Below are 194,830 nucleotides of genomic sequence, written 5' to 3'. Positions count from 1 at the left end.
TTCCAGCTTCCAGCTTCCAGCTTCCAGCTTCCAGCTTCCAGCTTCCAGCTTCCAGCTTCCAGCTTCCAGCTTACGGCTTACGGCTTACGGCTTCTCTTGCGGTTTCTCGGCCGGCGCTTCGGGGAGCTCCATCACCAGGCAGGCGCCGCCCAGACGCTTGGCCTCCTCGATCCACAGCCGCCCGCCGAGGTGGGCGACGATACCGCGCGAGATAGGCAGGCCGAGCCCGCTGCCCCGGGGCCGGCCGCGGACCGGAGCATCGTCGCTGCGCTCGATCTGGTGGAACTTCTCGAACACCCGTTCGCGTTCCTCCGGCGCGATACCTGGGCCGTTGTCCTCGACGGCGAGGCGGTAGTGATTCTTGTGACGCGCCAGGCGCAGCAACACCCGGGGATCGTCGTCGGCGGCGAACTTGCCGGCGTTGTCGAGCAGGTTGATGATCACCTGCTCTAGGCGATCCGGGTCGCCGATCACCGGGGCGTCATCGACCTCGATCGCCATGTCCAGGGCGATCCCGCGCTCCTCCTGAAGACGCTGTACGGCCTCCACGCTGTGGCGGGCCAGTTCCACCAGGTCCAGGCGGCGGGGCGAGAGGGCCAGCCGTCCGCTCTCGAGACGCGCCAGGTCGAGGATCTCCTCGATCAACCGCGACAGGCGCTGGCTCTCCCGAACCACCACGTCGAGGAAGCGGGCGCGCTTGTCCTCGGGCAGGTCGGGGGTGTCGCGCAGGATCTCGGCGAAGGAGCGGATCGAGGTGAGCGGCGTGCGCAGCTCATGGCTGACCATGGCGACGAACTCGTCCTTGAGGCGGTCGAGTTCGCGCAGCCGCTCGTTGGCCGCGCGCAGCTCCTCGCTGGCACGGGCCAGTTCGCTCGACTTCTGCTCGAGGCGGCGGTTCATCTCGAGGGTCTCGGAGGTGGTATCGAGGATGCGCAGGATCGATTCCAGGTCGGGTGCCTCGCCACGGGCCACCGAGTCGATCAGCACCCGGGCCGACGCGCTACCCAGCGAGCCGGCCAGGGCCTGCTCGACCCGCAGGGTCAGCGCCGCGGGGGCGGGCTGATCGTCGGCCTCGTCGGCGTGGTGGGCAAAGACCCGCTGGCTGGCGGCCACGCCCAGGTAGCGGTCGAGCAGGGCGCGCAGCTCGCCGCGGGTGGTCTGGCCCTGCCACAGCGAGGTCGGCACCAGGCCGGGAGGCATGGCCTCGGTGAACAGCGCCGCCTGGGTCTGCTCCAGTGCCGAGGGGCGGGTGAAGAGCGACACGCCCACCAGCAGACCGACGTTGGCGGCGAGGCTCCACAGCAGCGAGTGGGTGTAGATGTCCCAGCCCTCGAGCCCGAACAGCGCGTAGGGCCGCAGCCAGGCGATGCCCCAGGGGCCCTGGTCGAGAAAGCCCGAGTCGAGCCAGCCGGACTGGGCAAAGCCCGGGATCAGCAGGGTCCAGGCCCAGACCAGGAAGCCCGCGCTCATGCCCAGCGCCGCGCCGCGCCGCCCGGCGCCGCGCCAGTACAGGCCGATCAGCAGCGCCGGGGCGAACTGGCTCACCGCGGCGAACGAGACCAGGCCGATGGTCACCAGGCTGTAGGTCTCGCCGATCAGCGCATGATAGAGATAGCCGAGCAGCAGGATCAGCAGGATGCTGACGCGGCGGATGCCCAGCAGCCACCCGGCCAATTCGCCTCGGGTGCTGAGGTGCAGGTGTCTCGAGCGCAGCAGCAGCGGCATCACCAGCTGGTTGCTGACCATGGTCGACAGGGCGATGGTCTCGACGATCATCATGCCGGTGGCGGCCGAGAGGCCACCGATGAAGACCAGTAGCGGCAGGGCCTCCAGGCCGGCGGAGAGCGGCAGGGTGAGCACGAAGCTGTCGGGGTCGCCGCCGCCGAGCAGCAGCCCGGCCAGGGCGATGGGGATCACGAACAGGTTGATCGCCAGCAGATAGAGCGGGAAGAGCCAGCTGGCCCGCTTGATATGGCGCTCATCGACGTTCTCGACCACGAGGACCTGGAACTGCCGGGGCAGGGTGAGGAAGGCGAGGAAGGCCAGCACCAGCATGCCCACCCAGCCGAGTGCGCCGCCGGGCACCGCCGCAAGACTCAGTAGCCGGGTGAGCTCGGCTCGCTCGCCTGCCTGGGCGAAGAGGTCGGCGGGGCCGTTGAACAGCACGAACACGGTAAAGATCCCCACCGCGAGGAAGGCCATCAGCTTGACCAGCGATTCGAAGGCGATGGCGGCGACCATGCCCTCGTGGCGCTCGCTGGCATCCAGGTGGCGGGTGCCGAAGAGGATGATGAAGACCGCCAGTACCAGCGCGACCCAGAACGACCGGTCGCTCCAGAATCGCTCATTGGCCAGCGGTAGATCGGCGGCCTGGGGGTAGTTGACCAGCACGGCATGGCTGACGGTGATCGCTTTGAGCTGCAGGGCGATGTAGGGGGTGATGCCGATCAGGGCGATCAGCGCGACCAGCGCCCCGAGGCTCGAGCTCTTGCCGTAGCGGGCGCTGATGAAGTCGGCGATGGAGGTGATGCGCTGGGCGCTGGCGATGCGCACCATCTTGCCGATGACGAAAGGCGCCATCAGCATCGCCAGGGTCGGGCCCAGGTAGATCAGCAGGAAGCTGGGGCCGAACTGTGCCGCGCGCCCGACGCTGCCGTAGAAGGTCCAGGCGGTGCAGTAAACGGCGATGGAGAGCGCGTAGACGGTGGGGGAGCCGATCAGCGATCGGCCCTGCGCGGCGCGCCGATCCCCCCTGGCGGCGATGACGAAGAGCAGCGCCAGATAGCCGAAGGCGAGGATTACCACCACGAGACCGCTCGTCATCGCCTGTCAGTCCTCATCCCGACGTTCCATCAGCCAGGCCATCAGGCCGATCACCGCCCCCCAGGCGAGGAAGACGTAGGGCACCAGCCAGCTTATTCCGTCTGCCGACGGGGTGGCGATCAGCACCAGCGGTGGCGAGAACAGCAAGGCCGCCAGCATGATCAGGGCGACCAGGCGCTCTTTGCGGCGAGGGGTGTTCACGAGGCGTAGGCGTCCTCCCGGTCGAAGGCACTGGCCTGGAGGGTCAGCGCCTGCTCGAGGGTCTCGATGCCCCGCGCCTCCAGGCGCGGCAGCAGCGCGAGCCACAGCTCCGCCGTGACCCGCGCATCGCCCAGGGCGGTATGGCGGGTGCCAGGGGGGAAGCTCAGGTCGTAGCGGTCGGCAAGGCTGTCCAGGTCGTGACCGTCGAGGCTCTCGTCGAGCGCGCGCGACAGCAGCAGGGTGTCGAGTACCGGCATGTCGAACACGACGCCGCCCCCCGGCGGCTGGATGGCCAGCAGGTCGAAGGCGGCGTTATGGGCGAGGATCACCGCCTCGCCGATATAGTCGCGAAAGCGCGGCAGGGCCACGGAGAGCGGCGGGGCGCCGGCGACGTCGTCATCGGTGATGCCGTGGATGGCGATGCTGGCCGGGGGGATGGGGCGTTCGGGGTCGACGCGCAGGTCGAAGACGTCGCTGGCCAGCAGGCGGGCATTGACGATCCGACAGGCGCCGATGCTCACCACGGTGTCGCCGCGGCGCAGCTCCAGGCCGGTGGTCTCGGTGTCGAAGGCGACCACGTCGAGGGTGCGCAGGGGGCGCGCTGCCAGTTCGGCGTCCGGTGGGGGCATCTCGGCGATGCCGAAGTCGTGGAACTCCGGACGCGGCGGGGTGCGCGGGCGGGGCGGGGCGACCCGGTCGGCCGACGGCAGCGGCAGGCGCAGCCGGGCATGGTTCCCGTCATCGTCGGCCAGGCTCCAGGCATCGCTTCCGTGCTGGCGCAGCACGTCTGCGACGCGCGGCGCGAAGGGCAGGGCGTCCAGTCGCTCGCTGCGCCATGCCTCCAATTGGGGTTCGCCGAGCACAGTGCCCTGCCAGATCAGGTCCAGGTAGACCCGCCGGTTGCCCAGGCAGACCTCGCCCTCGAGCGCATCCTGACCCGCGTGCGTTGCCAGTCGAGGCAGCAGCGAGTCGAGCAGGGCCAGCAGCGCCGGGGCATCGGCCTTGAGCCAGGCGGGCATGCCGATGGGGGTGATCCGCACGCCGTTCTTGCCATGGCGTGCGGCGAGCGAGGACCAGAGGTCGTTGGACCACAGGGGAGCCAGCCGCTCGCCCTGGCGATGCATGTCTTCCATGACCTTGCCCATCTGCTCGAGCTGGCGAGCCAGCTCCCGGCCCTCCTCGTCGATCACCGCCTCCAGGCGCTGGCCGAGTTCGCTGGTCGGCGATGATGTGCGCACGCCGACCAGGGCATCGGCGGCGCTGCAGAGGCTCGCGCTGTGGCGCCGCAGGGACGGCAACATCTCGACCAGCTCGGCGCGGGCGCCCATCTCGCTGGACCAGGCCGCGGTGGTATCGGTGAGGGTCAGCAGGGTCTCCTGGTGGCTGTGGGGAACGCGGCGCAGCACCGCGTGCAGCCAGCGCTCGTCGCAGGGCACCAGGATCTCCCGGGGCGCGCCGTCGTCGGGCAGCTCGACCAGGGCATCCTCGAGGCTCGCGATCGGCAGCAGGGCGTCGAGCCGCTTGCCGAGCCCGAGACCCGGGTGGCCTTCGAAGAGCGATTCGGCGGCCTGGTTGAAGAGCAGCAGCCGGCGATGGTGATCGCAGAGTAGCAGCGGGGTGTCGAGGACCTGGAGCAGGGTCTCGAGCTCCTGACGCACGCGGGTCGCGCTGAGCGCCCCTTCAGCATGGGCGGTGGCCAGGCGCTCCCGATCGGCACGCCAGGCCTCGCGAACGCGCATCAGGTCCGGGCCGAGGCCCTTGAGCCATCCCTCGGGGGGATAATCCTGGCGAGCATCGGGATTGGCCACCAGGCGGGCCAGCTGTACCTGCAGGTGGCGCAGTGGCGTGAACAGCTGACGCTCCAGCAGCAGGCCGACCAGGAAGATGGTGCCGCCGCCGGAGAGGCAGCCGAGCCATAGCCAGACCCGCGCCATGCCGGAGAGCCCGGCCAGGCCGTCGAGCCACAGGGCGAAGACGATGCCACCGAAGATGCTGACACCGCTGAGCAGCAGCCACAGGCCGATCAGCCGCTGGCGGCGGGGCAGGCTCTTGCTGCGCCGGGTCATCAGGAGGCCTCGGCGAGCAGCGTCTTGACCTTCTCGACCAGCGCCTGGGTCGAGAAGGGCTTGGTGACATAGTCGTCGGCGCCCAGGGCGAGGCCCTTCTCGCGCTCCACCTCGCGGCCATGAGCGGTGAGCATGACGATCGGCAGCCGGGCATGGGCCGGGTCGGCGCGCAGGCGCTCGAGGACATCGAAACCGCTGATGCCCGGCAGGCTGATATCGAGCAGCAGCAGGTCCGGGGCCGCTTCGGCGATGCGTGCCAGGGCGCTCTCGCCATCCTCGGCGGTGTCCACCTCGAAGCCGGCCTGCTGCATCAGGAACTCCAGGGACAGGACGATGTTGGGTTCATCATCCACCACCAGCACCTTGGCCATGGTGCCCTCCTTAATATGTGTGAAGACTCTGCTGTACGAAGTCCCGGCGTGTGCGGTCTGTCATGCCTGCCTTCATGCAGCGTTGACGATCAGTTTAGTGGCCGCTTGGGGACGGGCAAAGACGACCTTGGCAGGAGACATGCCACCGCGGCGTGCTAGGGTGGCGGGGATCACCCCCGGTCATCCGGGGCAGGTACCAAGGAGATAGGCATGATCAAGGTTCATCATCTGGAGAACTCCCGCTCTCAGCGGGTCGTGTGGCTGCTCGAGGAGTTAGGCGTCGACTACGAGATCGTCACCTACTGGCGTGAGGCACGCACGATGCTGGCGCCCGCCTCGCTGCGCGACGTGCACCCGCTGGGCAAGTCGCCGGTGATCACCGACGAGGCGCGGGACGGCCGGGTGGTGGCGGAGTCGGGGGCGATCCTCGAGTACCTGGTTGAGCGCTTCGAGGCGCAGGCCGCCCTGGTACCCCCAGCGGGCAGCGAGGCGCGCGAGCGCTACCGTTTCTGGCTCCACCACGCGGAGGGCTCGGCTATGCCGCCGCTGGTGATGCGGCTGGTCTTCGCAAGCCTCGGCAAGCCACCGGTGCCGGCACTCGCCAGGCCCCTCGGCCGGCTCTTCGCCCGCGGCGTGGAGCGGCAGTTCCTCGCGCCACAGATTCGCCGCCTGAGCGACTACTGGGAGGCCGAACTCGAGCGCGCGCCCTGGTTCGCCGGTGAGGCCTTCAGCGCGGCGGATATCCAGATGAGTTTCCCGCTGCTGGCGCTGGAGGCCGGCGGTGGCCTGGCCGACCACCCAAGGCTGCGCGCCTTCCTGGCGGCCTGCCGCGAACGCCCCGCCTATCGTCGTACGGTCGAGGCGGTGGGGGAGTTCAGTCTGCCGTGAACACTTATGATCTTTTCCTCGAAGCTTCTGATCATTCATTCTATTTGTTCATATTGTGGTCCCGAGTCCCGCCCGGATAATGGTTTCATCTAAATCCGAGTGAAGAGATCGGGAATATGTTCAAGTCCGTGATCATGGGGCTGGGCCTGGCAGTGGCAACGTCCCAGGCGATCGCCGCAGATGTCGAGCCGCTGGTCGAGGCCGGCTGGCTCGCCGAGCGGCTCGGTGGCGAGGATCTCGTGGTGCTCGACGTGCGTTCGGGCATCGACGACGGCGGCGATCGCGCCGGCTTCGAGGCGGCGCACATCCCCGGCAGCGTCTACAGCAGCTACACCGAGGCCGGCTGGCGCGAGACCCGAAACGACGTCTCCGGCCTGCTGCCCTCGGTTGAGAGCCTCGAGTCACTGATCGGCGGGCTCGGCATCGACAACGACGATACCGTGGTCATCGTGCCCGCCGGCACCGGCGCCACCGATTTCGGCAGCGCCGCCCGGGTCTACTGGACCTTCAAGGTGCTGGGACACGAGGAGGTGGCGATCCTCGAAGGCGGCTTCGCCGGCTGGCAGGCCCAGGATCAGACGATCGCCAGCGGCGCGACCCCGCCCCCCGGCGCCGCCGACTTCCAGGGCCAGCTCGATACGACGCTGATCGCCACCACCGAGGAGGTGCAGGCCGCCCGCGAGACCCAGGCGCAGCTGGTGGACGCCCGGCCGGCGGACTACTTCCGTGGCGAGACCCAGTCGCCCGCGGCCACGGCGCCCGGGACCATTCCCGGCGCCCGCAACCTGCCTTATCATCGCCTGCTGACCCAGCGCCAACAGGCCTGGTACCTGGACGACGAGGTGCTCGGCGCGCGCATCAACGCCGCCGAACTGGATCGCGAGGTGCCCACCGTGGCTTTCTGCAACACCGGCCACTGGGCGGCCATCGACTGGTTCGTGCTCAGCGAGGTGGCGGGCTTCGACCAGGTTCGCCTCTACGACGGCTCGATGGCCGAGTGGACCCGGGGCGAGGATCTTCCGCTGGCGCTGGCCGAGTAGGATCGCGACGCGCCACCGTCATGGGGCGCATGCGCTCATTGAAACCCGCCGCGGCCTCGCCGCGGCGGGTTTCGTGGTGATGTCGCCTCGAGGGCGTTGCGTAGAGCTCAGTCCCGAGGCCGGTCGACCTTCGGCCCCAGCGGCCCCAGCCACAGCCAGACCTGCAGGATCACCAGCACCGGCAGCAGCCAGACCGGCGCGCCGGTCACCGCGTTCAGCACCAGGTGGAGGAAGAAGGCCGTGATGCCGGCGGTGAGGCCCACCAGCGGGAAGCGCAGGGGGCGCGCGCGGCCCGGCAGGCGGGAGAGGCGAAACGCCGTGCCGACGAGGGTGCCGAAGACGGCGGACAGGCTCAGGGGGAGCAGGAGATCCAGCATGTCGAGTCTCTTGTCGGAGAATGGGCCGAGGGGGAAAGGGCGGATGCGGGCTCACTCACCGCGGCGCAGCAGCTGCTCGCGCAGGGCGAGTTCCGCGCGACCCAGCCACTCGTGCAGGGCGCGGGTGCTCTGGTGCAGGTGGTAGACCCGGGGCAACCAGGCGTCGAGGCCGTCGGGTGGGGGGCTCGCGAACTCGGTCGGGGCCGGCGTGACGCCAAGGCCCGACCGTTCGAAGGCGGCCTGTGCCCGGGGCAGGTGCCAGGCCTGGGAGACCAGCGCGACGCGGTCGATGCCGCTCGCGCCCAGCATCTCGGCGCTGAAGCGGGCGTTCTCCGCGGTGTCGCCGCTGCGCCCCTCCATCCAGCGTACTGGCACCTCGAACACCTCGCGCAGTGCCGCGGCCATCAGGCTCGCCTCGGCGCTGTGTTCGTCATGGCCCCGGCCACCGCTGACCAGGATCGGCAGCCCGGTCTGGCGGTGTAGGTGGGCGCCGTAGGCCAGCCGTCGCCAGCTGGCATTGGCCGGGGCGTCGCCCCAGCCGAACTCCGGGGCATCAAAGTCGCGACCGCCGCCCAGGATGACGATGACCTGGGCCTCGCGGAGCTGACTCGGGCCGATCAGCGCCGGCGCCTCGAGACCCTGACGAAGGGCGTGGCTGGCCATCGGGGTGGCCAGGATGAGCAGACCGCCCAGGCCCAGCACCACCAGCAGGCCGCCGAGCAGCCGCCAGTGAGACCACAGGGCGAGCCCCAGCAGGGTCAGCAGCACGTTGATCAGTGGGGGGAACAGCAGGATCTCGAGTATCGCCATGATGAAGGGCTTCTTGTTGTCGTGGTGATGGTCTCTCCGGTTTGCCCTAGAGGTCGATCTTGTCCTTGAACTCGCAGAGGTCCTCGATGACGCAGCTGCCGCAGCGCGGCCGACGGGCCAGGCAGGTGTAGCGCCCGTGCAGGATCAGCCAGTGGTGCGCATCCTGGCGGAACTCCCTGGGCACGTGGCGCAGCAGTTTCTGCTCGACCTCGACCACGTCCTTGCCCTTGGCGATCCCGGTGCGGTTGGAGACGCGGAAGATATGTGTGTCCACGGCGATGGTGGGCTCACCGAAGGCGGTGTTGAGCACCACGTTGGCGGTCTTGCGGCCCACGCCCGGCAGCGCCTCCAGGGCCTGGCGGGTGCGCGGGACCTCGCCCGCGTGCTGCTCGACCAGGATCCGGCAGGCCTTCATCAGGTTTTCGGCCTTGGTGTTGTAGAGGCCGATGGTGCGGATGTGCTCCTTCAGGCCGTCGAGGCCCAGGTCGAGGATCGCCTGGGGCGTGTTGGCCACCGGGAAGAGTCGGGCCGTGGCCTTGTTGACCCCCACGTCGGTGGCCTGGGCCGAGAGCAGCACCGCGGCAAGCAGCTCGAAGGGGGTGGACCAGTGAAGCTCGGTGGTCGGCTCGGGGTTGTGGTCGCGCAGCCGCGCGAAGATCTCGTGACGTTTCTGGGCGTTCATGGCAGTCCCTGGCAAGGGCGAGGGACGCCGGTAACAGGCTGAAGAGGACCCCTCACTGGAGAGACACAAGGTCCTACGCTAAGGATGGCGTCGGTAGCGTACAGGGAAGTATTCATAGCGCCTCCTCCTAGGCCTGTTGCCGGATAAGCCCCACGCGATGGTGCGGGAAGGTGTCGGGTGTCATTCTGCCGCGGCGGATTGCTCCAGCGCCCTGCGGGCATCGTCGAGTAGTCGCTGTGCGGCATCGACCTGCTGTCGCGCCGCCGCCCGGGCGGCGGCGTCTCCCTGGCGTTCGGCATGGGCCAGCTGCTGGCGGGCGCGGCGTAGCGCCTGCTCCGCCGCCTTGACGGCCATCTGCCGCTGGCGTTGGGGCATGGGGCCGGCCGCCGGCGTGCGTCCCGCTTGTTGGCGCTGCTGGATCAGCCGCTTCTGGCGCTCCAGGCGCTTCTCGCGCGCCTCCCGCGCCAGGCGCTGCTGGCGGGCGCGATGACGCCGCCGGCCCAGGGCGGCGCGCCGGGCCAGGTAAGCGTCGCGTTCCGCGTCGCTTGCGGCGGCCTCCCAGGCGGGATGGGGCAGCAGGTCGATGCAGTCCACGGGGCAGGGCGCCACGCAGAGCTCGCAGCCGGTGCACTCCTCGGCGATGACCGTGTGCATCCGCTTCGCGGCGCCAAGGATGGCGTCCACCGGGCAGGCCTGGATGCACTTGGTGCAGCCGATGCACTCGTCCTCGCGGATCCAGGCCACCAGCGGCGACTGGGCCGGCTCGGCGAGCGGCAGAGGCTCGCGGCCGGTCAGCTCGGCCAGTCGAGCCACCGTCGACTCCCCGCCGGGCGGGCAACGGTTGATCGGCTCGCCGTCGACGATCGCCTCGGCGTAGGGGCGACAGCCCGGTTGGCCGCACTTGCCGCACTGGGTCTGGGGCAGCAGGGCGTCGATCGCCTCGATCAGTTCGGCGCGCGAGGCGCCAGCGGTTTCCGTCACCACGGTCGCTCAGCTGACCCGCTGGCCAGGCTCGGCGCCGGCGTCGGGGCTCAGTAGGGTGATACCCTCGTCGTTGCCGGCGGCGAGCACCATGCCCTCGGAGACGCCGAAGCGCATCTTGCGCGGGGCCAGGTTGGCCACCATCACCGTCAGGCGACCCTCCAGGGCCTCGGGCGCATAGGAGGCGCGGATGCCGGCGAACACGGTGCGGCTCTCGCCGCCCAGATCCAGGGTCAGCTTGAGCAGCTTGTCGGCCTTCTCGACGTACTCGGCCTTGGCGATCCGCGCGATGCGCAGGTCGACCTTGGCGAAGTCGTCGAAGGCGATCTCGTCGGCGATCGGCGCCTCGGCCAGGAGGCCCTTGGCGACCTCTTTCAGTTTCTGCTCTTCCACCAGATCCTCCTTCGAGGCCATCATCATGGCATCGATCTTGTCGCGCTCGACGCGGGTCATCAGCGGCTTGAACTTGGCGATCTCGTGATCCACCAGCAGGGCGTGGCGGCTGTGCCAGTCGAGGCTCTCGAGCGTCAGGAAGTCGCGGGCCTGATCGGCCATGGCCGGCACCACCGGGGCCAGGTAGACCATCAGCTGGCGGAACAGGTTGATGCCCACTGAGCAGATGTCGAGCACCTCCTGCTCGCGGCCCTCCTGCTTGGCCAGCACCCAGGGCTCGGCCTCGGCGATGTAGGTGTTGGCCTCGTCGGCCAGCTCCATGATGCGGCGCATGGCGCGGCCGAACTCGCGCGCCTCGAACTCCTCGGCGATCTCGTCGCCGGCGGCGATGAAGCGGGCGACCATGTCGGGCTCGCTGCAGTGGGCGGCGAGCCGGCCGCCACCGAGCTTCTTGACGAAGCCGGCGCAGCGGCTGGCGATGTTGACCACCTTGCCGACCAGGTCGCTGTTGACGCGCGCGGCGAAGTCCTCGAGGTTGAGGTCCAGGTCGTCGACCCCGGAGGTCAGCTTGGCGGCGAAGTAGTAGCGCAGGTACTCGGGGTTGAGGTGGTCGGCGTAGGTGGCCGCCTTGATGAAGGTGCCCCGGGACTTGGACATCTTGGCGCCGTTGACCGTCACGAAGCCGTGGCAGTTCACCGCCGTGGGGGTGCGGAAGTCCGCCCCGTGCAGCATGGCCGGCCAGAACAGCGCGTGGAAGTAGACGATGTCCTTGCCGATGAAGTGGTAGACCTCGGCGTCGGAGTCCTTGTTCCAGTAGGCGTCGAAATCGATGCCCTCACGCTCGCAGAGGTTCTGGAAGCTCGCCAGGTAGCCGATCGGCGCGTCGAGCCAGACGTAGAAGTACTTGCCCGGCGCATCGGGGATCTCGAAGCCGAAGTAGGGGGCGTCGCGGGAGATGTCCCACTCGTTGAAGCCCGACTCGAACCACTCCATCAGCTTGTTGCGGATCTGCGGCTGGACGTGATCGTCGTCGATCCAGGCCTTCAGGAAGTCGGCGAAGTCCGGCAGCTTGAAGAAGTAGTGGGTGGAGCTTCTCACCTCGGGGGTGGCGCCGGAGATCGCCGAGACCGGGGCGATCAGCTCGGCCGGCGTGTAGGTGGCCCCGCAGGCCTCGCAGTTGTCGCCGTACTGGTCCTCGGTGTTGCACTTCGGGCAGGTGCCCTTGATGAAGCGGTCGGCCAGGAACAGCCCCTTCGCCGGGTCGAACATCTGCTCGATATCGCGGGTGGCGATGTGCCCCTTGTCGCGCAGCCGGGTGTAGATCAGCTCGCTGAAGTGGCGGTTCTCCACGGAGTGGGTCGAGTGGTAGTTGTCGAAGGCCACCCCGAAGCGGGAGAAGTCGTCCTGGTGGTCGCGGGAGACGCGCTCGATCAGCGCCTCCGAGGTGATGCCTTCCTGCTCCGCGCGCAGCATGATTGCGGTGCCGTGGGCGTCGTCGGCGCAGACGTAGTGGCACTCGTGGCCGCGACTCTTCTGGAAGCGCACCCAGATGTCGGTCTGGATGTACTCCAGCAGGTGGCCCAGGTGGATGGCGCCGTTGGCGTAGGGCAGGGCGCTGGTGACCAGGATCTTGCGCGGGGCGGTATTCGACATGGTGGCTCTGAGGTTCCGTAAGCGTGGTAGATGGCGGCCGACTCGACGCCGGGGCGAAGTCGAGGCCGCCATGCGACATATCCGTGAAATCAGGGCTGGGATTGTAGCATCTTCCTCCCCCGCTGCACCCGCCCGGCGGTCGGCCATCGGGGAGCGCCGACGTCCGCCGCGTCGCCTGCCGGGGACGGGGCCCTGGCGCGTCGTCGCCGGCGGGCGACGTTTGGCACGGCCCGACGACTCCGGTAGAGTCCCCTCTCCGACGGCGGGGGCCCAGTGGATGGAGTGGCCTGCCAACGGACTCATCAGCCTGACGTCACCTTCGGTGGACCCCAATGTTCTTCACGGAGGTATCTCCCATGGCATTTCGCCGTATCCTGCCCGTCATGGGCTTTGTCGCGCTGCTCACCGGCTGTGCCGGTGGGGCCATCGCCCCGAACTATACCAGCGAGAATCCCGACATCATGCGCATCGGCAACGAGCGTCCCGCCGACCCTCAGGTGACCACCGAGAGCCTCGGCTCCTACTGCGTCAAGGTCACCGAGACCTGGAGTGAACAGGGCAAGACCCCGGACGGCCAGAAGCTCTGGGCCCTGAGCACCCAGCGCACCGTGGTACCCTGCAACTGAGTTCGGTCTGCCCATCGTCCCATGATGGCCCGGGCCCGGTGCATGAGTGCACCGGGCCTTTTTGTGGGCCACGTCTGGTCGATGGGGCCTGACCGTGATGGGCCAGTCTGTTGCCGACATGGTCGCCCTCACACCACATCAGAGCACGGGCAAGGGACGGTAATGGCAATATGAGAATCGAACCACGGCATGGGAAGCAGGCGCTGCTGGCACTGCTGATGCTGGCGGGGCTGGTGGCGTTGGGGATCTGGGTCTATCAGGCGGGGTGGATCGATCCCGTTCGCCTGGAGCGCTTAGGCTTGAGACTGGGGCCCTGGGGGCCGCCGATGCTGGCGGGCGTGATGGCGCTCACGGTGGTGGTTGGTCCCATTCCCACCATGGTGGTCAGCGTGGCGGCGGGCATGATCTATGATCCCCTGCTGGCCTTTCTGCTCAGCATGACCGGGGCCCTGACGGGCGCCGGCCTGAGCTTCTGGATCGCCCGGCTGGTGGGCCGGCCGGTCATCGAGCGGCTCCTGCATGGGCATGTCGCCCTGTTTCCCGAATGTCCGCAGCACATTCTCTTCAGCATGGTGCTCGTGGCCCGGCTGATTCCCGTCGTCTCCTTCGCGCTGATCAGCTATGCGGCGGGGCTCACGGCGCTCAGCACCGGCCGCTTCCTGGTGGCGACGGCACTCGGCATGTCGCCGATGACCCTGATCTACGTGCTGGCCGGGAAGGGGATCGCCATCGACAGCGGCTGGGCGATGGCGGTGGGGCTGGCGGTCGTCTGTCTACTGGTCGCGCTGCCGAAGATGGTCGATGCCGGCTGGATCCGGCTGCCGGTGCGTTGGCGGGCCTTCGTGGACCATCTGCGGCACCATCGCCAGGATGGCCCGCCGCGGTGGTAAGCCGGAGGCGGCCGCTCAGGGGGTGTCACCGGCGGGTGCCGAGGTGCCTGGTTGCAGGCGGATGTCGAGGGCCCAGCGGTTGAGCTTGCCGACGTCCCGGGCGGCGAGGTCCTGCACCTCGAGTCGCCAGTCGCCCTGGCAGGGCTCGCCGTGCAGGGCCTCGAGTGCCGCCACCTCGGTGGAGTGGTAGCTCGCCCGCAGGTTGTCCTGGCTCCCGCCGCGGCGATCGTGAAGCCGCACCGCGGTGCCGGAAGGCGAATGCAGGATCACCCGCAGGTCGCCGATCCAGGTGTGGGTGATGTCCAGGGTCACCGCAATCTCGGCGATCAGCCCCACCTCGGCGACGGCGAGGACGCGCACGATGCCCTCGGCCCGGTTGTCGGGGATGCTCACGCCAGGCGCCTCTTCGGCGGCGACGCCGGGCGTCGGGGCGATCACCCCGAGTTCCAGCGACCACTCCTCGAGCCGCCCGGTGTCGGCGGCGGCCTCGTCGCGTACCCGCAGCGTCCAGGGGCCCTCGGCGGGCTCGCCCTCGAAGCTCCGCAGGGCGGGCAGGCTGGCGGCCTCCCAGGTCTGGCCGAGGTCGTTGCGACTGCCACCCTGGCGATCGTGGAGCGTCGCCTCGCGGCCCGAGGGCGAGACGAGGCTGACCACCAGGTCGCCGATCCAGGAGTGGCGGATGTCCACCGCCACGCGCAGGAAGCTCAGCCGCCCGAGCCGGTCGACCTCGAGGACGTCGTGGATGCCGGCCGGGTCGTGGTCGGGGATCGTCGCGCCGGGGCGCGACACGAAGCGGTGGCCGGAAGAGGGCGCGGTGTCGTCATGGCTCGCCAGGGCCTCGGCCACCGCGGCCTCGGCATCCACTCGGCCATGGCCGAACCAGGGGCTCCAGCTGCCGTCGTCGTGGCCGATGTCCTGGAAGGCCCCGCGGTCGAACGGCGTAATGGGCGAGACGTCCCAGCCGGGCTCGGGATCGAAGTTCGCCGGCGGGGTGCGCGGGTAGGGGGTGGCGTCGAGGTCCTTGGCGGCGGTGCGGCGCAGCAGCGAGGCCAGTTCCAGGGCGCTTAGCTCCGGGTTCGCCGAGAGCACCAGGCCGGCCACGCCGGCGACCAGCGGGGTGGCGCTGGAGGTGCCGCCGAAGTCGCGGGCGAGGTCGCCGCTCTCGCCGCTGGCGGTGGTAATGCCGAGCCCCGCCACCTCCATGCGGAAGTAGGCGTGGCTATTGCTGCTCGGCGCGCAGAGTGCGATGCCGGTGCCGTAGTTGGAGTAGTGGCTGCGGCGCGCGGTGCTGGCCAGCGCCGCCACGTGCATCACCCCGGGGATCTCGACCAGGTTGTTGATGAAGCGGCGTGCGGTCGCCACTCCGCCCCATTGCCAACCGCCGCCCTGCTGCACCCAGCCGTGGGTGTAGGGCACGTCCACCTCGGCCTCATGGAGGATCGGGCAGTTCTCGTTGCCCGCCGCCCACAGGAAGAGGATGCCGCGCCCGCGCCGGCCACCGCTGGTGGCGAGCCGGGTGATGCGCGCGATGACCATGGTGGCGAACAGGAAGCGTGGCACCGCCCCCCAGGAGTTGGAGAGTACGTCTACCTTGTCGGCCAGGAAGCCGAGGGCCGTGAGCATCTTGGAGTCGTTGATCAGCAGCGATGGCCCCTGGGATTCCCACTTGATCGGCAGCAGCCGACACCCCGGGGCGGCGCCCACGGTGAGCACGGCATCGGCCTCGCCGGCGCTCACCCCGGCGCAGGAGGTGCCATGGTTGGCCCCCGCCTGGTACATGGCGTCGGGCCTGGCGTCGATGTCGCGATCGGCGAGCAGGCGGGTGCCGGTGAAATAGCCCCAGCCGGCGAACTTGCCGGGGGCGTCGAAATCAGGATGGTCGAGCTTGCAACCGTCGTCGGTGACGCCGATCACCACCTCCGGGCTGCCGAAGCCGTCCAGCAGCCGCCAGGCCGCCTCGCAGTGGACATGGGCGCGAGGGTCGACCTCGGGGTGGGCGAGGTGGCCGTGCAGGTGCCACTGGCGGGCGTATTCGGGATCGGCGGGGGGCTCGAAGGCCTGCTTGGCGACCAGGTAGTTGAGGTCGTTCTCCGCCAGGGCCACCAGCGGCTCCTCCTCGGAGAGCCGCACCACCAGCTTGACCGGATTTATGCCGGTGTGGTCGGTGAGCTGGAAGAGGTAGTCCCGGTCCGAGTAGCGCTCCCGCTGGCGCAGGCCGTAACGGCCTGCGAACTCGGCGACTCGCTCGGCGGGCAGCGCTTCCCGGAAGGTGACGAAGATGCGATCGGTGATCAGGAAATCCTCGCCGGTCTCGGCCAGGGTGTAGGCGTGATGGGTCGGAGCCAGGGCCCGCCCGCGGGCCATCTGCGCCTCCAGGTCGCGGGTACGGGTGCGGACACGCGACGATGCCGACGATACCTGTTCGGCATCGTCGGCGATACCCGCCGCCCGTAGTGCCTCCGGCAGCGCCCGGGAGACGAACTGGTCGGGGCGCTTGTGGAGCTCGAGTCGCTTGCCGCCGCGGTAGGTGTAGATCATCTCGGCACTCCCTGTCGGGCCTCGTGCCGCGGCTCTCCGCGCGCACTGTAAGGAATGGCTGACCGGTGCCGTCACATCAGCAAGATGTCAGTCCCGGACCAGAGCCCCTTCAGTTTAGCAACTCTCCCACGCCATTCGTTCCGGCAGATTCGCGGCGTCACGCGGATCTGTGAAGAACCCAATGAAGGGCCGAGCGGCTACGGCTACCGCGGCCCCTTCTCGAGGCCGGCCAGGGCCTGCTTGAGTGCCGTCTCGACGGCCTTCTGCCGCTCCACCGTTGCCTTGCTGCGGGTGGTCAGCGTCTTGGCGGCGAGATTGACGCTCTTTTCCAGCTCCGGGTGCTCGCCGAGCACCCGCTTGAAGGCGGCGCTCTTCATCAGCTTGAGCGCGACCTGGGTGTCCTTCTGGTCGGTCTCGAAGCGTGTCTCGAGCCGCTGGCCGAAGGCCTTTAGCGCCGCCGACACCTCATCGCCGATTTCGTCGATGGGGGCTGCGGCATCGCCTCGGGCGCGCAGGCGCGGGCCGTCGAGTGTCGGCACCTCGAGCACCGCGCCCTGGGGCAGGCGCTTCAGGTCGCGCAGCCGGGGGTTAGCCCTGAGCAGCGCGGTCTCGGCCTTGTCTCGCTGGCGCAAGGTGAGGCGCGTGTAGAGCCTGGTGGCGAGCTCGGCGACCGTCTTTTCGCCGCGGTAGGTGGCAATGGCCATGGGCGCCTCCGTCAGATGCCGATGAGGTTGGTGAGAGTGATGTCCGGGGGAACGGGACTGCCGGTGGGCACGTCGATGGGTCCCGTACTGGTGTTGCCGATGACGATGGCCTGCTGGTGCCCGACCGGGAAGAGCCAGAGTGTTTGAAAATCGCCCGGTGCAATCAGCCGGTTGTGGCTGGCATTGAGCGCGCGTGCGCTCAGCTGGCCGAGCAGCGGCTCCTTGGCGCCTTCCTCGACAATCGCTTCGCAGACGTTGTCGGCAAACAGGCAAGTATCGACGCTGGCGCAGCGAATCAACGGGGTGCTTGAGAAGTGCGCGCGCAGGCGGTTGCCGCGGATCGACACCTGGCCGACGGCGACCGGCAGGGCGCTGACCAGGGTGTCGGTCACCACATAGGCGGGGGCGGCGCGGGCGGCAGCCGCGGCATCGGTATCCCGCTCCGCCATGACGAAGGCCGCGGCGGCGCGATAGCGCGGGCTGCGCCTGGGCGTCGGGGTGATCTCGAGGGCGCGCCACTCAGCGAGGCTCGGTGACGGATCGTCGTCGCCGAGCCGGTCGATGCTGTTGTCGGCGAAGACGAGATGGTCCAGGGGCAACAGCAGGCGAGCGGCGACGATGGGACCGGCGCTGCGGTCGGGGCCGATGCCGTGGAAGCGATTGCCGGCGATGCGCAGCTGGCCGACCCCCACGGCCCGCAGCGCATCGATGGCGGGGCTGGCGACGGCCTGGCGGGCCACATGGGCCAGCACGTTGTCGAGCACCTCACCGCGTTCGACGCGCACCAGCTGCAGGGCGGCGAAGGCAAGGTCGTCGCCGCTCACGGCCAGGCCGAGCCGGTCGCAGTGGTTGCCGCTCAGGCGCAGCTGGCCGGCCGCGCCGCCCTCGCTCATCACCAGCGCCCCGAGGCCTATGCCGTCGATGTGATTGTCGGCGACAACCGCCTCTTCCAGCCGGTGGGTGACGACAATGGCATGGCCGCCCAGCGTGCGCAGCCGATTGCGGCACACGCGCACGCCGTCGAGGGCGATGGGGTCGAGCCCCTTCTCGAGCACGATGCCGTCGCCACTGCCCTGCTGGCCGGTGATGTCGTTGCCCTCGATGGCCAGCGCATCCACGCCGGCGCGGATGCCGTCGCCGAGGGTATGGATCACGTTGTCGGTGATCGCCAGCGGTGAGCCGGGCAGGGTGGCGCCGGTGGCGACGATGGCCGCCTCGCGGCCGAGTAGCGCCAGGTTGCCCTCGAGACGCGTGCTGGCGTAGTGCAGGCACAGGCCGTCCAGGCTGATCCCGCGCCGGTCGGCGAGAATCAGGTTGCGGGCGATGTGCAGCTCGCCGGTCAGCAGGTAGTCGCGATCGCCGCCGGCGACCCGGGCGATGCCGCGCTCGGCCACCAGCGCACACGCCTCGATGCGAACCCCGAGCAGGTTGCCGGTCAGGCCGATGGCCACGCTGGTGGCATCATTGGTGGCGGCCAGCCCGAGCACGTTGAGATGCTCGGCGCGAAAGTCGATGGTGTCGCGCACCGCCATCAGGGGCGTGACGCCCTCGCTGGCCACGCCGATGACGGTAAAGTCCTCAACGGCCACGCCGGTGCCGTCGGCGACGTCGAGTAGCGTGCCCGGGCGCTGGCCGACCAGCAGCGTCGCCCAGCCCTGCCCACGAATGCGCAGCGAGCGAGCGTCGTGCACGTCGAGCGGCGTGTCGATCGCGTAGCGGCCGATGCCCAGGCAGAGGGTGCCGCCGCTGTCCTTGATCGCATCGATGGCCTGCTGGATGGTCGCCGTGCCGTCGTTATGGCCCTCGGCCGACACGCAGATCGTGCACGCGCAGCTCTCGTCGGCGGGCAGCGGAGGCCATAGCGTCCGGCAGTCGGTCTCGTCATCGGGGAAGCTGACCAGTGCGAGGCGCGCATAGTGATGGTGGATGCCCAGTGGCGGCGCCCGGTCGAGCCGCTCGATATCGGCCTGCTCGCTGCGCGCGGTGAACACCCAGTGGTCGCCGGAATGGAAGTCGCTACCGGCCGGGTCGAGGTCGAACTCGACCAGGATGCCGTGCTCGAGCAGCAGCCGCGTGCCGGCCGGCGGGATGCTGATCTCGCCGCTGCTGCCGGGGGCGTCCAGGTCATGGCCGGCCAGGGGGCTGCCGTCCTCGAGACGCACCTGCCCGGACTGGTCCCAGCGGCGCACCCGGGTATGGCGGGTCGCGTCGGTGGCGTCCTGGCCGTCCACCGGAAACCAGCCGTCGGTGAGCGCGACATCGAACTCGAGGGTGCGGGCGGTGGCATCCACGCCATCGCCCGGCCGGATACGGCGCAGTTCGCCGGGCAGGCCGTGCAGCTCGCGCCAGTCGTCGGTCACCTCCACCCAGTCACCCGCGTGAAAGCCCAGCACCTCGTCGCGACCGAGACTCTCCACGGTGATGCGGGTGCGCGCCGGATTGATATGGGTGACCCGGGAGGCGACGCTGGCGTTGTCCCGCGACCACTTGAAGGTGGCGCTGCCCAGGGCGCCGCCGGTATGCACCTCGACCCGGTAGAGCTGGTTCTCCAGGCCGCGATAGCCGGCCTGGGGCGGCACCCGGCAGGGATCGGGCTCCGGGGTCGTGGCGGCGGTGGCCGTGATCAGCCGCGCGCCCGAGGGCGCGATGGCGGCCGGCCAGCCGGGGATATCGGCGGGGTCGGTGGTGCAGCCGATGTCGCCCACCTCGGGGAGCACCTTGACCTGCCAGACGGTCTGCAGGCGGCCCGTGGTCTCCACGCCCACCGCCGGCTCGATCAGCGTCGGGTCGATCACCGCGGTGACCTCGCGCTGCCAGACGTCGGCATATACCAGATGCGGCCCCGGGCCCTCGGGCAGGGCCGGCGGCTCGGGGTAGTAGGGCTGGTCGCTATAGTCGAGCGGCGCGGTGCCGACCGCCTCGGCGAGACGCGATGCCCAGGCCTCGGGCGGACCGCCGTGGTTCTCGGCCAGCAGCCCGTCGACGTAGATTCGCCCCACGCCGATGGTCAGTGCGCCGCCGCTGGCCTCGATGCGGAAGCCCTCGGGGGTGATGCGCGGCACCGCGTTGCCGCCCAGGGTGTCCAGGGTGCCGGCCTGGAGGCGCCGCGCGAGCTGGGCGACCCACTCGTTCCAGTCGGCGTCCAGCTGCACCCGGCCCTGCTGCATGACGACGCCGAGAAAGTCCCGTCGGGCATCGAAGCGGACGCGGCTCAGATCGAAACTCATGATGGACTCCCTCTCTCAGGATTCGTGAAAGATGCCGGCCCGCAGGCTCACCCGCAGATACTCGGCGAGTCGGATGCGCAGGTTGGTCTCGCGCAGGGCGCCGGCGAGATGGTGATAGACGCCCATCTCGCTCTCGTCGTCGGCGCCGCATAGGATCTCCGGCGGGGTGGCCGCGGCGAGCTGGCCGTAGGCCGGGGTGCCGTAATGCAGCGAGTTGAAGCGTGGGGCGATATCCGGGCCATCGGCGGCCGGGTCGGGCTGGCAGCGGTGGCGCCGGGGCACGATGGACGCCAGGGGCAGCCAGGAGTAGCGCACGCAGCCGATCTGCTTGCGAACCGCAAGCACCGGGGCCGCCCAGCCGGCGTCGCTGGTCAGTGCCGCCAGCAGGATGGTGTTGGAGACCAACGCGATCTCGCTGGCATGGAGCTTGCCGATGACCGTGCAGCTGCACAGCGACAGCACCGCGCCCGGGCCCTCGTCGTCGAGGGCGGCGTAGGCGACCCCCTGGGGGGCGATGGCGTCGATCAGGCAGTCCGTGGCGCGGAAGGCGGCGCGCTCGTGGCTGCGCACGCCGCCGACGATGCAGCGGGTGAGCCGGGTCTCGAGACCCGCGAGCTCGAGTCTGAGGCTAGGGGTGACCGGGTCGGTCGGCGAGCCGTCGGGATTCAGGCCGATGCCGGGCACCAGGGTGCAGTGCGCAAGCTCGAGGCGCGACAGGGCGTTGCCGTCGGCATCGGGCACGCTGAGCGGCGTGCCGGTGATCAGCAGGCCGTTCAGGCGGCAGGCGCTGTGTTCGCCGCCGTGCACGCTGAGCCCGCCGAGGTCGAGGGTCGGCCGGTGGACGTCGGCGGCGCGGATCTCGAGGCTGCCGCCGGCCGCCACCTCGAGGGTCAGGGTCTCGCTGTAGCGGGCGCTGTTGGTGATTTCGATCACGCCGTCGCCCCCTAGCGCGGTGAGGGCGGCGGCCAGCGTCGGCTGGTCATCGGGTACGTGTTGCACGTTGGTCGTGTCCGCCGGCGTGGGCAGCGTGGCCAGGCGGGAATATTCGCCGCCGCCGAGGTCGGCGCAGAAGCCCTCCTGCCAGTGGAGCCAGACGTCCGCCGGGTCGGGGGCATCCGCCGGCAGGGCGATGCGCCCCAGTACCGGGTCGAGGGCGTAGGTGCCGTCGGGCGGCGGGGTGTGGGCCCAGCTCGCGCCCTCGTCCGAGAGATTGCAGATGCGGATCTGCTCGCGGGGGATGACGTCCTGGCCGACCCGCAGCGAGAGCGCTGGGCGTGGGGCGGCGTCGGGGGCGCCGTAGTGGCGGGCCAGCGCCTCGTGCAGCCGGCGGCGGGTTAGCGGCAGCGGCACGTTGTCCGGCTCCGCCAGGTGGGTGATGTCGTCCTCGGCCCGGGGCCGGTTATACAGCGGCAGATCATGCCCCAGGGGGCTGGCCCGGTAACGACGCGGACCGGCGCGCGTGGCGGGTGAGTCGCGATGCGGATAGGCCCGGATCCGCCACAGGTGCAGGCCGACGTTGGGCAGGTTGTGGCGCCCGCGGCCGGATTCGATGCGTCGCACCTCGACGCTGCGGTTGGCGCTCTCGAAGACGCTGTCGAGCCACTCCAGCGCCGCCCCGTGGCGCAGATCGGGTGACTGGAGGCTGTGGCGGCGGGGGTGGTTCATGTACTGGGTGGTACACAGTCGCTGGAAATACTCCACCGCCCGAGCATCCCAGCCGGTGACGTCGCGGGCCAGCTGCTCGAGCACCAGGGCCGTGCCCTTGCGCCGGCGCAGCGCGATGGTGTGGGCCACCTCGGCACGCGCGCTGGCGCCGTCGCCGACGTCGTGCAGGCCGCGATAGCCGATCAGGTCGCCGAGATAGGGCACCACCCAGTCGGCGCAGGTCTCGATGAACAGGTCGTCGTGGAGCTGCTCGAGACCCTCCTCGGCGACCTCCAGCTGCTCGGCGAGCACCGTCACCAGTTCTTCGAGGGGGCCGCGCGCCAGGCCCAGCGCTCGGGCGAGTTCGGCATCGCGCAGGCGGTGAATGGCCGGGAGCAGGTCGAATAGGCGCTGGGTCTCGGGGCTCATGGCAGCACCTCCAGCTCGATCGGGGCCGCGTCCAGGGTGAGCAGCTCGGCGGCCTGGGGCAGCTCGGTGAGCGAGGCCACCGGCAGGGCCGCGAACAGCCGCGGCACCACGGTGGGCGATGTGCCGGTGCGGTGCAGTCGTGTGACATGCACCGCCTCGACGCCGCGCACCGCCTGCGCCACGGCGGCCACCTCGTCCACCGACACGGCCTGCCCGAACGCGCGCCGTGCAAAGCCGAAACGATCGCGCAGGGCGGCCTCGACCCTGGCCATCACCGGATCCGGCTCTAAGCTGGCGAGCACCTTGAGCGACAGACGGCAGCGAAAGCGGGCGTCGAGGTAGTTCACCAGCCGCAGCGGTACCAGGGGGGCACCATAGCGGACCAGTGCCTGTCGCAGGTTGGCCAGGGTGTCGCCGGTGACGGGCAGCTCGGCGCCGTCGACGCCGGCGAGGGTCAGCCATATTCCCTGGGCCGGCCCGGCGGGAAGCCACAGGGCGTGTGCCTTGTCGATGCCGGCGAAGGCGCGGGCGAAGTTGGCGTAGTCGTCGATAGACACCGCGCGCTCCAGGGTGAGCACGGTGAGCGGGGCGTTGTGCCGGGCCCTGGCGAGCGTTTCGGCGTCTTCGCCGCCGGTAGCCGGCACTGGGTTGGTCGCCTCGCTCACCCCCAGCGGTCGGCTCAGCAGGGTGGTGAGCGTACCCGACGCCAGGTTGCCGGATGTGCCCAGCCCCTTGCGGTAGCGCGCCCGCACGTTGCTCTCGCCGCTGGGCAGCCGGGCGCCCTCGCGGCCGTCGCCGAACTGCACGGTGGTGCGGCCGGCGTCGTCCTGGCGGGTCGCGAAGACATGGCGGTCGGGGGGCTGGCCGTGCAGCGTCGCCACTTCCTGCCACTGGACGTCGCTGACGCGTACTTCCAGGGTCGAGGCGCGACCGCTCGGCGTGTCGGCGCCGACGAAGGTGAGCGGCGCCTGGTCGAGGGCCAGGCGCTGGTTGGCCGCGCCGGCATCACCGCTGCCGAGTATCGCCTCGACGCCCTCGCCGTGGGTGGCAGGCGCCACGTTGGCGTTGATCCGCAGGCTGGCGCGCTCGAACACATGCGCCGTGGCTTCTTGCAGGCGCAGCCGGGTGTGGTCGCGGCTGGGGGGCGTCGTTTCCACGATGGTGTCGATCACCCCGATCTCGCTGACCGCCGGGTCGTCGCTGCGCCCCGGCGCGAGGCGAATGCGGTCGGCGTCGACCTCCAGGGTGCCCTGGCGAGCGTCCCGGTCGATCAGTGCAAGGCGAAGGTGCACGCCCGGCTGGCCGATCAGGGCGGCGAAGGTCTCGGCGTCGAGCGCCTTGAGGTTCGACTTGCCGATCACTCGCACCGCGGGGGCCGCCATGAACAGCTCATCGCCGCCCTCGAGGGGAACGCTCTCGCCGCTGTCGAGGACGAGGCTCAGGCCGGTGGCCTCGGAGGCAAGCGAGAGACGCTGACGTCGGCCGGTGAGCGCTAGCGGCTGGCCCGGGTGCAGGCCGTCGACGCGCCGATCGAGAACGAGATGGTCGCCGTGGACGGGATGCCACAGCGGCGTGGCCGTGGGGACCAGGCGCTCGCTCTGGGCCAGGGCCAGGGTGCGGCGCAGGGTAAAGCGCTCAGGGGTCAGGTTCTCGGTGGTGTCGGGCGTGACCCGGGTGATCTTGCCGGAGATACCGAAGTTGCTGCGGGTCAGCTGCATGACCCTGGCGACGCGATAGAGCTCGGTGTAGCCGGGCAGCTCGGGGCTGCCGCGGTCGGGTTCGTTCGACACCAGCGCGACCCAGCTGTCGGCGACGATCTTGGGGTTATCGGTGGCGAGGTCGATGGCGGGCGGCGCGATCGAGAAGTCTTTCCACTCCCAGAGTGTGCCGGTCTTCTTGGCGGTGAAGGCGCTATCGAGAAGCGAGCCCGGACTGCCCCCCTTGTCGATGAACACATGGATTATCGAGCCGCTGTTGCCGCCCTGGTCGATCAGCTGGCCGACGTTCGAATCGCTGTTGTTGGCGCTCATCAGGTTCGCATCGGGGGCGTTATGCCCGAACAGCGCCGTGCGCTGGCGAAACACGTGCACCTGAGCGGCGGTGGCGGCCGGGTCCATGGGCGGGAAGACGCTGCCCAGCGGCTCCCGCCAGCTGACCCGGGTGCGCTGCGCGGCGGTGTCGGGCGCGACGGCGTCGAGCACGCGCACGTCCCAGTGTTCGCTGCCCGGGGCGTCGAGGCGCGCCTGGCCGACGATGAGGATGGCGTCGCCGGGCTGCAGCTGGGTGGCGAGGCCGTCGAGCCACAGCGCGGTATCGCCCTTGGCGGGACGCCAGGGCGTGCTCGCCTTCACCGGGATGGCGTTCCACTCGGCGCGGGCCGGAGTCGACGCGACGGTCTCGAAGCTCTGCGCCTGCTCGTCCTGGCCGGGCACGCTCTGCACCCGGGTGCCGACCGGCACGGTGATGGGGGCGACCGACGCGCCGGGCACGCTCTTGAGGGTAAACGCCAGGTAGGTGCTCGCGGCCACGCCCGGGGCGAGTTCATAGCCGATCAGGCGCGCCATCTCGCGCACCGAGAGGCGCTCGGTGGCGGTACGCAGGTAGTGCTCGTTGGCGAGGCGCTCGGTGTAGAAGGTGAGGACATCCAGCGAGCTGGCCAGGGCGTCGCCGAGGGCCAGGGTGAAATCGTTGGCTTCCCGGGTGGTCAGGGCGGCCAGGGCGGGAAGGTCAGCGCTGGAGAGGCGCGCGCGCAGCGATTCGAGAAAGTCGCCGTGACGCCCGACTCGGTAGGCGATGGCCTCCAGCCCGCGCGGGTTGTAGAGGCGGCGCGGCGTGGCGGCATCGATGCCGGCACAACAGCCGCAGTCGACGGCACGGGGCAGGGGCGCGCAGGGATCCGTCATGGCTAGAGTCCTCCGTGCAGGTCGAGGCGCAGCACGCCGTGCTCGGGGAAGTTGCGATCGTTGTCGAGGCGCGCGATCTCGAGGGGGCCAAGCATCATGAAGCCGTCGGCCAGCGGGCCGGGCGCTTCCTGCCCCTGGCGGTGGAAGCGTGTCACCTGGACCGAGGCGACCCCCTCGACGCGCCGGGCGGCCGCATAGAGCGGGCTGAGAAAGACGGTCTGACCGAAGCTGAAGTTGTCCGGATGAAACAGGCCGCGGGTGCCGTCGGCGCGGGTCCGGCTGCCCAGCGCCTCGAGCAGGGCGCGACGCACGTCGTGGCGGAACGTCCCGGGGGCCACGCAAACCAGCAGGTCGATCTCCAGCGAGACATGCACCGGGTCCTTGATGCGCAGGTCGTGTCCGGCCATGCGATAGCGGTCGAGATGGGCCAGCGCGCCGCTGGCGAAGGCCGCATCGACCGGCTCGCCGCCCTGGCGATCCACGGCGACCAAGACGCTGTACCAGCTGCCGGTCCAGCGCAGGCCGGCGGCGGCGCGCTGCACGCCGGCGAGGCGCTCGGTCACCTCGGCATAGTCGGCCGGGGTGACGGCGCGCTGCTGGGTCCGAAAGGCCTGGGGAGCATGGCGGCGCACCTCCTCGAGGCTTTCCGGGGCAACCCCGCCACGGGCCGGCAGCGGGTTGCGCACCGCGGCGATGCGCGCCTCGGCGGTTATCACATGGGCGATGCTGTCCGCCCCCACGTTGCCCGCCGGGCCGTTGCCGATGCGGTAGTCGGCGCACAAGGCGGTGCCGCTGGCGGGGCGGCGCCCGTGCGTCGCATCGCCGAAGCGTAGGCGGGCAGCGCCGTCGTCCTCGACCTCGACCACGAAATGCGCATCGCTGCCGCGGCTGTCGAGCAGGACGCGGCGCGCGCTCCAGGGCGCGTCGTCGGCATCACGCAGGGTGACCTGGGGGATCGCCTCGGCGACGCGCCACTGGAAGGCGGCGTGAGCCGAGGCCTCCGGGTCGAAGGCCAGGCGCTCGCTGCGGCGCTGGCCATGTTCGAGGCGCGTCTTGACGATCTGCCCCTGGTGGGTCACCGGCCCCTCGGCGAGACGCGGGCGAAAGCGCGGCGGCAGCGGCTCGGGGGCTTCCCGGGCGCAGGCATCGGTGGCCAGCGCCGGATAGTGCAGCCGCGCCTCGGGCACGCGCCCGAGCGCCTCGTCCAGGATGCGCTCGCCGTGATCGACGAGCACGATATTGCCCAGCGCGATGCTGACGTGGCTGAGCATCTCCTTGCTGTGGTCCTCGTCGGTCTCGCTGGACAGACACAGCGGGAAGGGCAGGGCGTCCTCGGCGTGCCAGCGGATCTCGGTGATCTCGGTATCGTCGAGCGGATCGGTGAGCCGGCTGGCACCGTCGAAGGCGCGCACCGAGGTCAGCCGCACGGCATGGCGATGGGCGGGGTCGGCATCGGCCGCCTCGCCGGTGCGCGGGCCGAGCACCTCCTCGAACACCAGCACCTCGCCGGCCGCGAGATCGGGCCAATGGCCCTCGAGCGTCGCACTCGTGGCACCCACCGGCAGGCAGCAGCGCACGTCGCCCCAAGTGTAGAAGTCGAAGCGATTGTGATCGGGGTGCAGCGGGGGGCGCGGCTGGTCCTCGAGCAGTAGTGGCTCGAACACCAGCGGCGCCGCCTCGCGCAGGGGGCGCGCCTCGGGCGAGGCGGGGGCAATGCGCGCCGGTACGCCCGGCACGGAGGTGAAGCACTGCAGGCCGTCGGGCAGCGCGAAGGGCGGGCCGCTGGAGATCTCGACATGCAGCCAGGCCCGGGCATTGCAGCCCTCGTGCAGGTGGTAGTCGACCAGCAGCGCATGGCGGCGCAGGCTGGTGCGGCGGCGCGCGGTATGCAGGTAGGCTTCGCTGCCGATGGCGTCGAGCTGATAGTGCTGCAGGTCGCCCACGTAGGCGATCAGTTCGCCCAGGGTAGTGGCCAGGTCCGCCGGGCTGCGATCGCGCCAGCCGGGCATCTGGCGACTCAGGCGGTCGATCACCAGACGGCGCAGGCTGGCGTAGTCGCGGGCCAGGTAGTTGAGGTCCGGCGGGGTGCGCGGCTCGGGGGAGCAGTCGCGCGCGACGGCGCAGTCGAAGTCGCTCGGGCACTCGACCTTGAAGCCGAAGGCGACGGCCGACAGGCGCGGGTCGAAATCCGGCAGCGGCACCTGGCTGTCCACCGCCTGTTCGAGGATCAGCCGATAGTGGGAGAAGTCGCCGGCGCGGTCGGTGCGCACCAGCAGGACGCGATCCGTCTCCGGCAGCGCGGTGAAATGGTCCCGCTCGGCCTGGGTCGTCACCGGTGACGGCGGCGGGGCGCTGGCGATACCCACCCAGGTGACGCCGATGTCGCGGATTCGCTCGCCGCCCTCGAGACGCACGTTATGGGGGGCGATACCGCCGGGCACGGGCTTGAGCAGGCGCACCAGCAGCGTTCGCTGGCGCAGGTCCTCCTCGGGCGAGTCCTTGTCGAGCACCTCGAGAAAATCGATGCCGTTGAGCGTCGGGTGGGCGTCGACCGCGGCGCGGCGGTTCTCGTCGCAGCAGGTATAGATCATGGGCCACCTCCCTGGATGAAGGTCGCCGTCTGCTGGGCATCGCTGCGGCGGATCCGATAGCGCACGGTGACCGAGAGGCGGGCCTCCACGGCCTCGACTTCAACCGCCTCGACCGCGATCAGCTCGCCCAGCCACTGCTGCAGGGCACCCTGGACGAGAAACTGCGTGGTCGCGGCCAGCTCTGGCGAGTTGGGGGCGAACACCAGCTCGCGCAGTCCGCTGCCGAAGTTCGGGCGCATCACCCGCTCGCCCGGCGCGGTGAACAGCACCTGCTCGATGAGGCCGCGGATCCACGCCGCCTCCTCGTCGTCGCGAGTGTGGCCGCGGCCGTCGAAGCGATAGGGAAAATGCAGGCGTTGTGTCATCAGTCAGCTCCCGATCACCCGCGTCTGTGCCGACACCGGCAGCAGCGGCGTGCCGTTGGGAACGCACAGGGCCTGGCTGTCCATCAGCACCAGTGGCTGGCCGCCCGAGGTGACGCGCAAGGCCGCCACCACCCACTGGGCGGTGACGCAAGGCACCGGTGAGCCGCCGGCATTGAACGGGCAGCCGGCGATCGCGTAGGGCCCGTTCATCAGCACCGTGGGTTGCCCGCTCACCAGCACGCGGGGATTGGGCACCGTGGGGATGGCGGTGCCGCCGTGGGCGCAGAGTACCGAGGCGCCAAGATGGAGAAGGGGACCGGGCATATCGATGTTCTCTCTAGATCACGGTCAGCGCGCCGTTGTTGATCGTCACCGTCGGGCCGACCAGTGTGATCATGGCGCCCTTGCCGTTCTGGATGTAGATGCCGGTGTCGTTGACGATCAGCGTGGCCCCGGTGGCGCTCTTGAGCATGATGCCGCCGGTGGGGCCGGGCAGATCGGAGATCGTCATACCGTTCTGCAGCGGGGTCTGCAGGGTGATGGCGGAGAGTCCGGGCGGTGTGGCCAGCGCGAGCGCCGGCACTTCGGCCGCGCTGCCCCAGAAGCAGCCGACCCAGATCGGGTGATCCGGGTTGCCCTGCTCGAACTCCACCCAGACCCCGGAGCCGATCACCGGCAGCGCCATCATGCCGTTCTGCAGGCCGGCCAGCGGCACGCAGGGCATTGCCCAGCTGGTGGGCGCAAGCCCGGCCACGTCGGGCACCTGGATCTGCAGGCGGCCCTGCTGCAGCGGGTCGACGTTGTTGAGCACGACGCCGCGGTATTTGCCGATGTAGCGTTCCGTCATGCTGGCCTCCTTATGCCGGGACCGTCGGGGTGAGCGAGATCAGGCCGTTGCGCGTGAGCTCGAAGCGCTGCGTGAACTCGCCGCGCTTGATGGTGCTGGTGACGCGGCTCACGTAGTAGAGACCGTCATAGGCGATGCCTGCGCCGCGTACGCCGACCAGCTTGCGCGCCTCGAGCAGCCGGCCGTAGCGCAGCACGTCGAGGCTGCCGCTGGCGCTGACCGCGTCCTGGGATTTCTTCGCCTCGTTGAGCCCTTTGAGGATCGCCTGCATGGGGTTCAGCTTGGCGGTGTCCTTCATCATCTTCAGCCGGGCGATCGGCGCCGGCAGCGCGCCCAGCGGCGGCTGCAGCGGGTTGAGATCGGGGATCGGAATCGGGATCGGCACGCGGGTCTGCGGGTTCTGGATCAGCACTACCGGCAGCACCCCCTTGGTGGGATCGAAGCTGAAGTTCATCGACTCGACGTTGGTGTGGGCGTCCATGTCGAGATTGAGCGCCGGCTGCGGCAGACCGACCTTGATCTCGGGCCCGAAGTAGGCAACGTTGGTCAGCGGCACCTCGCCCGGCTCGATGTAGAACACATGGCCGACCTCCTCGGCGAGCTGCTGGATATACGCCAGGTCGGTACCCTGCTGGGCGGGGATGCGCTCCACCGGGATCGGCACATCGGGAAACAGCTCCGGGATCGGCAGCGGAACGATGCCGAAGGCCGCGTACTTGGCGCAGATCAGCGCCACCCGGGCGGGGATCGGCATGGGCATGGGCACGCCGGAAAAGTCGATCAGGTCCATCACCCGGGTCAGGTCCTCGCCGGTCACCGAGATGCTGCCCGGCTGGTCGCTCTGGCCGGGCTGCACCTCCACCTGGCTTACCACGCCGTCGAACAGCGGGCGGGGCCGGCCGTTCAGGGTGACGATCAGCACCACGCGCAGCGGCGGGGTGCCCAGGGTGGTGTTCTGGCCGGTCGCGACCAGGAAGATGGTGTTCAGCGCCGACTGGCTGGTCACCTTGAAGCGCAGCTGAAAGGCGCTGGTCGTGCCCGTGGCATGGCTGACCTCCACGAACTCCAGGGCGTCGATCATCAGCGCGGGTACCGGCATTGGGGCAACCGGCCCGATCATCAGGCTCAAGTGCAGGGCGCTAGAGCTCGACATCGGTGCCTCCAGGCACGCCTTCCGGCAGGGTGATGCGCAGCCGGCGGCCGGGCGAGTCGGTCAGCTCCTCCGGGCGTAGGGTGCCGTTGCCGTCGCACAGCCGCCAGTACTGCTGCGGGTCGCCCAGGTAGTGGGCGGCGAGGTTGTCGAGGCGGTCGCCCATCTCCACGACATGTTCGCGCAGCGTGGCGAATCGCTCGGGCGGCGGAACGAAACGCCGCCTGACGTAGGTGACCGGCGTGCCGTCGGGAGCCGTCCACTGGGCGGTGTCGAGACCGTGATAGCGGCTGTCGGGCGCGAAGGCCGGCGAGGTGAGGGCATTGGCCTGAAGGAAGGCCTTGAGCGGGTCGGTCATGGCAAGCCTCCAATGCCGAGGGCGTCGAAGCCGACCGTGGCGGCCTGGCCGGCGAGCTTTTCGCGTGACTGCAGGTAGGCCATAAACAGGCTGCCGCCCTTGTGATCGAAGCCCAGGTCGTCGATGGTCAGCACGCGCAGCCCCAGGGTGAGCTTGGCGCGGATGGGATTTAGCGACGGGTCGAAGGCCTCTTCGGTGATCGAGAAGTCGTTCACCCGCACCGGCACGATGCGGTTGGCGCCCCAGACCAGCAACGTCAGCGCCGACTCCATCGGTGCGATCTCCAGGGTGCCCGCATCGGCCAGCGCCTTGCGCACGAGCAGTTCGCTGCTGGTTGGGTTGATTAACGCTTCGAGCACCGCGAGCTGCGGCGCGATGCCGGCCTCGACCGTGGCCCGATGGCGGTCGGGAAATTCGAGCTGGTCCGCCGCGTCGATCTCCGCCTCGAGGCTGAGCGTTTCCACCGCCGGCCCGGTCAGGCGCAGCGCCTCGGCGCGCTCGGCGCCTTCGCCCGGGGTCTGCACTTGCAGCGTGCGGGTCAGCGAATCCGGGTTGTACTGCAGCGCGATCACCCGTCGCACCCGGGCCGATTCCGGGTCGACCAGCACGATGCCGCCCTTGACCAGGCGTGGGGATTGGGAATAGCCGCTCATCGGTTCATCACTCCGTTGGGCCTTGTTGCCGGCCGCCGCTTAAGAGGTGGATGCGTTCGGCACGATTGGTCGTTCCGCCGCGCTTGGCCTTGATGTATTTGCGTAGCAGTGCCCTGAGCGCGTCGAGCAGGGAGCCGGACACCAGTTCCACCATCTCGGCGCTGACCGGGGAGGGCACGACCTTGCCCACGACGCAAGTCTTGTCCTGGCAACTGATCACGATTTCCTGCTCGCCGCTGTCGGTGGTGCGCAGGGTGAAGGGCGCGACCTTGTTGGGCGGATTGACGATGGATTGGGTCCCGTCCGGATCCTTGTCCTTGTCGGGCATCACCTGCCAGCCGTCCTCTGGATTGCCCAACTCCTCGAAGTCCACCAGGAAGGTTTCCAGGGTGCATTCCGGCGGCAGTCCGCAGGACTTGCCCAAGGTCGCCACGTCCAGCGGGAAATCCGGTTCCTCGTCCTTCTCCTTGGGTTCCGGTTCCGCATCCGGGGCTTGTTCCGGTTTTTGTTCCGCATCGGGCTTGCCCTTGTCCTTTGCTTCCTCCTGCTCCTTGCCGCCGGCTTCCTTCTCCTTCGGATCGCCCTTGTCGCCCGGCTTCACGTCGGAATCCACCTCGCTCGGCTCGGGCTTACCCTTGCCTTCGACCGGCGGTTCCTGGGCCTGGCCCTGATCCTTTCCGCCGTCCTGAACCTTGCCGCCATCCTGGGCTTTGCCGCCGCTATCGCCTTCGTCCTGTGGTCCTTGCCCCTGGCCGGCGCCGCCGCCCTTGGGCTGGGGCGGCGTCGGGCAGACGCCGCCGGTGAGCTGGGCGTCCTTGTCGTGGAAAGGCGTGTGCACGATGACCTTCTTCTCGGTGCCTTCCTCGCGCATGTCGGCCTTGGTGATGGTCAGCGGGATCTTGCCGCCGTCGTAGCACTTGCCGAATTCGCCGTCGACCACGCCGGCGGCGCGGATATGGGTGTCCCACATCAGGGCGGGCGCGTTGCGGAAGGGACCGGGCTTGTAGGGGATCAGGATCTTCCAGTGCACCTTGTGCTTGGCCATTTCCTGAAACTTGAACTCGTACTGCTTCTGACGCAGCTTCTCCAGGGTCTGCTCCATCACGGCACGATGGGCTTGCTTCTCCAGGAATTTTTCCAGGGGCTTGGCGCGCTTCTTTACCTCAGGCTTGGGCTTGGGACCGGTGAGGTCCTGTAACTCCTGGGCCGACAACTTGCCCCGCTTGAGCAGCTCGCGCAGCTTCTTGACCTGATCCGCGGTCAGGGGCTGGTCGCCCGGCATGCCGGCGGCCTGGGCGAGTTCGGCCAAAGCCCCCACGCCCTCCGGTCCTTGCTCGTTGAGCAACTTGCTGAGCTCCTCATGCACTTTCTCCGGCTTTGGTTGCTCACCGCCGGGCTGGTCGGCGGCGCCGCCCGGCTTGCCGCTCTCGGGCTTGTGCTGGGCGCCGGTCCCGGGCTTGTCGCCCTCGGTCTGGCCGGGTTCGGGTTCTTCGCCGGGCTTGAGTTCCGGTTTCTTGCCCTCGGGCTCGCCCTTGGCCGTGCCACCCTGCTCGCTGCCGCCTTCCGGCTTCTCTGCCTTGCCCTCCTTGCCTTCCGGACGCGGCTTGCCGCCCGGTTCTTCTTCCGATTTTCTGGGTTTCTTGGCCGGCTCGGTGCCGCCGGGCGCGCTCTTGCCACCATCTTCGCCGCCCTGAGACTCTTGGCGTTCGTCGGGCGCCTTCGGCGGCTTCTCTTCCTCTGGCTTGGGCGGCGGTGGCGGTTCCGGCGGCCTTTCCGCTTCCGGTCCCTTCTGGGGTGGTTCGTCCTTCTTGGATTCGTCGGGTTTCGGCGTCCCTGGCAAGGGCAGAGGCAATGGGATCAGGGCCGGGCAATCAGTCTCCAGCGGCGTGTCCTCGCAGTCGATATCGTTGCTGTCGAAGTCGCCGGAGGCGCCGACCTTCTCGTCGAAGATCTCTTTCAGTCCGTCCGGGGCCGCTTCCTTGGAGACGTCCAGGGCGCTCTGCGCCAGGGTCGCGGGCAGATTGGCCAGGGGGCCAACGGCCGCCACCGCGCTGGCGACTTGCTTCTGCACCGGACACAGGTTGAGCGCCATCTCCATACCGCATTGCCGGTACTTGCTCGACAACAGCAGCAGGCAGTTCCAGCCCGGTTTCTTGCCGCACTGGATCGCGACGCCTGCGGCCTCCAGGATTGGACCGATGTACTTGGATTTGTCGATCACCGCCTGGAACCAGGCCAGGTCCTTGGTGTACTTGGCGACGGTGTTCTTGACGTGTTCCTCCGCGTCTTTCTTGAACTGGATCAGCTTATCGACCCAGTCCTTGAACGCCTTGCCGAAGCTGTCCTCCAGCAGCTTCATGGGATCGATGTCGAACAGCTTGGCGAGCTTTTTCTTGCTGCCGGCGACCACGGCATCCAGGTACAGGTGCAGCGCGCGCGGGATCAGGACCTTGGCCACCTGCAGCAGGGCCTTGAGCAGGGCCTTGGCGATGATCTTGCCCTTGCCGCTGGTGGCCTTCGACGGGTGCTTGTCGAAGGTCTCGTAGAATTTCTTCCGGAGCTTGTCGCGCAAGTCGGCCAGCTTGTTGGCGACGAACACGAAGCTGTCGCCGAAGGTGTTGCGGAACAGGCCCAGCACCTCGGCGGGCTTGCCGGTCCAACCCCGCAGCCAGCTCGCCAGGTCGGCGAGCTGGCGAGTCTTGGTTTCCTGGGCAGTGCCCTTGCCGGTGACGATCTTGACCACGTCCGCGCGCTTGTCCGGCAGCTTGGACTTGCCCGTCCCGGGCACCTTGTCCAGCGCCTCCTCGGCCTCATAGGCGCGCTCCAGCAACTCCAGGGAGGCGACCTTCTTCTTGGTGCCCGCCTTGGCGGCGGGACCGAACAGCTCGTCGCGCAGGGTCTTCTGATCGGTCTTCCATTTGGCGTGCTTGAAGTCGTCGGTCATTTCCGGCGCTTTCGGGGCGCGCCGGATCGTGGGGGATGCCGCTCGCAGGGCAACCGGCGCGGCCCCGAATTCTTGGCGGCTGAGCGGGAGCTTGGCGATCTTGGGGCCGGCCTTCTTCTTCGGTGCCTCGAACAGGGGATTGATCACCTGATCCTGGACCCTGTTGGCCTCGGTCATCTCGCCCTTGATCAGGGCGCTGCGCGCCAGCTTCAGCGCGCCGGCCAGATCCTTGGGCCGGGCGAAATACATCCAAAGTCCGTTGCCGGAGCCGAATTTCTGGGCGTACAGGCCGCCCTTGATGGGCGGCAGGCCGTGGGCGGCAGGGTTGAAGCGGACCTTGAACACGTATTTGGCGCCGACGCTGCTGCTTTCCCGGACCGTCGCCAGGACCAGGGTCTCGTCCTCGCGGGGACTGGCGGGATTGAACTTGAGTTCCTTGCCGTTTCGCTGGAACTTCACCGCGCTGTCCGGCATCACCCCGGGGCTGTTCAGCTTCCAGCGGTCGGTGACGAGGGTCTTGCGGGATTTCGCCCAGTCGTTGGTGAGCCGAGCGGCGTCCTTCATCCCTTCCTGGTAATGCTTGATCTGCTCCGAACCCTTGTCCAGCAGCGGTTTGGCCGCCGGCTTCAATTCGCCGATCTGGACCTCGTTCGGCCCCTTGGCGATACCGTCAATACCGCCGGTCGCGGTGACGAAGGGGTTGAAATGGCCGGCCGTGATCCCGGCCGCGCTGGCATGCCGGTGTTTGGTCGGGGCCGCGGTCAACACATCCGCGTTTTTCGCGCCCTTTGGCCCGTCGAAGAACAGTCCGACCTGGGCATGAAAACCGCCGCCATTCTTGCCCTGATAGAGATCGATGCGGCCCTGCAGACCCAGACCGTGAGCGTTCAAGACCGCGTTGGGCGCCGGGGCTTCCACGTCCAGGTTCTTGTTGCTGGCCTGGGCCAGGGGCAGCAGCTCGCCGTGGATGTCGCTGCCGGTCTTCATGCCCTTGGCGCCCAGGGGAACCCAGAACGGATGGCCCAGCTCCAGGCGCCGGACCAACGGTTCGGTCGCGGAGGAGGCCGGGTCTCGCTCGGCACCCGGCAGCGCCTTCGGCTGGCGCTGCTGGATCACGTGGGCCAGTTCATGGGCCATCAGGAAATCCACGGCGGGACGGTGGTCGCGGCCCAGCCAGACATGGCTGCCGTAGGTGAAGGCGTGGGCGTTCAGGGCATCACTCACCGCTTCCGAACGCGGGCCGGTATGCACGCGCACTTCCGAGAGATCGCGGCCGAAGCGGGATTCGAAGAAGCGGCGCAGCCCGGGCGCCAGGGGCGAGCCACCCTGCAGCAGATCGGCACCTTCCGGCAGCTCGGGGCGCACGCCCATGCGCCGGATATCGTGGCCGTAACACGCCTGGTCCGGCGGCGGCTTGCGTGCGCCGGACGACACCGGCAAACTCGGCGTTCCCGGCGCCGCGGGCATGGCCATCACGTGCCCGGCGATCTGATCGGCCTCCTGTTCCAGGGGATCGTCGTTGGCGCCGACCAGCAGCTTGGTCTGTACCCCGCTCAGGCTCTCCCGGCCGCAATCCTCGCACTCACCAGTCAGCCCGCCCGCCGCCTTGCCGCAGGCGCATTTGCGCTGCAGCAGGCCGCTCGCTCCGGTCGCAGCAGCCTGCACCGGCTTGAGCTGGGGCTCGGCTTGAGGGGCGCTCATTGCGGGGCCCGCCGAGATTCAGGGCTCGGGATACTGGCCACGGAAATCTCCCTTCACCTTGCAGGAATTGGCGGCGTCGGCCGCGCCGATGGTCTGCCAGGCGGCGCCGTCCCAGTACTTCACCGTGCCGCCCTCACAATAGCCGGGCTGGGGCGCGGTATGACCCTTGTGCTTGGTTTCGACGATCGACTGCCAGGTGGAAATGATCGCGCTCATGTCCAGGGGCTGATCCAGCAGCAGGGGGCGGTTGAGCGCGTTCAGCTTCGCGGTCAGCTCGGAACGGACGGCACCGCCCTCCAGCGGCGCCGACTTGCGGTAACCCAGGATCACGGCGTTGGGGAACAGGCTGCGGAACACCTCCACCGCTTCCTTGCACAGCGTCGCGCAGCTCGTGCTGATCAACAGCTTGACGTTGGTGAAGCCACCGATCTTCTCCACGTAGCGCAGGTCGAATCCGCGGGTCTCGCCGCCGTTGGAGAACAGGCCGGGCGCCTTGTATTGGGCGAACTGGTGGCCGCGGAAATATACGATGTCGGTGCGCTCCAGGTCGGCGACGTCGCGGTTCGCGGCGGCCTTGGCGCGGCTCTTGTGTTTGGTGCCCTCGCCGGACAATTTGAAGGTCGCCGAGGGCAGGGACTCGCTGGCGCCCAGCTTGCCCAGGTGGGTTTTCACGTCGGACGCGTAACCGGGATAGAAGCCGGTATAGCCGCCGAAGGGCGTGCCCGCCGCCTGCCAGGCCTCGTCCGCCTTGGTGGAGGAGATGGCGATGTCCAGCGCCTGACGGACGAGGGTTTTCTGCGCGTCGCTGGCGCAGCGCCGGATCGGTTTCAGCGCGCGGATCAGGGGCAGCATGTCGTCGGCGCTGAGGAAATGCGCGGTCTGGGCGACGACTTCCCGGCGGGCCCGCTCGAAGTCGAAATCGTCGCACAGCGGATCGGGCGCGGATGCGGCGGCCGGCGAGTCTTCGGGAGCACGGCGCAGGTCCGGCGACTGCTGCGCGACATGGGTCAGTTCGTGGGCCAACAGGCGCCGCCCCTCCCGGTGTTGCGGCGCGTAGTGACCGGCGCCGAACACCAGGTCGCGGCCGACGGTATAGGCCTTGGCTTGGACCGAGCGAGCCGACGCCGCGGCCAGGGCGTCGGTGTGCACCCGCACCCGCGAGAAATCATGGCCCAGGCCTTGTTCGAAGTAGGCCCGTTCCACCGGCGGCAGGGCCTGGCTGGGGCCGCGTAGTGCCTGGCCCACCAACCCCGTGTCGGCGGCGGCCGCGTCGGCGCCGGGACTGGCCTCGCGGGATAGCTTGACCGGCGAGACGGCCCCGGGATGGCTCACGTCGGTCGCACCCTCGACCATCGCGTCGGCCACCCGGTCCGCTTCGCGTTCCAGGGCGTCTCCGGCCGGGCCGATTTCCAGCTTGGCGCGCAGTCCCAGGGACTTTTTGCGCGCGCATTCCTCGCACTCCCCGGTCAGTTCCGAGGCGCTCTTGCCGCAGGTGCAGGCGCGCTGCAGCACCGCGCCGGGCGTGGTGATGACGCCGGCGTGCTGGTCCATCCGGCTGCGGCTCATGGCTCGCCTCCCGGAATGATTCGCCGCGCCACGGCTTTGCCCAGCGCCGCCGTGCCCCGTTCCGGCGCCAGGCGCAGGCGGCCGGCATCCAAGCGGTGTTGCCCGTTCGCCGCCCGCAAGGCGTCCAGCGCACCCGGCTGCGCCAGGCGGCGGCCCAGCTCCGCGCGCAGGGCCTCGCCCAACGCGGCGGCGTCGCCGGGGGCCACGCCGCGCAGCACCAGCCGGTCGACGTGCAGGACGATGCGAGTCATATCCACCCCCGGGTTTCGCTCTCGGAGATCGGCTTGTCGCGCTTGGTCGCCTCGATATGGGCGGCGCGCAGCAGATGGTTCATCGCCACCGGCGCCTGCGCCTCGGCGGCGAGGAAGGCCGCGGTCAGAGCGATGTTGCGGATGGTGCCGCCGGGCACGGCCAGGCGCGCCAGCTTGGCGTAGTCCAGTCCGTCGCGGGGCGCCGCCGCCGGGAACACACCGCGCCACAGGCATTCGCGCTGGGCGGTGTCGGGAAACGGGAAATGCACGACGAAGCGCAGGCGGCGGGCGAAGGCGCTGTCCAGGGTCGCCTTGTGGTTGGTGGTCAGAATCGCCAGGCCACGGTAGGTCTCCATGCGCTGCAGCAGATAGCTGACCTCGATGTTGGCGTAGCGGTCGTGGCTGTCCTTGACCTCGCTGCGCTTGCCGAACAGGGCGTCGGCCTCGTCGAACAGCAGGATTGCGCCCAGTTCCTCGGCGTCGTCGAACACCTTGCGCAGGTTCTTCTCGGTCTCGCCGATGTACTTGCTGACCACGGCGGACAGGTCGATGCGGTACAGCGCCAGATCCAGATCCCTGGCCAGGACCTCGGCGGCCAGGGTCTTGCCGGTGCCCGAGTCGCCCCAGAACAGGGTGGCGATGCCCAGGCCACGGGAACAGTGCCCGGCGAAGCCCCAGTCGTGGTGCACGATCAGGCGGTGTCGGGCGTGTACGGCGATCTGGCGCAGCGTGAACAGTTGGGCTTCGGGCAGCACCAGCTCATCCCAGCTGGCCTGGGCGGGGACAGGCTGGGCCAGCTCGGTCATGGGCGGCGCCTCGCCCCGGCAGGCGCGTTGCAGGGCCGCGATGCCGTTCTCGCCGTCGTCCTCGTCCAGCGCCCCGGCGAGGGCGGCGATGCGCCGGGCACCGAGCCGGAACTGTCCAGCCAGGGCGTCCACGTCCATGCTATCGGCCCGCCGACCCAGGGCCTCGCGCCAGAGCCGGCGTTGTTCCGGCGCGTCGGGCCGATCCACCGGGAAGCATTCGCCCGCCAGCTCCGGTGCCTGGCGCCCGGCCAGGATCACCAGGCCCTCCATGCGCGCGCAAAGGCGTGCCGCCACCCGGGCCTCCCCGTTCTGGTGGACGATCAGCAGCCCGCCGCCCAGCAGGGCCGCCTCGCGCTGCCAGAGCAGGGCCAGAGCCTCCTGTTCGTGGGCCGGGCCCGGGATGTCGCCGGCGCGCAGGCGGAACAGGTTCAGATCGAACCGCCGGGCGATGGTGGCCGCCACGTCCTCCTGCCCGGCGGCGTCGTCGCCGCCGAGCAGCACCGGCGAGAGGCTTCCGCGGCGCTCCAGGCGACGGGCCGCGGTCTCGGCGATCGCGGCGTGGCGTTCGCTCATCAGGCCGGACGGGGGCACGATCTGAAGCAGGGGAGCCAGACGGTGATCCAGGTAGTTCAGGCCGGCCAAATAGTGCAGTACGCGCTCGTCCAGGCGCAGGCGCCCGGCGGTCAGCCCGGCGCTGTCTTCCACTTCCAGCAGCCGCCAGCGGCGTAGGGGGGCCAGGGGCGCCAGTGCGCTCCAGTGGGGCTCGGGCAAGGCGGCCAGGGCCAGGCCGAAGCTGGCCCCGCCCCGCGCCGCCCGGCCGGCGGCCTCGGCGCAGAGCACGGCCAGGCGGGCATCCATCTCCACGCCCGCGGCTAGCAGGATCACATCACGCTCGAAACCGCTCAGACCGAACAGCTCGGCCAGGATATCGATAGCCGGCGGCCGCTCCATGCACTGCCGAAGCGCCTCCAGCCGCTCCCGGGCGGCCTCGGGCTCGCCATTGCCGAGCAGGGCACGCAGGCGGGCGAACTCGGCCACCAGCCATTGCTGGTTGGCGCCGATCCAGTCCAGTTCCGCCGGCGCGTTCATGTGATCGTCAGCCGTCGGTTGAGGAAGACCGGCGGCGTCGCGCCGCGGTTCACGATGGGGCTGTCGATGCCGTCGATGCGCAGGCGGACCAGGTGTTCGCCGGGCTCGGCATCCTCGATGAGAAAGTCCAGAGTCGCGGTGGGAGCCGCGACGCCCTGGGGCTCGATTTCCCGCTGTCCGACGAACAGGCTGGCGCGCTGGCCGGCGCGCAACTCGGGCGTGAACGCGATGCTCACCAGGGCATCACCGTTGCCGTCCCGAGCCACGGCCTGGGGCAGGTTGCCGATGTCCGGGGCCAGGGCGAAGGCCAGGCGGTTGCTGTCTCGGGGCTCGCCCTGCCCCGGCATGACCAGGCGGGCCTGGGCGGTGTACACCCCCACCGGGAATTCGGCGGCGCGGGCCTGGGGAATGACCAACTCCATGCGCTCGCCCAGGTTGGGACCGCCGGCCGCCAGGACTTCGTCCACCGCGAAGCGGGTATTGGCCAGCACGACTTCCCGAGCCGTGCCGTTCAGGTGGTGGCCGTGCAGGACGATGGTGTGACCCAGGCGCGCTGTCGGCTGGTTGCCGGCGGGCAGGATGCTGTCCAGGCCGGGCAGGGGTGGGACGAGGCCCGGGGCGACGATAATGCCGCGCTCGCGCCCGGACACCGGATCGACTTCGCCCCGGTTCAGCACCGGCAGGGCGGAGCGGGTGGTCCGGGTCGCCTCGATAAGGACCACGGACACGTTGTAGGCCGCGGTCGGGCGTAGGCTGGACAGGGTCGCCGACCAGAGCTTGGAGCTTTCCTCGGTGCTCAGGTTGAGGGGCGTGATGCGCAGCAGCTCGACCTGGTCCGCCAGGCCGCAGTCGGCCAGGGCGCGCAGGGCCGGCGGCAGGACCACGCCCACGTCCGGCGAGGGGGTCAGAGCCGTGCGGATCATGTCCCGGGTCAGGATGGGGAACTCGTGCATCAGCTGCATGGCGTAGCCGAGCAGGATCTCGGCATGTAGATCGCCGCCGCTGTAGGCCGAGATTAAGTAACGCAGATCCAGGGCCAGGGGCGGGTTGCTCAGGCGCTGGCGCCCGTCGGCGTCGTGGCTGGGCAGACCCTGGTTGCGCAGGGCGGGGTTGGGCAGGGCCTGATACAGGAACAGGTTAAGCTGGCTTGACTCGGTGCCGTCCGTGGGCACGACGCGGTCCGGGGCCAGCACGCTCACGGTCACCGTGCTGCCCAGCAGGCCGGCCACATTGTGATTGACCAGGCCGTCGTTGAGCCGGTCGCGCAGCACGGCGGTGATGCCGGCGATGGCCAGCGCCGTGCTCATGCGTCCTCTCCCTGGTGCCGGGCCAGGTACTCGTCCAGGGACATGGGCGGCTTGCCCTTACGTGCCGAGTGCTTGGCCGGCGGGCTGTCCTGGACGGCGGTGACCTCGATGCGGCCGATATGCACGTGCACCTCGGCAGGGCCGCTATCCGTGGCGTTCGCCGCGGGCGTTGCCGCCTCGGGCCTGGACGGGTGAGTTGGGATCTCCCGGGGGGCTCGATGGGCGGCAACAGGGCGTCGGGAGGGCCGGGGACGTCGGGAGTGCCGGCCATGGGGGGAAAGGTCGGCGGCGCTGGAGTCTGCGGAGATGGCGAGGGCGCGGCCGGCGTATTGACGGGGAATGTTTGCCGTACCGGTGCCCGGACGCGAAGGCGAGGCTCGGAGGCGGCCGTCGGTGGCGGCGGTGGCGCGGTCGACCCTGAGCCGGTCACGGGCCTTTGGACGGCCGCCGTGGTGGAGGTCGACGGCGATGGGGGCTCGGGCTTGGCGGAGGGGACAACGACCGGCGGTGGCCGCGGCGCCTCGACCTCGCGCTGGGCCGCGGCCGGAGCCTGGCCATCGCGCGGCGCAATCTCGATCTCGAATGCGGTGGTGGGCGGCGCGGCATCGTGCTGCGGCGAAAGTGCGGATGGCCTTTTGGGGGTGGCGCTGGCCGGGGGCGTCAGCGGGGACGGTACGCTCGCCGGTGGATCCGAAAGGGGCGTGGGTGCCGACTGATAGGGCAGCCGCGCCGGCGCATGAACCCGCAAGGAGGCCGGATCACGGGCCTGCCTGGCGAGTCGCTGGAACAGGCCGCTCATGCCTGCACCCGCTCGAGGTAGGCCGTGCGGCGCGCATCGCTCAGCGCAAGAACCTGAGGCTCGCTCCAGCCGTAGGCCCGGGCCAGGACATGGACATCGTCGAGCAGCTCTCGGGCCCGGGCGTCGATCTCCTCCCACAGATAGTCGGCGATATCGAAGCTGGCGCTGTCCTGATGGCCGCAGGCAGGGCAGCCAAACGCCAGTGACAGCTCGGCCCAGGGGTCCTGGACTTCCAGGGCGGCCTCGGCCGCCTCGAGCAGGTCGGTGAGGGCAGCCTCATCTTCGGGCAGCGGCGCGTTGGAGGGCAGGCAATCGCGCAGCAGCTGCATGGCCGCCTGTCGTTCGTCGTCGAGGGGTACCAGGCGTGCCAAGTGGCGACTGGTGGGGCGCGTCAGCCGATGGCCGGCCACTCTGAGCGGCTCGGCGTGCTGGGCCGACGTCGGGGGAAGCTGAGACGCCTCGAGGGGGAACTCCAGCCGTTCGCCGCAGGCCGGGCAGTCGAGCCAGGCGTCCAGCCGGCTGCCGAAGGCGGCACAGCGCAGGGTGAACAGCGCGGCATTGCGACAGCCGAGTGGCTGATCGGCGAGTCGCTCGGGAGGCAGGTCTGGGGCCGCCAGGGCATGCAGCAGCAGGGCGCGGTCGATGGGGTGGCGGCGCCGGCCGTGCTCCCAGGCCCACAGCAGACGCTTCGGGCTGAGTGCCATCATGACGTCACGCCGGCTCGGTGAAGCTAGGTTCGGTCGGTTCGGTCACGTCATAGTCGCGTTCCCAGCCCTCGTTCTCGAGCTTGAGGGTCTGGATGGCGACGGCATTGGCGTTGGCGTCCAGGTCGGGCAGGGCCTGGTACTCCGAGACCCAGCAGCGGAACACCTTGTAGGCGAGCGCCAGCTGGCCGGCCTCATTGTAGACCTCGATGATCAGGTCCTTGCGAAAGTCCTTGAGCGAGACCTCTGCCCCCAGGCCCGCGCCGAAGTTCCACACCTTGTTGGCCCACTGCTCGAACTCGACGTCGTGGGTGACGCCGCGCTCCAGGGTGATGGCCTCGTACTTGGTGCGCCCCGGCGACTTGCGGGAGGTGGAAGGATCGCCGCCCTCGCGGTGCTCGACCAGCTCGGTGCTGCGCTTGAGGGCGCCGACCTTGCTGATGCCCGCCACGTAGCGGCCATCCCATTTCACCCGAAACTTGAAGTTCTTGTAGGGATCGAAGCGCTGGGCATTGACGCTGAACTGTGCCATGGGGGGCTCCTTACACCGCGATCTGGCCGGCGATCTGCTGGATCTTGATGACCACGAATTCGGCCGGCTTGAGCGGCGCGAAGCCGACGAGGATATTCACGACGCCCCGATCGATGTCGTTCTGGGTGGTGGTCTCGCTGTCACACTTGACGAAGTAGGCGTCGCGGGGGCTCGCGCCCTGGAAGGCGCCTTGGCGGAACAGGGTCTGCAGGAAGGCGCCGAGGTTGAGGCGAATCTGGGCCCACAGCGGCTCATCGTTGGGCTCGAACACCACCCACTGGGTACCACGGTAGAGGCTCTCCTCGAGAAACAGCGCGAAGCGACGCACCGGTAGGTACTTCCATTCGGAGGCCAGCAGGTCGGCACCCGCCAGCGTGCGTGCGCCCCACACCAGATGGCCGGCGACGGGAAAGCTGCGCAGGCAGTTGAGCCCGACCTGATTGAGAATGCCGTTCTGTTGATCGGTCATGGTGTAGGACAAGCCACGGGCGCCGGAAAACGAGGCCGCCAGCCCGGCCGGTGCTTTCCATACGCCGCGCTGCACGTCAGTGCGCGCCATGATGCCGGCAACGGCACCGCAGGGCGCGAACTCTGCAATGCGATTCTCGGCGAGCGGGTCGGGCATCCGCAGTCGCGGGAAATAGGCCACCGCGTTGATCGCAAGATTGTTGCCGATATCGCCACGGAGGTTGTTGATGCCCGTCTCAGCGGTGTCAATGGCCGTCGTCGGATTGCTTGTCCAGGTCGACGGCGCGTCCACGATCAGCATCGCCCGGCGATCCTGGCAGTATTCAGCCGCATCGGCCCAGGTACCAGGGTCAAGGTCGTCACTTCTTGTCAGTGGTGGAATACACAGCAGGTTGAACAGATCGGCCGCTTCGAGAGCGAAGATGCCGGTGCGCTCATCCTGGTCGCCGCTGATCTGGGCGTCCGTGATGTCGCTACCGTTCGCGCCCAGTGTGCCTTCCGCGGTGGCTGTACCATCCGGATTGGCGACATGCACGGTGGCGTCTGTCGGGCTCTCGTCGGCCGGTGCCGATGTGCGCACATTGACGAGGGTGGACTGCTCGTTGAGCACGGTATCGACGAAGCGCGGGCTGGCCGGATCGACCGACACGTTGCGAAATACTTCGCTAGCGATCGCGGTGGTGCCGCCCGGGCCGTCCATTTCCTGTACCAGCAGGTTAAACAGCAGTGTGTCGTCCGTGTCGCGCGTCAGGTGGTCGACGGTCGCGCTCAAGCGATTGCCCCATTCGCCAGGACTGCTCGCCTCGAGCACCAGAGCGCCACCGGCCGTGTCGAGGGTGAGCGTGGCGGCGCCGGCCGTCGCATCGCCGTTGAAGACTCGCACGACCAGCGCATCGGCACCGCCGTGCTGGAAGAACTGGTTGACCGCATAGCCCAAAGTGCTCGGTTGCCACAGGCCACCGAAGATTCGCGTGTACTCGGCGAAGCTTTGTACACGGACCGGAGAGTTGAGCGGTCCACGCTGGGCACGGCCGATAAAGGCCGTGATCGAGGTGGCGACCCCTGTGATGGTGCGCACCCCACTGGGGACTTCTTCGATATAGACACCGGGATACGTCAGGGAAGAGGGCATGGCACGACTCCTCGTCAAGGAAGTGCACGGCGCTGTCTTCCAGTCATTCCCGGCGCCGTTATGCGCAGACGGTATCGAACTCGGTCTTGAGGCAGTACATCATTCAACGTAGTCAAGCAGTGCGCGTCATGCCACGTGCACTGGGCGAGGCATTGCGTGGGCGACAGTCGCCCTACAAGCGAGTGCGGGTCGCGTCATCGCGGCGATAGACCCCGAAGTGATTGAGCCCTCGGTCGGCGAGATGCAGCGCCTGCATGCGACTCATCACGCCCTGATCACAGTAGAGCAGGTAGTCGCGATCGGCGGGCAGGTGCTGTGCCTGGTCCTGAAGCTCGTAGAAGGGGATCTCCAGGCAGGGGACGTCGGGAAGTGCCAGCGGTGCTTCCTCGCACTCGTCGGGACGGCGGATATCGATCACGCTGACCGCCGGCATTTCGGCGAGTCGCGCCGGCCCGTCGACGACGGTCACCTCGCCGGGTTCGCGCGGCTTCTCCCCCAGTCGATTGGCTCGGATCACGGTGGCGGCATCGACGGCGGCCTCCAGCACCGAGAAGTCGAAGCCGGCCTCGGCGGCCTGCACCTTGTCGGCGGGCGCGCGGGTGTGGGGACGCCGCGAGATGACCCCGCAGTACTCCGGCATCTGCTCGGCGAAGCGGGCGGTATCGATGCGGCGGGCCGTGTCGATGATCTCCTGCTTGTCCTCGGTGACCAGCGGACGCAGGATCGGCCGTTCGCTGGCCGCGTCGATCAACGCCAGGTTGGTGAGCGTCTGGCTCGACACCTGGGCGATGGCGTCCCCGGTGACCAGCATCGGGATGTTCGCACGGGCCGCGACGCGGCTGGCCACGCGCACCATCATGCGCTTGAGCACCACGCCCATCAGGCCATCGGGAATGCTGCGCAGGATTTCGGCGACCACACCCTCGAAGGGCACCGAGGTGAAGTCAACGTTGTGCGAGGCGCTGTAGCGTTGCCAGAGGTGATGAGTCACCTCCTTGACGCCCGCCTCGTGGGCCGGCCCGCCCAGATTGAAGAACAGATAGTGCGTCTTGATGCCGCGGCGCAGCATGCGCCAGGCGGCCACGGGCGAGTCGAAGCCTCCCGAGACCAGCGCCAGGGCTTCGCCCTGCACGCCCAGTGGGTAGCCACCGAGGCCGGGGCGGCGCGAGCGGATCAGCTGCAGTCGCTGGCCGGTCAGCTCCACCGACACCACCACCTCGGGATGCTTCAGGTCGACCCGCGCCGAGGGTTCGGCGGCCAGCAGGGCGCTACCGAGATGGCGTTCCAGATCCACCGACGAGAAGGCGTGCTCGCCGCGCCGCTTGGCGCGGACGCGGAACCGGCGCCCGGCGATCGCCGGCGTCCAGTGGGGCACGATCCATTCGGCGGCCTCGTCGAGTGAGCCGCAGGAGACCTCTTGCGTCGCCAGCACCTCGTGGATCCCGGGGATGCGCGTCAGGCTCTCTTCCATCTCCCGTTCGCGCTCGGCAGGCAGCGTCTCCGGCAAGCTGACGCGCAGGACGTCCCAGCTTGCCTTGACGCGCACGCCGGATTCCAGCAGGCGCAAGGTGTTGCGCACGTTGCTGGCGAGGCAGCGGGTCATGTGTTGACGAACGGAGCGGGACTTGATGGTGATTTCGGGGTGGAGCTTGAGCAGATAGGTCATTCGAAGGAAGCAGCAGTGACGATGTGGCCGGCATTCTACCAATGACGTGGCCCGCCCGCACGGCGCGTCTCGGATCAGAGGGGGCTGACGATCGCGCCCGGCACAGGGGCCGGGCGCGGTCACGAAGGCACCGTCGGGCAACAGGGCTCAGTAGAGCGCCTGCTCCTCCCTGGCGACTTCCTTGAGGAGTTCCAGGAACAGCCGGTCGGCTTCCGAGTGTTCGGTGGGATCCTCGGGGATGTGCACGCTGGTCGTCTCGGAGATCTCGTTGGCGATCCGTGCCATCACGTCGCCGTCGCCCGGCTCGGTGAGCTGGCGCCGGGTAATGTCCAGTGACTGCTCGAGAATCTTCGGATCCTGCAGAAGTTTCTTGATGAAGCCCCGCAGTTCGTTGATCACGCGGGTCTTCTGGATTTCCGATGAGGCCATGACGTTCTCCTTGGTATAACCACGCCGTTTCGGGGACGGGCAGACGATACCACGTTTGCCGGCCTCCGTGCCGCGGGACCGCCTGGGCTCGCGCTCGAACTCTATCGTCGAGCTGCGCGTGTCATGCCCGGGGTTACGGGGGCCAGCATCCTCGCAGATGCCGGCCCTTGTCATGGTCAGTCCGCCGGCTTTTTGTGCTGGCGAATGCCCGGCCCGGTGGCGCCATCCAGGCCCAGCTCGAAGAGCACGCGAGCCTCTTCCCGGTGCTCGACGCCCTCGCCGATGGCCAGGATGCCCAGCGAATGGCAGAGCGTGGCCATGCCGCGCAGGATGGTCTGCTGCTCGGCGACCCGATCGATGCCCCTGACCAGGGTCCGGTCGAGCTTGAGGTAGGCGAGCCCCAGGTCCTGCAGGTCGGCGATCCGGGTGAAGGAGGCGCCCACGTGCTCCAGGCCGATCCGGCAGCCCAGCGGCTGCAGGGCGTGGCACAGGCTGCGAAAGCTCGTCAGGTCATGGATGGCCATGGCTTCGGGAAGCTCCAGCCACAGGAGATCGGCGACGTCGGGGCGCGCCTTGAGTCGGGACTGCAGCTCCATGACGAAGTGAACGTCCTGGATCGACGCCGCCGACAGGTTGATGCCCAGTGGCCTGCCGCGCTGAGTGATGTCGCGAATGGCCTCATCGATCACCGCCAGGTCGAGCTGGCTATCGAGCCCCAGGCGCGAGATCCACGGCATGAAGACGCCGGCGGGTTGCCATTCGCTGGCGAGGCGCAGGCGCGAGGGGCACTCGAAGTGCAGGAGCTCGCCCGTCGTGTCCAGTACCGGATAGTGGGCCAGATAGACGCCCTTGGCCATGGCGACCTGCAGGGCGCGGCGCCATTCGTCGTGGCTGGTGAAGAGGCTACGCCGCTGTGGGCCCTCGGCGATCATCAGCCCCTCGTCGCTGCGCGCCTCGGCCGCCGATAGAGTACCGTCGAGGCTCGCCAGCAGCATGCCGCGCTGATCGCCCTGGGCATAGTCGATCAGTGCGCCGGGCAGGCCCACCGGGGTCCGGCCGTGTTTACGCATCGCGGCGAGGCGCCTGTCGAGATCGTGGCGCAGCTGTTCCAGGTCGATTTTTCCGGGTATCAGCATGACGAAGTCGCTGCCATTGAGCCGGCCCACGATGCCTCCGCCGTAAGCCATGGCGAACTGCTCCAGGCCATGGGCCACCTCATGGAGGAGGGCATCGGTCTCGGTGCGCCCTAGCCGCTCGTTGATCCCGGCCAGGTGGGCCAGGCGCACGAGTGCCAGGGCGCCGCTGGCCCGCGCATCCTGGCTGTCCAGGTGGATCTGCAGCTGGGAGATAAAGGCCTCGCGCTCCAACACGCCGGTTACCGGGTCGTGCTGCAGCTGCTGTCGCAGCCGGTCGAGCTGCTGGCTCTCCTCGCTGAGCATGTTGTGTACCGCGCCGGAGAGGTGGTTCATGGCCTCCACCACCTCACGCAGCTCACGCGTACGCGGAGCGGGAACGGTAGTGAAGCGTCGCTCACCGATGTGCTGGGCCTGCTCGACCACGGCGCCCAGCGGGCGGCGAATCTGGCGCACGATCCACCAGGCGAGCAGCAGGCTGATCACCGCAGCGAGGCCGAACCAGCCCACCAGGTTCAGGGTGCTCTGCCACAGTGATCGGTAGGCGAAGCTGTTCTGGCTTTCCAGCACCAGGGTGCCGAACTGTCGCCAGCCGTCCTGGACCACGGCGTGGCCGGGCGGGACCTCGATATGCACCAGGTCCACGAACCAGGCCGGCACGTCCCGGATGGCGTCTGCTCCGATGCGCTGCTCGATGATCTCGCCCTCTGGGGAGCGCAGCTCCACCCGTCGGTAGTGTCCGGTGTCGAACTGGGCCGAGACCAGCAGCTCCAGGGTAACGGGGTCCTTGGGCATCTGGCTCATCGTCAATGCCAGGGCGCTGGCGGTGTCGGCGTTCTTGATCAGCACTTCCTGCTCGATGTAGGCCCGGCTGGCGGTGACTCCAATGAACAGGCTGCCCCCGACGGCGAGCAGCAGCAGTACCACGACGATCAGCCAGAGCTGCTTGATGAGTGACATGTCCTACTCCCCTTGAATGAATCCCTGCTGCTGCATGCGATCGATCACGCGTCGCCAACGCGACAATCGGGCGACCGGATCGGCGCGGGACTGCGACGAGCCGACGGCCCACAGGCCACGGCCGTTGAAGCTGAACAGCGGATCGAGATCGGTGCGCTGCGAGCCGCGGGTAATCGAGGGCACCAGATTGTCCAGCACCAACGGGTCCGTCGCGGGCGTCTCGTAGTAGCCCAGCACCATGTGCGCCTGGGTGATGCTGCTGCGGCCGATGCGCGCGCGCACGTAGATCAGGCGCAGCTCGTCCTCCGCAACATCCAACTCCTTGAGGGTGACGTACTTGGCGATGGTGAAGTCTTCGCAGTCACCCTGGCCGCGTCCCAGGGTCTCCAGTGGCGTGGCCCAGAAGTCTTCCTGGCCCCAGATGTCGATATCGTCGAGCCAGCGAACACGCCGGTTGAAGAAGTCGTTGACCTCGCGTAGCTGCGTCTCCAGGTCGGCCGGGCGCAGCCGGTCGAGCAGCGCGAACCACGCCTCGAGGGCCGTGATGCCCGGCGCCCCGTACTCGGCCTGCATGGTGCGGCGCAGCCGTTGCGGTGAGAGCCTGGCCGAGGCCGGCGACGGCCCAAGCCCCAGCCCGGCGAGCAGCCACAGGCCGCCAAGCCCCGCCACAAAACGGCGACGCCCGGGCGAGTCGAGTGTCCGGTATGGCGGGGGAGACATGGGAGTGGCCAGAATGAGCACTTGCTCAAGTCTAGGGGGAGCAGGCATCTAATGCGAGTGGGGGAAGCGCCAGGCCTACCCCTTGCCGGGCCCGAGCCAGATCCGCAGGCGCCCGACCCAGTCGAGCCGGCTCGCGGCCTGGCGCAGCGCATTCGCCGCCGCGTCGAGATCCTGCCCCGGCGGCAGGGCGTCGACGTAGAGCGAGACGTCGACCTGATTGTCCAGGTAGTGGAGATCCAGATCGACACGGGCATGCCAGATGGGCAGCCCGTGCCAGGCGCCATCGAGTATCTCCACCACGTCGCTGCGTAGGGGGGGGCCGGGGCGCAGGCTGTGCTCCAGTTCGCCTGAATCGTCCTCAGGGTCGATATGGAAGGTCACGTCGGCGAGCTCCGGGAAGGCCTCGCGCAGTCGGCGACTCACCTCGTTGCCGATCTCGTGCGCCTCGGACACCGTGACCCGCGGTGGCACCACGATGTGCAGGTCGAGGACCACGTCGCTGCCCAGCTTGCGGGTCCGCAGATCATGCACCCCGTTGACGTGGGGGACGCGCTCGGCGATGTCCCGCATGCGATCGCGCTGGTCGAGGGGCAGCGCCGTGTCGATGAGTTCCTGGCTGGACTCCCACAGCAGGCGCCCGCCGACCTGGCCAACCATGATGCCCACCACGATGGCGGCGAGGGCATCCATCCAGCCTACGCCGACCTGGGCCGCCACCAGGCCGACCAGCACCACCACGGTGGAGAGCGCGTCGGAGCGTGAGTGCCAGGCATTGGCCTCGAGCAGCCGCGAATTAACGCGCCGGGCCACCCGTAGGGTGTAGCGGAAGATCCACTCCTTGGCGAGCAGGGCGACCCCGGCGATGCCGATGGCCCCGATCCCCGGGGCGGGGATCGGCTCGCCCTCGAGGAGGCGGCCGATGCTCGCCCAGGCGATGCCGCCAGCGACGAAGATCAGCACGCTGCCGAGCCACAGCGTCGCCAGGGTCTCGATGCGGCCGTGGCCGTAGGGGTGGTCGCTGTCGGGCTCCTGGCGGCCGAAATGCGTGGCAGCGACCACGAAGAGGTCGGTCAGGATGTCCGAGAAGGAGTGGATGCCATCGGCCACCAGCGCCGCCGAGCCCACCATGAAACCGGCGACCATCTTGGCCACACCGACGGCGAAGTCGATGACGGCGCCGATCAGCGTGACACGATGGGCCTCGCGGGTCTGGGCGGCGCGCTTCGACGCACCGCCGCGCCCGTGCAGCGGCGGTTCATTCGCGTCCGATGACTCGTCCCTCATGCCGTGCGTCTCACGGGCAGCGTCCGGCCTTGTTGAGCACCGGATTGGCGTACTGAGTCAGCCACCAGTGACGCAGATCGTCGGGCACCGTCTGTAGTCGCGCCTGGAAGCGCGCACGGTCGGCATCGCTGACCTCGCTCATCTCGAGCAGCTCCGGCGCCACGCCCAGCATTTCCAGGGCCAGATAGTGGCTAGGGAAGAGGTGGTAGCCGGCGAGCACCTGGCGGTCGACCTCGGCGGCCACCTCCTCGGGGGTCGCGAGATCGGCACAGAGCGGCGTGCCGAAGGTGAGCTGCACGCGGCCCTTGTGGCCGGTAATGCCGGCGACGATGGAGCTGATGTCCTCGAACTCGCTCTTCTCGTAGTTGCCGCTGTCCTCGAGGGCCTGCAGCTCGCGAGCCTTCTGCAGGTCGCAGGGATCGTACTCGTAGCTGATCGATACGGGCACCAGGCGCAGTTCGGCGACGGCTTCGCCGATGCCGGCCTGGCGATCCTCGCCACGCCGCGCCATGGTCAGCATCTTGATGATCGCCGGATCGGTGTGGTCGATGCCGTCCTTGGCGCGCCCCTCGCGCTGGGCCATCCAGATCGAGTGGTTGTCCTCGAGGATGGAGTGGCGGATATAGGCGGAGAGCTTCTGGTAGGCGGCCAGCATGGCGCGCTTGCCGCGGGCACTGCGCGGCACGATGAAGCTCTTGTTGAGCCGCATCAGGTCGTTGACGTAGGGCTTCTTGAGTAGGTTGTCGCCGATGGCGATGCGCACGGTGTCTCGCCCGGCGAGATAGAGCGCATAGTTCACGAAGGCGGGATCCATCGAGATGTCACGATGGTTGCCGATGAAGAGATACCCGGTGTTCGGGTCCAGCCGCTCCAGCCCCTCCACCCGGAAGTCGTCGGTGGAGTTCCTAAGCATGCGCTGCATGTAGCTGGCGATGCGCATCTGGAAGTCGTGCACGCTGCTCACGCCGCGGGTCTCGCGGCGGATGGCGAAGCTGGCCAGCATCCGCGAGAGCCTCGGCATGACGCGGGCCAGGCGCGGCAGCCGATAGCGGGTCAGGGCGTCGAGCAGTTCGCCGTCATGGACGAGGCGCTCGAGCACCTCGGCCACCTCGGCGTCCTGGTAGGGGCGAATCTCGGCCCAGGGATCGGCTGCGGGGGTGTCTTGTGTCTCGGTCATGTGTTCCAGGCTGTGGTCGTGGGCGATCAGGCGCTCGGGACGTCGCCGGCGCTGCCGGCCTCGCCACCCAGCCACTCGATCAGGCGCTCGATGTTCTCGGCCAGCGCCTGCGTCATCAGGATGAAGTCGGTCTCCAGCCGCACCAGCGCATCATCGCCGTCGTCGGTCTGGGAGGCCTCGTCGATGAGGGCATCGTCGAAGCGCAGCGACTTGATCGCCAGGTCGTCATGCAGCACGAAGCTTAACCGGCCCTCGATCGACAGGGCCAGCTTGCTGGCCTGGCGGCCGCTCTCCAGCAGTTGCTGGATCTCGTCGCTGTCCAGGTCGACCTGGCGGGCGCGCAGCACGCCGTCGTCACCCTTGGCCTTCAGCTCTACCTGGTCGCCGAGCACCAGGTCGGCCGGTCGCGAGCCCGGATCGCCGAGCCAGGTGGTCATGGCGCGCATGGGCAGCGTCTGGCTGGCCAGCGGTGTCACCTTGAGGCTGCCCAGGGTCTCGCGCAGCAGGTCGAGCAGCTCCTCGGCGCGGGTCCGCGAGCTGGCATTGATGGCGATCAGCGACCGGCGGCTATCCCACCAGAGGTCGACCTTCTGGCTGCGCACGAAGGCGCGGGGCAGCAGCTCCTCGTAGACCTGCTCCTTGATGGCGAGCTTCTCCTGGCGACGCAGCTTGCGGCCCTCGCTGGCCTCGATCGCCTCGCTGCGCTCCTCGACCTCCTCGCGGACCACCGAGGCGGGCAGGATCCGCTCCTGGCGCAGTGCGGTCAGCAGTCGCTGACCCTGCAGCTCGTGGAGCAGCTGCGTGCCGGCGCGGCCGCCCGGCGCGGACCAGCCCAGGCGGCGGGCCTCGCTGCCGCCCAGCGGGCGAAAGGCCTGCTCGCCGAGGGCGGTTTCCAGGCTGGCGGCATCCAGCTCGGCGGCGTCGTGCAGGCGGTAGAGATGCAAGTGCTTGAACCACATGGCGCATTTCCCGGGAGAAAAGGGGGGCACATTATGGCCAAAGGGCGGCGTGGGTGCCAGTACTCGAGGCCATCGCCGATACGCCACGTTCAAACGGTGGTTTGAACGTCGATGCCTCGGCTGGCTAGAATCGATGCCTTGCTCGCCGTTCACCTTTCCAGCCCAGGAGCCGTCTGCATGGATTCTCGCCTCTCCCGTACCACCCTGCGCGTCAGGGGCTATCACCTGGATGGCTATGGCCACGTCAACAATGCGCGCTATCTGGAGTTCCTGGAGGAGGGGCGCTGGGCCTACTTCGATGAGCGGCCTCGCCTGGCGACCTTCCTGTCCCGCGGGGATCTGGCCTTCGTCGCGGCCAATCTCAACATCGACTACCGGCGAGCGGCGGTGGCCGGTGACGACCTGGAGGTACTGACCCGGCTCTCCGAGATCGGCTCGCGCCGTGCCCGCATTCATCAGGAGATCCGGCGCGCGGCCGATGGTAAGACGGTGGCCAGTGCCGACATCACCTTCGTGCTGGTCGATGTGGCGACCGGCAGGGCGGTGACGATCGATGGTGAGATCCGTGAGGCCATGGCGCAGCTGGTGCTTGCCTAGCTCCCTTATCAGCATCCGGGATGGTATGATGTAAGGCTGTTATTGCGCGCCATGTCACGGCCACGTGACGCGCCAACCTGTTGCAGTGCAAAGGATTCGACGACCCATGGGTGACATCGCCAGAGAGATTCTGCCAGTCAACATCGAGGACGAGCTCAAGCAGTCGTACCTCGATTACGCGATGAGCGTGATCATCGGCCGTGCGCTGCCCGACGTGCGCGATGGCTTGAAGCCGGTGCATCGGCGCGTGCTGTTCGCCATGCACGAGCTCGGCAACGACTGGAACAAGCCGTACAAGAAGTCCGCCCGTGTGGTGGGCGATGTCATCGGTAAGTACCATCCCCACGGGGACAGTGCCGTCTACGACACCATCGTGCGCATGGCCCAGGACTTCTCGATGCGCCACGTGCTGGTCGATGGTCAGGGCAACTTCGGCTCCATCGACGGCGATAGCGCCGCCGCCATGCGTTACACCGAAGTGCGCATGGCCAGGCTCTCCCACGAGCTCTTGGCCGACCTCGAGAAGGATACCGTCGACTGGGTCGACAACTACGACGGCACCGAGCGTATCCCCGATGTGCTGCCGACCAAGGTGCCCAACCTGCTGATCAACGGCTCGTCGGGCATCGCGGTGGGCATGGCGACCAACATCCCGCCCCACAACATGGGCGAGATTATCAACGCCTGCCTGGTGCTGATCGACGACTACACCCTGAGCGTCGACGACCTGATCGAGCATGTCCCCGGCCCGGACTTCCCCACCGGCGGCATCATCAACGGCCGTGCCGGCATCCTCGAGGCCTATCGCAGCGGCCGCGGGCGGATCTACGTGCGCGCCTGTCACACCATCGAGCATGACGACAAGACCGGTCGCGACCACATCATCGTCAGCGAGCTGCCCTACCAGGTGAACAAGGCGCGGCTGATCGAGAAGATCGCCGAGCTCGTGAAGGACAAGAAGATCGAGGGCATCGCCGAGCTGCGCGACGAGTCCGACAAGGACGGCCTGCGGGTGGTGATAGAGGTCAAGCGCGGTGAGTCCGGCGAGGTGGTGGTCAACAATCTCTTCGCCCAGACCCAGCTGCAGACCGTCTTCGGCATCAACATGGTCGCCATCGAGGACGGCCAGCCGAAGATCATGAACCTCAAGGAGATCCTCGAGGCCTTCATTCGTCACCGCCGCGAAGTGGTCACCCGGCGTACCCTGTTCGAGCTGAAGAAGGCTCGCGAGCGTGGCCACATCCTCGAGGGCCTGGCGGTCGCCATCTCCAACATCGACGAGGTGATCGAGCTGATCAAGTCCTCGCCGAACGCCTCCGAGGCCAAGGAGAAGCTGCTGGCCGCCTCCTGGCAGCCGGGGCAGGTCACCGACATGCTCGAGCGGGCCGGGGCCACCTCATGCAAGCCCGAGGACCTGGAAGAGGGCTTCGGCCTCAGCCAGACCGCCACCGACTACCGCCTGTCGCCGGCCCAGGCCCAGGCGATCCTCGAGCTGCGCCTGCACCGCCTGACCGGGCTGGAGACCGAGAAACTCCTCGATGAGTACCTCGCGATCCTCGAGAAGATCGCCGAGCTCACCGCCATCCTGGCCTCTGCCGAACGGCTGCTCGAGGTGATCCGCGAGGAGCTGATCGCCGTGCGCGACCAGTTCGGCAACCCGCGCAAGACCGAGATCCAGGCCAGCCACCTCGATCTGCGCCTCGAGGACCTGATCGCCGAGGAGGACATGGTGGTCACCGTGTCCCGTACCGGCTATGCCAAGACCCAGCCGCTCTCCGACTACCAGGCCCAGCGCCGCGGCGGACGCGGCAAGTCGGCCACGGCCATGAAGGACGAGGACGTCATCGAGCACCTGCTGGTGGCCTCGACCCACGACACCGTGCTGCTGTTCTCCAATCGCGGCAAGGTCTATTGGCTCAAGGTCTACGAGATGCCCGTCGCCAGCCGCGGTTCGCGGGGCAAGCCGTTGGTCAACCTGCTGCCGCTGGACGAGAGCGAGGCGATCAACGCCATCCTGCCGGTGCGCGACTACGACCCACAGAGCTACATCTTCTTCGCCACCGCCAAGGGCACGGTCAAGCGCACCAGCCTCGAGCAGTTCTCGCGTCCGCGCAGCGTGGGCCTGATCGCCATCGACCTCGACGAGGATGACCGCCTGGTTGGCGCCGCCATCACCTCGGGCTCCGATCACGTGATGCTGCTCTCCTCCAACGGCAAGGCGATCCGCTTCGAGGAGGCCAACGTGCGTGCCATGGGCCGCACCGCCCGCGGCGTGCGCGGCATGCGCCTGCTCGAGAATGCCGAGGTGATCAGCCTGATCATCCCGCAGAGCCAGCAGATCGACGCCGAGGCCGATGTCGAGGCCGAGGCGGAGGAGGGCGTTGCCGTCGAGACCGGCAACGGCGGCCAGATCTACATCCTCACCGCCAGCGAGAACGGCTACGGCAAGCGCACCCGCCTCGAGGAGTTCCCGCTGCGCGGCCGCGGCGGTCAAGGCGTGATCGCCATGCAGACCAGCGAGCGCAATGGCGCCCTGGTGGCGGCCATGCAGGTCTACTCCGCGGACGAGATGATGTTGATCACCGACCGCGGCACCCTGGTGCGGACTCGCGTCGAGGAGGTCTCCACCACCTCGCGCAACACCCAGGGTGTGATGCTGATCCGCCTGGGCAACGACGAGAAGCTGGTCAAGACCGTGCGGGTCGACGAGCCCGAGGAGACGGTGGAGCCAGTGGTCGAGGAAGACGCCGCGTCGACGGGCGACGACGCGCCCTCGACCGGTGATGCGGATGCCGGCGGCGAGACCGGCGAGGAATAAGGACACACAACGCTGATGACACGTCACTACAACTTCTGCGCCGGCCCGGCGGCCCTGCCGGCCGCCGTGCTGGAGCGCGCCCGCGACGAGATGCTGGATTACCAGGGACGCGGCCTCTCGGTGATGGAGATGAGCCACCGTTCGCCGGAGTTCGTGGCCATCGCCGAGCAGGCCGAGGCCGACCTGCGTGAGCTGCTGGCCATCCCGGATAACTACCGGGTGCTGTTCACCCAGGGGGGCGCCAGCCTGCAGTTCTCCGCGGTGCCCTACAACCTGCTGGGGCAAGGCGGCCGTCCCAACTTCCTGAATACCGGCATCTGGAGCAAGAAGGCCATCGCCGAGGCGCGCCACCTGGTCGGTGACGTGCATGTCGCCGCCAGCAGCGAAGGCAACGGCCACAGCGCGGTGCCGCGCCAGGAGGAGGTCGTGCTCTCCGACGACGCGGCCTACCTGCACTACACGGCCAACGAGACCATCGGCGGTCTCGAGTTTGACTATATTCCCGGCAGTAAAGAGGGAGGGCCGCGCCGCCCTGACGGCACCGAGGTGCCGCTGGTCTGCGACATGTCCTCGAGCATCCTCTCGGGGCCGCTCGATGTCTCCCGGTTCGGCGTGATCTACGCCGGCGCCCAGAAGAACATCGGGCCCGCCGGCCTGGTGGTGGTGATCGTGCGTGACGACCTGCTGGACCAGGCCCGTGGCGACATGCCGTCACTCTTCGGCTACAAGACGCTCAGCGAGGCGGGCTCGATGGTCAACACCCCGGCGACCTACAGCTGGTACCTGGCCGGGCTGGTCTTCGACTGGCTGAAGAGCGATATCGGCGGGCTGGCTGCCATGGATGCCCTCAATGCGCGCAAGGCCGCCAAGCTGTATGCCGCCATCGACGAAAGCGGGCTCTACGCCAACCCGATCACGCTTGGCAGTCGCTCGCGGATGAACGTGCCCTTCGTGCTGGCCGACGCAAGCCTCGATGCGGCCTTCCTGGCCGAGGCCGAGGCGGCGGGGCTCTTGAACCTCAAGGGACATCGCAGCGTCGGCGGCATGCGGGCGAGTCTCTACAATGCCGTGCCCGAGGCCGCCGTCGACGCGCTGATTGCCTTCATGGCCGATTTCGAGAAACGCAGGGGATAACTCCATGACCGAGCCTTCCGTCAGTCTCGAGGCGCTCCGCCAGCGCATCGACGCCCTCGACAACGACATCCTGCGCCTGATCAGCGAGCGCGCCGCCTGTGCTCAGCAGGTCGCCGAGATCAAGGCCGAACACGAGCCCGGCGGCGTCTTCTACCGCCCCGAGCGCGAGGCCCAGGTGTTGCGTCGCGTCATGGAGCTCAACCGCGGCCCGCTGGACAGCGAGGAGATGGCGCGGCTGTTCCGCGAGATCATGTCGGCCTGCCTCGCCCTCGAGCGGCCGGTCAAGGTTGCCTACCTGGGGCCGGAGGGCACCTTCACCCAGCAGGCCTCGCTCAAGCACTTCGGCGAGAGCGCCATCAGCCTGCCGATGGCCGCCATCGACGAGGTGTTCCGCGAGGTGGAGGCCGGCGCCGTCAACTACGGCGTGGTGCCGGTGGAGAACTCCACCGAGGGCGTGATCAACCACACCCTCGACTCCTTCATGGATTCATCGCTGCGCATCTGCGGCGAGGTGGTGCTGCGCATCCATCATCACCTGCTGGTGGGTGAGACCACGCGCCGGGACAAGGTGTCGCGGATCTACTCCCATCCCCAGTCCTTCGCCCAGTGCCGCAAGTGGCTTGACGCCCACTTCCCCCACGCTGAGCGGGTGCCGGTCTCCTCCAATGCCGAGGCGGCGCGCCTGGTCAAGACCGAGTGGCACAGCGCGGCCATCGCCGGCGACATGGCGGCCAAGCTCTATGGCCTCGCCAAGCTGGCCGAGAAGATCGAGGATCGTCCGGACAACTCCACGCGCTTCCTGATCATCGGCAACCAGGACGTGCCGATCTCCGGCGAGGACAAGACCTCGCTGGTGGTGGCGATGCGCAACCAGCCCGGCGCGCTGCACGACCTGCTCGAGCCCTTCCATCGCCACCATATCGACATGACGCGTCTCGAGACGCGCCCGTCGCGCAGCGGCGTGTGGAACTACGTGTTCTTCATCGACTTCAAGGGGCACCGCGAGGAGCCCCAGGTCGCGGCCATGCTGGAAGAGGTCAAGCTGCGGGCCGCCGAAGTGAAGGTGCTGGGTTCCTACCCGGTCGGCGTGCTCTAGGCATGGCGGTGGAGGTGCGCGAAGCGCGGATCCTGATCGTCGGGCTCGGCCTGATCGGGGGCTCGCTGGCCGCCGCCCTGCGTGCGGCCGGTTACGGGGCCGATGGGCAGGGCGAACTCCTGGCCTGCGATCCCGACGCCGGGGAGATCGCGCGCGGCGTCGAGATGGGCCTGATCGATCGCGGGGAGACCCGTCTCGAGTCGCTCGTCGAGGGGGTGTCGCTGGTCGTGCTGGCGGTGCCCGTGATGGCCATGGGCGGTGTGATGCGCGAGCTCGCCGGCTGCCTGGAGCGGGCCGCGCCCGATGTCGTCGTCACCGATGTGGGCAGCGCCAAGGCGGCGATTCGCCGCTCGGCCATCGACGCCTTCGGCCGGATGCCGGCCAACCTGGTGCTGGGCCACCCCATCGCCGGTTCCGAGAAGAGCGGCGTGGCCGCCGCCGACCCCGCCCTCTATGCTCGCCATAGGGTGATCCTCACCCCCGAGCCCGATACCGACCCGGTGGCCACGGCCCGGGTGCGGCGGCTCTGGGCGTGCTGCCAGGCCGAGGTGCTGGAGATGGCCGTGGAGCGCCACGACCAGGTGCTGGCCCGCACCAGCCACCTGCCGCACCTGCTGGCCTTCTCGCTGGTCGATACCCTGGCCCGCCAGGACGAGCGGCTGGAGATCTTCCGCTATGCGGCCGGCGGCTTTCGCGACTTCACCCGCATCGCTGGCAGCGATCCGGTGATGTGGCGGGACATCTTCATCGCCAATCGCGACGCGGTGCTCGCTTCCCTGGACGACTTCGAGGCCGGGGTGGCGCGCCTGCGTTGCGCCGTGGAGAGCGGCGACGGCGACGCCATGCTGGCGACCTTCGATCGCGCCAGTCATGCCCGGCACTATTTCGAATCCTTGCTCAACCAGACCAGTTATCAGGCGGAGTATCAGATGCAACAACACGGTAAACTGCGCTTCCGGGCCAGTCCCGGCGGCAAGGTCACCGGGCGGATCCGCGTGCCCGGCGACAAGTCGATCTCCCATCGCGCCATCATGCTCGGGGCGCTGGCCGAGGGGGTCACCGAGGTCAAGGGTTTCCTCGAGGGCGAGGACAGCCTGGCCACGCTGCAGGCCTTTCGCGAGATGGGCGTGGCCATCGAGGGGCCCCACCAAGGGCGCGTGACCGTGCACGGCGTCGGTATGCACGGCCTCAAAGCGCCCTCCGGCCCGCTCTACGTGGGTAACGCCGGTACCGCCATGCGCCTGTTCGCGGGGCTGCTGGCCGGTCAGGCCTTCGATACCGAGCTTACCGGCGACGCCTCGTTGACCAAGCGCCCCATGGGGCGCGTGGCTGATCCGCTGCGCCTGATGGGAGCCCGGATCGATACCGCCGAGGGCGGCCGTCCGCCGCTGCACATTCACGGCGGCGAGTCGCTCACGGGCATCACCTATGACATGCCCATGGCCAGCGCCCAGGTGAAGTCGTGCCTGCTGCTCGCCGGGCTCTACGCCGAGGGCGAGACCCGGGTGCGCGAGCCGGCGCCGACCCGCGACCACACCGAGCGGATGCTGGCCGGCTTCGGCTACGCGGTGCATCGCGAGGGCGACACCTGCTGGCTCGAGGGCGGCGGCACGCTCAGCGCCGCGCCCATCGACGTGCCCTCGGACATCTCGTCGGCGACCTTCTTCCTGGTCGCGGCGGCGATTACGCCGGGCTCGGACCTCGTGCTCGAGCACGTCGGCATCAATCCGACCCGCATCGGCGTGATCAATATCCTGCGGCTGATGGGCGCCGATCTGCGCCTCGAGAACGAGCATGAGGTGGGCGGCGAGCCGGTCGCCGATTTGCACATACGCTATGCGCCGCTTCAGGGCATCGACATTCCCCTGGACCAGGTGCCGCTCGCCATCGACGAATTCCCGGCGCTGTTCATCGCCGCCGCCAACGCCGCGGGCACGACCCGCTTGCGCGGGGCCGAGGAGCTGCGCGTCAAGGAGTCCGACCGCCTGAAGGCCATGGCCGATGGCCTGGCGACCATCGGCGTCGAGCATGCCCTGCTCGAGGACGGCATCGACATCGTCGGCGGCGGCCGGGCGGAAGGGGCCAATTACGGCGGCGGGCACATCGACAGCCTGGGTGATCACCGCATCGCGATGTCGTTTGCCATCGCGGCGCTGCGTGCCGGGGAGCCGGTCGACATCGACGACTGCGCCAACGTCGCCACCTCCTTCCCCGGCTTCATCGACCTGGCGCGGCGCGTCGGGCTGGCCCTCGAGGAGCAGGAGGCAGCATGAGCGGTGCGGCACCGGTACTCACCATCGATGGCCCCGGCGGGGCGGGCAAGGGCACCATCAGTCGCCTGGTCGCCGAGCGCCTGGGCTGGCATCTGCTGGACAGCGGGGCGCTCTACCGCCTGACTGCCCTGGCCGCCGTCAAGCACGAGGTCCCGCTGGACGACGAGGCGCGGCTCGCCGAGGTCGCCCTGGGCCTCGACGTGGTCTTTGTCGCCGAGGCGGCGTCGACCCGCGTGCTGCTGGAGGGCGAGGATGCCACCTCGACCATCCGTACCGAGCAGGTGGGCGATGCGGCCTCCCGGGTCGCGGCCCTGCCGGCGGTTCGCCAGGCCCTGCTGCAGCGTCAGCACGACTTTCTCAAGCCCCCCGGGCTGGTTGCCGACGGGCGGGACATGGGCACCGTGGTGTTCACCGAGGCACCCCTGAAGATATTTCTCACCGCGAGCGCCGAGGAGCGGGCCCACCGCCGTCAGCGTCAGTTGCAGGAAGCGGGGGTCGATGCTAGTCTATCGAGTCTTTTGAAGGAGATTCAGGCGCGCGATGCACGCGACATGCAGCGCAGCGTGGCACCGCTCAAGCCGGCCGATGACGCCATCACGCTTGACACCACGCGCCTGACGATACCGGAAGTGGTGGATCGGCTGACGGAACTGCTGACCGAGCGTGGTCTGGCATCCGCCACCTGAAACTCCCTTGCGGCGTCCCCGGGAAGATGTGATGACGTGGTCCGGCACTTCCATGTGCCGTAAGCCGGGCCAGGTCGAACCAGCGCCAACATCCCCGGGGGTTTGGTAAATAAGGCCCGCACTCGCTGGTGGTGCGGAGATGGCGGAAACGCCGTACTCAACGTTGATCACGTAGGAACATCATGAGCGAAAGCTTTGCTGAACTGTTTGAACAGTCTCTCCAGGACATCAACATGGAGCCGGGCGCCATCGTCCAGGCTACCATCGTCGACATCGACGGCGACTGGGTCACCGTCAATGCCGGCCTGAAATCTGAAGGCCAGATCCCCGCGGCACAGTTCCGCGACGAGAACGGCGAGCTCTCCATCGCCGTCGGTGACGAGGTGCATGTCGCCCTGGAAGCCGTCGAAGACGGTTTCGGCGAGACCCGCCTGTCCCGCGAGAAGGCCAAGCGTGCCGAAGCGTGGAAGGTGCTGGAAGCCGCCTTCGAGAAGGAAGAGATCGTCAAGGGCGTGATCAACGGCAAGGTCAAGGGTGGCTTCACCGTCGATGTCGACTCCATCCGTGCCTTCCTGCCGGGTTCTCTGGTGGATGTTCGCCCCGTGCGCGACACCACCCACCTCGAGAACAAGGAACTCGACTTCAAGGTCATCAAGCTCGACCCGAAGCGCAACAACGTCGTCGTTTCGCGTCGCGCCGTGCTCGAGGCCGAGAACAGCGCCGAGCGTGAGGCCCTCCTGGCCACCCTGCAGGAAGGTCAGCAGATCCTCGGTATCGTCAAGAACCTCACCGACTACGGCGCCTTCGTCGACCTCGGTGGCGTCGATGGCCTGCTGCACATCACCGACATGGCCTGGAAGCGCATCAAGCATCCCAGCGAGATCGTGGCCGTGGGCGACGAGATCAGCGTCAAGGTGCTCAAGTTCGATCGCGAGCGCAACCGTGTCTCCCTGGGCCTGAAGCAGCTGGGCGAAGATCCGTGGGTCAACATCAAGGATCGTTACCCGGAAGGCACCAAGGTGCATGCCACCGTCACCAACCTCACCGACTACGGCTGCTTCGCCGAGCTGGAAGAGGGTGTCGAGGGCCTGGTCCACGTGTCCGAGATGGACTGGACCAACAAGAACATCCATCCGTCCAAGGTCGTGCAGGTCGGCGACGACGTGGACGTCATGGTGCTGGACATCGACGAGGAACGTCGTCGTATTTCCCTGGGTATCAAGCAGTGCACCACCAACCCGTGGGAAGACTTCAACGCGCGCTACAACAAGGGCGACCGCGTTACCGGTACCATCAAGTCGATCACCGACTTCGGTATCTTCATCGGCCTGGAAGGCGGTATCGACGGCCTGGTGCATCTGTCCGACATCTCCTGGACCGACACCGGCGAGGAAGCCGTTCGCTCCTTCAAGAAGGGCGACGAGGCGGAAGCCGTCATCCTCTCCATCGATCCGGAGCGTGAGCGCATCTCGTTGGGCATCAAGCAGCTCGATACCGATCCGGTCTCCGAGTTCCTGGCCGTCAACGACAAGGGCTCCATCGTCACCGGCCGCGTGGTCGAGGTCGATGCCAAGGAAGCCCAGGTCGAGCTGGCCACCGATGTCGTCGCCGTGCTCAAGGCGTCCGAGATCAGCGCCGACCGCGTCGAGGATGCCCGCAACGCGCTGAACGAAGGCGACAGCGTCGAGGCCCGTATCATCGGTGTCGATCGCAAGAACCGCCAGATCGCCCTGTCCATCAAGGCCAAGGATCAGGACGACACTCGTCAGAACCTCAAGAAGCTGCGTGAAGAGAGCTCCGACTCCGGTGCCACCACCATCGGCGACCTCATCAAGCAGCAGATGGGTCAGGACTGATTTCCGCGGGACGCGTCCCGCCTATCGGTCGACAAGGCGCCGCCCCTCGGGGGCGGCGCCTTTTGTTTGTGGCACCGATGTTTGGTGTTGTGAGGTATCGCAGGGAGGCCGTGTAGTAAAAAGTGCCACAAAATATGCAGGATTTCTTATAAAATAAGGCTGTCCTCAAGTTGTCGGCCAAGGTGTCCGCATATTGCTTGGCAATATTTGAGGCTATTATTTGCTGAACTGGGAATGAACGCTCATACTCTTGCCAGTGAAGTTTAAACAGGTAATAATGCCCTGCATCCTCTAGTGCCCAATAAGGAATTTTTTAGATGTCATCGCTGCTCAGCAACTACATGCAGATGGAACAGCAACTGAAGCAACTCCAGTCGGAGCTGGACAAGCTGCAGAATGATGATCGCCTCAAGGCCGAACTCGAGTTCAAGGAAAAGCTCGAAGCGCTGATGCGCGAGTTCGACAAGAGTGCCGCCGACGTCATCGCGCTGCTCAATCCCAAGCCGGCCGCTCAGACCAGCGCGGCGGCCCCGGCAAGTGGCGGCACCCGTCGCAAGCGCAAGCTGAAGATCTACAAGAATCCCCACACCGGCGAGGTGGTGGAAACTCGCGGCGGCAACCAGAAGACGCTCAAGGCGTGGAAGGACGAGCACGGCCCCGACGCCGTCGAGTCCTGGCTGGTGCGCGTCGAGGAGTGATCTTCGTCTCTGCCGCCTTGACGACGCCGCCCTTGGGGCGGTGTCGTCGTTTCGGGCCGCCGTGTCATCGATCGAGCGCCATACAGGACGCGGCGGAGATCATGGGAAGGTGATTCACTCGGTCTTAGGCGGTATAATTATCACATCCCCGATTAACGGCGATGGCCTGTAACACCGTATCCCCGCCCGGCCTTCGCCTCGACGCTATTGGAAACACATGAAACAGCAGAACTCCCGACAACCCGTGGATGAGCGTGAAAAGTTGCGCAAGTTCCGTGAGCTCGACGATGCCTTCGCCGAAGCATTGCGCGGTCTCGATGCGGCCGACAGCAAGCCGGAGGGTCCTAACGGTGCGCCCGTGCGTTCAGAAGGCCAACAGCAGGGCGCGGCAGCCGAGCCACAGGATGTGGAGGCGCGCCAGCGCCTCTTCGAAGAACGCCTGACGGCGCTGATGAGCGAATACGCTCAGCCGGCGGATCAGGTTAGCCGCCTGCTGCAGACGCTGAAGTCCCTCGGACAAATCGCCTGAGGGGGGCGGGCACCTCACCGGTAGCGATAGACCCTCAGGCTCGGCAGGAATGCCTCGTCTTCCAGCCGCTCGTCGCGGCGCCGAGCCCGGGTCCGCGAAGCGGGCGGGGTCGGTGGGGGGCGGTTGTGGTCGGGCAGGCGACCATCGGGGCTCGGCACGAACAGCGGCAGGGCGACGTTCATGGCCCGCCGGGTGCGGCCATCCTCGAGCGGTTCGCGGTAGAAGAGGTTGGCGCGCATCAGCGGGGCCTGAGCCTGCACCTGGGCCAGCGGCTCGCCGTCGGGGATGCCGGCGAGTTGGCGCAGCTGGATGCGGACATGGGGTGCGTCACTGTCCAGTGCCAGCAGCTTCTGCTCGGCCTCGCGCACCGTCAGCCGCTTGATCGAGCGTCCGCTCGAGTACCAGGCGAGCCGCACGCGAGCCACCGGCGCCTCGGCCAGGGGGATCGAGCGCCAGCACTGCTTGAGATGCAGCCGCGCCAGGCCCGTGCCGCGCAGGTGGTCGTGCAGGGCTGGGTGGCGAAACGGCAGCACCGCCTTGATCTCCGGAATCAGTGAGGGAATCTCGCGGCGGATCTCGGCGAGCAGCGCAGCGAAGGCCTGCTTGGTGGCATTGACCTCGTGGACCACCTCCATCACTCGCTCATCGGCGGCCACCAGGCCGACATGACTGCGGGTCGCCCGGCCGTCCTGGCCATCCTGATACCAGACATCCAGCAGGCTCCGGCGCAGCCAGCCGGCGTCGGCCGTCTCGTGCTCGAAGGACCAGGCCGCCCCGCCATACGCCTTCCAGCAGGCCACCAGGGCGTCGGTCTGCTCCAGCAGGCGATCGAATACGGCCTCCAGCTCGGCCAGCAGCCGGTATTCGGGGCGTTGTCCGCCCTCGGTCACGAGGCGTCGCCGTCCCGGTCGGCGCGCGCCAGCAGGGCGTCGAGGTCGGTCTCGTCCATGGCCGACTCGCCGGCGATGCGGTGAGACTCATCGGCCCAGGCGCCGAGGTCGAGCAGGCGGCAGCGCTTGCTGCAGAAGGGACGGTAGGCGTTCTCCTCGGACCACAGCACCTTCTTGCGGCACTGTGGGCAGGCGACTTCCAGGGGGCGTGCGGTGTCGTGCGGGCTCATGCGATATCGTCCTGGACGGAGTGTCGGGAAAGGATGGGGATTCAGGGCGCAGGAGGCAAGTCGGCGGCGGCCCGGTAGCGGCGGTCGAGCTCGGCCACCTGACGCGCCAGGGCGTCCTCGCCGGCGGCATTGTCGATTACGTCGTCGGCGCGCGCCAGGCGTGCCTGCCGCGGCATCTGGGCGGCCACGATGGCGCGTGCCTGGGCCTCGTCCACGTCGTCCCGCGCCGCGGTGCGCGCGATCTGCACCGACTCGGGGACATCGATGACCAGGCAGCGGTCGACCAGCGCCGCCTGGCCCGACTCGAAGAGTAGCGGCGAAACCAGCAGCACATAGGGAGCCGACTGGGCCTCGAGCCGCGCCAGGTGGGCGGTGAGCCGCTCGCGGACGCGCGGGTGGGTGATCGCCTCCAGGCGGCGGCGCTGGGCCTCGTCGGCGAAGACGATCTCGCGCAGCGCGCGGCGATCGAGGCGACCATCCGCGGTGATGACCGCGGCACCGAAGTGCGCGGCGATCTCGGCAAGGGCCGGCTCGCCAGGCTCGACGATCTCGCGGGCCACGTCGTCGGCATCCACCCAGGGAATGCCCAGCGCCGCGAAGGCACGCGCCACCGTGGACTTGCCCGAGGCGATGCCGCCCGTCATGCCTATGATCATCCTCGTCTCCCTTGACGCATCGTGGTAATCGAGGGCCATCACTGATAGAGCAGCCCGGTGTAGAGCGCCATCAGCGGCTCGCCCGCCAGCAGGGCGAGCCAGCCGGCCATCACCAGCCAGGGCCCGAAGGGCAGCGGAGCGCCGCGCAGACGCGGTACCGCGAGCTGGATGAGGATGCCCACCAGTGCGCCGGCCCCGGCGGAGAGGATCAGCACCAGGGGCAGAGTCTGCCAGCCCAGCCAGGCCCCGAGGGCCGCCAGCAGCTTGAAGTCGCCGTAGCCCATGCCCTCCTTGCCGGTGACCAGCTTGAACAGCCAGTAGAAACTCCACAGCACCAGGTAGCCGGCTATGGCACCGATCACCGCCGAGGGCAGTAGCAGCGGCTGGAAGAGCAGCTGGTAGAGCAGGCCTGCCCACAGCAGCGGCAGGGTGAGCACGTCAGGCAGCAGCTGGGTGCGCAGGTCGATGACCGCCATGGCCAGCAGCGCCAGACAGGCGCCGAGGATGAACAGGGCCTGGAGCGTGGGGCCGAAGATCGCCAACACCGCCAGCGCCAGTACGCCGCCGGCCAGCTCGACCAGCGGGTACTGAGCGCTGATGCGCGCCTCGCAGCTGGCGCAGCGCCCGCGGCGCTTGAGCCAGCCCAGCAGCGGGATGTTGTCGTGCCAGGCGATGGGCGCCTCGCAGCGGGGGCAGAGCGAACGAGGGGTCAACAGGTTGAAACGCGGCGTCGCTTCCGGTTCGAGTTCCAGCGCGTCTCGCGCCTCGGCGCGCCAGCCCAGCATCAGCATCACCGGCAGTCGCGTGATCACCACGTTGAGGAAACTGCCCAGGCACAGGCCCAGGACGGCCGCGAGTGGCCAGAGCAGCGAGGGGGGGAGGTCGGCGAGCAAGGGTGACTCCTGTCCGGTCGGTTCCAAAGCGCCATTGTATCGGGTGACGATCGCGATTGCCCGGCTTCTGCGTGTCGCGTCCGGGCTGTCCTGGCGTCCGGCTTTGGTCTAGAATCTGCTCCCTTTCTACTTCCAGGGGCACGATCATGACCCAGATGCTCGGACCGGTGATGCTGGATCTGGAGGGTCAGAGCCTGACCCCCGAAGAGGGCGAGCTGCTGGCGCGTCCCGAGGTCGGCGGGGTGATCCTGTTCGCCCGTAACATCGCCTCCGCGGCCCAGGTCCGCGCCCTGAGCGACGAAATCCGCCGCATCCGCCCCGACCTGCTGCTGGCGGTCGACCAGGAGGGCGGTCGCGTCCAGCGCCTGCGCGAGGGCGTGACTCGTCTGCCCGCCATGGGGCGCCTCGGACGCGACTTCGCCGAGCAGCCCGAGGTTACCCTGCGGCTCTGCCAGGATGCCGGCTGGCTGCTGGGCATGGAGATGGCCGCCTGCGGCCTGGATCTCTCCTTCGCCCCGGTGCTTGACGTCGACGACGGCACCTCCAGCGTGATCGGGGATCGCAGCTTCTCCGCCGACCCAGAGGCCGTGGCCCGCATGGGGCGTGCCTTCCTCGACGGCCTGCACGAGGCGGGCATGGTCGGCGTCGGCAAGCACTTCCCTGGCCACGGCGGCGTCGCGGCCGATTCCCACCATGAGTTGCCGGTGGATGCGCGGCCGCTGGAGGTGCTGCACGACCGTGATCTGGTGCCCTTCGCCCAGCTGGCCCCGCGCCTCGACGCGGTGATGCCGGCGCATGTCGTCTACTCCGCGTTCGATCATCGCCCGGCCGGCTTCTCGCCGGTGTGGCTGGGGATGCTGCGCGAGAGCCTGGGGTTCAAGGGCGCGATCTTCTCCGACGACCTGAGCATGGCCGGCGCGGTCTTCGCCGGCACGCCCGGCGAGCGGGCCAGGGCGGCACTGGCGGCGGGCTGCGACATGCTGCTGGTCTGCAACGACCGTGCCGCGGCTCTCGAGGTCCTCGAGGCCTGTCATGGCCATCAGGTACGGCGCCTCTCCCGACTGCGCTATGCCCGTGCTCGCCCCGACCTGCAGGCGCTGGGCGCGCTGTCGCGCTGGCGCCGCGTCCATGCCCATCTGGAAGCCCTGGCGGCCAGCTGACGGCTGTCCGCCGCTCTACACCGATTCCACTTGCCGATGACGAGTCGCTAACCGATGCCCACACTCGATACCTTCCACCCGTCGCTGGACGACATGCGCGAGCTCATGGACAGCGCCGACTGCCTGATCTCGCAGTCCGAGGTCGAGCGCGCCCTGGACCGCATGGCCGACGAGATCACTCGCGATCTGGGAGACAAGCTGCCGGTCTTCTACTGCGTGATGAACGGCGGGCTGATCACCACCGGCCATCTGCTGACCCGCCTGGGCTTTCCGGTCGAGGTCGACTATCTCCACGCTACCCGCTATCGCGGCGGCATCCGCGGCGGCGAGCTGTTCTGGCGCGTTTCCCCGGAGGTGCCCATGGCCGGGCGTCACGTGGTGATCGTCGATGACATCCTCGACGAGGGGGCGACCCTCGCCGCCATTCTCGACTACTGCCGCGAGGCCGGGGCGGCGAGCATCTCCACCGCGGTGCTGGTCGACAAGCAGCACGAGCGCAAGGCGGTGCCTGGGCTCAAGGCGGATTACTGCAGCCTGGAAGTCGCCGACCGCTACGTATTCGGCTTCGGCATGGACTACAAGGGCTACTGGCGCAATGCTCCGGGGATCTACGCGCCCAAAGGACTATAAGCTAGAAGAGCGGCGCTACGCGCCTGGAAGCTTGAAGCTGGAAGAACCCGGCGTCGCCGGGAACTGTAAGCTTCAAGCCATAAGAAAACCCCGCGGGCCTTCGAGGCAGCGGGGTTTTCTCTTCCAGCTTCCAGCTTACGGCTTACCGCTCCCGGGCGCAGCCCGGGTCACAGCCCCAGCTCGTGGGTGGCTTCCTCGCGCATCTTGAACTTCTGGATCTTGCCGGTGACGGTCATCGGGAAGGCGTCGACGAACTTCACGTAGCGCGGCACCTTGTAGTGGGCGATCTGGCCCTTGCAGAAGGCCTTGAGCGCCTCTTCGTCCAGGCTCTCGCCCTCGCTGAGCTTGACCCAGGCCATCACCTCCTCGCCGTACTTCTCGTCGGGCACGCCGATTACCTGAACGTCGGAGATGGCCGGATGGGTATAGAGGAAGTCCTCGATCTCTCGCGGGTAGATGTTCTCGCCGCCGCGGATGATCATGTCCTTGATGCGTCCGACGATCGCCACATAGCCCTCGTCGTCCATGGTGGCGAGGTCACCGGTGTGCATCCAGCCCGCCGCATCGATGGCCTTGGCGGTGGCCTCTTCGTTCTCCCAGTAGCCGAGCATCACGCTGTAGCCGCGGGTGCAGAGCTCGCCGGTGCCGCCGCGGGGCACCACGGCGCCGGTGTCCGGGCTGACCAGCTTGACCTCCAGGTGCGGGTGGATGGTGCCGACCGTGGTGACGCGCTTCTCCAGCGGGGCATCGGTCTGGGTCTGGAAGCTCACCGGGCTGGTCTCGGTCATGCCGTAGCAGATGGTCACGTCCTGCATGTGCATCTTGTCGATGACCTTGCGCATCACCTCGATAGGGCAGATGGAGCCGGCCATGATGCCGGTGCGCAGTGAGGAGAGATCGAAGCGCTCGAACTCTGGGTGCTCCAGTTCGGCGATGAACATCGTCGGCACCCCGTAGAGGGTGGTGGCACGCTCCTCGGCCACCGCACGCAGGGTCTCGCCCGCCTCGAAGCCGTCGCCGGGATAGATCATGGTGGCGCCGTGGGTCATGCAGCCGAGATTGCCCATCACCATGCCGAAGCAGTGATAGAGCGGCACCGGGATCACCATGCGATCGGTCTCGTCGAGGTTCATGGTGCGCGCCACGAAGAAGCCATTGTTCAAGATGTTGTGGTGGGAGAGGGTGGCGCCCTTGGGGGCGCCGGTGGTGCCTGAGGTGTACTGGATGTTGATCGGGTCGTCGAACTGCAGGCCGACCTGGACCTCGGCGAGCCGCTCGGCGGAGACCTCGTCGGCATGCACGAGCATCTGGGGCCAGGTCAGCATGCCGGGCAGCGCGCGGTCGGCGTCCAGGCACACCACCCGCTCGAGCGCGGGGAGCTTGGCGCTTTTGAAGGTGCCGGGGCCGCCGTCGCGCAGCTCCGGTGCCCGCACTTCATGGAGCTCCGGAACCAGCTCGGCCAGCGTCGCCACGTAGTCGGAGCTCTTGAAGGCGCCCTGCAGGATCAGCGTCGTGGCGCCGGACTGCTTGAGCGCATACTCGAGCTCATGGGTGCGGTAGCTGGGATTGATGTTGACCAGGATGGCGCCGATCTTCGCGGTGGCGAACTGGGTGATCGCCCATTCGGCGCAGTTGGGCGACCAGATGCCGACGCGCTCGCCCTGCTCGACCCCCAGGGCGATCAGGGCGCGGGCCGCCCGGTCGACCGCCTGCTGAAACTCCCTCCAGCTGTAGCGCAGCCCCTGGTGACGGCTGATCAGGGCGTCGCGCTCGGCGAAGCGCGCCACGGTGTCGTCGAAGCAGTCACCGATGGTCTGCCCCTTGAGGGGAGTGTCGCTGATACCGCTGACGTAGCTGCTCGAAGGGTGTTGGCGTGTCATGGAGTTTCTCGTCTTGTTGTTGGCCTGTGGCGGTGTACGTGAAACGCAGGATGACGTCGTTGTGGGTGATCGATCGAGGCGGTCGATCAGGCCTCGTGGCCGAGACCGCGCAGGACCTCCCGGGCGCGGTGATCCACGTCGTCGAGCTCCATGCGCATCAGGCGGATGTCCTCCAGCTGGCGCTCGAGGTTGGCGCGCTTGTCGGCCAGTATCTCCAGCAGGCGCCGCAGCTGGCGCGCATTACCGTCGGGCATGGCGTCATACATCATCACCACTTCGCGGATCTCGCCCAGCGAGAATCCCAGGCGCTTGCCGCGCAGGGTCAGCTTCAGGCGTACCCGATCCTTCTCGTGGTAGATGCGTTTCTGACCCTCGCGGCGCGGGGCCAGCAGGCCTTCCTGCTCATAGAAGCGGATGGTGCGTGGCGTGACCTCGAACATCCTCGCCAGCTCACCGATGGTGTACTGGCGGTGCTGGCGCGGCAGGGCGTCCTGGCCGCTCGCGGTGTCCGGGGAGGTTGGCTGTGTCATGACGTTGATCCTGTGACCGGGTGGTGAACCGGCGGTTTCCCACCTCGTCTGGCAACACTAGACGAGGTTGACGTTAACGTAAAGTGCTTGTTCGACCATGGGGTGATATGGGATAAACCTAGCAAGTGCTAGGTTGGGGGCACGGCGATCGGCCCTCGGACCGCGCGGCGCGGCCCCCACCTCGATACGTCACACACCCATAGCCGAACAAGAGGGATACCCCCATGGACTTCTCCCTGACCGATGATCAGAAGGCGCTGGCCGCGGCCGCCGCCGACTTCGCCCGAGCCGAGCTTGCCGATCATGCGGCCGAGTGGGACGCGACGTCCCACTTCCCGGTGGACGTCATCCGCCGGGCCGGTGAGGCGGGCTTTCTCGGCATCTATACCCCCGAGGAGCACGGTGGCCTGGGCCTCTCACGGCTCGAGGCCTCGCTGATCTTCGAACAGCTCTCCCAGGGCTGCATCGCCACCACCGCCTACCTGACCATTCACAACATGGTCACCTGGATGATCGCCAGTTGGGGCGACGACGCCTTGCGCGAGGCCTGGGTGCCCGCCATGGTAGCCGGTGAGGCGCTGGGCTCCTACTGCCTGACCGAACCCGGCGCCGGCTCCGACGCGGCGAGTCTGCGCACCAAGGCGGTCCGCGACGGCGATGACTACGTCATCTCGGGCAGCAAGATGTTCATCTCCGGGGCCGGTGCCACCGAGGTGCTGGTGGTCATGGCCCGCACTGGCGAGTCCGACAGCGGCGCCGGTGGCGTCACGGCGATCGTGGTGCCGGCGGATGCCGCTGGCATCGAGTACGGCAAGAACGAGGAGAAGATGGGCTGGAAGAGCCAGCCGACCCGCCTGGTGAGCTTCGATGGCGTGCGAGTCCCGGTCACCAACCGCCTCGGCGCGGAAGGCGAGGGCTTCAAGTTCGCCATGAAGGGCCTCGACGGGGGGCGGCTGAACATCGCCAGCTGCTCGCTGGGCGCCGCCCAGCAGGCCCTGACCTTGTCGCGTGACTATATGTCCGAGCGCAAGCAGTTCGGTCGTGACCTCTCGAGCTTCCAGGCCCTGCAGTTCAAGCTCGCCGATATGGCCAGCGAGCTCACCGCCGCCAGGCTGATGGTCCGCCACGCCGCCTGGCGCCTCGACCAGGGCGACCCCGAGGCCACCGCCCACTGCGCGATGGCCAAGCGCTTCGCCACCGACATGGGCTTCAACGTCTGCAACGAGGCCCTGCAGCTGCACGGCGGCTATGGTTACATTCGTGAATATCCCTTGGAACGGCTGGTGCGCGACACCCGGGTGCACCAGATCCTCGAGGGGACCAACGAGATCATGCGCCTGATCGTCGCCCGTCGCCTGCTGGCCGACGGTGTCATCGAGTCGCTCCAGTAACCGTCTCACCCCTTTATCAGATCCAGGAGATCCTCGGATGTCGGACCTCGCAGTGCTCTTCGACGAATTGCCCACCCGCGATGGCGGTCGTATCGGCGTGGCCACCCTGAATGCCCCGAAGTCGCTCAACGCCCTGTCGCTGGAGATGATCCGCCAGCTCGAGGCCAAGCTCGACGCCTGGGCGGTCGACCGCAGTGTGGTGGCCGTGTGGCTCGAGGGCAGCGGCGACAAGGCCTTCTGTGCCGGCGGCGACGTGGTATCCCTCTACCGCTCGCTGACCGAGGAGGGCGAAAATCGCGGTGGCGGGCGCGACGGCCTCTTCGCCGAGACCTACTTTACGGCGGAGTACCGTCTCGACTACCGCATCCACACCTATCCCAAGCCCCTGATGGTGTGGGGTGACGGCATCGTCATGGGCGGGGGGCTGGGCCTGATGGCCGGCGGCTTCCAGCGCCTGGTGACCGAGACCACCCGCATCGCCATGCCCGAGATCACCATCGGTCTCTATCCCGATATCGGCGCGAGCTGGTTCCTGGGACGCATGCCGGCCGGCGTGGGGGCCTACCTGGGCCTGACCGGCGCCCAGCTCAATGGCCGGGATGCCCTCGACCTGGGCATGGCCGATCGCTTCATTCCGCGCGAGCGTCGCGAGGTGCTGCTCGGCGCGCTGCAGGAGGCCGACTACGGGGATCGTGCCCCGCGGGCCTTGCGTGCCGGCGTGCAGTCGGTGCTCGATGATCATGAGGATCGCGGGGCGGCCCCGCCGGCGCAGGTGTGGCCGCACCTCGATCACCTCCAGTCGCTGGTGGGGCGCGTCGATGCCGCCGGCGCGGTACGGCGCATCCTGCGCGACACCACCGAGGATGCCTGGCTCGCCGCCAACCGGGCGCGGCTCGAGTCCGGCTGTCCGGTGAGTGCCCAGCTGGTGTGGCGGATGCTCGAGCGCCATGCGCACACGAGCCTCGCCGACGCCTTCCGCGAGGAGCTCAGCCTCTCGGTGCAGTGCTGCCGGGAGGGAGACTTCGTCGAGGGGGTGCGCGCCCTGCTGATCGACAAGGACAAGTCGCCACGCTGGTCCCACGCCTCGGTGGCCGAGGTGCCCGAGGATGATATCCAGGCGCTGATGAGCCCATGCTGGTCCGCCGAGACACACCCGCTGCGCGACCTGGGCCATCCCATCGACTCAGGCCATCGCGTGGGCTGAGACCGTCGCGCGGGCCGACATGCCCGCTTGTCCTGAACAACTCACAACGAAACAGGAGCCTCGCCAATGAACATCGCCTTTATCGGCCTCGGAAACATGGGCGCCCCCATGGCCATCAACCTGCTCAAGGCCGGGCACGACGTGACCGTCTTCGACCTGGTGGAAGAGGCCATCCAGGCCCTCGAAGCCGAGGGCGCGAGCCGCGCGGGAAGCGCCGAAGCTGCGGCCTCTGGCGCCGAGGTGGTCATCTCCATGCTGCCGGCCGGCGCCCACGTGCAGAGCCTCTATCTCGGGCGCGACGGCGCGCCGGGCCTGCTCGACGCCCTCGACGGCAGGCCGCTACTGATTGACTCCTCGACCATCGCTCCCGACGATGCGCGCCTGGTGGCCGCCGCCGCCGCCGAGCGCGGCTTCACCTACCTGGACGCCCCGGTCTCCGGCGGGGTGGGAGGCGCCAAGGCCGGCACCCTGACCTTCATCGTCGGCGGGGATCCGGCCGGCTTCGAGCAGGGCAGGCCCCTGCTCGAGGCAATGGGCAAGAACATCTTCCATGCCGGCGAGAGCGGCGCCGGCCAGGTGGCCAAGATCTGCAACAACATGCTGCTGGGCATCCTGATGTCGGGCACCGCCGAGGCGCTGGCACTGGGCGTGAAGAACGGCATGGATCCGGCGGTGCTCTCCGAGATCATGAAGCAGAGCAGCGGCGGCAACTGGGCGCTCAACGTCTATAATCCCTGGCCGGGGGTGATGGAGGGCTCGGCGGCCTCCCGGGACTACCAGGGTGGTTTCCTGACCGATCTCATGGCCAAGGACCTGGGGCTCGCCTGGGAGTTGGCGCTGGGCTCGAAGTCCAGCGTGCCGATGGGCTCCCAGGCGCGCAATCTCTTCGCCCTGCACAGCGCCCAGGGCAGCGGCCAGCTCGACTTCTCCAGCATCCAGGCCCTCTATCGCCAGGGCGAGGACAAGTAAGCGCCAAGCAGCCAAGCAGCCAAGCAGCCAGGAAAAACCTCCAGCAGACTCGCCTGCAGGAGGTTTTTCCTTGTCGGCATGGCGTTGAGCGAGCACCAGCCTGCTCGGCGCTCGGCGCTCGGCGCTCGGCGCTCGGCGTCAGCGGGGCGGCGCTCGCCACCGTGCTCAGCTGGGGCCTGATGGCGATGGTGCTGGCCTGTCATCGCGAGCTGCGCGCGCTCTTCGACCTGGCCGGCCTCGATCTCAAGGGACTGATCGCCTCCTGGCGGGAGCTCGGTCGCATCGCCGGACCGGCGGCGCTCACCAGCGTCTTCACGCCCATCGCCCTGGGGCTTCTGACCCGCATCATCGCCGATCATGGCCACCCCGCCGTGGCGGGTTATGGTGTCGGCAGCCGCATCGAGGCGATCTCCCAGATCGTCGTGCTGGCGCTCTCGATGACCCTGTCGCCGCTGGTCAGCCAGAACGCCGGGGCCGGCCAGCACGACCGCGTGCGCCGGGCGATCTTCGGCTGCTTCGTCTTCGTGCTGGCTTGGCAACTGCTGGTCTGGGGGGCGCTGCAGGGTCTGGCGCCCTGGTTGGTGGCGGGCTATGCCGAGACGGATGCGGTGGCCGGGGTACTGCGCAGCTTCTTGTGGTGGGTGCCCCTGGGGCTGGGTGCCCAGGGTGTGGTGATCCTGGCGGTCTCGTCGCTCAATGCCCTGCATCGGCCGGCCCTGTCCATGCGCCTGTCGGTGGTCCGGCTATTCGTGCTCACCGTGCCGCTGGCCTGGATGGGCGGTCGCCTGGCCGGCAGCAGCGGGGTCTTCGCCGGCCTGCTCGCGGCCAATCTGCTGGTCGGGCTGCTGGCCTGGTGGCAGATCCGCCGCCAACTGTCGCCTCGGGCCGCCTGACACCGGCGCTGGCCGGGCCCTACCGCGGTGCAGACAGAAGGCTGAAAGGGAGGATCAGGCTTGGCACCGAGGCACTATTAGTCTACATTTGTTAAAAATGTAGAAATTAAACCACGCCACTCGAGGATGCCTCATGAGCCAGATAACCCCCGTCACCTGGGATGACCCCTTCCGCCTGGTCGACCAGCTCAGCGAAGAGGAGCGCATGGTCCGCCAGACGGCCCATGACTACTGCCAGGAGAAGCTGCTGCCGCGGGTGCTCGAAGCCAACCGTCACGAGCGCTTCGACCGCGAGATCATGAACGAGATGGGCGAGCTGGGCCTGCTCGGCGCGACCATCGACGGCTACGGTGGCGCGGGGCTCAACTACGTCAGCTACGGGCTGATCGCCCGCGAGGTGGAGCGGGTCGATTCCGGCTACCGCAGCGCGATGAGCGTGCAGTCGAGCCTGGTGATGTATCCGATCCATGCTTTCGGCAGCGAGGCGCAGCGCGAAAAGTACCTACCGAAGCTGGCCAGCGGCGAGTGGGTGGGGGCGTTCGGCCTCACCGAGCCGGACCACGGCTCCGACCCGGGTGGCATGAGTACCCGCGCCACGCGCATCGACGGCGGCTGGCGGCTGAACGGCACCAAGACCTGGATCACCAACTCGCCCATCGCCGATGTCTTCGTGGTCTGGGCCCGGGACGAAGAAGGCGTGGTCAACGGCTTCATCCTCGAGAAGGGCACGAAGGGGCTCTCCGCGCCCAAGATCGAGGGCAAGTTCAGCCTGCGTGCCTCCGTCACCGGCCAGATCGCCATGCAGGACGTGGAGGTCGGCGACGACGCCCGCCTGCCCGGGGTGAAGGGGCTCAAGGGGCCGTTCTCCTGTCTCAATCGGGCGCGCTACGGGATCGCCTGGGGCACCATGGGTGCCGCCGAGGCCTGCTGGCATGCCGCCCGCGACTACACCCTGGAACGCAAGCAGTTCGGCCGCCCCCTGGCCGCCAACCAGCTCATCCAGAAGAAGCTCGCCGACATGCAGACCGAGATCGCTCTGGGGCTGCAGGCCGCGCTGCGGGTGGGGCGGATGATCGACGAGGAGCAACTGGTGCCCGAGGCGATCTCGCTGATCAAGCGCAACAATTGCGGCAAGGCGCTGGACATCGCGCGGGTGGCTCGCGACATGCACGGCGGCAACGGCATCAGCGACGAGTACCACGTCATCCGTCATGTGATGAACCTCGAGGCGGTGAACACCTACGAGGGCACCCATGACGTGCATGCCCTGATCCTCGGGCGCGCCCAGACCGGTCTCCAGGCGTTCACCGGCTGACGAATAGACACCGTAGACGACCATCAGGGGCACCGGGAACAGGCCGAAGAGGAGGTCCTACGCCAAGGATGGCGTCGGTAGCGTACAGGGACGTATTCACAGCGCCTCCTCGCCGGCCTGTTGCCTGTTCAGACCTGAGCGATCAAGGAGCTCTACATGAGTGGACCGCTGCAGGGCATCACGGTGCTCGATCTTTCGCGGGTGCTGGCCGGGCCCTGGGCCGGCCAGCAGCTGGCCGACCTGGGCGCCCGGGTGATCAAGGTCGAGCACCCCACGCGCGGCGACGACACCCGCGGCTGGGGGCCCCCCTGGCTCGACGGCGATCAGGGAGCCGAGCGCCAGGCGGCCTATTACCTCTGTGCCAACCGCGGCAAGCAGTCGCTGGCGGTGGATATCTCAAGCGAGGGTGGCCAGGCCCTGGTCAAGGAGCTGGCGAAGGGCGCCGACATCCTGCTCGAGAACTTCAAGGTCGGGGGGCTGGCCAAGTACGGCCTCGATTATCCCCGTCTCCGGGCGCTCAATCCACGACTGATCGGCTGCTCGATCACCGGCTTCGGCCAGGACGGCCCCTACGCGCACCGCGCCGGCTACGACTTCATGATCCAGGCCATGGGCGGCCTGATGAGCCTCACCGGCGAACCCGACGGCATGCCCATGAAGACCGGCGTGGCGATCACCGACGTGATGACCGGCCTCTATGCCACGGTCGGGGTGCTGGCGGCCCTCCACGAACGCGAACGCACCGGAAAGGGACGCCACATCGACGTCGCCCTGCTCGATGTCCAGGTCGCGACCCTGGCCAACCAGGCCCTCAATGCCCTGACCAGCGGGTCATCTCCACAGCGTCACGGCAACGCCCATCCCAACATCGTGCCCTATCAGGCCTTCGCCTGCGCCGACGGCCATCTGGTGCTCACCGTGGGCAACGATGCCCAGTTCGCGCGCCTGGCCACTCTGCTGGGGCACCCCGAGTGGGCCGAGGATCCCGCCTACGCCACCAATGCCGCTCGGGTCGGCAATCGGGAGGTCCTGGTGGCGATGATCCAGTCGCGGCTGCTCGGCCGCGAGCGCGACGCCTGGCTCGACGAGCTGGAGATGCGCGGCATTCCGGCGGGGCCCATCAATACCCTGACCGAGGTGTTCGACGACCCCCAGGTGCGCCATCGCGGTCTGCAGCGGACCCTCGACCAGGGCGCTCAGGCGGTGCCCCAGGTGGCGAGTCCGCTGCGCTTCGACGGCGAGGCGCTGACCAGCGGGGTCGCACCGCCCCGGCTCGGCCAGGACAGCGATGCCATCCTCGCCGAGATGGGGCTCTCGACGGACGATATCGCCCGGCTGAGGAAGGAGGGGGTGATCCGCTAGCGCGGCGAGAAGCGCCGCGTGAGCCCGGTCTCGGCGATCATCCGCGTGGAGATCTCCTCCACCGAGAAGCGGGTGGTGTCGATGTAGGGCACGTGCAGCTGGCGATAGAGCCCCTCGGTCTGTTCGACCTCCTGGACGCACTGATCCATGGAGCTGTAGCGGCTGTTGGGGCGCCGCTCGTGGCGGATCGCCGCCAGCCGCCGGGGATCGATGGTCAGGCCGAACAGCTTGTGGCGATGCGGCGCCAGCACCTTGGGCAGCTTGAGGCTGCCATCCTCGTCCAGGTCGTCCTCGGTGAGCGGGTAGTTGGCCGCACGGATGCCGAACTGCAGCGCCAGGTAGAGCGAAGTCGGCGTCTTGCCGCAGCGTGAGACCCCGACCAGGATGATGTCGGCCTGGTCGTACTGGTGGGTGCGCGCCCCGTCGTCGTTGTCCAATGCGAAGTGCACCGAGTGGATGCGGTCCATGTAGACGTCGTCGCGGCCGATGGCGTGGGTGCGCCCCACGCTGTAGGAGGAGTGGGCCTTCAGCTCCTCCTCGAGGGGCTTCAGGAAGGTCGAGAAGATATCGACCTTGAAGCCCGGCGCCTCGCGGATCACCGCGCGGATCTGCTCGTCGACGACGGTGTCGATGATGATCGGCTGCTCGCCGTCGCGTACCGCCGTGGCCTCGATGATCGCCACCAGGGTGCGAGCCTTGTCGAGGGAGTCGATGTAGGGCTTGGTCAACATGCGGATCTCGACGCTCTCGAACTGGGCCAGCAGGCTGCGGCCGAGACTCTCGGCGGTGATGCCGGTTCCGTCGGAGATGAAGAAGGCAGTACGCGTCATGGCGGGTCGCTGTCGTCCGGTCGGGTGGGGCACCCATTGTCGGTGTTGGCCGCGGCTGCGACAAGGGTCAGGCGGCGCCGCGCCGGGGCCTGTCACTACAGGAAACGGGCCCATGGCCTCGCTGTTGTAAAAATCCTCCAGTGACTTCGATGTTAGACCAATGGCGAATATGGAAGGTCGCTGGTAGAGTCGCCAGCATCCCATCATGTCCTGGTCCCTCGAGTGAGACCCGCGCGCTAGACCCAACAGTCAGTTCCGCGAGCGAGGCCCACCGGCGTGATGCACTCGGCGACGATTTTTCTGGGAGGTCTCATGGACGATTACATTCAGTGGTTCGATCAGCTGGGCATGGCGGACGTCGAGCGGGTCGGCGGCAAGAACGCCTCCCTCGGCGAGATGATCTCCAACCTGGCCGATGCCGGCGTCACGGTGCCCGGCGGTTTCGCCACCACGGCGCACGCCTACCGTGAGTTCCTCTCCCACGAGGGGTTGAACGATCGCATCAATCAGGCACTCGCGACCCTTGACGTCGACGACGTCAACGAGCTCGCCCGCGTCGGTGCCCAGATCCGCCAGTGGGTCATCGACACGCCGCTGCCGCCGACCTTCGAGGAGTACCTGCGCGAGAGCTACGACACGCTCCTCGCCATGCACCCCAACCTCAAGGTGGCGGTGCGCAGCTCGGCCACCGCCGAGGACCTGCCGGACGCCTCCTTCGCCGGCCAGCAGGAGACCTTCCTCAACATCGAGGGCTTCGACAACATCAAGCGCGCCGTGCACGAGGTGTTCGCGTCGCTGTTCAACGACCGGGCCATCTCCTACCGCGTTCACCGCGGCTACGCCCACGAGAACGTGGCGCTGTCGGCGGGCATCCAGAAGATGGTGCGCTCCGAGACCGGCGCCTCGGGCGTGATGTTCACCCTGGACACCGAATCCGGCTACCGCGACGCGGTCTTCGTCACCGCCTCCTGGGGCCTGGGCGAGACGGTGGTGCAGGGCGCCGTGAACCCCGACGAGTTCTACGTGCACAAGCCGACCCTGGCAGCGGGTCGTCCGGCGGTGTTGCGCCGTAACCTCGGCTCCAAGCTGATCAAGATGATCTACACCGAGGACACCAGCGCCGGCAAGTCGGTGGAGACCGTCGATGTGCCGCTGGCCGACCGCGGACGCTTCTGCATCAACGACGAGCAGATCATGGACCTGGCCCGCCAGGCGGTGACCATCGAGCAGCACTACCAGCGTCCCATGGACATCGAGTGGGCGCTGGATGGCGACGACGGCAAGCTCTACGTCGTCCAGGCGCGTCCCGAGACCGTGGTGTCTCAGCAGGAGGGCGGCAAGCTCGAGCGCTTCCAGCTCAAGGAGAAGGGCCGCACCCTGGTCTCCGGCCGGGCCATCGGCCAGCGCATCGGCAGCGGCGCGGTGAAGGTGATCTTCTCCCCGGATGACATGGAGAAGGTCCATCCTGGCGACGTGCTGGTCACCGACATGACCGACCCGGACTGGGAGCCGATCATGAAGCGGGCATCGGCCATCGTCACCAACCGCGGCGGGCGCACCTGCCACGCGGCGATCATCGCCCGCGAGCTGGGCATCCCGGCGGTGGTCGGCTGCGGCGACGCCACCGAGGTGCTGGCCGATGGCCGCGACGTTACCGTCTCCTGCGCGGAGGGCGACACCGGCCACGTCTACGAGGGCCTGCTGGACTTCGACCGCCGCGTGACCAGCGTCGATGCGATGCCCGAGATCCCCTTCAAGATCATGATGAACGTGGGTAACCCCGACCGCGCCTTCAGCTTCGCCAGCCTGCCCAGCGCCGGCGTCGGCCTGGCGCGCCTCGAGTTTATCATCAACCGCATGATCGGCGTGCACCCCAAGGCGCTGCTCGAGTACGACACCCTGCCCGCGGACCTGCAGCAGACCATCGACCTGCGCACCGCCGGCTACCCCGATCCGGTCGAGTTCTACGTCGAGAAGCTGGTCGAGGGGATCTCCACCCTGGCCGCCTCCTTCTACCCGCAGCGGGTCATCGTGCGGCTGTCGGACTTCAAGTCCAACGAGTACGAGAACCTCATCGGCGGCAAGCTCTACGAGCCCGGCGAGGAGAATCCCATGCTCGGGTTCCGCGGCGCGGCGCGTTACATCTCCGAGTCCTTCCGCCCCTGCTTCGAGCTGGAGTGCCGGGCGCTAAAGCGGGTGCGCGAGGTGATGGGCCTGGACAACGTCGAGATCATGGTGCCCTTCGTCCGCACCCCCGACGAGGCACGCCAGGTGGTGGAGCTGCTGGCCGCCAACGGCCTTACCCGAGGCGAAAACGGCCTCAAGGTCATCATGATGTGTGAGCTGCCGGCCAACGCCCTGCTGGCCGACGAGTTCCTCGAACACTTCGACGGCTTCTCCATCGGCTCCAACGACCTGACCCAGTTGACCCTGGGGCTGGATCGCGACTCGGGCATCGTCGCGCACCTGTTCGACGAGCGGAACCCGGCCGTCAAGAAGCTGCTCTCCATGGCCATCCAGGCCTGCCGCGCCCAGGGCAAGTACATCGGCATCTGCGGCCAGGGGCCCTCGGACCATCCGGACCTCGCCAAGTGGCTGATGGAGCAGGGCATCGATTCGGTCTCTCTGAACCCGGACGCGGTGCTCGAGACCTGGTTCATGCTGGCCGGTGAGACCCTCGGCTAGGGCATCGTCCGCTCACCACGCACACGAGAAACCCCGCCTAACAGGCGGGGTTTCTCGTGCTGAAGGCGAGGTGGCCCGGGCGCTCTCGTCGTGCCAGGCCGTCCGTCGTTCCAGTCAGCTTGGGCTCAGTCGTCCTCGCCCAGCCACTGGGCGACGAGTTCGGGGTGCGCCTCGACCCAGGCGCGGGCGTTGGCCTCGTAGTCGCCGTTGGCCTGGTTGGCCTCCATCAGGCCCTGGACGTCCTCGGCGCTCCACGCAAAGCGATCCAGGATGTCGGTGATTTCCGGCTGCTCCTCGGCGAGCCCCTGGCGGGTCACGGTGTGGATGCGCTCGTTCTGGGAGTAGAGGCCCTCGGGATCCTCCAGGTAGCGCAGCGACTGCCCCGAGAACACCGGATGCGGGGCCCAGGCGGTGACGACGATCGGCTCCTGGCGGCCCATCGCGGTCTCCAGGGTCTTGCTCATGGCCGCATCGCTGCCGGCGATCAGCCGCCAGTCGTCGAGGCCGTAGGCGTCCATGGCCCGCTCGGTCAGGGCCATGATGCCGGCGCCTGGATCGATGCCGTGAATGCGCTCGCCGAAGGCCTCGCCGGCGTCGACCAGGTCCGCCATCGAGGTCGCCTCGGCGTAGTCGGGCACGGCCAGGCCGATGCGGGCGTCGCGGAGGTTGGGGCCGAGATCGTCGATCCGGTCGGCCGCGGCCTCGTAGTAGCTGGCCTGGGTGACCGGCAGCCAGGCGCCGGTGAAGGCATCCAGCTCGCCGACGGAGAGGCCCTGCCAGATCGCGGCCAGGCTCACCGAGTGGACCTCCACCTCATGGCCGGCGTCCTCGAGGACCGCCTTGAGCACATAGGTGCTGGCCTGACCGGTGGCCCACTCGCCGATGCCCAGGCGCAGGGTGTCGGCCTGGGCCAGCGGGCTGACGGCGCCGAGCAGCAGGCCGGTGGAAGCGAGCAGCGAACGCAAAATCATCTCAAACATCTCCAGCAGGGGCGGGGAAAGCGATCTCAGAGCGCCCCATGATACGCGTTCTGGCGCGATGTCGAAGCCGTTCTTGCACATGCACGGCACGTTGTATGGCTAGACTGCGGGTATGGTTCCCATTGAAGAGGTCGTCATGAAGCGTCCCGGTGATGCCTTTTCCCTGCCGCCGGAGATCGCGAAAAACGTCGATCCGCGCCGGCGCCGGGAGCTGCCACACTACGAGGGGTACGAGTGGCGCCGCGTGGGCGCCGATGCCGTGCTGGTCGATATTACCAACGATATCATCCACGCGGTGATTCACGACATCCTGCGCTGAGCGACTCGCGATGGCGGCGAGCCGGTCAAGGAAAGGAGAACGATATGCTGGAGTCCCTGGATGTCACCCAGGTGTATCGACGCTGTGACATCGCGTCGTTCGATTTCGAGATCACCAGCGAACTCGAGTCGCTGGACCTGCTGAGCGGGCATGAGCGAGCCCGGGACGCGCTGAGTTTCGGCACCGCGATGCGCAGCGACGGCTTCAACCTCTTCGTGCTGGGCACGCCCGGGCACGACCGGGAGAGCCTAGTGGGGCGCTTTCTTGCCGAGCAGGCCCAGCGCGGCCCGACGCCCGGCGACTGGTGCTATCGCTACAACTTCGATGACCCGACCGTGCCGCTGGCGCTCTCCCTGCCGGCGGGCATGGGGCGAGCACTGCGCGAGGATCTCGATGCCCTGATCGAAGAGCTGCGCAGTGCCATTCCCGCGGTCTTCGAGAGCGAGGAGTACCAGAATCGCCTCCACGAGCTGAAGCAGGCCATGAGCGAACGGCAGCGCGATGCCGTCGAGGACGTGCGTCGCGAGGCTCGTGAGCACGGCATCTTGCTGCTCTCCACGCCCAACGGCTTCACCTTCGCGCCGGCCGACGGCGACAAGATGATGGCGCCGGAAGCCTTCGAGAAGCTTCCCGCTGAGGAGCGCGAACGCATCGAGCACAAGGTCGAGGAGCTGCAGCGCCAGCTCACCCAGGCTATCCGTCAGATGCCGCGCCTCGCCAAGCAGCTTCGCCAGCGGGCCAACGACCTCAACGCGGAGATGCTCGAATCGGCCATCGGGTCACCGCTGGACGAACTCAAGGAGCGTTACGCCGACCAGGAGGGCGTCATCACCCACCTCGACGCGATCCGCGAGGCGATCCTCTTCAATGCCGACTCCTTCATCGATGAGAACGCCGACATCCCGGCGGAGGCGGTGTTCAGCCGGTTCCAGGTCAACCAGCTGGTAGACAACGCCGAGGCCGAGGGGGCGCCCGTGATTCATCAGGACCTGCCCACTCATCAGCACCTGGTGGGGCGCATCGAGCACCACGTGCAGAACGGCACCCTGCTTACCGATTTCCTGCTGATTCGCCCCGGCGCCCTGCATCGTGCCAACGGCGGCTACCTGGTGCTGGACGTGCGCGGCGTGCTCACCCAGCCGGGCGCCTGGGAGACTCTCAAGCGGGTGCTGCGGGCCGGCGAGATCCGCACCGAGTCCCTCGAGCAGGCCTACGGCCTGATCAGCACCGTGACCCTGGAGCCGCAGCCGATCCCGCTGGACATCAAGATCGTGCTGCTCGGCGACCGGCTGCTCTACTACCTGCTCTGCGAGCATGATCCGGAGTTTCTCGAGCTGTTCAAGGTGCAGGCCGATCTCGAGGACGAGCTCGATCGCGACCCCGAGCACGAGGCCTTCTACGCCCGCATGGTGGCGACGCTGGCGCGCACCGCGGCGCTGCGGCCCCTGGATCGGGAGGGCGTGGCCGCGGTGGTCGAGCGCGCCAGCCGCCTGGCCGACGACCAGCGTAAGCTGACGGCGCGCCACCGCGACCTCCACGACCTGCTGCTGGAGGCCGATCACTGGGCCGGCCAGGAGGACGCCCGGGTGGTCGGCCGGGCCCATGTCGAGCGGGCGGTAGCGCAGCAGCTCTGGCGGGCGGGGCGCCTTCGCGAGCGCAGCCACGAGCTGTTCACCCGCGGCACCCTGATGGTCGCCACCGAGGGGCGCGTGGTCGGCCAGGTCAATGGTCTCTCGGTGATACAGCTGGGCGAGAGCGCCTTCGGCCAGCCCTCGCGTATCACCGCCACGGCGCGTCCCGGCGAGGGCCGGGTGGTCGATATCGAACGCGAGGCACGCACCGGCGGGCGGATCCATGCCAAGGCCGTGATGATCCTCTCCCGCTACCTGGCGAGCCGCTACGCGGCGCTGGAGCCGCTGTCGCTCTCGGCGAGTCTTGCCTTCGAGCAGTCCTACGGCGGCGTCGAGGGCGACAGCGCCTCGGTGGCCGAGGCCTGTGCCTTGGTCTCGGCCATCGCCGGGGTGGGGCTCGACCAGGCCTTCGCCGTGACCGGCTCCATCGACCAGCACGGCAGGGTCCAGGCGGTGGGCGGGGTGAACGAGAAGATCGAGGGCTTCTTCGACGTCTGCCGTTCACGTGGCGCGCTGTCGGGCCAGGCGGTGATCCTGCCGAGGACCAACGTCGAGCACCTGATGCTCAAGGGCGAGGTGCGTGAGGCCATCGAGCAGGGGCAGTTCCGGGTCTTCGCGATCTCCCGGGTGGACGAGGCCCTGTCGCTGCTCACCGGGTTGCCCATCGGCGAAGCCGACGCCCAAGGGCACTTTCCCGAGGACAGCCTCGAGGCGCGGATGGCCGAGCGGCTGTCACAGTTCCGCGAGTCGGTGAAACAGGCCCGGCAGGCGGAGCGCGGCCTCGCCGACGGCGAAACCGAAGAGGAGGACGAGGACGATGCATCCTGACCAGGCGGAACCGCCCCTCGGTGGCGATCCGGGCGCCAGGGTGGCCGGCAAGGACGTCAGGGTCGTGCGGGTACTGACCCTGCTCGATGCCTCGCGCCACAGCCTGTCCGCGCTCGCCGCCGCGGTGGATCTCGCGGCGGCGCGCCACGCCGAGCTGGTGGCGCTGTTCGTCGAGGACCAGGAGCTTCTGAGCAGCGCCGGCTTTCCCTTTGCCTGCGAGATTGGCGCGGTCTCCGGGCGAGTGCGCCGGCTCTCCCGCGAGGATCTCGTGGCCGGCCAGGCGCGTCAGGCTCGCCGTGTGACCGAGGCGCTGGAGGCCGCGGTGGCCGGGCGGGAGCTGCGCCACGAACTCAGGGTCAGTCGCGGCAGGATCGTCAGCGAGGCGCAGGCCCTGGCCGGGCCAGGGGACGTGCTGATGCTGGGCAAGGCCGGCTTCTCGGGGCACTGGGGCGTGCGCCTGGGCTCCACCAGCCGCGCCCTGATGCTCGAGGCACCCTGCACGGTGATCATCTGGGACGAGCGCTTGCCGCTGGCTCGTGGGCCCCTGCGCACCCTGGCCGAGCCGGACGCCCAGCAGCACGCTCCCCTAGAGGTTCCCGAGGCCCTGGCTCGGCTGTTCGAGGGTGAGGAGGTCCTGGAGGCGAGCGATGCGCGGGATCTCGAGCACCGGCTCCGGCGGGCGACCAGCGGCGCGCTGCTGCTGCACCGCCCTCGGCTCGCGCGGCTGGCCGAGCAGGACCCCGACCTGCTGGCGCGGCTGCCGATCCCCGTGATCGTCGTGCCCTGAGCGACGCTGCGTGGCCCTCGGCGATCGACCCGGACGATACCTCCCCACAGGGCGGCGAGAATTTGGCAAGATGGCGTCCCCTGAACAGGCGACGCGGGAATCGATCGGGATGACATACTTGCTGGTGATGGGGGCGCTGGCGCTCTCCGTCTGCTTTACCCTGGGCTGGGGCATGATCGGCATAGGGCGCTGGCTGGGTCGCCGGCTGCCCGGCGGGGGCGGCTCGGCGTCCCGGCAGAAGGCGTGCCGGGCACCGAACCGGCCCAAGGCCGCACCGCCTCCTAAGGCCTCGACTAAAGCCTCCGCCAAGACGCCCCCCAAGGCCACGGGGAGCCGCCGGGCCGCCAGGACCAAGCCCCCCTCGGAGCCCTGGCGCCTGACCTGCTGGCTGGCCCGGCGGCGCTCGTCGCTGCCGCTGGGCCTGCTGGCCCTGCTGCTCTATGGCGGGAGCCGCCTGGCCGAGTACGGCATGGCCTTTCGCCCCCACGAGGTCCCCGGGGAGTTTCACCGCCTCGTCGAGGGCCTTGGCTGGACCGCCGCCGTACTGCTGGCCCTGGCCGCCGTGAGCCTGCTGGCGGCTTGGCGCTGTCGCCGCTAGGCGTCGCGACGCGCGAGCCGGTCTCACCTATGCTGTCATGGCCCCGAGTCGAGACAAGGAGCCACGACCATGGTCATCCCTATCGTCCGTTTGTGTGCGGCGATGCTGCTACTGACCCTCTTCACGCTGCTGCTGGTGCCGACGGTGCGAGCCGAGACGGCGTTCCAGTACCAGCGCCCCGACGCCACGCCGCCGGCGGGAGCCGAGAGCGAGAAGGCACCCGTCGGTCCCTTCCAGCGCTTCGCGGTGACCACGGCGCATCCCCTGGCCACCGACGCCGGCTATCAGATCCTCGCGGCGGGAGGCTCGGCCATCGATGCCGCCATCGCCGTGCAGATGGTGCTCACCCTGGTCGAGCCCCAGTCCAGCGGCATCGGCGGCGGTTCCTTCCTGATGCATCACGACGGCGAGGAGGTCAGGGCGTACGACGGGCGCGAGACCGCCCCCTCCTCGGCCAAGGAAGGGCTCTTCCTGGATCAGGAGGGCGAGCCTCTAGCGTTCATGAAGGCCGTGGCCAGCGGCCGCTCGGTCGGCGTGCCCGGCACCCTGCGCATGCTGGAGACGGCCCACGGCGAGCACGGGCGACTGCCCTGGGCCGTGCTCTTCGAGCCGGCCATCACCCTGGCCGACGATGGGTTTCCGGTTGGTGCCGGGCTGCACGCGAGCCTGGCCGACACCGAGACCCTGCGTGACGACGCCCAGGCCTCGGGCTTCTTCTTCACCGAGCAGGGGGAGCCCCTGCCGGAAGGGCACAGGCTCAAGAACCCGGCGCTGGCCGTTATCCTCCAGCGAGTCGCCGAGCAGGACAGCTCGGTGTTGCACACCGGGGAGGTCGCCGAGGACATCGTGGGGCGGGTGCAGCATCATCCCGCCATCCCCGGCAGCCTGCGCCTCGAGGATCTCGCCACCTACACGGCGAAGGAGCGCGAGCCGCTCTGCAGCGACTGGCAGGACTATCGCGTCTGCGGCTTCCCGCCGCCCGCCTCGGGGCACCTGACCGTGATGCAGATCCTCGGCATCCTGGCGCAGCTGCCGCCCTCGAAGGCCGGCCTGGAGGACGAGCTTCCCGGCGTCGAGTGGCTGCATCGTTTCCTCGAGGCCTCGCGGCTGGCCTTCGCCGACCGCGGGCGCTATATCGCCGATCCGGCCTTCGTCGAGGCGCCCGGGGGGGACTGGTCGCTGATGATCGCCCCCGACTACCTGGCCGAGCGCGCCGCCCTGATCGAGGCGACGCACAGCCTGGGCAGCGGCGGCGCGAGCCCGGGCAACCCGGGCGTCGTGGCCACCGCCTGGGCCGTGCAGCCGATGCAGCCGGAAGCGGGCACCAGCCACATCAGCATCGTCGATGAGCACGGTAACGCGCTGGCCATGACCAGTTCCCTCGGGCAGGCCTTCGGCGCGCGCATCCTCTCCAACGGGGGCACCGGCATGCCGGGTGGCTTCCTGCTCAACAACGCGCTGACCGACTTTTCCTTCACGCCCACGGACGATCAGGGCACGCCCATCGCCAATCGGGTGGAGCCCGGCAAGCGCCCGCGCTCCAGCATGACCCCGACGCTGGTCGTCGAGCGCGACAGCGATGCACTGGTGGCGAGCCTCGGATCGCGAGGGGGCGCGGCCATCATCCACGACACCGCCCGCTCACTGGTGGCGATGCTCGACTGGAGCCTGGGCGTCCAGCAAGCACTGGACTTGCCCCATGTCACCACGACGGGCGGAGCGGTCTTTCTGGAGGCCGACCGTTTTCCACCCGCCACCCTGCAGGCGCTGCGCGAGCTCGGTCACGAGGTGGAGGAGCGAGATGCGGCCGGCGGCCTGCAGGCGATCCGACGCACCGAGGAGGGCCTCGTCGGAGCCACCGACCCACGCCGCGAGGGCGTCGTGCGGGGAGAGTGAGGAGCCGCCCGCCTCGACGATGCTCCGGGCCCGCTAGCCTCGCAGCCAGTTGCGCAGCTTGACCAGCAGCAGGGCGCCGTCCCCCAGGCGTCGACGCTCGGCGATCAGCTCAGCCAGCAGGGCCGGGCGGTCGGTGATGATGCCGTCCACTCCCAGGTCGATCAGTCGCGACATCGCGTTGCGCTCATTGAGGGTCCAGGCGAGCAGTGCGTAGTCGTAGTGCCCGGCCAGGCGGATCTCCTCCTCGTCGATGCGGTTGTGGCGAAGTGCCAGGGCATCGAAGCCACGACGCTCCAGGCTGCCCGACAGCACCAGCTGGGCCAGCAGGGTGGTGCCCAGGCGAGGCTCGCGTCGTGCCACCTCACGCAGTAGCCAGGGCGAACGGGTGGCCACGCGCATCTCTCCCATGATGTCGGGATTGGCACAGGCCAGGGCGGTGATCCGGTCCTCGGCGCGCGCTCGGCAGGCCCGGCGATGTGTCCCTTCTCGCTGCAACTCGTCGAGCACCGCCTCGAGCAGGTCGAGCTCGCGTCCGGGGTCGGGCTTGAGTTCGATCATCAGCCAGGCGCGTCCCCGCACCGTCGCCAGCGCCTCGTCCAGCCCCGGAATCCGTTCGCCGATGAAGGGGTCGCCGAACCAGCTGCCGACGTCGAAGGCGTCGAGGGACGCCCGCGGCAGCGTGCCGACTCGCCGGTCGTCGCCGGTCAGCCGCTCGAGGCTCGCGTCGTGATAGAGCACGACGCGGTCGTCGGCGGTCAGGCGCACGTCGATCTCGATGCCGTCGGCGCCGTCGTCGATGGCCTGGTCCAGCGCCGCCAGGGTGTTCTCCGGCGCCTTCAGCGAGCTGCCGCGGTGGGCGATGATCTCGACCTCGTCGCGGATCTCGAAGCGGTTGACGATCAGCCAGGCCTGGCCGATGGCGAACAGCACCACGGCGAGCTCCACGGCCCAGGCCAGGCGGTGCGGATGGCTGCCGGCCGGGGGAGGCTCGGGGCGTGGCTCGCGGTGCGCCAGGCGCAGATACAGGCAGGTGGCCTGCAGGGCATTGGCGGCGATGCCGCCGAAGGCGATGGCCAGGGTGATGAGCAGGTAGGCGGTGAGGTAGGCGAGCATGGCCGGGATCAGCACCGCGTTGCGCTCGGGTAGCCACCACAGCAGCGGCGTGACCACCCGGTCGAACAGGGCGGTGGCGAGCAGGGGCAGGCCGACGATGCCGAGCAGCAACAGCAGCACCGCCGCGGCGATGTGGCGTCCCTGACCCCGGGTCAGCCGCATGCTGCGGGCGAGGGCCGCCCGGGGAGGCAGCGCCTCCAGGGTCAGCACCGTCAGCGCCAGGTGCCAGCGCACGTAGAGGCCGCCCGCCAGCAGGGCCCAGGTGAGCACGGGTATCAGGGCGCTGGCGAGGAAGGCCCAGAAGACCGGGGGGCGCACGCGCTGCACGAAGTAGGGGTCCAGATCCCCGAGGAAGAGATCGTGCAGCCCGCCCAGGGCAACGGCCAGGGGGATGAGCAGCAGCAGCTGGGCGCCGACCTGCACCACGACCAGGCCGACGATGGCCGGCAAGCGGTGTAGCGTGGCCCAGAGGGCCTCGAAGGCCAGGCGGACATGGTTGTCGCGAGGGCGCACCGCGACCAGGATCATGCCGGACTGCTGCAGGTAGAGCACCAGGAACGTCAGGCCGACGGCGGCCAGCAGCCACAGCAGTCCCCCGGGGCTCATCAGCAGCGCGATCAGCTCGCCGTTGGTGATCACCGGTCGGCCGAACTGGCCGATCAGGCTCGATAGCGTCCAACCCACGGCCGGCAGCAGCAGGCTCGAGGCCAGCAGGGTGAAGAAGAGGTGATAGGCGATCAATGGGCGCAGGTGCTCGCGCAGGGTGCGCAGCACGTCGCCGCTCAGTCGTGACAGGGCCAGCATGGATGCGCCAGGGTGACTGCGATGTCGTCAGGGTGGCATCGCGCCTTCCTCACGAGCAAGGGGAGGGGCGCGCATCGTGCCCCCGGGCCCCGCGGACGCGCGCGGGGCCGTGGCGGTGCGGCGACCGTCAGCGCTCCAGGTCCAGCCGCTCGTCGGCGATCAGGATGCCGTTGTTGTCGGCGTAGAGCCACTGGCCGGGCGCCATGGTCACCCCGGCGAAGGTCACGGGCAGGTCGCGCTGCCCCTCGCCGCGTTTCTCGCTCTTACGCGGGTGGGCGCCCAGCGCCTGGATGCCGAGCTCGGTCTCGGCCAGCACGTCGACGTCGCGCACGCAGCCGTACATCACCACGCCGGCCCAGCCGTTCCCGGCGGCCTGTTCGGCGAGCATGTCGCCGAGCATGGCGCAGCGGGTGGAACCGCCGGCATCGACCACCAGCACGGCGCCGTCGCCGGGCTCGGCCACGGCCTGCTTGACCAGGGAGTTGTCCTCGAAGCACTTGACGGTACGGATCGGGCCGCAGAAGGCCTCCAGGCCGCCGACGTTGACGAACGTCGGCTCGAGCACCCGCACGTCGGGGTAGGCGTCGCAAATATCCGGGGTAACGATATGGCTCACGGTGATGGCTCCTGAGGTCGGTCCTGATATCGAGAGTGATCGATGATGTCATGCGCGGGACATAACGACAGGTCCCCTTTGGTGGCAGACATCGTCCGGTGGGCGGTGAAGCGGCAACAAGAGCCGATAAAGAGCCAAAAAAAGCGCCCCGTGAGGGGCGCTTCGGTCATCGGCTCCGGCCACCGCGAACGGTGGCCTTCGATGTTGCGAGCATCGGAGTCGACAGTCAGGGTATCAGGCTTCCTGGGCGACCGGAATCACATTGGATGCCGCGTTCTGATACTCCTCGATCTCGTGGAAGTTCATGTAGCGATAGATCTCGCCGGCCATGGCATCGAACTCGCTCATGTAGCGGCGATACTCGTCGACGCTGGGCAGGCGACCCTCGACCGCGGCCACGGCCGCGAGCTCGGCGGACGCCAGGTAGACGTTGGCGCCGTCGCCCAGGCGGTTGGGGAAGTTGCGGGTCGAGGTGGAGACCACGGTGCTCTTGGCGGCCACGCGGGCCTGGTTACCCATGCACAGCGAGCAGCCCGGCATCTCCATGCGCGCACCGGCGCGACCGTAGATGCCGTAGTAGCCTTCCTCGGTCAGCTGATGCTGGTCCATCTTGGTCGGCGGCGCCAGCCACAGCTTGGTCTTAAGGCTCCCGGCGGGCTGTTTCTCGAGCAGCTTGCCGGCGGCACGGAAGTGGCCGATGTTGGTCATGCACGAGCCGATGAAGACCTCGTCGATCTTCTCGCCGGCGACCTCGGAGAGCAGGCGGGCATCGTCCGGATCGTTGGGGGCGCACAGCACCGGCTCCTTGAGCTGCTCCAGGTCGATCTCGATGACCTCGGCGTACTCGGCGTCCTTGTCGGCGCGCATCATGCTCGGGTTGGCCAGCCACTCCTCCATGCCCTGGATGCGACGCTCGATGGTGCGGCGGTCGCCGTAGCCGTTGGCGATCATCCACTTGAGCAGAGTGATGTTGGACTTTAGGTACTCGGCGACGGAGTCATCGCCCAGGGTGATGGTGCAGCCCGCGGCGGAGCGCTCGGCGGAAGCGTCGGAGAGCTCGAAGGCCTGCTCGACGGTGAGGTCCTCGAGGCCTTCGATCTCCAGCACGCGGCCGGAGAAGGCGTTCTTCTTGCCCGACTTCTCGACGGTCAGCAGGCCCTGCTGGATGGCGTAGTAGGGGATAGCGTGGACCAGGTCGCGCAGGGTGACGCCGGGCTGGCGCTCGCCCTTGAAGCGCACCAGCACCGACTCCGGCATGTCCAGCGGCATCACGCCGGTGGCGGCGGCGAAGGCGACCAGGCCAGAGCCTGCCGGGAAGGAGATGCCCAGCGGGAAGCGGGTGTGGGAGTCGCCGCCGGTGCCGACGGTGTCGGGCAGCAGCATGCGGTTGAGCCAGCTGTGGATGATGCCGTCGCCCGGGCGCAGCGAGACGCCGCCGCGGTTCATGATGAAGTCGGGCAGGGTGTGGTGGGTGTCCACGTCGACCGGCTTCGGGTAGGCCGCGGTGTGGCAGAACGACTGCATCACCAGGTCGGCCTGGAAGCCCAGGCAGGCCAGGTCCTTGAGCTCGTCGCGGGTCATCGGGCCGGTGGTGTCCTGGGAACCGACGGTGGTCATCTTCGGCTCGCAGTACATGCCGGGACGCACGCCGTCCATGCCGCAGGCCTTGCCGACCATCTTCTGTGCCAGGGTGAAGCCCTTGCCGGTATCGGCCGGCTGCTCGGGCAGACGGAAGACGTCGGAGGGCGCCAGGCCCAGGGACTCGCGCGCCTTGGTGGTCAGGCCGCGGCCGATGATCAGCGGGATGCGCCCGCCAGCACGCACCTCGTCGAGAATCAGCTGGGTCTTGAGCTCGAAGGTGGTGAGCACCTCGTCGGTGCCGTGCTTGCACACCTTGCCTGCGTACGGGTAGACATCGATCACGTCGCCCATCTCGAGCTTCTCGACGTCCATCTCGACGGGCAGGGCGCCGGAATCTTCCATGGTGTTGAAGAAGATCGGGGCGATCTTGCCGCCGAAGCAGAAGCCACCGGCGCGCTTGTTCGGCACGTTGGAGATGTCGTCACCGAAGAACCACAGCACGGAGTTGGTCGCGGATTTGCGCGAGGAGCCGGTGCCGACCACGTCGCCCACGTAGGCGACCGGGAAGCCCTTGGCCGAGACTTCCTCGATCTGCTTGAGCGGGCCGGTGGTGCCGGGCACCACCGGCTCGATGCCGTCGCGCTCGTTCTTGAGCATGGCGTTGGCATGCAGCGGGATGTCCGGGCGTGACCAGGCATCCGGGGCCGGGGAGAGGTCGTCGGTGTTGGTCTCGCCCGGCACCTTGAAGACGCTGAGGGTGATCTTCTCGTCCAGCGCCGGCTTGGAGAGGAACCACTCGGCCTCGGCCCAGGACTGGATGACGTCCTTGGCCACGGCGTTGCCCGCGCGGGCGCGCTCTTCTACGTCGTGGAAGGCATCGAACATCAGCAGGGTGTGCTTGAGCTGCTCGCCGACTTCCTTGGCCAGGTCGGCATCGTCCAGCAGCTCGACCAGCGAGACGATGTTGTAGCCACCCTGCATGGTGCCCAGCAGCTTGACCGCATGGACGCGGTCGATCAGCGGCGACTCGTCCTCGCCCTTGGCGATGGCGGTGAGGAAGCCGGCCTTGACGTAGGCAGCCTCATCGACGCCGGGCGGAACGCGATTGGTGAGCAGGTCGAGGATGAACTCCTCCTCGCCGGCCGGCGGATTCTTCAGCAGCTCGACCAGTGCGGCGACTTGCTCGGCGTTCAGCGGCTTCGGCGGCACGCCGTCGGCGGCGCGCTCCTCGACATGTTGGCGATAGGCTTCAAGCACGTTGGGACCCTCATCGGTGGTGGTGGCCAAGGCCGGCGATGCTCGTCGAGACCTCGACGAATGGCACGCTTCGGCATGCAAGCGGGTCCGGCAGACCCGCCCGATCGGCCAGGGTGTCAGCGGTGCCGCGATTCTAGAGGAAACTGTCGACAATGTTAAGTTGAGCCCGTGGCGGAGGCCTTGAACTTTGGTCGGCGGTGGAAGACGGGGACAACTTCGGGATGCCAGAGCGCTGTCCTGCACGGTACCATGAACGTTTGCCAATACACCTGAACATCAACGGGAGGTCACATGGGAGAGCGCATCGTCTCGCCCTGCGTCGGTGTCTGTTCGACCACCCTGGGAGACCGGGTGTGTCGCGGTTGTCAGCGCACCGACAGCGAAATCCGCGACTGGCCGGCCTACAGCGGCGGCGAGCGCCGCGCCCGCCTGGCCGACATCGACCGGTTGCGTGCCGAGGTCGCCGCGCGCCACCTGGTCGTCGAGGACGCCGCGCTCCTCGAGACCCAGCTGCAGCGCTACCGCATCCGCTTCCGAGAGGATCAGCCGGCTCTCTCCCGGGCCGTGGAGCTGTTGCGAGTGGGCCGTGGCCGCATCCGGGAGCTCGCGCGTTACGGCCTGGTGGGCCTCGACCACCAGGACGCCGCCTCGCTGCACGCCGCGATCGCTCGTGACCTGCTCGTCGGCGCGGACCGGCGCCTGGCGACCTCCTTCGACTCCATCGACCTGCCGACACCATGATGCCCTCGACCGATACTCTCGAACTGCCCGCCTGCCAGGACCTGCTGCCCGCCGAGCTGCTCGCCTTCCTGCCCTGCGCCACCCCGGATGCCTGGGTGGCGTGGGCGCTGGACAACCCCGAACTGCTGCTGATCGATCACGCCCAGTGCGAGAAGAAGGCGGCCTCCACGGCCATGAGCCTGCTCTATCGCTACGTGGACCAGCCGCTGCTGCTGACCAAGATGAGCCAGCTCGCTCGGGAGGAGTTGCTGCACTTCGAGCAGGTCGTCAAGCTGATGGAGGCGCGCGACATCGTCTATCGCCACATCAGCGCGTCGCGTTATGCCGAGGGGCTGCGCCGGCACGTGCGCGGCGAGGAGCCCGAGCGGTTGATCGATATCCTGATTATCGGGGCGCTGATCGAGGCGCGCAGCTGCGAGCGCTTCGCGCGGCTGATTCCGCATCTGGATGATGAACTTGCCAAGTTCTATCGCAGTCTGGTTAAGTCGGAAGGCCGCCATTTCGAGGACTATCTGATGCTGGCGCGCCGCCTGGCCCCGGCGCCCATCGACGCGCGCATTGCCTTCTTTTCCGATCGCGAGGCCGAACTGGTCACCATGCCGGACACGGTCTTTCGTTTTCACAGCGGTGTGCCGGCCTGAGGCCATCACTTCCGCCACGCAGGAATGCTCACCATGCGGGATGCAGCCGACGACGTATACGAGAACGACCGGGATCACCTGGCACTCTTCGGCCACTTTTCACTGAACCTGGGCGACGACGTCCTGACCCAGTTCAGCTACGACAAGGTCAAGGCCCTGCTGGTCTATCTGCTGCTGCATGACCAGCCCGTCAACCGGGCCACCCTGGCCGAGCTGCTGTGGCCCGACCAGGGGCTGTCGTCGGGGCGCACCAACCTGCGTCACGCCTTGCACTGCCTGCGCCAGTCGCTGGGTGACGAGGCCGAACGGGTGCTGGCGGTCTCTCGCCAGACCATCGCCTTCCGGCTACCGGAGGCGTGGCGCTTCGACATGCACCGCCTGCAGACCCTGCTCGACGGCCCCGGCGACGTGGCCGCCCTCGAGGCGGCGCTCGCCTGCTACCGGGGCGATCTCGTCGAGGAACTGCAGCTCGGGAGCTGCGCCGAGTATCAGCGCTGGCTGGTGCAGGTGCGCAACGAATGGCGCCAGCGCGTGATCCGCTTCGCCGAGGGCGTGCTGGAGCGCGAGGAGCCGGTGCCCGCCGAGGTGCTGGAGGCGCTGGTCAGCCGCTTCTCGGGCTATGGCCCCTTCCACGAACGCCTGGTGCGCCAGCTCGCCGAGCAGGGGCAGCTGGCCGCCGCCCATGAACAGTACAACGCCTACCTGCAGCTGCTGGCCCTTTCGGGTCAGCAGCCCGACCCCGCCTTCCTACAGCTCGCCCGCTACTGGTCCGATGCACCGGCCGAGGGTTCCCCGCTGGGCCCCAGCGGGGCCTTCTCGCGGACCCTGGCCACGGACAGTGCGCCGCTGCGCGAGGACGAGATCGAGCAGCGCCAGCTCTCGGTGATGGCCATTCGCCTGCGCCTCAAGGCCGATCTCTCGGATCGTGCCGATGCCCGTGCCTGCCTGGCGCTGCAGGTCGAATTGATGCGCTGGCTCGAGCAGCAGTGTCACCACCTAGGTGGCTTCTGGCTGCCCGGGGCGACCGGTGGCCTGGGGCTGGCCTGCTTCGGCACCCACGGCCCGGCCCATCAGTTGGCCGAGCTGGTCGCGCTCTATGAACACTGCCGCCGCGTGCTGCCCGAGGAGTCGCTGCGCCACTGGAGCGGCGAGGGCGAGCCGCCCAGCATCGAGCTGGCCGCGGGCCTCGACAGCGGGCGCGTGGTGTACCTGCCCGAGCGCCATCTGGTCGATCCGCTGGGGCAGGTGACCCAGGGCTCCCTGGACCTGATGAGCGCCGCCGGCGGCAGCGAGCTGGTGATCTCCCAGGACGCCAGCCAGCACATGCCGCCGGCCCTAGACCTGCAGCCGCGTCTCTCCACGCGCCTGGTGGCCAGCGACGGACGCGTGCGCCTGCGGGCGCTGGTCCTCGGGGCGAATGAAGGCGGGCGCGAGGCGCTGCCGCCGAGCCTGGTGGGCCGCGAGACTTCGCTGCGCACGCTGCGTGACGCCCTGGCCCGCGCCGGCATCGGTCTGCGTCAGAGCGTGCTGGTGCGCGGCCCCTCGGGGCTCGGCAAGTCGGCGCTGCTGGTGGGCTTTCGCCAGCTCGAGCAGAGCCGCGAGGCGGCGATCTGCTGGCAGCCGACCACCCGACTCTCCGTGCAGGAGCCCTACGGCGTGGCACGCCAGCTGCTGCGTTGGCACCTGGGCGGGCGCATCGACGAAGCCGCGGTGTCTCGTCTGCTGGCCGACGAGGAGGCGCTGGCGCCCGACACCGACCCGCGGCTGCTGCTCGAGGAGGCGCTCGGCGTGCGCGAGCCCCGCGAGATGGCCGTGCTGGCCCAGAGCGGCGAGGCCGTGGAGCTGGTGGTGGGGCTGATGCACCGCCTGATCGGCGAGCTGACCCGCCAGCGCACCCTGGTGCTGATGATCGACGACCTGCAGTGGCTCGACGAGCCCTCCTTCAAGGTGCTGGCCGGCCTCCAGGCGCGGCTGCCGATCAACTGTCCCTTCCTGCTGGTGGCCAGCCACCATGGCCGCGAGGCGCTGCCGGCACGGCTGCACTGGGATCAGCAGATCTCGCTGGGGCGGCTCGATCCTACCCAGTCCTCCCGGCTGCTCTCGCAGCTCGCGCGTCGCTACCGGATCCACCTCAGCCCGCGGCTGCGCGGCCAGATCATCGAGCGCTGCGACGGGGTGCCGCTCTACCTGCAGGAGATCTGCCGGCGCGTGGACATGGATCGCCGCGAGGGGCGCAGCGTCCAGTTCGACGAACTGCCCCACGGCCTGCTGGGGCTCCTGGCCAGCCGCATTGACCAGCTCGACGGCGACCGCGAGGTGGCCCACGTGGCGGCGGTGCTGGGGCGCCGCTTCCGCCTCGACTTCCTCGCCGAGTGCAGCGGCTGGGAGATGAGTCGCCTCTCCGCGGCCCTGGAGCACATGCGCCGCCTGGAGATCATCGAGCCGGCCGACGGTGAGTCGGCCGAGCGCGAGTACCAGTTCACCCATCAGCTGCTCCAGGAGGCCGCCTACCTGGCCTGTCCACGCGACGTGCGGGTGAGCATCCACCGCCAGGTGGTCAGCCTGATCGAAGAGCACTTCCCAATGTGGATCAGTCGCCATCCCGGCGACTTCGCCACCCACCTGCGGCGCAGCGGCCACTATGCCCGTGGCGCCCGTTACTTCGAGCTGGCCGCCCGGGAGGCCCTCAAGGTCAGCGCCAACCGCACGGCGCTGAAGATGGCCGATTTCGGCCTGGCCAGCCTGCGCCACGTCGAGGATCAGGCGGAGCGCGAGATCAGCCTGCTCACCGTGCGTGGCCAGGCGGCCTTCGCCCTGGAGGGGCATGGCTCGCCCACCGCCCACGAGAGCTTCGTGCGCGCCCGGGAGCTGCTGGCCCAGCAACCGGGCGGCCCGGAGGAGGGCGGCGACCTGGAGCAGGCCTTCCTGGTCAAGTGGGGGCTGTGGGTGGGCTGCAGCCAGCGCCATGCCCATGCCGATGCCTTCTCGCTGGCCTCACGGCTGGCCGGCCTCGCCGATCGCCTGGAGGATCCCCGCTACCGGCGCCTGGCCGACTTCGCCCGGGCCAGCTGCGAATACTGGGCGGGACGCATCTCACAGGCCTACGACCACCTCGAGGAGATCGACCCGCTCAACGCCTCGATGATGATCGAGTGGCTGCCGTTCTCCGATCATCCCCAGGTGGCCGCGGCCTGCTTTCAGGGCTGGGCGCTCTGCCTGCGCGGCGACTACCAGCGGGCGGAGCGTCAGGTGGAGTCGGCCATTCGCCTGGCCGAGCGCATCAATCACCCGGGCAGCCTCGCCATGGCGCTGATGTATGCCGCGGCGCTCTACCGCCAGCTGGGCCACGTGCATCTGGCCACCGCCCGCGCCGAGCGCGCCTTCGAGCTGACCGGTACGCCGGACCTGCACCTCTGGCAGGTGGCCTCGCGCTGCGTGCTGGGCTGGCAGCGGGCGCTGGCGGGCGACCGAGATGGCCTGGCCCAGATCGAGTCGGCCCTGGAGGAGCTGGCCGAGGTCACCGGGCGCGATCCCTATCAGCGCCCGGCCCTCTGGTACGTGGATGCCTGCGTGGCCCTGGGCGAGCTCTCCCGCGCCGAGGGCTACCTCGATCAGTGCCTGATGATCGCTCGCGAGCGCACCACGCTGTTCGTCTCCGAGCTGGCGCTCAACCTGGCGCGGATCCGCCACCGCCTGGGGCACTCCCGAGAGGAGGTCAGGAGCCTGGCCGAGCAGGCCCTGGTGCATGCCCGGGAGGACGGCAACCTGCATCAGCAGCTCTCATCGCTGGAGCTCTGGCTGACACTGATCGACCCGTGCGACGAGGCGGCTCAGGCGGAGTTCCGCCGCCTGCTGGGCGTGGTGAGCCACGGCGATGCCCCGGTGCTGATGCGTTGGCGAAGCCTGCTCGACCGTCGCCTGTCCCACGTCGAGGATCTCTCCTCCTGACGCCAGGTCGCGACGCTCGCCGACGATGCCTGCCAAACGATGCTCTCTAACGACAGCGGCGCCCCGAGGGGCGCCGCTGTCGTTGCTGGGGTCATGTCTCTTTCCTGGCGCGCCGAGAACGAGGGGGGTGTCGACGCTTAGGTGGCGAGCTCCAGGGCCTCTATGTGCGCGAGCGCCTCGTCGCGATCGTCGCCACACAGCTCAGGGTCGTGATCGAAGCGCTCGCACACCGCCGGGCGGCGCGGATCACCGAAGAGGCGGCAGAGGTTGGCGTCGTCGAGCTGGACGCAGCGCACGCCGGCCGGCTTGCCCCCGGGCATGCCGGGGAGCGGTGAGCTGATCGAGGGGGCGATGCAGCAGGCGCCGCAGCCGGGACGACACCCGCCCGGCGACGTGGACGTGCTCACGGGCGTGCCTCGGCAATGGCTCCCTTGTCGATCCCCTCGAAGGCCTGGACCCGGGTGGTTCGGCCGCTCTCCCGGGCGATGGCATCGGCCAGCCAGGCGGCGATCTGCTCCACGGTGGTGGGGGTGGGCAACACGGCGCAGCGGTGGCGCGGCAGGCGCAGGAAGAACTGCCCCTGCTCGGCGCGATAGCGGCTGGTCAGCCGGTCATCCTGGCCGGGCTCGTCATCCTCGACGATATCCGCCTCGTCCACCAGGTAGCGCTCACTGAGCCACTCGGCCCAGCGCGCCTCTAGCGCCGGCTGGCGCTGCCCCTCCTGCCAGATATGCAGCCGCGAGCGATGGCCGTGGGCGATGCGCTGACAGTTGCCGGCGTGGCGCTTCAGGCCGTGGCTGTAGCCGTAGGCGGCCCCGTCGATCGCCTCCTCGCGCAGGGTCAGGCGGATGTCGTCGACCCGCAGCGGCGGCCGGCGCATCAGCTCGCCAGCCAGGTGGCGGGCGAGGCGCTCGGGGGTGATCTCGGACCAGGGCAGCAGGCTCAGCGCCTGGCGCGGGGCGCGCATCTCCAGCGGATAGGGGGTGTCGCTGCGCAGGCAGAGGCCCTCCCGGCAGTCATGCAGCGTCACGCCCGGCGCCTCGGTGGGCACCAGCAGGGTGTGATCGACGCCGGCGTCGATCACACCCTTGATCCAGGGCTTCACCTCGCCGAAGTCGAAGAGCATGCCGTCCTCGCCGAGTTCGCCGTCGAGCTCGACGTCGACCTGCCAGCTCGCACCGACCAGGCCGCGCCGCGGGCACCACAGCGACGCATCGAGCTGGGTAAGACGGTTGACGAAGAGGGTCATCAGTCGACTCCTACGATCTTGTGGGTCTGCAGCGACAGCCGCCACTGGGGGTGGGCCAGGCAGTAGGCCACCGTCTCGGCCATGCTGTCGCCCTCGAGGCCGCCGGGGGCGGTGTCCATGGGCTGAAGGAAGAAGTGGGCGAAATCCAGCCGCGCGAAGCGCTCCGGCGTGATCCCGGCCTGGGGGTGGACCAGCTTGAGCTCGTTGCCGCCGGTGACGACCAGCGGGTTGTCGCCCTTGGGGCTCACGCAGAGCCAGTCGATGCCGTCGGGGATCGGCAGGGTGCCGTTGGTCTCCACCGCGACCTCGAAGCCCCGCTCGTGCATGGCGGCCACCAGGGCCTCATTCAGCTGCAGCAGCGGCTCGCCGCCGGTAAACACCACGTAGGGCGTGGCCACGCCGCCGTGATCGGGCCATAGCGCGGTCAGGTGATCGGCCAGGGCGGCGGCATTCGCGAAGCGACCGCCGTGCTGGCCATCGGTGCCGATGAAGTCGGTATCGCAGAAGCGGCAGGCCGCGGTGGCACGATCCTTTTCACGCCCCGACCACAGGTTGCAGCCGCTGAAGCGACAGAAGACGCTGGCGCGCCCCGCCTGGCCTCCCTCGCCCTGCAGCGAGTAGAAGGCTTCCTTGACGCTGTACATCAGGACTCTCCCGCGTCGTGGTCAGGACGCTGAGCCTCGACGGCGGCATCGGGCCGCGGTGACTCCGCGGCGGTTTCGGGCCGCGGTGAGTCGGCGGCGTCATCGGGCCGCTGTAGATAGCCCAAAGGATCGACGGCGTCGTTGGCGGCGAAGGCCGCCAGGCGCTCACGGCAGCTGCCGCAGCGGCCGCAGGCGAGTGCCTCGCCGCGATAGCAGGTCCAGGTCTCGGCGTAGTCGAGGCCCATGGCCAGGCCCTCGGCGAGGATCTCGGCCTTGCTCGCGCGCAGATAGGGCGCGTGGATCGTCACGGGTTCGAAGTTGGCGATGCCGGCCACGTCGTTCATCGCCTCGACGAAGGCGGGGCGGCAGTCCGGATAAAGCACATGGTCGCCGCCGTGGGCGCCGTAGTCGACCCGGTCGGCGCCGATGTTGACGGCCTTGGCGATGGCCAGCGAGAGCAGCACCATGTTGCGGTTGGGCACCACGGTGGCGGCCAGGTTGTCCTCGGCGTAGTCGCCCTCGGGCATCGCGCGGCTTGCGTCGGTGAGTGCCGAGTTGTCGATCAGGCCATGGATGGCGGTGATGTCGACCACCTGGTGGGGCACGCCGAGCTCGCGGCAGACGCGCCCGGCCACCTCGAGCTCGCGGCGATGGCGCTGACCGTAGTCGAAGGAGAGGGCGTGGACGTCGAGCCCCTCGCGCAGGGCACGGTGCAGCACGGTGAAGGAATCCATGCCGCCGGAGTAGATCACCACGGTGGCGGGATCGGGGGAGTGGGTCATGTCGGAAACTCTGGTCGGAGAATTTGTCGCCCCCGCCGCGTATCCAGCGACGCGTCGGGAGAGGGCGCCGGGATCCGGTCCGGCGCGCGATAGTGTACGCAAGGCCGCCGTATCTGGCCAGAATCGACGCCAATTGCTAGACTTTCGCGCCTTCCACCCCCTTTGCACCCGCGCGGCCCCGGCCGTCGACGGTGCCATCGTCCTGACAACGGTGAATTCCATGAAAGCCCCTGAACTGCTGTCGCCTGCCGGCACCTTCAAGAACATGCGCTACGCCTTCGCCTACGGGGCGGATGCGGTCTATGCCGGCCAGCCTCGCTACTCGCTGCGCGTGCGCAACAACGACTTCAAGATCGACAACCTGCACAAGGGCATCGCCTACGCCCACGAGCGGGGCAAGCAGTTCTACGTGGCCTCCAACATCGCGCCGCACAACAGCAAGCTCAAGACCTACCTGCGCGACATGGAGCCGGTGATCGAGGCCGGGCCGGATGCGCTGATCATGTCCGACCCCGGACTGATCATGATGATCCGCGAGCGCTGGCCCGAGCAGGTGATCCACCTTTCCGTGCAGTCCAACGTGGTCAACTACGCGGCCGCGCGGTTCTGGCAGCAGCAGGGCATCGGCCGCATCATCCTCTCCCGGGAGTTGTCGCTGGAGGAGATCGCCCAGATCCGCGCCGAGTGCCCGGATCTGGAGATCGAGACCTTCGTCCACGGCGCGCTGTGCATCGCCTACTCCGGGCGCTGCCTGCTCTCGGGCTACTTCAATCACCGCGACCCCAACCAGGGCACCTGCACCAACGCCTGCCGCTGGAAGTACAACACCGTGGCGGCGTCCGAGGACGAGACCGGTGGCCTGGTACCGGCCAACTCGGCCCGCGCCCACGCCGCCAGCGGCATCTGGACGCCGGAGCAGGGCGGTGGGCTGATCGCCTCGGGCGGCGGCAGCGCCGAGGCGAGCACCGCGACCGCCGGCGGCACCGAGGGGCAGGACGAGCTCTCGGCGCTGATCGAGGATCGCAGCCGGCCGGGTGAGCTGATGCCGGTGTACGAGGACGAGCACGGCACCTACATCATGAACTCCAAGGACCTGCGCGCGGTGCAGCACGTGCCGCGCCTGGCCGAGATGGGCGTCACCTCGCTGAAGATCGAGGGGCGTACCAAGTCGCCCTACTACGTGGCGCGCACCGCCCAGGTCTATCGCCGCGCCATCGACGACGCCGTGGCCGGCCGTCCCTTCGACATGCGCCTGATGGACGAGCTCGACAACCTCGCTAACCGTGGCTATACGGAGGGCTTCTATCGCCGCCACGTCCACGACCAGTACCAGAACTATGAGCAGGGCAACTCGGTGGGCGTGCACCAGCAGTTCGTCGGCGAGGTCACCGCCTACGATCCGGATCGCGGCGTGCTGGAGATCGACGTCAAGAACCGCTTCGAGGTCGGCGACTCCATGGAGCTGATGCTGCCCGGCGGCAACCGCCGCTTCGTGCTCGAGCACATCGAGAACCGTCGCGGGGAGTCAGTGGGCGCGGCCCCGGGCTCCGGCCACGTGGTACGCATCCCCGTGCCGGGTGAGGCGATCTCGCCCGAGCGCATCGAGTTCGCGCTGCTGATGCGCGACCTCTGAATCCACGCGCGGCTGGACATCACCGGCCGTCGGCGACAAGGTAGGGGACGATTGGCGATCGAGCCGTTGGCAGTCACACAGGGAGCGTCATGGCGACCATCGAACACAGTGCGATTCTCAAGGCATCCCCGGAGCGGGTCTTCGCCCTGCTCGAGCGGGTCGAGGACTTCGCCGACTACTCCGACCTGATCCAGGCGATCGAGCCGCTGGGCAAGGATCGCTACCGCTGGCACGTGCACGCGGTGGGGATGGACTGGACCTTCGATGTCGCCATCACCGAGGCGCGTGCGCCGGAGGTGCTAGCCTGGGAGTCCCTGGACGGCGTCCACAACCAGGGCTGCTATCGTCTGACCCCGGTCGAGGACGGGACCGAGGTGGCCCTGACCCTGACCTACACGATTCGCAATCGCCTGCTGGAGAAGGCCGTCAACCGGGCGGCGAGGCCCCTGGTGGGCAAGGTCAGCCGACAGATCCTGGAGCGCGTCGAGGCGCGGCTCTAGCGCTGCATCGGCAGGTGCTGGTCCCACGCGCCATGGATGGCCGAACAACGACGCCGCCTGTCATCGTGACGGGCGGCGTCGTCGTGTGGGGCCTGGCCTTCGGCGGTGATCTCGGCTCGTGAGCCTCAGCCCTTGCGCAGCGAGGCGTCGAGGTGATCGACGACCTCGGCCCAGTCGGCGTCTGCCTGAAGGGCCTCGCGCAGGAACTCCGCCTGGCCCTCGTTCCAGCAGGGCGCGTCCGGCAGCGCAATCTCCTCGGGAATCGGCGCGTGGCGATCGATGAAGCGCTTGATCGCCGCGTGATCCGAGGCGAGGCCGAGCTGCTCGAAGAGTTCGGTGAAGGGATGGTCGGGGTGTTCCATGGACTGACTCCTGCTGACCGGTGAGGGTTCTTCCACCTTAGCGATTTACGCGCCGGCGTGCATGGCCCGCGTCAACGCTCGCCGACCAGCGGCGTGAGGAAGCGCCGCCGTCGTTCGCTCTCCTCGAGGGGCTGGGCCAGCAGGTGGACCAGCTTGGCGAAGGTGGCCTCGGGGGTCATGTCTTCGGCCGAGAGCACGCCGGCATCACTGAGCCCCTGGCCGGCGGCGTAGCCGCCAAAGGCCACCGGCCCAAAGGGACACTGGCTGAGGGCGGCCAGCAGCTTGCCTTCGCCGCTCGCCCGGGCCAGCGCCCCGATCAGCGCCGGGTCGTCCGGCAGGTTGCCGCCGCCCCACACCTCCAGGACCGCGCCCTTGACCCGCTCGTCGTCGAGCCAGGCCTCGACCTGCCAGGCCTGAAGGCCGGGCCACAGCGCCAGGCGAACCACGCCACCCGCCGCCAGCGGCGCATAGTCGATCAACTCAAAGCGCGGCGCGCCGCGCTGGTGATCCGCCAGGCCGCGGCCGGGGTAGAGCACCACCTCCTCGTCGACCCGCTCGCCGAGCGGCGTCAGGTTGGGGCTCGCGAAGGCCATGGCGTCCCGGGTCTGCCACTTGCGGGTGCGACAGCCGCGCAGCAGCTTGCCGGCGAAGCAGATTGCCACCTCCTTGAGGCGCGCCGTCACGGCGAAGCGCAGGGCATCCTCGACGTTGGCGATGGCATCGCTGGCCTCGGCCTCCAGGGGGTGCATGGCGCCGGTGAGGATCACCGGGCGATCGATCCCCTGCAGCTGGAAGGCCAGGCTCGAGGCCGTCCAGGCCAGGGTATCGGTGCCGTGGAGGATGACGATGCCGGCATGGCGGCGGTGGCAGCCGGCGACCCGCGCGGCCAGCGCCTGCCAGTGCTCGGGTGTGGCGCTGCTGGAGTCGATGGGGCGGTCGGTCTCGAGTACCTCGAAGGCGGGCAGGCTGGCCTGGCGGGCCGGGGGCAGGGTGGTCAGTGCCCGCCGCAGGCGGGCCTCGATGTCATGGCCCGGCGCCAGTCCCCGAGGGCCTGGCAGCATGCCGAGGGTGCCACCGGTGTAGATCACCAGTACGGGGGCGTCGAGGTCGGGTCCGGCGGTCATGGGGGCTCCTGGCGGGTCGGGCGGTCGGGGCCCCATGATACGGCCGGCGTGGCGCCAGGCAAGCCTCGGCGTCACGCGTCCTCGCGGATCGGCGCGCCGTCGACGAGCGCCTCGCTCGGATGGGTCACGATACGCTCCCCGGCGTCGAGCCCATCGAGGACCTGGCTTGCAAGCCCGCTCTGGCGGCCGATCTCCAGGTGGCGAAGCCGGGCGCGGCCCTCCTCGATGATGAAGACCGCCCAGCGGCCATCGTCGCGGAACAGCGCGCTGGTGGGCACCTGCAGCACGTCGTTGTCCTGCCAAATCAGGAAGTCCACCTCGACCCGGAAGCCGCTGCCGAGCCCTAGGGCGGCGGGATCGGTATCCGGGGCGAAATCCACGATCACTGGCACCCGCTGCTCGTCGACGCCCAGTGCCGAGGTGCGGGTGAAGCCGGCGGGCTCGATGCGTCGCACCGTGCCATCGAGTGTCGGGCCGCCCCAGCCGGTGATGCGCACCGCCATGCCCGGGCGCAGGCGCACCGCATCCATGGAGAGCAGGTCGACGAGGATCTCCATGTCCGCCAGGCGGCCGATCTCGAGGATAGGTTGGCCGGCGTCCACCGTCCCCTCGCAGCAGCGGAAGCGCTCGAGCACCACGCCCGCCACCGGGGCGGCCACCTCGAGCATCGGCTGATCGCTGCCGCTGCGCTGGCCGCTGGTCACCGCCAGCACCGCCCGGGCGCTCTCCACCTCGAAGCGCGCCGCTTCCACGCTCGAGGCGGCGGCGCGTTCCAGGGCGCGCTGGCGATCGCGCAGGCTCTCGCGATGCTCCAGATCGGCGGTCGAGACCAGGTTGCGCTCGTGAAGTCGACGGTAGCGCCGGTACTCGGCCTCGGCGAAGCGCCGCTCGGCCCGGGCCGTTTCCAGGTTGGCCTCGGCCGCGTGGAGCCGGGCCCGGGCGGCCTGCAGGGCGTCCTCGGCCTGCTCGCGGCTGCGGGCGTCCAGGGCGGGCGCCGGGCTCGGCTCGAGACGAAACAGCACCTGGCCCTGGTCGACCCGGTCGCCCACCTCCAGCATCACGCGACGCAGGTAGCCGGTGATCGGCGCCGTGACGTGCCAGGTGTCGCGAAGGCGGGTGCGCCCCTCCTCGTTGACCGCGTCCACGAAGGGCGCTCGCGCCACCGTGGCGGTGGTTACGCTCACCGGGGTCGGGCGCAGGGCCCAGACCAGCAGACCCAGCGCGGCGAGGGTGGCCAGGGCCCAGAGTAGGCGGCGTGGGGTGAAGAGCTTGAAGAGCGAGGCGCGAGACATGACGGACTCCAGGGCAAACGATGATGTCGCGCGGACTCATTCCGGCGCCTTGAGCACGGCGACCTGGTCCAGGCGCCAGAGACGGCGGAGCATCAGCAGCCCCACCAGCGCAGAGGCCGAGATCACGCCGAGGGCCGAGAGGCCGAAGATGCGCGGCGTGAAGATCAGCGGAATACGAAACAGCTCGCTGCTGAAGGCCTCGCTGAGCAAGGCGCAGAAACCCGCGCCGACGGCCCAGCCGGGCAGGATGGCCAGCCCCCCCAGCAGAATGATCTCACCGAGCAGGATGCGCGAGACCTCGGCTCGGGTGTAGCCCAGCACCAGCAGGGTGGCCAGCTCCCGGGCGCGCTCGGCGAAGCTGATCCGGGCGTTGTTATAGATCACCCCGAAGGCGATCGAGCCGGCCAGGGTCACGAACACCAGGGCGAAGACCTGCAGGGTCTCATCCAGATAGCGGCGCACGTCGCGCTCGGCCTCGTCCATCAACCCGATGCCCGCCACCGCCGGCAGTTCGTCCAGGGCCGCGATCAGTTCATCACGGTGGGCGGCATCGATCAGCAGCCAGGCCCCGCCGATGGCGGGGCCCTCGCGCATCAGACGATTGAGCCGTTCACGACGCAGGTAGGCGCCGACCCCGACCGGTTCGTCGACCAGGGCGGCCACGGGCAGCGATGCTCGGCGGCGATGGCCCTCCATGATTGCGACCTCCAGGGCTTCGCCGACCTCGACCCCCAGCCACTCGCCGAGGTAGCGGGTCAGCACCAGGCCCTCGGGGGGCAGCGGTTGAGCGGTGCCTGCCGCGTCGACGATCTGTCGCAGGCGCGGTGTGGCCTCGAGGCCCAGCAGGGCGGTGCGATAGCGGCGGTGGCCGTGGATCAGAGTGGCGGGAACGCGGCGCCAGGGCTCCACGACCAGCACGCCGGGCAGGTGGCGAAGCTCGCCCAGGGCCCGTTGTGGGGTGGGGTCGTTGAAGGTCAGCTCGATGTCCATGCGCAGGATCTCCCGGTACTGGCGGTCGAGCATCCGGTCCAGCGCGGCGAGCTGCCAGGCGCCCATCATCAGCAGGCCCGCCGAGAGGGCGATGCCGGTCACCGACAGGGCCGTCTTGGCTGGCTGCCGGGCCAGGTGGCGCAGCACGATGCGCCCCTCACTGCCAAGCGCATGGCGCAGCGGCGAGCGCTCGAGCCAGGTGCGCCGGAAGCGCTGGGGCGCCGGCGGACGCATCGCCTCGGCGGGCGGCGCGCCGATCGCCTGCCAGACTGCCCGCCCGGTGCCGGCCAGCGCCGACAGGCCGGCCAGCAGCAGCGAGAGGCCGAGCGCCCAGGGCGGGATCGGGAAGCGCATCTCGGGGAAGCGGAAATACTCGGCATACAGGCCGGCCATCCAGCGCGCACTCCAGGCGCCGAGTCCCACCCCCAGCGCCCAGCCCAGCAGTACGATTAGCAGGGCGAGCCCGGCATAGTGACGGGCCAGCTCGCCGTCGCGATAGCCGAAGGCCTTGAGCAGCGCGATCTGCTGGCGCTGGGTGCCGATCAGGCGGGTCATCACCACGTGGAGCAGGAAGGTCGAGACCAGCAGGAAGACGCTGGGCAGGATCGTGGCCTGGGCACGCTGCTGATCGAGCTCCTCCTCGAGGAAGCGATGCGACGGCTGGTCGTGTCGAGTACGGGCGCCGGTCCCGCCGTAGCGGGCGAGGGCCAGGTCCAGGGCGTCGATGACGCCCTCCCGGTCGACCCCCGCCTGCAGGGTCAGCGAGAGCTGGTTGAAGGCCCCCTCCATGCCGTAAGCGTCTGCCAGCGCCGTCTCGTTCATCCAGAGGATGGCGTAGCGCCGGTAGTCGGGGACCAGGTCGGTGGGGCCGGCCTGGTAGAGGAACTCGGGGCTCAGGGCGATGCCGCTCAGCGTCAGGCGGGTGCGGCGGCCATCGATGATCGCCTCGACGTGGTCGCCTGGGACGAGCCCGTGGGCCGCGGCGAAGGCGTCGCTTGCCACCACCTGATGCTCGCGCCCGGCCGTGGGCAGCTGGCCGGCCAGCAGGTGCAGGCGGTTGAGAGTCGGTTGGCGGCCGTCGGGAATCGACACCAGCTGGCCGCGCACCGGGTCGGTGAAGTCGGGCACCGTCAGGCGCACCGGGGCGCCCACCCGGGCCTCGATGAGGTTGACGCCGGGCAGGCGCTGCAGGCGCTCGACGAGGCTCTGCGGGGCGCGGGTGACGTCGGCGAATACCTCGGCGAAGTGGTGACTGGCATAGAAGCGGGCCTGGGCCCGGGTCAGGGCGTCGAGCATCGTCACCGCGAGGATCAGCGTCATCACCCCGCCGCCGATCACCACGGCGATGGCCAGCGCCTGCCCCTTCAGCCGTCCGAGGTCGCGCAGCTGCTTGCGCCGCAGGGCCCTCATGGGCTCACCACTGAAGCTGCGCGGCGTGGCGACGCCGGGTCGGCACCGTGATGCCCTCCACGCGGCCGTCGCGCAGGTGCACCACCCGGTCGGCCATCTCGCCTATCACCGCGTTGTGGGTGATGATCGCCATGGTGGTGTCGGACTCGCGATTGAGGGTCTCGATCACCTCGAGCACCCGGATGCCGGTGTGCGAGTCCAGCGCGCCGGTCGGCTCGTCGCAGAGCAGCAGTGAGGGGCGCTTGGCGATCGCTCGGGCGATGGCCACCCGCTGCTGTTCGCCGCCGGAGAGCTGGGACGGGAAGTGGTCGAGGCGGTCCTCGAGGCCGACCCGGGAGAGGGCCGATTCGGGCGTCAGCGGGTCACGGCTGATGTCGGTGACCATCGCGACGTTCTCGCGGGCGGTGAGGCTGGCGATCAGGTTGTAGAACTGGAACACGAAGCCCACGTGGTGGCGCCGGTAGGCCGTCAACCGGCGCTGGGAGGCGTGGGTCAGGTCGTCGTCGCCGTAGTGGACGGTGCCGGACGAGGCGCGATCCAGGCCGCCGAGGATATTGAGCAGGGTCGACTTGCCGGAACCCGAGGCGCCGAGCATCACGATGAGTTCGCCACGATGCAGGTCGAGGTCGACGCCGCGCAGCGCCTGGATGGTGACCTCGCCCATGCGGTAGTGTCGGGTCAGCCCCCGGGTCGTCAACACCACGTCCCTGTCGTTCGCCATCCGCGCGCTCCTCCCGTCTCTCGGCTGGAGTCTAGCGGGTGCGCAGCCGTCCCGCGTCGTCGACCTCCAGGCGGCGGTTGCGCCCGGCGAACAGGGCGAAGCCCATGCTGACGGTGACGATGCCCAGCAGCACGCGGGTCAGGGCGGTCAGCCCCACATCGAACTGCAACATCACGCCGATCGCCAGCGGACCCAGGGCGGCCAGGGTGTAACCGCCGCCCTGGACCAGCCCGGAGAGCTTGCCGGCCAGGCGCGAGGTGGCGGTACGCAGCACGATCAGCGTGAGCGCGAGGCTGAAGCCGCCGCCCTGGCCGAGGCCGAGCAGCACGGCGCCGGGCCAGCGCCACACGGCAGGCGCCTGGAGCAGCAGCCAGAAGCCGCCGGCGACCATGGCCAGCACGATCAGCAAGGCAGGGCGCTGGTCGCGTCCCAGGCGAGCCAGCCAGGGCGCCGACAGGGCCGAGAGCAGCTGCACCATCACCGAGGCGCCCATCATCCAGCCGGCCTCGCCCTCGCTGTAGCCGCGGGCCATCAGCAGGGTGGGCAGCCAGCCGAAGACGATATAGGCGAGCGACGACTGGCTGCCCATGAACAGCATCACCTGCCAGGCGAGTGGCTGGCCGAGCAGCTCGCGAAGGGAGCCACCGGTGTCGGGGGCGGCCGTGGCGGCGTCATGGCGTGGCATCAAGAGCCGCCAGGCCACCAGGGCGGCCACCGCCAGCAGTGCCCAGCTGGCGAGCCCCGTCGACCAGCTCCCCAGTCGATCGGCCAGCGGCACGCTGAGCCCCGCCCCCAGGGCGCCGCCCAGACACAGTGCCATGGTATAGACGCCGGTCATCAGGTCGGCCCCGGCCGGTAGCTCGCGCTTGACCAGCGCCGGCAGCAGGGTGCCGGCCACGCCGATGGCGGCGCCCACCAGCAGGGTGCCGCCGAACAACGCGAGCACGGCCGGCACGCCGCGCAGCGAGAGGCCGCCGGCCAGCAGCAGCAGCGCGGCGGCCAGGGTGTTCTCGGGACCGAAGCGCTTGGCGAGCCAGGGGGCCAGCGGGGCGAATATCCCCAGGCAGAGCACCGGCAGGGTGGTTAGGGCCCCGATTGCCAGCGCCGAGAGCCCGGTGTCCTGCTGGATGCGCGTGAGCACCGGGGCCAGCGTGGAGAGGGCCGGGCGCAGGTTGAGCCCGACCAGCACCATCAGGCCGACGAACAGCGCCAGCCGGCGGGTATCGGGCTCCTGGGAAGCGAGCCGCGAGGCGCCGGGGCCCCGCGGTCTAATGGTGCCTCCCGCGTCGCTCCGCCGCTCGGGGAGAGTCGTGCGTGTCGAATGGATCGAGCGTCTCGAGCTCGTCGTCGGCCCGGAAGCTGACCGTGCCGGGGGGCGTAGGCGTGTCGCGGTCGATGCGCGAGCGGATGCCCGAGACATCCTCGCTGCTCACCAGGCCCGAGCCACCGACGTGTCGGATCGGCTCCGCGATCAGCGGCCCATCAAAGCCCCAGCAGCGCTGGGGCACCTGACTGACGCGCCACCGGCGATCCTGCCAGTAGGCCTGGCCGTCGTCGGTGAGCGTCAGCTCGTCCAGGGGGGGCAGGGCCGCGAACAGCCGCGCGTTGAAGACCAGGCCGCCACCCGCCATGCACACCGGGCCCCGGTATTCTCCGCGTGCCAGCTCGGCGAGCACCCGCGTGCGCCTGGCATCGTGATCCAGCTCGGCCTGGCCGCAGAGGTGCAGCACATCCTGGTCGATCTGCTTGATCACCCAGACCTTGACGGGCGTCTTGCCGAGCAGCTTCTTGATCATGTCGGCACTACACCATATGGCGGCGCAGGTCGCCTCGCACGGTGTCGAGCAGGGTGATGAAGCGCGTGTCGCGACCGCTATCGGTGCGGTCGACGCGCACCACGCTGCTCATGCCGCGATCGATATTCAGCTGGTCGAAGATCTCCAGGGTGAGCTTTTCGGCCGGCTGGCTGCCGGGCTCGAGGCGCCCCGAGGCAAGGGTGAAGGTGGTCAGCAGGGTGGCGCGCACTCGGGTGGACCCGCCTTCGGCCAGCACGCGGCGCACGAACAGCCAGCCCTCGCAGGCCAGTGCCGTGTCGCCGTGATCGCGCAGGAAGAGGGTGCGATAGCTGGCGCCCTCACTGGCGCCCTTCTCGGCCATGCTGCGATAGGCGTCGGTCATGCGCGTGGCGGAGACCTTCGACGTCTCGAGGCGCTGACTCGCCGCCTGGTGTTCGCGGTCGAGCCGGGCCTGATGCTGAAAGCTCAGCCAGCGCCGGTAGTCGCTGATCAGGGTGGTGTCATCCATGGAGGCATCCAGGCGTGGAGGGTGGATGGGAGACGCGCTAGGGGAAGGCGCCCGGCGGATGTCATTCGCATATCATGATGCAGTCCGCCAGGCAGTCCGTCAGGCCTGGCGCGAGCCGCCGCGACCGCCGCGCCGACGCCGCGGGGCGCGGGCCTCGTCGCCACCGTTGCGCTGGCCGGCGGCCTGGCCCTGGCCCTGGCGACGCTGTCCCTGGCCGCCACCACCGCCACCGCGCTTGCCGCGGCCGTTCTCGATCGGCTCGGGCTTGGCGTTGGGGTCGGGCTCGAAGCCGGGCTCGATGTGCTTCTCGAGGTCGCGCTTGATCAGCCGCTCGATGCCCGTGAGCAGGCCGTGTTCGTCGACACAGACCAGCGACACGGCCTTGCCTTCGCTGCCGGCCCGGCCGGTGCGGCCGATGCGGTGCACGTAATCCTCGGCCACGTTGGGCAGCTCGAAGTTGACCACGTGGGGCAGCTCCTCGATGTCCAGGCCGCGGGCGGCGATGTCGGTGGCCACCAGCACCTGCAGGTCGCCGGTCTTGAAGGCGGCCAGCGCCTTGGTGCGCGCCGACTGGCTCTTGTTGCCGTGGATCGCCATGGCCGGAATGTCCTGCTTGGACAGTTGTTCGGCCAGGCGGTTGGCGCCGTGCTTGGTGCGGGTGAACACCAGCACCTGCTGCCAGTCGTGGCGGATGATCAGGTGCGCCAGCAGGTCGCGCTTCTTCTCGCGATCGACGCGGTAGATCGCCTGATCGACGAGCTCGGCGGTGGTGTTGCGACGCGCCACCTCGATCATCGCCGGGTCGTCGAGCAGCTTGTTGGCGAGCGCCTGGATCTCGTTGGAGAAGGTGGCCGAGAACAGCAGGTTCTGGCGTTTCTCCGGCAGCACGCGCAGGATCTTCTTGATGTCGTGGATGAAGCCCATGTCGAGCATGCGGTCGGCTTCGTCGAGCACCAGGATCTCGACCTTGGAGAGGTCGACATGCTTCTGCTGCTGCAGGTCGAGCAGGCGGCCGGGGGTGGCCACCAGCACGTCGAGGCCCTGGCGGATGGCGTCGACCTGGGGCTGCTGGCCGACCCCGCCGAAGATGACGTGGGACCTGAGCGTCAGGTGGCGCCCATAGTCGGCCACGCTCTCGCCCACCTGGGCGGCGAGCTCGCGGGTCGGGGTCAGCACCAAGGCGCGGACCTGGCGCTTGGCCGGGCGGGGGCCCTCGGCGAGGCGCTGCAGCATCGGCAGGGTGAAGCCGGCGGTCTTGCCGGTGCCGGTCTGGGCGCTGGCCAGCAGGTCACCGCCCTTGAGGACGGCGGGAATCGCCTGATGCTGGATCGGGGTCGGGGTGGTATAGCCCTGTGCCTCGACGGCACGGAGCAGTTCGGCACGCAGGCCGAGGTCGGAAAAGGTCATGCGGTCTCCGCAGAGACGCCCTGGTTGCGCCGCGTCGTTTCGACGTGGTCAGTCCCTGGCCAAGGCGTGGAAAAGGAATCTGGCGCGGCAGGAGGGACCATCGATCGCCGCGTGGCGCGTATTATGCCATAGCGCCTGGGTTAGCGCAGCCGTTTGATTTCTTCGGCGATCTCGTCGACCACGTCGTCCCAGCCGCGGCCCAGGGCGCGCACCAGGGCGGGATAGCCGTCGCGCGCCAGGGGCACCTCGACCGCGAAGGGTGCAAGCGCCTCGAGCGTGCCCTCGCCGTCGCGCAGCTGCCACTGGCCCGCCACCACCGCCTGGCCGTCGTGACGGCCATGGAAGCGGTCCACCGTCAGGCGCAGGGTGGCGGCGACTTCCCGGCGTTCGCCGGCGGCCTCCGCCATGATCCGGGTGTCCGGCAGGCGGGCGGCCAGGCGCTCCTTCAGGCGGCGTTCGAGCTGCAGGCCGAGGGGCTCGGCCCACAGGTGTCCGCTCGCCTCGTTGAGGGTGATGTCGTCGAGCTTGAGCACCAGGCCGTCGACGGCGAGGAAGCGGGCCAGCGTCGGCCGGGCGACGACCAGCCGGTGGGCGGCCTCGGCCCCGGCCACGCCAGTGGGGCCTGCCATGGCGTCATCGGGGAGGGTGTAGCGGTTGGACGGCGGGGCATCGGTGGCGCAGCCGGCCAGCCACAGCGCAGCCAGGGCGGCCGCAAGGGCTTTGATTGCGCTCATGGCGAGCTTCCTTGCTGGGGGGAGGTCGGCGCCCGGGGGATCGGGTCCTCGGTGTCCAGGCGATCGAAGAGCAGGGCGCTGGGATTGTCTCGCAGGGTGCGCGCGGTGGGCTGCAGGTCGCGCAGCAGTCGCTCGAGCTGCGCGAGGGTCGTGCTGAAGTCGCGGTACGCGCGGGACTCCGGCGACACGCCGTCGAGGGTGGTGCGCAGCGACTCGAGGGTGGCATTGAGATTGCCGGGCAGCTCGCGCATGCCGGGCTCCTCGATCAGGCTACGCACGCTTTCGGTGAGCGCATTGACCTGCTCGAGGGTGGCCTCTGAGGCATCGAGGTTGCGATCTAGCCCGGCTAGCAGCGGCTCGAGCTCCAGGCCATTGAGCTTGTCGAGCAGGGCCGTCACCTGCGCCTCGATCTGGGCGAGGCCGCTGGAGGTCGTGGGGAAGACGGTGCGCTCGGCGAAGGTCTCGGCGACGTAGTCGATCTCGGCGTTACCCGCTTCGTCGCGCTGGAAGTTGAGGTCGACGAACAGCGCCCCGGTCAGCAGGCTGCCGCTCTTCAGCGAGGCCGTGAGGCCTAGCCCGAAGAGCCGTTCGAAGCGCTCCCGCCACTGCTCGAGGTCGAGGGACTCGGCATCGACGCCCAGGCGCTGGGGTTCGATGCGAATCAGCACCGGGATGGCGAAATTGTCGCGGGAATCGGGCTGGGGCGCGCTGAACTGCCAGGGCACCGTGGCCACGGTGCCGACGCGCACGCCGCGAAACTCCACCGGCGCCCCCCGGGAGAGGCCGCGCACGGTGTCCTCGATCAGCAGCACGTACTCCAGGTAGCGACTGAGGGTGCCCTGTCGGGCGCTCTCCTCGTCGGGGTAGAGGGTGAAGGTGGTGTCCGCCTCCACCGGCCTGCCCTGGGGGAGATCCTCGGGCACGCCGAAGGTGACGCCGCCGCCGAGCAGCGCCTCCAGGGAGTCGATGTTGACCCGGACGCCCTCGGAGTCGAGACGCAGGTCGACGCCGCTGGCGGCCCAGAAACGGGTGCCGTCGGTGACCAGGTCGTGGTAGGGGCTCTCGATGAAGAGGCGATGGTGCATGCGTCGGGTGGTGCCATCGAAGTTGGCCTCCTCGACGCGGCCGACGGTGAGGCCCTGGAAGGTGACCGGGTCGCCGACACTCGGCGCGTTGCCGAGCTGGCTGATCAGGTTGATGCGCAAGCCCTTGGCGCCGGCCGGGGAAACCGGCGGCTGGTCGCTGACCTCGAACTCCCGGGCGTCGATCTCGCTCTGGCCCGGCTCGAGCTGAATGTAGGCGCCGGACAGCACCGTGCCCAGGCCGCTGATCCCCTCGCGGCCGATGCGCGGCTTGACCACCCAGAAGCGGCTGTCCTCGACCAGCATGTCGTCGCTATCCGGGCTCATGCGGGCGGTGATCACCGCGCGGCTCAGGTCCTCCGAAAGGTGCACCCGCTCGACGCGCCCGACCTCGACGTTGCGCGTCTTGATCAGGGTGTTGCCCGCCTCGATGCCCTCGGCGCTGTCGGTGATCAGGGTGATTTCCGGCCCGCGGCTGCGGTAGTTGTCGAAGACCAGCCAGGCGCCGATCAGGATCGCCACGATGGGCACGATCCAGATCGGCGACAGCCGCGCCTGGGGCGTGGCGCGGGCGCGGTGCCCGTCTCGCTCGGACGGGGCGGGGGTGTCGGTCATGGCGAGTGTCCTTGGGCGGGTCGGGCGTCACGCGGCAGCGGCGCGTCCCAGAGCATTCGGGGGTCGAAGGTCATGGCGGCGAGCATGGTGATGACCACTACGCTGGCGAAGGCCAGGGCGGCGGGGCCCGGGGAGATCGACAGCAACGCACCGGCGCGGATCAGCGCCACCAGGATCGCCACCACGAAGACATCGACCATCGACCAGCGGCCGATGAACTCGGTGAGGCGGTAGAGCCGCGTGCGGGTCGCCGCGTTGAGTTCGTTGCTGCGTTTGGCCACCAGGCACAGCCAGGCCAGGGCCACCAGCTTGCCCACCGGCACGATCACGCTGGCGACGAAGATCACCACGGCCACCGGCCAGGAGCCCATCTGCAGCAGCTGTACCACGCCGCCGATGATGGTGGAGGGGGTGTCGTGGCCGAGGCTCGTGGTGGTCATGATCGGGTAGAGGTTGGCCGGCAGGTACATCACGGTGGCGGCCGCCAGCAGCGCCCAAGTGCGCTGCTGGCTATCGGGCTTGCGGGCATGCAGGCGCTCGCCGCAGCGACGACAGCGGCCGTGGCCCTCGCCGTCCAGGCGGTTGACCAGGCCACAGGTGGCGCAGCCGGCCAGCCCCTGTGAAGCGGCGGTCTCGCCGGTGCGCGCGCCCTCCGGGGCCAGGGGCTCGCCGGCCAGGGAGAACCACATCCAATCGGCGTCCAGCGACTGGGTGGTCAGCAGCAGCAGCAGGGCGAAGGCACAGAAGGCCCAGAAGGAAATGCCGAGCCCCACCTCGGCCATGCCGGCGATCTTGATGAGGCTCACCAGGGCCCCGACGATGAAGACATCGGCCATCATCCAGGGGTGAAGATGCGAGAGCGAGCGGGCGATGCTGCGGCTGGCCGGTAGCGGATCGCCGCGCAGCAGCCCCGCCTGCAGCCACACCACGCCCACCAGGTAGACGGCGGGCAGCACGCCGATGGTCAGCACCACCGCGATCGCCACCAGCGGCTGGTGAAAGCCGATCAGGGTGGTGGCGGTCTGGGTCAGCTCGATGCGATTGCCGATGCCGCTGACGGTGAAGCTGATGAAGGGGAAGGAGACGGCCAGTGCCAGCGCGATCAGTGAGGCGAGCGCCAGCGCCATGCTGCGCTGGGCCGGGCGGTGGTGGCGGGTGGCCAGCACGTGGCCACAGCGCGGGCATTCGGCCTTCTCGCCGCCGTGCAGCGGCGGCAGCGCCGTCAGCCAGTCGCATTCGTGGCAGGCTCGCAGCCGACGCCGTGAGGTGCGCGTCTCCGGCGGCGAACGATCCACCAGTGGGGTCCCCCGGGGCAGGGCGGGGGCGCGTAGGGCAGGCCTGGGCACGGCGATGAGGGTCTCCTGGCGGTGAAATCGACACGCAGAAAGTGTGTCACGTTGACGCGGGGGGCACCATAGTCAAACATGCACGCCTGAATGTTCCTGAGGAGACGACATGATAGTGCCCGCGATGGCGGTGGTGGCAGGCCTGGTCCTGCTGGTGTGGAGCGCCGAGCGCTTCGTCGACGGGGCCGCAGCGACCTCGGCGCGACTGGGGCTCTCGCCGCTGCTGATCGGCATGCTGGTGATCGGCTTCGGCACCTCGGCCCCGGAACTGGTGGTCTCCGCCCTGGCGGCCAGCCAGGGCAACCCCGGCCTGGCGCTGGGCAACGCCTTCGGCTCCAACATCGCCAACATCGGTCTGATCCTGGGCCTGGTGGCGCTAATCTCGCCGCTGGCGGTGCACTCCGGCGTGGTGCGCCGTGAGCTGCCGGTGCTCGGGGCCGTCACCCTTGGCACCGCCGCCCTGCTGTGGGGCGGCGTGATCGACCGCTGGGAAGGCGCGCTGCTGCTGGGTCTGCTGGGCGCGTTCATCGGCTACAGTATTTACCTGGGCCTGCGTCAGGGTGGCGATGTGCTGGGCAGCGAGACAGAGGAGAGCCTGGAGACGCACCCCATGTCGCTCAGGGCCGGACTGGTCTGGACCGGGGTGGGCCTGGTGCTGCTGGTGATCAGCTCGCGGGTGCTGGTGTGGGGGGCGGTGGCCATCGCCCAGGGCTTCGGCGTCAGCGATCTGGTGATCGGCCTGACAGTGGTCGCCGTGGGCACCTCGCTGCCGGAGCTCGCCTCCTCGATCAGCGCGCTGCGCCGCCGCGAGCACGACCTGGTGCTCGGCAACGTGGTGGGCTCGAACCTCTTCAACACTCTCGGCGTGGTGGGCCTGGCCGCGGTGATCGCGCCCATCGAGGCCGGTCGCGAGGTGCTGCTGCGCGACTGGAGCCTGATGATGGTCATGACGGTGATACTGGCGGTCTTCGCCATGGGCTGGCGCGGCCGGGCAGGGCGCATCAACCGCGTCGAGGGGGCCGTTCTGCTGGCGATGTTCCTCGGCTACACCGCCTACATGGTGAACCTGGTGGTCGGCGGCGGTTCGGCCTGACGCCTTGCTGCGACAACGCGACACGGCGCGGAGGCCCGAACTGTCTCCCCTTGAGGTGAGTCCGAGGAGTATGATGATTTCATGATCTGAGGAATGCGGGCATTCGATGTCGATATCGCCGGCCCCCATGCGGGGCCGCACAGCGACGTTGCGTGGCCGTTCCCCGATCGACAAGAATGCGGCAGGGTGCCAGCGCCCCACGCACAAGAGCACGTCCAGTGCCCGACGCATCCCGTACTCACGACCCGCAGGAACGAGGAGTGCCTCATGGAACTGGATCCCCTGCTGCTATCGAGGCTGCAATTCGCCTTCGTGGTGGCCTTTCATGCCATCTTTCCGGTGTTCACCATCGGCCTGGCGTCCTACATCGCCCTGCTCAACGGGCTCTTCTTCAAGACCGATAATCCCGCCTGGGATCGCCTGGCGCTGTTCTGGACCAAGGTCTTCGCCGTGGTCTTCGGCATGGGCGTGGTCTCGGGCATCGTCATGTCCTTCCAGTTCGGTACCAACTGGAGCAACTTCTCCCAGGCGGCGTCGAACTTCCTCGGCCCGGTGCTGAGCTACGAGGTGGTCACGGCCTTCTTCCTCGAGGCGGCCTTTCTCGGAGTGCTGCTGTTCGGGCGCGGTAAGGTGCCTCAGGGCGTGCATCTCTTCGCCGCCATCATGGTCGCCATCGGCACCTTCATCTCCTCGTTCTGGATCCTCTCGGCCAACAGCTGGATGCAGACCCCAGCCGGCGTCGAGCTGATCGAGGGCCGCTTCCACGTCACCGACTGGAGCGAGGCGATCTTCAATCCCTCCTTCCCGTACCGCTTCGCACACATGGTGCTGGCGTCGTTCCTGACCGGTGGCTTCGTGGTGGCCGGGGTCAGCGCTTGGTATCTGCTGATCGGCCGCGACCGCGAGGCCAACCGCAAGGCGCTCTCCATGTGCCTGTGGCTGCTGCTGGTGCTGGCGCCGACTCAGGCGGTGGTCGGCGACTTCCACGGCCTCAACACCCTGGAGCACCAGCCGACCAAGGTGGCCGCGATGGAGGGCAACTGGGAGCGCAGTTCGAACACGCCGCTGCTGCTGTTCGCCTGGCCCGATCAGGAAGCCCAGGAGAACCGCTTCGAAATCGGCATTCCGGGCCTCGCCAGCCTGATCCTGACCCACCACGTCGAAGGCGAGGTGCCCGGTGTCAGCGAGGTGCCCCCCGAGGAGCAGCCACCGGTGTGGATCGTCTTCTGGTCGTTCCGGATCATGGTGGCCTTGGGTTTTGCCATGATCGGCGCCGCGCTGGCCGGCCTCTGGCTGCGTCGTGGAGGCCGGGTCTATGAGCATCGTGGCTTCCTGCAGCTGATGCGCGTGATGACCATCACCCCCTTTATCGCGGTGCTGGCCGGCTGGGTGGTCACCGAGACCGGCCGCGCGCCCTGGGTGGTCTACGGCCTGATGAGCCACGCCGAGGCACTGACGCCTTCGCTGACCGGCGGCATGGCCCTGTTCACGCTGGTCGGCTATATGGCCGTCTATGCGGTGGTGTTCCTGTGCGGGGTCTACTACCTGACCCGGGTGGTCCGCCAGGGCATGCTGCCCGAGCCCGCCCACGACGACGAGGTGCACCGGCCCAAGCGGCCGCTGTCGGCCGCCCATGTGCCCTTCGAGGACGCCTCCAGCCAACCGGGAAGGAGCTGAACCATGGCCATGTTCGATCTGAGTATCATCTGGGCCGTGATCATCGGCTTCGGCGTGATCATGTACGTGCTGATGGACGGCTTCGACCTGGGCGTGGGGATCCTCTTCCCCCTCGCCCCGGACGAGGAGTCCCGGGACGTGATGATGAACACGGTAGCGCCGGTGTGGGACGGCAACGAGACCTGGCTGGTGCTTGGCGGGGCGGGCCTGCTGGGCGCCTTCCCGCTGGTCTACTCGGTGTTTCTGCCGGCGCTCTATCTCGGCGTCTTCCTGATGCTTGCCGGGCTGATCTTTCGCGGCATCGCCTTCGAGTTCCGCTTCAAGTCCCACCGCAATCGCCACTGGTGGAACCGCGCCTTCTGCTGGGGCTCCGCCGTGGCCTCCTTCGCCCAGGGGGTCGTCGTGGGCGCCTATATCCAGGGCTTCCCCGTCGAGGACTTCGTCTACGTCGGCGGCCCGTTCGACTGGCTGACCCCGTTCAGCGTGCTCACGGGCCTGGGGCTGATGGCCGGCTATGCGCTGCTCGGCGCCACCTGGCTGATTCTCAAGACCGAGGGCCCGCTCCAGGAGTGGGCCTATCGGCTCGCGCCGCGCTTGCTGCTGGCGGTGCTCGGCGTGTTCGCGATCATCAGCCTCTGGACGCCCTTCGTCGACACCGGCGTGCGCGATCGCTGGTTCGGCCATCTGCAGCTGATCTGGATCTTCCCGGCGCTGGCGCTCGCCTGCGCGGGGCTGCTGTGGCGCGCCGTTCGCCAGCGGCGCGAAGGCCAGCCCTTCATCGCCACCCTGGGGCTGTTCGTCTTCACCTATCTGGGGCTGGTGGTCAGCAAGTGGCCGGTGATCGTGCCGCCGGACTACACCATCTGGGACGCCGCCTCCGACCCGGGCTCCCAGCTCTTCCTGCTGATCGGCGTGCTGTTCGTGATCCCCATCGTGCTGGCCTACACCGCCTGGTCCTACTGGGTGTTCCGCGGCAAGGTCCGCCCCGGCGAGGGCTATCACTGAGGTGAAAGCCGATACCGATGCCGAGGCGCCCGGGCTCACGGCCCGGGCATGGCTGTCGCGCCTCGCCGAGGGTGAACGGCGCTACCAGCGCCTGGCGCTGCTGGCCGGGGGAGCGGTCGGGATCGCGACCATCGTCCAGATGGCGCTGCTCGCCGCGCTGATCAGCGCCCTGCTGATCGACGAGCGAGCGCTCCAGGACCTCACCCCCTGGCTGCTCGGCTTGGCGGCCACGCTGTTCCTGCGGGCGCTGGCTCAGTGGGGGCAGGAGGTGGCCGGCCAGGCGGCGAGCCTGCGCATCCGCCGGCGAGCCCGCGCCGAGCTGCTCGATCACCTGGAGCGCCTGGGGCCGGTGCGTCTCACCGGTCACCACGGCGCGGGGCTCGCCCAGCGCCTGGTCGATCAGGTCGAGGCCCTGGACGGCTACTTCTCCCGCTACCTGCCTCAGCAGGTGCTGGCGGTGGCGATCCCGCTAATGATCCTCGTGGTGGTGGCCTGGCTCGACTGGCTGGCCGCCTTCTTCCTGCTGATCTCGGCGCCTTTGATCCCGCTGTTCATGGCTCTAGTGGGCATGGGCGCCGAGCGCCTGAACCAGGAGCAGTTCAGCGCCGTGGCGCGTCTGGCCGGGCACTTCATCGACCGGGTCCGCGGCATCACCACGCTGCAGCTCTTCGGGCGCACCGCTCAGGCCACCCGCGAGGTGGAGGCCGTGGCGGACGACTACCGGCGGCGCAGCATGCGCACCCTGCGCCTGGCCTTCCTCTCCTCGGCGGTGCTGGAGTTCTTCTCCTCCGTGGCCATCGCGGTGGTGGCGATCTACGTGGGCTTCGCCCTGCTGGGCTACATCGACTACGGGCCGGCCGATGAGCTGACGCTCCTCACCGGCCTGCTGGTGCTGTTGCTGGCGCCGGAGTTCTTCCAGCCGCTGCGCAGCCTGGCCCAGCACTATCACGACCGGGCCGCGGCCCTGGGCGCCGCCGCGGGCCTGGTGACGCTGCTTCAGGAACCCCCCGACGCCGGGCGGGGCGCCGAGCCCGTCACCAAGGCTGAGCCGGGGCGACCGATGGCGCCCGATAGCCTGCTCGAGCTGGACGGCGTCACGCTGTCCCACGTGGGGCGCGGCCGGGTGCTGGGGCCGCTGGACCTTCGCCTTTCGTGCGGCGAGACGCTGGTGGTGACGGGGCCCTCCGGGGCCGGCAAGTCGAGCCTGCTGCAGCTGATGGCGGGCTTTCTCGCCCCGACCGAGGGCGAACGGCACCTGGCCGCCGACGCCCGCTTCGCCTGGCTGGACCAGCGTCCGCTGCTGATCCAGGGCAGCCTCGCCGATAACCTGCGCCTGGCTGCGCCGGAGGCCAGCGACAGCCAGATGCGCGAGGCGCTCGCCCGGGCCGGGCTCGCGGCGCTGCTCGAGCGCCTGCCCGACGGGCTCGAGACCTCGCTTGGCGAGCGCGGCGAAGGGCTTTCGGGGGGGCAGGTGCAGCGCCTGGCCCTGGCCCGCGTGTTCCTCTCGCCGGCGCCGCTGGTGCTGCTCGATGAGCCGACCGCGAGCCTGGATGCCCGGACCGAGGCGCGGGTGATCGAGGCCCTGGGGCGGCTGGCCGCCGAGGGGCGCACGCTGGTCATCGCCACCCACCATCCGGCACTCCTGGCACTGGCCGACCGCCGGCTGGCGCTCGAGGCCGCCCTCGTTCGGGAGACCGTCGATGCCTGATTCGCGAGACGCCTCGCTGATCGCCACCCTGCGCCCCTGGTGGCGGCTGCTCGATCGTCGTCGCGGGCGGCTGCTCGCCGGGGCGGGCCTGCTGCTGCTCACCGTGGCCGCGGGGATCGGCCTGCTGGCGCTCTCGGGCTGGTTCATCACCGCCACGGCGCTGACCGGCCTGGCGCTCGCCGCCGGGCTCTCGGTGGGCCTGGACGTCTACGTCCCCGGCGGCGGGATCCGCTTCTTCGCCGTCACGCGCACCGTCTCGCGCTATGTCGAGCGGCTCTACAACCACGATACCGTGCTGCGCCTGCTGGCCGACCTGCGCGGCCGGCTGTTCGGCGTGATGGCCGGGCTCGACGGGCACACCCTGTCGCGGCGCCGTGCCAGCGACTGGCTCGATCGCCTCACCGCCGATATCGACACCCTCGATGGCCTCTACCTGCGGCTGCTGGCTCCGGCCGCCGTGGCGCTGCTGGCCATCCTGGCGCTGTCGGGCCTGCTCGCCCTGTGGCTGCCCCGCGCCGGTCTCGCCGCGCTCGCGCTGCTGCTCTCGGCCTGGCTGTGGCTCACCCTGGGCCAGGCCCGGTGCGGCATGGCCGCGAGCCGCGGACAGATCGAGGCGCTGGAGGCGCTGCGCGGCCGATTGTTCGAGCACCTGCGGGGGCTCGCCGAGCTCGAGACCTATGGCAGCCTGGCCGCCCATCGCGCTCGGCTCGACGCCATCGAACGCCGCCTGCAGGTCGATCAATGGCGCTTGGCTCGCGTCGCGGCGCTGGGCACGGCCCTGGCGGGACTCGCCGTCGGCGCCACTTGGCTCGTCGTCCTGGTACTGGCGGCGCTGGCCTGGCAGGCCGGCGCGCTCGCAGGCCCGGTGATGGTGCTGATGCCGCTGGCGGTGATGGCGCTGAACGAGGCGCTGGCCGCGCTGCCCATGGCCTTCACGCGGCTCGGCGCGACGCGGGCCGCCGCCGAGCGCCTCAACGCCCTGGAGGCCGCCCGTGGGACCAGCGTCGCCGCGGTCTTGAAAGAGGCGAGCGAGGCGCCGCCCCGCGGTCCCCTCGGCGTGACCCTTGATGCGGTCGGCCTGCACTATCCCGGCGCCCTGCAGCCGGCGCTTTCGGGCCTCTGTCTCTCGCTCCCGGCGGGCCGACGACTGGCGCTGTGCGGCGCCTCGGGGGCCGGCAAGTCCAGCGTGGCCCAGCTGCTGACGCGACAGCTCGCGCCGAGCGCCGGGCGGATCACGTTTGGCGGCGTTGCCCTGGAGGCGATCGGCGAGGCGACGCTGCGGGAGCGGGTGGCCTGCCTCACCCAGCGGGTCGAGCTCTTCGACGACAGCCTGGCCGCCAACCTGCGCCTGGGTGACCCCGAGGCGGACGCGGCGCGGCTGTGGCGGGCGCTGGCGATGGTCGAGCTCGCCGACTGGGCGGCCGCGCTGCCCGATGGCCTCGAGACCCGAGTGGGCGAGGGCGGCCGCCGGATCTCCGGTGGTCAGGCCCGCCGCCTCGGCCTGGCCCGGCTGCTGCTGCGCGAGCCGGAGCTGGTGATCCTCGACGAACCCTTCGCCGGGCTCGATGCCGCCACCGCGGCGCGGCTGGCCGACCGTCTGGATGAGTGGCTTGCCGGGCGGAGCGTCGTTTACCTGGTGCACCAGCTCGGCGAGGCGGTCGATCCGCCGGGTATCGATCATATCCTGACCCTTTGCAACGGCACGCTTTGCGCGGAAGGTCAGGATGTTTCAGGATGGGACCGATGATTTCCCATGAGGTGTGCCATGCATGACTTCCTCAGGCGCCTGCCCAAGGCCGAACTCCACCTGCACATCGAGGGCTCCCTGGAGCCTGAGCTGATGTTCTCCTTGGCCGAGCGCAACGGGATCCGCCTGCCCTACGACTCGGTGGAGGAGGTCCGCGCGGCCTACGATTTCACCGACCTGCAGTCCTTCCTGGATCTGTACTATCAGGGCATGAGCGTGCTGCGCACCGCCGAGGATTTCCATGACCTCGCCATGGACTACTTTCGCCGCGCCAGCGACGAGGGAGTCGTGCACGTGGAGATGCACGTCGATCCCCAGGCGCACTTGGCGCGCGGCGTCGAGCTGCCGGTGGTGATGGAGGGGCTCTCCCTGGCGCGGCGCCGGGCCTGGCGGGAGCTCGGCCTCTCGTCCGCGTTGATCCTGGCCTTCCTGCGCGACCGTCCGGCCGAGGAGGCGATGGAGATGCTGGAGCGCGCCGCCCCCTACTGGGAGATGCTCGATGGCGTGGGCCTGGACAGCGCCGAGCAGGGTAACCCGCCCGAGAAGTTCGTCGCGGTCTTCCGCTTCGCCCGCGAGCTCGGCATTCCCCGGGTGGCCCATGCCGGGGAGGAGGGACCGCCCGAGTATATTCGCCAGGCGCTGGACCTGCTGGACGTCTGTCGCATCGATCACGGCGTGCGCTGCCTGGAGGACCCGGCGTTGGTGGCTCGGCTGCGCGACGAGCAGGTCGTTCTCACCGTCTGCCCGCTCTCCAATGTGCGCCTGCGGGTGGTCGAGCAGATGGCCGACCATCCCCTGCCGCAGCTGCTCGAGGCTGGCCTGAGGCTGACCCTCAACTCCGATGATCCCGCCTACTTCGGCGGCGGCATGCTGGCCAACTTCGAGGCCTGCCACGACGCCTTCGGCTGGTCGCGGGAGACCTTCGTGGCGCTGGCCGGCAACGCCCTCGAGGCCGCCTTCATGAGCGACGAGCGCCGCCAGGCGCTGCTGCGCCAGCTCGCCAAGGCGCGCTGAGACGCGCTGAGGGCTTGCCGGGGCCAGTGACACGAGCCGGGTCGTCTGCTTCGTCCCCGTCTCGTCACCGGCACTCTGGCTGGCGGCCTGACCCCCTGATCTCACGCCAACACATGGACCCCCGGCCTCGCCGGAGTTCCATGCATCGTGGGGGGCGTCGGGCTCGGACCAGCTTTCTCTACGATCAGGTGGGCGTAGGGGCGTCGCGCCGGTGCTGGCGGCGCCCGCCGCTCCAGGTCTCGGCCACCGTGCGGTCGTCGCCGAGCATCATCAGCGCGAAGAGCGTCTCGGCGAGGCTCTGGCTGCGGGCCGTGCGCCGGGCCATCAGTGGGGTGGCGGCGGGGTCGAGTACCACGAAATCCGCCTCCATGCCCGGGGCGAGCCGGCCGATGCGCTCGTCCAGGGAGAGCGCTCGGGCGTTGCCCAGGGTCAGCCCGTAGAAGCCCTGCCAGGCAGTGAGCGGTTGGCCGCGCAGCTGGCCGACCTGGTAGGCGGCCTTGAGGGTGGCGAGGCCCGAGAGGTCGGTGCCGCCGCCCACATCGCTGGCGTAGCTGATGGCGAGGCCGGCCTCCCGGGCGGCGAGTCGATCGAACAGGCCGCTGCCCAGGAAGAGATTGGAGCTCGGGCAGAAGGCCAGGTTGGCGCCCCGCGCCGCCAGTCGCCCGCGCATCTCCTGGTCGAGGTGGATGCCGTGGGCGAAGGTGCTGCGGGGGCCCACGAGCCCCGACTGCTCGTAGACCTCGAGGTAGTCGCGACTCTCGGGGAAGAGCTCGGCCACCCAGTCGAGCTCGCCGGTGTTCTCGGCGAGGTGCGTCTGCAGCCACAGGCTTGGATCGTTGCGCAAGAGCCCGCCGGTGGCATCGAGCTGCGCCCGGGTGGAGGTGGGCGCGAAGCGCGGCGTCAGGCTGTAGCCGAGCCGGTCCCGGCCGTGCCAGTCGGCGACCAGCCGCTCGCTGTCGCGGATGCCGCCCCGGGTATCGTCGCAGAGCGCCTCGGGCGCATGGCGATCCATCAGCACCTTGCCGGCGAGCATGCGCAGGCCGCGCTCGCGGCAGGCGGTGAAGAAGGCATCCACCGAGCCGGGGTGGCTCGAGCAGAATACCTGGGCGGTGGTGGTGCCGACGCGGAGCATCTCGTTCAGGAAGGCCGCCGACTGGGCTCGGGCGTGCTCGTGAACGGCGAAGCGGCACTCCTCGGGGAAGGTGTAGTCGTTGAGCCAGTCGAGCAGCTGGCGGCCCCAGGAGGCCATGATCTCCAGCTGCACGTAGTGCACGTGGCTGTCGATGAAGCCGGGCACGATCAGCTTGCCGCGATGATCGACGATCTCGATGCCTTCGGGCAGCTCGGGGGCCAGCCGCGCCCAGGTGTCCAGCGCACGGATGCGGCCGTTCTCGATCCACAGGGCGCCATCTTCGACATGGCGCACGCTCCCCGCGGCGGGCGTATCGCCCTCACCGGGGTCGGTGTCGAAGCTCAGCAGGTCGGCGCGCAGCACGCGCGCAGTGTCAGGGTTCATCACATCCAGGATCATGTCGTCGGGGCTCGTCTCGGGAGTCGTGAAAGGGGCGTGACGGTCGGCATCAGGCCGGCGCGCTCGGCGCATCGCGCAGGGTATCGCCCAGGACCGCGCGCAGTTCGGCCGGGTCGAGGCCGCGCCGGTCGGGGCGCTCCTCGCTGGCCATCAGCGGCAGCAGCTCGGCAATGGTGGCAAGCGCGATGGCGTAGGGCGTCTTGTCGCCGCCCGTGCCGCCGGCCGCCAGGCCGATGGGGCAGCGCACCGTGGCAAGCGCCGCCTCGTCGTGGCCGGCATCGCCCAGCCGGCCAAGAAAGCTCGCCCACTTGCTGCGCGAGCCGATCAGCCCCAGCGAGCCCGTGTCGCCGCGGGTGAGCAGGGCATCCACCAGGGCGCGGTCCTCGGCGTGATCGTGGGTCAGCACCAGGGCATGGGCGCCGGGTGGCAGGGCGGCCACGGCCGCGGACGGATCGGGCGCCTGGCGACATTCGAGCCGCGGCGTCTCGGCGGCCCACTCGGGGAAGACGCCCTCGCGGCTATCGTGCCACAGCAGCCGCCACGGCAGCGGGGCGGCCAGGCGCACCAGCGCCTGGCCCACGTGGCCGGCGCCGAAGATCGCCAGCGTCGCGGCGCTGCCGGGGAAGACCTCGAGCAGCACGTTGACGAAACCGCCGCAGCACTGGCCGCTGCGCCCGCCCAGGGAGAAGGCCTCCAGGCTCATGCCGGCCTCGACGCGGCCCTCGGTGCCGGCCAGGCGGTGTCGGGCGGCCTCGATGGTCTGCCACTCGAAGGTGCCGCCGCCCAGGGTGTCATAAACGGCATCCTCGGTGATCACCATGCGCGCGCCGGGTTCCCGGGGGGTGGAGCCGGCGCTGGTGACCTGGGTCGCCAGCACGTGGGGCCGCCCCTCGCGCTGCAGGCGGTGCAGGGCGGCGTGCCAGCTCTCCGGTCGCGTGTCCGTGGCGCTCATGCGGGTTCCTCCTGGCCCACCGTCCGCGCTTCGTGGCGGGCGCGCAGCGCCTCGGCGGCCATCAGCACCCGTTCCGGGGTGGCCGGGGTGTCGAGCGCGGGACTGACCCGATAGTCGGCGAGGCTCGCCAGGGCATCGCGCAGCGCCGACCACACCGAGATGGCCAGCATGAAGGGCGGTTCGCCCACGGCCTTGGAGCGATAGATGCTGGCCTGGGAGTTGGGGTGGCCCTGCAGCAGCTCGACATTGAAGGTCGGCGGCAGGTCGCCGAAGGCCGGGATCTTGTAGGTGGCCGGGCCGTCGGTGACCAGCCGGCCGGCGTCGTTCCACTTGAGCTCCTCGCTGGTCAGCCAGCCCATGCCCTGGATGAAGGCGCCCTCGATCTGGCCGATGTCGATGGCCGGGTTCAGGGAGTCACCGACGTCGTGGAGGATGTCGGCGCGGCTGACCCGGTACTCGCCGGACAGGGTGTCCACCTCCACCTCGGCCACCGCGGCCCCATAGGCGTAGTAGTAGAAGGGCCGCCCGCGGCCGGTGGCGCGGTCGTAGTGGATCAGCGGGGTGGCGTAGAAGCCCTTCTCGGAGAGCGAGATCCGACCCAGGTAGGCCGCCTGGATGAGCTCGCCCCAGGAGATGCGCCGCTCGGCCTCGCCGATGCCGGCCACCAGGTGGCCGTCCTCCAGGCGCATGGCCTCGCGGTCGAGCCCGCCGGCGTCGCGATCGAAGTGCGCGGCGGCGAAGTCGAACAGCCGCTCGCGCAGCTTGCTGGCGGCGTCCCGGGCGGCCTGGCCGTTGAGGTCGGCGCCGCTGGAGGCGGCGGTGGGCGAGGTGTTGGGCACCTTGTCGGTGCGGGTCGCGCTGATGCGCACCCGCTCGAGATCGAGACCGAGCTCCCGGGCCACCACCTGGCAGACCTTGGTATGCAGGCCCTGTCCCATCTCGGTGCCGCCGTGGTTGATCATCACGCTGCCGTCGGTGTAGACGAGCAGCAGGGCGCCGGCCTGGTTCAAGTGTTGCACGGTGAAGGAGATGCCGAACTTCACCGGCGTCAGGGCCAGGCCCTTCTTGACGATCGGGCTTCGGGCATTGAACGCGGTGATCTCGCGCCGGCGCGCCCAGTAGTCGCTGCTCGCCTCGAGCTGGGACACGATGTCACGCAGCAGGCCGAGCTGCTCGACCCGCTGGCCGTAGTGGGTGACGTCGCGGGGCGTGCCATCTGGGTCGGTGGCGCGATAGAGGTTGCGCTGGCGGATGGTCAGCGGGTCCTCGCCCAGGTGGCGGGCGATGTCGTCCATGGCCTGCTCGATGATCATCATGCCCTGGGGACCACCGAAGCCGCGGAAGGCGGTGTTGGAGGCCGTGTGGGTGCGGGCGCGCTGGCCGGTGACCCGGGCGGCGCCCAGGGAGTAGGCGTTGTCGGCATGGAACATGGCGCGATCGACGATGGCATCGGAGAGATCCGGCGAGTAGCCGCAGTCGCCGATCACCGTGATCTCGCCGCCGGTGAGCACGCCCTGGTCGTCGACGCCGAGCCGGTAGCGGTTGTGGAAGGGGTGGCGCTTGCCGGTGGCGCGGGTGTCCTCGGCCCGGGGCAGGCGCAGCTTGGTGGCCCGGCCGGTGCGCCGGGCGATGAGGGCGGCGATGCAGGCCCAGGGCGAGGCCTGGGTCTCCTTGCCGCCGAAGCCGCCGCCCATGCGGCGCATCTCCATGGTCACCGCGTGGAAGGGGATGTCGAGCACCTCGGCGACCAGCTTCTGGGTCTCGCTGGGGTGCTGGTTGGAGGTGTAGACCATCACCCCCTCGTCCTCGGTGGGCTGCGCGAGGCACGCCTGGCCCTCCAGGTAGAAGTGCTCCTGGCCGCCGACGAACTGCTCGCCCTCCAGCACATGGGAGGCCTCGTCCAGGGCACGTTGCCAGTCGCCGCGTTCGTGATGGTGAGTGGGGCGCACGAACTCGCCGCGCTCCGCGGCCGCCACCGGGTCGAGGCTGGCCGGACGCTCGTCGATCTCGATCACCGCCTCCTTCACCGCCAACCGCGCGGCATGATGGCTCTCGGCGGCCACGGCGAACAGGCACTGGCCGACGTAGCTGATCTCGTCGCTGGCGAACAGCGGGTCGCCGGGGAACACCGGGCCGATGTCGGTATGGCCGGGCACGTCGGCCAGGGTGATGACGTCCACCACGCCGGGGGCGGCCTTGACCTTCTCCAGCTCGAGTCGGTTCAGCCGGCCATGGGCCACCGGCGACAGGCCCAGCGCCACGTGAAGGCAGTCTCGCGGGACCGGCAGGTCGTCGATATAGGCGGCTCGCCCGGTGACGTGCTTGACCGCGCTCTCGTGGGCGCGGGCGCTGCCGGCGCTACCCTGAGGGGCGACGGTCTCACGGGCCAGCGGCGCGTCGCCCTGGTTGCGCTGCCGGGGGCGCTGATCGGCGGAGTCGGGCGAGTTGGCACGCGCATCATCGGGCGCGGTAGAAAGCCTAGTGAGCGTACGCATCGAGAGTCACCTTGGTCGCAGAGTCGCGGTTGTCGCTGTTGTTGTCGGCCGGGTCGCCGTCGGCGGCGATCATCAGGCGCAGGCGTTCGAGCAGGTTGCCGGCGGCGACGCGGCGGTAGTTCCCACTGCCGCGCACGTCCGTCATCGGCGCGAGCTCCTCGGCGAGCGCCTTGCGGGCGGCGGAGAAGGCCTCGGCATCCGGGGTACGGCCCTCCAGGGCGGCCTCGGCCGCCGGGGCGCGACGGGGAATCGCCGCCATGCCGCCGAAGGCCAGGTGGACGTCGCGCATCACGCCGTCCTCCAGGCGCCAGGCGAAGGCGCCCAGCACCGCGGAGATGTCGTCCTCACGGCGCTTGGAGAGCTTCCATACCTTGAGGTGAGTGGCGCTGTCCGGGCGTGGCAGGAAGATCGCGGCGATGAATTCATCCTCGGCCAGCGCCGTGCACTTGTAGTCGAGGAAGAAATCGGCGAGCGGCAGTTCGCGGCTGCCGCGGGGGCCGTCCAGGCGCAGGCGGGCGTCCAGGGCCAGCAGCACCGGCGGGGTGTCGCCGATCGGCGAGGCGTTGGCGACGTTGCCGCCCAGGGTCGCCCGGTGGCGAATCTGCGAGGAGGCGAAGCGGTGCATCAGGTGCTCGAAGGCCGGATAGGGTTCGGCGAGCAGCGGCATCAGCCGGGCCAGGGTCACGGCGGCGCCGATCCACCAGCCCGCCTCCACCTCCTCGATGGCGTTCAGCTCGGCGACCTGGCGCACATCGATGAGATCCTCCAGCGACTTGAGCTGCTGGGTGGTCTCCAGCCACAGGTCGGTGCCTCCGGCCACCAGTCGCGCGGCGGGGCGCTTGGCCTTGAGGGCGCGCAGGGCGGCGAGGTCCTGGGGCGCCACGTAGTGGCCATCGGCGGCGGGCTCGCCGCTGCGCGGGCGGCGCAGCCAGGCGACGCTGCCGGCCAGTCCGGGGTCCTCGGCCCAGGCCGGGTCGGCCGCCGGGTAGTCGTTCATGCAGAGGGCGGCATCGCGGATCGGCCGGTAGCCGGTGCAGCGGCAGAGGTTGCCGCCGAGCGCCGCCTCCAGGCGTTCCTGGGTCAGCGGGGCGGGGGGCTCTTCACCACCCCGGCGCTGCTGCTCGTAGAGGGTGAACAGCGACATCACGATGCCCGGCGTGCAGAAGCCGCACTGGCTGCCGTGGCAGTCGACCATCGCGGCCTGGGCCGGGTGGAGGCGCTCGCCCGAGGCCAGCCCCTCCACGGTGACCAGGTGGCAGCCGTCGAGCTGGTGGGCCGGCGTGATGCAGGCGTTGGCGCTGTGGTAGAGCAGCTCGCCGCCGCCGGCGTCGGGCTCGCCGATCGCCACGGTGCAGGCGCCGCAGTCACCGGAGGCGCAGCCTTCCTTGGTGCCGGTCTGGCCGAGGTGGGTGCGCAACAGCTCGAGGATGCTGGTGTCGGCGGTCACGTCGCTGCAGCGCTGCCGCCTTCCGTTGAGATAGAAGTCGATCATGGTCGGCTCCGTTTGTGGTTGTAGTGGCCGAAGCAGGGAATATTTTAATTCTTGACCAAATGGTCAGCTTTAGCAAGGTCCGCCGGCAGATTTTTTGGCTGGACGCGGCGCGAATTGCCTAGTGGGGCGCCTCTCAGGCAAGCTCATGGCCGGAACGTCCCGGTCGACAGCAGCGAGGGCCCATGGCCAAGGCAGAACACCCCAGCGAACAGGAAGGCGGCGCCATCCGCCGGCGCAACGAGCAGGCGATCCTGGCGGCCGCGGAGCGAGTCTTCGCCCGACACGGCTACCGGGGGGCGAGCCTCCAGGCGATCGCCGAGGAGGCGGGCCTGCCGAAGTCCAATGTCCTCTACTACATGGGCAGCAAGCGCACGCTCTACGTTCGTCTGCTCGAGCGGATGATGGAGCGCTGGAACGTGATGCTCGACGACATCTCCGCGGAAGACGACCCCGCCGAGGTGCTCTCCGCCTTCATCCGTTCCAAGATGCAGATGTCGCGCCGTCACCCCGAGGGCTCGCGGCTGTTCGCCAGCGAGATCCTCGGCGGGGCGCCCTTCCTGCAGGAGTACCTGAGCGGCGAGCTGCGCGACTGGGTGCAGAGCCGCGCCGCGGTGTTTCGCGAGTGGGCCGACCGGGGCCTGATGGATCCGGTCGACCCGGTCTGGCTGATCTTCCTGATCTGGTCCTCCACCCAGCACTACGCCGACTTCGAGGCTCAGGTGCTGGGCATCACCGGCCGCGAGGCGCTCGACGACGACGACCTGGAGGACATCACCGACTTCCTGACCCGAGTGGTGATCAAGGGCTGTGGGGTCCGGCATCCCACGCAGACGGAGGCGGCGAGAGGAAATCACGCCCATTCCTGACCTGACCCGGGTGGTGATTGAGGGCCGTGGGGTGAAGCACCCCGCGGCCCTCGGCGAGGATCCGTTCTCCCTCACTGGGCGGTGAGCAGCATCAGCACCGAGAGGGCCGCGGAGACCCACATCGCCGGCTTGATCTCATTGATCCGCCCGGTCAGGGCCTTGATCAGCACGAAGCTCATGAAGCCGAAGGCGATGCCGAGGGTGATCGAGTAGGTCAGCGGCATCAGGATGATCGCCAGGAAGGCCGGCAGTGCCTGATCGAAGTGGGCCCAGTCGATCTTGGCGATGGGCGCCATCATGAAGAGCCCCACCAGCACCAGGGCCGGCGCGGTGGCGACCCCGGGCACCAGCGACAGCAGCGGCGACAGGAACAGGAAGGGCAGGAAGAGCAGGGCGATGACTACGGCCACCAGGCCCGTGCGTCCGCCCTGGGCGACCCCGGCGCCGGATTCGATGAAGGTCTGGGCGGCGCTGGTCCCAAGCGGCGCGGCGATCATCGAGGCGAAGGCATCCACCGTCATCGAACGCTTGAGGTTGCGCGGGTTGCCGTCCTCGTCCTTCAGGTCCGCCGACTCCGACAGCGCCATGAAGCAGGAGAGCGCATCGAAGAAGTTGGTGAACAGCATCACGAAGATGAACGGCAGGTAGGCGACCTTCAGAGCGCCGAGGATATCGACCTGCATCACGGCGCCGAAGTCGGGCCAGGCGGCCAGGCCGTTCCAGGCGACCATCACCTCGTCGCCCCACAGCCGGCCCATGGGCGCGGCCAGCAGCGTGGTCAGGGCGATGCCCATGATCAGCGCGCCGTTGAAGCGCAGGATCACGAACACCCCGGTGGCCACCAGGCCGAGGAAGAAGGTCGCCAGGCTCGCGTCCATGTTGCCCAGGGTGACCAGGGTGGCGTCGCTGCCGACGATGAAGCCGGCGTTCTGCAGGCCGATGAAGGTGATGAAGAGCCCGATGCCGCAGGTGATGGCGTAGCGCAGCGACAGCGGGATGGCCTCGATGATCGCGCGGCGCACGTTGAACATCGCCAGCACCGCGAACATCACCCCGGACCAGAAGACGCAGCCCAGCGCCACTTCCCAGGTGAGGCCCGCACCCAGCACCAGGGTGTAGGTGAAGAGCGCGTTCATGCCCATGCCCGGCGCCACCAGGATGGGGTTACGCGCATAGAGCCCCATGGCCAGGCTGCTCATGAAGCTGATCAGCACCGTGGCCGAGAGCGCCGCGGAGAAGGGGATGCCGGCATCCGAGAGCACGGCCGGATTGACCACGATGATGTACATTCCGGCCAGAAAGGTGGCGATGCCGGCCAGGATCTCGGTCTTCAGCGTCGAGCCGCGCCGACTGACGCCGAACCAGCGGTCGAGCAGCGGCAATCCGGCGCCGGGAGACGATGCCGCGCGCGGGTGCCCGTCGGCGTGGGAGGTGGAGGTCTGTTGCATACCAAAACCTATTGTTGTTGTGTACGGAAAATCGAAACTGACATTTCCTGACCTATCGGTCAAGTCGCGAGAGTCAAGGCTAGTGCCGGATGAGCTCGCCGGCAAGCCGGCCACGCGACGCGACTTTCAACGACCCCTGCCATCCGTGCGAGCCCAGAGGCCGCTGGGCGGGGGCGACCAACCAGAGTGAATGAATGAACTGCGGTGACGATCCTTCAACGACCTCCCTGCCCATCGACGCGCGCCTGGACGAGATCCAGGCCGCCCTGGCCGCCCATTCCCGGGCGCTGCTGGTCGCCGAGCCCGGCGCCGGCAAGACCACCCGGGTGCCGCTCGCGCTGCTCGACGCGCCCTGGTGTCGTGACGGGCGGCTCCTGCTGCTGGAGCCGCGTCGGGTGGCGGCGCGGCTGGCGGCCGGCTTCATGGCCGAGTCGCTGGGTGAGCGGGTCGGCGAGACGGTGGGCTATCGCATGCGCGGCGAGAGCCGAGTCGGGCCGGCTACCCGGCTCGAGGTGGTCACCCAGGGCGTGCTGACCCGCATGCTCCAGGAGGATCCCATGCTCGAGGGGGTGGCGGGGGTGATCTTCGACGAGTTCCACGAGCGCAGCTTGGAGGCCGACCTGGGGCTCGCCCTGACCCTGGACGCTCAGCAGGGCCTGCGTGACGACCTGCGCCTGCTGGTGATGTCGGCGACCCTCGACGTCGACGCCCTGCTGGGCGTGCTCGGCGAGGCCACGCCGGTGATCGACTGCCCGGGGCGCAGCTTCCCCGTCGAGACGCGCCATCGCCCGTTGCGCCCGCGTGAGGACGCCGCCCGCCAGCAGGCCGCGGCGGTGCTCGAGGCACTGGACGAGACGCTCCCGGATGAAGCGAGGACGGGCGATGCCCTGGTGATCCTGCCCGGGGTGGGCGAGATCCGCCGCCTGGCCCGGGAGCTGGCGGCACGGGCGCCGGAGCTCAGCATCGTGGAGCTGCACGGACGCCTGGCGCTGGAGGCCCAGCGGCGCGCCCTGCGCCCGGACCCCGAGGGGCGGCGGGTGGTGCTCGCCACCGCGATCGCCGAGTCGAGTGTCACCGTGGACGGTGTGCGCCTGGTGATCGACGCCGGCCAGGAGCGGGTGCCGGTCTTCCAGCCGCGCACCGGGCTGACCCGGCTGGCGACGCGTCGCGTCAACCGGGCCAGCGCCGACCAGCGCCGCGGCCGCGCCAGCCGCCAGGGGCCGGGGCGCTGCGTGCGGCTATGGGCCGAGGAGCAGCCGTTGATTCCCCACGGCGAGCCGGAGATTCGCCAGGCGGATCTCTCGCCGCTGGCCTTCGAGCTGGCGCGCTGGGGCATCACCGACCCGGGCGAGCTTTGCTGGGTGACGCCGCCCCCCGCCGGGGCACTCGCGGCCGGGCGCGCGCTGCTGACGCGCCTCGGCGTGCTGGACGCCGCCTGTCATCTCACCGCCCTGGGCCGCGCCTGCGTGCGCTGGCCGACCCATCCGCGCCTGGCGGTGATGCTGGAGCGCGCGGCCGAGCTCGAGGCCTGGCCGCTCGCCTGCGCCCTGGTGGCCGCCCTGGAGGGGCGCGATCTCGATCAGGAGCGTGACCTGGAGCGGGCGCTCGCCGCGCGACTGGCCGCGCCGAAGGCGCATCGCCAGTGGCATCAGGAGGCGCAACGCCTGGCGCGCATCGCCGGCGTGGGGCTTTCCGCGGCAGGAGGGGATGCGATCAGTCTGGCGCCGCTGGGCGAGCTCCTGGCGCTGGCCTACCCGGAGCGCATCGGCCAGCGACTCGAGCCCGGGCGCTTTCGCCTGGCGGGCGGGACGCTCGCGACCCTGCCCGAGGCGCATCCGCTGGCCCATGCGCCGCTGCTGGTGGCCGCCGAGCTTGACGGCGAGGCCAGTGGCGCGCGGATCTTCCGCGCAGTGGCGCTGGCGCCCGAGCGGCTCGAGGCGCTCTATCCCGAGACCCGCGAGTGGCGAGCGAGCCTCGAGTGGTCCGACGCCCAGGGCCGGATGCTCGGCGAGCAGGTGCGCGGGCTCGACGGCGTGGTGCTCGAGCGTCGGCCGCTGCATCGGCTGCCGCCGGAGGCGGTGAAGGCCGCCCTGCTGGCGGCCCTGCGGCGCCGCGAGCGGCTGCCCTTCGGCGACGAGGCCGAGCAGCTGCGCGGCCGGGTGGCGCTGCTGCGCCGAGCCTTTAACCGTAACGGCGAAGAGGGCGGCGACGACGCTGCCGGCAAAGCAGAGGGTGCCTGGCCGGACTGGTCGACGTCGGCCCTGCTCGAGACCCTGGAAGCGTGGCTCGGGCCCTACCTCGACGGCGTGACCCGCCTCGAGACGGTGGAGCAGCTGCCGCTTGCGCACATCCTCACCGATTCGCTGGCGTGGCCGCTGCGCGCGCGCCTCGACGCGCTGGCGCCGCCGCGCCTGTCGGTGCCCAGTGGTGCCAGCCATCGGCTGGACTACACGCCGTGCCTTGCGGGCAAGCCGCCGGTGCTGGCGGTCAAGCTGCAGGAGTGCTTCGGCTGGCAGGGCTCGCCGCGGGTCGCCGACGGGCGCGAGCCGGTGCTCCTGCACCTGCTCTCGCCGGCGCGGCGGCCGCTGCAGGTCACCGCCGACCTGGCGAGCTTCTGGGCCAACGGCTATCCGGAGGTGCGCCGCGAGATGCGCGGCCGCTATCCCAAGCACCCCTGGCCGGAGGATCCGCTCGCCGCTGAGGCGACCGCCCGCACCAAGCGGCGCGGCTGAGCAAGGTGCAAGCGCCTCAGCGTGCCTCGGCGCGCTCTTCCTCGCGGGCCGAGGCGCCGCGCTCATGACCGTGATCGTCGCGCTCGCCACGCCGCCGATGCAGGCGGCGCCGTGCCCCCTTCTCCAGCTCCACCGAGAGGAAGATCGCCACGGCGACGGCGAGGATCGCCAGCCAGTGCGCGAGCCCCAGGGCGGCGCTGCCGAACACCCGTTGCATGATCGGCAGGTAGGTCCAGCCGAGCTGCAGGACCATCACCAGGGCGATAGCGATCCATACCGGGCGGCTGCCGAAGAGCCCGCTGAAAGAGAGGCTGCTGCGGTGCAGGAAGCGGCTGTTGATCAGGTAGGCCGCGGAGCCGGTGACCAGCATGTTGACGGCCGCGGTGCGGGCCAGTTCGAGGCTCGTGCCCTGGCCGTTGAAGAGCCACGAGAAGACCCCGAACACCCCGAGTAGCAGCAGCACCGAGACGAACACCACCCGCCACAGCAGGAAGAGGTCGAGCAGCGGGGCGGTCGGGTCGCGGGGGCGCCGGCGCATCAGGTCTCGCTCGCCGGACTCGAAGGCCAGGGCGAGGCCGAGGGTCACCGCGACCACCATATTGACCCACAGCGCCTGCAGTGGGGTGGCCGGCAGCACGCTGCCGGCCAGTACGGCGATCAGGATGGCCAGGCCCTGGGCGCCGTTGGTGGGCAGCAGGAAGGTGATGGTCTTGCGGATGTTGTCGTAGACCTTACGGCCCTCGCGGATGGCGCCGACGATGGTGGCGAAGTTGTCGTCGGCCAGCACCATCTCGGCGGCCTCCTTGGCCGCCTCGGTGCCCTGGATGCCCATGGCCACGCCCACGTCGGCGCGCTTGAGCGCCGGGCCGTCGTTGACGCCGTCGCCGGTCATGGCGCAGACGCCGCCGCGGGCCTGCATGGCGGTGACCAGGCGCAGCTTGTGCTCCGGGGAGGCGCGGGCATAGACGTCGACATCGAGGATGACCTCCTCGAGCTCGGCGTCGGACATCGCCTCGATCTCCCGCCCGGAGATCGCCCGCTCGGTGTGCAGGAAGCCGAGCTGCCTGGCGATAGCCTGGGCGGTGACGGCATGATCGCCGGTTACCATCACCGGGCGGATGCCGGCGGCGAGGCAGTCTTTCACCGCGGCCACGGCCTCGTCCCGGGGCGGGTCCTGCAGCCCCACCAGCCCCAGCAGCACCAGGCCGTCCGCGGCATGTTCATCGGTCAGCTCATCGACGCCCTCGGCCCGCTTCTCGGCCAGGGCCAGCACACGAAGCCCCTGGGCCGACAGCGCGTGGAGGTGCGCCTGCCACTCGGCGGGGTCCAGCGCGACGTCCCCGGCCGCGGTGCGCACTCGGTGGCAGCGTTCCAGCAGGCGGTCCGGGGCGCCCTTGACCAGCAGCCACGGCTCGCCGTCCATCTCGTGGAGGGTGGCCATGTACTGGCGTTCGGACTCGAAGGGGATGGCGTCATGGCGGTCGTGATGGCCGCGCAGTTCGCCGGCCTCGAGGCCGGCCTTGGCGGCGGCCACCACCAGGGCGCCCTCGGTGGGGTCGCCGTGGATGCGCCAACGACCCTCGTCCCGGGCGAGTTCGGCGTCGTTGCACAGCACGCCGACCTCGAGGAAGTGGCCTAGGGCCGGGTGGTCGTCGAGGTCGAGGGGCTCATCGAGCGCCTCGCCGTCGCACACCCGGTGGAACGCGCCCTCGGGCGCGAAGCCGGTACCCTCGAGCCGAAACTCGCCCTCGGGCAGGCGGATCGCCCGGGCGGTCATCTCGTTGCGGGTCAGGGTGCCGGTCTTGTCGGAGAAGATGGTGGAGATCGAGCCCAGGGTCTCCACCGCGGGCAGGCGGCGGATGATGGCGTTCTTTCGCGCCATGGTCTGAACCCCCAGCGCCAGGCCGATGGTGACGATGGCCGGCATGCCCTCGGGGATGGCCGCCACGGCCAGTCCTACCGCGGCCATGAACATCTCGCCGAGGGGCTCGCCATGCACCAGTACCCCGAAGGCCGCGGTCAGCACCGCCATCACCGTGATGATCAGCGCCAGGACGCGTCCGGCCCGGTCGAGCTGGCGCAGCAGCGGCGTCCTGAGCGTCTCGACCCCGCGCAGCAGCTCGGAGATGCGCCCGATCTCGGTGCGCTCGCCGGTCGCCACCACCAGCCCCCGGGCGCTGCCCTGGACCACCAGGGTGCCGGCATAGGCCATCGAGCTGCGCTCGGCCAGCTCGCTCTGTGCGTCCACCGCGCCGATCGCCTTGTCCACCGGGGTGGACTCCCCGGTCAGCGCCGCCTCCTCGTCGCGAAGCCGCTTGGCCTCGAGCAGGCGCAGGTCGGCGGGCACCCGATCGCCGCTCTCCAGCAGCACGACGTCGCCGGGCACCAGCGCCTCGGCGTCGACCTCCTGGCGTCGGCCGTCGCGCAGCACCTGGGCGCGCGGCGAGAGCATGTCGCGGATGCTGTCCAGCGCCTGCTCGGCCTTGCCCTCCTGGAGGAAGCCGATCAGCGCGATGATCAGCACCACCCCGGCGATGGCGACGGCGTCCAGCACATGGCCAAGCCCCAGACTCGCCACCGCGGCGACCAGCAGGATCAGCATCAGCAGGTTGTTGAACTGGGCCAGCAGGCGCCGCCAGGCGGGCCGGCCATGTCCCTGCTGGAGCCGGTTCGGACCGTGTTGTGCCAGGCGGTCGCGGGCGTCATCTTCGGAGAGCCCATCCTGGGTGGCGTCAAGCTCCGCCAGCGCCTCTTCGGGCGAGAGGCCATGCCAGTGGCGGTCGTGGGCGGGAGTGTGACGGGTCATCCCTGTCCTCCTTGCGTCGGCGTGAGGGCGCTTCCCTGACAGGTGTACCACACTCCATGCTGCAGTGCGGTATTTGCGGTTAGCCAGCAGGGCTTTCGTAATGACCTTCGCATGAGCTTTCTGGCAGGGCGTGCCCGAGGGCGGGAATCGCTTACCTCGAGATGGCACAATGGCGCCATTTCCCAGGAGACCCGCCATGACCTCCGCCATGCTCCCCGACCCGGCCTGCCTCTGCGGCAGCCAACGGCCCCTGGCCGACTGCTGCGGCCGCTATCATCGAGGCGAGGCGGCCCCGAGCCCCGAGGCGCTGATGCGCTCGCGCTACAGCGCCTTCGCCCTCGATCTCACCGACTACCTGCGCGAGACCTGGCACTCGAGCACCCGGCCGGCGAGCCTGTCGGGCGACGACGCCACCCGCTGGTGGCGCCTGGAGATCCTCGACCACGACGAGCAGGGCGACCGTGGCCACGTGCAGTTTCGCGCCACTTTCCAGGAGGGGCGGCGCTGGGGCGTGCTGGAGGAGGCCTCGCGCTTCGTGCGGGAGGACGGGCGCTGGTACTACTTCGACGGCGAGCCCTCGGTGACCCGGCTCAAGCCCGGCCGCAACGACGCCTGCCCGTGCGGCAGCGGGCGCAAGTTCAAGGCCTGCTGCGGCCTCGGCTGATGGCAACGGGCGCCGCGACTGGCCGCCGGGCGGGGCAGCCCTTACACTGCCCGGGCCAGCGGCCGTGTCGCCACGGCCTTCGTTCCCTTCTTCCAGCAGCCCGGTAGTGATCCCATGGCCCAAGACCTCTCGAAGCGCATCAACAAGTACATCCGCGAGAGTGGCATGTGCTCCCGACGGGATGCGGACCGCTACATCGAGCAGGGCAACGTCACCATCGACGGCCGGCGCGCCACCACCGGCGACCAGGTCTTCCCGGGTAGCGTGGTCAAGGTCAACGGCCAGGTGGTCGAGCCCCTGGAGGAAGAGGACCTGGTGTTCATCGCGCTGAACAAGCCGGTCGGGATCGTCAGCACCACGGAGTCCAGCGAGAAGGCCAACATCGTCGACTTCGTCAAGCACGGCGCGCGCATCTTCCCCATCGGTCGCCTGGACAAGGACTCCCAGGGCCTGATCTTCCTGACCAACAACGGCGACCTGGTCAACCGTATCCTGCGTGCGAACAACCACCACGAGAAGGAGTACCTGGTCACCGTCAACAAGCCCATCACCGACGACTTCCTGGCCGGGATGAGCGATGGCGTGCGGATCCTCGGTGAGACCACTAAGCCCTGCCGGGTGGTCAAGGAGTCGCGCTTCGTGTTCAACATCACCCTGGTGCAGGGGTTGAACCGTCAGATACGGCGCATGTGCGAGGTGTTCGGCTATGAGGTGGTCAAGCTCGAGCGCATTCGCATCATGAACGTCTCGCTCAAGGGGCTGGCGTTGGGTGACTGGCGCGACCTGACGCAAGACGAGGTGGCCACGATCCTGGCCCAGACCGAGCACTCCTCTTCCCAGACCCAGACACCGGCCAAGACCAAGGCCAGGACCCCGAGCAAGAACGGCGGCGGCAGGGCGAAGCCGGCCGGCGCCGGCAAGGACGCCAAGCGCGGTGGGCCCGCCAAGGCTGGGGCATCGGCCAAGCGAAGCGCGCCCGCCAAGGGCGCCAAGCCGGCCAGGAGCGGAGCGGGCAAGGCTGGGGGTGGCGAGGGGAGAGCGCCGGCCAAGGGAGCCAAGGCCGCCGCCGGCAAGGCGCCTCCCCGTCAGGCCAAGGGCGGCAAGCCGGCGCCCGGCGGTCGCAAGGTCAAGAGCAAGGCCGCGGCGCAGCCGTCCCGCGCGGCCGGCCAGCGCCAGAAGCCCGGCAATGCGGCGCGCAAGGCGCGGGGCAAGAAGTAACCACGAGCATCGCCCCCGTGCGATCAGGAGAACGTCATGAACGATGAGCGACTCCAGAGCCCTGCCACGGCGCGCAATCGCCAGCCGATCCTCGAGGTGCTGAAGGCAGTGCTGCCAGAGCGCGCTCGGGTGCTGGAGGTGGCCAGCGGCAGCGGCGAGCATGCCGTCCACTTCGCGGGCGCAATGCCGGGCTGGTGCTGGCAGCCCAGCGACCCGAGCCCCCATGCGCGCCGCTCGATCGAGGCCTGGCGCGCACACGCCGGCCTTGCCAACCTGCTCCCGCCCCTGGCGCTGGACGTGACCGTGCTCTGCCCGGCCGATCCCGTCGATGCCGTCGTGGCCATCAACCTCCTGCATATCGCGCCCTGGGCGGTCGGCGAGGCGCTGCTCGACTGCGCCGGGCATCGCTTGCCCTCCGGCGGCGTGCTCTTCCTCTACGGCCCCTTCAAGCGCGACTGGCAGCACACGGCGCCCAGCAATGCGGCCTTCGATGCCGACCTGCGCCAGCGCGACCCGCGCTTCGGCATCCGCGACCTGGAAACGGTCGTCGAGGCCGCCGCGGAGTGCGACCTGGTGCTCGAGCGGGTGGTGGAGATGCCCGCCAACAACCTGTGCCTGGCCTTCCGCCGGGCCTAGCCCCGGGCCTTGCGTCAGGACCTGGCCCGAGCGCGGCGGGAAGGCGGGAAGAAGCGCTACTCCGGGAGCTCGCCTGGCACGCGGTAGCGCACGCCCTCTGCCTGGCGCTCCTGGCGCGTGGTCGTCTCGTCCTCGGCGGGCACGCCCCACACGGTCTCCCGGCGGCCATCCTCCCAAGTGTAGGTGGTGCAGCCGGCCAGCAGGCCGAGGGCGAGGATGGCGGTGAGGAGATGCGTTCGAGGCATCACGGGGTTCTCCTTGGCGCGAGGCGTGCCGGCTCTGCTAGTTGTGTCACCCCACCACGTTGATCAGGCCGAAGTGGGTCGGGTCGGTGCCCGACGAGGAAGGCGGCGCGCGACTTGGCGAGCCCCTCGGCCTCCGGATGGCCGAGGTTGATCAGGTGGCTGCCGTGGGGAAGGATCTGGTCGGGGCCGAAGCCATGGGCGTCGCAGGCCGCGCGAAAGTCCTCGACGATCTCGTCGGCCAGCGGCTTGGCCTTCCACTGGCGCTGGTTCTTGGTGAACAGGGCGAAGGCGTCGGCGCCGATTGCAACGGCCCGCTCGACCGTCTTGTCGACCCCGCCCGCCGCGCTGACGTGTGTGCCGAGATAGTGCATGGGCTTTCCCCTCACCGGTTAGATCAGTGACGCATGATGAAGGGGAGTCTACCTCAGCGCGGCGTGGCGGGGGATGGTCGGGGGCTGGGCGAATGGCGCGTCAGCGGTCGCTGGTCGAGGTCTTCCGGCGCGCCTTCGGATGATCGGAGGAGGGGTCGCCAGAGGAGGTCTCGGAACCGTCTTCGTGATGGATGATCAGCACGGTCTGCTGGTTGAAGCTGACGCGTCGGCCGTAAGCCTCGGCGGCCTGCTTGGTGGCAAAATGACGGCTGGCGCGCTGTCCGCCGTGCCGATGGACGCTCCAGCCCCCTTCGGGGTTGGGTGCCACGTGATGCGTCGATGAAGGCATGACTCTCGTCCCTCCTGTGCGGTGGGCGCTGTCGAGATGGCGCATCCATCAGTATAGCGCTTGCTGGGTCGCGGATGGGCCCGAGGAAGGGGTGAGTGCGTCATGCGCTTGCCTTCCGGCGACCTCCCCGTGCGCGCCTGGTGTCGCTCACACGAAGTCGGAATCCTGCGTGCGGACGGTGAGCGACTGTTCCTCTCCGGGGACCGTCACGGCGAATTCGCCACCGCCCAGATGGGTGACCGCGTGGCCCTCGCGAGTGCGGAAGGAGGGCAGGCCGCTTCCGGTCGCCCCGGCGTGCTGCAGATCGGAGAGATCGCGGACGCTGACGAACATGTCGATGAAGTATTCGTTGCCGGCCTCATCGAAGGCCAGGATGGTTCTTTCGTGCTCGGACACGGCGATGCCTCGCGTTGGGATATCTGCCGGTCAGTCTAGCCGCGGAGCGGCTTGCGATGCGAGGGGGAGGCTCGCCCCGTGATCACCTGCCGCACAACGAGTATCCTCGTCGCCGTGGACACGCATGCCGGTCGCGCGCCCCGTTTCGCAGGGGGCTGATCGTTCGAAAGGAGTCGCCATTTGCGTCTGGACTACCATGGGCTGCTGCCTGAAGCCGTCGGCTTCCTGCTGCTGCCGCGCTTCTCGATGATGGCCTTCTTCTCGGCCGTCGAGCCGCTGCGCATCGCCAATCGGATCGCGGCGCGACCGCTGTTCGACTGGCAGCTGATCAGCGAGGACGGGGCGCCGGTCACCGCCTCCAACGGCATGACGTTGCTCGCCGATCGCGCCATCGGCGAGGTGCATCATCTGCCGTCGCTGGCGGTGTGCAGCGGCTTCGGCCCCGAGGACACCCTGAGTCGCCCGTTGATGGCCTGGCTGCATCGCCTGGATCAGGCCGGCTGCGTGCTGGGCGGCCTCGATACCGGCGGCTTCCTGTTGGCCGAGGCGGGCCTGCTCGCGGGCGAGCGGGTCACGCTGCACTGGGAGAGCCTGCCGGCCTTCCAGGAGCGCTTCCCGGCCATCGAGACCTCCGACGAGCTCTTCGAGCTGGGCAAGCGGCGCTTCTCCTGCGCCGGCGGCACGGCCGCCATGGACATGGTGCTGGAGGTGATCGCCCGTCGGCACGGCTCGCGCCTGGCCATCGACGTCTCGGAGCAGCTGATCCACGAGCGTATTCGCACCCGGCGCGACCAGCAGCGCATGTCGCTGGCCCGGCGCCTCGGGGTGCATCACCGTCGGCTGGTCGAGGCGGTCGCGCTGATGGAGCGCCATCAGGAGGCGCCGCTGTCGCTCGCCGAAGTGGCCAGTCGCAGCGGGGTGTCGCTGCGCCAGCTACAGCGTCTCTTCGAGCAGCATCTCGATAGCTCGCCCCGGGCGTGGTACCTGAAGCTACGCCTCGAGCGCGCCCGCCACCTGCTCGTGGAGACGGACATGGAGGTGCTCTCGGTGGGGCTGGCCTGCGGTTTCACCTCCGCTTCCAGCTTCGCCCGCGCCTTCAAGGCACACTTCGGCGTCTCGCCCCGGATGGCCCGCCGCCAGTGAGCGCCATCGGCAAGCGCGTCGGCATGGCGGGCACTCGAAGCGGTTGAGGGCGGGGCGCTGGTTCAACCTTCACCCGTCACGTACTCGAGCGACTCCAGCGAGTCGGTGCCGGTGACGATCGCCTCCAGCTCGTCGCAGAAGGCGGTGAAGGCGTCGCTGGAGGCGCCCGGCGTGCGGTGCAGTTCGATCTCGACGTAGCCCAGTGCTGGCAGGCCCTCGAGGTCGCCGACGATGCGACAGCCCTCGGGAATGCTGCGTGGCGTCTTCACCGTGGCCGCGAGACCGGCCTGGACCGGCAGGTTGATGCCAGTGGGCGACTGGCTGGCGTAGCGCACGTCCCAGCGGCGCTCCGAGGCACCCAGTGCTGCGAAGGCGTGGGCGCGAAAGGTGCAGCCCTCGGGGTTCAGCGCCAGCGGCAGGGTCTCCCAGTCGTCGATCGAGCGGCCCTCGGCCACCACCCAGACCATCTGCTCGCGTCCCAGCAGCCGGCCGGTGTGGGTGGGACCGTGGCGCACCACCAGGGCGACGTCGAGCAGCCCCTCCTGGAAGTCATTGACCAGCGAGCCGCTGATGCCGCACATCACTTCCAGGCGCACCTCGGGGAAGCGGGCGGCGAAGCGTGGCAGCAGCTCCGGCAGGTAGGTGCTGGCCTGCTCCTCCGAGGTGCCCAGGCGAATCAGCTCGCCTTGGCGATCCACCCCCATCACCTGGCGCGCCTCGTCCTGCAGCTTGAGGATATGCCGGGCGTAGGGCAGCAGGCGGCCCCCCGACGTGGTCAGCACCACGCTGCGGCTGGTGCGCTCGAAGAGCATTTCGCCCATCTGATCCTCGAGTCGCTTGATCTGCAGGCTGACCGCCGACTGGGTGCGGTGCAGTACCTTGCCGGCGGCGCTGAAGCCTTCGCACTCGGCCACCGTGACGAAGGCGCGAAGCAGGTCGGTGTCCATGATCTATGAGCCTTTGCAATGCATTTCATCTTAACCATTCATTTCTATTATCGAACTCTGCTCACTACCCTGTCCACACGTTATTGGAACAAGTCAGGAGCAGATCCCCATGCAAGGCAACGCCATGCAGGAAGAAGACACCTCACTTCACGGCCTGATCGACCTGGAGCGCTACCCGATCCACCACCTCGACAGCGAGCGTGGCCGCGAGATGATCGCCGAGTGCCGCCGCCAGCTCGGCCATGATGGCTGCGTGGTGCTCAAGGGCTTCGTGCCGGATGAGGCGCTGGCGCGTCTGGAACGCGAGACCGAGCGGCTCTCGCCGGAGGCGCACTACAACCAGACCGAGACCAATCCCTACAACAGCGCCGGCGACCCGAGCCTGCCGGCCAGCCACCCCAAGAATCGCTTCGACGATCGCACCAACGGCTTCGTCGCCGGCGACCGTATCGACGACGACACCATTATTCGTCGGGTCTATCAGCACCAGGGCTTCCAGCGCTTCATCGCCAGTGTGGTGGAACAAGAGGAGATCCATCCCTACGCCGATCCGCTGGCGGGCCTGGTGATCAACGTGCTGCGCGAGGGCTGCCAGCACCCCTGGCACTACGATACCAACGAATTCATCGTCACCATGATGACCCGCCAGTCCCACGGCGGCGGGCGCTTCGAGTATGCCCCCGGCATCCGCAGCCCCGAGGGCGAGAACTTCGACGAGGTCGAGCGGGTGATCGACGGCGATCGCTCGCGGCTCAAGTCGCTGGACCTGCAGCCCGGCGACCTGCAGGTCTTCTTCGGTCGCTACTCGCTGCACCGGGTCACCCCGGTGGAGGGCGACAAGGAGCGCCACACGGTGATCTTCGCCTACGCCAAGGAGCCCGGCTTCATCGGCCGCCCCGAGCGCGCCCAGCGCATCTTCGGGCGCATGGCCCCTGTCCACGAGCGCCTGCTCGAGGAAGGGATGGAGCGCAGTGACAGCCTGGCCGATTGACCTCGGCGCTCGCGGCGCCGCTTACCCGGCGCCGCTTGAGACAGACCCCGACGCGAGCCCCACAAGAGAGACCCTGACATGAGCATCGTCGATTTCGAGAAGTTGACCGACCACGAGCCGGACCAGATTCCGGTGATCCCCTCGCCCCCCATGGCCAACGGCGACTGCATCCCCACCGCCTTCGACCCCAAGCAGCTGCGCGCCGGGCGCCTCGAGCGCCTGCGCGCCATGATGGCCGAGCAGGGCTACGCCGCGGTGGTGCTGTTCGACCCCTATAACCAGCGCTACGCCACCGGCTCGCGCAACATGTTCGGCTACTTCCTGCGCAATTCCACCCGCTACATCTACGTGCCGCTCGACGGCCCGGTGATCCTCTTCGAATACCCGGGCAGCGCCCACGTCTCGACCTGGCTCGAGACCATCGACGAGGCGCGCACCTCCAAGGTGGTGTGGTCGGCGGTCAACCAGCGCGACAACCTGTCGTCCGACCCCTTCGGCATCGAGATCGCCGAGCTGATCGAGGAGCACGGTCGCGGCAACAAGAAGATCGGCCTGGACCGCTGCTCCCTGAACCTCGCCCGCTCGCTGGAGGCCCAGGGGCTCGAGGTCTTCGATTGCATGCAGGACACCCTGCACTGCCGGCGCATCAAGACCCCGGAGGAGATCGCCTGCCTGGCCCAGTCCATGGCCGGTGCCGAGGCCGCCGTGGCCGAGGTGGAGGCCGCCATCAAGCCCGGCGTCACCGAGAACGACCTGTTCGCCACCCTGTACGGCAACATCATCAAGCAGGGCGGCGAGTTCATCGAGACACGCCTGCTCTCGTCGGGCCCGCGCACCAACCCCTGGTTCAACGAGGCGAGCGACCGGGTGATCCGCCCCGGCGAGTTGGTGGCGCTGGATACCGATACCATCGGCTGTCACGGCTACTACTCCGACTTCTCGCGCACCTTCCACGTCGGCCCGGGCAAGCCGAGCGCCTACCAGAAGAGCCTCTACCGCATGGCTTACGACCAGGTGCATCACAACATGGGCATCCTGAAACCGGGCATGAGCTACCGCGAGATCGCCGAGAGTGCCTGGAAGATCCCCGAGCGCTTCCTCGATCGCCGCTACCCGTCGATCATCCACGGCGTGGGCATGCATGGCGAGACGCCGCTGGTTGCCCACCACATGGACTTCGACCGCTTCTCCAAGGACGGCGTCCTCGAGCCCGGCATGGTCGTCTCCGTGGAGAGCTACATCGGTGAGGTCGGCGCCGCCGACGGCGTGAAGCTGGAGGAGGAGGTGCTGGTCACCGAGACCGGTATCGAGAAGCTCTCGCGCTATCCGTTCGACGAGGCGCTGTTCGACCGGGAGGTCTGAGACGACTGCCTTTATCTGGGCCCTAGCAGGCAGGGACCTCCGACGACACGACGACTCAAGGGCGCTGTAAATCCATCCATGGACGCTACTTTTGACGTCCATGGTCAAAAGACCCTTTCGTCGTCTTGCCTCCGGGCCCCTTTCCTCGGGCCTCTGGGAGCACAGCATAAGCGGGCGGTGTGATCGCCCGATTTTCCGATTGATAAAGAGAGACCCCATGACTGACGTGAACCACTGGATCGCCGGCGACCGCGTGGCCGGCGAGCGCAGGATCGACGTGTTCAACCCGGCGAGCGGCGAGGCGATCCGCCGCGTCGCCCTGGGCGATGCTGCCACCGTGGAGCGCGCCATCGCCGCCGCCCGCGAGGCCCAGCCGACTTGGCGCGATCTGCCGCCGGCCAAGCGCGCCCAGGTGATGTTCCGCTTCAAGATGCTGCTCGAGCGCGACGCCGACGAGATCTGCCAACTGGTCGCCGAGGAGCACGGCAAGGTGCTCGAGGACGCCATGGGCGAACTCAAGCGCGGCATCGAGAACGTCGAGTACGCCTGCGGCGTGGCGGAACTTCTGAAGGGCGAGTACTCCCACAACGCCGGCCCCGGCATCGATACCTGGTCCAACCACCAGCCGCTGGGTATCGTCGCCGGCATCACGCCGTTCAACTTCCCGGCCATGGTGCCGCTGTGGATGTATCCCATGGCCATCGCCTGCGGCAACGCCTTCATCCTCAAGCCCTCCGAGCAGGTGCCCTCGGCCACCATCAAGATGGCCGAGCTGCTCGATGAGGCGGGCCTGCCGCGGGGCCTCTTCAACGTGGTGCACGGCGACCGCGAGGCCGTCGAAGCGCTGATCGACGCCCCTGACGTTCGTGCGCTCTCCTTCGTCGGCTCCACCCCGGTGGCCAAGGCCATCTACCGGCGCGGCGCCGAGAACGGCAAGCGGGTGCAGGCCCTGGGCGGGGCCAAGAACCACGCCGTGGTGCTGCCCGACGCCGACCTCGACAACGCCGCCAGCACCCTGATCGGCGCCGCCTTCGGCAGCGCCGGTGAGCGCTGCATGGCGATCTCCGTGGCCGTCTGCGTGGGCCACGACACCGCCGATGCCCTGGTCGGCAAGCTCGCCGACGAGGCCCGCACGCTCAAGATCGGCCCGGGCACCGAGCGCGGCCTCGACATGGGCGCGCTGGTCAACGCCGCCCATCGCGACAAGGTCGCCGGCTACATCGAGCAGGGCGCCGCCGCCGGCGCGGAGCTGGTGGTCGACGGCCGCACCCACCCGCTGGTCGAAGAATCAAAGGGCTACTTCCTCGGCGCCTCCCTGTTCGACCGGGTGACCCCGGAGATGGGCATCTATCGCGACGAGATCTTCGGCCCGGTGCTCTGCGTGGTGCGCGTCGATACCTTCGAGGAGGCCATCGCACTGATCAACGCCCACCAGTACGGCAACGGCACCTGCGTGTTCACCCGCGACGGCGAGGCCGCGCGCCGCTTCGCCGACGCCATCGAGGTCGGCATGGTCGGCATCAACGTGCCGCTGCCGGTGCCGGTGGCCTTCCACAGTTTCGGCGGCTGGAAGGAATCGCTGTTCGGCGACCTGCACGCCTATGGCCCGGATGCCGTGCGCTTCTACACCCGCCGCAAGGCCGTCTCCCAGCGCTGGCCCGAGCGCAGCGCCCAGGAGCGCGCCCAGTTCAGCTTCCCGTCCTGAGCGAGCTGATCGGCTGATTGTGGCCGAGCATCACGCCCGCCCCGGCCCAGCCGGGGTGGGCGTTTTTGTGGTGCGCCAGGCATGGCACGCAGCGCCGTTCAGGCGCTATCCGGTCAACCGTGGTGGTTGGCTGGATGACTTGGGGTGAGAGTCCCCTACGGACCCTGATAGCGGGAGCCATTAGCTGAACAGCAAGGGTGTCCGTCGCGAGGCGGAATCTGAAGGAAGCTGTAGGCAAACTCCTGGCCCGACGAACAGGAGCCGCATACGAGGCAGTCCCATCTGGGTGAGAGGGCCATGACACTCGAACCCCAATAGCTATCCAGATGATGTGGAAGTAGATGCGGCGGGTAGATGGGAGGAAGGTCGCGCGTCTTGCCCTGGAGACCCGTTCGCCTGCCATTGGCTACCGGCACCGTGAGGTCTCGGGATGGGCGAACAGGAGTCAGCAGAGGCCATAGTAGGCTCTCTAACCAAGAGCTGGAGGGCTGAACCTGTCACGAGTGGATAGTTGACCGCTCTCTGCTGTGTACGAGCAGAAGCCTCCCCCCGGAGGGCTCTCGCTAACTGTATGGCGGGCCGGAAGCCCAAAGACTGTCGAAGCGCTCAGAGCACCCAGGGGGCGAATTCAGCGGAACGAAGCTTAGTCCAATAGTGGATGACAGGAACCGCCGTGGTACGGATCCGTATGCCCGGTGGTGTGAGAGGACGGGGGAGGCAACTCCCCCTCCTACTCGATCGCGGCGATTATCCCGCCTTGTGGGAACTCGGGGGGCGCGCATGGACTCGCCGCCCTCGGTCGCCTTCCCCCCTCAATGGCGGCTGGCTGGGACTGTATGGCCACGAGGCCCTTGCCGAGCGGGGGGAGTTGGACCGGCGGCCGAGGCCCTTACGGCGTGTTGGCATCGTCAAGCGCCTTGGCCTCCAGGCGGGGGAGGATGTCAACTATACTTATCCGTAGTAAGAATTTTCGACTGACGAACACGAGGAGGTGATCCCATGTCGACGGAGAGAGTGACGCGCCACCTTGATGAGCAAGGTGTCAAGTATGTGATCCTGCAGCATTCCCCCGCCTATACCGCCCAGGAGATCGCCGAGGCGGTGCACGTGCCCGGCCGGCACTTCGCCAAGAGTGTCCTGGTCAAGATCGATGGCCGATTCGCCTTGGCGGTCCTGCCGGCCACTGACCGGGTCGACCTGCAGCGGTTGGCCCAGTCCGTTGGCGCCCAGGCCGTCGAGCTGGCAGAGGAGGCCGACTTCCAGCGGTGCTTCCCCGGCGAAGAGCCCGGCGCCATGCCACCGTTCGGCAACCTCTTCGACCTGGAGGTGTTCGTCTCGCCGCACCTGGCCGAGGCCGACCTGATTGCCTTCAACGCCGGCAGCCACCGGGAGGTCATGCAGCTCTCCTACAGTGCCTTCGATCGGCTCGTGAAACCGGCGGAAGTGGCGATGTGACGACCCATCGATCCCGCCCCGGCACTGGGGCGGAGTCGAGCCTTGCCCCGTATGACACGCCGGTAACGGCGTCAGCGATGCAACGGCGCTGCGGGTCGGCTTTTCTTGTTCTCACTGCGTGATCGCCCTGGCGGCGAGGGTGGGCTGAGCTTGCGAGCCGGTTGGGCCTTGCATCATTTACAGTGCTGATTCTTATGACCGTTCTCAGCGATTCGACGTCCTGCCGCGCATGGCCGTGCGAGGGCGGATCGCCCATCGGAAGGAGCCGCCATGAACCCCAGAATCAGCATGATTACCCTCGGCGTCAGCGACATGGCGCGCTCGATCCGCTTTTACGAACAGGGTCTGGGCCTGCCACGGATGGACTCGCCGCCCACAGTGGCCTTCTTCCCCCTCAACGGCAGCTGGCTGGGCCTGTATGGCTGCGAGGCCCTCGCCGAGGACGCCGGTGTGCCGGCCGAGGGTGGCGGCTTTCGTGGGGTCGCCCTGGCGCACAACCTGGGCTCCGAGGCAGAGGTCGATGCCCTCCTCGAGCAGGCCGTGGCCGCCGGCGCCACTCTGGTCAAACCGGCGCAGCCGGTCTTCTGGGGCGGCTATTCCGGCTACTTCGCCGACCCCGACGGCCACCTGTGGGAGGTGGCCTACAACCCCTTCTGCTGGATTGGGCCGAGTGACGACGCCGGCGAGTAGGTGAGGGCACGACACTCATCCTGACACTGGGGGTTCCCGCCCCAGAAGTGTCCGCTTCGCCCCGCCTAATCCCCGATAAACCTCGCGCGCAATTTCCATGCTGCTGCTTGACCAACGCCGATGCGCCGGAGGGCAAGGCGGCCTATTCTTAAGGCAACCCTCGCAGCGCGGGCCCTACCAGCAGGAACAGGATGGCAAGCTCATGAGTACTCTCGTCAACGATCGCGACCTGGCGTCGTCGCTCGAATGTCCGGTCGTCGATGGCAAGCGCCAGGTTCAGCACGTCGCCCCGCGTACCGCCGATGTCGGCGGCATCCCCGTCAATCGGGTGCTGCCCTCGCGCCAGCGCCGGCTGGTGGGGGCCTGGTGCTTCCTCGATCATGCCGGCCCCGCGGTTTTCGAAGTGGGCTCTCGGGGCCTGCGGGTCGGGCCGCATCCGCATATCGGCCTGCAGACCTTCACCTGGATGATCGAGGGAGAGGTGCTGCACCGGGATAGCCTGGGCAACGAACAGGTGATCCGCCCCGGCCAGGTCAACCTGATGACGGCGGGGTGGGGCATCAGCCATACCGAGGAATCGGTGGCCGGTGAGATCCGCCTGCACGCCGCCCAGTTGTGGATCGCCTTGCCCGAGGCCGACCGTCGCACCGACCCGCGCTTCGATCACTACCCGACCCTGCCGCGCTGGCAGGAGACGGGTACCGACTTCACCCTGCTCGTCGGCGAGTTCGCCGGCCACCGGGCGCCGACGCTGGCCTTTTCGGCGTTGGTGGGGTTGGACCTCGCGAGCGAGCAGGGCGGCACCCTGGCGCTCGTGCTGCGGGAGGACTTCGAGTACGGGGTGCTGCCCCTGGAGGGTGGCCTGGAGATCGAGGGCGATACCTTCCCCGCCAACGAGCTGGCCTACCTGGGGAGTGGCCGCGACGGCGTCACCCTGACGCTGCCCGCGGGCGGTCGCGCCATCCTGGTCGGCGGCGAACCGCTGGGCGAGGAGATCCTGGTCTGGTGGAACTTCGTCGGTCATAGCAAGGCTGAGATCGCCGAGGCCCAGCGTGATTGGGAGGCCGGCAGCGAACGCTTCGGCAGTATTCCCGCCTTTGAAGGCGAGGCGCTGATGCCGCCGCCGCTGCCCTGGAAGGAGTAGGAACGAGCCGCGTCATGGTGATCTCGCTGAGCCGGTCGCGTTCACATCTTGGCATGTCCAATTCATGAAGGAGGAAACGCTGATGGCAACGTTGATCGTGTTTCACGAGGTCGAGGATGGCGAGCACTGGGCCAAGGCCTGGACGCCAGGACCCGGCAGTCGCCACGAGATGTTCGCCCGGATCGGGGTCTCCGCCCGTACCTTCAAGAACCCCGAGCACCCGAACTCGGTGGGGCTGATCCTCGAGGTGCCGGACATGGAGCGCTTCCAGGCCTTCATGGCTTCCGACGAGGCCAATCAGGCCATGGAGGAGGATCGGCTGAAGGTCGATACCCTGCGGATGCTCGGCGAGTTCTCGCCCTGATCCGATCCGGCCGAGAGCGACGCGAAGGGGTCAGGGCCGAGCGAGTCGGCGGCAGGAGGGGGTGCCTCCGTTCAAGGCTGTCGGGGCCACCCGGGTTGAATCCGCCGCCTATGACCATCATGCACTGATGAGAGCGTCGTGGCCGGTGCCATGACGCGCGACCGTTTACCCGACACGTCTACAGAGGAGGTTGCCCTCATGGCCTTTGCACCTTCGAGCATGCAGCTCACCAGCTCCGCCTTCGTGCACCACGAGGCGATCCCCACCCGCCACACCGGGGAAGGGGAGAACGTGTCGCCGGCGCTGGCCTGGCGCGACGCGCCCGAGGGCACCCAGGGCTTCGCGGTGATCTGCCACGACCCGGACGCCCCGCTGGTCAACAACGGCAGCTACGGCTTCGTTCACTGGCTGCTCTACAACCTGCCGGCCGACGTCACAGCGCTCGACGAGGCCACCACTCTGGGCACCGCCGGCGTCAACGATACCGGCAGCCTCGGCTACGGCGGCCCCATGCCGCCTGAGGGCCACGGCGTACACCTCTACTATTTCTGGGTGCTGGCGCTGGATACGCACACCGAGCTGCCCGAGGGCCTGACCCTGCCGGAGCTGCTCACCCAGCTCGAGCCGCATCTGCTGGGCATGAACCGCCTGGTCGGCAGCTATCGCCGCGACTGATCGCGTAGCCGCCAGCGACACGCCCGTCGCTTCCCCCAACGAAAACGCCACGGCTGAGCCGTGGCGTTTTCGTTGGCTGGGGAAGCAAACGCGGTCAGCCGTGCTTGCCGCTACCCGGCCAGGCCTTGCGGTCGACCTTGTCGGCCAGCTTGGGGAACCGGTCGGGGTCGAAGCTCGGCTCCTGGCCGGCCTTGAGCTGGCGCTCGTAGTCGCGGAACAGCGCGAAGGCGATCGGCGAGAGCAGCAGGATGGCGACCAGGTTGATCAGCGCCATCAGGCCCATGGAGAGATCGGCGAAGTTCCAGATCGGCTTGAGGCTGGTCACCGCGCCGATCATCACCATGGCGAGCACCGCCAGGCGATAGATCAGGATCGACAGCGCCGCGCGCTTGGGACCGGCCAGGTACTCGATGTTGGACTCGCCGTAGGAGTAGTTGGCGATCACCGAGGTGAAGGCGAACAGCAGGATCGCGATGGCGATGAACTGGCCGCCCCAGTCACCGACCTGCTGGGAGAGGGCGATCTGGGTGAGCTGGATGCCGTTGGCCTCGTCGCTCGCCAGCAGCTCCGGGCCGGCCATGATGATGATGGCGGCGGTGGCGGTGCAGATCACCAGCGTATCGAGGAAGACGCCGAGCATCTGCACGAAGCCCTGGGCGGCCGGATGGTTCGGGTGCGTGGAGGCGGTGGCGGCGGCGTTGGGCGCCGAGCCCATGCCCGCCTCGTTGGAGAAGAGCCCGCGCTTGATGCCGTTCATGATCGCCTGGGCCACGGCGTAGCCCATGGCGCCGCCGGCGGCCTGCTCGAGGCCGAAGGCGCTCTTGAGGATGGTCATCAGCGCCGCCGGGAGCTCCGAGGCGTTGAGCATCACCACCACCAGGGCCAGCAGCAGGTAGAGGACCGCCATCAGCGGCACCACCAGCTCGGCGACCCGGGCGATGGACTTGAGGCCGCCGAAGATGATCGGCGCCACCACCACCACCAGCGCCACGCCGATGCTCCAGGTGGGCAGCGCGAAGGCCTCCTGCATGGCCTGGGCGATGGAGTTGGACTGCACGCTGTTGAAGGCGAGGCCGAAGGCGATGATCAGGCACACCGAGAAGGCCACCGCCAGCCAGCGCAGGCCGAGGCCGCGCTCGATATAGCGGGCCGGGCCGCCGCGGTAGGTGCGATCGCCGTGGTCGACCTTGAAGGCCTGGGCCAGGGTGGACTCGACAAAGCTGGTGGCCATGCCGACCAGCGCGGTCATCCACATCCAGAAGATGGCGCCGGGGCCGCCGAAGTAGATGGCGACGGCCACGCCGGCCAGGTTGCCGGTGCCGACCCGGGCCGCGAGGCTGGTGGAGAGCGCCTGGAAGGAGGAGATGCCGCCATCGGCCTCCCGAGAGTGGCGCAGCAGCTTGAACATGTGCCCGAAGTAGCGGAACTGGATGCCGCGTGTCATGACGGTGAAGTAGAGGCCGGCGCCGATCAGCAGGTAGATCAGTAGGCTGCCCCAGACTAGACCGTTACCGGCGGCCACGAGGTCCGTGAAGAATGAGGGGAGAGTGAGGTCCATGGTGTCGTGATTGTCCGTATGCGCGATGAATTCGGGGCGTCATTCTTCACGAATAGGTGTAAATGGCAAGGATCACTGAAAATATCGTTTTTTATGCAGAGATATTCCGTCGATCTTCGGGAAACAGTAGGTTATTGCTTGTCAACAAGGTGTTCGATGTCGAGGGAGCCCTGGTGGCCGAGCGTGTGTTCGCTGTCGAGGGGAGGCCTGTCGCATCATGCGGGGCGAGCCTGAGCGACGTCGAGCGAGAGGGAGGGGCGAGACGGGCGGACGTGATGCCGGGGCGACGAGGGAGCGAAGCGAGATGCTAGCGACGAGCGAGGCAGGGCACGAATCGCGCCGCCGGGCGGCGGCGCGAGTGGCGATCAGGCGTAGGTGTTGATTTGGGTGCCCACGCTGCCGTGCTGCGCCGCTCGGCTCAGCGATAGCCGGCCATCAGGTCGCGCACCAGCGGGGTGTCGGCGTCGCGATGGGTGGGCAGCTCGAAGCGGGCCCGGGCGATGGCGGTGCGCGAGAGCGTCGCCTCGATCAGCATCTCCCGATCTTCGGCCTGGGCCAGGATCTCGCCGCGCGGGCCTAGGATGCGCGAGCCGCCCCAGAAGTGGCTTTCTCCCTCGGGGCCGTAGCGGTTGGCCATGATCACCGGCGTGCCGTAGGTCATGGCGTAAAAATGCAGGTTGACCGCCCAGTTCTGCTCGTTGGAGAAGTCCTGGCTGACGATGCCCGAGGCCGAGTTGATCGGCGCGCAGAGCACCGCGGGCCGCGCCAGCAGGGCGGCGTGGACCAGCCCCGGGTTCCAGAGGTCGGCGCAGATCAGCGAAGTCGCCGACCAGCCCGGCTGCACGGTGCCCTGGGTGAACTCGCTGCCGTGGGTGAAGAGCTTGCCTTCCTCCAGGCCGCCGTAGGTGGGCAGGTTGAGCTTGCGATGCACGGCCTGCAGCTCGCCGTGCTGGAGGATCGCCAGGGCGTTGTAGTACTCGCCGGGGCTCGCCTCCTCGACGAAGCCGACCACCGTCTGCATCTCGCCGGCTTCTCGGGCGAGGTCGGTCAGCCGCGGATCGTGGGCGGGGCAGGCCAGCTCGATCACCTGGTTGCCGAGGCTGTAGCCAGTCAGCGAGAGCTCCGGGAACACCAGCAGCTCCAGGCCCGCCCGGCGGGCCTGGGCGATCATCTCGCGGTGACGCTCGAGGTTGGCATCGACATCGCCCAGGGCGGCGTTGATCTGGGCGGCGCCGACACGCAGATGGTCCTGATAGTGCATGGTCGAGTCTCGCTGTGGCGGGTGGTGGCGGGTTTCGGCCGGGGCATGTCGGCCACCGGGCGGGCATTAGGACGGCGCGGATCATCGCACCCGTCCGTCGGCGCTTCAAGGTGCGCCCAAGAGTGCCAGCAGATCGCTTGCCGGGCGTGTCTCCAGGCTCATCACCACGTCGCGAAGCCTGGCCGCGCGCTCACCCAGCACGGGCTGTGCCAGCGCCTGATACTTGGCCAGCACCTCGGCATCGGTGAGCGGGCTGTCCGGGTTGCCACGGGCCTCGAGGTCCGGGCTCTCGAGAACCTTACCGCTGTCGAGGTGCAGACGGGCGCGGGCCCAACGCTCGGCGGGGAAGCGGGCGTTGAAGGCGTCGTCCTCCCGGATCTCCACCTTGCCGGCCAGCGCCTTGAGGTCCGGGGCATCGAGCTCATCGCAGACGCCGGCGACATCCACGGTGCCGCGACCCAGCGCACAGGCCACCGACCAGGGCAGGCTGTACTGGGCCTGTTCTGTGGTCTCGGGGTGCGTGACATGCAGGCGCTTGCCCTCATGGAAGGTGACGATCTCGATGCGGGAGATGCGCGCCGGATCGCGAATCTCCCCGGCCAGGGCGAGCACGGCCTCCACCGCCGGCTGGGCCCAGCGGCACACCGGGTAGGCCTTGAAGTACTGCTCATGGACGTACCAGCGCTCGCCCAGGTCGTGCCAGGTGGCCAAGGCTTGCGGCGAGGTCACGGTCAGCGCCGGCGCACCGGTGAAGCCGTCCTCGGCGAGCAGGGCCGCCGAAAGGCCGGTCATGGCACCCCAGCCGGAGCCGTCCTTGAGCATCGTCGGATGATCGATGCAGCGCATCATCTGGCTGCGCGGCCCATAGAACTCGGCGATGCCGAGTGCATGATGCAGAGTCTCGGTATCGACACCGCGCAGGCGCGCCGCCACCGCGGCCATGCCCAGGGCATTCCAGGCGCCCGAGGTGTGGTAGTCCGGGCTCGTGGCATGCAGGGCGATGCCGGCGCGAGTGGCGATCTCGTAGCCGACGACCAGCAGGGCCAGGAAATCGCGTCCCGAGAGCGTGTCGACCTCCGGCAGGGCCAGCAGGCCCGGCAGCAGGGCCACGCCCGCATGGCCCTTGGTCAGCACCTGGCCGTCGTGGGCGTCCAGGGCATCGATCAGCCAGGCCCCCTGCAGGACGAGCCTCCGCTCAAACGCCGATCACAGCAGGTCGTGTTCCTCGAGAAAGTTCTCGGCGACGCGCTCGATGGTCACCTTCTCAACGTCGACCTGAGCGTTGAGGTTGGACATGGTCTCGTCATTGAGCAGTCCGGAGAGGGCGTTCATCTGTTCGGCGAGCTCGGGATTGGCCTCGAGGGTCTCCTCGCGCACCACCGGCGTCAGGGCGTAGGCCGGGAAGTAGTTCTGGTCGTCCTCGAGCACGCGGAAGTCGAAGGCCGGGATGCGACCGTCGGTGGCGAACACCAGGCCGACTTCCACCTGGCCGTCGCGCAGCGCCTGATAGACCAGGCCGGAGTCCATGCGCTTGAGGTCGCCGCGGCCGACGCGGAAGTCGTAGGCCTGCTGCAGCGGGCGCCAGCCGTCCTCGCGGGCGTAGAACTCGGCGTTCAGGGCGAAGGTCAGGCCCTCGTCGTCGTTGATCGCCTGGGCGAGGTCGGAGAGGGTCTCGATGCCACGCTCCTCGGCGTCATCCTCGCGCATGGCCAGGGCGTAGGTGTTGTTGGCGTCGGAGGGCTCGAGCCACACCAGGCCCTTCTCGGCGTCGAGTTCCTTGACGCGTGAGTAGGTCTCTTCCGGCGACAGGCGCTCGGTGACGTCGTTGTAGTTGATCAGCGAGGTGCCGGTGTACTCCCAGTAGAGGTCGATCTGGCCGTTTTCCTGGGCCTGGCGCAGTACGGCGGAGCCCATGCCGGAACGCTTCTCGACGTCGTAGCCGAGGCCGTCGAGGTACTGGCTGGTCATGCTGGCCAGTATCTGCTGTTCGGTGAAGTTCTTGCCGCCCACCACGATCTCGTTGGCCTGGGCGGTGGTCAGGCTGCCGGCCAGTGCCGCGCCGGCGAGCAGGGTCATCAGTGTTTTCATGGAGTCACTCCTTGTTGTGGGTCATGCGTCTTGCGTTGGATGGTTCATGTTGCGTCGGGTCGCGACTCGCGGTGGGCCAGGCGCCACCTGCCGCGCCGCATCAGGCACGCGCCGGGTTCACCCCTCGCGGCACCACCAGGAAGGCGGTGATGGCGATGAGCATGTCGACCACGACCGCCAGCAGGGCGGTGGGGATCGCGCCGGAGAGCATCATCACCGGGTCGTAGAGGTCGATGCCGGTGAAGATCAGCTCGCCCAGGCCCCCGGCCCCGATCAAGAAGGCCAGCGGCACGGTGCCGACGTTGATGGCCAGCGCCGTGCGGATGCCGGCGAAGATCACGTACAGCGCGTTGGGCAGCTCGACCCGCAGCAGGCGCTGGCCCGGTGACATGCCGATGCCGGCGGCGGCCTCCTTGAGGGCCGGCGATACGCCCTTGAGGCCAGTGTAGGTGTTACGGGTGATCGGCAGCAGCGTCGCCACGAAGAGCCCGAACACCGCGGGCACCGTGCCGATGCCCAGAAAGCTCATCGACAGCGCCAGCACCGCCAGGGTGGGAATGGTGGTGCCCACGTTGAGCACCTGCATCGCGGACTCGGCGACCCGCGCCATGCTGGGGCGCGACAGCAGGATGCCCAGCGGGATGGCGACGAGGATCGCCAGGCTGCCGGAGATGGCGGTCAGCCACAGGTGCTGCACCGCCAGGAACTGGACGTCCGGCAGATAGAAGATGAAGTCGTCGATCACGCCGCTGGATTGGCTCCAGATCCCGGCCATGAAGACCGCCACGAGCACCAGCAGGCGCATGGCCCCGGAGAGGTTCAGCGTCGGCATGGGCTTACTCCTTGGTGGCCGATGATGACGGTGACGCCTCGCCGACCGTGTCGTCGGCCCCGGAATGGGCGCGATAGCGCGAGCCCAGGTGGTGGGTGATCGACCGCTGGGTGATCTGACCGACGATGCGGCCCTCGTCGTCGACGCAGGGTACCCAGGTCATGTCGTTGGAGAACATCAGCGAGGCGACCTTGCGCAGGTCGTCGTCGAGGCTCACCACCACCGGCACGCTCTGGAAGTGGTCACGGCAATGGCCCTTGGTGGTGCGCGCCACGGCGGCGTTGATGATGCCCACCGGCTGGCGCTTGGCGTTCACCATCACGATGCTGTTCTGGTAGCCGTAGTCCTCGATGCGCGCAAGCGCCGTCTCGAGGGTGTCGTCGGGGCGCACCAGGCCGATCTCGTCGCTGGCGAGGTCGCGCACCTTGACCAGGTTGAGGCGCTTCAGCGCCCGGTCCTCGCCGAGGAAGGACTCGACGAACTCGTTCTTGGGCGCGGCGAGCAGCTCGTCGGGCTCGGAGTACTGCACCAGCCGGCCTTCGCGGAAGATGGCGATGCGATCGCCCATCTTGATCGCCTCGTCGATGTCGTGGCTGACGAACATGATGGTCTTCTTGAGCTCCTGCTGCATCTTCAGGAACTCGTCCTGGATCACCGCCCGGTTGATCGGGTCGATGGCGCCGAAGGGCTCGTCCATCAGCATCACGGGCGGGTCGGCGGCCAGCGCCCGGGCCACGCCGATGCGCTGCTGCTGGCCCCCGGAGAGCTCGCTCGGGTAGCGCTTGAGGAAGGCGTCCGGCTCCAGCGCGATCATGCGCATCATCTCCCTGGCGCGCTCCTTGTACTTCGCCTTGTCCCAGCCCAGCAGCTTGGGCACCACGGTGATGTTCTCCTCGATGGTCATGTTGGGGAACAGGCCGATCTGCTGGATCACGTAGCCGATGCTGCGGCGCAGGTCCTGGGTATCGAGGCTGGTGGTGTCCTCGCCGTTGATGAACACCTTGCCCGAGGTGGGGCGAATGATGCGGTTGATCATCTTCAGGGTGGTGGTCTTGCCGCAGCCCGAGGGGCCGAGCAGGATGCAGATCTCGCCGCTCGGCACCTCCATGCTGATGTGGTCGGCGGCGGTCACGGCGCCCTTGGGCGTGTCGAAGACCTTGGTCAGGTTATCGAGTCGAATCATGTAGCGGTCCTTGTCTGGGGCGGCGGCCTTGTCGGGGTGGCCGTCTTGTCAGGTCGGCAGCGTCATCGGATCGGCGGCTGTCTCTGCTCGAGAGAACGTGGCGCGGGAACGGCTCAGGCCGTGGCGGCGGCGCGCTCCATGCCCTTGGGCGTCAGGCGCTTCTGCAGCGCCAGCAGCGAGTAGTCGACGATGATCGCCAGCACGCTGACGGCCACGGCGCCGATGATCAGCTGGCGTGGATCGGACTGGGAGATGCCGCGGCTGATGAAGGTGCCGAGCCCGCCGGCGCCGATGTAGGCGGCGATCGCCATCACGCCGATGTTGAGCACCACGGCGGTGCGCACACCGGCCATGATCACCGGCACGGCCAGCGGAATCTCGACCATGCGCAGGCGCTGGTTGGGGCTCATGCCGATGCCGCGGGCGGCCTCGCGCAGGGCCGGGTCGACGTTGTTGATCGCCGTATAGGTGTTGCGGATGATCGGCAGCTGCGAATAGAGCAGCACCGCGATGACCGCCGGCAGGTAGCCGATGCCCTGACCGATCAGCGAGAGGATCGGGATCATGATCCCGAACAGCGCGATGGACGGGATCGTCACGATGATCGAGGCGATGTAGAGCACGGCCCGGGCGGCTCGCTCGTTCTTGGTGATGGCGATGCCGATCGGCACCCCGGTCAGGGTGGCGATGCCGACGGCCACGCCCACCAGCGAGATATGCTCGACCGTGCGGGATAACAAGAGCTCCAGGTTATCCAGGGCGTACTGAAACAGTTCCAATCGACGTCTCCTTTATTCTTTGCCTCTGATGCCGGCCCGCACCATCTCTCAGGGCGGCCGGGGAGTCATGCGGCGTCGGCACCGCGCGCAGGGCAGTGTCAGGGGCTGGGGCGCGAAAACCGGCTTAGCGTATCAGAGTCACATAGCCAATTGTTATTGATATAGATGAAGATCCAAAATGCCAATTATTGAAGATGATGATGCCAGCACCGAATGGCGGGGACTGGCATGAGAATAGGGGCAAGGCGGCCATCCGGCTAGCGGGTCTGGAAGGCCACCCGAGTGCCGTGGGCCAGCACGCTCGGCGGGTCGCTTGGGGTTGTGGGCAGGCCGATCATTTCGTCGGTGACCTCGGCCCAGGTCAGCACGCCGTGGGTGATGCCCAGCGGCAACAGCGCCCGGCTCACCCACTGGGTGCCGGTTAAGCGCCTGGCCTGGCCGTCGGCGTCGACCAGCTGGCTGCCGCCGTGGGCATGGTGCAGGCGCACCAGGTAATAGCCCCGGCGATCTCCTGCGGGCGACGCTCGCAGATGACGACGCCACTGTCTCGCCGCCCGCTTGTCATCGAGGGCATCGGCTGACCGTCAGTACGGCAGTCTCTCTGATACCTTGGTCAGCGGGGCCGCTGTCGGTATGCTCTGCTCTACCTTGGGCGGTGAGCCGAGGGCGGGCCCGCCGGCCCATGTCTGCTGCTCTCGAGTGCTGCAGTGTGCCTATGCATCCAGAAGATGAGGGAGTGATGGTGAGCAACGCCAATATCAATATCGAGCAGCCACGAGCGGTCATCGCACGCAAGGATGGATGTCTGACAACGAGACGGGCCGGCAGTCGCGTGGCGCGCGAGGAGGCGATCGCATGAGGTCGCCTTCCAGCACGGAATTTGCGGTGCTCGGGGCGGGGCTGATCGCGATCAGCTACGGTCTCGCTCGCTTCGCCTTCGGCCTGTTCGTGCCGCCCATCCGCGAGGAACTGGGTCTCACGCCGTCGGTGATCGGTATCATCGGCGCGCTGCCGCTGATCAGCTTCCTGCTGGCCACGCTGATCGCGCCGCTCGTCACCCACCTGTTCGGTGCCCGTAACGCGGCGGTGCTCTCCGGGGCGTTCGGTGTCGGCGGCCTGACGCTGATCAGCCAGGCGCCAGGCGCGCTACTGCTCGGGACCGGGGTGTTCGCCTGCGGCATCTGCACCGGCCTGATGATGCCGGCGCTCACGGCCGCCATGCAGGCACTGGTCAAACGCTCGCTGCACGGGCGCGTCAGCTCGGTCATGAACGCGGGGACCAGCATCGGCGTGATCGTGGCCGTCCCCACGGTGCTGTTCCTGGCCGGCGCCTGGCGCTTCGCGTACGTCTCCTTTGCCCTCCTGGCAGGTGTCGGGGTGATTGCCGCCTGGCTGTTCCTGCCCTCGGTGTCGAGGATCACGCCGGCGAACGCCGCGCCACCGCCGCCGATTAGCGAGCTGCCCTGGTCGCGTCTCGTCAGGCTCTCGCTGTTCGCTTTCGTGATGGGCTTCGTTTCCGCCGCCTACTGGATCTTCGCCCCCGATCTGGTGGTCACCCTCGGCGGCCTGCCGTCCGGCGCCACCGGTTGGCTGTGGTTGGCGGTGGGCATCGCCGGCTTAGGCGGGGCCGTGGTGGCCGATCTGGCCGATCGTAACAACCCTCCCATCACGCACTCCCTGATGCTGATGATGCTCTCCGCGAGCCTGGCGCTGCTCGCGGCCAGCCCCGGGCAAACCGCACTGGCGGCCTTTTCCGCGCTGGTCTTCGGCCTGGCCTACATGAGTCTGACGGGGCTCTACCTGATGACCGGTATTCGCCTGCTGCCGGGCCGGCTCTCGGTGGGTCCGGTGCTGCCCTTCATGGCGGTCTCGCTGGGGCAGGCAACCGGCTCGCCGGTCGTCGGCTCGCTGGTGAACACCTTCGGCTACGCCAGCGCCTTTGCCATGTTCTCCGCGCTGGGCATCCTCTTCGCCATCCTCTCACCCTTCTATCCGGGCTACATCGCCCAGGCCGAAGAGGAAGAGATCGAAGAAGAGTCCGGCCTCCAGGCGGCCTACGACTACCAGCTGCAAGACGAGGAGGGCGAGCCGCTCCACCCCGCGGCGGATATTGTAGAAGAAGAGGAGGAGGCCGATGCCACTGCCGAAGCAGCCAAGATCGAGGACGGAGCCAAGGTCGAGGAGGCTGCTGAAGCGATCGAAGAAGACAAAGTAGCCAACTCGCTGAAGCCAACCAACAAGAGCGATACTTGAGGGTATCGGGCACCGGCATCTTCACCAGGAACCACCGAGCCGGTGTTCGACACCCAGACCGTTGCTCAATGGTCTATTCAGCTGCTTGATGACAGTCTGAACCTGAAGGAAAAAGTCGAGAGGCTGTCCGTGGTGCACGTGACGCCAGTTCGCCACCCGGTCGCGTCTGGCCCGAAGCGCCCGGGCGGCGGATCGCCCTCCGATCGCGCTGGTGGCCGAAGATCGGCAGTGGTTCAAGGCCTGTGTCGGCTTGGAGATCCGCGAAACCTCGCGAGAGATCTCCTTCTGTGGCCATGCGGTCGCCGCCCAGCAGCGCGAGCTCGTGACGCTGAACCTGCGCCTCTCCGAGCCCGGCGATCGGCTGGCCAAGGAGCGCCAGCTGCTGCACGCGCTGCCGGTGATCGCGCTCTCCGCCAACGCCATGCCGGCCGATATCAAGTGCGGCCTGGCGGCGGGATTCGACGACTACTTGACCAAGCTCCTCGAGCCCGCGTCGTTCGTCGCGACCCTCACCCGCGACCTCTCATCGATGGAAGGAAGTGCAGATGCCTTCTGATCCCGCCCTCTACCACAAGCGGCTGCTGGTCGTGGACGACCATGCCGTCAACGTCGAGCTGCTTCAGGACCTGCTGCTGCTCGATATCCGCATGCCCCACCTGGATGGCTACGCGGTGCTCGAGGCCTTGCAGGAGGCCTTCGGCGTCGAGGCGCCGCCCACCATCGTGCCCCCTGGAGGGGAAGGTCACCGAGACCACCGTGATGACCGACCTGGAAGCGGCCTTGCAGCGGCTCCAGCAGCTGGCCGATCTGGGGGGCAGTATCGCGATCGACGATTTCGGCACCGGCCCCTCGTCGCTCGCCTACCTGCGGCGGATGCCGGTCGACACCATCAAGATCGACCGCAGTTTCCTGCCCCCCCCCTGCTGGAGGATGCCGAGAGCCATGTGTGGGGGTGGCGCTCGAGAGGCGAAGCCGGAGATCTCGCTGATGCCGCAACGGTGGCATGATAGGGTCGCCAGGGAGCGGTGGGCCAGAGGAAGGGGGCCACTTCATGGTTCACAATAGGACTAAAAACAACATAGTGAAGAAGTACAGAGCAAGGGTTGCTATAGAGGTTGTAGATGTAGCACTTCTAAGAGACTGCACATGGACAGTCTCTCTACAATCAGTATATTGTAATTGTATATACATTAGTCTCGCCCAAGGATGCCCATGGCCAACACGCCGCCACTCTATCAGCAGATCCAGCAGCACCTGCTCGACAAGATCACCAGTGGTGAATGGCCAGCCCATCACCAGATTCCCCCGGAGGAGCAGCTGGCCCGGGATTTCCAGGTCAGCCGCATGACCGCCAACAAGGCGATCCGCGATCTGGTCCAGAAAGGATATCTGACGCGCCAGTCAGGGCTTGGCACCTTCGTCACCGATCGCAAGGCAGAGTCATCACTGGTCGAGGTGTACAACATCGCCGAGGAGGTGCGGTCTCGGGGGCATCGGTATGGCAACGAGGTGTTGACCTGCGCAGCGATCGACGCCGATGACGAGGTGGCGCTACGTCTCGGGGTGCGGCTCGGCAGCCGAGTCTTCCATACCCTGATCCTTCACCTCGAGAACGATGTGCCGATCCAGCTCGAGAGGCGTTTCGTCAATCCGCGCTGGGTCCCGGATTATCTCGACACCGACTTCTCCCGCCACACGCCCAACGAGGTGCTGGTGGCCGCCTGCCCCATCACCGATGTGGAACACATCGTCGAGGCGGTCCTGCCCGACCATCAGGCTGCCGAGTGGCTGGCCATCGATACGCTTAGCCCTTGCCTGAGCATGATTCGGCGTACCTGGTCGGGTGAGCATCTGATCAGCTATGCGCGGCTGCTCCATCCTGGCGAACGCTACAAGCTGCGCTCTTCGATGCATCGCGAGCTGAAATGATCGACTCGTCCGCCACTATCGACGCAAACGGCCGGGGATTCCCGGCCGTTTGCGTATACGCGATTGACGGCAGTGTCAGCCGGCCAGTGTCTGCACCAGATAGCCGGTAGGGACTGCCAGCAGCAGGCTCAGGGACACCCGGATGAACCACACCACCAGCATGCGACCCACCGACAGCGGAATGCTGGTGGAGAGGATGCAGGGGATCGAGGCCGAGAAGAACAGCACGGCGGACACCGACACCACACCGGCGGCGAAGCGAGCCGCGAACTCGGCCTCTGCCATCAGCAGCGCCGGCAGGAACATCTCGGCGAGTCCGGCGGCGGAGGCTTGCGCCAGGGCGGCCGCATCCGCCACGCCCCACACCGCCACGAAGGGGTAGAAGAGCCAGCCCAGCCATTCGAATAGCGGCGTGTACTTGGCAGCCAGCAGGCCCAGCAGCCCCACCGACATGATCGATGGCAGAATGCTGATGGCCATGACCAGCCCTTCCTTGAAGTTGAGCGCCACGCTGCGATGCAGGCTCGGGGCCTTCTCCGCCACTTCCAGGCCGGTCTGCCAGGCCGTGGTGAGGCGCTTGCCGGGTACCGCTTGGGGTTCGCCATCCTCGGCGCTGTCATCCATCCGCGAGAGCGGCGGCAGCCGCACGGTCACCGCGGTGACGATGAAGGTGATCAGCAGGGTCAGCCAGAAGTAGAGGTTCCACACGTCCATCAGGTCGAGGGTCTTGGCCACGATGATCATGAAGGTGGCCGAGACCGTGGAGAAGCCGGTAGCGATGATGGCCGCCTCCCGCGCCGAATACTGCCCGGCCTGATAGACCCGGTTGGTAATCAGCAAGCCGATGGAGTAGCTGCCCACGAAGGAGGCCACGGCGTCGATGGCCGAGCGGCCCGGGGTGTGCCAGATGGGACGCATCACCGGCTGCACCAGTACGCCGATCAGTTCCAGAAGGCCGTAGCTGATCAGCAACGCCAGGAAGATGGCGCCGATCGGCACGATCAGGCCCACCGGAATCACCAGCTTGTCGAACAGGAAGGGCAGCATGTCCGGCTCATGCAGGAAGGCCGGCCCCCATCCCGTCAGCGCCATCACCGCGGCGACGACAACGGCCATCTTCAGCACCGTGAAGATGCGCTCGGTGAGGTTGCGGTGCCAGTAGCCGCGGACCAGTGGATAGGCCGCGCCGGCAATGATCAGCGCCAGGGCATAGAACCCGCTGGCCTCCCCGAGCAGTGCGCGCGCGCCGGTCACCATATGGTCCAGGGGGATGGTGCGCTTCCCTGAAATCTCGATGGGCATGAAGAAGATCAGGATGCCCAGGGCACTGGGCAGGAAAAGCTTGAGAAGGGTGGCGGCAACGGCTGGTTGCCGTGCCAGGGGGTCTTGGCGATTCATGGGCATACCTCTTGTCTTGTGACGTGCGGTGACTGGGTCGGGATAGGCGTCCTGCCTCGATATGTATATACAATAAAATAAGCCAAGCCGGTGCCTCCGCCTAGTTATGCATACTAGACATTGGTCTAATGCCTGATCGATGGCAGATGGAAGCGGGCCCGAGATAACTTCTTATACCTCTGTTTATAAAGGGTTGTTTAGGTTTTCTTCTTTTCGGCCGCGGCGCTTCTCCCTGTTGGCCTCCTCGGAAGGTGGCTTGACGTGCTCCTGCGTACTGGACTTAAATGTATATACATTGAGTCTGCATCTGTTCAGCCACCCCGGAGGAGGCCTCCATGTCGAATACCACCCCTACGCGTCGTCTATGGCGCGAGATGAAAGTCTTCGATGGGCTGCACACGCTGCCCGAGCCCATGGCCGTCATCACCGACGGGGCGCGGGTCGCGTCTCTGGTGCCGATGCGGGAGTTCGATGAAGGGCTGGCGGAAGGTTGCCATGACATGGGCCGTGGCGGCGTGATGACCCCCGGCCTGGTGGATTGCCATACCCACCTGGTGTTTGGCGGCTCCCGCGCCGATGAGTTCGAGGCGCGCCTGGAAGGGGTCAGCTACGAGGAGATCGCCCGGCGTGGCGGCGGCATCCTGAGCACCGTGACGGCCACTCGGGAAGCCAGCGAGGACGAACTGCTCGAGCTGGCCAGGCCGCGTCTCGAGGCACTGATTGCCGACGGTGTCACCACCGTGGAGATCAAGTCCGGCTACGGCCTGACGGTCGAGGACGAGCTGAAGATGCTGCGCGTGGCGCGCCGTCTCGGCGAGGCGCTCCCCGCGCGTGTGGTGACGACCCTGCTGGGTGCCCATGCGCTGCCGCCGGAGTTCAAGGATGACAGTGACGGCTATATCGATCTGGTGTGCCAGGAGATGGTCCCGGCGGCCGCCAGCGAAGGCCTTGCCGATGCCGTCGATGTGTTCTGCGAGAAGATCGCCTTCTCGGTGGCGCAGTGCGAGCGGGTCTTCGAGGCCGCCGAAGCGCATGGCCTGCCGATCAAGGCCCACGCCGAGCAGCTCTCCAACCTGGGTGGCACCGCGATGGCGGTCCGTCACGGGGCACTCTCCGCCGATCATATCGAGTACCTCGATGAGGCCGGGATCGCCGCCATGCGCAAGGCCGGTAGTGTCGCCGTGATCCTGCCGGGGGCTTTCCACACCCTGCGCGAGACGCAGCAGCCGCCCATCGCGGCTCTGCGCGAGGCCGGCGTGCCCCTGGCCGTGGCGACCGACGCCAACCCGGGAAGCTCGCCGCTGTTCATGCCGACCTTGATGTTGAACCTGGCCTGCACCCTGTTCCGCCTGACGCCCCAGGAGGCACTGGCCGGCATGACCGCCCATGGCGCGACTGCCCTCGGACTCAAGGGAGAAGGGCGGATCCGGGAAGGGGCTGCAGCCGACCTGTGTGTCTGGAATATCGACACCCCGGCCGCACTGGCTTATGCCGTCCAGCCCGGTCGCCTGCGTCAGCGCCTGTTTCAGGGGGAGTTGACCCATGCCGTCTGATACGTCGCTTCACCAGGATTTCGACCGCAGCTTGTGGCAGGGGCGCACCGATCCCGAGCCCGACAGCGAGCGCTGGCACCAGAAGATTCAGCCGCTGGCCGAGGGCGGCACACCCGGTTGTGCGCTGCTGGGGTTCGCCTGCGATGCCGGCGTGGCGCGCAACCAGGGTCGTGTGGGTGCCGCCGATGGCCCTGCCGCACTGCGTCGCGCCCTGGCGCCGCTGGCTTGGCACCGACAGGGGGCTGCCTATGACGCCGGTGACGTGCGCTGTGAAGGCGACGCCATGGAAGTCGCTCAGCAGGCGCTGGCCAACCGCCTCGTCCCGCTGATGGGCGAGGGGCACCTGCCCATCGTGCTGGGTGGCGGCCATGAGGTGGCCTATGCCAGCTGGTCAGGGCTCGCCCAGCACCTGACGGCCAACGGCGAGACGGCGCCACGTGTCGGCATCGTCAACCTGGATGCCCATTTCGATCTGCGTGACCCACAGCACGTGCGCTCCTCAGGCACACCCTTTTCGCAGATCGCTGAAGACTGTGCTCAGCGCGGCTGGCCATTCCGCTATGCCTGCCTTGGCGTGAGCCGGGCCGCCAATACGCGAGCGCTGTTCAACCGTGCCGACGAGCTTGGCGTGATGGTGCGTGAGGATCGAGACATCACCGCGCCGCGTCTGACCGGCATCGAGCAGGACCTGGCGGACTTCCTCCGCGACTGCGACCACCTCTACCTGACCATCGATCTGGACGTGCTGCCTGCCGCCGAGGCCCCCGGGGTAAGCGCCCCGGCCGCCCGCGGCGTTGCGCTCGCCCTGATCGAGCCGCTGATCGAGAGCATTCGAGATTGCGGCAAGCTGCGCCTGGCCGACCTGGCGGAGCTCAACCCCGGCCGTGATATCGACGGCCGCACCGCCAGGGCGGCAGCTCGCCTGGTGCATCTGCTGACCCTGAATGACTGAGAGCCGACGGCTCCACGACCACGACACTCCATCGAGACTCCAGAGGCCATACGCCATGACTCAGCAAGACAAGCGTCACGACCCCTCCCGCAAGATCGCCGCTCCCACCGGACCCGAGCGCAGCTGCAAGAGCTGGCTCACCGAGGCCCCGCTGCGCATGCTGATGAATAACCTGCACCCCGACGTGGCCGAGCGCCCCGAGGACCTGGTGGTGTATGGCGGCATCGGCCGTGCCGCTCGCGACTGGGAGTGCTACGACAAGATCGTCGAGACCCTGCAGCGCCTGGAGGAGACCCAGACCCTGCTGGTGCAGTCCGGCAAGCCGGTGGGCGTCTTCGAGACCCACAAGGACGCGCCGCGCGTGTTGATCGCCAACTCCAACCTGGTGCCGGCCTGGGCCAACTGGGAGCACTTCAACGAACTGGATCGCAAGGGCCTGATGATGTATGGCCAGATGACCGCCGGCTCGTGGATCTACATCGGCTCTCAGGGCATCGTGCAGGGTACCTACGAGACCTTCGTCGAGGCAGGGCGCCAGCACTATGACGGCCAGCTCAAGGGTCGCTGGATCCTGACGGCCGGCCTCGGTGGCATGGGCGGCGCCCAGCCGCTGGCCGCCACCCTGGCCGGTGCCTGCTCACTCAACATCGAGTGCCAGCAGAACAGCCTCGATTTCCGCCTGCGCACTCGTTACCTCGACGAGCAGGCCGAGGACCTCGACGACGCACTCAAACGTATCGAGCGCTACACCGCCGAGGGCAAGGCGATCTCCATCGGCCTGTGCGCCAACGCCGCCGACGTGCTGCCCGAGCTGGTCAAGCGGGGCGTCAAGCCGGACATGGTCACCGACCAGACCAGCGCCCACGACCCCCTGCATGGCTACCTGCCCTCCGGCTGGACCTGGGAGGAGTATGTGGCGCGCGGCAAGGCCGAGCCCGAGGCCACCGTCAAGGCCGCCAAGCAGTCCATGGCGGTACATGTCCAGGCGATGCTCGACTTCCAGAAGATGGGCGCGCCCACCTTCGACTACGGCAACAACATCCGCCAGATGGCGATGGAGGAGGGCGTCGAGAATGCCTTCGACTTCCCGGGCTTCGTGCCGGCCTATATCCGTCCGCTGTTCTGCCAGGGCATCGGCCCGTTCCGCTGGGCGGCGCTCTCCGGTGACCCCGAGGACATCTACAAGACCGACCAGAAGGTCAAGGAACTGATCCCCGACGACCCGCACCTGCACAACTGGCTCGACATGGCGCGCGAGCGCATCAGCTTCCAGGGCCTGCCGGCGCGCATCTGCTGGGTCGGTCTCAAGGACCGCGCCCGCCTGGGCCAGGCCTTCAACGAGATGGTCAAGAACGGCGAGCTCAAGGCGCCGATCGTGATCGGGCGCGACCACCTGGACTCCGGCTCGGTGGCCAGCCCCAATCGCGAGACCGAGGCGATGCAGGACGGCTCCGATGCCGTATCCGACTGGCCGCTGCTCAACGCCCTGCTCAATACCGCCGGTGGCGCCACCTGGGTGTCGCTGCACCATGGCGGCGGCGTAGGCATGGGCTACTCCCAGCACTCCGGCGTGGTGATCGTCTGCGACGGCACCGATGACGCACACGCCCGCGTGGGCCGAGTATTGCGCAACGACCCGGCTACCGGCGTCATGCGTCACGCCGATGCCGGTTACGAGATCGCCAAGGAATGTGCCCGTGAAAACGGCCTCGACCTTCCGATGATCCCCTCATGAACTTGCGGGCGGGATGCAGCGCCCGCCTGGCACAGGAGTCCCAGATGAAACCCTTGCAAGGCATTACCGTCCTCGACCTGTCGCGCTTCCTGGCCGGCCCCTATTGCACGGCCATGCTTGCCGACCTGGGCGCCGAGGTGATCAAGGTCGAGACGCCTCATGGCGACGACAGTCGTCATATCGGTCCCTTCATCGACGGGGAGAGCGTCTACTTCGCGATGCTCAACCGGGGCAAGCGCAGCATCTGCCTGAACCTCAAGGAGGCCGATGACCTGGCACGGTTCCATGCACTATGTGCCGATGCCGATGTACTGGTGGAGAATTTCCGCCCCGGAGTGACGCGCCGCCTGGGCATAGACGAGGCTACCCTGCGCGATCGTCATCCCGCGCTGGTGTATTGCTCCATTTCCGGTTTCGGGCAGACCGGGCCCATGACCAGCAAGCCGGCCTACGACATCATCGCCCAGGCCATGTCCGGGATCATGGCCGCCACCGGGCCGGAAGGCGGGCCGCCGACCCGCGTCGGTGAGTCGCTTGGAGATGTGGCGGCCGGCATGTTTGCCAGCTGGTCGATCTGTGCCGCCCTGTTCCAGCGCGAGCGTGACGCGCAACGGGCCGGCTGCTACCTGGACGTGTCCATGCTGGACTGCCTCTTCTCCATGCAGGTCACCAACCTCGCGCAGTTGATGGCCCATGGCGAGGCGCCTCAGCCGGTGGGCAACCGGCACCCCCTGTCCGCCCCCTTCGACAGTTTCCAGGCCCGAAATGGCCAGGTCGTCATCGCCGTGGCCAACAACAGTCTGTTCGCCCGGCTGGCCGACTGCATGGGAGCTTCGGAGCTGGTCGACGACGAACGCTTCGCCACCGACGAGCGCCGTTGTGACCATCAGGCCGAGCTGAAGGCGCGGATCGAACGCTGGACCTGCGAACTGACGGTCGCCGAGGTCTGCGAGCGGCTCGATGCGGCCGGGGTCCCCGCCTCGCCGATCTGGGACATCAAGCAGGTGGCCGATTCCCCCCATGCCCGGGAGCGGGGCCTGCTCCAGCCCTCGGGGGCCGTGCGGTCGCCCGCTCAACCCGTCTTCTTCAATGGCCGCAGGGTCGCGACCGATGAACCGGCGCCGGCACTGGGCGCCCACAACGCAATGCTCGATGAGGAGAGCACCAATGCACTTTGATTTCACCGAAGACGAGCTGGCCTTTCAGGACGCCGCCCGTCGCGTGTCGGCCGACGTCCTCAAGGCCAATGCTGCCCGCTACGACGATACCCGCGATTTCTGCGCCGAGAGCCTGCGCGCCCTGGGCGAGCTTGGCTTCTGGAGCATGAACCTGCCATCCGAGTACGGCGGCGTCGACATCAGCAGCATCGGCATGTCCCTGGCGGTGGAGGAGATCGCATATCACTGTGCTGCCACCTGCTCGTCGTTGACGGCGCACTTTCTGGCCACCGACTCAGTACTGGTGGGAGGTACGGAAGAGCAGAAGCAGGCACTGCTGCCGCAGTGCGCCACCGGCGAGAAGCTCGGCGCCTTCGCCCTCACCGAACCCGGGGCGGGCTCGAACCCTGCCGAGATGCGGACCAAGGCCGTGCGCTGCGAGCAGGGTTGGCATATCACCGGCACCAAGCACTACATCACCAACGGCGCCTTCGCCGATTTCCTGGTCGTCTATGCCAAGACCGATGAAGACCTCGGTCACCGCGGCATCTCGGCCTTCCTGGTCGATCGCGACACCGCGGGCCTCGCGTTCTCCCAGCCCGAGAAGACACTGGGCCTGCGTGGCAGCCACATCTACGAGATCGGCATCGACTGTGTGGTGCCCGAGAGCGTCTTGCTGGGCAAGGAAGGCGCCGGATTCGCGACCGCCATGGAGGTCCTCGATCGGGGGCGTGTGGAAGTGGCGGCCATGAGCGTCGGCATCTCCCGGGCGGCCTACGACGACACCCTGGCCTGGTCCCAGGAGCGCGTGGTGAGCGGCAAGCCCTTGTGTCGGCACCAGGGCATCCAGTGGATGCTGGCCGAGATGCACACCCAGCTCGAGGCCGCAAAGCTGGTGACCTACAAGGCCGCCGCCGCCCGTGACTCCGGGCAGCGTTTCAGCCTCGAGTCGGCGGTGGCCAAGCTGTTCGCATCCGAGGCCGCCGCCAAGGTCACCGACCAGGCTGTGCAGATCCACGGCGGTTACGGCTACATCGGGGATCTGCCCATCGAGCGCTATTACCGGGACGCCCGGATCACGCGCATCTTCGAAGGCACCTCGGAGATCCAGAAGATCATCATCGGCCGTGCCATCACCGCCTGAGGCGTCACTGCAAGGAGTTCTCTCGATGAAAGTACTCGCCGCGGTCAAACGCGTCATCGACTACAACGTCAAGATCCGGGTCAAGCCGGACAACAGTGACGTCGATCTCACCAACGTCAAGATGGCCCTGAACCCCTTCTGCGAGATCGCCGTGGAGGAAGCGGTGCGCCTCAAGGAGAAGGGGGTGGCGAGCGAGATCGTCGCCGTCACCGTCGGCCCCAAGGCCGCCCAGGAGCAGCTGCGCACCGCGCTGGCGCTGGGCGCCGACCGTGCCATCCACGTCGAGACCGACGAGCGCGTCGAGTCGCTGGGCGCGGCCAAGGCCCTGGCCAGGCTGGTCGAGGAGGAGCAGCCCGGCCTGGTGATCCTCGGCAAGCAGGCCATCGACACCGACAACAACCAGACCGGCCAGATGCTCGCCGCGCTGACCGGCCTGCCCCAGGGCACCTTCGCCTCCGAGGTGAAGGTCGAGGGGGAGACGCTGCAGGTGACCCGCGAGATCGACGGCGGCCTGCAGACCGTCGAGCTGTCGCTGCCCGCCATCGTCACCACCGACCTGCGCCTTAACGAGCCGCGCTACGCCAAGCTGCCCGACATCATGAAGGCCAAGAAGAAGCCGATGGACGTCAAGAGCCCGGCGGAGCTCGGTATCGAGGTGGCCTCGAAGGTCAAGCTGCTCAAGGTCGAGCCGCCGGCCGAGCGCCAGGGCGGCGTCAAGGTGGGCTCGGTGGACGAGCTGGTCGACAAGCTGAAGAACGAAGCGAAGGTGATTTCATGAGCATCCTGGTCCTGGCCGAACATCACGACGGCGCCCTGGCCGGCGCCACCGCCCACGTGGTCGCGGCAGCGCAACAGATCGGCGGCGATATCGACGTACTGGTGGCAGGCGAAGGCGTCTCCGCCATCGCCGAGGCCGCCGCCAGGCTCGGCGGCGTCAGCAAGGTCCGCGTGGCCGACCATGCCGCCTATGCCCACCTGCTCGCCGAGCCCACCGCGGCGCTGATCGCGGAGCTCGCCGGTGACTACAGTCATGTGCTGGCCACAGCCTCCACCACCGGCAAGAACGTGCTGCCCCGGGTCGCCGCGCTCAAGGACGTGGCGCAGATCTCCGAGATCATCGCGGTGGAGAGCGCCGACACCTTCAAGCGGCCGATCTATGCCGGCAACGCCATCGCCACCGTGCAGAGCGAGGACGCGCTGAAGGTGATCACCGTGCGCGCCACCGGCTTCGATGCGGTGGGCGAGAGCGGCAGCGCGTCCATCGAGGCGGTCGACTTCGTCGCCGACAACACCCAGTCCACCTTCGTCAAGGAGGCGCTGGCCCAGTCCGACCGCCCCGAGCTGGGCGCGGCCAAGGTGGTGATCTCCGGCGGTCGCGGCATGGGCAGCGGCGACAACTTCACGCTGCTCGAGGGCATTGCCGACAAGCTGGGCGCGGCCATCGGCGCCTCACGGGCCGCGGTGGACGCCGGCTTCGTGCCCAACGACATGCAGGTGGGCCAGACCGGCAAGATCGTCGCCCCGGACCTCTACATCGCCGTGGGCATCAGTGGCGCCATCCAGCACCTGGCGGGCATGAAGGACTCCAAGGTGATCGTCGCCATCAACAAGGACGAGGAGGCGCCGATCTTCCAGGTCGCGGACTATGGTCTCGTGGCCGATCTCTTCGAGGCCGTACCCGAACTCGAACAACAACTATAGGCGAAAGCTCACGAGCTTATTGCCGGTTCCGGCATTTGCACCAGGTCGCGCCTTGTTGCCGAGTCTCTTGTCGCGACCTACTACCTGCCAATTGGAGAAACACAATGAACAAAATAGAAGTGGCTCAGCCCGGTGCCGCGGGTGCCCTGAAGGCAGTTGTCGGCAGCCTCATTGGACTCGGTATCTTCTTCGTTCCACTTCCGGTGGGGGAAGACGAGAGCAAGATACCACTGGTCATGATCATCGATTATGCCAAGGAGCTGCTCGGCGGTTCGATCGATTACCTCACGCTGGGCATAATCGGCCTTCTGTGCCTGACCTGGCTGGCATCCAGAACGTCCGGCAACGCCGCCCTACGTCGTTATCATCGCAAGGATGGGGTGATGAGTGGCCTGGCTTTTCTGCTGGCGGCCTTCTTTGCCACGCTGCTGGTGTTCGGTATCGGCCCCGACTGGCTGCTGCACGATGATGTGGGCGGTCTGGCCTTGTACCTCGGAGGCAGCGTCTTTCTCACCGTCACCATTGCCGGTTTCTTGGTGCTTTTCCTGACCGAGTTCGGTTTCCTGGAATTCATCGGCACCCTGATGGAGCCACTGATGCGCCCGCTGTACCGCCTGCCGGGACGCTCCGCCGTGGATGCCGTTGCCTCCTTCGTGGCCGCCCCGGCGGTGGGGATCTTCATCACCAACAAGCTGTACAAGGGGGGGTACTACACCGAGCGGGAGTCGGCCAGCATCGCGACCAACTTCAGTATCTGCAGCCTGGGTTTCTTCGCCTTGCTGGCCTCGATCGGCGGGATCATGGAGTATCTCCCCCACATGATCCTCGTCTCCTTTTTGATCAACTTCACCCTGGCCGCCGTCGTGGTACGCATTCCGCCGCTGTCCCGCAAGCAGGATCGTTACTATGAGGGGCGTGAACAGACCGCGGACGATCTGCGTGATGATGCGGAAGGCCATATCCTGGCACGCGCCTGTTCGGCGGCGGCTGCCCGGGCGGCGCAGACGCGCCCGGAGGCCCTGTATCAGGGCTTCTGGGAGGCCATCACCTTTGCCCAGAAGATCGTGGCTTTCATCCTGTCCATCGCCACCCTGGCCCTGTTGCTGGCCACCTATACACCGGTGTTCGACTACCTGGGCGTCGTGGTCGAACCGCTGATCCAGCTGATGCAGCTGCCGGATGCCGAGGCGATTGCACCTACGGTCCTGGTGTCCATCGCCGAAATCGCCTTGCCGGCCATCATCATCTCCGGTGCCGATGTCAGCCCCATGGCGATCTTCTTCGTCTGCACCCTGTCCACGGTTCAGATCATCTTCTTCACCGAGAGTGCCAACGCCATGCTGGAGTCTAGTATTCCGCTGTCCGTCAAGGATCTGGTGGTGATCTTCCTGGTCCGCACTCTGTTGGCTATCCCTCTGGTGGCGTTGGCCACGCATCTGATCTTCTGATTCAGGGCTTCATTGATGGCATGACGCGGAAGGGCAGTTCACCCTCCCGCGTCATTCACTACAAGAAGCAGAGGAAATGAGTGATGGCAACTGAGGTGATGGCATTCGATGGCTCTTCGACGTTGCGGATTGACCAACCAGGATCCTCCACTTATGACCCACTCTGCGGGGCTGCCGATAGCGTGAGCTCGATGGCATCCCGATTCGAAGGCTCGGCTACAGCTTAAACCGTTGTCCGGATATTGGGGTCCACTTTATCCTGCCGATTACCGAGAACTTCGCCCTCGAAGGCCTGCTGGGTGCTGCGTATGTCTCCACTGACTACGCAGGTGGCACCACTATCGTCGGCGTGCCGAACCCGTCCTACCCCGACGGCGTCCAGCTGAACGACGTGGACGAGTCCTACAGCGACGATGACTCCGGCTTCACTGCAACCTACGGCGTCGGCGCGACCTTCGCCTTCACCGACTCCCTGACCGGGTTTGCTCGCTATGAGCGCATTCACGACATCGATACCGCTGATCGCTGGGGCGGCATCGAGGCTGATACCGCATCCGCCGGCCTCCGCTATAATTTCTAAGGCCCTTGGCAGTCAGGCAGGCGGCCAGATCAGTATCGAAGCCCCGGAGCCCCGGGGCTTTCTGTTTATGCCGCGCATGCCGAGGGGCAAGGGCGGGTATATACTGCCCCTATTCAGCGGAGAAGTGTCATGCCTGACCAGGGGGAAGGGGTGTCGGATTCGCCATGGCGCGACCCACTCTTCGATGCAGATGTCCGCAAACGATATGACCCCGGGTCTGCCTCGGCGCTGTTGACGTCCGTGGGGCGGGTTGTACCCCGTCAGATGGATCTGGCGGCTCGACTGGAGGTTTCGCGAAGATACCTCTATCACATCAAGAAAGAAGAAGTCGATCCGGGGTGTGGAATGAGCTTTCCATAAATTTAAATTGTGCTTATGTTGAACATAAATATTTAAATTCCGGCCAATATTCTTGGCAGTCTTGGTTTTTTTTAAATGGGCTATTGATAGTATTAAAGGTTTTTAAGTTAAAGTTTCGGATGTTTAGCTCGTGCTGCGCATGGTTCCGGCGGTCATGTAATTTTCAGTAGTTTAGTGCTTCTAGGTGAGGTTTCCAGAAGTTCTAATTTTCTTGGTGATATGGTAACTTTAATTTATTTAACTTTTAATATTATAAGTTTTGTCTCTTTTTTTGAGCTGCAAGCATAAGGATTTTAATTATATTAAATTTAGCTAGGAAGGTGGCTAGGAAGGTGGCTAGGAGGGTGGCTAGGAAGGTGGCTAGGAGGGTGGCTAGGAGGGTGGCTAGGAGGGTGGCTAGGAAGGTGGCTAGGTGCACGAGTGCTCAAGCTTTGGTGAGATAGTCCCGGTAAGGTTCATATAGGTAGCCCTATTCTGTATATAGGACTATCTCTTCTCTGGTGCTTACTTTCTGCAGGCAACATCGTGGTGAAGATGGGATGTGCTTGCTATTCGTTTTTTCGATTTTCCGAGCTTGATGTGCTGGTTTCTCCCGCCCGCGACTGAGGTCCCCTATAGAGAGGTGGCACAATGATGAGCTGGACAGAGAAGCTATCTGTTATCTAATTTTTAAAGTTATTGTTAAGTGTATTATTGAAGAGTGGTGTCAGAACGAAAGCATGAAAAGCAGCCCTCTGCACTCGATTTTCTAGGCGCCAGATTTCCGCGAAGTTGTTTATTATGTCGTCAGGCTGTTCAGTGATCAGTCAGTTATAGTTTAAAAATTGGAGATTTCTATGAGGTCTGCTGAAGCGTCGATTGACGAACTTGTGGAAGAGGCTCTTTCGCGCTATCGCGCCGGGGACGATACAAAACTCATCGAGATGACTGAAAAGGTTGTTTTTCCTAGACTGATTCCAGTAGCTCCTGCGACGGCACGAAAATCACGTTGCACCGGTATTTTGCTAGGCCAACCTGCACCTAAATTTATTCGGCGTGGTCGTTCGATACGTTATCGCTTTCAGGATGTTCTTGATTGGTTAGAAGATGCGAATGTCTACAGTTCTACCTTGGAAGCAGATCTTAATCGCCGCAGTGAGTGACATTGTGGCGGGATGTCGAGATAGCGAATCTACATCTTTCACTTATTGAAAGTTCATTCAGCAAAGCCCTGCAACCGCTGCGGCTCTTGGCGCCAGCACGAATTTTATCAAACATCATAGTGGTTGAGAGTACCTTAATGATGGGGGGTAGCGCTGGCTACATGGTGTGCATGCCTTTCCGAGATCGTAAAAACGGAATGAGGGTGTATTCTCTCCGGGATGTATTACCGAGTGACCTAGTTGATTGGCGAATAGGTAAGAATTCTTGCAGTGTAGGTTGTTGCTTACATTGTGTGAATGAGATGTCTTCTTGTTCTAATATGCGAAATGACAAATGATGTAAGTGTGGTAGATCTTCTCTTGAGTTCATTTTCTGGCTCTATGGAGAAGGCCATGTATGGCAGGACCAAAGAAGGGTTCATCATGATTTTTCCCGGCCTACGCTATTGCCAAGTCGCTGCTGTCTTGGCTTATTCTATGTCTCCTCCAGTGATGGACACCACCAGCTTCCCACCTCTTACTACATAGGTTGAAAGGGGTGGGCACGCCTCCAACGTGTATAAGTACATTTTTTCTAGAATGCGCTGTCTTCTTCACGACGGAGCATATCACTAAGCTACTGATTAGCCTCCTAATTTAACATATGGCTTAAATAATCCGGTGTCTTCGCATATCATTAAGCGAATAATTTCAGCACTGGACCCCAAATGAGCGGACTTCTCAGCATCACCCTGCATCACTCGTTCATCATCGGCCGGCGATCCAAGTTCCCCTGCCATGGGCACAGCTATGTGCTGGGCACGAACGGCGCCGGCAAGACCTCGGCACTCAACCTGATCCCCATCTTCTACGGCAAGGATCCCGCTAGCCTGATGGTCCAGGCCGCCGACAAGAAGAATTTCAGCGACTACTACCTGCCCAACGAGCAGAGCATGATCGTCTTCGAGTACCAGCGCGGCGATGGGGCGGTCTGTTGCTCGGTGATGTACCGCAAGCCACAGGGCCAGTACGCCTATCGGTTTGTCGAGGGGGCGGCGGACGACACGCTGTTCCATCCGGACATGGAAGCGCACTACGAGCGAGGGGAGAGCGCCAACGACATCTTGCGCCAGCCGCTGCCCGACAGCGGGGTCAACGTCAGCAACCAGATCAACAGCGTGATGGACTACCGCTCCATCATTCAGAACGACCCCCAGTCGAGTGGCCGCCGGCGCCGCCGCAACAGCACACCGTTCAGCCGCGGCAACGAGGCGCGGCGGTTCTCGCTGGGCGACGGCATGGGAGGATGCAGCACATCGAGGCAATGACGGCGGTCGCCGCCAGCAAGGGGCGACTGCTGGAAAGCCTCAAGAACATGATTGTCGATACCATGCTGCAGGATCGTATCTCGATCGGCGAGCCCCCAACGCACCACAAGAACGTGGACCTATGGGCCGATCTCCAGAGCCTGCAGGAGTTCAAGAAGATCGTGCCGAAGCTGCGGGAGGGCCTGCAGTCCCACTATGCCCTGCAGGATAGCCGGGTGGCGCTGGTCTCCCATGAAGCGGCGATGCGCTCCGTGATCCAGGAGGCCCAGGCCAAGGCGGAGGAGGCCGACGAGGTTCGCGAGGGGAAGGAGCGGGAGCTCAAGGAACTGGAGGCGCGTCACGACGAGGAACGCCACCGGATCAACGGCGAAATCATCCGGCATCAGCAAGCTGTGGAGCTGGAAAGCAACCGCATCCAGGGCCTCGAGGACGATCTGGAGAAGTGGGAAGCCGAGGACATCGCGAGAAGCAAGGAGGGCGTGGCATCGATCCCGGATCTCCAGTCGCGCCTGACGGGGGCCGAGAAGGATCTGGAGGTGATGACCTCCAAGGTCGCCAACATCCAGGGCGAGTTCGACAAACGCAAGACGGATACCCAGCAGCAGTTCCGCCAGGATCAGACGCGCCTCCAGGGACGCTGGCAAGAGATCGCCACGCAGTTGAAGAACCTGATCGAGCGCCAGGGCGAGGAGCTCAGCGCCCTGCACAAGCGCCAGGCTCAGGACATCGAGTCGCTCGACCAGGAGGCCGGCGAGAAAGCGGACGAGCTGCAGGGGGCGATCAGCGATCTTCAGGACGAGCGGATGCGCAGTGCCTCCCCGCTGGAGGAGGAACAGGCGCAGCTCGATGATTCGGCCCGGGCGATCGAGAATGCGCAGACCGCGGTCACGAACGCCGAGGGGCTGCGGGATAATGCTCGGGATGACTTCGCCGCCCGCCAGAAAGAGCGAGGGGAAGCGGTCAGGGCGCATGAGGGCGCCGCCAGAACCTGGGAGATCAAAAAGTCCCAATTCGACGCTCTGACGCGCCAGCTATACCCCGAGGACGGGACGCTGCTGGCCTTCCTGCGTAACTCCGAACTCCCCTGGCATGACACGCTGGGCAAGGTGCTGGACCCGGCCCTGTTGGCACGCCGCGATCTGTCGCCGGCCCTGGCCGAGAACCCGAATCTGGAGCAGGTCTTCGGTATCACCCTTGAGCTCGATGATGTCAGTCGGCCGGATGCCGCCGAGCAGGAGGATGTTCTGCTGGCGCGGCTCGAGAAGTCCAAGGTGGCCGTTCGCAGCGCCAAGGAAGACGCCGAACGGCTGGAGGTCAAGGCGCAGCAAGCGTCGAGCGACCTGAAGAAGGCCGACCAGGCAAAGCAGATGGCCGAGAACCGCCTCGAGCAGGCGGAAGGTCGGCTGAGGCAGGCCAAGGCCAGCGATACCAGCCTGCGGCACCGGATAGGCGAGGAGCAGAAGGCTCGCGTCCTGGAGGTGGAAGAGCGGCTGGAGGTGGCACAAAAAGCCCTAACGAGCCATCAGAATGCCGCCAAGGCACTTCGCGACAATCGCAAGCGCGACCACGACGCGCAATACCAGCAGGCCATCGCGGATCATCAGCTCGACAAGGGGCGGCTCGAGGACGAACAGGCCTCCGTCGAGGCATCCCAGACTGACCTAAAGCACCGGGAAAAGGTGGCGCTCAAGAAGCTGGGTGACTGGCTGGAACAGGCCATGAGCGACGAAGGGGTGGATACGCGGGTGATCCGCGAGACCAGTGAGCTGGTGGACACCCTCAAGGACGACATCGCCGAGGCTGAGCGTCTGAGGCCGCGGGTGAGCGAGTACGATGCCTGGCTTCGCGATCAGTGGTCGCACAAGACGGCGTATGAGACGGCCTTGAGCAAAGCAGAGGGGATGCTGGCGCGTGAACAGAACGCCCTTGAGGCAGCCAAAACCGCCTACCGGGATGCCCACAAGACGCTGAATGCGGCCAGGGATGAGGCAGAGAGGAAGGTCAGGACGCTGAAGGCGGAGATCAGCGACGACACCCGACTGGCTGACACGGTCGCTCAGACCATCATGGAGATCCCGCTGCTGCCCACGACCGACGCGCCAGCAGGCGAGGTGACGGTGAGAGGGCGTGAGCAGCTCAACGATGAGCTGGCGCGTCTGCACGGTGTAGCGGAGCACCAGCGCCAGAACGTGCTTCAGAGTGCCCGGCGCTGCGGGACCATACTGGCGCAACACCCCGGCTCGAAGATATTCCAGAGCTGGCAGAACATGCGCGAAGACCGCCGCAGTCGCAGTCAGCACGAGGAGGGTACTCATGCCTTCACGCTGGAGCAGATGCAGGACCTGGAAGCGCTCCTCGAGCATCGTGTGCCGGAGATCGAGAAGGGTGTCATCGTCAACGTCCACGCGATCGGCTCTGAGCTCAGCGACTACCACGAGAGCCTCAAGACGCTGGATAGCAGCACCAAGAGCATCACGCGTCGCCTCGACAACCACCTGAACACCAGTCACGAGTTCACGGTGATCAGCGACGTCAGTCTGAAGGTCAAGTCGAAGATCCACGAGTTCGGCTTCTGGCGTGAGCTGGCCGACTTTGCCTCGGCCTGGGCTGATTGGGCGGTGACCGGGTTCACGGAGCTTCCGGGGGAAGCCCTGCTGCAGCGGCTGACCAACATCGATGGGCAGCTCAAGCACGCTCGAATGAGCACGCATGACCTCAGGAGCATGGTCGAGCTGGAGATCGAGTTCTTCGAGCAGGACAGGCGCGTGCCGATCCGCACCGACAACGACCTCAACGCCTCGGGCAGTCAGGGTATCTCGCGTCTGGCCATCCTGGTGCTGTTCAGTGCGCTGGCTCGTTACCTGTGTCCCGATGAGCGGGTAAATATTACCTGGCCCATCGATGAGCTGGGGGAGCTGGCGCCGGAAAACAGCGTGAAGCTGTTCCGCATGATGGACGACCGCAACATCTCGCTCTTCTGTGCGGAGCCGCGCATCACCACAGACCTGCTGCGCTACTTCGAGAACAAGGTGTTGCTCGACAAGCGCAAGGGGGTGATGAGCATGGTGCCCAAGGAGAGCAACACGCATAACCCGCTGCTGGCCGGCCTGGTGAATCGCGCTGCACCGGAGGCGCCAGCCCCGTCGCCCGAGACTGAGGAAGTCCTCGACACACATGAGGCTGTGGCGGATAGCCAGAGCATGACGCAGGAGTCCACCGATGAGCACTGATCCCCTGTTTCGCGCCACGATGGAGCACCTGCTGCAGGGCGGCGTGGTGTGCTCGGTGGCCACGCCCGAGATCCACAACTACCTGGCCTCGACCGCGAATCAGGAGCAGGTTAGCGCCTACCTGTCACCGCTGGGTCGCGGGCTGGCGCAGACCCGCGACATGGTCAGCTTCTACGCGGTCTACCTCGACACCGACGATGCCAGCACGCGCCGCATCCTGCGCCACCAGTTCGACGACCTGACCAACAACTGGGAAGCCATGATTCGCTGGCTGCGGATGTCGCGCTCCACCTCGGAGCAGCATCATCCGATCGTGGCCATGGATGTGATCAGCGAGAGTGAATGGCTCAAGGCCATTGAGTCGTCGAGTGCACTGCAGGACGAGCTAGAGGTGATTGCCACCAAGTTTGGGCTGCGCGGCAAGGTGCGCGATCCCCGGCAGCGGCTGCGCCACCTGCTGGAGAAGCTGGACAAGATGGGGTATCTGGAGCCTATCGGTACCTCGGGGTCGATGTACCAAGCCACGGGCAAGTGGTCGCTGCTGCGTGACCTCATGGAGTGGGTGCGCCAGCAGGAGGGCATCGAGGCGGCCGAGCGCGAGGAAGAGGAGGAGCTGAGCCAGGACCAGGAGGACCTTTTCCATGGCGCGCCATGACGATGCACAGAAGGCCCTGTGGGCGCTGTACCACCACGCCCAGTTGCTGGCCGATGCCTGCCTGGAGAACCGAGGTGCGATCCCTGAGACGGCCGAGAATCAGCAGGCCATCGAGCAGCTGCGCAAGCACCGCCTGATCTTCGACCTCGATGAGGACCGGCCCTACAGCCAGGTCTCCCGGGTGGTCAGCGATCTCATGCACCACGTCACGCAGAGCTACCAGCGCCAGGTGTCGAACGCTGATGTCAGTGGGTTGGTGGAAGAGCTGGAACATATCGCGAGTGCCTACGCCGCGGCGACGCGCACCGGGGCGCAGGCGGACAGGGAACTGCGTGAGGCCCAGGCCCAGGAATTGGTGGCCAACCTGATCGATACCCTGCGGCAGATCACACAGCAGTTCACCGGCTATATCCACCACCAGTTCAGCATGGTCACCGACCTGGATCAGCGCATCCTCGAGAACAAGCGGGCGATCACCAAGGCTCAGGACCTCAACCGGCTCTTCGATACCCTGACGCCGAACTATCTCGCAGGGCTGGCCGGCGCCAGTGACACGCTGCAGTACCTGTTGATGAAGGTCTTGCGGCGGAACCTCGACCGGATGCGCGGCGATCTGGTGGATGCCACTCATGGGCTCCGGGAGAACCTGGCCAAGCTCGAGAAGGACCTCGATACCCGGCGTTACAGCAGTCTCATCGATGTCTTCCTGACCCACTATGAGCGAAACCCCGGGTACACGCCGGACCCATCGCTGGTGGAGGGCGCGGTCAATATCCCGGATGTCTGCGCCACCGTGGCGCCCATGGATCTGCGCGCCACCGCGAACATCGAAGACGCTTCGCAGGCTCACTCCCTGGAGGAGATCGTTTCGGGGGTGCTGCGCCAGAAAGCGGCAAGCCTGAACGAGGAGGGCGAGGACACCCAGGCCCCGACGAAGGTGACAGACAGCCGCAACGACATCGTGGAGGAGCCCCAAGACCCCTTCGATACGGCGCTGGACAACCTATTCGAGGCCCTGCCGCATCTGCTCGAGGTAGGGCCGACCTCCGCACTGGAGGCCTATCGCTTGTTGGATGTCGAGCACCCGGAGGAAGTGTGGCTCCTGGCGGTCCTGCAGCGCCTGCAGACCCTCATGGCCGACAGGGCGCCGGTACCACCCTTCGAGCTCCAGGCCCACGAGGTGGAGCGCTACTCGGGCAACATCGAGGTCAGCGATATCGTGTTCCGCAAGGAGGAGGATGCATGCGCCGCATGACTGCCAGCGTGCAGAAGGTATTGAGGTCCCAGCGGGAAACCGTGGGCTGGTCGAATAGCTGGGCTCAGCTGCACGAGGAGCTGGGTGTCGGTACTTGGGTGGGTAAAACCCTGCACCTGACGGAGCGTGATCGCGACGTGCTGGAGAAGGCCTTCGAGCGTGAGATGGGAGAAGACCTGCGAACTCTCGACATGCAGCAGGACCGTATCGGCATGGCCGGCGATGTGCGTAATGAAAAGCTCTCCGGCCAGCCGGCGCTGGGCAGTCTGCAGCGGGTTGCCATGCCGGGTGGGTCGGTCGTGGTGACGGGTGATGACGGCGTTGCTGTGCGGGTGCCCACGCCGTCAGGGACCGTGCTGTCGGTGGAGACTTCCCGGCTGGCGCTGGATCCGGAGGTCTGCCGGCGCGTCATGATCATCGAGAACGGGGCGGTGATAAATCGGTGGTGGGACTTGCTGGCGCTGCTGCCGGCCGAGTGGCGCCACGAGACGCTGTTCTGCTACCGCGGCCATGATCAGGCCCAGGGCGCACTCAATGCCTGGATTAAGTCGCTGCCCGAGGATATTGAGGTCGGGTATTGCGGGGACTATGACGCTGGGGGCGTCTCCATCGCGGTCAATACGTTCCTACCGCTCGTGGGTGGTGAGAGGTTTTGGATGCTGGCGCCAGAGCCGTCAGTGGTCATGCCGAAGAACGCCAACAAGCCGTCCGTCTACCTCGACCAGCTGCCGATGCTGCAGACCCTGGAGCGGAGTTCCGCCAGTTCCGGTGTGCAAGCGCATCTATGCCGACTGCGCCAGCAGCAGTTAGCCGTCACGCAAGAGGCCATGATGGCTTTTGGCATCTCCTTGGACGCTTTTCGAATCTAGCAGCTCGCCGTCGACTCGCCTCTTACCCGTTTCAAGATTGCTAGCCTGACCAAGAGACGATCAAGAAAACCACCAGCGCCACCAGGCCGCGCAGAACATACCTACTGCTATGGACGCCAGCGGACTTCTCAACCCTATAGCCACAGCACCGGCGGCAACAGCGGCAAGTCGCGTACCACCATCACCATGCACGACCATAGGGGTTATCACCGCGATGAGAACAGAACTCGACATGGCATCGACGAAGCGCCGTACGTAGGGGCCTAGCGGCACATGTGACATGACCAGTAGTCCCAATACCCTGGACCCATAGGCAATCACTACCATCAGCATGATCGCCAACAACGATTGCCATACCAACGATGAACTCATGAGGCACTCGTCCCAAACCAGCGCCCCGGCAACAGCACGGCTACCATCCCACCAGTCAAGGCGCCGACCATCACATGCAGATACGGTGGCAACCACCAGTACGCCATCAAGGCACTGACTGCCGCTGCCAGCCAAGGCAGGGCCATCACCGCACGGGGATTTCCACCGACCACGATCATCAATAGAAAGCACAGCATGATCACGTCAAGACCGAAACGTTCCGGCTCCGTGATCCCGCCACCAAAGGCCAACCCTATGGCAGTCCCCACCACCCAGGCACTCCAAAGCGCAATTCCTCCTCCCAGCAGTATGCCGAGGTTGCGCTCCCCTCGATGATACTCCCCCAGTGCCATCGCCCAGCTAGAGTCAGTCAGCAGGATCACCATTGCGAATTGCTGCCGCCGGGGCAGCGGCTTGAGCCATGGATAGAGCGCTGCACTCATCAGCATATGCCGGGTATGAATCGCCAGGGTGATCGCTGCCAGTGCCAGCAAAGGCAGAGGCGACCGCCACAGCTCCAAGGCCGCAAACTGCGATGGAGCGGCGAATACGAAGAGACTCATCAGCATCGCTTCCCAATCAGCCAGTCCCCGATGCACGGCCGCTACACCGAAGGCCAAGCCAAACGCTACCGTGAATGCGGCCAACGGCAGCATCATGCGGATCCCACGCCAAGTTCCAGAAAGGTCCAGGTGTGCGTGATTATCCTTTAAGATCATGATGATAGGGTTCCCTGTGCCGCATGTTCACGATAAAAACAAACAGACCTGCTTGTTTTTTTGCTGTCTAGAGTCTAGGTTGAATCAAGCGCATTCGCCATCCGGCGCTGTGCCATCCAGATGACACAACACAATAGCAACAAGCTGCCGATCATCCCGGCCTGGAGAACAACATGAATTTTGCCCGCAATACGCTGACACTAGCTGTCGCTGCTCTGGCGCTCCCTGTATACGCCACTTCAGCGCAAGCCTCGACCTCATTCATTGCCAATTCGTTCTACGACCAACAGCACCCTTTCTCCCGCTATGGCTACATCGAGTGGGCTGAGACGGTCGAGGAGCTGTCAAACGGTGACCTCCAGCCTGAGGTCTATACCGGTACCGTGCTGCTGGCACCACGGGCCAATCTGCAGGGTATCCAGGATAACGTCGTTCAAGTCGCGCACCATGCTGCCATCTACACACCTTCCGAAATGCCGGTGGCAAATGCCGTTCAGGAACTGGGGTTTAACTACTCTGATCCGCTGATCGCTGCTCTCGCAGTCACAGACTTTAGTGTCAATAATCCTACTCAGCTTGCCGAGTGGGAAGAGTTGAATATTGTATATCTCGGCGCTTACACCACCCCGCCATATGTCTTGATGTGTCGTGAACCAGTTCGTACCCTTGACGAGCTACGTGGTAAACGCATCCGGACGGCCGGCTCCACCGTTTCGGCATGGGTTGAAGAAGCGGGCGGCACCCCGGTCAACGTTCCTTCCAGCGAGATGTATAGCGGTCTCGACCGTGGCTCACTGGATTGTGCAACCAATGCAGTCAATGACCTGGTCGATCGATCGCTGTGGGAAGTCGCCGAGCACACAACCCTCCTGCCGACTGGAATGTATTGGTCAGGCCCTCAATGGGGCTTTAACTCAGGCTTCTGGAACAGTCTCAGTGACGAGCATCGCGATGTATTCAAAGAAGCGAGTGCTAAAGCCATGACACGCATGATTGTCCAGTACCTTGGTGCTGCAGATGCTGCGATGGAAGAGGCTAAAGAGCAAGGAAATAACATTTACGAGCCTGGTGACGATCTGATGGCTTCTGTGGAATCTTTCCGAGATGAAGCCCTCGCGAATGTCTACGATAAGGCACGTGATGAATATGGCGTCGAGGACCCGGATGCCCTGATCGACGGCTTCCTGGCCACCTATGAAAAGTGGGAAGACTTGATCAGCAACGTCGATCGTGAAGACGAAGAAGCCCTGGCTGAACTGGTGATGGAAGAAATATATAATAAACTTCCCGAAGACTACGGGATTTATTAACTCCATCACGACCAAGGCCGCCTCAGTGAGGCGGCCACGGAAAGATAGGGGGCGCTATGATCAAGCGAAAAAACCAAGAAGAAAAATCACGCCAGACTCAAGCCCGAATCACGCAGGCGACCATCGAGTGCATTCTGGAAAAGGGTATTCGTGCCACTTCAACTGTTGACGTTGCACACCAGGCAGGAGTCTCACGTGGCGCCTTGGTGCATCACTACCCGTCTAAGACATCATTGATGCAAGCCGCCCTGGAAGATCTTCTTAATCGCGAAGTCGGAAGCGTTCGGGACATGGCTATAAGGGTCAAAGCTGGTGAATTAAACTTCGACAGCTTGCTAAAGGCGCTGCATGAACATTTTAAAGGTGACATGTATATGGTGACCCTTGAATATCTCACCAATGCGCGCACCGACCCTGCCATTATGGAGGTTCTGGTACCACTGGCGGCAAAGTTCAATGATTCATTGGAGAAAATCTGGGAACAGTTGGTTGTCAGTTCCGAGCACAGCTCACATGAGAAACGGGTAGCTCTAAACGCTACATTGTGCATGATGCGAGGCATGGGGGCACAGAGCATATGGCGTAATGACCCCGAACTCTATCGTGACATGCTGGTGTTCTGGAAGCAGACCCTGCTTGAATTGGGGTTTTCCGCCACGGATAATAACAGGAGAGAGCTGGCATGATAACCAGGACCTTCGAGACCCTGACTGAATGGGTGGCTAAGAGTGCCTTGGTGCTTGCGGCGATGTTCCTTGTGCTTATGGCGCTACATGTCTCACTCGACGTGGGGTTGCGATATATATATGGAAAATCTTTTCCCGGAACCCTAGAGGTTGTCTCTTTCTACTATATGGTCGCCGTAGTATTCCTGCCGCTAGCCTATGTCGAACTCCAGCAGGAACACATCAGCGTCGACGTACTTGTCGGAAGACTTCCTCATTCATTACAACTAGCGCTTTACCTGTTCGCTGGGACACTCGGTCTGATTTATTTCGGCATGCTTTGCTACCAGAGTTATCTGGATGCATTGCGCGCTACGCTACGACTGGAAACCGCCATGGCCAATTTCAATTTCTACCTGTGGCCTAGCCGCTGGGCGCTGCCGGTTGGCTTTGCGGCCATGTTCCTGGCCATCCTCGCCAATATGATCAAGGCGCTGCGACTACGCCAAGCCCCGTAGGAGTTTCCTAATGAGTAACCTTGAGATAGGCGTGGCAGGCATTGCCATTGCCTTGACCCTGATCGCCCTGCGCGTACCCATTGGCATCGCTCTCGGTCTGGTGTCGATTATCGGCATCAGTGAAATGACCAGCATGCGTGTGGCCTGGGGAATGATTTCCGCGACACCGTTCGACTTTGCTGGTACCTGGGAGTTGACTGCTGCACCGATGTTCCTGTTCATGGGTTATCTGTGTACCACTACCCACATGACCCAAGGTCTGTTCCATGCCATGCGTCTCTACCTAGCACGGCTGCCCGGCGGATTAGCCGTCTCGAGTGTGATGGCTTCGGCCTTCTTCGCTGCAGCCTCCGGCTCTAGCGTTGCCACTTCGGCGGCCATGTCGCGCATCGCTGTCCCCGAGATGCTCAAGCACAACTACGACAAGGGCCTGGCTACAGGAACCGTGGCGGCTTCAGGAACTCTAGGCTCTCTGATTCCTCCTAGCGTTCTGCTAGTGCTCTATGGTGTCTACGCTCAGGTCTCGGTGGGCCAGCTGTTCATGGCTGGCTTCATTCCCGGGGTGCTCTCGGCGCTGCTCTACATTGCTATGATCATGGTGCGGACCAAGCTTAATCCAAGCCTGGCCGGCGACGCTGATGTGCGCTCAACCTGGGATGAAAAGTGGGATGCCTTTAAGAATATCTGGCCGCTGCCGTTGCTGATCGGTTCGGTTCTGGGCGGCATCTTCCTGGGCATTTTCTCGCCCACCGAGGCCGGGGCTGTGGGTACCACTATTGCCGCCTTGATTGCCTTTGCCCGACGCACCCTGACCAGTGCCGCACTGAGGGAAGCCCTTATACGGACCGCGGTGAGCACCGCAAGCATCTTCATCATCCTCATCGGGTCGCTTTTCTTCACTCGCTTTTTGGCGATGAGTGGTGTACCCGCTGCCTTCTCCGAGCTGATTCTCGGGGTTAGCACGGAGACGTGGTGGATCATTCTCGCTGTGGCACTGATCTACCTCGTGCTGGGTATGTTCATCGACTCCATCGGCCTGCTGCTGCTCACCCTGCCGCTGATCCTGCCGTTGGTACAAGGTGCAGACCTCAACTTGGTGTGGTTCGGCATCATCGTCGTCAAGCTGCTCGAAGTGGGCTTGGTAACCCCACCGATCGGACTCAATGTCTATGTCATCAAGGGCGCGCTGGGCAAAAGTGTAACCCTTTCCGAAGTCTTCAGGGGCGTAAGCTGGTTCATCGTCATGGACGTTGTCGCCCTGTTGCTGATCGTGCTGATCCCAGCACTGTCACTCTACCTCCCGCAGAAAATGTTCTAATGCACTGCTGAAAACTCACAAGGAATTCCAATGACAACGACACGCTTCATCAACGCCAACGTCATCGATACTCGTAACGGCAAGGTGCTAGCCGACCAGCAGGTTCGAGTGAAGGATGGTCGCATTGCCGCCGTCAGTGACTCGCCACTAGACGGTCAAGACGACCAGGTAATAGATGTCCAGGGCCAGTTCCTGATGCCCGGCCTGGTTGACTCCCATGTGCATGTTACAGCCATTACGCCCAACTTTGCCCTGCTCGAGACGCTCTCTCCTTTCTACGTCGGCGCCAAGTCCAGCGAGCTGCTCGAAGCCATGCTGATGCGCGGTTTTACCACTGTACGCGACGCCGGAGGTGCAGACCACGGCCTGGCCAATGCCGTTGACGAGGGCAGTCTGATTGGACCGCGCATCTTGTATGCAGGCAATGCTCTCTCCCAGACCGGGGGCCACGCGGACATGCGCGGCCCCGGGCAGAACACCTTTGAAGGCTGCTTCTGCTGCTCCGGTTTGGGAAGGGTCTGCGACGGAGTCAGCGAAGTCCGCCGGGCCGCCCGTGACGAAATCCGGAAGGGTGCTACACAGATCAAGATCATGGCTTCGGGCGGCGTCTCATCGCCCACTGATCGCATCGATAGCACCCAGTTTTCTCTTGAGGAAATCGACGCCATCGTAGAGGAAGCTACTGCTGCCAACATCTACACTATGGCCCATGCTTATACGGCACGCGCCATCAATCGGTTAATTCCCCGAGGTGTCAAGACCATCGAGCATGGCAACTTGATGGATGAGGAGAGTTGCCGGTTGTTCCTCAAGCATGATGCCTATTTGGTGCCAACCCTCTCGACTTATGACGCCTTGGCCAAGGAAGGCGTTGAGGCCGGTATGGCCGAGCATCTACAACGCAAGGTTTTTGATGTACTCGACGCTGGTGGAAAAGCGCTTGAAATGGCCCAGCAGCATGGTGTCAAGATGCTCTACGGTTCCGACCTGCTAGGCCGTATGCAGCGTCATCAGCTCAACGAATTTCACCTGCGCAAAGATGTGGTGCCTAACGATGAGTTGATCCGTGCTGCTACCAGCAATGCTGCCGACGCCTATAGCCAGACTGGCGATTTTGGCGAAGTCATTCCAGGCGCAAGAGGCGATATCATCGTGCTCAAGGATAACCCATTGGATGATGTCACTGTTCTTACAAAGCCGGATGAACAGCTGATGCTCATTATGAAAGCTGGCATGTTGTATAAAAACACACTGTAGTTGGCTTTTTGAGGCATGCTGAAGAGGCCGACATATGGCCTCTTTAGCATGACGATTGGTAACGGCATTAGCGCCTGAGCATCAGTTAGTGCCATAACGTTGCGTTCAGAGTAGAAAAGGGAATCGGCTGTGAAATAAGAATGTCTTCACCCGCACGGGGCTGATGCCCCATCTATTGAGGAACTGCAATCAGCCTGTCTCTTTGATCGCTTCAGGTTGCAGTTTCCTTTTACCGCAAAGATACCCTCGTCTTCCTTACATCATGCTCGCTCCTTGGGGCAACATCAGAACTGGGTATCGAACAGGTAGTCTCCCGTGTGCTCGCCTTGAAGGGGGCACTGATGCAAATCAGGCAAGCCAGTATCAGCACGATGCCAGCCCACCCCATCGTTGTCAGGCGTTCACCGACGATAGCTACGGCCAGTACGGCTGCGACTACAGGTTCGAAGAGGGTGATCGTCGTGGCGGTGCTGGCAGGAATGCGTGACAGACCGTGCCCGAAGCAGAGATACCCCAACAACATCGGTACCAGGGCCATGTACAGCCCCACCGACGCATTCCCCCACGAAGCCAGCAGCGGTGCACCGGTGATAAACAGCACCGGCATCAGCATCAGGCCGCCCAGCCCGAAGGTGGCCCCCATGGCGGCTCGGGGAGCGATGCCACCTTGCATCAGGCGACGAGCCGTCCACGAATAGAGGGCATAGCTGAGACCGGCCAGCAAGCCCAGCAAAACCCCAGGGACGACACCTGAACCGGTCCCCGTAGGCACATGGCCGCTTCCCTCGGCCAGGCATAGCAGTAGCACGCCGGCCAGCCCGAGCCCGGCGCCGATCGCCCAGCGCCTGGTGAGCCGCAGTCCATCCAGGCGATACTCGATCAGCGCCGAAAGGAGGGGAGCGGAGCCAATGGAAACCACCGTGCCCATGGTCACACCGGCCAGGCGCATGGAGGCATAGAACGCCAGCGGATAGATCGCCACGGCGACGGCGCCCAGGAATAGGCATCGCCATTGATCTCGCAGCAAGCCTGCGTGGCGATGAATCCGCCTGGCGGATAGCAAGGCCTGCATCAGGCCACCACCACCCATTGCCACGGCTCCGATCGCTATGGCGCTGACGTCAGGGGCGAAGGTCGCTGCGGTGCCGGTGGTCCCCCACAGGATGGCGGCAATTAGAACTGCCGCAACTCCCAGCAGACGCTCGTTGGCTGTCGAGTTCATCATGATTTCAGCATTGCAGCCGCTATGACACGGGCCTGTTGCAAGCAGTCGCTGCGCCCCTCCAGACCAGCACGCACCATGGCCCCCTCAAGTAAGAAGGCGAGATGAAGTGGTCCAATTGGAGCGGACACCCCGATAAGCCTCATAATGGAGGCAATGGAGGTGTTCATGACCAAGAAGAC

Annotated in this window: 162 protein-coding genes and 2 pseudogenes; 76 read left to right on the top strand and 88 right to left on the bottom strand. The window is 67.7% G+C overall.

What is annotated here, in order from left to right; all coding sequences use genetic code 11:
• Positions 1-84: 84 nt before the first annotated feature.
• Genes FEI13_RS04095 through FEI13_RS04080 form a run of 4 tightly spaced genes read right to left on the bottom strand, consistent with a single transcriptional unit; the run spans position 85 to position 5,461 of the window.
• Complete coding sequence (locus tag FEI13_RS04095) at positions 85-2,823, bottom strand: sensor histidine kinase (RefSeq protein WP_138179751.1); 2,739 nt, start codon at positions 2,821-2,823, stop codon at positions 85-87.
• A gap of 6 nt (positions 2,824-2,829) precedes the next feature.
• Positions 2,830-3,024, bottom strand: coding sequence for a hypothetical protein (locus FEI13_RS04090; RefSeq protein WP_138179750.1), 195 nt, complete (start codon positions 3,022-3,024; stop codon positions 2,830-2,832).
• Positions 3,021-5,090, bottom strand: a complete 2,070-nt coding sequence (locus FEI13_RS04085) for a 3'-5' exonuclease (RefSeq protein WP_138179749.1) — start codon at positions 5,088-5,090, stop codon at positions 3,021-3,023. Before FEI13_RS04085 ends, FEI13_RS04090 begins: the two co-directional genes overlap by 4 nt.
• A complete protein-coding gene (locus FEI13_RS04080) occupies positions 5,090-5,461 on the bottom strand; it encodes a response regulator transcription factor (RefSeq protein ID WP_138179748.1) in 372 nt (123 codons plus the stop codon). Before FEI13_RS04080 ends, FEI13_RS04085 begins: the two co-directional genes overlap by 1 nt.
• Before the next feature lie 210 nt (positions 5,462-5,671).
• Here FEI13_RS04080 and FEI13_RS04075 point away from each other — a divergent pair, with 210 nt between their 5' ends.
• Both FEI13_RS04075 and FEI13_RS04070 read left to right on the top strand, forming a co-directional pair.
• Entirely contained in the window at positions 5,672-6,349 is a 678-nt protein-coding gene (locus FEI13_RS04075) for a glutathione S-transferase family protein (RefSeq protein WP_138179747.1), read from the top strand.
• A 116-nt stretch (positions 6,350-6,465) separates the two neighbouring features.
• The gene (locus tag FEI13_RS04070; RefSeq protein ID WP_138179746.1) at positions 6,466-7,389 is read left to right on the top strand and encodes a sulfurtransferase; all 924 of its coding nucleotides are present in this window, start codon (positions 6,466-6,468) and stop codon (positions 7,387-7,389) included.
• Positions 7,390-7,496: 107 nt separating this feature from the next.
• On the opposite strand, the gene FEI13_RS04065 is transcribed toward FEI13_RS04070, so the two are convergent.
• The 5 genes from FEI13_RS04065 to metG form a co-directional block, all read right to left on the bottom strand.
• The gene (locus FEI13_RS04065) at positions 7,497-7,766 is read right to left on the bottom strand and encodes a hypothetical protein (protein WP_138179745.1); all 270 of its coding nucleotides are present in this window, start codon (positions 7,764-7,766) and stop codon (positions 7,497-7,499) included.
• 51 nt (positions 7,767-7,817) lie between these two features.
• A complete protein-coding gene (locus FEI13_RS04060) occupies positions 7,818-8,576 on the bottom strand; it encodes a YdcF family protein (protein ID WP_138179744.1) in 759 nt (252 codons plus the stop codon).
• A gap of 46 nt (positions 8,577-8,622) precedes the next feature.
• Positions 8,623-9,258, bottom strand: a complete 636-nt coding sequence (gene nth / locus FEI13_RS04055) for an endonuclease III (protein WP_138179743.1) — start codon at positions 9,256-9,258, stop codon at positions 8,623-8,625.
• Positions 9,259-9,438: 180 nt separating this feature from the next.
• On the bottom strand, positions 9,439-10,239 hold the full coding sequence (gene rsxB / locus FEI13_RS04050; protein WP_138179742.1) for an electron transport complex subunit RsxB: 801 nt from the start codon (positions 10,237-10,239) through the stop codon (positions 9,439-9,441).
• 9 nt (positions 10,240-10,248) lie between these two features.
• Complete coding sequence (gene metG / locus FEI13_RS04045; protein ID WP_138179741.1) at positions 10,249-12,285, bottom strand: methionine--tRNA ligase; 2,037 nt, start codon at positions 12,283-12,285, stop codon at positions 10,249-10,251.
• 356 nt (positions 12,286-12,641) lie between these two features.
• Between metG and FEI13_RS04040 the strand changes: the two genes are divergently transcribed.
• A complete protein-coding gene (locus FEI13_RS04040; RefSeq protein WP_138179740.1) occupies positions 12,642-12,911 on the top strand; it encodes a hypothetical protein in 270 nt (89 codons plus the stop codon).
• 170 nt (positions 12,912-13,081) lie between these two features.
• Positions 13,082-13,801 carry a TVP38/TMEM64 family protein gene (locus tag FEI13_RS04035; RefSeq protein ID WP_138179739.1) on the top strand — a complete coding sequence of 240 codons (720 nt, stop codon included), beginning with the start codon at positions 13,082-13,084 and terminating at the stop codon, positions 13,799-13,801.
• 15 nt (positions 13,802-13,816) lie between these two features.
• Here the strand turns inward: FEI13_RS04035 and FEI13_RS04030 are convergent, their stop codons facing one another.
• The 28 genes from FEI13_RS04030 to FEI13_RS03900 form a co-directional block, all read right to left on the bottom strand.
• Positions 13,817-16,339 carry a proprotein convertase P-domain-containing protein gene (locus FEI13_RS04030; protein WP_158294509.1) on the bottom strand — a complete coding sequence of 841 codons (2,523 nt, stop codon included), beginning with the start codon at positions 16,337-16,339 and terminating at the stop codon, positions 13,817-13,819.
• A 203-nt stretch (positions 16,340-16,542) separates the two neighbouring features.
• Complete coding sequence (locus FEI13_RS04025) at positions 16,543-17,043, bottom strand: hypothetical protein (RefSeq protein WP_138179738.1); 501 nt, start codon at positions 17,041-17,043, stop codon at positions 16,543-16,545.
• Positions 17,044-17,054: 11 nt separating this feature from the next.
• The gene (locus FEI13_RS04020; RefSeq protein WP_138179737.1) at positions 17,055-20,270 is read right to left on the bottom strand and encodes a DUF6519 domain-containing protein; all 3,216 of its coding nucleotides are present in this window, start codon (positions 20,268-20,270) and stop codon (positions 17,055-17,057) included.
• Between the two features lie 15 nt (positions 20,271-20,285).
• The gene (locus FEI13_RS04015) at positions 20,286-22,343 is read right to left on the bottom strand and encodes a hypothetical protein (RefSeq protein WP_138179736.1); all 2,058 of its coding nucleotides are present in this window, start codon (positions 22,341-22,343) and stop codon (positions 20,286-20,288) included.
• Entirely contained in the window at positions 22,340-25,246 is a 2,907-nt protein-coding gene (locus tag FEI13_RS04010) for a putative baseplate assembly protein (RefSeq protein ID WP_138179735.1), read from the bottom strand. Before FEI13_RS04010 ends, FEI13_RS04015 begins: the two co-directional genes overlap by 4 nt.
• Positions 25,247-25,248: 2 nt before the next feature.
• Positions 25,249-27,837, bottom strand: coding sequence for a putative baseplate assembly protein (locus FEI13_RS04005; RefSeq protein ID WP_138179734.1), 2,589 nt, complete (start codon positions 27,835-27,837; stop codon positions 25,249-25,251).
• Positions 27,834-28,202 (bottom strand): GPW/gp25 family protein, encoded by a 369-nt coding sequence (locus FEI13_RS04000; RefSeq protein ID WP_138179733.1) that lies wholly within the window; start codon positions 28,200-28,202, stop codon positions 27,834-27,836. The genes FEI13_RS04005 and FEI13_RS04000 overlap by 4 nt, the downstream gene beginning before the upstream one ends.
• A gap of 3 nt (positions 28,203-28,205) precedes the next feature.
• Positions 28,206-28,526 (bottom strand): hypothetical protein, encoded by a 321-nt coding sequence (locus FEI13_RS03995; protein ID WP_138179732.1) that lies wholly within the window; start codon positions 28,524-28,526, stop codon positions 28,206-28,208.
• A 13-nt stretch (positions 28,527-28,539) separates the two neighbouring features.
• Positions 28,540-29,049 (bottom strand): phage baseplate assembly protein V, encoded by a 510-nt coding sequence (locus tag FEI13_RS03990; RefSeq protein WP_138179731.1) that lies wholly within the window; start codon positions 29,047-29,049, stop codon positions 28,540-28,542.
• Between the two features lie 10 nt (positions 29,050-29,059).
• Positions 29,060-30,202 (bottom strand): hypothetical protein, encoded by a 1,143-nt coding sequence (locus FEI13_RS03985; RefSeq protein WP_138179730.1) that lies wholly within the window; start codon positions 30,200-30,202, stop codon positions 29,060-29,062.
• Positions 30,189-30,557 carry a LysM peptidoglycan-binding domain-containing protein gene (locus FEI13_RS03980; RefSeq protein WP_138179729.1) on the bottom strand — a complete coding sequence of 123 codons (369 nt, stop codon included), beginning with the start codon at positions 30,555-30,557 and terminating at the stop codon, positions 30,189-30,191. The genes FEI13_RS03985 and FEI13_RS03980 overlap by 14 nt, the downstream gene beginning before the upstream one ends.
• A complete protein-coding gene (locus tag FEI13_RS03975) occupies positions 30,554-31,210 on the bottom strand; it encodes a hypothetical protein (RefSeq protein WP_138179728.1) in 657 nt (218 codons plus the stop codon). The genes FEI13_RS03980 and FEI13_RS03975 overlap by 4 nt, the downstream gene beginning before the upstream one ends.
• Before the next feature lie 7 nt (positions 31,211-31,217).
• Positions 31,218-35,855 carry an eCIS core domain-containing protein gene (locus FEI13_RS03970; RefSeq protein ID WP_138179727.1) on the bottom strand — a complete coding sequence of 1,546 codons (4,638 nt, stop codon included), beginning with the start codon at positions 35,853-35,855 and terminating at the stop codon, positions 31,218-31,220.
• An 18-nt stretch (positions 35,856-35,873) separates the two neighbouring features.
• Complete coding sequence (locus FEI13_RS03965; RefSeq protein ID WP_204758342.1) at positions 35,874-37,421, bottom strand: eCIS core domain-containing protein; 1,548 nt, start codon at positions 37,419-37,421, stop codon at positions 35,874-35,876.
• Complete coding sequence (locus tag FEI13_RS03960) at positions 37,418-37,672, bottom strand: hypothetical protein (RefSeq protein ID WP_138179726.1); 255 nt, start codon at positions 37,670-37,672, stop codon at positions 37,418-37,420. Before FEI13_RS03960 ends, FEI13_RS03965 begins: the two co-directional genes overlap by 4 nt.
• Positions 37,669-39,567 carry an ATP-binding protein gene (locus tag FEI13_RS19620; RefSeq protein WP_138179725.1) on the bottom strand — a complete coding sequence of 633 codons (1,899 nt, stop codon included), beginning with the start codon at positions 39,565-39,567 and terminating at the stop codon, positions 37,669-37,671. The genes FEI13_RS03960 and FEI13_RS19620 overlap by 4 nt, the downstream gene beginning before the upstream one ends.
• The gene (locus FEI13_RS03950; protein ID WP_138179724.1) at positions 39,564-40,874 is read right to left on the bottom strand and encodes a Pvc16 family protein; all 1,311 of its coding nucleotides are present in this window, start codon (positions 40,872-40,874) and stop codon (positions 39,564-39,566) included. The genes FEI13_RS19620 and FEI13_RS03950 overlap by 4 nt, the downstream gene beginning before the upstream one ends.
• Entirely contained in the window at positions 40,871-40,999 is a 129-nt protein-coding gene (locus FEI13_RS19615) for a hypothetical protein (RefSeq protein ID WP_275668707.1), read from the bottom strand. Before FEI13_RS19615 ends, FEI13_RS03950 begins: the two co-directional genes overlap by 4 nt.
• 670 nt (positions 41,000-41,669) lie before the next feature.
• Positions 41,670-42,380 (bottom strand): hypothetical protein, encoded by a 711-nt coding sequence (locus FEI13_RS03945; protein ID WP_138179723.1) that lies wholly within the window; start codon positions 42,378-42,380, stop codon positions 41,670-41,672.
• Between the two features lie 4 nt (positions 42,381-42,384).
• Positions 42,385-42,909: a phage tail protein gene (locus FEI13_RS03940; RefSeq protein WP_138179722.1), complete on the bottom strand. Its 525-nt coding sequence runs from the start codon at positions 42,907-42,909 to the stop codon at positions 42,385-42,387.
• A 10-nt stretch (positions 42,910-42,919) separates the two neighbouring features.
• Complete coding sequence (locus FEI13_RS03935; RefSeq protein WP_138179721.1) at positions 42,920-44,509, bottom strand: phage tail sheath family protein; 1,590 nt, start codon at positions 44,507-44,509, stop codon at positions 42,920-42,922.
• Between the two features lie 172 nt (positions 44,510-44,681).
• Positions 44,682-46,175: a tRNA uracil 4-sulfurtransferase ThiI gene (gene thiI / locus FEI13_RS03930; RefSeq protein ID WP_138179720.1), complete on the bottom strand. Its 1,494-nt coding sequence runs from the start codon at positions 46,173-46,175 to the stop codon at positions 44,682-44,684.
• Positions 46,176-46,322: 147 nt separating this feature from the next.
• On the bottom strand, positions 46,323-46,604 hold the full coding sequence (locus FEI13_RS03925; protein ID WP_138179719.1) for a hypothetical protein: 282 nt from the start codon (positions 46,602-46,604) through the stop codon (positions 46,323-46,325).
• 176 nt (positions 46,605-46,780) lie between these two features.
• Positions 46,781-48,697, bottom strand: a complete 1,917-nt coding sequence (locus tag FEI13_RS03920) for an EAL domain-containing protein (RefSeq protein ID WP_138179718.1) — start codon at positions 48,695-48,697, stop codon at positions 46,781-46,783.
• Between the two features lie 3 nt (positions 48,698-48,700).
• Positions 48,701-49,417, bottom strand: a complete 717-nt coding sequence (locus FEI13_RS03915) for a transglutaminase-like cysteine peptidase (protein WP_138179717.1) — start codon at positions 49,415-49,417, stop codon at positions 48,701-48,703.
• A 75-nt stretch (positions 49,418-49,492) separates the two neighbouring features.
• Positions 49,493-50,701 (bottom strand): cation diffusion facilitator family transporter, encoded by a 1,209-nt coding sequence (locus tag FEI13_RS03910; protein WP_138179716.1) that lies wholly within the window; start codon positions 50,699-50,701, stop codon positions 49,493-49,495.
• A gap of 10 nt (positions 50,702-50,711) precedes the next feature.
• Positions 50,712-51,878 carry a 1-acyl-sn-glycerol-3-phosphate acyltransferase gene (locus tag FEI13_RS03905; RefSeq protein WP_138179715.1) on the bottom strand — a complete coding sequence of 389 codons (1,167 nt, stop codon included), beginning with the start codon at positions 51,876-51,878 and terminating at the stop codon, positions 50,712-50,714.
• 26 nt (positions 51,879-51,904) lie between these two features.
• Positions 51,905-52,837 (bottom strand): recombination-associated protein RdgC, encoded by a 933-nt coding sequence (locus FEI13_RS03900; RefSeq protein ID WP_138179714.1) that lies wholly within the window; start codon positions 52,835-52,837, stop codon positions 51,905-51,907.
• Positions 52,838-53,014: 177 nt separating this feature from the next.
• Between FEI13_RS03900 and FEI13_RS03895 the strand changes: the two genes are divergently transcribed.
• The 9 genes from FEI13_RS03895 (at position 53,015) to FEI13_RS03855 (ending at position 64,524) form a co-directional block, all read left to right on the top strand.
• Complete coding sequence (locus FEI13_RS03895) at positions 53,015-53,434, top strand: acyl-CoA thioesterase (RefSeq protein WP_138179713.1); 420 nt, start codon at positions 53,015-53,017, stop codon at positions 53,432-53,434.
• A 106-nt stretch (positions 53,435-53,540) separates the two neighbouring features.
• The gene (gene gyrA, locus FEI13_RS03890) at positions 53,541-56,252 is read left to right on the top strand and encodes a DNA gyrase subunit A (protein ID WP_240036413.1); all 2,712 of its coding nucleotides are present in this window, start codon (positions 53,541-53,543) and stop codon (positions 56,250-56,252) included.
• A gap of 15 nt (positions 56,253-56,267) precedes the next feature.
• Positions 56,268-57,386, top strand: a complete 1,119-nt coding sequence (serC, locus tag FEI13_RS03885) for a 3-phosphoserine/phosphohydroxythreonine transaminase (protein ID WP_138179712.1) — start codon at positions 56,268-56,270, stop codon at positions 57,384-57,386.
• A gap of 4 nt (positions 57,387-57,390) precedes the next feature.
• Entirely contained in the window at positions 57,391-58,482 is a 1,092-nt protein-coding gene (gene pheA, locus FEI13_RS03880) for a prephenate dehydratase (RefSeq protein WP_138179711.1), read from the top strand.
• Positions 58,483-58,484: 2 nt separating this feature from the next.
• A complete protein-coding gene (locus tag FEI13_RS03875) occupies positions 58,485-60,755 on the top strand; it encodes a bifunctional prephenate dehydrogenase/3-phosphoshikimate 1-carboxyvinyltransferase (RefSeq protein WP_138179710.1) in 2,271 nt (756 codons plus the stop codon).
• Positions 60,752-61,441, top strand: a complete 690-nt coding sequence (cmk, locus tag FEI13_RS03870; protein WP_138179709.1) for a (d)CMP kinase — start codon at positions 60,752-60,754, stop codon at positions 61,439-61,441. The genes FEI13_RS03875 and cmk overlap by 4 nt, the downstream gene beginning before the upstream one ends.
• A 182-nt stretch (positions 61,442-61,623) precedes the next feature.
• Positions 61,624-63,297, top strand: a complete 1,674-nt coding sequence (gene rpsA, locus FEI13_RS03865) for a 30S ribosomal protein S1 (protein WP_138179708.1) — start codon at positions 61,624-61,626, stop codon at positions 63,295-63,297.
• A gap of 317 nt (positions 63,298-63,614) precedes the next feature.
• Positions 63,615-63,995, top strand: a complete 381-nt coding sequence (locus FEI13_RS03860; RefSeq protein WP_138179707.1) for a histone-like nucleoid-structuring protein, MvaT/MvaU family — start codon at positions 63,615-63,617, stop codon at positions 63,993-63,995.
• Between the two features lie 217 nt (positions 63,996-64,212).
• The gene (locus tag FEI13_RS03855) at positions 64,213-64,524 is read left to right on the top strand and encodes a hypothetical protein (protein WP_138179706.1); all 312 of its coding nucleotides are present in this window, start codon (positions 64,213-64,215) and stop codon (positions 64,522-64,524) included.
• Between the two features lie 14 nt (positions 64,525-64,538).
• Here FEI13_RS03855 and FEI13_RS03850 read toward each other — a convergent pair whose 3' ends face one another.
• Genes FEI13_RS03850 through FEI13_RS03835 form a run of 4 tightly spaced genes read right to left on the bottom strand, consistent with a single transcriptional unit; the run spans position 64,539 to position 67,193 of the window.
• Positions 64,539-65,414: a DNA replication terminus site-binding protein gene (locus tag FEI13_RS03850; RefSeq protein ID WP_138179705.1), complete on the bottom strand. Its 876-nt coding sequence runs from the start codon at positions 65,412-65,414 to the stop codon at positions 64,539-64,541.
• Positions 65,411-65,644, bottom strand: a complete 234-nt coding sequence (gene yacG, locus FEI13_RS03845) for a DNA gyrase inhibitor YacG (protein WP_138179704.1) — start codon at positions 65,642-65,644, stop codon at positions 65,411-65,413. The genes FEI13_RS03850 and yacG overlap by 4 nt, the downstream gene beginning before the upstream one ends.
• Before the next feature lie 41 nt (positions 65,645-65,685).
• Positions 65,686-66,300 (bottom strand): dephospho-CoA kinase, encoded by a 615-nt coding sequence (gene coaE, locus FEI13_RS03840; RefSeq protein WP_138179703.1) that lies wholly within the window; start codon positions 66,298-66,300, stop codon positions 65,686-65,688.
• A 38-nt stretch (positions 66,301-66,338) separates the two neighbouring features.
• Complete coding sequence (locus tag FEI13_RS03835; protein ID WP_138179702.1) at positions 66,339-67,193, bottom strand: prepilin peptidase; 855 nt, start codon at positions 67,191-67,193, stop codon at positions 66,339-66,341.
• 146 nt (positions 67,194-67,339) lie between these two features.
• Between FEI13_RS03835 and nagZ the strand changes: the two genes are divergently transcribed.
• Together nagZ and FEI13_RS03825 are read left to right on the top strand one after the other, a co-directional pair.
• Positions 67,340-68,353 (top strand): beta-N-acetylhexosaminidase, encoded by a 1,014-nt coding sequence (gene nagZ, locus FEI13_RS03830; protein WP_138179701.1) that lies wholly within the window; start codon positions 67,340-67,342, stop codon positions 68,351-68,353.
• Between the two features lie 54 nt (positions 68,354-68,407).
• Entirely contained in the window at positions 68,408-68,983 is a 576-nt protein-coding gene (locus FEI13_RS03825; protein WP_138179700.1) for a hypoxanthine-guanine phosphoribosyltransferase, read from the top strand.
• Positions 68,984-69,150: 167 nt separating this feature from the next.
• Here the strand turns inward: FEI13_RS03825 and FEI13_RS03820 are convergent, their stop codons facing one another.
• Together FEI13_RS03820 and FEI13_RS03815 are read right to left on the bottom strand one after the other, a co-directional pair.
• Positions 69,151-70,863, bottom strand: a complete 1,713-nt coding sequence (locus tag FEI13_RS03820; protein WP_138179699.1) for an AMP-binding protein — start codon at positions 70,861-70,863, stop codon at positions 69,151-69,153.
• An 86-nt stretch (positions 70,864-70,949) separates the two neighbouring features.
• On the bottom strand, positions 70,950-71,393 hold the full coding sequence (locus FEI13_RS03815; protein ID WP_138179698.1) for a MerR family transcriptional regulator: 444 nt from the start codon (positions 71,391-71,393) through the stop codon (positions 70,950-70,952).
• 224 nt (positions 71,394-71,617) lie between these two features.
• On the opposite strand from FEI13_RS03815, the gene FEI13_RS03810 reads away from it, so the two are divergent.
• From FEI13_RS03810 to FEI13_RS03785, 6 genes are all read left to right on the top strand, one after another.
• Positions 71,618-72,784, top strand: a complete 1,167-nt coding sequence (locus FEI13_RS03810; protein ID WP_138179697.1) for an acyl-CoA dehydrogenase family protein — start codon at positions 71,618-71,620, stop codon at positions 72,782-72,784.
• 37 nt (positions 72,785-72,821) lie between these two features.
• Complete coding sequence (locus FEI13_RS03805) at positions 72,822-73,988, top strand: enoyl-CoA hydratase/isomerase family protein (protein ID WP_138179696.1); 1,167 nt, start codon at positions 72,822-72,824, stop codon at positions 73,986-73,988.
• A 66-nt stretch (positions 73,989-74,054) separates the two neighbouring features.
• Positions 74,055-74,957: a 3-hydroxyisobutyrate dehydrogenase gene (gene mmsB, locus FEI13_RS03800; protein ID WP_138179695.1), complete on the top strand. Its 903-nt coding sequence runs from the start codon at positions 74,055-74,057 to the stop codon at positions 74,955-74,957.
• A gap of 161 nt (positions 74,958-75,118) precedes the next feature.
• Complete coding sequence (locus FEI13_RS03795) at positions 75,119-75,850, top strand: MATE family efflux transporter (RefSeq protein ID WP_240036412.1); 732 nt, start codon at positions 75,119-75,121, stop codon at positions 75,848-75,850.
• Between the two features lie 133 nt (positions 75,851-75,983).
• Positions 75,984-77,165 carry an acyl-CoA dehydrogenase gene (locus FEI13_RS03790; protein ID WP_138179694.1) on the top strand — a complete coding sequence of 394 codons (1,182 nt, stop codon included), beginning with the start codon at positions 75,984-75,986 and terminating at the stop codon, positions 77,163-77,165.
• Between the two features lie 156 nt (positions 77,166-77,321).
• Positions 77,322-78,527, top strand: a complete 1,206-nt coding sequence (locus tag FEI13_RS03785) for a CaiB/BaiF CoA transferase family protein (protein ID WP_138179692.1) — start codon at positions 77,322-77,324, stop codon at positions 78,525-78,527.
• Here FEI13_RS03785 and ppsR read toward each other — a convergent pair.
• Positions 78,524-79,357 carry a posphoenolpyruvate synthetase regulatory kinase/phosphorylase PpsR gene (ppsR, locus tag FEI13_RS03780; protein WP_138179689.1) on the bottom strand — a complete coding sequence of 278 codons (834 nt, stop codon included), beginning with the start codon at positions 79,355-79,357 and terminating at the stop codon, positions 78,524-78,526. The genes FEI13_RS03785 and ppsR overlap by 4 nt on opposite strands.
• Before the next feature lie 312 nt (positions 79,358-79,669).
• Between ppsR and ppsA the strand changes: the two genes are divergently transcribed.
• The gene (gene ppsA / locus FEI13_RS03775) at positions 79,670-82,042 is read left to right on the top strand and encodes a phosphoenolpyruvate synthase (RefSeq protein ID WP_138179688.1); all 2,373 of its coding nucleotides are present in this window, start codon (positions 79,670-79,672) and stop codon (positions 82,040-82,042) included.
• A gap of 125 nt (positions 82,043-82,167) precedes the next feature.
• Here the strand turns inward: ppsA and FEI13_RS03770 are convergent, their stop codons facing one another.
• Complete coding sequence (locus FEI13_RS03770; protein WP_158294508.1) at positions 82,168-83,013, bottom strand: glycine betaine ABC transporter substrate-binding protein; 846 nt, start codon at positions 83,011-83,013, stop codon at positions 82,168-82,170.
• Positions 83,014-83,158: 145 nt separating this feature from the next.
• On the opposite strand from FEI13_RS03770, the gene FEI13_RS03765 reads away from it, so the two are divergent.
• From FEI13_RS03765 to FEI13_RS03745, 5 genes are all read left to right on the top strand, one after another.
• The gene (locus tag FEI13_RS03765) at positions 83,159-83,341 is read left to right on the top strand and encodes an RcnB family protein (protein ID WP_158294507.1); all 183 of its coding nucleotides are present in this window, start codon (positions 83,159-83,161) and stop codon (positions 83,339-83,341) included.
• Between the two features lie 44 nt (positions 83,342-83,385).
• The gene (locus FEI13_RS03760; RefSeq protein WP_138179681.1) at positions 83,386-85,800 is read left to right on the top strand and encodes a Lon protease family protein; all 2,415 of its coding nucleotides are present in this window, start codon (positions 83,386-83,388) and stop codon (positions 85,798-85,800) included.
• Positions 85,790-86,587: a universal stress protein gene (locus FEI13_RS03755; RefSeq protein ID WP_138179679.1), complete on the top strand. Its 798-nt coding sequence runs from the start codon at positions 85,790-85,792 to the stop codon at positions 86,585-86,587. Before FEI13_RS03760 ends, FEI13_RS03755 begins: the two co-directional genes overlap by 11 nt.
• A gap of 109 nt (positions 86,588-86,696) precedes the next feature.
• Positions 86,697-87,185, top strand: coding sequence for a hypothetical protein (locus FEI13_RS03750; protein WP_138179677.1), 489 nt, complete (start codon positions 86,697-86,699; stop codon positions 87,183-87,185).
• 69 nt (positions 87,186-87,254) lie between these two features.
• Positions 87,255-89,081 carry a gamma-glutamyltransferase family protein gene (locus tag FEI13_RS03745; protein WP_138179675.1) on the top strand — a complete coding sequence of 609 codons (1,827 nt, stop codon included), beginning with the start codon at positions 87,255-87,257 and terminating at the stop codon, positions 89,079-89,081.
• A gap of 33 nt (positions 89,082-89,114) precedes the next feature.
• On the opposite strand, the gene FEI13_RS03740 is transcribed toward FEI13_RS03745, so the two are convergent.
• From FEI13_RS03740 to acnB, 3 genes are all read right to left on the bottom strand, one after another.
• The gene (locus tag FEI13_RS03740; protein ID WP_138179673.1) at positions 89,115-90,998 is read right to left on the bottom strand and encodes a glycerophosphodiester phosphodiesterase family protein; all 1,884 of its coding nucleotides are present in this window, start codon (positions 90,996-90,998) and stop codon (positions 89,115-89,117) included.
• Between the two features lie 127 nt (positions 90,999-91,125).
• On the bottom strand, positions 91,126-91,614 hold the full coding sequence (gene rraA / locus FEI13_RS03735; RefSeq protein ID WP_138179671.1) for a ribonuclease E activity regulator RraA: 489 nt from the start codon (positions 91,612-91,614) through the stop codon (positions 91,126-91,128).
• A 234-nt stretch (positions 91,615-91,848) separates the two neighbouring features.
• Entirely contained in the window at positions 91,849-94,452 is a 2,604-nt protein-coding gene (gene acnB, locus FEI13_RS03730) for a bifunctional aconitate hydratase 2/2-methylisocitrate dehydratase (protein ID WP_138179755.1), read from the bottom strand.
• 291 nt (positions 94,453-94,743) lie between these two features.
• Here acnB and FEI13_RS03725 point away from each other — a divergent pair, with 291 nt between their 5' ends.
• The 3 genes from FEI13_RS03725 to FEI13_RS03715 are packed head-to-tail and all read left to right on the top strand — an operon-like array spanning position 94,744 to position 99,782.
• Positions 94,744-95,193 carry a DUF1289 domain-containing protein gene (locus tag FEI13_RS03725; RefSeq protein ID WP_138179669.1) on the top strand — a complete coding sequence of 150 codons (450 nt, stop codon included), beginning with the start codon at positions 94,744-94,746 and terminating at the stop codon, positions 95,191-95,193.
• Entirely contained in the window at positions 95,190-95,834 is a 645-nt protein-coding gene (locus tag FEI13_RS03720) for a MiaE family protein (RefSeq protein ID WP_240036411.1), read from the top strand. The genes FEI13_RS03725 and FEI13_RS03720 overlap by 4 nt, the downstream gene beginning before the upstream one ends.
• A 33-nt stretch (positions 95,835-95,867) precedes the next feature.
• Positions 95,868-99,782, top strand: a complete 3,915-nt coding sequence (locus FEI13_RS03715; RefSeq protein ID WP_138179667.1) for an ATP-binding protein — start codon at positions 95,868-95,870, stop codon at positions 99,780-99,782.
• Between the two features lie 137 nt (positions 99,783-99,919).
• On the opposite strand, the gene FEI13_RS03710 is transcribed toward FEI13_RS03715, so the two are convergent.
• The 4 genes from FEI13_RS03710 to queC are packed head-to-tail and all read right to left on the bottom strand — an operon-like array spanning position 99,920 to position 102,457.
• Positions 99,920-100,189 carry a YkgJ family cysteine cluster protein gene (locus FEI13_RS03710; RefSeq protein WP_138179665.1) on the bottom strand — a complete coding sequence of 90 codons (270 nt, stop codon included), beginning with the start codon at positions 100,187-100,189 and terminating at the stop codon, positions 99,920-99,922.
• A complete protein-coding gene (locus FEI13_RS03705) occupies positions 100,186-101,031 on the bottom strand; it encodes a 6-pyruvoyl trahydropterin synthase family protein (RefSeq protein WP_138179663.1) in 846 nt (281 codons plus the stop codon). The genes FEI13_RS03710 and FEI13_RS03705 overlap by 4 nt, the downstream gene beginning before the upstream one ends.
• On the bottom strand, positions 101,031-101,675 hold the full coding sequence (gene queE, locus FEI13_RS03700) for a 7-carboxy-7-deazaguanine synthase (protein ID WP_138179661.1): 645 nt from the start codon (positions 101,673-101,675) through the stop codon (positions 101,031-101,033). Before queE ends, FEI13_RS03705 begins: the two co-directional genes overlap by 1 nt.
• Entirely contained in the window at positions 101,675-102,457 is a 783-nt protein-coding gene (gene queC, locus FEI13_RS03695) for a 7-cyano-7-deazaguanine synthase QueC (protein ID WP_138179659.1), read from the bottom strand. Before queC ends, queE begins: the two co-directional genes overlap by 1 nt.
• 220 nt (positions 102,458-102,677) lie before the next feature.
• On the opposite strand from queC, the gene trhP reads away from it, so the two are divergent.
• Positions 102,678-104,090, top strand: coding sequence for a prephenate-dependent tRNA uridine(34) hydroxylase TrhP (trhP, locus tag FEI13_RS03690; protein ID WP_138179657.1), 1,413 nt, complete (start codon positions 102,678-102,680; stop codon positions 104,088-104,090).
• A gap of 89 nt (positions 104,091-104,179) precedes the next feature.
• Positions 104,180-104,590, top strand: coding sequence for an SRPBCC family protein (locus tag FEI13_RS03685; protein ID WP_138179655.1), 411 nt, complete (start codon positions 104,180-104,182; stop codon positions 104,588-104,590).
• A gap of 125 nt (positions 104,591-104,715) precedes the next feature.
• Here FEI13_RS03685 and FEI13_RS03680 read toward each other — a convergent pair whose 3' ends face one another.
• From FEI13_RS03680 to FEI13_RS03625, 12 genes are all read right to left on the bottom strand, one after another.
• Positions 104,716-104,952: a DUF2789 domain-containing protein gene (locus FEI13_RS03680; protein WP_138179653.1), complete on the bottom strand. Its 237-nt coding sequence runs from the start codon at positions 104,950-104,952 to the stop codon at positions 104,716-104,718.
• A 71-nt stretch (positions 104,953-105,023) separates the two neighbouring features.
• Positions 105,024-106,076 carry an asparaginase gene (locus FEI13_RS03675; protein WP_138179651.1) on the bottom strand — a complete coding sequence of 351 codons (1,053 nt, stop codon included), beginning with the start codon at positions 106,074-106,076 and terminating at the stop codon, positions 105,024-105,026.
• A gap of 71 nt (positions 106,077-106,147) precedes the next feature.
• On the bottom strand, positions 106,148-107,368 hold the full coding sequence (locus tag FEI13_RS03670; protein WP_138179649.1) for an efflux RND transporter periplasmic adaptor subunit: 1,221 nt from the start codon (positions 107,366-107,368) through the stop codon (positions 106,148-106,150).
• Positions 107,369-107,404: 36 nt separating this feature from the next.
• Positions 107,405-109,768 (bottom strand): ABC transporter permease, encoded by a 2,364-nt coding sequence (locus tag FEI13_RS03665; protein ID WP_138179647.1) that lies wholly within the window; start codon positions 109,766-109,768, stop codon positions 107,405-107,407.
• 4 nt (positions 109,769-109,772) lie between these two features.
• The gene (locus FEI13_RS03660; protein WP_138179645.1) at positions 109,773-110,489 is read right to left on the bottom strand and encodes an ABC transporter ATP-binding protein; all 717 of its coding nucleotides are present in this window, start codon (positions 110,487-110,489) and stop codon (positions 109,773-109,775) included.
• Positions 110,490-110,520: 31 nt separating this feature from the next.
• Positions 110,521-111,681, bottom strand: coding sequence for an MFS transporter (locus tag FEI13_RS03655; RefSeq protein ID WP_138179643.1), 1,161 nt, complete (start codon positions 111,679-111,681; stop codon positions 110,521-110,523).
• Positions 111,682-111,757: 76 nt separating this feature from the next.
• Complete coding sequence (locus FEI13_RS03650) at positions 111,758-112,285, bottom strand: hypothetical protein (RefSeq protein WP_138179641.1); 528 nt, start codon at positions 112,283-112,285, stop codon at positions 111,758-111,760.
• Positions 112,286-112,292: 7 nt separating this feature from the next.
• Positions 112,293-112,793 carry a hypothetical protein gene (locus tag FEI13_RS03645; protein ID WP_138179639.1) on the bottom strand — a complete coding sequence of 167 codons (501 nt, stop codon included), beginning with the start codon at positions 112,791-112,793 and terminating at the stop codon, positions 112,293-112,295.
• 99 nt (positions 112,794-112,892) lie between these two features.
• On the bottom strand, positions 112,893-114,200 hold the full coding sequence (locus tag FEI13_RS03640) for a DEAD/DEAH box helicase (protein ID WP_138179637.1): 1,308 nt from the start codon (positions 114,198-114,200) through the stop codon (positions 112,893-112,895).
• Between the two features lie 140 nt (positions 114,201-114,340).
• Positions 114,341-114,934, bottom strand: coding sequence for a PqiC family protein (locus tag FEI13_RS03635; protein WP_138179635.1), 594 nt, complete (start codon positions 114,932-114,934; stop codon positions 114,341-114,343).
• Positions 114,931-116,631, bottom strand: coding sequence for an intermembrane transport protein PqiB (gene pqiB / locus FEI13_RS03630; RefSeq protein WP_138179633.1), 1,701 nt, complete (start codon positions 116,629-116,631; stop codon positions 114,931-114,933). The genes FEI13_RS03635 and pqiB overlap by 4 nt, the downstream gene beginning before the upstream one ends.
• Positions 116,628-117,977 (bottom strand): paraquat-inducible protein A, encoded by a 1,350-nt coding sequence (locus FEI13_RS03625; RefSeq protein ID WP_138179631.1) that lies wholly within the window; start codon positions 117,975-117,977, stop codon positions 116,628-116,630. Before FEI13_RS03625 ends, pqiB begins: the two co-directional genes overlap by 4 nt.
• Before the next feature lie 109 nt (positions 117,978-118,086).
• Here FEI13_RS03625 and FEI13_RS03620 point away from each other — a divergent pair, with 109 nt between their 5' ends.
• The 6 genes from FEI13_RS03620 to FEI13_RS03595 all read left to right on the top strand — a co-directional run bounded on the left by FEI13_RS03620 (position 118,087) and on the right by FEI13_RS03595 (position 126,221).
• On the top strand, positions 118,087-119,070 hold the full coding sequence (locus FEI13_RS03620; protein ID WP_138179630.1) for a calcium/sodium antiporter: 984 nt from the start codon (positions 118,087-118,089) through the stop codon (positions 119,068-119,070).
• A gap of 267 nt (positions 119,071-119,337) precedes the next feature.
• The gene (locus tag FEI13_RS03615) at positions 119,338-120,747 is read left to right on the top strand and encodes a cytochrome ubiquinol oxidase subunit I (RefSeq protein WP_138179628.1); all 1,410 of its coding nucleotides are present in this window, start codon (positions 119,338-119,340) and stop codon (positions 120,745-120,747) included.
• A gap of 3 nt (positions 120,748-120,750) precedes the next feature.
• Complete coding sequence (gene cydB / locus FEI13_RS03610) at positions 120,751-121,752, top strand: cytochrome d ubiquinol oxidase subunit II (protein WP_138179626.1); 1,002 nt, start codon at positions 120,751-120,753, stop codon at positions 121,750-121,752.
• Between the two features lies 1 nt (position 121,753).
• A complete protein-coding gene (gene cydD / locus FEI13_RS03605) occupies positions 121,754-123,460 on the top strand; it encodes a thiol reductant ABC exporter subunit CydD (RefSeq protein ID WP_138179624.1) in 1,707 nt (568 codons plus the stop codon).
• On the top strand, positions 123,453-125,207 hold the full coding sequence (gene cydC / locus FEI13_RS03600) for a thiol reductant ABC exporter subunit CydC (protein WP_138179622.1): 1,755 nt from the start codon (positions 123,453-123,455) through the stop codon (positions 125,205-125,207). The genes cydD and cydC overlap by 8 nt, the downstream gene beginning before the upstream one ends.
• An 18-nt stretch (positions 125,208-125,225) precedes the next feature.
• Complete coding sequence (locus FEI13_RS03595; protein ID WP_138179620.1) at positions 125,226-126,221, top strand: adenosine deaminase; 996 nt, start codon at positions 125,226-125,228, stop codon at positions 126,219-126,221.
• Between the two features lie 184 nt (positions 126,222-126,405).
• Here FEI13_RS03595 and guaD read toward each other — a convergent pair whose 3' ends face one another.
• The 4 genes from guaD to xdhA form a co-directional block, all read right to left on the bottom strand.
• A complete protein-coding gene (gene guaD, locus FEI13_RS03590) occupies positions 126,406-127,737 on the bottom strand; it encodes a guanine deaminase (RefSeq protein WP_138179618.1) in 1,332 nt (443 codons plus the stop codon).
• 64 nt (positions 127,738-127,801) lie between these two features.
• Positions 127,802-128,704, bottom strand: coding sequence for a xanthine dehydrogenase accessory protein XdhC (gene xdhC / locus FEI13_RS03585; RefSeq protein ID WP_138179616.1), 903 nt, complete (start codon positions 128,702-128,704; stop codon positions 127,802-127,804).
• Entirely contained in the window at positions 128,701-131,199 is a 2,499-nt protein-coding gene (gene xdhB / locus FEI13_RS03580) for a xanthine dehydrogenase molybdopterin binding subunit (RefSeq protein WP_240036410.1), read from the bottom strand. Before xdhB ends, xdhC begins: the two co-directional genes overlap by 4 nt.
• Positions 131,183-132,691, bottom strand: coding sequence for a xanthine dehydrogenase small subunit (gene xdhA / locus FEI13_RS03575; RefSeq protein WP_138179614.1), 1,509 nt, complete (start codon positions 132,689-132,691; stop codon positions 131,183-131,185). The genes xdhB and xdhA overlap by 17 nt, the downstream gene beginning before the upstream one ends.
• Before the next feature lie 182 nt (positions 132,692-132,873).
• Between xdhA and FEI13_RS03570 the strand changes: the two genes are divergently transcribed.
• Positions 132,874-133,557 (top strand): TetR/AcrR family transcriptional regulator, encoded by a 684-nt coding sequence (locus tag FEI13_RS03570; RefSeq protein ID WP_138179613.1) that lies wholly within the window; start codon positions 132,874-132,876, stop codon positions 133,555-133,557.
• Positions 133,558-133,628: 71 nt separating this feature from the next.
• Here FEI13_RS03570 and FEI13_RS03565 read toward each other — a convergent pair whose 3' ends face one another.
• Complete coding sequence (locus FEI13_RS03565; protein ID WP_138179611.1) at positions 133,629-135,005, bottom strand: NCS2 family permease; 1,377 nt, start codon at positions 135,003-135,005, stop codon at positions 133,629-133,631.
• Positions 135,006-135,199: 194 nt separating this feature from the next.
• On the opposite strand from FEI13_RS03565, the gene hrpB reads away from it, so the two are divergent.
• The gene (hrpB, locus tag FEI13_RS03560; RefSeq protein ID WP_138179609.1) at positions 135,200-137,737 is read left to right on the top strand and encodes an ATP-dependent helicase HrpB; all 2,538 of its coding nucleotides are present in this window, start codon (positions 135,200-135,202) and stop codon (positions 137,735-137,737) included.
• Between the two features lie 16 nt (positions 137,738-137,753).
• Here the strand turns inward: hrpB and FEI13_RS03555 are convergent, their stop codons facing one another.
• A complete protein-coding gene (locus tag FEI13_RS03555) occupies positions 137,754-140,543 on the bottom strand; it encodes a cation-translocating P-type ATPase (protein ID WP_138179607.1) in 2,790 nt (929 codons plus the stop codon).
• Positions 140,544-140,739: 196 nt separating this feature from the next.
• Between FEI13_RS03555 and FEI13_RS03550 the strand changes: the two genes are divergently transcribed.
• The 3 genes from FEI13_RS03550 (at position 140,740) to FEI13_RS03540 (ending at position 143,061) form a co-directional block, all read left to right on the top strand.
• Positions 140,740-141,207, top strand: coding sequence for a YchJ family protein (locus FEI13_RS03550; protein ID WP_138179605.1), 468 nt, complete (start codon positions 140,740-140,742; stop codon positions 141,205-141,207).
• A gap of 114 nt (positions 141,208-141,321) precedes the next feature.
• The gene (rluF, locus tag FEI13_RS03545; RefSeq protein WP_138179603.1) at positions 141,322-142,425 is read left to right on the top strand and encodes a 23S rRNA pseudouridine(2604) synthase RluF; all 1,104 of its coding nucleotides are present in this window, start codon (positions 141,322-141,324) and stop codon (positions 142,423-142,425) included.
• A 36-nt stretch (positions 142,426-142,461) separates the two neighbouring features.
• Positions 142,462-143,061, top strand: a complete 600-nt coding sequence (locus tag FEI13_RS03540; protein WP_138179601.1) for a DUF938 domain-containing protein — start codon at positions 142,462-142,464, stop codon at positions 143,059-143,061.
• Between the two features lie 56 nt (positions 143,062-143,117).
• On the opposite strand, the gene FEI13_RS03535 is transcribed toward FEI13_RS03540, so the two are convergent.
• From FEI13_RS03535 to FEI13_RS03520, 4 genes and pseudogenes are all read right to left on the bottom strand, one after another.
• On the bottom strand, positions 143,118-143,306 hold the full coding sequence (locus FEI13_RS03535; protein ID WP_138179599.1) for a hypothetical protein: 189 nt from the start codon (positions 143,304-143,306) through the stop codon (positions 143,118-143,120).
• A gap of 95 nt (positions 143,307-143,401) precedes the next feature.
• Positions 143,402-143,677 (bottom strand): annotated as a pseudogene (locus tag FEI13_RS03530) (TIM barrel protein); the annotation flags it as partial.
• A 100-nt stretch (positions 143,678-143,777) separates the two neighbouring features.
• Positions 143,778-144,026, bottom strand: a complete 249-nt coding sequence (locus FEI13_RS03525; RefSeq protein ID WP_138179597.1) for a DUF2188 domain-containing protein — start codon at positions 144,024-144,026, stop codon at positions 143,778-143,780.
• Between the two features lie 147 nt (positions 144,027-144,173).
• A complete protein-coding gene (locus FEI13_RS03520) occupies positions 144,174-144,422 on the bottom strand; it encodes a hypothetical protein (protein ID WP_138179595.1) in 249 nt (82 codons plus the stop codon).
• A gap of 180 nt (positions 144,423-144,602) precedes the next feature.
• On the opposite strand from FEI13_RS03520, the gene FEI13_RS03515 reads away from it, so the two are divergent.
• The gene (locus FEI13_RS03515) at positions 144,603-145,565 is read left to right on the top strand and encodes a GlxA family transcriptional regulator (protein ID WP_138179593.1); all 963 of its coding nucleotides are present in this window, start codon (positions 144,603-144,605) and stop codon (positions 145,563-145,565) included.
• A gap of 62 nt (positions 145,566-145,627) precedes the next feature.
• On the opposite strand, the gene FEI13_RS03510 is transcribed toward FEI13_RS03515, so the two are convergent.
• The gene (locus tag FEI13_RS03510; protein WP_138179591.1) at positions 145,628-146,512 is read right to left on the bottom strand and encodes a LysR family transcriptional regulator; all 885 of its coding nucleotides are present in this window, start codon (positions 146,510-146,512) and stop codon (positions 145,628-145,630) included.
• Positions 146,513-146,621: 109 nt separating this feature from the next.
• On the opposite strand from FEI13_RS03510, the gene FEI13_RS03505 reads away from it, so the two are divergent.
• The 8 genes from FEI13_RS03505 to FEI13_RS03465 all read left to right on the top strand — a co-directional run bounded on the left by FEI13_RS03505 (position 146,622) and on the right by FEI13_RS03465 (position 154,898).
• Positions 146,622-147,503 carry a HalD/BesD family halogenase gene (locus FEI13_RS03505; protein WP_138179589.1) on the top strand — a complete coding sequence of 294 codons (882 nt, stop codon included), beginning with the start codon at positions 146,622-146,624 and terminating at the stop codon, positions 147,501-147,503.
• A 78-nt stretch (positions 147,504-147,581) separates the two neighbouring features.
• Positions 147,582-148,865, top strand: a complete 1,284-nt coding sequence (locus FEI13_RS03500) for a M24 family metallopeptidase (RefSeq protein WP_138179588.1) — start codon at positions 147,582-147,584, stop codon at positions 148,863-148,865.
• Positions 148,866-149,082: 217 nt separating this feature from the next.
• Positions 149,083-150,570, top strand: coding sequence for a CoA-acylating methylmalonate-semialdehyde dehydrogenase (locus FEI13_RS03495; protein WP_138179586.1), 1,488 nt, complete (start codon positions 149,083-149,085; stop codon positions 150,568-150,570).
• A gap of 999 nt (positions 150,571-151,569) precedes the next feature.
• On the top strand, positions 151,570-152,025 hold the full coding sequence (locus tag FEI13_RS03485; protein ID WP_138179582.1) for an aminoacyl-tRNA deacylase: 456 nt from the start codon (positions 151,570-151,572) through the stop codon (positions 152,023-152,025).
• A gap of 270 nt (positions 152,026-152,295) precedes the next feature.
• Positions 152,296-152,715: a VOC family protein gene (locus tag FEI13_RS03480; RefSeq protein WP_138179580.1), complete on the top strand. Its 420-nt coding sequence runs from the start codon at positions 152,296-152,298 to the stop codon at positions 152,713-152,715.
• A gap of 202 nt (positions 152,716-152,917) precedes the next feature.
• Positions 152,918-153,859: a pirin family protein gene (locus FEI13_RS03475; protein ID WP_138179578.1), complete on the top strand. Its 942-nt coding sequence runs from the start codon at positions 152,918-152,920 to the stop codon at positions 153,857-153,859.
• 82 nt (positions 153,860-153,941) lie between these two features.
• Complete coding sequence (locus tag FEI13_RS03470) at positions 153,942-154,223, top strand: hypothetical protein (RefSeq protein ID WP_138179576.1); 282 nt, start codon at positions 153,942-153,944, stop codon at positions 154,221-154,223.
• Positions 154,224-154,421: 198 nt separating this feature from the next.
• Complete coding sequence (locus FEI13_RS03465; protein ID WP_138179574.1) at positions 154,422-154,898, top strand: YbhB/YbcL family Raf kinase inhibitor-like protein; 477 nt, start codon at positions 154,422-154,424, stop codon at positions 154,896-154,898.
• 94 nt (positions 154,899-154,992) lie between these two features.
• Here FEI13_RS03465 and FEI13_RS03460 read toward each other — a convergent pair whose 3' ends face one another.
• The 8 genes from FEI13_RS03460 to FEI13_RS03425 form a co-directional block, all read right to left on the bottom strand.
• Positions 154,993-156,456 carry an alanine/glycine:cation symporter family protein gene (locus tag FEI13_RS03460; RefSeq protein WP_138179573.1) on the bottom strand — a complete coding sequence of 488 codons (1,464 nt, stop codon included), beginning with the start codon at positions 156,454-156,456 and terminating at the stop codon, positions 154,993-154,995.
• A gap of 418 nt (positions 156,457-156,874) precedes the next feature.
• The gene (locus FEI13_RS03455; protein WP_138179571.1) at positions 156,875-157,717 is read right to left on the bottom strand and encodes a nitrilase-related carbon-nitrogen hydrolase; all 843 of its coding nucleotides are present in this window, start codon (positions 157,715-157,717) and stop codon (positions 156,875-156,877) included.
• 105 nt (positions 157,718-157,822) lie between these two features.
• Positions 157,823-158,872, bottom strand: coding sequence for an MmgE/PrpD family protein (locus tag FEI13_RS03450; RefSeq protein ID WP_275668709.1), 1,050 nt, complete (start codon positions 158,870-158,872; stop codon positions 157,823-157,825).
• A 51-nt stretch (positions 158,873-158,923) separates the two neighbouring features.
• Complete coding sequence (locus tag FEI13_RS03445; RefSeq protein ID WP_138179569.1) at positions 158,924-159,805, bottom strand: glycine betaine ABC transporter substrate-binding protein; 882 nt, start codon at positions 159,803-159,805, stop codon at positions 158,924-158,926.
• Positions 159,806-159,905: 100 nt separating this feature from the next.
• Entirely contained in the window at positions 159,906-160,637 is a 732-nt protein-coding gene (locus FEI13_RS03440; protein ID WP_138179567.1) for an ABC transporter permease, read from the bottom strand.
• 4 nt (positions 160,638-160,641) lie between these two features.
• Positions 160,642-161,820: an ABC transporter ATP-binding protein gene (locus FEI13_RS03435; protein ID WP_138179565.1), complete on the bottom strand. Its 1,179-nt coding sequence runs from the start codon at positions 161,818-161,820 to the stop codon at positions 160,642-160,644.
• A gap of 113 nt (positions 161,821-161,933) precedes the next feature.
• On the bottom strand, positions 161,934-162,599 hold the full coding sequence (locus tag FEI13_RS03430; RefSeq protein ID WP_138179563.1) for an ABC transporter permease: 666 nt from the start codon (positions 162,597-162,599) through the stop codon (positions 161,934-161,936).
• A gap of 257 nt (positions 162,600-162,856) precedes the next feature.
• Positions 162,857-163,087 carry a hypothetical protein gene (locus FEI13_RS03425; RefSeq protein WP_138179561.1) on the bottom strand — a complete coding sequence of 77 codons (231 nt, stop codon included), beginning with the start codon at positions 163,085-163,087 and terminating at the stop codon, positions 162,857-162,859.
• A 367-nt stretch (positions 163,088-163,454) separates the two neighbouring features.
• Between FEI13_RS03425 and FEI13_RS03420 the strand changes: the two genes are divergently transcribed.
• The 4 genes from FEI13_RS03420 to hutC all read left to right on the top strand — a co-directional run bounded on the left by FEI13_RS03420 (position 163,455) and on the right by hutC (position 166,781).
• Positions 163,455-164,852, top strand: a complete 1,398-nt coding sequence (locus FEI13_RS03420; RefSeq protein ID WP_138179559.1) for an MFS transporter — start codon at positions 163,455-163,457, stop codon at positions 164,850-164,852.
• 211 nt (positions 164,853-165,063) lie between these two features.
• A complete protein-coding gene (locus FEI13_RS19245; RefSeq protein WP_204758341.1) occupies positions 165,064-165,408 on the top strand; it encodes a response regulator in 345 nt (114 codons plus the stop codon).
• A 41-nt stretch (positions 165,409-165,449) separates the two neighbouring features.
• Entirely contained in the window at positions 165,450-165,917 is a 468-nt protein-coding gene (locus FEI13_RS19610; protein ID WP_138179557.1) for an EAL domain-containing protein, read from the top strand.
• A 147-nt stretch (positions 165,918-166,064) separates the two neighbouring features.
• Positions 166,065-166,781, top strand: a complete 717-nt coding sequence (gene hutC / locus FEI13_RS03400; RefSeq protein WP_138179555.1) for a histidine utilization repressor — start codon at positions 166,065-166,067, stop codon at positions 166,779-166,781.
• Positions 166,782-166,856: 75 nt separating this feature from the next.
• On the opposite strand, the gene FEI13_RS03395 is transcribed toward hutC, so the two are convergent.
• Positions 166,857-168,179, bottom strand: coding sequence for a YjiH family protein (locus tag FEI13_RS03395; RefSeq protein ID WP_193555716.1), 1,323 nt, complete (start codon positions 168,177-168,179; stop codon positions 166,857-166,859).
• Between the two features lie 335 nt (positions 168,180-168,514).
• Between FEI13_RS03395 and hutI the strand changes: the two genes are divergently transcribed.
• From hutI to FEI13_RS03315, 15 genes are all read left to right on the top strand, one after another.
• A complete protein-coding gene (gene hutI / locus FEI13_RS03390) occupies positions 168,515-169,732 on the top strand; it encodes an imidazolonepropionase (RefSeq protein WP_138179551.1) in 1,218 nt (405 codons plus the stop codon).
• Positions 169,722-170,684 (top strand): formimidoylglutamase, encoded by a 963-nt coding sequence (gene hutG / locus FEI13_RS03385; protein ID WP_138179549.1) that lies wholly within the window; start codon positions 169,722-169,724, stop codon positions 170,682-170,684. Before hutI ends, hutG begins: the two co-directional genes overlap by 11 nt.
• A 55-nt stretch (positions 170,685-170,739) precedes the next feature.
• Positions 170,740-172,419, top strand: a complete 1,680-nt coding sequence (gene hutU / locus FEI13_RS03380; protein ID WP_138179547.1) for a urocanate hydratase — start codon at positions 170,740-170,742, stop codon at positions 172,417-172,419.
• A gap of 44 nt (positions 172,420-172,463) precedes the next feature.
• Positions 172,464-173,597, top strand: a complete 1,134-nt coding sequence (locus FEI13_RS03375; RefSeq protein ID WP_204758340.1) for a CaiB/BaiF CoA transferase family protein — start codon at positions 172,464-172,466, stop codon at positions 173,595-173,597.
• Complete coding sequence (locus tag FEI13_RS03370) at positions 173,587-174,720, top strand: acyl-CoA dehydrogenase family protein (protein ID WP_138179543.1); 1,134 nt, start codon at positions 173,587-173,589, stop codon at positions 174,718-174,720. Before FEI13_RS03375 ends, FEI13_RS03370 begins: the two co-directional genes overlap by 11 nt.
• Before the next feature lie 25 nt (positions 174,721-174,745).
• Positions 174,746-175,498 carry an electron transfer flavoprotein subunit beta/FixA family protein gene (locus FEI13_RS03365; protein ID WP_138179541.1) on the top strand — a complete coding sequence of 251 codons (753 nt, stop codon included), beginning with the start codon at positions 174,746-174,748 and terminating at the stop codon, positions 175,496-175,498.
• Positions 175,495-176,421, top strand: a complete 927-nt coding sequence (locus FEI13_RS03360) for an electron transfer flavoprotein subunit alpha/FixB family protein (RefSeq protein WP_138179539.1) — start codon at positions 175,495-175,497, stop codon at positions 176,419-176,421. The genes FEI13_RS03365 and FEI13_RS03360 overlap by 4 nt, the downstream gene beginning before the upstream one ends.
• A gap of 104 nt (positions 176,422-176,525) precedes the next feature.
• A complete protein-coding gene (locus FEI13_RS03355) occupies positions 176,526-177,869 on the top strand; it encodes a YjiH family protein (RefSeq protein WP_138179537.1) in 1,344 nt (447 codons plus the stop codon).
• A 196-nt stretch (positions 177,870-178,065) separates the two neighbouring features.
• The gene (locus tag FEI13_RS03350; RefSeq protein ID WP_138179535.1) at positions 178,066-178,449 is read left to right on the top strand and encodes an outer membrane protein; all 384 of its coding nucleotides are present in this window, start codon (positions 178,066-178,068) and stop codon (positions 178,447-178,449) included.
• A gap of 1,196 nt (positions 178,450-179,645) precedes the next feature.
• Positions 179,646-179,951, top strand: coding sequence for a hypothetical protein (locus tag FEI13_RS03340; RefSeq protein WP_138179533.1), 306 nt, complete (start codon positions 179,646-179,648; stop codon positions 179,949-179,951).
• A gap of 707 nt (positions 179,952-180,658) precedes the next feature.
• On the top strand, positions 180,659-181,258 hold the full coding sequence (locus tag FEI13_RS19605) for an ATP-binding protein (RefSeq protein WP_138179532.1): 600 nt from the start codon (positions 180,659-180,661) through the stop codon (positions 181,256-181,258).
• Positions 181,237-184,488: an ATP-binding protein gene (locus tag FEI13_RS03330; protein WP_138179530.1), complete on the top strand. Its 3,252-nt coding sequence runs from the start codon at positions 181,237-181,239 to the stop codon at positions 184,486-184,488. The genes FEI13_RS19605 and FEI13_RS03330 overlap by 22 nt, the downstream gene beginning before the upstream one ends.
• Positions 184,478-185,143: a hypothetical protein gene (locus FEI13_RS03325; RefSeq protein WP_138179528.1), complete on the top strand. Its 666-nt coding sequence runs from the start codon at positions 184,478-184,480 to the stop codon at positions 185,141-185,143. Before FEI13_RS03330 ends, FEI13_RS03325 begins: the two co-directional genes overlap by 11 nt.
• Positions 185,130-186,398, top strand: a complete 1,269-nt coding sequence (locus FEI13_RS03320; RefSeq protein ID WP_138179526.1) for a hypothetical protein — start codon at positions 185,130-185,132, stop codon at positions 186,396-186,398. Before FEI13_RS03325 ends, FEI13_RS03320 begins: the two co-directional genes overlap by 14 nt.
• Positions 186,386-187,267 carry a DUF7281 domain-containing protein gene (locus tag FEI13_RS03315; RefSeq protein WP_138179524.1) on the top strand — a complete coding sequence of 294 codons (882 nt, stop codon included), beginning with the start codon at positions 186,386-186,388 and terminating at the stop codon, positions 187,265-187,267. The genes FEI13_RS03320 and FEI13_RS03315 overlap by 13 nt, the downstream gene beginning before the upstream one ends.
• A gap of 60 nt (positions 187,268-187,327) precedes the next feature.
• On the opposite strand, the gene FEI13_RS03310 is transcribed toward FEI13_RS03315, so the two are convergent.
• Together FEI13_RS03310 and FEI13_RS03305 are read right to left on the bottom strand one after the other, a co-directional pair.
• Positions 187,328-187,639, bottom strand: coding sequence for an AzlD domain-containing protein (locus tag FEI13_RS03310; protein ID WP_138179522.1), 312 nt, complete (start codon positions 187,637-187,639; stop codon positions 187,328-187,330).
• Positions 187,636-188,358 carry an AzlC family ABC transporter permease gene (locus FEI13_RS03305; RefSeq protein WP_138179520.1) on the bottom strand — a complete coding sequence of 241 codons (723 nt, stop codon included), beginning with the start codon at positions 188,356-188,358 and terminating at the stop codon, positions 187,636-187,638. Before FEI13_RS03305 ends, FEI13_RS03310 begins: the two co-directional genes overlap by 4 nt.
• A 173-nt stretch (positions 188,359-188,531) precedes the next feature.
• Here FEI13_RS03305 and FEI13_RS03300 point away from each other — a divergent pair, with 173 nt between their 5' ends.
• From FEI13_RS03300 to FEI13_RS03280, 5 genes are read left to right on the top strand one after another with little or no spacing between them, the layout of a single operon-like run.
• Positions 188,532-189,668, top strand: coding sequence for a C4-dicarboxylate TRAP transporter substrate-binding protein (locus tag FEI13_RS03300; RefSeq protein WP_138179518.1), 1,137 nt, complete (start codon positions 188,532-188,534; stop codon positions 189,666-189,668).
• A 56-nt stretch (positions 189,669-189,724) separates the two neighbouring features.
• Positions 189,725-190,354 (top strand): TetR/AcrR family transcriptional regulator, encoded by a 630-nt coding sequence (locus tag FEI13_RS03295; protein ID WP_138179516.1) that lies wholly within the window; start codon positions 189,725-189,727, stop codon positions 190,352-190,354.
• Positions 190,351-190,851: a TRAP transporter small permease gene (locus FEI13_RS03290; RefSeq protein WP_138179514.1), complete on the top strand. Its 501-nt coding sequence runs from the start codon at positions 190,351-190,353 to the stop codon at positions 190,849-190,851. The genes FEI13_RS03295 and FEI13_RS03290 overlap by 4 nt, the downstream gene beginning before the upstream one ends.
• A 10-nt stretch (positions 190,852-190,861) precedes the next feature.
• Complete coding sequence (locus FEI13_RS03285; RefSeq protein WP_138179512.1) at positions 190,862-192,169, top strand: TRAP transporter large permease; 1,308 nt, start codon at positions 190,862-190,864, stop codon at positions 192,167-192,169.
• 30 nt (positions 192,170-192,199) lie between these two features.
• Positions 192,200-193,426, top strand: a complete 1,227-nt coding sequence (locus FEI13_RS03280; protein ID WP_138179510.1) for a metal-dependent hydrolase family protein — start codon at positions 192,200-192,202, stop codon at positions 193,424-193,426.
• A gap of 229 nt (positions 193,427-193,655) precedes the next feature.
• Here the strand turns inward: FEI13_RS03280 and FEI13_RS03275 are convergent, their stop codons facing one another.
• Together FEI13_RS03275 and FEI13_RS19240 are read right to left on the bottom strand one after the other, a co-directional pair.
• The gene (locus FEI13_RS03275; protein ID WP_240036408.1) at positions 193,656-194,651 is read right to left on the bottom strand and encodes a DMT family transporter; all 996 of its coding nucleotides are present in this window, start codon (positions 194,649-194,651) and stop codon (positions 193,656-193,658) included.
• A pseudogene (locus FEI13_RS19240) lies at positions 194,648-194,830 on the bottom strand (hypothetical protein); the annotation flags it as partial. The gene FEI13_RS03275 and the pseudogene FEI13_RS19240, both read right to left, overlap by 4 nt.

It is taken from the genome of Halomonas urmiana, assembly GCF_005780185.1.
In the GTDB taxonomy this organism is placed as follows: Bacteria; Pseudomonadota; Gammaproteobacteria; order Pseudomonadales; family Halomonadaceae; genus Halomonas; species Halomonas urmiana.
The sequence above is the reverse complement of the archived record's forward strand: the minus strand, read 5'-3'. Positions and strand labels throughout refer to the sequence as shown.

Excerpts from the sequence above, each read along its gene's own strand:
- FEI13_RS04015 (WP_138179736.1), bottom strand. The coding sequence starts at position 22,343 with ATGAGCCCCGAGACCCAGCGCCTATTCGACCTGCTCCCGGCCATTCAC.
- FEI13_RS03670 (WP_138179649.1), bottom strand. The coding sequence starts at position 107,368 with ATGTCTCGCGCCTCGCTCTTCAAGCTCTTCACCCCACGCCGCCTACTC.
- FEI13_RS03935 (WP_138179721.1), bottom strand. The coding sequence starts at position 44,509 with ATGCCCTCTTCCCTGACGTATCCCGGTGTCTATATCGAAGAAGTCCCC.
- FEI13_RS03290 (WP_138179514.1), top strand. The coding sequence starts at position 190,351 with ATGATAACCAGGACCTTCGAGACCCTGACTGAATGGGTGGCTAAGAGT.
- pqiB (WP_138179633.1), bottom strand. The coding sequence starts at position 116,631 with ATGACCGACACCCCCGCCCCGTCCGAGCGAGACGGGCACCGCGCCCGC.
- FEI13_RS03980 (WP_138179729.1), bottom strand. The coding sequence starts at position 30,557 with ATGACCGACCCGCTCAAGGCCTTCCTTCAGGCCAATGCCCTCACCTCG.
- FEI13_RS03805 (WP_138179696.1), top strand. The coding sequence starts at position 72,822 with ATGTCGGACCTCGCAGTGCTCTTCGACGAATTGCCCACCCGCGATGGC.
- FEI13_RS03725 (WP_138179669.1), top strand. The coding sequence starts at position 94,744 with ATGGGAGAGCGCATCGTCTCGCCCTGCGTCGGTGTCTGTTCGACCACC.
- cydB (WP_138179626.1), top strand. The coding sequence starts at position 120,751 with ATGGCCATGTTCGATCTGAGTATCATCTGGGCCGTGATCATCGGCTTC.
- FEI13_RS03500 (WP_138179588.1), top strand. The coding sequence starts at position 147,582 with ATGAGCATCGTCGATTTCGAGAAGTTGACCGACCACGAGCCGGACCAG.
- ppsA (WP_138179688.1), top strand. The coding sequence starts at position 79,670 with ATGGACGATTACATTCAGTGGTTCGATCAGCTGGGCATGGCGGACGTC.
- FEI13_RS03745 (WP_138179675.1), top strand. The coding sequence starts at position 87,255 with ATGGTCATCCCTATCGTCCGTTTGTGTGCGGCGATGCTGCTACTGACC.
- FEI13_RS19620 (WP_138179725.1), bottom strand. The coding sequence starts at position 39,567 with ATGAACGCGCCGGCGGAACTGGACTGGATCGGCGCCAACCAGCAATGG.
- FEI13_RS03950 (WP_138179724.1), bottom strand. The coding sequence starts at position 40,874 with ATGAGCACGGCGCTGGCCATCGCCGGCATCACCGCCGTGCTGCGCGAC.
- coaE (WP_138179703.1), bottom strand. The coding sequence starts at position 66,300 with ATGATCATAGGCATGACGGGCGGCATCGCCTCGGGCAAGTCCACGGTG.
- FEI13_RS03495 (WP_138179586.1), top strand. The coding sequence starts at position 149,083 with ATGACTGACGTGAACCACTGGATCGCCGGCGACCGCGTGGCCGGCGAG.
- FEI13_RS03470 (WP_138179576.1), top strand. The coding sequence starts at position 153,942 with ATGGCAACGTTGATCGTGTTTCACGAGGTCGAGGATGGCGAGCACTGG.
- FEI13_RS03635 (WP_138179635.1), bottom strand. The coding sequence starts at position 114,934 with ATGAGCGCAATCAAAGCCCTTGCGGCCGCCCTGGCTGCGCTGTGGCTG.
- rluF (WP_138179603.1), top strand. The coding sequence starts at position 141,322 with ATGGCCCAAGACCTCTCGAAGCGCATCAACAAGTACATCCGCGAGAGT.
- FEI13_RS04010 (WP_138179735.1), bottom strand. The coding sequence starts at position 25,246 with ATGACGGATCCCTGCGCGCCCCTGCCCCGTGCCGTCGACTGCGGCTGT.
- FEI13_RS03465 (WP_138179574.1), top strand. The coding sequence starts at position 154,422 with ATGGCCTTTGCACCTTCGAGCATGCAGCTCACCAGCTCCGCCTTCGTG.
- FEI13_RS03455 (WP_138179571.1), bottom strand. The coding sequence starts at position 157,717 with ATGCACTATCAGGACCATCTGCGTGTCGGCGCCGCCCAGATCAACGCC.
- FEI13_RS03365 (WP_138179541.1), top strand. The coding sequence starts at position 174,746 with ATGAAAGTACTCGCCGCGGTCAAACGCGTCATCGACTACAACGTCAAG.
- FEI13_RS03940 (WP_138179722.1), bottom strand. The coding sequence starts at position 42,909 with ATGGCACAGTTCAGCGTCAATGCCCAGCGCTTCGATCCCTACAAGAAC.
- FEI13_RS04065 (WP_138179745.1), bottom strand. The coding sequence starts at position 7,766 with ATGCTGGATCTCCTGCTCCCCCTGAGCCTGTCCGCCGTCTTCGGCACC.
- xdhA (WP_138179614.1), bottom strand. The coding sequence starts at position 132,691 with ATGATCGACTTCTATCTCAACGGAAGGCGGCAGCGCTGCAGCGACGTG.
- queC (WP_138179659.1), bottom strand. The coding sequence starts at position 102,457 with ATGACCCACTCCCCCGATCCCGCCACCGTGGTGATCTACTCCGGCGGC.
- FEI13_RS03900 (WP_138179714.1), bottom strand. The coding sequence starts at position 52,837 with ATGTGGTTCAAGCACTTGCATCTCTACCGCCTGCACGACGCCGCCGAG.
- FEI13_RS03905 (WP_138179715.1), bottom strand. The coding sequence starts at position 51,878 with ATGACCGAGACACAAGACACCCCCGCAGCCGATCCCTGGGCCGAGATT.
- FEI13_RS03445 (WP_138179569.1), bottom strand. The coding sequence starts at position 159,805 with ATGAAAACACTGATGACCCTGCTCGCCGGCGCGGCACTGGCCGGCAGC.
- FEI13_RS03615 (WP_138179628.1), top strand. The coding sequence starts at position 119,338 with ATGGAACTGGATCCCCTGCTGCTATCGAGGCTGCAATTCGCCTTCGTG.
- cmk (WP_138179709.1), top strand. The coding sequence starts at position 60,752 with ATGAGCGGTGCGGCACCGGTACTCACCATCGATGGCCCCGGCGGGGCG.
- FEI13_RS03995 (WP_138179732.1), bottom strand. The coding sequence starts at position 28,526 with ATGCCCGGTCCCCTTCTCCATCTTGGCGCCTCGGTACTCTGCGCCCAC.
- FEI13_RS03355 (WP_138179537.1), top strand. The coding sequence starts at position 176,526 with ATGAACAAAATAGAAGTGGCTCAGCCCGGTGCCGCGGGTGCCCTGAAG.
- FEI13_RS03440 (WP_138179567.1), bottom strand. The coding sequence starts at position 160,637 with ATGCCGACGCTGAACCTCTCCGGGGCCATGCGCCTGCTGGTGCTCGTG.
- FEI13_RS03755 (WP_138179679.1), top strand. The coding sequence starts at position 85,790 with ATGCATCCTGACCAGGCGGAACCGCCCCTCGGTGGCGATCCGGGCGCC.
- FEI13_RS03740 (WP_138179673.1), bottom strand. The coding sequence starts at position 90,998 with ATGCTGGCCCTGTCACGACTGAGCGGCGACGTGCTGCGCACCCTGCGC.
- gyrA (WP_240036413.1), top strand. The coding sequence starts at position 53,541 with ATGGGTGACATCGCCAGAGAGATTCTGCCAGTCAACATCGAGGACGAG.
- hrpB (WP_138179609.1), top strand. The coding sequence starts at position 135,200 with ATGAACTGCGGTGACGATCCTTCAACGACCTCCCTGCCCATCGACGCG.
- FEI13_RS03685 (WP_138179655.1), top strand. The coding sequence starts at position 104,180 with ATGGCGACCATCGAACACAGTGCGATTCTCAAGGCATCCCCGGAGCGG.
- FEI13_RS03295 (WP_138179516.1), top strand. The coding sequence starts at position 189,725 with ATGATCAAGCGAAAAAACCAAGAAGAAAAATCACGCCAGACTCAAGCC.
- FEI13_RS03675 (WP_138179651.1), bottom strand. The coding sequence starts at position 106,076 with ATGACCGCCGGACCCGACCTCGACGCCCCCGTACTGGTGATCTACACC.
- hutU (WP_138179547.1), top strand. The coding sequence starts at position 170,740 with ATGACTCAGCAAGACAAGCGTCACGACCCCTCCCGCAAGATCGCCGCT.
- FEI13_RS03680 (WP_138179653.1), bottom strand. The coding sequence starts at position 104,952 with ATGGAACACCCCGACCATCCCTTCACCGAACTCTTCGAGCAGCTCGGC.
- thiI (WP_138179720.1), bottom strand. The coding sequence starts at position 46,175 with ATGACCTATCTGCTCAAGCTCCACCCCGAAATCACCATCAAGTCCCGC.
- FEI13_RS19605 (WP_138179532.1), top strand. The coding sequence starts at position 180,659 with ATGAGCGGACTTCTCAGCATCACCCTGCATCACTCGTTCATCATCGGC.
- FEI13_RS03480 (WP_138179580.1), top strand. The coding sequence starts at position 152,296 with ATGAACCCCAGAATCAGCATGATTACCCTCGGCGTCAGCGACATGGCG.
- FEI13_RS03280 (WP_138179510.1), top strand. The coding sequence starts at position 192,200 with ATGACAACGACACGCTTCATCAACGCCAACGTCATCGATACTCGTAAC.
- FEI13_RS03760 (WP_138179681.1), top strand. The coding sequence starts at position 83,386 with ATGCTGGAGTCCCTGGATGTCACCCAGGTGTATCGACGCTGTGACATC.
- metG (WP_138179741.1), bottom strand. The coding sequence starts at position 12,285 with ATGTCGAATACCGCCCCGCGCAAGATCCTGGTCACCAGCGCCCTGCCC.
- FEI13_RS03855 (WP_138179706.1), top strand. The coding sequence starts at position 64,213 with ATGAAACAGCAGAACTCCCGACAACCCGTGGATGAGCGTGAAAAGTTG.
- FEI13_RS03920 (WP_138179718.1), bottom strand. The coding sequence starts at position 48,697 with ATGTCACTCATCAAGCAGCTCTGGCTGATCGTCGTGGTACTGCTGCTG.
- trhP (WP_138179657.1), top strand. The coding sequence starts at position 102,678 with ATGAAAGCCCCTGAACTGCTGTCGCCTGCCGGCACCTTCAAGAACATG.
- FEI13_RS03510 (WP_138179591.1), bottom strand. The coding sequence starts at position 146,512 with ATGGACACCGACCTGCTTCGCGCCTTCGTCACGGTGGCCGAGTGCGAA.
- FEI13_RS03875 (WP_138179710.1), top strand. The coding sequence starts at position 58,485 with ATGGCGGTGGAGGTGCGCGAAGCGCGGATCCTGATCGTCGGGCTCGGC.
- ppsR (WP_138179689.1), bottom strand. The coding sequence starts at position 79,357 with ATGACGCGTACTGCCTTCTTCATCTCCGACGGAACCGGCATCACCGCC.
- FEI13_RS03665 (WP_138179647.1), bottom strand. The coding sequence starts at position 109,768 with ATGAGGGCCCTGCGGCGCAAGCAGCTGCGCGACCTCGGACGGCTGAAG.
- FEI13_RS03770 (WP_158294508.1), bottom strand. The coding sequence starts at position 83,013 with ATGATTTTGCGTTCGCTGCTCGCTTCCACCGGCCTGCTGCTCGGCGCC.
- FEI13_RS03325 (WP_138179528.1), top strand. The coding sequence starts at position 184,478 with ATGAGCACTGATCCCCTGTTTCGCGCCACGATGGAGCACCTGCTGCAG.
- FEI13_RS03595 (WP_138179620.1), top strand. The coding sequence starts at position 125,226 with ATGCATGACTTCCTCAGGCGCCTGCCCAAGGCCGAACTCCACCTGCAC.
- pheA (WP_138179711.1), top strand. The coding sequence starts at position 57,391 with ATGACCGAGCCTTCCGTCAGTCTCGAGGCGCTCCGCCAGCGCATCGAC.
- FEI13_RS03395 (WP_193555716.1), bottom strand. The coding sequence starts at position 168,179 with ATGAATCGCCAAGACCCCCTGGCACGGCAACCAGCCGTTGCCGCCACC.
- FEI13_RS19610 (WP_138179557.1), top strand. The coding sequence starts at position 165,450 with ATGCCGTCAACGTCGAGCTGCTTCAGGACCTGCTGCTGCTCGATATCC.
- FEI13_RS04035 (WP_138179739.1), top strand. The coding sequence starts at position 13,082 with ATGAGAATCGAACCACGGCATGGGAAGCAGGCGCTGCTGGCACTGCTG.
- FEI13_RS03525 (WP_138179597.1), bottom strand. The coding sequence starts at position 144,026 with ATGCCTTCATCGACGCATCACGTGGCACCCAACCCCGAAGGGGGCTGG.
- FEI13_RS03765 (WP_158294507.1), top strand. The coding sequence starts at position 83,159 with ATGAAGCGTCCCGGTGATGCCTTTTCCCTGCCGCCGGAGATCGCGAAA.
- FEI13_RS03910 (WP_138179716.1), bottom strand. The coding sequence starts at position 50,701 with ATGAGGGACGAGTCATCGGACGCGAATGAACCGCCGCTGCACGGGCGC.
- queE (WP_138179661.1), bottom strand. The coding sequence starts at position 101,675 with ATGTACAGCGTCAAGGAAGCCTTCTACTCGCTGCAGGGCGAGGGAGGC.
- FEI13_RS03915 (WP_138179717.1), bottom strand. The coding sequence starts at position 49,417 with ATGTCTCCCCCGCCATACCGGACACTCGACTCGCCCGGGCGTCGCCGT.
- FEI13_RS03960 (WP_138179726.1), bottom strand. The coding sequence starts at position 37,672 with ATGACTCGCATCGTCCTGCACGTCGACCGGCTGGTGCTGCGCGGCGTG.
- FEI13_RS04095 (WP_138179751.1), bottom strand. The coding sequence starts at position 2,823 with ATGACGAGCGGTCTCGTGGTGGTAATCCTCGCCTTCGGCTATCTGGCG.
- FEI13_RS03895 (WP_138179713.1), top strand. The coding sequence starts at position 53,015 with ATGGATTCTCGCCTCTCCCGTACCACCCTGCGCGTCAGGGGCTATCAC.
- FEI13_RS03475 (WP_138179578.1), top strand. The coding sequence starts at position 152,918 with ATGAGTACTCTCGTCAACGATCGCGACCTGGCGTCGTCGCTCGAATGT.
- FEI13_RS03990 (WP_138179731.1), bottom strand. The coding sequence starts at position 29,049 with ATGACGGAACGCTACATCGGCAAATACCGCGGCGTCGTGCTCAACAAC.
- FEI13_RS04020 (WP_138179737.1), bottom strand. The coding sequence starts at position 20,270 with ATGAGTTTCGATCTGAGCCGCGTCCGCTTCGATGCCCGACGGGACTTT.
- nagZ (WP_138179701.1), top strand. The coding sequence starts at position 67,340 with ATGACCCAGATGCTCGGACCGGTGATGCTGGATCTGGAGGGTCAGAGC.
- FEI13_RS03485 (WP_138179582.1), top strand. The coding sequence starts at position 151,570 with ATGTCGACGGAGAGAGTGACGCGCCACCTTGATGAGCAAGGTGTCAAG.
- FEI13_RS04085 (WP_138179749.1), bottom strand. The coding sequence starts at position 5,090 with ATGACCCGGCGCAGCAAGAGCCTGCCCCGCCGCCAGCGGCTGATCGGC.
- cydC (WP_138179622.1), top strand. The coding sequence starts at position 123,453 with ATGCCTGATTCGCGAGACGCCTCGCTGATCGCCACCCTGCGCCCCTGG.
- FEI13_RS04005 (WP_138179734.1), bottom strand. The coding sequence starts at position 27,837 with ATGATCTATACCTGCTGCGACGAGAACCGCCGCGCCGCGGTCGACGCC.
- FEI13_RS03970 (WP_138179727.1), bottom strand. The coding sequence starts at position 35,855 with ATGAGCGCCCCTCAAGCCGAGCCCCAGCTCAAGCCGGTGCAGGCTGCT.
- FEI13_RS03420 (WP_138179559.1), top strand. The coding sequence starts at position 163,455 with ATGAGGTCGCCTTCCAGCACGGAATTTGCGGTGCTCGGGGCGGGGCTG.
- FEI13_RS03375 (WP_204758340.1), top strand. The coding sequence starts at position 172,464 with ATGAAACCCTTGCAAGGCATTACCGTCCTCGACCTGTCGCGCTTCCTG.
- FEI13_RS03650 (WP_138179641.1), bottom strand. The coding sequence starts at position 112,285 with ATGATCAAGAAGCTGCTCGGCAAGACGCCCGTCAAGGTCTGGGTGATC.
- FEI13_RS03820 (WP_138179699.1), bottom strand. The coding sequence starts at position 70,863 with ATGACACGCCAACACCCTTCGAGCAGCTACGTCAGCGGTATCAGCGAC.
- FEI13_RS03460 (WP_138179573.1), bottom strand. The coding sequence starts at position 156,456 with ATGGACCTCACTCTCCCCTCATTCTTCACGGACCTCGTGGCCGCCGGT.
- FEI13_RS03660 (WP_138179645.1), bottom strand. The coding sequence starts at position 110,489 with ATGGCGAACGACAGGGACGTGGTGTTGACGACCCGGGGGCTGACCCGA.
- serC (WP_138179712.1), top strand. The coding sequence starts at position 56,268 with ATGACACGTCACTACAACTTCTGCGCCGGCCCGGCGGCCCTGCCGGCC.
- FEI13_RS03360 (WP_138179539.1), top strand. The coding sequence starts at position 175,495 with ATGAGCATCCTGGTCCTGGCCGAACATCACGACGGCGCCCTGGCCGGC.
- FEI13_RS03815 (WP_138179698.1), bottom strand. The coding sequence starts at position 71,393 with ATGACACAGCCAACCTCCCCGGACACCGCGAGCGGCCAGGACGCCCTG.
- FEI13_RS03985 (WP_138179730.1), bottom strand. The coding sequence starts at position 30,202 with ATGTCGAGCTCTAGCGCCCTGCACTTGAGCCTGATGATCGGGCCGGTT.
- hutG (WP_138179549.1), top strand. The coding sequence starts at position 169,722 with ATGCCGTCTGATACGTCGCTTCACCAGGATTTCGACCGCAGCTTGTGG.
- FEI13_RS03620 (WP_138179630.1), top strand. The coding sequence starts at position 118,087 with ATGATAGTGCCCGCGATGGCGGTGGTGGCAGGCCTGGTCCTGCTGGTG.
- FEI13_RS03965 (WP_204758342.1), bottom strand. The coding sequence starts at position 37,421 with ATGAGCCGCAGCCGGATGGACCAGCACGCCGGCGTCATCACCACGCCC.
- FEI13_RS03275 (WP_240036408.1), bottom strand. The coding sequence starts at position 194,651 with ATGATGAACTCGACAGCCAACGAGCGTCTGCTGGGAGTTGCGGCAGTT.
- FEI13_RS03555 (WP_138179607.1), bottom strand. The coding sequence starts at position 140,543 with ATGACCCGTCACACTCCCGCCCACGACCGCCACTGGCATGGCCTCTCG.
- FEI13_RS04060 (WP_138179744.1), bottom strand. The coding sequence starts at position 8,576 with ATGGCGATACTCGAGATCCTGCTGTTCCCCCCACTGATCAACGTGCTG.
- FEI13_RS03320 (WP_138179526.1), top strand. The coding sequence starts at position 185,130 with ATGGCGCGCCATGACGATGCACAGAAGGCCCTGTGGGCGCTGTACCAC.
- FEI13_RS03310 (WP_138179522.1), bottom strand. The coding sequence starts at position 187,639 with ATGAGTTCATCGTTGGTATGGCAATCGTTGTTGGCGATCATGCTGATG.
- FEI13_RS04030 (WP_158294509.1), bottom strand. The coding sequence starts at position 16,339 with ATGATCTACACCTACCGCGGCGGCAAGCGACTCGAGCTCCACAAGCGC.
- FEI13_RS03645 (WP_138179639.1), bottom strand. The coding sequence starts at position 112,793 with ATGGATGACACCACCCTGATCAGCGACTACCGGCGCTGGCTGAGCTTT.
- FEI13_RS03790 (WP_138179694.1), top strand. The coding sequence starts at position 75,984 with ATGAGCCAGATAACCCCCGTCACCTGGGATGACCCCTTCCGCCTGGTC.
- mmsB (WP_138179695.1), top strand. The coding sequence starts at position 74,055 with ATGAACATCGCCTTTATCGGCCTCGGAAACATGGGCGCCCCCATGGCC.
- FEI13_RS03330 (WP_138179530.1), top strand. The coding sequence starts at position 181,237 with ATGCAGCACATCGAGGCAATGACGGCGGTCGCCGCCAGCAAGGGGCGA.
- FEI13_RS03975 (WP_138179728.1), bottom strand. The coding sequence starts at position 31,210 with ATGAGCGGCTATTCCCAATCCCCACGCCTGGTCAAGGGCGGCATCGTG.
- guaD (WP_138179618.1), bottom strand. The coding sequence starts at position 127,737 with ATGAACCCTGACACTGCGCGCGTGCTGCGCGCCGACCTGCTGAGCTTC.
- rpsA (WP_138179708.1), top strand. The coding sequence starts at position 61,624 with ATGAGCGAAAGCTTTGCTGAACTGTTTGAACAGTCTCTCCAGGACATC.
- FEI13_RS03540 (WP_138179601.1), top strand. The coding sequence starts at position 142,462 with ATGAACGATGAGCGACTCCAGAGCCCTGCCACGGCGCGCAATCGCCAG.
- hutI (WP_138179551.1), top strand. The coding sequence starts at position 168,515 with ATGTCGAATACCACCCCTACGCGTCGTCTATGGCGCGAGATGAAAGTC.
- FEI13_RS03570 (WP_138179613.1), top strand. The coding sequence starts at position 132,874 with ATGGCCAAGGCAGAACACCCCAGCGAACAGGAAGGCGGCGCCATCCGC.
- FEI13_RS04040 (WP_138179740.1), top strand. The coding sequence starts at position 12,642 with ATGGCATTTCGCCGTATCCTGCCCGTCATGGGCTTTGTCGCGCTGCTC.
- FEI13_RS03370 (WP_138179543.1), top strand. The coding sequence starts at position 173,587 with ATGCACTTTGATTTCACCGAAGACGAGCTGGCCTTTCAGGACGCCGCC.
- xdhC (WP_138179616.1), bottom strand. The coding sequence starts at position 128,704 with ATGAGCGCCACGGACACGCGACCGGAGAGCTGGCACGCCGCCCTGCAC.
- FEI13_RS04070 (WP_138179746.1), top strand. The coding sequence starts at position 6,466 with ATGTTCAAGTCCGTGATCATGGGGCTGGGCCTGGCAGTGGCAACGTCC.
- FEI13_RS03945 (WP_138179723.1), bottom strand. The coding sequence starts at position 42,380 with ATGATGGCACTCAGCCCGAAGCGTCTGCTGTGGGCCTGGGAGCACGGC.
- FEI13_RS03315 (WP_138179524.1), top strand. The coding sequence starts at position 186,386 with ATGCGCCGCATGACTGCCAGCGTGCAGAAGGTATTGAGGTCCCAGCGG.
- FEI13_RS03565 (WP_138179611.1), bottom strand. The coding sequence starts at position 135,005 with ATGCAACAGACCTCCACCTCCCACGCCGACGGGCACCCGCGCGCGGCA.
- FEI13_RS03720 (WP_240036411.1), top strand. The coding sequence starts at position 95,190 with ATGATGCCCTCGACCGATACTCTCGAACTGCCCGCCTGCCAGGACCTG.
- FEI13_RS03535 (WP_138179599.1), bottom strand. The coding sequence starts at position 143,306 with ATGCCTCGAACGCATCTCCTCACCGCCATCCTCGCCCTCGGCCTGCTG.
- FEI13_RS03505 (WP_138179589.1), top strand. The coding sequence starts at position 146,622 with ATGCAAGGCAACGCCATGCAGGAAGAAGACACCTCACTTCACGGCCTG.
- xdhB (WP_240036410.1), bottom strand. The coding sequence starts at position 131,199 with ATGCGTACGCTCACTAGGCTTTCTACCGCGCCCGATGATGCGCGTGCC.
- FEI13_RS03340 (WP_138179533.1), top strand. The coding sequence starts at position 179,646 with ATGAGGTCTGCTGAAGCGTCGATTGACGAACTTGTGGAAGAGGCTCTT.
- FEI13_RS03305 (WP_138179520.1), bottom strand. The coding sequence starts at position 188,358 with ATGATCTTAAAGGATAATCACGCACACCTGGACCTTTCTGGAACTTGG.
- FEI13_RS03785 (WP_138179692.1), top strand. The coding sequence starts at position 77,322 with ATGAGTGGACCGCTGCAGGGCATCACGGTGCTCGATCTTTCGCGGGTG.
- FEI13_RS04025 (WP_138179738.1), bottom strand. The coding sequence starts at position 17,043 with ATGGCCATTGCCACCTACCGCGGCGAAAAGACGGTCGCCGAGCTCGCC.
- hutC (WP_138179555.1), top strand. The coding sequence starts at position 166,065 with ATGGCCAACACGCCGCCACTCTATCAGCAGATCCAGCAGCACCTGCTC.
- FEI13_RS03715 (WP_138179667.1), top strand. The coding sequence starts at position 95,868 with ATGCGGGATGCAGCCGACGACGTATACGAGAACGACCGGGATCACCTG.
- FEI13_RS04075 (WP_138179747.1), top strand. The coding sequence starts at position 5,672 with ATGATCAAGGTTCATCATCTGGAGAACTCCCGCTCTCAGCGGGTCGTG.
- FEI13_RS03860 (WP_138179707.1), top strand. The coding sequence starts at position 63,615 with ATGTCATCGCTGCTCAGCAACTACATGCAGATGGAACAGCAACTGAAG.
- FEI13_RS03285 (WP_138179512.1), top strand. The coding sequence starts at position 190,862 with ATGAGTAACCTTGAGATAGGCGTGGCAGGCATTGCCATTGCCTTGACC.
- FEI13_RS03925 (WP_138179719.1), bottom strand. The coding sequence starts at position 46,604 with ATGGCCTCATCGGAAATCCAGAAGACCCGCGTGATCAACGAACTGCGG.
- yacG (WP_138179704.1), bottom strand. The coding sequence starts at position 65,644 with ATGAGCCCGCACGACACCGCACGCCCCCTGGAAGTCGCCTGCCCACAG.
- FEI13_RS04000 (WP_138179733.1), bottom strand. The coding sequence starts at position 28,202 with ATGACACAACGCCTGCATTTTCCCTATCGCTTCGACGGCCGCGGCCAC.
- FEI13_RS03550 (WP_138179605.1), top strand. The coding sequence starts at position 140,740 with ATGACCTCCGCCATGCTCCCCGACCCGGCCTGCCTCTGCGGCAGCCAA.
- FEI13_RS03825 (WP_138179700.1), top strand. The coding sequence starts at position 68,408 with ATGCCCACACTCGATACCTTCCACCCGTCGCTGGACGACATGCGCGAG.
- FEI13_RS03435 (WP_138179565.1), bottom strand. The coding sequence starts at position 161,820 with ATGATTCGACTCGATAACCTGACCAAGGTCTTCGACACGCCCAAGGGC.
- FEI13_RS03810 (WP_138179697.1), top strand. The coding sequence starts at position 71,618 with ATGGACTTCTCCCTGACCGATGATCAGAAGGCGCTGGCCGCGGCCGCC.
- FEI13_RS03640 (WP_138179637.1), bottom strand. The coding sequence starts at position 114,200 with ATGACCTTTTCCGACCTCGGCCTGCGTGCCGAACTGCTCCGTGCCGTC.
- FEI13_RS03750 (WP_138179677.1), top strand. The coding sequence starts at position 86,697 with ATGACATACTTGCTGGTGATGGGGGCGCTGGCGCTCTCCGTCTGCTTT.
- FEI13_RS04080 (WP_138179748.1), bottom strand. The coding sequence starts at position 5,461 with ATGGCCAAGGTGCTGGTGGTGGATGATGAACCCAACATCGTCCTGTCC.
- FEI13_RS03300 (WP_138179518.1), top strand. The coding sequence starts at position 188,532 with ATGAATTTTGCCCGCAATACGCTGACACTAGCTGTCGCTGCTCTGGCG.
- FEI13_RS03705 (WP_138179663.1), bottom strand. The coding sequence starts at position 101,031 with ATGACCCTCTTCGTCAACCGTCTTACCCAGCTCGATGCGTCGCTGTGG.
- nth (WP_138179743.1), bottom strand. The coding sequence starts at position 9,258 with ATGAACGCCCAGAAACGTCACGAGATCTTCGCGCGGCTGCGCGACCAC.
- FEI13_RS03655 (WP_138179643.1), bottom strand. The coding sequence starts at position 111,681 with ATGGTGCTGGTCGGGCTCAACCTGCGCCCGGCCCTCTCCACGCTGGCC.